This window comes from Longispora sp. NPDC051575 (assembly GCF_040681875.1).
GTDB lineage: Bacteria > Actinomycetota > Actinomycetes > Mycobacteriales > Micromonosporaceae > Longispora.
This window is the reverse complement of the sequence record NZ_JBFAZP010000002.1, coordinates 1-230686: the sequence shown is the minus strand read 5'-3', so window position 1 is coordinate 230686 and position 230686 is coordinate 1. Positions and strand designations below refer to the sequence as shown.

General features: G+C 73.6%; 176 protein-coding genes and 1 pseudogene (1 of these 177 cut by a window edge). 95 read left to right on the top strand and 82 right to left on the bottom strand.

Translation table 11 applies throughout. The annotated features are described in order from the left end of the window. A protein-coding gene (locus AB0M43_RS04860; RefSeq protein WP_363721235.1) for a M28 family peptidase crosses the window boundary here: on the top strand, positions 1–3471 show its 3' portion. Its footprint begins 1452 nt before the window's first position; the window shows 3471 of its 4923 coding nt (coding positions 1453–4923); the start codon falls outside the window, past its left edge; it ends in the stop codon at positions 3469–3471. Between the two features lie 98 nt (positions 3472–3569). Then, the gene (locus tag AB0M43_RS04855) at positions 3570–5711 is read left to right on the top strand and encodes a fibronectin type III domain-containing protein (RefSeq protein WP_363721233.1); all 2142 of its coding nucleotides are present in this window, start codon (positions 3570–3572) and stop codon (positions 5709–5711) included. 54 nt (positions 5712–5765) lie between these two features. Here the strand turns inward: AB0M43_RS04855 and AB0M43_RS04850 are convergent, their stop codons facing one another. Continuing rightward, positions 5766–6674 carry a DUF6024 family protein gene (locus tag AB0M43_RS04850; protein WP_363721231.1) on the bottom strand — a complete coding sequence of 303 codons (909 nt, stop codon included), beginning with the start codon at positions 6672–6674 and terminating at the stop codon, positions 5766–5768. 252 nt (positions 6675–6926) lie between these two features. Here AB0M43_RS04850 and AB0M43_RS04845 point away from each other — a divergent pair, with 252 nt between their 5' ends. After that, entirely contained in the window at positions 6927–8741 is a 1815-nt protein-coding gene (locus tag AB0M43_RS04845) for an RICIN domain-containing protein (protein ID WP_363721230.1), read from the top strand. A gap of 117 nt (positions 8742–8858) precedes the next feature. Here AB0M43_RS04845 and AB0M43_RS04840 read toward each other — a convergent pair whose 3' ends face one another. Both AB0M43_RS04840 and AB0M43_RS04835 read right to left on the bottom strand, forming a co-directional pair. Further along, positions 8859–10118 carry a HAMP domain-containing sensor histidine kinase gene (locus AB0M43_RS04840; RefSeq protein ID WP_363721228.1) on the bottom strand — a complete coding sequence of 420 codons (1260 nt, stop codon included), beginning with the start codon at positions 10116–10118 and terminating at the stop codon, positions 8859–8861. Then, complete coding sequence (locus AB0M43_RS04835) at positions 10115–10780, bottom strand: response regulator transcription factor (RefSeq protein WP_363721226.1); 666 nt, start codon at positions 10778–10780, stop codon at positions 10115–10117. Before AB0M43_RS04835 ends, AB0M43_RS04840 begins: the two co-directional genes overlap by 4 nt. 151 nt (positions 10781–10931) lie before the next feature. Between AB0M43_RS04835 and AB0M43_RS04830 the strand changes: the two genes are divergently transcribed. Further along, the gene (locus AB0M43_RS04830) at positions 10932–11927 is read left to right on the top strand and encodes an endo alpha-1,4 polygalactosaminidase (protein ID WP_363721224.1); all 996 of its coding nucleotides are present in this window, start codon (positions 10932–10934) and stop codon (positions 11925–11927) included. A gap of 99 nt (positions 11928–12026) precedes the next feature. Continuing rightward, positions 12027–12749, top strand: a complete 723-nt coding sequence (locus tag AB0M43_RS04825) for a transporter substrate-binding domain-containing protein (RefSeq protein WP_363721222.1) — start codon at positions 12027–12029, stop codon at positions 12747–12749. 56 nt (positions 12750–12805) lie between these two features. Here AB0M43_RS04825 and AB0M43_RS04820 read toward each other — a convergent pair whose 3' ends face one another. Next, complete coding sequence (locus AB0M43_RS04820; protein ID WP_363721221.1) at positions 12806–13681, bottom strand: hypothetical protein; 876 nt, start codon at positions 13679–13681, stop codon at positions 12806–12808. A 194-nt stretch (positions 13682–13875) separates the two neighbouring features. Between AB0M43_RS04820 and AB0M43_RS04815 the strand changes: the two genes are divergently transcribed. Continuing rightward, positions 13876–15120, top strand: a complete 1245-nt coding sequence (locus AB0M43_RS04815) for a hypothetical protein (protein ID WP_363721219.1) — start codon at positions 13876–13878, stop codon at positions 15118–15120. Positions 15121–15213: 93 nt separating this feature from the next. On the opposite strand, the gene AB0M43_RS04810 is transcribed toward AB0M43_RS04815, so the two are convergent. The 3 genes from AB0M43_RS04810 to AB0M43_RS04800 form a co-directional block, all read right to left on the bottom strand. Continuing rightward, positions 15214–16506, bottom strand: a complete 1293-nt coding sequence (locus tag AB0M43_RS04810) for a hypothetical protein (protein WP_363721218.1) — start codon at positions 16504–16506, stop codon at positions 15214–15216. 75 nt (positions 16507–16581) lie between these two features. After that, positions 16582–17457, bottom strand: coding sequence for an SMP-30/gluconolactonase/LRE family protein (locus AB0M43_RS04805; RefSeq protein ID WP_363721216.1), 876 nt, complete (start codon positions 17455–17457; stop codon positions 16582–16584). Positions 17458–17678: 221 nt separating this feature from the next. After that, complete coding sequence (locus AB0M43_RS04800) at positions 17679–18491, bottom strand: serine protease (RefSeq protein ID WP_363721215.1); 813 nt, start codon at positions 18489–18491, stop codon at positions 17679–17681. 279 nt (positions 18492–18770) lie between these two features. Between AB0M43_RS04800 and AB0M43_RS04795 the strand changes: the two genes are divergently transcribed. Continuing rightward, complete coding sequence (locus AB0M43_RS04795; RefSeq protein WP_363721213.1) at positions 18771–19079, top strand: hypothetical protein; 309 nt, start codon at positions 18771–18773, stop codon at positions 19077–19079. A 59-nt stretch (positions 19080–19138) separates the two neighbouring features. Here AB0M43_RS04795 and AB0M43_RS04790 read toward each other — a convergent pair whose 3' ends face one another. The 3 genes from AB0M43_RS04790 to AB0M43_RS04780 are packed head-to-tail and all read right to left on the bottom strand — an operon-like array spanning position 19139 to position 22511. After that, a complete protein-coding gene (locus AB0M43_RS04790; RefSeq protein ID WP_363721210.1) occupies positions 19139–21574 on the bottom strand; it encodes an FtsX-like permease family protein in 2436 nt (811 codons plus the stop codon). Further along, positions 21571–22269 (bottom strand): ABC transporter ATP-binding protein, encoded by a 699-nt coding sequence (locus AB0M43_RS04785; RefSeq protein ID WP_363721209.1) that lies wholly within the window; start codon positions 22267–22269, stop codon positions 21571–21573. The genes AB0M43_RS04790 and AB0M43_RS04785 overlap by 4 nt, the downstream gene beginning before the upstream one ends. Then, positions 22266–22511, bottom strand: coding sequence for a hypothetical protein (locus tag AB0M43_RS04780; protein ID WP_363721208.1), 246 nt, complete (start codon positions 22509–22511; stop codon positions 22266–22268). The genes AB0M43_RS04785 and AB0M43_RS04780 overlap by 4 nt, the downstream gene beginning before the upstream one ends. A 174-nt stretch (positions 22512–22685) precedes the next feature. On the opposite strand from AB0M43_RS04780, the gene AB0M43_RS04775 reads away from it, so the two are divergent. The 3 genes from AB0M43_RS04775 to AB0M43_RS04765 all read left to right on the top strand — a co-directional run bounded on the left by AB0M43_RS04775 (position 22686) and on the right by AB0M43_RS04765 (position 25589). Then, positions 22686–23933 carry a sensor domain-containing protein gene (locus AB0M43_RS04775; RefSeq protein ID WP_363721207.1) on the top strand — a complete coding sequence of 416 codons (1248 nt, stop codon included), beginning with the start codon at positions 22686–22688 and terminating at the stop codon, positions 23931–23933. Beyond that, complete coding sequence (locus AB0M43_RS04770; protein ID WP_363721206.1) at positions 23921–24574, top strand: response regulator transcription factor; 654 nt, start codon at positions 23921–23923, stop codon at positions 24572–24574. The genes AB0M43_RS04775 and AB0M43_RS04770 overlap by 13 nt, the downstream gene beginning before the upstream one ends. Positions 24575–24677: 103 nt before the next feature. Then, complete coding sequence (locus tag AB0M43_RS04765) at positions 24678–25589, top strand: hypothetical protein (protein WP_363721205.1); 912 nt, start codon at positions 24678–24680, stop codon at positions 25587–25589. 105 nt (positions 25590–25694) lie between these two features. Here the strand turns inward: AB0M43_RS04765 and AB0M43_RS04760 are convergent, their stop codons facing one another. Together AB0M43_RS04760 and AB0M43_RS04755 are read right to left on the bottom strand one after the other, a co-directional pair. Then, positions 25695–28037 carry an immune inhibitor A domain-containing protein gene (locus AB0M43_RS04760; protein ID WP_363721204.1) on the bottom strand — a complete coding sequence of 781 codons (2343 nt, stop codon included), beginning with the start codon at positions 28035–28037 and terminating at the stop codon, positions 25695–25697. Positions 28038–28138: 101 nt separating this feature from the next. Continuing rightward, positions 28139–29002, bottom strand: a complete 864-nt coding sequence (locus tag AB0M43_RS04755; RefSeq protein ID WP_363721203.1) for a hypothetical protein — start codon at positions 29000–29002, stop codon at positions 28139–28141. A 289-nt stretch (positions 29003–29291) separates the two neighbouring features. Here AB0M43_RS04755 and AB0M43_RS04750 point away from each other — a divergent pair, with 289 nt between their 5' ends. Continuing rightward, positions 29292–31430, top strand: a complete 2139-nt coding sequence (locus AB0M43_RS04750; protein WP_363721202.1) for a hypothetical protein — start codon at positions 29292–29294, stop codon at positions 31428–31430. 127 nt (positions 31431–31557) lie between these two features. On the opposite strand, the gene AB0M43_RS04745 is transcribed toward AB0M43_RS04750, so the two are convergent. Together AB0M43_RS04745 and AB0M43_RS04740 are read right to left on the bottom strand one after the other, a co-directional pair. Then, positions 31558–32880 carry a DUF4157 domain-containing protein gene (locus AB0M43_RS04745; RefSeq protein WP_363721201.1) on the bottom strand — a complete coding sequence of 441 codons (1323 nt, stop codon included), beginning with the start codon at positions 32878–32880 and terminating at the stop codon, positions 31558–31560. A gap of 57 nt (positions 32881–32937) precedes the next feature. Next, positions 32938–35646, bottom strand: a complete 2709-nt coding sequence (locus AB0M43_RS04740) for a LuxR family transcriptional regulator (RefSeq protein ID WP_363721200.1) — start codon at positions 35644–35646, stop codon at positions 32938–32940. Positions 35647–35823: 177 nt separating this feature from the next. Between AB0M43_RS04740 and AB0M43_RS04735 the strand changes: the two genes are divergently transcribed. Continuing rightward, the gene (locus AB0M43_RS04735; protein ID WP_363721199.1) at positions 35824–39507 is read left to right on the top strand and encodes a M28 family peptidase; all 3684 of its coding nucleotides are present in this window, start codon (positions 35824–35826) and stop codon (positions 39505–39507) included. A 147-nt stretch (positions 39508–39654) separates the two neighbouring features. Here the strand turns inward: AB0M43_RS04735 and AB0M43_RS04730 are convergent, their stop codons facing one another. The 4 genes from AB0M43_RS04730 to AB0M43_RS04715 form a co-directional block, all read right to left on the bottom strand. Then, positions 39655–39897 (bottom strand): hypothetical protein, encoded by a 243-nt coding sequence (locus AB0M43_RS04730; protein WP_363721198.1) that lies wholly within the window; start codon positions 39895–39897, stop codon positions 39655–39657. 144 nt (positions 39898–40041) lie between these two features. After that, positions 40042–40254: a DUF4287 domain-containing protein gene (locus AB0M43_RS04725; protein WP_363721197.1), complete on the bottom strand. Its 213-nt coding sequence runs from the start codon at positions 40252–40254 to the stop codon at positions 40042–40044. Positions 40255–40283: 29 nt separating this feature from the next. Continuing rightward, a complete protein-coding gene (locus tag AB0M43_RS04720; RefSeq protein ID WP_363721196.1) occupies positions 40284–41462 on the bottom strand; it encodes a M50 family metallopeptidase in 1179 nt (392 codons plus the stop codon). Further along, the gene (locus tag AB0M43_RS04715; RefSeq protein ID WP_363721195.1) at positions 41459–42529 is read right to left on the bottom strand and encodes a ThiF family adenylyltransferase; all 1071 of its coding nucleotides are present in this window, start codon (positions 42527–42529) and stop codon (positions 41459–41461) included. Before AB0M43_RS04715 ends, AB0M43_RS04720 begins: the two co-directional genes overlap by 4 nt. 293 nt (positions 42530–42822) lie before the next feature. On the opposite strand from AB0M43_RS04715, the gene AB0M43_RS04710 reads away from it, so the two are divergent. Beyond that, the gene (locus AB0M43_RS04710) at positions 42823–46683 is read left to right on the top strand and encodes a tetratricopeptide repeat protein (protein ID WP_363721194.1); all 3861 of its coding nucleotides are present in this window, start codon (positions 42823–42825) and stop codon (positions 46681–46683) included. Positions 46684–46940: 257 nt separating this feature from the next. Here AB0M43_RS04710 and AB0M43_RS04705 read toward each other — a convergent pair whose 3' ends face one another. Beyond that, the gene (locus AB0M43_RS04705) at positions 46941–47564 is read right to left on the bottom strand and encodes a hypothetical protein (RefSeq protein WP_363721193.1); all 624 of its coding nucleotides are present in this window, start codon (positions 47562–47564) and stop codon (positions 46941–46943) included. Positions 47565–48088: 524 nt separating this feature from the next. After that, positions 48089–49459, bottom strand: coding sequence for a hydrolase (locus AB0M43_RS04700; protein ID WP_363721192.1), 1371 nt, complete (start codon positions 49457–49459; stop codon positions 48089–48091). 170 nt (positions 49460–49629) lie between these two features. Between AB0M43_RS04700 and AB0M43_RS04695 the strand changes: the two genes are divergently transcribed. The 3 genes from AB0M43_RS04695 (at position 49630) to AB0M43_RS04685 (ending at position 52829) form a co-directional block, all read left to right on the top strand. Then, positions 49630–51129 carry a sensor histidine kinase gene (locus AB0M43_RS04695; RefSeq protein WP_363721191.1) on the top strand — a complete coding sequence of 500 codons (1500 nt, stop codon included), beginning with the start codon at positions 49630–49632 and terminating at the stop codon, positions 51127–51129. Then, complete coding sequence (locus tag AB0M43_RS04690; protein WP_363721189.1) at positions 51126–51869, top strand: response regulator transcription factor; 744 nt, start codon at positions 51126–51128, stop codon at positions 51867–51869. Before AB0M43_RS04695 ends, AB0M43_RS04690 begins: the two co-directional genes overlap by 4 nt. Positions 51870–52388: 519 nt before the next feature. Further along, positions 52389–52829, top strand: coding sequence for a hypothetical protein (locus tag AB0M43_RS04685; protein WP_363721188.1), 441 nt, complete (start codon positions 52389–52391; stop codon positions 52827–52829). A gap of 66 nt (positions 52830–52895) precedes the next feature. On the opposite strand, the gene AB0M43_RS04680 is transcribed toward AB0M43_RS04685, so the two are convergent. The 4 genes and pseudogenes from AB0M43_RS04680 to AB0M43_RS04665 all read right to left on the bottom strand — a co-directional run bounded on the left by AB0M43_RS04680 (position 52896) and on the right by AB0M43_RS04665 (position 58664). Beyond that, complete coding sequence (locus tag AB0M43_RS04680; RefSeq protein WP_363722076.1) at positions 52896–53426, bottom strand: hypothetical protein; 531 nt, start codon at positions 53424–53426, stop codon at positions 52896–52898. A 1296-nt stretch (positions 53427–54722) separates the two neighbouring features. Beyond that, a pseudogene (locus tag AB0M43_RS04675) lies at positions 54723–55397 on the bottom strand (serine/threonine-protein kinase); the annotation flags it as partial. Positions 55398–56634: 1237 nt separating this feature from the next. After that, complete coding sequence (locus AB0M43_RS04670) at positions 56635–57528, bottom strand: hypothetical protein (protein WP_363721186.1); 894 nt, start codon at positions 57526–57528, stop codon at positions 56635–56637. Between the two features lie 461 nt (positions 57529–57989). Next, positions 57990–58664 carry a GPP34 family phosphoprotein gene (locus tag AB0M43_RS04665; protein WP_363721184.1) on the bottom strand — a complete coding sequence of 225 codons (675 nt, stop codon included), beginning with the start codon at positions 58662–58664 and terminating at the stop codon, positions 57990–57992. Between the two features lie 53 nt (positions 58665–58717). Between AB0M43_RS04665 and AB0M43_RS04660 the strand changes: the two genes are divergently transcribed. The 3 genes from AB0M43_RS04660 to AB0M43_RS04650 all read left to right on the top strand — a co-directional run bounded on the left by AB0M43_RS04660 (position 58718) and on the right by AB0M43_RS04650 (position 60337). Further along, positions 58718–59308, top strand: coding sequence for a TetR family transcriptional regulator C-terminal domain-containing protein (locus AB0M43_RS04660; RefSeq protein ID WP_363721183.1), 591 nt, complete (start codon positions 58718–58720; stop codon positions 59306–59308). 85 nt (positions 59309–59393) lie between these two features. Next, positions 59394–60125 (top strand): SDR family NAD(P)-dependent oxidoreductase, encoded by a 732-nt coding sequence (locus tag AB0M43_RS04655; RefSeq protein ID WP_363721181.1) that lies wholly within the window; start codon positions 59394–59396, stop codon positions 60123–60125. Further along, entirely contained in the window at positions 60125–60337 is a 213-nt protein-coding gene (locus tag AB0M43_RS04650) for a 4-oxalocrotonate tautomerase family protein (RefSeq protein WP_363721180.1), read from the top strand. Before AB0M43_RS04655 ends, AB0M43_RS04650 begins: the two co-directional genes overlap by 1 nt. Before the next feature lie 284 nt (positions 60338–60621). Here the strand turns inward: AB0M43_RS04650 and AB0M43_RS04645 are convergent, their stop codons facing one another. The 3 genes from AB0M43_RS04645 to AB0M43_RS04635 are packed head-to-tail and all read right to left on the bottom strand — an operon-like array spanning position 60622 to position 70090. Continuing rightward, positions 60622–61533, bottom strand: a complete 912-nt coding sequence (locus tag AB0M43_RS04645; protein WP_363721179.1) for a TauD/TfdA family dioxygenase — start codon at positions 61531–61533, stop codon at positions 60622–60624. After that, on the bottom strand, positions 61530–66980 hold the full coding sequence (locus AB0M43_RS04640) for an amino acid adenylation domain-containing protein (RefSeq protein ID WP_363721178.1): 5451 nt from the start codon (positions 66978–66980) through the stop codon (positions 61530–61532). The genes AB0M43_RS04645 and AB0M43_RS04640 overlap by 4 nt, the downstream gene beginning before the upstream one ends. Next, positions 66977–70090, bottom strand: a complete 3114-nt coding sequence (locus AB0M43_RS04635) for an amino acid adenylation domain-containing protein (protein ID WP_363721177.1) — start codon at positions 70088–70090, stop codon at positions 66977–66979. Before AB0M43_RS04635 ends, AB0M43_RS04640 begins: the two co-directional genes overlap by 4 nt. Positions 70091–70302: 212 nt before the next feature. Here AB0M43_RS04635 and AB0M43_RS04630 point away from each other — a divergent pair, with 212 nt between their 5' ends. The 7 genes from AB0M43_RS04630 to AB0M43_RS04600 all read left to right on the top strand — a co-directional run bounded on the left by AB0M43_RS04630 (position 70303) and on the right by AB0M43_RS04600 (position 85604). Next, complete coding sequence (locus tag AB0M43_RS04630) at positions 70303–70506, top strand: MbtH family NRPS accessory protein (RefSeq protein ID WP_363721175.1); 204 nt, start codon at positions 70303–70305, stop codon at positions 70504–70506. Further along, complete coding sequence (locus AB0M43_RS04625) at positions 70503–72284, top strand: non-ribosomal peptide synthetase (RefSeq protein ID WP_363721173.1); 1782 nt, start codon at positions 70503–70505, stop codon at positions 72282–72284. The genes AB0M43_RS04630 and AB0M43_RS04625 overlap by 4 nt, the downstream gene beginning before the upstream one ends. After that, positions 72281–73930, top strand: coding sequence for a beta-ketoacyl synthase N-terminal-like domain-containing protein (locus AB0M43_RS04620; protein ID WP_363721171.1), 1650 nt, complete (start codon positions 72281–72283; stop codon positions 73928–73930). Before AB0M43_RS04625 ends, AB0M43_RS04620 begins: the two co-directional genes overlap by 4 nt. Next, positions 73927–76224, top strand: a complete 2298-nt coding sequence (locus tag AB0M43_RS04615; protein ID WP_363721169.1) for a lantibiotic dehydratase — start codon at positions 73927–73929, stop codon at positions 76222–76224. The genes AB0M43_RS04620 and AB0M43_RS04615 overlap by 4 nt, the downstream gene beginning before the upstream one ends. After that, positions 76221–79628 carry an amino acid adenylation domain-containing protein gene (locus AB0M43_RS04610; protein ID WP_363721167.1) on the top strand — a complete coding sequence of 1136 codons (3408 nt, stop codon included), beginning with the start codon at positions 76221–76223 and terminating at the stop codon, positions 79626–79628. Before AB0M43_RS04615 ends, AB0M43_RS04610 begins: the two co-directional genes overlap by 4 nt. 1 nt (position 79629) lies before the next feature. Beyond that, positions 79630–84975, top strand: a complete 5346-nt coding sequence (locus tag AB0M43_RS04605; protein WP_363721165.1) for an SDR family NAD(P)-dependent oxidoreductase — start codon at positions 79630–79632, stop codon at positions 84973–84975. A 236-nt stretch (positions 84976–85211) separates the two neighbouring features. Beyond that, positions 85212–85604: a hypothetical protein gene (locus AB0M43_RS04600; RefSeq protein WP_363721163.1), complete on the top strand. Its 393-nt coding sequence runs from the start codon at positions 85212–85214 to the stop codon at positions 85602–85604. Positions 85605–85719: 115 nt separating this feature from the next. Here AB0M43_RS04600 and AB0M43_RS04595 read toward each other — a convergent pair whose 3' ends face one another. Then, positions 85720–86250: a MepB family protein gene (locus tag AB0M43_RS04595; RefSeq protein ID WP_363721161.1), complete on the bottom strand. Its 531-nt coding sequence runs from the start codon at positions 86248–86250 to the stop codon at positions 85720–85722. 223 nt (positions 86251–86473) lie between these two features. Here AB0M43_RS04595 and AB0M43_RS04590 point away from each other — a divergent pair, with 223 nt between their 5' ends. The 7 genes from AB0M43_RS04590 (at position 86474) to AB0M43_RS04560 (ending at position 98995) form a co-directional block, all read left to right on the top strand. After that, on the top strand, positions 86474–89434 hold the full coding sequence (locus AB0M43_RS04590) for a M4 family metallopeptidase (RefSeq protein ID WP_363721159.1): 2961 nt from the start codon (positions 86474–86476) through the stop codon (positions 89432–89434). Between the two features lie 424 nt (positions 89435–89858). Beyond that, entirely contained in the window at positions 89859–91028 is a 1170-nt protein-coding gene (locus AB0M43_RS04585) for an ROK family protein (protein ID WP_363721157.1), read from the top strand. After that, complete coding sequence (locus tag AB0M43_RS04580; protein ID WP_363721155.1) at positions 91025–92131, top strand: Gfo/Idh/MocA family oxidoreductase; 1107 nt, start codon at positions 91025–91027, stop codon at positions 92129–92131. Before AB0M43_RS04585 ends, AB0M43_RS04580 begins: the two co-directional genes overlap by 4 nt. Before the next feature lie 10 nt (positions 92132–92141). Beyond that, positions 92142–94973 (top strand): PQQ-dependent sugar dehydrogenase, encoded by a 2832-nt coding sequence (locus AB0M43_RS04575; RefSeq protein WP_363721153.1) that lies wholly within the window; start codon positions 92142–92144, stop codon positions 94971–94973. A gap of 156 nt (positions 94974–95129) precedes the next feature. After that, the gene (locus AB0M43_RS04570; RefSeq protein ID WP_363721151.1) at positions 95130–97208 is read left to right on the top strand and encodes a ThuA domain-containing protein; all 2079 of its coding nucleotides are present in this window, start codon (positions 95130–95132) and stop codon (positions 97206–97208) included. Between the two features lie 124 nt (positions 97209–97332). Next, positions 97333–98343 carry a sugar phosphate isomerase/epimerase family protein gene (locus AB0M43_RS04565; RefSeq protein ID WP_363721149.1) on the top strand — a complete coding sequence of 337 codons (1011 nt, stop codon included), beginning with the start codon at positions 97333–97335 and terminating at the stop codon, positions 98341–98343. A 34-nt stretch (positions 98344–98377) separates the two neighbouring features. After that, complete coding sequence (locus AB0M43_RS04560) at positions 98378–98995, top strand: EboA domain-containing protein (RefSeq protein WP_363721148.1); 618 nt, start codon at positions 98378–98380, stop codon at positions 98993–98995. 15 nt (positions 98996–99010) lie between these two features. On the opposite strand, the gene AB0M43_RS04555 is transcribed toward AB0M43_RS04560, so the two are convergent. Next, positions 99011–99538: a hypothetical protein gene (locus tag AB0M43_RS04555; protein ID WP_363721146.1), complete on the bottom strand. Its 528-nt coding sequence runs from the start codon at positions 99536–99538 to the stop codon at positions 99011–99013. Between the two features lie 225 nt (positions 99539–99763). Continuing rightward, entirely contained in the window at positions 99764–100690 is a 927-nt protein-coding gene (locus tag AB0M43_RS04550) for a proline dehydrogenase family protein (RefSeq protein WP_363721145.1), read from the bottom strand. 143 nt (positions 100691–100833) lie between these two features. Here AB0M43_RS04550 and AB0M43_RS04545 point away from each other — a divergent pair, with 143 nt between their 5' ends. From AB0M43_RS04545 to AB0M43_RS04535, 3 genes are all read left to right on the top strand, one after another. Continuing rightward, complete coding sequence (locus tag AB0M43_RS04545; protein ID WP_363721143.1) at positions 100834–102006, top strand: helix-turn-helix domain-containing protein; 1173 nt, start codon at positions 100834–100836, stop codon at positions 102004–102006. A 294-nt stretch (positions 102007–102300) separates the two neighbouring features. Then, a complete protein-coding gene (locus AB0M43_RS04540) occupies positions 102301–102975 on the top strand; it encodes an alpha/beta hydrolase (RefSeq protein ID WP_363721141.1) in 675 nt (224 codons plus the stop codon). Between the two features lie 37 nt (positions 102976–103012). Further along, on the top strand, positions 103013–103579 hold the full coding sequence (locus AB0M43_RS04535) for a phosphohydrolase (protein WP_363721139.1): 567 nt from the start codon (positions 103013–103015) through the stop codon (positions 103577–103579). On the opposite strand, the gene AB0M43_RS04530 is transcribed toward AB0M43_RS04535, so the two are convergent. Continuing rightward, on the bottom strand, positions 103576–104043 hold the full coding sequence (locus AB0M43_RS04530) for an NUDIX domain-containing protein (RefSeq protein ID WP_363721137.1): 468 nt from the start codon (positions 104041–104043) through the stop codon (positions 103576–103578). The two genes, AB0M43_RS04535 and AB0M43_RS04530, sit on opposite strands and share 4 nt — an antisense overlap. An 8-nt stretch (positions 104044–104051) precedes the next feature. After that, positions 104052–104798, bottom strand: coding sequence for a DUF5919 domain-containing protein (locus AB0M43_RS04525; protein WP_363721135.1), 747 nt, complete (start codon positions 104796–104798; stop codon positions 104052–104054). A 250-nt stretch (positions 104799–105048) separates the two neighbouring features. Between AB0M43_RS04525 and AB0M43_RS04520 the strand changes: the two genes are divergently transcribed. The 3 genes from AB0M43_RS04520 (at position 105049) to AB0M43_RS04510 (ending at position 106015) form a co-directional block, all read left to right on the top strand. Next, the gene (locus AB0M43_RS04520) at positions 105049–105252 is read left to right on the top strand and encodes a hypothetical protein (RefSeq protein WP_363721133.1); all 204 of its coding nucleotides are present in this window, start codon (positions 105049–105051) and stop codon (positions 105250–105252) included. Next, complete coding sequence (locus AB0M43_RS04515; protein ID WP_363721132.1) at positions 105245–105622, top strand: hypothetical protein; 378 nt, start codon at positions 105245–105247, stop codon at positions 105620–105622. Before AB0M43_RS04520 ends, AB0M43_RS04515 begins: the two co-directional genes overlap by 8 nt. 93 nt (positions 105623–105715) lie before the next feature. Further along, a complete protein-coding gene (locus tag AB0M43_RS04510; RefSeq protein WP_363721130.1) occupies positions 105716–106015 on the top strand; it encodes a hypothetical protein in 300 nt (99 codons plus the stop codon). A 317-nt stretch (positions 106016–106332) separates the two neighbouring features. On the opposite strand, the gene AB0M43_RS04505 is transcribed toward AB0M43_RS04510, so the two are convergent. Next, the gene (locus tag AB0M43_RS04505) at positions 106333–107754 is read right to left on the bottom strand and encodes a PepSY-associated TM helix domain-containing protein (protein ID WP_363721128.1); all 1422 of its coding nucleotides are present in this window, start codon (positions 107752–107754) and stop codon (positions 106333–106335) included. Positions 107755–107942: 188 nt separating this feature from the next. On the opposite strand from AB0M43_RS04505, the gene AB0M43_RS04500 reads away from it, so the two are divergent. From AB0M43_RS04500 to AB0M43_RS04475, 6 genes are all read left to right on the top strand, one after another. Then, positions 107943–108437 carry a TspO/MBR family protein gene (locus AB0M43_RS04500; protein WP_363721127.1) on the top strand — a complete coding sequence of 165 codons (495 nt, stop codon included), beginning with the start codon at positions 107943–107945 and terminating at the stop codon, positions 108435–108437. 40 nt (positions 108438–108477) lie between these two features. Continuing rightward, complete coding sequence (locus tag AB0M43_RS04495; protein WP_363721125.1) at positions 108478–109251, top strand: DUF1206 domain-containing protein; 774 nt, start codon at positions 108478–108480, stop codon at positions 109249–109251. A 363-nt stretch (positions 109252–109614) separates the two neighbouring features. Further along, positions 109615–111567 carry a S8 family serine peptidase gene (locus AB0M43_RS04490; protein WP_363721123.1) on the top strand — a complete coding sequence of 651 codons (1953 nt, stop codon included), beginning with the start codon at positions 109615–109617 and terminating at the stop codon, positions 111565–111567. Between the two features lie 119 nt (positions 111568–111686). Continuing rightward, positions 111687–112619 (top strand): hypothetical protein, encoded by a 933-nt coding sequence (locus AB0M43_RS04485; RefSeq protein ID WP_363721121.1) that lies wholly within the window; start codon positions 111687–111689, stop codon positions 112617–112619. A gap of 291 nt (positions 112620–112910) precedes the next feature. Continuing rightward, positions 112911–115748 carry a glycoside hydrolase N-terminal domain-containing protein gene (locus AB0M43_RS04480; RefSeq protein WP_363721120.1) on the top strand — a complete coding sequence of 946 codons (2838 nt, stop codon included), beginning with the start codon at positions 112911–112913 and terminating at the stop codon, positions 115746–115748. A gap of 289 nt (positions 115749–116037) precedes the next feature. Then, positions 116038–117624, top strand: a complete 1587-nt coding sequence (locus tag AB0M43_RS04475; protein WP_363721118.1) for a protein kinase — start codon at positions 116038–116040, stop codon at positions 117622–117624. Between the two features lie 47 nt (positions 117625–117671). On the opposite strand, the gene AB0M43_RS04470 is transcribed toward AB0M43_RS04475, so the two are convergent. Then, positions 117672–118379 (bottom strand): hypothetical protein, encoded by a 708-nt coding sequence (locus AB0M43_RS04470; protein WP_363721117.1) that lies wholly within the window; start codon positions 118377–118379, stop codon positions 117672–117674. Positions 118380–118581: 202 nt separating this feature from the next. On the opposite strand from AB0M43_RS04470, the gene AB0M43_RS04465 reads away from it, so the two are divergent. Both AB0M43_RS04465 and AB0M43_RS04460 read left to right on the top strand, forming a co-directional pair. After that, on the top strand, positions 118582–119778 hold the full coding sequence (locus AB0M43_RS04465) for an ROK family protein (RefSeq protein WP_363721115.1): 1197 nt from the start codon (positions 118582–118584) through the stop codon (positions 119776–119778). Positions 119779–119956: 178 nt separating this feature from the next. Then, on the top strand, positions 119957–122281 hold the full coding sequence (locus tag AB0M43_RS04460) for a discoidin domain-containing protein (protein ID WP_363721113.1): 2325 nt from the start codon (positions 119957–119959) through the stop codon (positions 122279–122281). A 73-nt stretch (positions 122282–122354) separates the two neighbouring features. On the opposite strand, the gene AB0M43_RS04455 is transcribed toward AB0M43_RS04460, so the two are convergent. Next, positions 122355–124088 (bottom strand): M28 family peptidase, encoded by a 1734-nt coding sequence (locus AB0M43_RS04455; RefSeq protein WP_363721111.1) that lies wholly within the window; start codon positions 124086–124088, stop codon positions 122355–122357. Between the two features lie 166 nt (positions 124089–124254). On the opposite strand from AB0M43_RS04455, the gene AB0M43_RS04450 reads away from it, so the two are divergent. Then, positions 124255–125490 carry an MFS transporter gene (locus AB0M43_RS04450; RefSeq protein WP_363721110.1) on the top strand — a complete coding sequence of 412 codons (1236 nt, stop codon included), beginning with the start codon at positions 124255–124257 and terminating at the stop codon, positions 125488–125490. Between the two features lie 58 nt (positions 125491–125548). Here AB0M43_RS04450 and AB0M43_RS04445 read toward each other — a convergent pair whose 3' ends face one another. Beyond that, positions 125549–127228 (bottom strand): ATP-binding protein, encoded by a 1680-nt coding sequence (locus AB0M43_RS04445; RefSeq protein WP_363721108.1) that lies wholly within the window; start codon positions 127226–127228, stop codon positions 125549–125551. After that, entirely contained in the window at positions 127221–127898 is a 678-nt protein-coding gene (locus AB0M43_RS04440; protein ID WP_363721106.1) for a response regulator transcription factor, read from the bottom strand. Before AB0M43_RS04440 ends, AB0M43_RS04445 begins: the two co-directional genes overlap by 8 nt. A 93-nt stretch (positions 127899–127991) precedes the next feature. Here AB0M43_RS04440 and AB0M43_RS04435 point away from each other — a divergent pair, with 93 nt between their 5' ends. From AB0M43_RS04435 to AB0M43_RS04420, 4 genes are all read left to right on the top strand, one after another. Next, positions 127992–129365 (top strand): DUF2079 domain-containing protein, encoded by a 1374-nt coding sequence (locus AB0M43_RS04435; protein WP_363721104.1) that lies wholly within the window; start codon positions 127992–127994, stop codon positions 129363–129365. A gap of 52 nt (positions 129366–129417) precedes the next feature. Next, positions 129418–130299: a hypothetical protein gene (locus AB0M43_RS04430; protein WP_363721102.1), complete on the top strand. Its 882-nt coding sequence runs from the start codon at positions 129418–129420 to the stop codon at positions 130297–130299. Then, a complete protein-coding gene (locus AB0M43_RS04425) occupies positions 130278–130556 on the top strand; it encodes a hypothetical protein (RefSeq protein WP_363721100.1) in 279 nt (92 codons plus the stop codon). The genes AB0M43_RS04430 and AB0M43_RS04425 overlap by 22 nt, the downstream gene beginning before the upstream one ends. Positions 130557–130781: 225 nt before the next feature. Next, complete coding sequence (locus tag AB0M43_RS04420) at positions 130782–131978, top strand: metallophosphoesterase (protein WP_363721099.1); 1197 nt, start codon at positions 130782–130784, stop codon at positions 131976–131978. Positions 131979–132023: 45 nt separating this feature from the next. Here AB0M43_RS04420 and AB0M43_RS04415 read toward each other — a convergent pair whose 3' ends face one another. The 3 genes from AB0M43_RS04415 to AB0M43_RS04405 all read right to left on the bottom strand — a co-directional run bounded on the left by AB0M43_RS04415 (position 132024) and on the right by AB0M43_RS04405 (position 134754). Continuing rightward, positions 132024–132770: a TetR family transcriptional regulator gene (locus AB0M43_RS04415; RefSeq protein ID WP_363721097.1), complete on the bottom strand. Its 747-nt coding sequence runs from the start codon at positions 132768–132770 to the stop codon at positions 132024–132026. Positions 132771–132866: 96 nt separating this feature from the next. After that, positions 132867–133631 (bottom strand): hypothetical protein, encoded by a 765-nt coding sequence (locus AB0M43_RS04410; protein WP_363721095.1) that lies wholly within the window; start codon positions 133629–133631, stop codon positions 132867–132869. Positions 133632–133641: 10 nt separating this feature from the next. Further along, positions 133642–134754 (bottom strand): hypothetical protein, encoded by a 1113-nt coding sequence (locus tag AB0M43_RS04405; protein ID WP_363721093.1) that lies wholly within the window; start codon positions 134752–134754, stop codon positions 133642–133644. Between the two features lie 226 nt (positions 134755–134980). Between AB0M43_RS04405 and AB0M43_RS04400 the strand changes: the two genes are divergently transcribed. Next, positions 134981–135970 carry an aminoglycoside phosphotransferase family protein gene (locus AB0M43_RS04400; RefSeq protein WP_363721092.1) on the top strand — a complete coding sequence of 330 codons (990 nt, stop codon included), beginning with the start codon at positions 134981–134983 and terminating at the stop codon, positions 135968–135970. A gap of 58 nt (positions 135971–136028) precedes the next feature. On the opposite strand, the gene AB0M43_RS04395 is transcribed toward AB0M43_RS04400, so the two are convergent. Beyond that, on the bottom strand, positions 136029–138263 hold the full coding sequence (locus tag AB0M43_RS04395; RefSeq protein WP_363721090.1) for a S8 family serine peptidase: 2235 nt from the start codon (positions 138261–138263) through the stop codon (positions 136029–136031). A 151-nt stretch (positions 138264–138414) separates the two neighbouring features. On the opposite strand from AB0M43_RS04395, the gene AB0M43_RS04390 reads away from it, so the two are divergent. The 6 genes from AB0M43_RS04390 to AB0M43_RS04365 all read left to right on the top strand — a co-directional run bounded on the left by AB0M43_RS04390 (position 138415) and on the right by AB0M43_RS04365 (position 149670). Continuing rightward, positions 138415–140211 carry an ABC transporter ATP-binding protein gene (locus AB0M43_RS04390; protein ID WP_363721088.1) on the top strand — a complete coding sequence of 599 codons (1797 nt, stop codon included), beginning with the start codon at positions 138415–138417 and terminating at the stop codon, positions 140209–140211. Positions 140212–140242: 31 nt separating this feature from the next. Further along, positions 140243–142201, top strand: a complete 1959-nt coding sequence (locus AB0M43_RS04385; RefSeq protein ID WP_363722049.1) for an ABC transporter ATP-binding protein — start codon at positions 140243–140245, stop codon at positions 142199–142201. 315 nt (positions 142202–142516) lie between these two features. Beyond that, positions 142517–145087 (top strand): phosphocholine-specific phospholipase C, encoded by a 2571-nt coding sequence (locus AB0M43_RS04380; RefSeq protein WP_363721086.1) that lies wholly within the window; start codon positions 142517–142519, stop codon positions 145085–145087. A 78-nt stretch (positions 145088–145165) separates the two neighbouring features. Then, complete coding sequence (locus AB0M43_RS04375; RefSeq protein WP_363721084.1) at positions 145166–146047, top strand: MurR/RpiR family transcriptional regulator; 882 nt, start codon at positions 145166–145168, stop codon at positions 146045–146047. Between the two features lie 141 nt (positions 146048–146188). Beyond that, positions 146189–147871, top strand: a complete 1683-nt coding sequence (locus AB0M43_RS04370) for a PHP domain-containing protein (protein ID WP_363721082.1) — start codon at positions 146189–146191, stop codon at positions 147869–147871. Continuing rightward, complete coding sequence (locus tag AB0M43_RS04365; protein ID WP_363721081.1) at positions 147868–149670, top strand: LamG-like jellyroll fold domain-containing protein; 1803 nt, start codon at positions 147868–147870, stop codon at positions 149668–149670. Before AB0M43_RS04370 ends, AB0M43_RS04365 begins: the two co-directional genes overlap by 4 nt. 58 nt (positions 149671–149728) lie before the next feature. Here AB0M43_RS04365 and AB0M43_RS04360 read toward each other — a convergent pair whose 3' ends face one another. Then, positions 149729–150451 (bottom strand): NAD(P)H-binding protein, encoded by a 723-nt coding sequence (locus AB0M43_RS04360; protein WP_363721079.1) that lies wholly within the window; start codon positions 150449–150451, stop codon positions 149729–149731. Between the two features lie 80 nt (positions 150452–150531). Here AB0M43_RS04360 and AB0M43_RS04355 point away from each other — a divergent pair, with 80 nt between their 5' ends. The 6 genes from AB0M43_RS04355 (at position 150532) to AB0M43_RS04330 (ending at position 155147) form a co-directional block, all read left to right on the top strand. Then, positions 150532–151200, top strand: a complete 669-nt coding sequence (locus AB0M43_RS04355) for a TetR/AcrR family transcriptional regulator (RefSeq protein ID WP_363721077.1) — start codon at positions 150532–150534, stop codon at positions 151198–151200. Positions 151201–151297: 97 nt separating this feature from the next. After that, a complete protein-coding gene (locus AB0M43_RS04350; RefSeq protein ID WP_363721076.1) occupies positions 151298–151888 on the top strand; it encodes a GNAT family N-acetyltransferase in 591 nt (196 codons plus the stop codon). Next, on the top strand, positions 151885–152490 hold the full coding sequence (locus AB0M43_RS04345) for a DinB family protein (protein WP_363721074.1): 606 nt from the start codon (positions 151885–151887) through the stop codon (positions 152488–152490). The genes AB0M43_RS04350 and AB0M43_RS04345 overlap by 4 nt, the downstream gene beginning before the upstream one ends. A gap of 209 nt (positions 152491–152699) precedes the next feature. Continuing rightward, entirely contained in the window at positions 152700–153638 is a 939-nt protein-coding gene (locus tag AB0M43_RS04340) for an aminoglycoside phosphotransferase family protein (protein ID WP_363721072.1), read from the top strand. A gap of 108 nt (positions 153639–153746) precedes the next feature. Beyond that, entirely contained in the window at positions 153747–154496 is a 750-nt protein-coding gene (locus tag AB0M43_RS04335; protein ID WP_363721070.1) for a Type 1 glutamine amidotransferase-like domain-containing protein, read from the top strand. Positions 154497–154583: 87 nt separating this feature from the next. Then, the gene (locus AB0M43_RS04330; RefSeq protein WP_363721068.1) at positions 154584–155147 is read left to right on the top strand and encodes a dihydrofolate reductase family protein; all 564 of its coding nucleotides are present in this window, start codon (positions 154584–154586) and stop codon (positions 155145–155147) included. 64 nt (positions 155148–155211) lie between these two features. Here the strand turns inward: AB0M43_RS04330 and AB0M43_RS04325 are convergent, their stop codons facing one another. Next, entirely contained in the window at positions 155212–155937 is a 726-nt protein-coding gene (locus tag AB0M43_RS04325; protein WP_363721066.1) for a DUF6426 family protein, read from the bottom strand. A 210-nt stretch (positions 155938–156147) separates the two neighbouring features. On the opposite strand from AB0M43_RS04325, the gene AB0M43_RS04320 reads away from it, so the two are divergent. Beyond that, positions 156148–156639, top strand: coding sequence for a hypothetical protein (locus AB0M43_RS04320; protein WP_363721064.1), 492 nt, complete (start codon positions 156148–156150; stop codon positions 156637–156639). A 225-nt stretch (positions 156640–156864) separates the two neighbouring features. Here AB0M43_RS04320 and AB0M43_RS04315 read toward each other — a convergent pair whose 3' ends face one another. From AB0M43_RS04315 to AB0M43_RS04260, 12 genes are all read right to left on the bottom strand, one after another. Then, positions 156865–158037 carry an esterase-like activity of phytase family protein gene (locus tag AB0M43_RS04315; RefSeq protein WP_363721063.1) on the bottom strand — a complete coding sequence of 391 codons (1173 nt, stop codon included), beginning with the start codon at positions 158035–158037 and terminating at the stop codon, positions 156865–156867. Between the two features lie 187 nt (positions 158038–158224). Continuing rightward, a complete protein-coding gene (locus AB0M43_RS04310) occupies positions 158225–158740 on the bottom strand; it encodes a GNAT family N-acetyltransferase (protein WP_363721061.1) in 516 nt (171 codons plus the stop codon). Next, positions 158737–160449 carry an ATP-binding cassette domain-containing protein gene (locus AB0M43_RS04305; protein ID WP_363721060.1) on the bottom strand — a complete coding sequence of 571 codons (1713 nt, stop codon included), beginning with the start codon at positions 160447–160449 and terminating at the stop codon, positions 158737–158739. The genes AB0M43_RS04310 and AB0M43_RS04305 overlap by 4 nt, the downstream gene beginning before the upstream one ends. Next, positions 160446–161228: an ABC transporter permease subunit gene (locus tag AB0M43_RS04300; protein WP_363721058.1), complete on the bottom strand. Its 783-nt coding sequence runs from the start codon at positions 161226–161228 to the stop codon at positions 160446–160448. Before AB0M43_RS04300 ends, AB0M43_RS04305 begins: the two co-directional genes overlap by 4 nt. 55 nt (positions 161229–161283) lie before the next feature. Further along, complete coding sequence (locus tag AB0M43_RS04295; protein WP_363721056.1) at positions 161284–162222, bottom strand: ABC transporter permease; 939 nt, start codon at positions 162220–162222, stop codon at positions 161284–161286. A 4-nt stretch (positions 162223–162226) separates the two neighbouring features. Continuing rightward, the gene (locus tag AB0M43_RS04290; protein WP_363721055.1) at positions 162227–163774 is read right to left on the bottom strand and encodes an ABC transporter substrate-binding protein; all 1548 of its coding nucleotides are present in this window, start codon (positions 163772–163774) and stop codon (positions 162227–162229) included. Positions 163775–163776: 2 nt separating this feature from the next. Beyond that, positions 163777–164547 carry a class I SAM-dependent methyltransferase gene (locus AB0M43_RS04285; RefSeq protein WP_363721053.1) on the bottom strand — a complete coding sequence of 257 codons (771 nt, stop codon included), beginning with the start codon at positions 164545–164547 and terminating at the stop codon, positions 163777–163779. Further along, a complete protein-coding gene (locus tag AB0M43_RS04280; RefSeq protein ID WP_363721051.1) occupies positions 164544–165725 on the bottom strand; it encodes an MFS transporter in 1182 nt (393 codons plus the stop codon). The genes AB0M43_RS04285 and AB0M43_RS04280 overlap by 4 nt, the downstream gene beginning before the upstream one ends. Continuing rightward, complete coding sequence (locus AB0M43_RS04275; RefSeq protein ID WP_363721049.1) at positions 165722–166747, bottom strand: dipeptide epimerase; 1026 nt, start codon at positions 166745–166747, stop codon at positions 165722–165724. Before AB0M43_RS04275 ends, AB0M43_RS04280 begins: the two co-directional genes overlap by 4 nt. Continuing rightward, the gene (locus AB0M43_RS04270) at positions 166744–167808 is read right to left on the bottom strand and encodes a PLP-dependent cysteine synthase family protein (RefSeq protein WP_363721047.1); all 1065 of its coding nucleotides are present in this window, start codon (positions 167806–167808) and stop codon (positions 166744–166746) included. Before AB0M43_RS04270 ends, AB0M43_RS04275 begins: the two co-directional genes overlap by 4 nt. Continuing rightward, complete coding sequence (locus AB0M43_RS04265) at positions 167805–168620, bottom strand: DUF364 domain-containing protein (RefSeq protein ID WP_363721046.1); 816 nt, start codon at positions 168618–168620, stop codon at positions 167805–167807. Before AB0M43_RS04265 ends, AB0M43_RS04270 begins: the two co-directional genes overlap by 4 nt. Continuing rightward, on the bottom strand, positions 168613–169863 hold the full coding sequence (locus tag AB0M43_RS04260; protein ID WP_363721044.1) for an ATP-grasp domain-containing protein: 1251 nt from the start codon (positions 169861–169863) through the stop codon (positions 168613–168615). The genes AB0M43_RS04265 and AB0M43_RS04260 overlap by 8 nt, the downstream gene beginning before the upstream one ends. 277 nt (positions 169864–170140) lie before the next feature. On the opposite strand from AB0M43_RS04260, the gene mtnA reads away from it, so the two are divergent. The 5 genes from mtnA to AB0M43_RS04235 all read left to right on the top strand — a co-directional run bounded on the left by mtnA (position 170141) and on the right by AB0M43_RS04235 (position 175268). Then, positions 170141–171835: an S-methyl-5-thioribose-1-phosphate isomerase gene (mtnA, locus tag AB0M43_RS04255; RefSeq protein ID WP_363721042.1), complete on the top strand. Its 1695-nt coding sequence runs from the start codon at positions 170141–170143 to the stop codon at positions 171833–171835. Continuing rightward, the gene (locus AB0M43_RS04250; RefSeq protein ID WP_363721040.1) at positions 171832–172560 is read left to right on the top strand and encodes a hypothetical protein; all 729 of its coding nucleotides are present in this window, start codon (positions 171832–171834) and stop codon (positions 172558–172560) included. Before mtnA ends, AB0M43_RS04250 begins: the two co-directional genes overlap by 4 nt. Further along, on the top strand, positions 172557–173237 hold the full coding sequence (gene mtnC / locus AB0M43_RS04245) for an acireductone synthase (protein WP_363721038.1): 681 nt from the start codon (positions 172557–172559) through the stop codon (positions 173235–173237). The genes AB0M43_RS04250 and mtnC overlap by 4 nt, the downstream gene beginning before the upstream one ends. A gap of 168 nt (positions 173238–173405) precedes the next feature. Then, positions 173406–173915: a hypothetical protein gene (locus AB0M43_RS04240; RefSeq protein ID WP_363721036.1), complete on the top strand. Its 510-nt coding sequence runs from the start codon at positions 173406–173408 to the stop codon at positions 173913–173915. 3 nt (positions 173916–173918) lie between these two features. After that, the gene (locus AB0M43_RS04235; protein ID WP_363721034.1) at positions 173919–175268 is read left to right on the top strand and encodes a HAMP domain-containing sensor histidine kinase; all 1350 of its coding nucleotides are present in this window, start codon (positions 173919–173921) and stop codon (positions 175266–175268) included. Between the two features lie 173 nt (positions 175269–175441). Here AB0M43_RS04235 and AB0M43_RS04230 read toward each other — a convergent pair whose 3' ends face one another. The 7 genes from AB0M43_RS04230 to AB0M43_RS04200 all read right to left on the bottom strand — a co-directional run bounded on the left by AB0M43_RS04230 (position 175442) and on the right by AB0M43_RS04200 (position 185306). Then, the gene (locus AB0M43_RS04230; protein WP_363721032.1) at positions 175442–177424 is read right to left on the bottom strand and encodes an Hsp70 family protein; all 1983 of its coding nucleotides are present in this window, start codon (positions 177422–177424) and stop codon (positions 175442–175444) included. Positions 177425–177536: 112 nt separating this feature from the next. Continuing rightward, positions 177537–178211: a response regulator transcription factor gene (locus AB0M43_RS04225; RefSeq protein ID WP_363721031.1), complete on the bottom strand. Its 675-nt coding sequence runs from the start codon at positions 178209–178211 to the stop codon at positions 177537–177539. 87 nt (positions 178212–178298) lie between these two features. Then, positions 178299–180770, bottom strand: coding sequence for a germacradienol/geosmin synthase (locus tag AB0M43_RS04220; RefSeq protein WP_363721029.1), 2472 nt, complete (start codon positions 180768–180770; stop codon positions 178299–178301). 202 nt (positions 180771–180972) lie between these two features. After that, the gene (locus AB0M43_RS04215) at positions 180973–182127 is read right to left on the bottom strand and encodes an epoxide hydrolase family protein (RefSeq protein ID WP_363722047.1); all 1155 of its coding nucleotides are present in this window, start codon (positions 182125–182127) and stop codon (positions 180973–180975) included. A 125-nt stretch (positions 182128–182252) separates the two neighbouring features. Beyond that, positions 182253–183482, bottom strand: coding sequence for an MFS transporter (locus AB0M43_RS04210; protein WP_363721027.1), 1230 nt, complete (start codon positions 183480–183482; stop codon positions 182253–182255). Next, positions 183482–184066, bottom strand: a complete 585-nt coding sequence (locus AB0M43_RS04205; protein ID WP_363721025.1) for a helix-turn-helix domain-containing protein — start codon at positions 184064–184066, stop codon at positions 183482–183484. The genes AB0M43_RS04210 and AB0M43_RS04205 overlap by 1 nt, the downstream gene beginning before the upstream one ends. A gap of 250 nt (positions 184067–184316) precedes the next feature. Next, positions 184317–185306 carry an alpha/beta hydrolase gene (locus AB0M43_RS04200; RefSeq protein WP_363721023.1) on the bottom strand — a complete coding sequence of 330 codons (990 nt, stop codon included), beginning with the start codon at positions 185304–185306 and terminating at the stop codon, positions 184317–184319. A gap of 467 nt (positions 185307–185773) precedes the next feature. Here AB0M43_RS04200 and AB0M43_RS04195 point away from each other — a divergent pair, with 467 nt between their 5' ends. After that, positions 185774–186175, top strand: coding sequence for an MmcQ/YjbR family DNA-binding protein (locus AB0M43_RS04195; protein WP_363721021.1), 402 nt, complete (start codon positions 185774–185776; stop codon positions 186173–186175). A gap of 70 nt (positions 186176–186245) precedes the next feature. Next, positions 186246–186668, top strand: coding sequence for a YjbQ family protein (locus AB0M43_RS04190; protein WP_363721019.1), 423 nt, complete (start codon positions 186246–186248; stop codon positions 186666–186668). Positions 186669–186787: 119 nt separating this feature from the next. Here the strand turns inward: AB0M43_RS04190 and AB0M43_RS04185 are convergent, their stop codons facing one another. The 3 genes from AB0M43_RS04185 to AB0M43_RS04175 all read right to left on the bottom strand — a co-directional run bounded on the left by AB0M43_RS04185 (position 186788) and on the right by AB0M43_RS04175 (position 189588). Continuing rightward, on the bottom strand, positions 186788–187288 hold the full coding sequence (locus AB0M43_RS04185) for a GNAT family N-acetyltransferase (protein WP_363721018.1): 501 nt from the start codon (positions 187286–187288) through the stop codon (positions 186788–186790). Between the two features lie 49 nt (positions 187289–187337). After that, positions 187338–188687, bottom strand: coding sequence for an MFS transporter (locus tag AB0M43_RS04180; protein WP_363721016.1), 1350 nt, complete (start codon positions 188685–188687; stop codon positions 187338–187340). Positions 188688–188958: 271 nt separating this feature from the next. Continuing rightward, positions 188959–189588 carry a histidine phosphatase family protein gene (locus tag AB0M43_RS04175; protein WP_363721014.1) on the bottom strand — a complete coding sequence of 210 codons (630 nt, stop codon included), beginning with the start codon at positions 189586–189588 and terminating at the stop codon, positions 188959–188961. A gap of 147 nt (positions 189589–189735) precedes the next feature. On the opposite strand from AB0M43_RS04175, the gene AB0M43_RS04170 reads away from it, so the two are divergent. Both AB0M43_RS04170 and AB0M43_RS04165 read left to right on the top strand, forming a co-directional pair. Next, complete coding sequence (locus tag AB0M43_RS04170) at positions 189736–192717, top strand: BTAD domain-containing putative transcriptional regulator (protein ID WP_363721013.1); 2982 nt, start codon at positions 189736–189738, stop codon at positions 192715–192717. Positions 192718–192825: 108 nt separating this feature from the next. Next, positions 192826–193161, top strand: coding sequence for an SH3 domain-containing protein (locus tag AB0M43_RS04165; protein WP_363721011.1), 336 nt, complete (start codon positions 192826–192828; stop codon positions 193159–193161). A 54-nt stretch (positions 193162–193215) separates the two neighbouring features. Here AB0M43_RS04165 and AB0M43_RS04160 read toward each other — a convergent pair whose 3' ends face one another. Together AB0M43_RS04160 and AB0M43_RS04155 are read right to left on the bottom strand one after the other, a co-directional pair. Further along, complete coding sequence (locus AB0M43_RS04160; RefSeq protein ID WP_363721009.1) at positions 193216–194625, bottom strand: MFS transporter; 1410 nt, start codon at positions 194623–194625, stop codon at positions 193216–193218. Positions 194626–194687: 62 nt separating this feature from the next. Then, positions 194688–195590 carry a class I SAM-dependent methyltransferase gene (locus AB0M43_RS04155; protein ID WP_363721007.1) on the bottom strand — a complete coding sequence of 301 codons (903 nt, stop codon included), beginning with the start codon at positions 195588–195590 and terminating at the stop codon, positions 194688–194690. Between the two features lie 77 nt (positions 195591–195667). On the opposite strand from AB0M43_RS04155, the gene AB0M43_RS04150 reads away from it, so the two are divergent. Both AB0M43_RS04150 and AB0M43_RS04145 read left to right on the top strand, forming a co-directional pair. Beyond that, on the top strand, positions 195668–196273 hold the full coding sequence (locus AB0M43_RS04150) for an XRE family transcriptional regulator (RefSeq protein WP_363721006.1): 606 nt from the start codon (positions 195668–195670) through the stop codon (positions 196271–196273). A gap of 97 nt (positions 196274–196370) precedes the next feature. Beyond that, positions 196371–196916 carry an EF-hand domain-containing protein gene (locus AB0M43_RS04145; RefSeq protein ID WP_363721005.1) on the top strand — a complete coding sequence of 182 codons (546 nt, stop codon included), beginning with the start codon at positions 196371–196373 and terminating at the stop codon, positions 196914–196916. Positions 196917–197202: 286 nt separating this feature from the next. Here the strand turns inward: AB0M43_RS04145 and AB0M43_RS04140 are convergent, their stop codons facing one another. After that, on the bottom strand, positions 197203–198120 hold the full coding sequence (locus AB0M43_RS04140) for a mycothiol acetyltransferase (RefSeq protein ID WP_363721004.1): 918 nt from the start codon (positions 198118–198120) through the stop codon (positions 197203–197205). Between the two features lie 390 nt (positions 198121–198510). On the opposite strand from AB0M43_RS04140, the gene AB0M43_RS04135 reads away from it, so the two are divergent. After that, positions 198511–199875, top strand: coding sequence for an FAD-dependent oxidoreductase (locus tag AB0M43_RS04135; RefSeq protein WP_363721002.1), 1365 nt, complete (start codon positions 198511–198513; stop codon positions 199873–199875). 41 nt (positions 199876–199916) lie between these two features. On the opposite strand, the gene AB0M43_RS04130 is transcribed toward AB0M43_RS04135, so the two are convergent. Continuing rightward, positions 199917–200270: a metalloregulator ArsR/SmtB family transcription factor gene (locus tag AB0M43_RS04130; RefSeq protein ID WP_363721001.1), complete on the bottom strand. Its 354-nt coding sequence runs from the start codon at positions 200268–200270 to the stop codon at positions 199917–199919. Further along, positions 200267–200713, bottom strand: a complete 447-nt coding sequence (locus AB0M43_RS04125; RefSeq protein WP_363720999.1) for an SRPBCC domain-containing protein — start codon at positions 200711–200713, stop codon at positions 200267–200269. The genes AB0M43_RS04130 and AB0M43_RS04125 overlap by 4 nt, the downstream gene beginning before the upstream one ends. Before the next feature lie 317 nt (positions 200714–201030). Here AB0M43_RS04125 and AB0M43_RS04120 point away from each other — a divergent pair, with 317 nt between their 5' ends. Further along, the gene (locus tag AB0M43_RS04120) at positions 201031–203406 is read left to right on the top strand and encodes a protein kinase (RefSeq protein ID WP_363720997.1); all 2376 of its coding nucleotides are present in this window, start codon (positions 201031–201033) and stop codon (positions 203404–203406) included. Positions 203407–203489: 83 nt separating this feature from the next. On the opposite strand, the gene AB0M43_RS04115 is transcribed toward AB0M43_RS04120, so the two are convergent. Continuing rightward, entirely contained in the window at positions 203490–204017 is a 528-nt protein-coding gene (locus tag AB0M43_RS04115) for a DUF664 domain-containing protein (protein ID WP_363720995.1), read from the bottom strand. A gap of 125 nt (positions 204018–204142) precedes the next feature. Next, complete coding sequence (locus tag AB0M43_RS04110) at positions 204143–204664, bottom strand: hypothetical protein (protein WP_363720994.1); 522 nt, start codon at positions 204662–204664, stop codon at positions 204143–204145. A gap of 228 nt (positions 204665–204892) precedes the next feature. Here AB0M43_RS04110 and AB0M43_RS04105 point away from each other — a divergent pair, with 228 nt between their 5' ends. Together AB0M43_RS04105 and AB0M43_RS04100 are read left to right on the top strand one after the other, a co-directional pair. Continuing rightward, a complete protein-coding gene (locus AB0M43_RS04105; RefSeq protein WP_363720992.1) occupies positions 204893–206119 on the top strand; it encodes an MFS transporter in 1227 nt (408 codons plus the stop codon). A 216-nt stretch (positions 206120–206335) separates the two neighbouring features. Next, positions 206336–208261 (top strand): translation factor GTPase family protein, encoded by a 1926-nt coding sequence (locus tag AB0M43_RS04100; RefSeq protein WP_363720991.1) that lies wholly within the window; start codon positions 206336–206338, stop codon positions 208259–208261. A gap of 214 nt (positions 208262–208475) precedes the next feature. Here AB0M43_RS04100 and AB0M43_RS04095 read toward each other — a convergent pair whose 3' ends face one another. Next, the gene (locus AB0M43_RS04095; RefSeq protein WP_363720990.1) at positions 208476–209129 is read right to left on the bottom strand and encodes a hypothetical protein; all 654 of its coding nucleotides are present in this window, start codon (positions 209127–209129) and stop codon (positions 208476–208478) included. Between the two features lie 90 nt (positions 209130–209219). Continuing rightward, on the bottom strand, positions 209220–210200 hold the full coding sequence (locus tag AB0M43_RS04090; protein WP_363720989.1) for an alpha/beta hydrolase: 981 nt from the start codon (positions 210198–210200) through the stop codon (positions 209220–209222). 62 nt (positions 210201–210262) lie between these two features. Between AB0M43_RS04090 and AB0M43_RS04085 the strand changes: the two genes are divergently transcribed. The 3 genes from AB0M43_RS04085 to AB0M43_RS04075 all read left to right on the top strand — a co-directional run bounded on the left by AB0M43_RS04085 (position 210263) and on the right by AB0M43_RS04075 (position 212563). Next, the gene (locus AB0M43_RS04085) at positions 210263–211210 is read left to right on the top strand and encodes a WYL domain-containing protein (protein WP_363720988.1); all 948 of its coding nucleotides are present in this window, start codon (positions 210263–210265) and stop codon (positions 211208–211210) included. Between the two features lie 83 nt (positions 211211–211293). Further along, positions 211294–211881 (top strand): DinB family protein, encoded by a 588-nt coding sequence (locus AB0M43_RS04080; RefSeq protein WP_363720987.1) that lies wholly within the window; start codon positions 211294–211296, stop codon positions 211879–211881. 67 nt (positions 211882–211948) lie between these two features. After that, a complete protein-coding gene (locus AB0M43_RS04075; protein WP_363720986.1) occupies positions 211949–212563 on the top strand; it encodes an FKBP-type peptidyl-prolyl cis-trans isomerase in 615 nt (204 codons plus the stop codon). Positions 212564–212608: 45 nt separating this feature from the next. Here AB0M43_RS04075 and AB0M43_RS04070 read toward each other — a convergent pair whose 3' ends face one another. Continuing rightward, a complete protein-coding gene (locus tag AB0M43_RS04070) occupies positions 212609–213067 on the bottom strand; it encodes a pyridoxamine 5'-phosphate oxidase family protein (RefSeq protein WP_363720985.1) in 459 nt (152 codons plus the stop codon). Positions 213068–213242: 175 nt separating this feature from the next. Here AB0M43_RS04070 and AB0M43_RS04065 point away from each other — a divergent pair, with 175 nt between their 5' ends. After that, on the top strand, positions 213243–213617 hold the full coding sequence (locus AB0M43_RS04065; protein WP_363720984.1) for a DUF2834 domain-containing protein: 375 nt from the start codon (positions 213243–213245) through the stop codon (positions 213615–213617). A gap of 36 nt (positions 213618–213653) precedes the next feature. On the opposite strand, the gene AB0M43_RS04060 is transcribed toward AB0M43_RS04065, so the two are convergent. Beyond that, positions 213654–214055 carry a tyrosinase family oxidase copper chaperone gene (locus tag AB0M43_RS04060; RefSeq protein ID WP_363720983.1) on the bottom strand — a complete coding sequence of 134 codons (402 nt, stop codon included), beginning with the start codon at positions 214053–214055 and terminating at the stop codon, positions 213654–213656. Positions 214056–214365: 310 nt separating this feature from the next. On the opposite strand from AB0M43_RS04060, the gene AB0M43_RS04055 reads away from it, so the two are divergent. Genes AB0M43_RS04055 through AB0M43_RS04045 form a run of 3 tightly spaced genes read left to right on the top strand, consistent with a single transcriptional unit; the run spans position 214366 to position 216562 of the window. Next, positions 214366–214764, top strand: a complete 399-nt coding sequence (locus AB0M43_RS04055) for a tyrosinase family oxidase copper chaperone (RefSeq protein WP_363720982.1) — start codon at positions 214366–214368, stop codon at positions 214762–214764. Positions 214765–214812: 48 nt separating this feature from the next. Further along, positions 214813–215637, top strand: a complete 825-nt coding sequence (locus AB0M43_RS04050; RefSeq protein WP_363720981.1) for a tyrosinase family protein — start codon at positions 214813–214815, stop codon at positions 215635–215637. A 52-nt stretch (positions 215638–215689) separates the two neighbouring features. Further along, entirely contained in the window at positions 215690–216562 is an 873-nt protein-coding gene (locus tag AB0M43_RS04045) for a helix-turn-helix transcriptional regulator (protein WP_363720980.1), read from the top strand. Positions 216563–216646: 84 nt separating this feature from the next. Here the strand turns inward: AB0M43_RS04045 and AB0M43_RS04040 are convergent, their stop codons facing one another. Further along, on the bottom strand, positions 216647–217606 hold the full coding sequence (locus AB0M43_RS04040) for a helix-turn-helix transcriptional regulator (RefSeq protein ID WP_363720979.1): 960 nt from the start codon (positions 217604–217606) through the stop codon (positions 216647–216649). Positions 217607–217790: 184 nt separating this feature from the next. On the opposite strand from AB0M43_RS04040, the gene AB0M43_RS04035 reads away from it, so the two are divergent. Then, positions 217791–219410: a protein kinase gene (locus AB0M43_RS04035; protein ID WP_363720978.1), complete on the top strand. Its 1620-nt coding sequence runs from the start codon at positions 217791–217793 to the stop codon at positions 219408–219410. 3 nt (positions 219411–219413) lie between these two features. Here AB0M43_RS04035 and AB0M43_RS04030 read toward each other — a convergent pair whose 3' ends face one another. Together AB0M43_RS04030 and AB0M43_RS04025 are read right to left on the bottom strand one after the other, a co-directional pair. Then, entirely contained in the window at positions 219414–220268 is an 855-nt protein-coding gene (locus tag AB0M43_RS04030; RefSeq protein ID WP_363720977.1) for a hypothetical protein, read from the bottom strand. A 181-nt stretch (positions 220269–220449) separates the two neighbouring features. Then, entirely contained in the window at positions 220450–222261 is a 1812-nt protein-coding gene (locus AB0M43_RS04025; protein ID WP_363720976.1) for an ABC transporter ATP-binding protein, read from the bottom strand. Between the two features lie 225 nt (positions 222262–222486). Here AB0M43_RS04025 and AB0M43_RS04020 point away from each other — a divergent pair, with 225 nt between their 5' ends. Continuing rightward, positions 222487–223431 (top strand): class I SAM-dependent methyltransferase, encoded by a 945-nt coding sequence (locus tag AB0M43_RS04020; RefSeq protein ID WP_363720975.1) that lies wholly within the window; start codon positions 222487–222489, stop codon positions 223429–223431. Between the two features lie 16 nt (positions 223432–223447). Here the strand turns inward: AB0M43_RS04020 and AB0M43_RS04015 are convergent, their stop codons facing one another. Then, positions 223448–224734: an MFS transporter gene (locus tag AB0M43_RS04015; protein WP_363720974.1), complete on the bottom strand. Its 1287-nt coding sequence runs from the start codon at positions 224732–224734 to the stop codon at positions 223448–223450. 265 nt (positions 224735–224999) lie between these two features. Here AB0M43_RS04015 and AB0M43_RS04010 point away from each other — a divergent pair, with 265 nt between their 5' ends. Next, positions 225000–226043, top strand: a complete 1044-nt coding sequence (locus AB0M43_RS04010; protein WP_363720973.1) for a sulfite exporter TauE/SafE family protein — start codon at positions 225000–225002, stop codon at positions 226041–226043. Between the two features lie 7 nt (positions 226044–226050). Here the strand turns inward: AB0M43_RS04010 and AB0M43_RS04005 are convergent, their stop codons facing one another. Then, entirely contained in the window at positions 226051–227529 is a 1479-nt protein-coding gene (locus AB0M43_RS04005; protein ID WP_363720972.1) for a multicopper oxidase family protein, read from the bottom strand. Between the two features lie 14 nt (positions 227530–227543). Then, positions 227544–228014, bottom strand: coding sequence for a hypothetical protein (locus AB0M43_RS04000; RefSeq protein WP_363720971.1), 471 nt, complete (start codon positions 228012–228014; stop codon positions 227544–227546). Positions 228015–228244: 230 nt separating this feature from the next. On the opposite strand from AB0M43_RS04000, the gene AB0M43_RS03995 reads away from it, so the two are divergent. The 4 genes from AB0M43_RS03995 (at position 228245) to AB0M43_RS03980 (ending at position 230579) form a co-directional block, all read left to right on the top strand. Beyond that, a complete protein-coding gene (locus AB0M43_RS03995; protein WP_363720970.1) occupies positions 228245–229066 on the top strand; it encodes a hypothetical protein in 822 nt (273 codons plus the stop codon). Between the two features lie 149 nt (positions 229067–229215). Next, complete coding sequence (locus tag AB0M43_RS03990; RefSeq protein WP_363720969.1) at positions 229216–229614, top strand: MerR family transcriptional regulator; 399 nt, start codon at positions 229216–229218, stop codon at positions 229612–229614. Next, the gene (locus AB0M43_RS03985; RefSeq protein ID WP_363720968.1) at positions 229578–229919 is read left to right on the top strand and encodes a thioredoxin domain-containing protein; all 342 of its coding nucleotides are present in this window, start codon (positions 229578–229580) and stop codon (positions 229917–229919) included. Before AB0M43_RS03990 ends, AB0M43_RS03985 begins: the two co-directional genes overlap by 37 nt. 57 nt (positions 229920–229976) lie before the next feature. Beyond that, the gene (locus AB0M43_RS03980; RefSeq protein WP_363720966.1) at positions 229977–230579 is read left to right on the top strand and encodes a hypothetical protein; all 603 of its coding nucleotides are present in this window, start codon (positions 229977–229979) and stop codon (positions 230577–230579) included. The last annotated feature ends 107 nt before the right edge of the window (positions 230580–230686 follow it).

Sequence of the window (230686 nt, the reverse complement as noted above, 5' to 3'; positions counted from 1 at the left end):
CAGAACGCCGGGAAGGTGTTCTACAACGCGATGCTGCTCAAGACGTCGGGGATGACGTACAAGAAGTACCGGATCGCCACGCTGCAGGCGGCCAAGAACCTCGACAGCACCTGTGGTCTGTACAACAAGACCAAGGCCGCCTGGGACGCGGTGACCCTGCCGGCCCAGTCGGGCGAGGCCACCTGCACCGGTACCCCCGGCAACGATTTCTCGATCTCCCTGAACCCGGCCAGCGGCGCCGTCCAGCCGGGCGCGTCGGCGACCACCTCGGTCGGCACGAGCACCACCTCGGGCACCGCGCAGACCGTGAACCTCACGGCCAGCGGCCTGCCGTCGGGGGTCACCGCGTCGTTCAACCCGTCGTCGGTGCAGTCCGGCGCCAGCTCCACGCTGACCCTGTCGGCGGCCTCCTCGGCGGCACCGGGTTCCTACACCGTGACCGTCACCGGCACGGGCGCCGCGACCCACACGGCGACCTACGCGCTGACCGTGGGCGGAACCCCGAACCCGGGCGGCACCGCGCCGGACATCGACGTCGCGAAGGTGCAGGCGCACCTGGCCCAGTTCGGCACGATCGCCTCGCAGAACGGCGGCAACCGGCGGGCGGGCAGCGCGGGCTACACCGCGTCGCTGGCCTACGTGAAGGGCAAGCTCCAGGCGGCCGGTTACACGGTCACCGAGCAGAACTGCTCCTCCTGCACCTACCCGTCGAACAACCTGATCGCGGAGTGGACGGGCGGCGACGCCGGCAACGTGCACATGTTCGGCGCGCACCTCGACAGCGTCTCCGCCGGTCCGGGCGTCAACGACAACGGCTCCGGTTCGGCCGCGCTGCTGGAGACGGCGCTCGCCCTGGCATCGGCGAACCCGACGATGCTGAACAAGGTCCGGTTCGCCTGGTGGACGGACGAGGAGCAGGGCCTCAACGGGTCCCGGTTCTACGTCAACTCCCTGTCGGCGGCCCAGAAGAGCGCCATCAAGGGGTACTACAACTTCGACATGGTGGCCTCCCCCAACGGCGGCTACTTCATCAACAACATCACCTCGGCCACGTCCGCGCCGATGAAGGCCTACTGGGACTCGCTCAACCTGTCCCCGGAGGAGAACGTCGAGGGCCAGGGCCGCTCCGACGACGCGTCGTTCAAGAACGCGGGCATCGCCACGTCCGGGTACGCCACCGGGGCCAACGCGACCAAGACGGCCGCCCAGGTCACCAAGTGGGGCGGCTCCCGGGCCGCGTACGACCCCTGCTACCACCAGTCGTGCGACACCACGAACAACATCAACGCCACCGCGCTGAACCGCAGCGCGGACGGGATCGCGTACACCCTGTGGAAGGTCGCGGTCGGCACCCCGCCGGGGGACACGTCCGCGCCGACCGCCCCGGGCAACGCCCGCTCGACGGGTACGACGTCCACCAGCGTCTCCCTGGCCTGGGACGCCTCCACGGACAACGTCGGCGTCACCGGGTACGACGTCTACAACGGTTCGGCCCTGGCGCTGACGGTGACCGGCACGTCGGCGACGGTGACCGGCCTGAGCCCCGACACCGCGTACACGTTCACGGTGAAGGCGAAGGACGCCGCCGGCAACGTCTCCGGGGCCTCCAACGGGGTGGGCGCCCGCACCCAGACCGGCGGTGGCGGCGGCGCGATCGTCAACGGCGGCTTCGACAACGGGGACCTGACGGGCTGGACCGCGACCGGCACCGCCGGCACCGTGAACTCCGGCGCGCACGGCGGCACCCACGCCGCCCGGCTCGGCAGCACGTCCGCGACGAACGGGGTCTCCTCGGTGTCGCAGACGTTCACCGCGCCGGCCGGCTCCCAGCGCCTGTCGTTCTGGTACAGCCTGACCTGCCCCGACACCGTGTACTACGCCTGGGCCAAGGCCACGCTCACCGACAACACGACGGGCGCGACCAGCACCCCGCTGGCGAAGACGTGCACCAACGGCGAGGGCTACAAGCGGGTCGACGCCACGGTGACCGCCGGGCACAGCTACACGCTGACCCTGGTCAACCGGGACGACAACTACCCGGGCGACCCGGTGTCCACCCTGTTCGACGATGTCGCGTTCGACGTCGACCCGGGTCCGGGGCCGGGCCCCGGTCCGGGCCCCGGGGCGACGCGGATCAGCGCGGACCCGTACACCGAGTCCACCGGGCAGCACGCCACCCAGGTGGAGGTGGACAGCTTCGCCTACGGCACCACCGTCGTGGCCGCGTTCCAGAACGGCCGGATCGAGGGTGGGGCGGCCGTCGGCCTCGGCTGGGCGACCTCCACCGACGGCGGCACGACGTGGCGGACCGGCAAGGTGCCGGGCGCGAAGGTGGACGGCGGGACGTACGACCGGGCGGCGCTGCCCGTCGTCGCGTACAGCGCCAGGCACGGCCGGTGGCTGATCGCGAGCACGCCGTACACCAGCGCCGTGTCGGGCATGGGCCTGGCGATCAACACGTCCAGCGACGGCCTGACCTGGTCGCAGCCGAAGCTGGCGGTGTCCGGCACCGGAAGCGAGAAGTGGGACAAGAACTGGGTGGCCTGCGACAACTGGTCGGCCAGCCCCCGCTACGGCTACTGCTACGCGGCCATCGACAACAACGCCGGCAACAACCAGCTGGTGATGTCCACGTCCACGGACGGCGGGGTGACCTGGGGCGCGTACAAGACGGTGTCCGGGGCGACCGGGGCGCTGCCCACCGGCGTCGCCAGCCAGCCCAACGGGAACGTGGTCGCCGTCTACGACCGGGTGTCCGGCGGCAACAACCAGATGTACACCCAGTCCACCGACGGCGGGACCACCTGGAGCGCGGCGGCCAGCGCCACCGACATCCGGTTCCACCAGCCGGCCGGCGGCCTGCGGGGCAACCCGCTCGCCTCCCTGGACGTGGACGCCAGCGGGAAGTACTACCTGGCCTGGCCGGACAGCCGGAACAACGGTGACGCGTTCAACGACATCCTGCTGGTCACCTCGACGGACGGGCGGACCTGGTCGGCCCCGACGAAGATCCCGACCGGGGCGGGGGAGACGTACTTCCCGACCATCGCGGTGGACCAGACCACCCAGGGTGCCACCGCGAAGCTGGTGCTCCAGTACTACTACTACGACACGGCCGACTGCACCGCCGACACCTGCCAGCTCAAGGTCGGACTCGTCACGTCCACCAACGGCGGCACCGGGTGGAGCGCGGCCCGTTCGGTCGGCGGCCCGATGACCATGGCGCAGCTCGCGAACACCGCCTCGGGCCGGTTCGTCGGCAACTACAGCGGCGGCTCGGTGATCAACGGCAAGGCCCTCGGCGTGTACTCGGCGGGCGCGGCGCCCAGCGGCCAGGCGTACGACCAGGCCGTCTACGCCACCGGCCCGCTGGACATCACCGGCGGCCCGCTGGCGGCCACCCCGGCGGTCCACCGTCCCCGGTCGGCGGCGGTCCGGGGCGACTCCCGGCAGCTCGCGCGACTCGAGTAGCGGCCCGCGTCCGGTCCGGCCGCCTCCCTGCCGGGCCGGACGCGCGGCACCCACATCGATACTTTCCGCACGGTACACATAAGAAAGAGGCTTTTGCGATGCGCATGCGTAGCAAACTCACCGCCGCGCTGGGCGGCGCGGCCCTGGTCGGGGCGACGGTCGTCGCCGTCTGGTCCGGGCCAGCCACCGTGGCCCTCAGCGCGCCACCGGAGATGACCGTGGCCCCCGACGCCGCCGTCGCCGGGATCGCCCGCGACCTGAAGATCAGCCCCGAGGAGGCCCGGCAGCGGCTGTACGCCCAGGACAAGGCGCACCGGGTGGCCGAGAAGCTGCCCCCGGCCCTGCGGGCCGAACTCGCCGGCAAGTGGTTCGACCCGGAGTCCGGCCGGCTCGTGGTGGCCGTGACCACCGAGGGCGCGGCGGCCCGGGCGCGCGCCGCCGGGGCCGAACCGAAGCTCGTCGGCCGGGGACCCGCCGAACTGGACGGACTCGTCGCCCAGATCAGGGCGATCGTCGGCCCGGGCGTCCCCGGCGTGTACAGCTGGGGCGTGGACGTCCAGGCCAACCTCGTGAAGGTCGACGTCAACACCACCGCCCGCACGGCGGCCACCGACGCGGCGGTCGGGCGGTTCCGGGCGCTCGGCGCGGGGGTGCGGGTCGTGGAGACCGACTCCCAGCCGCGCCAACAGGGCGGCGACATTCGCACCGGCAGCCCGTGGTGGCCCGGCACGGAGTCGAACTGCTCCATCGGCTTCCCGGTCACCGACTCCGCCGGAGCCAAGCACTTCCTCACCGCCGGACACTGCACCAACGACGCCAACCAGGCCGCGTACGGCCAGCAGGGCCAGCTCAACAAGATCGGCACGTCCAACGTCGGCGGGACCCGCAGCGTCAACGCCCGCGAGGGCGACATGGGCGTCGTCGCGGTGACCGAGCCGAACTGGAACCTGTCGGCGGCCGTGAACACCTGGGACCAGCCGGCGGTGACCGTCAACGGTTCCGTGGACGCGCTGGTCGGCGACGCGACCTGCCACTCGGGCAACACGTCGAAGTGGAAGTGCGGGGTCGTCAAGTACACCCACAAGTCCGTCACCTACGGCACCCTGGTCATCGACGACCTGACCTGGACCACGGCGTGCTCGCTGGGCGGGGACTCCGGCGGTGGCTGGCTGGTCGGGGACAAGGCCGCCGGCCTGCACGACGGCGGCCCCAGTTCCTGCGTGGCGAACCCGACCAACGACGACGACCTGTCCATCTTCCAGCCCGTCAAGGAGGCCCTGACGAAGTGGAACCTGACCCTGGTCACCGGCAACCCCGGGGACGTCTCCCCGCCGACCGCGCCGGGCAACGCCCGCTCGACCGGTAGCACGCAGAACACGGTGTCCCTGGCCTGGGACGCGTCCACCGACGACAAGGGCGTCACCGGGTACGACGTGTACAACGGCTCGGCGGTGGCCGCCACGGTCACCGGCACCTCGGCGACGGTGGCGGGTCTGAGCCCCGACACGGCGTACACGTTCACGGTCAGGGCGAAGGACGCCGCCGGCAACGTGTCCCCGGCGTCGGCGACCGTGAGCGCCCGCACCCAGCCGGGCGGGGGCGCCGACGACGAGCCGCCGACCACACCCGGCAACCCGCGGTCCACGGCCCAGACCACCACCTCGGTGACCCTGGCCTGGGACGCGTCGGTGGACAACACCGGGGTCAGCGCCTACGACGTGTACAACGGCTCGGCGGTGGCCGCCACGGTCACCGGCACGACGGCGACGGTGACCGGTCTGGCCGCCGACACGGCCTACCCGTTCACGGTCCAGGCCCGGGACGCGGCCGGCAACAGGTCGAAGGCGACCGTGCCGGTGAGCGTGCGCACCAGGCCGACCGGGGGCGGGGACCGCACGTTCGTCAACGACGCCGACTTCCCGATCGCCGACCTCGGCCGGATCCTCAGCCCCGTGACCTCCACGGCCACCGGGCAGGCCGTCGCGACGGTCACCCTCGTCGTGACCGTCCAGCACACCTGCGCCGAGGACCTGGGCATCACGCTGTTCGACCCCAACGGGAAGGCCTACGCCGTCAAGTACAGCGGCACCGGCAACTACCCGTGCACCCCGTGGAACGGGCCGATCACGTTCACCGTCCCGAACGTGGCGAGCCCGGCCGGCGGCACCTGGCAGCTGCGGGTCAGCGACTACGGCCCCGGCGACACCGGCAAGCTCGACAGCTGGTCGATCACCCTCTAGAAGAGCGGGAGACCTCATCGGGTACGGCGCGCCGCCGTACCCGATGAGGCTCTGTCAGGGTGTTCCGGCCTCCCCGAGGGCCGCCGTGAACGCGTCGGTGCGGTCGACCGGCCCGTCGCACAGCAGTCCCGTGGTCTGCACCGCGAACCGCGCGGTGTCCGTGTCCCGGTGGTGCCACCAGCCGGCCAGGTCGATCCGGTCCGCGACCGGCGTGCCATCCACCGTGGACACACACGCGAACGGCACCCCCGAGGGCGACCCGGAGATCGACAGACCGCGACGGGTACCCCAGGCGCGCAGCCGCTCGTCGACCCGGATCTCCGCCCGGTTGACGATGGACCCCCGCGCGGCGGACAGGTTCCGGGCCACCTGCCGCAGCGGCGCGAGCGACTGCGCGTCGGCCTCCGCGCCGGCCAGGACCGCGTGCACCGGGTCCAGCTCCGGGTGCTCCCGCCGGACCAGCACCAGGCCGACCCCCACCGCCAGGCCCAGGTGCAGGTGCAGGGGCGCGAGGAGCACGTCCCCGCCCCGCAGCGCCGCCCCGGTGAGGGTGGTGCCCAGCGACTGCGAGGCGTCCACGATCCGCACCGGCGCGTCCGGCAGCGGATCGGTGTGCCCGGTGAGCGGCGAGACGTGGGTCCGGAACGACCACCCGTGCGCGGGCGCGCTCCAGGGCAGCAGCCGGTGCAGGTCCGGGTGGTGCTGCGCGGCCGGGCCGGGGACGTGCACCTGCCGCCCCGCGCGGGCCGCCGCCCAGAGCACGGCCGTCAGCCCGGCGGTCGCGTTCTGCACGAGATAGGGCACGAACGCGCCCGCGCCGAGGTCGCGGACCAGCAGCCCCGCGATCTCGGCGCGCAACCGGGCGGCCTCGGCGAAATAGTGCCGGTCCATGCCGGTGGGCTGCAGCCACGGGTGCAGCGACGCGGCGTCGAGCGGGCCGGGCCGGTCTCCGAGTGCGCTCATGTCAACGATCCTGCGGGGAACTCCGTGACAATTTCGTGAGACCGGTCGGGGGTGGGGCCGCGCGGCGTCCATCGTGGCCGTTCCGGGGCGGTGGCGGGACCGGGCTTCGGGTCTCGGGTCTCGGGTCTCGGGCTTGGGGCCTCGGGGGTCGGCCGGCGGGCGGCGGGCGTCACGAAAGTGTCATGAACCGGTGGACACACTCGGCTCCGTGTCCGGGGACGCACCCCGGACCGAGAGTAGTGAGGTACCCGTATGCGGTTGTCCGGTCCGTACGCCCGCCGCCTGCTCGGCGTCCTGGCGTGCGCCACCCTCCTGCCCCTCACCGTCGCGACGACCCCGGCCCAGGGCCGGCCGTCGCAACCGACGTCCCGCCTCGAACAGCCGCCGCCCGGCGCCGCCCGGCTGACCGGCCCGCTGCCCGACGCCGTCGCCGCGGCCCAGATCGAGGCCAACCCGCCCCGGTGCGAGGGCGACGGCGTCGCGGGCGCCCGGGTCGAGATCCTCTACGTGTACAACAACGCCAAGCCGTCGCGCCGGGACGCGTACCTGCTGACCCTGCGGGCGATCCTCGCGTCCGTCGACGACGTGTTCAACGACAGCGCGGCCCGGTTCGGGGCGAGCCGGCACGTGCGGTTCGTGACCGAGGCCGCCGGATCGTCGTGTGAGATCGCGGTCCGCGAGGTCGGACTGGCCCCGTCGGTGATCGCCGACCTCGGAGGCAGCCGGAACGCGATCGCCGCGCTGGGCTACGACAAGCCGGGCCGGCAGTACATCATGCTCGGCGACCCCCGGGTCGATCCCTCCGACGCACACCACTGCGGCGCCACCTGGGGTGACAACGACGACCGGCCGGGTGCGGAGAACCGGTTCAACACCGGCCCCTACTACGCCCGGATCGACGTCGACTGCTGGGGCGCCAACGCCGTCGCGCACGAACTGGGCCACCAGCTCGGCGCGGTGCTCGCGTTCGCCCCGCACTTCAGCGGCGGCAACCACTGCTCCGACGAGTGGGACCTGATGTGCTACGGCTCGCCCATGTCCTACGTGTGCCCCGAACTCGACGCCGACCGGCTCCTGGACTGCGGCGGCGACGACTACTTCCACCCGAACCCGGTGCCCGGCTCCGCGCTCGCCACGCACTGGAACATCGCCGACAGCGCGTTCCTCATCAGGAGCGCCACCCCCGACTCCACCGGACTGCGGACCGGCGGCACGTACGCGGTCACCAACGCCGCCACGGGGCACGCCCTCGATATCGTGGACGCCGCAGTCGGCCAGACGGCCAAGCTGACGGCCCGGGCCCGCACCGACCAGCCCAGCCAGCGGTGGACCCTGGACTACGGCACCGGGATCCGGCTGCTGAACGACAACAGCGGCCTGTGCGCCGAGGCCGCCTTCAGCGGGACGGCACCGGGCACCGAGACGTTCCAGTACGGGTGCCACGAGGGCAACGCGTCCCTGTGGACCCCGAAGGCGCTCGACAACGGCCGGTACGCGCTGCTGAACAACCGCAGCGGGCTGGCCCTCACCGCGCCGGCGGCGTACCCGGCGGCGGCGACGTTGCGGCCGTTCACGGACGCGGCCGACCAGCAGTGGACCCTCAACGCGCTGACCGTCCCCGGGCCGCAGGCCGACACGACGTACCAGCTGCGCGCCTACGCCCACCGCGACGGCTCGGTCGACGCCGTCGAGGTCTCGAACGGTTCCACCGCCGACGGTGCCCCGCTGGTCCGCAACCCGTCCGGCACCGGCACCGCCCAGCAGTGGAAGCTGACCACCGCCCAGGGCGGCCACGTGAAGCTGGTCAACGTCCGCAGCGGCCGGTGCGCGCGGCCCCGGAACAGTACGGCGGGCGCGGCCGTCGAGCAGCGCGCGTGCGACGCGGGCACGGCGCAGCAGTGGCGGCCGGTCCGCGCGGAGGACGGCCGCTACATGCTCGTCAACCGGGCGACGGGCTTCGCCCTGCGGGTCGGGGCGGACGCCGGCTCGGGCCTGGTGGCCGGACCCGCCGTCGGGGACGCGAAGGCCGCCCGGGCGATGATCTTCTGGCTGCGCCCGGTGACGTGACGCCGACCGCGCCCGGTGACGGGATCCCGACCGCGGCCGGCGGCGTGCCCCTGGGGTGCCGGGCGCGGAGCGGGTCCCGGCCGGCGGGCACCCGGAAACCCGGCGCCCCCACAACGGCTACCGCTGTCCGCCGCACCGCCCCCCGACGGTCGGCAACGTCAGGGTGAACGTCGCGCCGCCGTCCCGGCCGGTCGCGGTGAGCGTCCCGCCGTGCAGCCCGGCGATCCGTCGGCTGATCGCGAGCCCCCGGCGGGTCGCGGGCCGGGTGAGCACGTCGGACGGCACGCCCGGCCCCCGGTCCGCCACGGACACGGTGCCGCCCTCGACGGTGACCGTGACCTCGGGGCGGGCCCCGGGCGCCCGGCCGTGCCGCAGGGCGTTGTCCACCAGGTTGCCGATCGCGCGGCGCAGCAGGTCCGCGTCGCCCCGGACCACGCTGGGGACGGCGCGGACCGTGACCGTCCCGGCTGCCTCGGGCCGGTGGTCGACCAGGTCCTCGACGAGCTGGTCGAGGCGCAGCGGTTCGAGGTCGACGGCCTGGGTGCCGGCCGACAGCCGGGCCTGGGCGAGCGCCTGGTCCACCGTGGCCTGCAACTGGGTGGACAGGGTGACGACCCGGGGCAGCAGCTCGGCGCGCTGGGTCGGGTCGTGGATGGCGGCCTGGGCGTAGGCGCGCAGGGCGGCGAGCGGGGTCCGCAGGTCGTGCGCGGTGTCGGCGAGGAACGCCTCCTGGTCGTCCAGGGCGCGCTGGGCCGGGCGCAGCGACCGCCCCGCCAGGGTGTAGCCGACGGCGGGCGCCCCGGCCAGTGCCACCAGGCACACCAGGGCCAGGACCAGCACGAACCGCCGGTGCTCGGCCTCGACGGCGGCCAGGTCGGCAACGGCGACGACGGCCCCGCTGACCTCGTCGGGCCGGCCGTCGTCGTAGGTGGCCTCCGCGAGCACGGCCAGCCGGTGACCGTCGGGGCCGGTGACCACGAGCCGGGCGGGTGCCATGGTGGCGACCGCCCGGCGGGCGGCGTCGCGGACCGCCGGTTCGGGGAGCTGGGCGAGGGGATGGCCGGTGCGGTAGGCGACGGTGAACGGGGCCCGGGTGCCGATCAGGAGGATCAGCCCCGGCGGGCCCTGGGTGAGGTCGTCGTCCACGAGCCCGTTCTCGACGACCCGGCCGTCGCGGACGGCGATCTCGCGGACGGCCCCGGAGGTGCGCCGGTGCATCTCGGCGTACATCTCCGCCTCGCCGTGCTGGTGGGTCAGGCGTTCGGTCGCCACCGTCAGGCCGATCGCGAAACCGGCGTTGACCAGCGCGAACACGAAGGTGATCTGCCAGCGCAGCCGGCGGAGCCGGACGCCCGCCGGGGTGGCGGGGCGGCTCACCCGACCGGTTCCAGCCGGAAGCCCTCGCCGCGGACGGTGTGGATCAGCGCGGGGGTGCCGAGTTTGCGGCGGAGCCGGGCGATCAGCGCGTCGACCACGTTGGACTCCGGGTCGGCCATCTCGTCCCAGCACTTCTCGATCAGGCAGCTGCGGCTGGTGACCTGGTCGGGCCGGTGGGCGAGCAGCTCCAGGACCGCGAACTCCTTCGAGGTGAGGGACAGCAGCACCCCGGCCCGGCGGACCTCGCGGCGGGCCCGGTCGATCCGCAGGTCACCCACCATGACCACGGTCGGGCGGGCGCTGCCGGCCCGGCGGGCGAGGCTGCGGACCCGGGCGAGGAGTTCGGAGGCCTCGAAGGGTTTGCCCAGGTAGTCGTCCCCGCCGTGGTCGAACCCGGCCAGCCGGTCGGCGACCGTGTCCCGCGCGGTGAGGAACAGCACAGGGGTCGTCCAGCCGGTGGCGCGCTTCGCCGCGATGTAGCCGAGGGAGTCGTTCGCGCCGAGCATCCGGTCGAAGACCACGCAGTCGTACTCGCTGACTGTGATCGCGAGGTCCGCTTCGACGAGGTCGCCGACCAGGTCCACGGCCAGCCCGTCGGCCCGGAGCACCGCCCCGACGGCCGCCCGGAGATTGTCGTCGTCTTCCACCACGAGTACGCGCATGACAGTGCCGCTACCTCCCCGTTCCCCCCGGAACACCGCTCGGGACCATAACTCAGTTCGCGTTAACTTAGTAGCCAGATATTGGGAAAGATTGTGAACAATCAGGGCGCGTCATCGAATTGTCATGGAGGTCCGTCCAGACTCCGTGACCATGAGAATCAGTGCGCGCACGGTGATGGTCGGCCTGGTGGCCGCGCTCGTCCTCGCCCCGGTGGCTCCGGGGCCGGCGGTCCAGGCCCACGCCCACGTGACCCGGGCCCCGGCGGGCGGCGACGGGATCTGGCACCCCGGCCCGGGCTTGAGGTGGCAGTACCAGCTGACGTCGAACGACCGGTACGCGGCCACCGGCGGGATCAACGTGGAGCTCTGCGTGCCGAACGCCGCCGGTACCCGGGTGTGTCCGGACGTGTTCGACTTCGACCTCTATCTCTCCCCGGACCTCGCGGGCGGCCGGACCGACGTGCCGAACAAGGTGGCCGTCGACGCCGTGCACGCCAAGGGTGCCCGCGCGATCTGCTACATCGACGCCGGGGCGATCGAGAAGGACCGGCCGGACGCGGGCCGGTTCACGGCCTGGGAGAACGACCCGGCGCACCTGGGGCGCAAGGGCAAGCTGGTCGGCGGCCCGGTCGACGGGTACGCCGACGAGCGCTGGCTGAACATCGACAACGAGCTCGGCCAGCGCGACTTCGTGGTGTCGGTGATGGCGGCGCGGATGGACGCGTGCGTGGCGGCCGGCTTCGACGGGATCGAGTTCGACCTGGTGGAGTCCTACGAGCACCCGACCTCCGAGACGACGTTCGTGACCAGCGCGGATGCCCAGTTGGCGTTCAACCGGGCGCTGGCCGCCGCGGCGCGGGACCGGGGCCTGGCGGCGGGGTTGAAGAACGACGTGCAGCAGGCCGGCGAGCTGGTGGACGCGTTCGACTTCGCGGTGAACGAGTCCTGCCTGATCCAGAAGGAGTGCGGGGAACTGGTCGACTCCTTCGGGGCGGTGGGCAAGGCGGTGTTCCACGTCGAGTACGACGAGGAGTGGCGCAAGGGGGCGGGCACGATCTGCGCCAAGTCGGCCGCGCTGCGCTTCGCCACGATCCGGAAGAAGAGCAGCGAGACGCTCAGCGATCTGCCCTACATCCCCTGCGTCTGACGGTCGCTGTGCCACCCCGCCAGTGTCTCACCAGTAAAGCCGATTTGAAAGGTTAGATTTTCGGCGGTGGGACCTGGCGGGCCCGGCTAGGCTCGACCCATGACGATCATGGCTGCCGACATCGCCACGGACCTGGCCCCGACGGGCGTCCTGCGGGCGTCGATCAACCTGGGCAACCCGGTCCTCGCCCAGGGCACCCCGGGGGAGCCGGCCGGGGTCACGGTCGACCTGGCGCGGGAGGTCGGCGCGCGGCTCGGCGTACCCGTCGAACTGCTCTGCTTCGACGCGGCGCGCAAGTCCTACGAGGCGATGGCGGCGGGCCGGGCGGACCTCTGCTTCCTGGCCGTCGAGCCCGCCCGGGAGGCGGAGGTCGCGTTCACCGCGCCGTACGTCGTGATCGAGGGCGTGTTCGCCGTGCCCCGCGACTCCGACCTCACGGGCGTCGCCGACGTCGATAGGCCGGGCGTGCGGATCGGCGTCAAGCGGGGCTCCGCCTACGACCTGTACCTCACCCGCACCCTGCGGCACGCGACCGTCGTGCGCGGCGAGGAGGGCGTCGACGCGTTCCGGACCGGGGACCTGGAGGTGGCGGCGGGCATCCGGCAGCCGGTGACCGCCTACGTCGCCGCGCACCCCGACCTCCGCCTGATCGCGGAGCGGTTCATGGAGATCCGGCAGGCCGTGGGCACGACGACCACCCGGAAGCCGGCGACCGTCGCGTTCCTCCGGGACCTCGTCGAGGAGCTGAAGGCCAGCGGTTTCGTCGCGGAGTCCCTGCTGCGGTCGCACCAGCCCGACGCCACGGTCGCGCCGCCCGCCTGACCGCCCACCCGCCGGTCCTGCCGTGCGACGCCACGCACGGTGACCGCCGGGGTGCCTCATTCCGGCCCGCCGCCCCACTCCCACCGCGCGCCCGCCCGCCCCGCCGGCAGGTCCCGCGCCACCACCTGCACCGTCCGGGTGCCGTCCAGCACGAGCCCGCGGTGCTCCTCCACGCCCGTCCCGTCGTCCGTGAACCGCGTGCAGTAGACCGGCACCGCGCCGGGATCGAAGGCGATCTCCAGGGTGTACTGCCGCACCGGCCGGCCGAACCCGCGCTCCCAGGACGTCGCCACCGGCCCCGGCCCCGGGCGGGTCAGGCTGTAGTCGACGATCGTCGTCTCGCCCCGGGCCAGGGGCCGGTCCAGCAGCAGTTCGATCCCGCGACCGCCCGCCCGGTCGGCGTGCGTCGCGCCCGGCCGGCACCGCCACAGCGACCCCAGCGCGGGCGGCCCGTCCCCGCAGGCGGGCGCCTGGACCACGAACCGGTCCACCCCGTCCTCCTCGGCGCGCAGCAGAAGCCGGGTCTGGACGAGGCGCTCGTGCCGGGTGGCGCTGAGCAGCACCCGGTCGTGGGCGTCGACGAGCGTGAACCGGTCGTTGAGGGCGGGATCCAGGTGTCCTGGGGAGGCCGGAGGGTCAGCGGCCGGCAGTTCGGGGGCGGCGGTGGCCTGCTCCGTCCGGCTCCGGGCCGGGGGCGCGGTCAGCAGGTCGTACAGGGCGCCGGAGGTGAGGCCGAGGATGCTCTCCAGGTGCCGGAGCGCGACCAGGGACGCGCGGCGTTCGGGGCGGCTGCGGCCGTTCTGCCAGTAGCTGAGCGTGGCGACGCTGACCGGGGCGCCGCGCTGGGCGAGGCGGGCCTGGATGCGTTCCAGGCTGATGCCCCGGGAGTCGATGGCGGCGCGCAGCGTACCGGCGAAGGAGTGTTCGTGCACGGTTCACTGTCGCACTCACGCCTTTAAGGCGGGATTAAGCGGATCCTAATCGTCCATAAAGCGGGGGCCGTCCGGAGTGGAGAAGAGGGGATCCGCAAGGGTTTTCCCTCGAAGTCGCCGTTGGCCGGCAAACGGCAGGCAATTCCGGCGATCCCGTATTGACCCCGGCCGCACGTTCATTGAAGGATCGGCACATGTTGAGACCATTGGCGCGCAGCGCCGCGCTCCTCACCCTGCTCGGCGGAATCCTGGTCGCGGCGCACCCCGCCGCGGCGACCCCCTCGTGCCGGGACTCCCAGGTCCCGCTCACCGTCGAGGAACAGCGCCTGACCCGCACCCTGGGTTCCGATCCCGCACCCGTGCCGGCCCGGCTGATCGCCCGGGGCGGCCTCACCGGGCACGTCACCGCCTTCGAGCGCTCGCTCTGCGCGCTGCGGAACGTCGCGGCGGCCGAACGCGCCCTCGACACCCAGGGCCGGGCGCTCTGGGAGACCGCCGTGGCCCGGGGCGGCGACGACCGGCCCCTGTACTGGGCCCGGGTCACCATGACCCGCGCGCTCCGCCAATGGACCCCCGGCTTCACCGTGGACCGCGCGGCGCTCGAACGCCGGCTCGAACGCGCCTCCCGGGGCATCACCAGCACCGACTTCGCCGACGTACCCGGCGTGAAGAAGCTCTTCGTCTCCGGCTTCGACCCGTTCGTCCTCGACGCCGAGATCCGGCGGAGCAACCCGTCCGGGGTCAACGCCCTCGCCCTCGACGGCAAGTGGCTCACCGTCGGCGGCGAACGGGTCCAGATCCAGGCCGCCATGTTCCCGGTCCGGTACGCGGACTTCGACCACGGCATGGTCGAGGAGGCGTTCCGGCCGCACATCTGGATCGCGAACAGCCCGCAGCGCGCCGACCTGGTCGCCACGGTCAGCCAGGGCCGGCCGGGGCAGTTCGACCTGGAGGTGTCCAACGGCCGGCGGCGTTCGGTCACCTCGATCGGCGACAACAACAACATCTGGGGCGGCGGCAGCCTCACCGAGCCGAGGACGTTCCCCGGTGTGATGCGGGGTAACGAGTTCGTGCCCTCGACCCTGCCGGTGGACCAGATGAAGACCGCCGCCGGCCGGTTCCCGGTCCTGGTCAACCGGTCCGTCACCGAGATCCCCGCCGGCCAGACGGCCCCGGTGTTCCGGCCCGACGGCCCGACCCCGGGCTCCATCGCCGTCAACGGCGGCGGGGGCGGCTACCTGTCCAACGAGATCGCGTACCGGGCGACCCTGCTGCGCAGCACCTTCAGCGGCCCGGCCGGCGGCCACGTGCACACCCCGGTGCTCGACTTCGCCGCCGACAACACCACGGAGCTCAGCGATCCGACGTTCGAGCGGAACCGGGCCGACATCATCGCCCAGCTCCGGGCGATCCTGCTGGCGGGCGTGGCGGCCGTCTAGGCGTCCGGTCGCCCTCCCGCCCGGAAGCGGGTGACCGTCGCCGGCCGTGCGTCACCACGGCGCACGGCCGGCGCGGCCGGTCGCAGCAGCCGGTCAGGGCTTCTTCTCGTCCGCCAGGTACGCCCCGCCCGCCAGGCAGTCGCGGTACTCGTGCCGAGGGGTCGCCCCGCCCACCCAGCCCAGGATCCCGGCGGCGGTCCGGTTGGCGAACCGGGACCCGTCGTAGACCACCTTGCCGGCCGTGATCGGGGCGGTGCCGGTGCGTACCTCGTGCCGGCCCAGCAGCGCGCAGTCGACGTAGCGCACCATCGGGCCCCGCGAGCCGCTGGCCGTGAACGCGTAGGAGTGCGAGACCGCGTCCGCCGCGAAGTCCTGGTACGCGTTGGCGGTGTCGTCGCAGGACACGAAGCTGATGTGCCCCTTGTACCAGGACGAGTCGATCACCTTGTGCAGCGCGCACCGCAGCTCGAACCGGATGCCCTGCGCGTACAGCCGGGCCACCGAGTCCGCCCGGCCCGCCGTGCCGTCCAGCTTGAAGAACGTGCCCGGCTTCGACTCGTCGATCAGCACGTACGAGCCGCCGATGAAGTTCATCGAACCGCCCCGGGCGTTGCGCACGAACACCCCGGACTGGAACTCGACCTTGCACTCCCGGAACCAGTAGTTGAGGAACTGGTCCTGCTTGGCGGTCGCGGGGGTCATCCCGATCACCAGGAACGCGTCGGAGTAGGAGCCGCCGATCTGGCAGTGGTCCCAGCCCATCTCGCTGTTGAGGTCCGCGACCGCGCCGGTGGGGCTGTCGAGCCCGATGCCCCGGGTCCAGTCGCCGCGCCACTCGACGTCGGTGTACCAGGTGTCCTGGACGCCGGCCTTGTTGTCGGAGACCGCGTAGTTGAAGCTCGACGTCGGGTTGGTGCTGACGAAGGTCAACCCCGAGATCCGGATGTTCTTGTACCGCCGCCGGTTCGTCCACAGTGTGGTGTCGTCGGCCGTGGGGGAGTAGGTGATCCGGGACAGCCGCTTGCCGTACCCGGTGATGCTGATCCCGTCGACGATGCCCCCGCTGCCGGCCACGCCGCCGTCGACGTTCGGCAGCAGCGAGTCCGGCTGGGTGAGCAGGTAGTTGCCCGGCGGGACGACCAGGACCTTCTTCGGTACCGCGCCGCTGATCGGGGCGCCCTGGAAGCTCGCCAGCACCTCGGCGGCGGCGGCCCGGAACGCGGCGTCGCTCGGCCGGGCGCCGGTCGGGTCGGCCCCGTGGTTCATGACGTCCACGCTGTACGGGTCGTCGCCCCCGCCGGCCGCCGAGGCGGGCACCCCGCCCAGCACGCCGGCCACCGCGCCGACCCCGACCGCCCCGACCAGGAACGCACGCCTGTTGTCCACCACTGCCGCTCCAGACCACGAGGGATAAGTTGATCAATAGTAGATGATCATGCAAATCCGCTCGCGGCACCGGGATCAGGCCGCCGGGCGCAGCTTCCCCGCGTACGGCACGGTCGGCGGCCCCGTGACCCCCGGGTCGCACGCGAACACGGCGCCGGCCAGCGGGTGCGGGGCGTCGGCGCGCGCGGTGGTCACCAACAGCACCCCGTCGGCGAAACAGCAGCTCGTGGGGCGGGCGACGGGGAACTCCACCACGGCCTCGAGCAGACCTTCAGGGGTGTACCGGTGCACGGCCGACCCCTCCCACAGCGCGATCCAGATCCCGCCCTCGTGGTCGACCGCCAGCCCGTCCGGCTCGAACGGAGCGGGGAAGGCGACCAGGGTGCGGCGGTTGGTCGGTACCCCCGAGGCGGGGTCGTAGTCGAGGACGTCGAGGGTGCGGCGGGTGCTGTCGACGTAGTACATCCGGGTGCCGTCGGGGCTCCAGCCGAGGCCGTTGGAGATGCCGATCCCGTCGAGGACCCGGTGCACCGTGCCGTCGAGGTCCGTCCGGTACAGCGAGCCGGTCGGCGCGTCCCAGCCGCCGCTGCTGCCGGCCCAGAACCTGCCGGCCGGGTCGCACTTGCCGTCGTTCATCCGCACGCCCGGGTTGCCCGCCTCGGGCTGCGCGAGCTCGGTGACCGTGCCGTCGGCGGCGAGGTGCAGGAAGCCGGCGCTCGCCGCGGCCAGCCAACCGCCTACGAGGGCGGGCACGACGGAGCCGACGTGGCGTCCGACGGGCACGGTCGCCGCCCGGTCGAGCCGGGCCCGGTCGGCGGAGACGTCGAGGGTGGCCCGGTGCAGGAGGCCGGCGGGGATGTCCACCCAGGCGAACTCGCCGTCGGCGTAGATCGGCCCCTCGGCCAGCGCGCTGTCGGCGTCGGTCACGGGGTACGGGGTCAGGGTGCGCATCGTGGTGGCCAATCGCAGGTGGACTCGTCGGGTCGGGGTGTTCCCCGCACCACCACTCTGCCTGGCGGGGCCGCATCCGCCCCCCGGATTTTTCCGCCCGGCGGGACAACCGGTCGGGACGCGCGGGCCCGCCGGCCCGTGGGACGGGGCGGGCCCGCGCGGGGGAGGGCGCCCGGGACGCCGGGCTGGCGACGGTGCGACCCGCCGCCAGCCCGTACCCGTCAGAGGTTGTTGCTGATCCAGCCCGAGTAGCTGGTCAGGCGGGTGTAGATCCCGGGGACGCCCGGGTCGGCGCACCCGTCGCCCCAGCTCACCACGCCCGCGAGCTTGCCGTTGATCACGAACGGGCCGCCGGAGTCACCCTGGCAGGTGTCCACGCCGCCCTCGGGGTACCCGGCGCAGACCATCTTCGCCTTGAGGTACCGCCGGCCGTACGCGTCGGTGCAGTCCGCGTTGGACGTCACCGGCACGGTCGCCGCGAGCAGGGTCGGCGAGCCGTCGCCCTGGCCGGCGTAGGTGTCGCCCCAGCCCATGATCGCGGCCGTGGTGCCGGCGGCGTACAGGTTGGTGTCGGTCGACGCCACCACGGGCAGGGTGCGCCGGTTGAGCGCCTGCGACAGGGTGAGGACGGCCACGTCGTCGCCCTTCTCCACCGAGCGGTAGCTCGCGTGCACGGCGATCGCGGACACCTGGCGGACGTCGCCGGCCTGGGTGCGCAGGTCGGTCCGCCCCGCGACCACCTGCACGTACTTCGCCTGCAACCCGCTCACGCAGTGCGCGGCGGTGACGATCTTCGTGGGCGTGACGAGGGTGCCGCCGCAGAACTGGTGGCTGACGTTGGCGCGGTTCGGGTAGTACTTCGCGCTGACCAGGGCCACCAGCCACGGGCGGTCGGCGGTGCTGGCCTCCTCGCCGCCGACGATGTTCGCCGGGGGCGCGGCCAACGCCGTCGCGGGGGCGGCCAGCGTCGCGGTGGCCGCCGCGAGCACGAGGAGGGTACGGCGGAGACGGGCCCAGCCGGGGTTCGGGGACATGAGGGGTTCCCTTCGGATTCCGCCCGGAGGCGGAGTGGGCGGACGCGGCCACCGGTTCTCCCGAGCGGCGGCCGCCCGGCGGTACCTGTGTGGAGCGCGTCCGCCGGTCCCCAGAGCATTGTCAGTGTTGCGTTAAGGGCACCGTTGCAAATCCTTAAATTGCCGTCAAGGTTCTCAATGCCTCACCACCACCCCAGAACCATGGAAATGCCGCCCGGAATATCCACCCACCGCGATGCGTTCCAGCACACGTACCACCGGTGTGACAGAGGGGGAGACATGCGCGAGTACGGCGCGTCCGAGCAGATCACGATCCTGATGGGCGGCGAGTCGGGCGCCGACTGGGCGGACATCGCGGCCCGGGTCGGCGGCTCCGTCGCCGACGTCGAGCGCGCGTACGCGGACCTGCGCGCCGACGCGCTGCGGCTCAAGGTCGCACTGCTGCGTCGCCGGGTGGCCGCCGAGGTCGGCGCGGAGAAGTACCGGGCCCCGGACGCGCGCCGGTCCCTGCGGTTCTACGACAAGGACGCCGGCGACCGGTTCATCGACGCGGACCTGGTCGCCGCCGTGCCGGAGGACCCGCGCTAGCCACCGACGCCGCCGGCCGCCCCTCATCTGAGGGGCGGCCGGCGGCGTTTCCGCTGGTGTCAGGCCCGCATCGCCCGCCGTGCCGGCACCATCGTCGCCGCGTACGCGGTCCCCAGCACCATCGCGCCCACCGCCGGCACCAGCCACCACGGCCCGGCCGCGACGGGCGTCCCCAGCAGCCCCACCCCGAGGAACAGCACCGGCAGCGCGGACAGCGCCAGGCCGGCCACGCACGCGCCGACCCCGTACAGCAGGCTCTCGCGGCGCACCATCGCCCGCAGTTGGCGCGGGGTGGCGCCGGCGAACCGCAGCGCGCCGAACTCCTCGCGCCGCCGGGACGTCGCGGCCACCAGGCTGTTGACGACGCCGATCAGCACGTACCCGAGCAGGCCGCCCACCACCACGAAGTTCAGCCACATCGAGGGCGTGACCTCCGGGGCGGCCCCGGGCGGCGCGGCCGAGACCCGCACCCCGGGCACGTCCGCGAGCGCCGCGCCGACGGCCGCCGCGTCCACCCCGCCGACGAGGACGTTCGCGACGAGGTGCCGTGGGCCGTACGCGAGGTCGGGGGAGACGACGAGGTCGCCGTAGCCGAGTTCGCGGGAGTACACGGCCGCCACGGTCGCCGTGGTCCGGGTCCCGTCGGCGAGGACCAGTTCGTGCCGGTCGCCCGGCGCGAGCCCGTTGAACAGCGCGAACGACCTCCCGACGGCGATGCTGTCGCCCTTCAGCGCGCCGAGGCCGCCCGCCGTGATCCCCAGGTCGACCATGCCCTCGGCGTCCGCGCCGACGACGGCGGCCGGGTGGCTCCGGGCCTTGGGCTTGCCGTTCTCCGTGTCCGGCCACACCACGGTCGTGGCGTCCAGGACGGCGGCCCGGGCCCCGGGCAGCGCCCGCAGCCGGTCGAGGGCGTACGCGGGCACGCCGCCGAGGTCCGGTGCGGTCACCGTCACGCCGCCGACCACGCTGTCGGCCCGTTCGAGCGCCGCGCCGTGCTGCGGGGTGGTCTGGGTGAAGGTGTAGGTGATGGCGAACGTCACGGCCATCGCGAGGCTGGTCAGGGCCCCGGCGTTCCGACCCGCGTACGCCCGCATGTTGTGCGCCGCGATCCACCCGGTCACGCTCCGGCCCGTCCCGGTCGAGGCCCTGCGCACGAGCAGCCGCCCGGCCCCCCGGACCAGCTGCGGCCCCGCGAGGGTCAGGCCGATCGCGGCGAGGATGCCCGACGTGCCGGTCCCGGCCACGGCCACCATGCTCCGGGTGAACAGCGGGACCGCCGCCGTGGTCAGCGCGAGCAGGATCAGCCCGTACCCGATCCGGGCCCGCACCACCCCGCTCGGCGGCTCCGTGGCGGTCTGCGCCATGGCCTCGGTCGCCGGCAGCGCCGACACCTTCCGCGCGGCGCCCCGGGCGGCGATCCCGACCACGGCCAGGAACAGCACCGCCGTGATCAGCGCGGGGAACGGGCCGCGGACCAGCGCCAACTCCCCGGGGATGATCCCGAGCCCGACGAACCAGTCCCGGACCCGGTCGGCGAGCAGGTACCCGCCGCCGATCCCCAGCGGCAGCACCACCAGCGCGGCCAGGGTGCCCTGCGCGGCGGCGAGCCGGCGGACCTGGCGCGGGGTGGCCCCGACGGCCCGCATCAGCGCGAGCTCCCGGCGCTGGCCGGCGACGTTCACCGACAGCGCTCCGGCGACCACGAACCCGACCATCATCAGCACCACCCCGGCCAGCGAGGCGGACAGCGCGATCAGGGTGCCCCGGCCGGCCCCGGCGGCCACGTACTCGACGTCGCCCCGGGCGGCGCCGGTGACCACCCGCAGGTCGGTACCCGCGAGCGCGGCCCGCACGTCCTCGGCGGTCCGGCCGCCCGGCGCGGACCACAGCGCGACGAGGTCGACCTTCCCGGGGTGCCCGGACAGCTCGGCGGCCCGCGCGTCGGTGAAGTACAGCCCGGCCGGCGCGCCGTCGAGGACCGCCGAGACCCGGTAGGTGCCCCGGGCGCCACCGGCGACGATGTCCACGCTGGCACCGGGGGCGAGCGCGATCCCGGCGACGGCGACCTCGGCGGGGCCGGCGGGCGCCCGGCCGGTCAGCCGGGGCGCGTCCGGCAGCGCGGCGGAGGACCAGCCGTGCCCGCCGACCGGCACGGCGGCGCCGTCGATCACGGGGGTCGCCGGGAAGCTCAGGTCCCCGACGACGCGCGTCACGCCCGGCAGCGCGCCGAGCCGCCCGACGAGGTCGGCGGGCACTCCCGCGCGGCCGGGCAGGGCGACGTCGATGTCCTCCTTCTGCACGACCTCCTGCGGCGCGGCGACGAGCACCGACGCGCCGCCGAACCGGTCGGTGGGCGCGTGGCCGAGCACGCCGGTCTCGGCGAGCAGCAGGGTGGCGCTGACGGCGACCGTGCCGAGCAGCACGGCCAGCGCCACCGCGACGAGTCCGCTGATCCGCCGCCGGGACATCGGCAGCGCGAGGGTGACGAGGTTCACGCCGCCGCCCCCACCGCGACCGGCCGGCCGACGATCCGGCTGATCCGGCCGCCGGCCATCAGCACCGTGTGCCCGGCCCGGGCGGCGGCACCCGGGTCGTGGGTGACCATGACCACGGTCTGCCCGAGGTCCGTCACGAGCGAGGACAGCAGATCGAGGATCCCCTCGGCGGTACGCGCGTCCAGCGCCCCCGTCGGCTCGTCGGCGAACACGACGGCCGGCCGGGCCACCAGCGCCCGGACCACCGCGACCCGCTGCCGCTGGCCCCCGGACAGCTCGTCGGGGGCGCGCCGCAGCAGCCCGGCCAGGCCGGTGCGCTCGACGAGTTCGGCGATCCACCGCCGGTCGGGGGAGCGGCCGGCGAGCCGGAGCGGCAGGGTGATGTTCTGCTCGACGGTCAGGGACGGCACCAGGTTGTACGACTGGAAGATGAAACCCACCTGCTCCCGGCGGACCTTCGCGCGCCGGGCCTCGCCCATCCGGCCGATCTCCACCCCGCCGATCGCGACCGAGCCCCGGGTCGGCACGTCGAGCCCGGAGGCGACGTGCAGCAGGGTGCTCTTGCCGGAACCGGACTCGCCCATGATCGCCAGGAACGCCCCGCGCGGCACCCGCAGCGACACGTCGTCGAGGCCGGTGACGCCGCCCGGGTAGGCGCGGGTCACGCCGGTCAGGACCACCGCGTCGGCGCTCATCGCCGGCGGCCGAGCACGTAGGAGACGATCAGGCCGACGAGGCAGGCGGTGGCGACGATGCCGGCCGCGAGGCTCCACACGTTCTGCCCGGCGAAGGACTGCACCGCGTTGAACCCGGCCGCCGGGATCATCACGGCCCACAGCACCAGGCGCAGCATCCGGTGGCCGAGGCTGGCGACGGGCCGGGTGGCGGGCCGGTCGGCGGGCGCCTGCTGGTCGGTGAGGCGGTACTGGTCGGTCATGGCTTCCCCTAGCTCACAGTGACGTTCTGTTGTCCCCGTCAACGCTAGGGAAATCGCCCTCCGTGCCCAATGCCGCCAGCTACCGACCCTGGGGTACGGCCAGCTGTACCTTTCGCGGCCGCCCGGACCGGCGTCACGGTCCGTGACGTACGGTGGCGGCGGACGGAGGTGGACATGACCCGCTGGTGGACGTATGTCCGGGACAGGACCCGGGTGCTGGTGACCGCGTGGCTGCGCCTGGTGGCGGGCCTGGTCACGGACGTGCTGGCCCTCGGGGTCGCGGTGCTGTTCCTGTTCGTGGCCGCCGTGTCGGTCATCAGCGTGGGCCTGCCGCTGCTCCCGCTCGCCCTGCGGCTCCTCCGGGCGTTCGCCGACCGGGAACGCCGCCGCCTGTCCCGCGTCGGACCGCCGGTCGCGAGCCCCTACCGGCCGAGCCCGGACGGCTGGTGGCCGGCGCTGTGGAGCACCGTGACCGACCCGGCGACCCGGCGGGACCTGGGCTGGACCCTGTCGAGGGCCGGCATGTTCTTCGTCGGGATCATCGCCGCCGCGCTGCCGGTGTCGGCGGTGCGGGACCTGACGTTCCCGGCGTGGTGGCGGCTGCTGCCCGAGGGCACGGCGACCGGCGGGTTCGGCTTCCCGGTCGACGGCTGGGCCGGGGCGTTCGCGGTGGCCCTGGTCAGCCCGGTGTGGATCGCGCTGAGCGTGCTGGTCATCCCGGGGCTCGTCCGGTTCCGCGAGCACCTCGGCCGCCGGCTGCTGACGGCGACGCCCGGTACGGACCTGTCGCTGCGGATCACGGAGCTGACCGCGACCCGGGCCGCCGCCCTCGACGCGCACACGGCCGAGCTGCGCCGGATCGAACGGTCCCTGCACGACGGCGCGCAGAACCGGCTGGTCGGGGTGGCGATCCTCACCGGTACCGCCCGCCGCGCCCTGGCCCGGGACCCGGCCGCCGCCGACGCGCTCCTCGAACGGGCCCAGCGCAGCGCCGAGGAGGCCCTGGCCGAGCTGCGGTCGGTGATCCGGAGCATCCTGCCGCCGATCCTGGACCAGCGCGGCCTCGACGGCGCGCTCGCGGCGCTGGCCGCCTCCTGCGCGGTGCCGTGCGAGGTGAGCGTCGACGTGCGGGACCGCTGCGCGGCGTCGGTGGAGGCCACCGCGTACTTCGTGGTCGCCGAGGCGCTCACCAACACGTCGAAGCACAGCGGCGCGGCGCACGCGGCCGTCGACGTCCGGCGGGTCGGCGACGTGCTGCGGATCCAGGTCCGCGACGACGGCCGGGGCGGCGCGGACGAGGGGAGCGGGTCGGGACTGTCCGGCCTGCGCGGGCGGGTCTCGGCACACGACGGGACCCTGCGGGTATCGAGCCCGGCCGGTGGGCCGACAATTCTGGACGTGGAGCTGCCATGCGGATCGTGATCGCCGAGGACGACGCCCTGCTGCGCGAGGGGCTGTCGCTGCTGCTCGCGGGGGAGGGCTTCGACGTGGTGGCCGCCGTCGGGGAGCCAGCCGCGTTCCTCGCCGCCGTCCGCGAGCACCACCCCGACATCGCGGTCGTGGACGTGCGGATGCCGCCCACCCACACCGACGAGGGGATCCGCGCCGCCGTGGAGGCCCGCCGGGTCCAGCCGGGCCTGGCGGTGCTGGTCCTGTCCGCCTACGTCGAGCAGAGTTTCGCCACCGACCTGCTCGCCGAGGGCGCCGGCAAGGTCGGCTACCTGCTCAAGGAGCGGGTCGGCCGGGTGGAGACGTTCCTGTCCGCGCTGCGCCGGGTCGCCGACGGCGGCACCGCGATCGACCCGGAGGTGATCGCGCAACTGTTCGCGGCGCGCCGGGCGGGCGACCCGCTGGAGACCCTGTCGGCCCGGGAGCGCGAGGTGCTCGGCGCGATGGCCGAGGGGCTGGGCAACGGGGCGATCGCGGAGCGGCTGTTCGTCACGGACAACGCGGTGCACAAGCACATCCGCAACATCTTCTCGAAGCTGGGCCTGACCCCGGAGGACGGGACGGACCGGCGGGTGGCGGCGGTGCTGCGCTACCTGGACGGCACCCGGCGCTGACACAACCCTTTTCCGGGTACCGGAGACCGGCCGCCGCGTCCTGTACGCCCGTCCGTCGCCGATCTAGACTCGTCGCACGCAGGCGCTGGTCGCTGGGGGTGACATGTCCGACCTGGAGCTCGAGTTGGTGCGCGCGCTGGCGTCCGGCCCGTTCCACCGGGCGTTGTCCCTGGCCGTCCGCCGCCGGGGCCTGACCCTGGACCGGTTGTGCCACCGGCTGGCCGAACGCGACATCCGGCTCAGCACGGCCGCGTTGAGCTACTGGGCGAGCGGCCGGCGGCGTCCCGAGCGCGGGGACTCGCTGAAGGGCGTCGTGGCGTTGGAGGAGGTGCTCGGCCTGCCGCCGGGCGCGCTGACCGCGTTGCTGCCGCCGCCGCGCCCGAGGGGCCGGTACAGCACCGGGCTGGAGCCGTCGTTGCGGCCGTGGCGGGCCGGGGTCCTGGAGCGGATGGCCGAGGACCTGGCGATGCCCGCGCACTCGGGGCTGCGCCGGCTCAGCGTGGACGAGCACGTGACCATCGACGCGGAGCGCTGCGAACGCACCCGGCGGGTCCGCGAGGTGATGCGCGCCGAACGCGATGATCTCTCCCGGTTCTACCTGTTCTGGCAGGTCGACGATCCGACGGCGGGCCGGCCCGGGTTCACCGACCTGTGGGGCTGCCGGCCGGGCCGGCACCGGTGGGACCCGGCGTCGGGGTACCTGATCACGGAGATGCTGCTCGACAGCCGGCTGGACGTGGGGGACACGGCCATCGTGCGGTACACCCTGGACCTGCCGGGGCACACGCCCGTCACCCGGTGCACCCGGACGGTGTCGAGGACCGTGCACGCCTTCGCGCTGGAGGTGACGTTCGCGCCGGGCACGGTGCCGGTCCGGTGCGCCTCGTTCCACCAGGCCGCCGCCGACGAGGCCGACGAGGACCTGCGCGACCTGCGGGTCGACCCGTCCGGCAGCGTGCACCTGGCCCTGATCGAGGCCCGCCCCGGCGTCTACGGCATCCAGCTGTACTGGTGAGGGCGGCCGGGTGACTCCGTTGGCACCCGACCGCCCGGACCGTGCGCCCCGGCCGCACAGCCGACCGGGGCGCTCCCGGCCGCACGGCCGACCGGGGTCGTGCGGCTAGCTGGCCCTACCGATCCGCACGGTCGTCTCCCGACCCTGCGCGTGCTCCTTGACGACCTCGATCCGGGTGTTGGTGTCGGGTACCTTCACGCCCAGGTCCGGGTTCTCGGCGTACCAGTAGGTGCCGGTGCGGTCGTTGAACGCGGCGACCGGGGCCTGCTTGCGGAACGTGGTCGCCACGCCGGCCCGGTGCAGGGTGACCGCGTCGGTGTACTTCAGCCCGAGCGTCGCGTCGAACACCTGCGCGCGCGGGTTGGCGAACGCCCCGTCGGCGTACCGCATCGGGGTGGCCCGCACGTCCACCGGCAGGATCATGCCCGCGCCCGGGTGGTCGCGCGTCGTGTTGTCGCTGTAGTACGGGTCCCACAGCCAGACGAGCACGCCGTCCTGGTACGGGTACCGCTCGACCTGGTCGGCCTTCCCCGCCACCCCGTTCCAGCCGAAGTTGTACGGGCCGGTCTGCAGGAACTGTCCGAACGCGACGTACCGGCGGTTCTCCACGAGGTAGGCGCGCGGGTAGGACTTGACGCCGGCGTCCCCGATCCGGGTGAACCCGCGCGCCGTCCAGCCGTTGTCGCCGCCCTCCACGTCGTCGGTCAGCACGACGCGGTCGCCTGCCTTGACGGTGATGGTGTCGAGGAGGAAGCCGTTTTCGGCGGTGTTGGTGTCGGTGACGTAGCGGACGCGGAAGAGGACCGTGCCGCCGGCGTACCCGTCGAGGTTGTAGTTCAGGTCGACCCAGCCGGCCGAGGAGCCGGTCAGGCCGGGGCGTCCGCCGACGTTGGGGATGGGTGCGCCGTTGACGGTGCCGCCGACGCCCTTCCAGGTGGTGCCGTTGTCGGTGGACACCTCGCCGTAGAGGTAGTCGAAGTCCTCTTCGATCCAGTAGCGGCTCTTGGCGGAGACGCTGGCGGTGGTGGCACCGGTCAGGTCGAGGGACCGGGTCAGGGTCTCGTCGAGGTAGTCGCCGCGCCCGCTCCACCACTGCGCCGCGCCCTGGAACGGCGCCACCAGGGGCGTGTGCACCAGGCGGGGCGGCAGGTTGACGAGGACCGCCTGCTTCTCGGCCGTGTTGTAGGAGGACACCCCGAGCACGTGGGTCGACTCGGTGGCCGCCTGCGCGGTGTCGTAGTTGAGCCAGCCGAGCTGCAGCTTGCTCCACGCGTCCAGGTCGCCCGGGTACTCGCCCGTGGCGCCGTTCTCCCTGCCCAGGTAGGACGCGTCCGACATCAGCGACCAGAAGTCGACGCCGTTGCCGCCGGTGGCCGCGTACAGGTCGGGCAGGCCCAGGAGCAGGTGGCCGTTCTCGTGCGCGACGAGCCCGAGGCCGCTGTTCTCGCCGGCCGTCAGGTAGTCGCCCACCCAGATCCCGGTGTCGGCGACCTGCGTGCCGCCCTGCTTGTTGCCCTCGGGGCCCGCCGTGCCGCGGGTGGGCCAGTACGCGAACCAGCGGTGCGCCCACAGCGCGCCGGCGCCCTGCGCCCCGCCGCCCCACGTCTGGTCCACCCCGGCGTGGATGACCTCGTAGTTGTCGATGTACCCGTCCGGCTCGTTGAAGTTGCCGTCCCGGTCGTGGTCGTACTGGTCGCGCTGGTCGTACTCCGCGAGCTGCGCCTTGATCTGCGCCGGGGTGCGGCCCTTGGCCAGCTCGGCGGCGTGCCAGGCGGCCAGGGAGTCGCGGATCAGGTCCCAGCTGTTCGGACACTGCCGGCCGCCGTCGCACAGGTCGCTGCCGTACCGGGCCTCGTTGTAGGGCAGCTTCACCCAGTCGGAGACGTACCCGGAGATGTCGTAGCGGCCTGAGGACTGGACCTGGAGGTAGTTGCGCAGCGAGTTCGCGCCCTTGGCCCGGCTGAAGTACATGTCCTCGTAGTAGGCGCGGTCGAAGTTGGGCCGCCAGATGGTGTGGTTGTCGCTGGTGCCGGCCGGGTCCGGGATCGCGTTGTGCAGCGGGCCGGGCGCGCCGCCGTACTTGACCTGGCCCCGGTACAGCGTCGTGTTGTCGACCTGGTCGCCGAACTCGGCGAGCACCACGAACACCTTCGCGGTGCCCTGCTGGGCGACCTCGACGTAGTCCTGGCCGACCCGCACGGTGCCGGCCGGGGCGGGCGCGACGGACCGGGCCTGCGGCGTACCCGACGTGACCTGTTCCATGGCCTTGCGGCGCAGCGACTGCTGCTGGGTCTGCAGGGGGCTGACCGGCTCGGGGGCCGACCGGCCCTCGGGGGCGGAGTCGGGGGCGGGGGAGGGTGGCGGTCCCGCTGAGGCCGGGCCGACGAGGGCCATGGCGCCGAGCAGCGTCGCCGTGAGCCCCGCCGCGATCGCGGTGGTTCTGCGCACTGGGATTCCTCTCACCTGGGCGGCCGGGAAGGGGAGAGGCCGGCCACCGGATCGGTGAAAGCTAACAGCCGGTGACGCCCCGGACGGCGCCCTCGACCGCGTTAACTGTTACCGGAATTGGGCCAGCACCACCGGATGCCGTGGAAGCCGGGCGTGACGTCGTGGTCGATCAGGTGCGCGCGGCGGGCGTCGAACAGTCGGAGCCGGGTGAGGTCCTTGTGCGGGGAGCGGGGGTCCAGCCGCCAGATCCGGTACGCGCGCTCGACGCCGGTGTCCGGGCCGAACCGCAGGGTCATGTCGAAGTGCTGGCCGGCCCGCAACCACATCCCGTGGTACGGCTCGGCCACCGCGCCCGACACGTGGTACAGCAGCGCGTACTCCTCGCCCCTGCCCAGCGCGGGGAACACCAGCTCGGTCGCGACGAGCCCGGCCTCCCGGTCGGTGCGCTCCCGGCCGAGGGCGCAGTCCCGGCCCGCCCGGACGGTGGGCACGGAACCCTGGGTGTGGGTGAGGACGACGTGCCGGCGCACGCCCGCCTGCCGGGCCCGGACGGCCACCCGCACCGTGGAGTGCCAGTGCCCCGGGCCGAGCACGGTCACGTCCTCCTGCACGGCGAGCACGTCGAGCCCGGGCTCGGCGGCGGCGTCGAGGGCGGCCCTGAGCCGCTGGGCGACCACCGGGGACGTGCCGGGCACCGCCGCCCGGGTCCGGCCCTGGTGCGCGGGCTCGTCGAGCAGCCGCCCCAGCGACCCGGCCGGCAGCCGCAGCACGGTCTCCAGTTCGGCGAGGACGCGCAGGCTCTCGGCCCGGTCGGGCCGGCTGACGCCGCGCTGCCAGTTGCTCAGGGTGGCCACGCTGACGGACAGCCCCGCGCCGGTCAGCCGGTCGCGGAGCCGGTCGAGGCTCAGGCCCCGGTCGGCGATGGCCCACCGCAGCGCGGTGTGGAACGGGCCGGCCCGGAGCACGTCGTCGAGGTCGTTGATAAGAGTCCCTTAAGTCACGCAAAGTTACTGGCTGGTTCTGAATTTTCAATGGCACCCGACCGCGTCGATCGATGGCACCTCCGTTCCGTCGCAGGTCAGTGCCACTTTCCTCCTCCGGTGCCGGGCCGCGCTCACGGTGAACGGCGTACCCGAAGTATGAGGTGTGATATTGCACGCAGTCGAGAGGAGATCCATGCTGGCCTCTCCCCAACCGGTTCGCCGGTAGCCCGGGCGCCCCTCGCCCGGCCTGGACGGGAAAGGAAACCCCCTCATGACCCCCTTCCGACTGTTGTCCGTGGGCGCGGCGCTCGCCCTGGGAGCCGCCGTCGTCCCGGTCACGATCGCCGCGGCGACCTCGAAGGCCCCCGCCGCGGTGTGCGTGCCCGCCGACTCCGACCACCGGCACGACGAGGCGGCCCCGGACTGCGTCTCCGCGGCCGTCAGCATGGACCGGCTCCCCGCCGTGGGTGAGACGGCCACCGTGAAGATCAGACTCGGTACCCAGGTGCCGGTGGCCTCCGCCCGGCTCGCGGTCCGGCTGCCGGCCACCCTGCGCCTCGACGCCGCCGGCACCGGCCTGTCCGCCCCGCGCGCCGTCGGGCTGGACCAGGTCGCCGAGCAGACGTTCCCGCTGCCGACCGGCGGGCGGACCGTGACCCTGAAGGTCACCGCCCTGGCCGCCGGACCCGCCCAGGTCGAGGCGGACCTGACCGACGCCGGAGCGCCCGACCAGGCCCGCTCCGCGCACGGCACCACGGTGTTCACCGTCGGCGACCTGCCCGGGACCTCCGTGGCCGGCGTCGCGGGCACGGACAGCGCGGCCGTGGACGCCGGGACCGCCCGGCCGGCGACCAACGGGCACTCGGTGCCCCTGGTCGGGACCGCTCCCCGGTCACCGGCCGCCCGGTCGGCCACGGCCGCGCCCGGCCAGATCTGCGCGACCGGCCAGTTCACGGTCGCGGACAAGACCGGCGCGTGGCTGGCCGGGCGCAACATCCCGGTGTCCGTGATCGGGAAGACGACCTCGTCGGCGAGCAGCCAGACCTACGCCACGGGGCTGACGGGCGCCGCCGACGGGAAGTACGCCCTGTGCTTCACGTCCCCTGTGACCACCATGTACTCCGTGCAGGTCAAGTTCACCTCCGACTCCAGCGTGTGGCGGGTGACCAACAACGCCGGGCAGAGCACGTACACGGTCACCACGGCGGCGAAGAGCAACGTGCCGTCGGGTACCGACCAGAACTTCGGCACCACGTCGCCGACCAGCACGTACATGCGCGGCTGGCACGCGTTCGACACGATGAACCTGCTCTGGGCGATCCGCGCCTCGGGCACCAACTGCTGGACGGCGCGCGAGACCGCCACCTGCACGAAGATCACCCTGCACTGGCAGCCGGGCAGCACCGACGGCACGTACTTCGACCCCGACGGCCGGTACGTGGCGTTCGAGGACGCCGATCCCGACTCCGAGCACCTGGTCCTGCACGAGGCCGGGCACCACTTCATGGACCTGCTGTACAACCGCTGGTGGCCGGTCTTCGACTGCCCCGACCCGCACTACCTGACCGAGAAGTCCGGCCCGACCTGCGCCTGGACCGAGGGCTTCGCCAACGCCATCACCGGCTACGCCAAGGGTGACGGCATGTTCTACTGGCCCGACGGCGAGTCCGTGAACCTGATGAGCACCAAGCCGTTCGACCCGTCCAAGCCGGCCAGCCACACCAACATCGAGGACGGCGACCTGGTCGAGTGCCGGGTGGCCGGCTCCCTGATCGACCTGTGGCGCAATGTGGACAACGGGCCCGCCGCGACGTTCGACCTGATGCGCCGGTACACGTCGAGCACGTTCCGCGAGCACTTCAACGACGACCGGCCGCTGACCGGGATGAACACGTCCGCGACGGCCCGCAACCTGGTCTACACCCACACGATCGACTACCGCACGACCACGCCGCCCGGCACCGGGATCGCCAACGGCGGCTTCGAGAGCGGCACCGCGAACTGGACCATCACCGGCGGCGTCGTCGGCAACTGGCCCACCTACCCGGCCCAGCAGGGCTCCTGGTACGCCTGGATGGGCGGCAACGGGGTCGTCAACACCGACACCCTGTCCCAGCAGATCGCCGTCCCGTCCGCCGGCACGACGACCCTCACCTACCACCTGAGGATCGCCACGAAGGAGACCGGCACGACCGCCTACGACACGTTCAAGGTCCAGATCGTGGACGGATCGACGACCACCACGCTGGGTACGTTCTCCAACGCGAACGCCGGCACCGGGTACGTGCTGCGCTCCGCCAGCCTGAACAACTATCGTGGCAGGACCGTGACGCTCAGGTTCGTCAGCGTGGAGGACTCGTCCCTCACGACCGACTTCCTGCTCGACACGATCGCACTGAGCACCACCTGACAGACCTGTGACCGGGCCGGGGGACAGCGGCGCGGTCACTGTCCCGCTCCCGGATCCGCGCACTGACCCGGGAGCGGGAAACCCCTTTTCCGGGGTACGGGAGCCACCCGTACCCCGGAAAAGGGCCCTAGGTGTACGTGTCGGGGACCGTCGGATCGGTGACCTCGCCCCGGTAGTAGGCGCGCTCCTTCGCCGAACCGGACGCCTGGGCCGGGAAGTACTCCGCCGACGTCGGCTCGCCGAACACGGCGCCGAAGTGGCTGCCGCTGAGCGCGATCGTCTTCAGCCCCGACTGCCCCCGCACGGCCGCCCGGTCGCTGGACGTCTCCGTGCGCAGCGGCTCGGAGACCTGGGTGGTGATCAGCAGCGCGGCGGCGGCGGCCTTCTGCCGCTCGGTGTAGTACGGACCGGGGGCGGTGCTGACCGAGTCCAGGTGGGTGTTCATGTCCCCGGCCCGGTCGTCGCGTTCGTCGTCGCTGAGCTCGGTGGCCCAGGACTTGTAGGTGCCGCCGATCTTCTTGCCGCCGTGGCCGTAGTCGCCCGTGCGGTAGGACACCATCGCCTGGGGGGCCTTCGTCGTCTCCAGCGGATCCGTGAACGCCTCGTAGGAGCCCTTCGACACCGTCTTCGTGCCGAACGGGGTGTGCACGCGGAGGGTGCGCGGGGAGTTCTGGAAGGACCGCCGGATCGCCCCGTACACCTCCTTGCGCGGCCGTTTCTCCGTCTTCGCGATGGTGTCCACGGTGAACTCGGTCTCCGTGTCGTCGAGCACGAGCGGCTTGGCGACCGCCGCGGCCACCTCCTTGAGGATGTTCACGTGCCCCTTGACCTTGAACGTCTTCCCGGCGGGCGTCTCGAAGTGGTACCAGCCGCCGCCGGCGACCGTCGTGAGCACGCAGGCCGTCTTGCCGTACCCCTTCACCCTGTACGACTTGCCCACGTCGGAGCCCTTCACCTTGAGGAACTGGCGCACCCGGCCGGGCGCCGCGAGCGCCGGTGCCCGGGGCGCGCCCCGGTCGGCCTCCTCCTCCAGGGCCGCCTCGGTGTCCGGGTCGGGCTCGGCGGGCACCCGGCCCTGCTTCTGCTGCACGACGTGCCACAGTTCGTGGCCGAGCGCGTCCTCCGCGCCGGGGGACAGGTGGATGTCCGTGCCCTCGGTGAAGGCCTTCGCGCCGTGCAGGGCGGGCAGGTCCGAGCCGGCGTGCACCCGGACGTCGTCGAGCGGCAGGCCGCTGCGCGCCTCGACGTCGGCCCGCAGCGCCCCGGGCAGGCCGGTCCGGTCCGGATGGGGGGCGGGCCGCGCGGCCGGCGCCGGGCCGGGTCGCAGCAGCTGGTTGACGGCGGCGTTGCCGGCGAGCCGCTGGAGTGCCAGCAGCGGACGCGGCGCGGCGGACGCGCGCGGGACGGTGGGGCGGGTGGGTTCGGCGCGGGTGCTCTCCAGCTCTCGCATGGCCCGAGAATATCGAGCCAGCTGGATTGACGGCGGGCTGTGGCGGACAGCTGACAGCTAGGGCTCCCCGGCCGACCGGGCCCTCCGCAGCGCGGCCCGGTCCCGGACCCCCAGCCGGCGGTACAGCCGGGTCAGCCCCGCCTCCACCGTCTTCACCGACACCCGCAGCTCCCGGGCGATCTCCTGGTTCGTCGCCCCGGCCTCGATGAACGCGATCAGGCGGCGCTCGGTGTCCGGCGCGGGCAGCCCGGCCGCGTCGAGCCGCCCCACCCGCCCGGCGGCGTACCGGGCCCACGGCCGGCACCCGGCCCGGGTGTACAGCTCCCCGGCCCGGACCAGCGCGCCCCGCGCCGCCCCGACCCGCCGGGCCCGGGCCTCCAGTTCGCCGAGCGTCAGCCAGGCCCGCGCGATCTCCAGCGGATAGGGGTGCCGCGCGGGGATCAGCCCCCGGAGCCGGTCGGCCGCGTCCCGCGCGGACCCGGTGATCCCCTCGACCAGCGCGGCGACCCGGTCGAGCCCCAGCAGCACGACCCGGCGGTGGAACCGGTCCGCGCGGGCGCGGGCGTCGGCGAGCACGGCGGCCGCCCGGTCCGGCGCGCCCGACAGGGCCAGGGCCTCGGCCAGGTCGGCGTCGATCAGCACCAGGGCCGGGTCGTGCGCGCCGGTGCCGCGCAACAGTTCCACCGCCCGGTCGAACCGCCGGGCGGCCGGCGCGGGCTGGTCCAGGAGCAGGTCGGCCCGGCCCCTCGACATCAGGGCCCCGGCGAGCCACTCGGTGTCGCCGACCCGCTCCTCCAGGGCCACGGCCTCGTCGAGCAGTTCCACGGCGCGTTCCACGGTGCCGTCGGCCAACTCGGCGGTACCCCGCTGGTAGAGCGCCCGGCCCGGGGTGGGCTCGATCTCGATCCGCAGCCGGGCGGCGAGCCGGCCGGACTCCGCCGACGCGCCGCACAGCCCCGCCCGGTCCTGGATCCGGGCCACCGCCTGCAACACGTCGCACAGCGCCACGGTGCTCCCGGCCCGTTCGGTGTCGGCCAGCACCCGGGTCACGGCCTCCAGGGCCGCGGTGACCTCCCCGGCGCGGACCAGCCCGAGGGCCGCCGCCCGCCGGATCGACAACGCCGCCCGGGACAGTTCCCGGCCCTCGGCGAGCGCCGCCGCCCGGCGGAGCAGGGCCGAGAAGTCCACCGGGTCGGCGACGTTCTCCAGTTCGTACCGGAAGTCCAGGCACTCCAGCAGCGCCTCGTCGTCGCCGGCCCGCTCCGCGTAGTCCTCGGCCCGGGCCAGCTCGGCGCGCACCAGGTCGGGCCGGGTGCGGCGCAGGGCCAGTTCCGCCCGGACCAGGTGCACCCGGGCCAGCAGCGCCGGGTCGCCGTCCGTGTCGGCCTCCGCGGCGTCCAGGAGGCCCGGGGCGTCGGTGAAGTCCGCGTTCGCGAGTTCGATCAGCAGCAGCCGGGCGTGCACCCGCGACGGCCGGTGGTCCGCGCGCAGCACCGCCGAGCAGGCCTCCCACGCCTGGTCGGTGAGCCCGGCCGCGTGCGCGTACCGGCCCGAGGCCAGCAGCCGGGCCGTGGACACCGCCGGGTCGTGCGCGCCGTGTTCCGCCGCGAGCCGGGCGAGCTGTGCCGCCGCCGCCGGGACGCCGCGCCGCTCGGCCTCCACCGCCGCCCCGAACAGGGTGTCCGCGAGCCACGGGTCGGGGCCGTTCGCGGCGAGCGCCAGGTGCCGGGCCCGCTCCACCGGGTCGGTGCTGCGACCGGCGAGCAGGGCGTGCGCGGCCCGGCGCACCCCGGGGGAGGCGTCGGTGTAGACGAGGTCGCCGAGCAGCGGGTGCCCGAACTGGAGCCGGCCGTCGGCCTGGGCGACCAGCACCCCGGACTCGAGTGCGGGCCGCAGCGCCTCGGTGGCCGGGTCGAGGTCGGGCCGGCTGGACGCGGCGGCCAGGACCAGCGCGGAGCGGGTGGCCGCAGGCAGGGCGCCGAGCCGGTCGGCGAGCACCAGCCGCAGCCGGTCGGGGACGGGCAGCGGCTCCGTGGGCCACGGCAGCGTCGTCCGCCCGCAGAGCAGCCGGCCCAGCTCCAGGGCGAGGAACGGGTTGCCCTCGCTGGCCGCGTACAGCCGGTCGAGCACCGGGGCGGGGAGCGGCAGGTCCAGGCGGTCGCGGACCAGCTCGCCGACGACGTCCGGCGGCAGGGGCAGCAACTCGACCTCCTCGGCGGGGGCGGGCAGCAGACCGCCCAGCTCCGGGACCGCCCCGCCCGGGGCCCTTTCGGCGGCCAGCACCCGCAGTCGGCCGTCCGTACAGCGCCGGGCGACGAAGGTCAGCACCTCCCGGCTGGGCTCATCGAGCCACTGCGCGTCGTCGAGGACGAGGAGCACCCGGCGGTCCTCGGTGAGCCGGCGGACCAGTTCGAGGACGGCGAGGCGCACGGCGAGCGGGTCGACCCGGGTGCCGTCGCGTGGCGGCCGGCGGAGCAGCGCCGTCTCCAGGGCGGCCCGGAGCGGCCCGGACAGCGGGGTGTCCTCGCGGTAGGCGGAACCGAACAGTTCGGACAGCGCCAGGTACGGCAGGGCCGCCTCGGCCGGCCGGGCGGTGCTGCGGGCCACGAACTCGCCGCGCGCGACCGCCTCGGCCGCCAGTACCTCGATGAGGCTGGTCTTGCCCAGGCCGGCGGGTCCGTGCAGCAGCACGCCGCCACCGCCGGCGAGCCGGGCACGGCACCGTGCCAGGACCTCGGCACGGCCGAGCACGCCGGCAGCCTCCACCCGGCCGATTCTGCCCCTCGGGGCCGGCCCGTGGGAAGGGCCGTGTAACGAGATCGTTATCCGGGGCGAGGGTTGCCCAAGGGTGCTCCCCCATGTCGCTGTCCGTCGATCTCCGGTTGGCTCAAGGCAACCGCGCAACCCCTCTGCGCGGTACCCCTCACCTGAAGGAGCTTTTCCATGAGACGTCGACCCGGGTTACCGGTCGCGGCGGCGGGCCTCGCGCTCGCCGTCGTCGCGGGAACGGCGGTGGCACTGTCCGTGTCCGCCACCGCGACCCCGCGAACGCCCGACCCGTCAGCGCGCGCCCTCGCTGCCGCCGACCTGGCGGCGCAGTCGGGCCTGGACGCCCTGGCCCAGGGCCCGGGCGAGAGCCTGCGCCGGGTGCACGCCTTCGCCGGCGAGCGCGGCCTGCACTACGCGGCCTACGAACGCACCTACAAGGGCCTGCCCGTGATCGGCGGCGACGCCGTGGTCACCACGGACGGCGACGGGAAGGTGCGCGGCATCGAGGCCGCGCACACCGCCCGGATCACCGTCGGCCTGGAGCCCACGGTGTCGGCGGCCACGGCGGCGGCCACGGCCCGCGCCCTGCTGCCCACGGTCACCGACGCGAGCGCCCCGACCCTGGCCGTCCTGGCCGGGGACAACCCGAGACTGGTCTGGCAGACCCTGGTCACCGGCCGCACCGCGACCGCGCCCAGCAAGCTGCACGTCTACGTCGACGCCCGCACCGGCGCGGTGGCCGACAAGACCGACGACGTGAAGGCCGACACCGCCACCACGTACTACGTCGGCTCCGTCACCATCGACACCTCCGGCTCGGGCACCACCCGCACGCTGTCCGACCCGGGCCGCCCGGGCCTGCTCTGCGGTCCGAACTCGACCAAGCAGGCGTACACCAACACGTCCACGACCTGGGGCAACGGCTCCGGCACCGACCTGAAGACGGCGTGTACCGACGCCTACTACTCGGTCGAGCAGGAGTGGAACATGCTCCGCGACTGGCTGGGCCGCAACGGGATCAACGGCTCCGGCCGGGCGTTCCCGCTGTACGTGGGCCTGTCCGACGTGAACGCGTACTGGGACGGCAGCGCCGGTACGTTCGGCCATAACCAGGCCAACAACCGGCAGGCGACGAACATCGACGTCGTGGGCCACGAGATGGGCCACGCGATCTTCCAGTACTCCGGCTCGGGCAACCCGACCTCCAACGAGGCCGGCGGCATGAACGAGTCCACCGGTGACATCTTCGGCGCGCTCACCGAGGCGTACGCGAACAACCCGAACGACCCGCCGGACTACGACGTCGGCGAGGAGATCGACCTCGTCGGCCAGGGCCCGATCCGCAAGATGTACAACCCGTCGCTGGTCAACAACGACCCGAACTGCTACCCGCAGCTGAGCGGCAACACCGAGGTGCACGCGGCCGCCGGTCCGCAGAACCACTGGTTCTACCTGCTCGCCGAGGGTTCGGCCCCCGGCGGCGGCAAGCCGGCCAGCCCGATCTGCTCCGGCGGCGCGGCCATGACCGGGATCGGCATCCAGAAGGCCGGCAAGATCTTCCACGCCGGCCTGCAGACGAAGACGAGCAGCTGGAACCACCCGGCCGCGCGCAAGGCCACCCTGCTGGCGGCGAAGAACCTCTACGCGCCGTCCTGTGTGGAGTTCAACGCGACCAAGGCGGCCTGGCTGGGCGCGGGCGTCCCGGCCCAGTCCGGCGAGGCGACCTGCACGGCCACCTCGAACGACTTCTCGATCTCGCTGAGCCCGGCGTCCGGCGGCACCATGCCGGGCAACGCGGTCACCACCACGGTCGGCACGACCACCACGGCCGGCAGCGCGCAGACGGTCAACCTGACCGCCTCGGGCCTGCCGAGCGGGGCGACCGCGAGCTTCAACCCGGCCTCGGTGCAGTCCGGCGCGTCGTCGACCCTGACGATCACGACCTCGACGGGTACGCCGGCCGGCGCCCACACCATCACGGTCACCGGCACCGGAGCCGTGACCCACACGGCCACGTACCAGCTGACCGTCGGCACCACGAACCCGAACCCGACCGCGCCGGACATCGACGTGGCCAAGGTCCAGGCCCACCTGACCCAGCTCAACACGATCGCCTCGCAGAACGGCGGCAACCGGCGGGCCGGCTCGGCGGGCTACACCGGTTCCGTGTCCTACATCAAGGCCAAGCTCCAGGCCGCCGGATACACGGTGTCCGAGCAGAGCTGCACCAGCTGCACCTACGTCTCCAACAACCTGATCGCCGACTGGCCCGGTGGCGACACCAACAACACGGTCATGTTCGGCGCGCACCTCGACAGCGTCTCTGCCGGCCCGGGGATCAACGACAACGGCTCCGGCTCGGCGTCGATCCTGGAGGTGGCGCTCGCCCTGGCCGCCCAGAACCCGACCATGACCAAGCACGTCCGGTTCGGCTGGTGGACCGACGAGGAGCAGGGCCTCAACGGCTCCAAGCACTACGTCAACTCGCTGTCGGCCACCCAGCGCTCCGCCATCAAGGGCTACTACAACTTCGACATGATCGGGTCGAAGAACGGCGGGTACTTCATCAACAACCTGAACTCGGCGACCTCGGTGCCGATGAAGGAGTACTGGACCTCGCTGAACCTGCAGCCCGAGGAGAACGTCGAGGGCCAGGGCCGCTCCGACGACTACTCGTTCCAGCAGGGCGGCATCCCCACCTCCGGCTACGCGGCCGGCGCCAGCGCGGTCAAGACCGCCGCCCAGGTGACCAAGTGGGGCGGCACCCGCGCCGCGTACGACGCCTGCTACCACGCGGCGTGTGACACCACGAGCAACATCAGCGCGACGGTACTGGACCGCAGCGCGGACGGCATCGCGTACACCCTGTGGAAGCTCGCGGTCGGGGCCTCGCAGAGCAACGACTTCTCGATCTCGGTGAGCCCGACCTCGGGCAACACCCAGCCGGGCGGTTCGGTGTCGGCGACGGTCTACACGTCCACGATCTCCGGCAGCGCCCAGACGGTGAACCTGACCGCCTCGGGCCTGCCCAGCGGGGCCACGGCGAGCTTCAACCCCTCGTCGGTGAACTCCGGCGGCTCGTCGAGCCTGACGATCACCACCACGGCGGGTACGCCGTCCGGCAGCTACCCGGTCACCGTCACCGGTACCGGCAGCGTCTCGCACAGCACCAGCTTCACCCTGTCGGTGGGCACCGTCGCCAACGACTTCTCGGTCGCGCTCAGCCCGACCTCCGGCAGCGTGCAGGCCGGCGGTTCGGCGAGCTCGACGGTGTCCACGGCCACCACGTCCGGCAGCGCGCAGACGGTGAACCTGACCGCCTCGGGCCTGCCGAGCGGGGCCACGGCGAGCTTCAACCCCTCGTCGGTGAACTCCGGGGAGTCGTCGAGCCTGACGATCGCCACGTCGGCCAGCACCCCGGCCGGCACCTACACCGTGAACGTCACGGGCACGGGCGGCAGCGCGACCCACTCGGCCGCGTACACCCTGACCGTGACCACCACCAACCCCGGTGGGCGGACCTTCACCAACGGCACCGACTACACGATCGCCGACAACCAGATCTTCAGCGCGGTGTCGTCCAACGCCACCGGGTCGGCGGCCTCGCCGGTAACGGTGTCGATCACGATCAACCACACCTGCGCCGAGGACCTGGGGATCAGCATCCTGGCCCCCAACGGCGTGTACTACCCGGTCAAGTACTCCGGAACCGGCGACTACTCCTGCACCGAGTTCGGCGGGACGCGCACCTACAGCGTGCCGGTCAGCTCGGCGGCGGCGGGCGTCTGGTACCTCCGGGTGACCGACTACGGGCCCGGTGACTACGGGGTGCTCGACACCTGGTCGATCACCGTATAGCTCCTGAGGGGAGAGGCCGTCCCCGGTCCGGTTCGCCGGTCCGGGGGCGGTCCCCGTTGGTGGTGGCCCCGTCTCGTGCCCGTGCGTGCCGTCGTCCCCGTGAGTCCCCGTGCGTGCTGCCGTCCCCGTGCGTGCTTCCGCGCCCGGTCAGGCGGCTTCGGCGACCCGCAGGTGGGCGGTCCAGGCGCACGGTCGCGCCGGGTCGGGTTCCCAGCCGCCCTCGACCATGAGGCCCTCGCAGCACCTCAGGTCCCGGGTGGCCTCCGCGAGTGGCGCGGGATGGTCGAGATCCCAGTGCAGCGGGTACCGGTGGGTCTCCCCGTCGCGCTCGACTGTCAGGGTGACGCCGGCCTCATCAAGGTCGACACGTGCCGTGGTCTGTGCGCTCATGGCGTTTCTCCTCTGCCCCTGATTCGAGGCTAGGCCCCCGGACGGATGGGATCTGTCGACACGCGGACAGGCATGTTGTCGATCCTGCGTCGTTCCGGGGACCGGTTCCGGCGCGCCCGGCAGCGGGTACGCCGGGCGGCGGGGTCAGGCGGCGGGACCCTCGGCCAGGGTGTGCGCGACGAGGGCGTTGGCGTGCCCGTGGCCCAGGCCGTGCTCGGCCTTGAGCCACGCGACCAGCTCCGAGTGCTTCGTCAGCGGCGAGGCCCGGATGAGGTCCTTCCATTCCGCGACCGGTCGGCCGTACTTCTTCTCGATCGACGGGAAATAGCTGGCCGGACCCTTCACTACGTCACTCATGCCCACAAGTATGCCACCGGGGTACGGCGTCACGTGGTCCCGCGACGGCGGCGCACCGCCCCGAGCAGTCGGCGCCCCAGCAGCCAGAGCAGCGTGCCGTGGAACGCCGCCAGCACGGCCAGGCCCACCACCCCGTCGGCCAGGTCCGCCCAGTGCGGCCCCGACACGCCCCGGGCGACGTCGCCGCCCGCCACCACCAGGAGCCTGACCAGCACCGGGACCGAGACCACCACGAACGCGCCGACCGTGAGTACGGCGCCGACGGCCATGAAGGGCGCGTACCCGGAGACGAAGCGGCGCTCCCGGGGCGGCAACCCCGGGCGGGGGTCGGGACCGCGCCGGACCCAGAACCGCAACAGCCGGCCGGCGTCGCCGTACAGGTTCCGGCAGCCGCTCACGTCCTGGACCAGGAAGTACCCGTCGGTCCGCAGGAACAGCGCCCACTGGAGCAGCGCGCCCAGCCCGATGGTCAGCACCACCGCCCGCAGGCACGTCGCGACCGTCCCGTCGGCGGCGAACCCGAGGCTCCCGAACAGGCACCCCGCCGCCACCAGCAGATCCGTCGCCGTCCCCGCCAGGTAGACCAGCACCCGCCGCCGCCGGGGCAACGCCCACGCCCCCGTGACATCGGTCTGCGCGACCAGGACCGTCAGCCGGGTGGACAACGTGACCGTGCCCGGCACCCCGAAGGCGCGGGCCACCGCCAGGTGCCCCAGCTCGTGCAGGGAGATCACCACCGAGGCGACCACGGCGTCGACCAGCAGCACCAGCGCCGCCGAGTCCGCCCACACCAGGTCCGCGAGCCCCGGCCTGCGCTCCGGCGACCGGACCAGCAGCACGACCGCCGCCAGCACCACCGCGCACCAGACCACGGCCGCCGGCCAGCGCACCAGCCAACGCAGATGCCCGGACCGCAGCCAGGGCAGCGAGGGCCGGGGCTGGACCACGGTCGCCCCCGGCCGCCCGTCGATCCGGGCCACGAACCCGATCCGGTCCAGGCTCGCCACGAACGCCGCGACGTCCACCTCCTCGCCGTGCCGGCGGTGCAGCTCGGCGTGCACCTCCGCCGTACTCCGGCCCGCCGACAACAGCTCGATCGTCTCCATCCCCAGATCGGGCAGCGCGACGAACGGACCGGCGGGGGCCCGCCCGACGATCCATCCGTCCGCCTCCCGGTGCGCCGTCAACTCGACGAACGTCACCGTCATCGCGGCCCGCCGCAGTCCGGGCAGTCGGGCCGGTGCGCCACCGGCACCGTGAACGCGTGCCCCAGCCGGACCGTGTTCCAGACCACGGGCTCACCCACGGGCGGCGGGGACACCCCGGTGAGCTGCGCCAACGCGATGTGCGCCGCGAACTGGCCGGTCAGGTTGGCGGTGGCCGCGGTGACCATGTGCATCAGCGGACCCGGCCCGGCGGTGGACTCGCCCTCGTAGTGGCTGCTCAGCCGCAGGCACCGCCAACAGGGGCCCGCGCCCGGCACGTACAGGGTCAGGCACACGTGCGGGCCGTCGTAACCCCCGTTCACCCAGGGGGTACCGGTGGCCAGCGCCGCCCGGTTGCACCAGTTGTCGATCTGGTCCGGGGTGTCCGCCCCGAGCACCACGAGGTCCACCTCGGCGAACAGCGCGCGGACGCCCTCCTCGGAGTCCACGGCCACCTGCCGGGCCTCGATCGGGCAGTCCGGCCGCAGCAGCCCGATCCGCGCGGCGGCGGCGTGCACCTTCGGTTTGCCGATGTCCTCGGGCAGGTACAGCAGTTGGCGGTTCAGGTTCGAGGACTCCACCACGTCGTTGTCGATCAGGGTCAGCCGCCCGATCCCCGACGCCGCCAGGCTGTACGCGCACGCGGCGCCGACCCCGCCGACCCCCAGCACGGCGACGTGCGCGGCACCGATCAGGTCCTGGACGTCCCACGGCGAGGAGCGCGGGGCGCGGTCGATGTAGCTGTAGTAGGCCACCGAGCGCGAGTACCGTTCCCGGCGCTCCGGGTCGACGTCGGCGGCCACCGCGCCGTCCTCGAAGTAGCCCGTGGCCACCAGGCCCCCGATGGCCGCCGTCAGCGCGTCCACGCTGTGCTGCGGAAACTCCCGGTGCACGTGTTCGGCGACCTGCTCGGGCGGTCGTACCCCGTCCATGGCCGTGATCAGTGACCACAGCACCCCGTCGGCGTCGGTGATCTCCGAGGCCACTCCGAAGGCCGCGCCGCCGATCCGGATCGCGCCGGAGGCGGTCCGGAAGGGAGTGTGGACCCGCTTCACCCTGGGCGCCCGCATGGTCGCACCCTTCTGTGTACGGAGGGGAGGTTTTGGGAGGATCCGGATCGGTGTCCGGAAGGAGCGTGTGGGGGCATCCCCGGGGGATGCCCCCAACCCGTCACTACCTCGGCAGCGGCCGCTCGTAGGTCGGGGACGTCGTCTCGAGCTTGTCCAGTTCGCGGATCTCGATGATGATCACGTGTTGTGCACCTCCCCTCCACAATCGTCGGACCAGGTGGGGAAGACGGTGACACTGGACACTGGACGGAACCAGGACGAAACCTGGTCGGCGCCGGACGGCTGGAGATGCGATGGAGTTCCGGATTCTCGGTCCGCTCGAGGTCCACGCGGGGGGTCGGGCGGGTGATTGGCCTGGTGGGGGGTCGGCTGGGCCGGGTGGTGGGTGGACGGTGTCCGGTGGAGGGCCGAGCGAGGTGGGTGGGTCTGGCCCTGGGCCGTTGCCGCTCAGGCAGGGTGGTTCCCAGTCGCTGGGGCCGGGTGGCGGGCCTGGCTTTGGGTCTCTGCCGCTCGGGCCGGGCGGCGGGCCCGGCCCTGGGCCCCTGCCGCTCGGGCCGCCGCGGACCCGCGCGGTGCTCGGCGTCCTGCTGATCCGCCCGGGGGAGATCGTCAGCGTCGGCCAGTTCGTGGACGAGCTGTGGCCCGACCAGCCGCCCGCCGAGGCCCGGTCGCTCGTGCACGGCTACCTGAGCCGCCTGCGCCGGGCCCTGCGCGCGGCCCCGGACGGTGCCGCCCGGCTGGTCACCCGCAAACCCGGCTACCTGCTGCACGTCGGCGACGGAGAACTGGACCTGCACGGATTCGAGGACCTGCTCGGCCGGGCCCGGTCCGCCCGGTCCGCCGGCGCCCTGGACGAGTCCCTGCGGTACTACCGGCGGGCACACGCGCTCTGGCGGGGCACGCCCTTCGCCGACGCGCCGGCCACCCCCGGGATCGACGCGGCGGTCACCCGGCTGGCGGAGCTGCGGCTCGGCAGCGCGGAGGAGGAGTTCGCGGTCCGGCTGGCGGTGGGGGAGGGCGCCGAACTGGTCGCGGCGCTGACCGAACGGGTCGACGCGTACCCGCTGCGGGAACGGCCCGTCGGGCAGTTGATGCTCGCGCTGCACCGGGCCGGGCGGACCGCCGAGGCCCTGGAGGTGTACCGGCGGGCCGTCGCGCGGTTGGCGGGGGAACTGGGGATCGACCCCGGGCCGGAGTTGCGGCAGGTGGAGGTGGCGATCCTGCGGGGCGAGGTGGAGACGCCTGGTCGGGGTGCGGGGGACGGGGGCGCGTTGGGGCGGGGGAGCGGGGAGGCCGTTCTGGGGCGTCCGGGTGGTGGAGGGGCGCCCGGTACCCGTCGTGAAGGGTTGGATGTCGGGTGGTCCGGGGGCGGTCATGACGAGGGGGCGCGGGTCGGGTGGTCCGGGGCCGGGTCTGGGGCCCGGGCTGGGGCCGGGGCCCGGGCCGGGTCTGGGGCTGGGGGCGAGCCCGGGCCTGTGCTTGGGGCCGATTCTGTTTTCGGGTCTGGTTGTGCGGGGTCAGAAGAGGGGACCGTTCGGGACGGGTGGTCCAGGTCTGACTCTGGGTCTGGGTCTGGTCGTGCGGGGCTGGAGGAGGGGGCCGGTCGCGACGGGTGGCTGGACGGGCAGGCTCGTGCCGGGCGGGACGGGTCGCAGGTCGGGACCTCCGCATCCGGTCCTGTGGGGTCGGAGCGGGCCCGGGACGTCCGCGACGGGGCCGCACCGGGCCCGGGATCTGCCCCGACGGAGACCGGATCCGGCCCGGCCGACCGCGCGCCGGGCCCCGGCGGGACCTCGTGGCCGGGCGAGCGGCCGGCGCAGCTGCCCACCGACCTGGCCACGTTCACCGGCCGGTCCGCCGAACTGGCGCACCTGCTCGCCCCGGCGGATCCCGGCGCGGCGGGGGTGACGGTCGTGGCCGTCGACGGGATGGCCGGGGTCGGCAAGACCGCCCTGGCCGTGCGCGCCGCCCACCGGGTCGCCGGCAGGTTCCCGGACGGCCAGCTCTTCCTCGACCTGCACGGCTTCACCGACGGCATCGAGGCCGTCCCGCCCGGCGACGCGCTGGACCGGATGCTGCGGGCCCTGGGCGTACCCGGCGACCGCATCCCACCGGAGACGGAGGACCGGGCCAGCCTGTTCCGCAGCGCGGTCGCCGGTCGGCGGATGCTGCTCCTGCTGGACAACGCGGCGACCGAGGGCCAGGTCCGGCCGTTGCTGCCGGCCACCCCCGGCTGTCTGGTACTCATCACCAGCCGGCACCGGCTGACCGGTCTGGACGCCGCCCTGCCGCTGTCGCTCGACCTGCTGCCGCCGTCCGACGCGTTCGCGTTGTTCGTGCGGATCGCCGGGCCGGCCGCCGCCGCCGACCCGGCCGGCACCGCCGAGATCGTCGAGCTGTGCGGTCGGCTCCCGCTGGCGATCCGGATCGCCGCCGCCCGGCTGCGGTCCCGGTCCGGCTGGCGGCCGGCCCACCTCGCCGACCGGCTGCGCGACCACCAGCACCGGCTGGACCAGCTCGTCGCCGGACACCGCAGCGTCGGTGGCGCGTTCGAGCTGTCCTACCAGCAGCTCGACCCCGACCAGCGCCGGATGTTCCGGCTGCTCGGCCTGCATCCGGGACCCGACACGGACGCCCCGGCCGCCGCCGCGCTCACCGGGCTCGGGGTGCCCCGGGCCGACCGGCTCCTGGAGGACCTGACCGACGCGCACCTGCTCGAACAGCCCGCCAGCGGCCGCTACCGGTTCCACGACCTTCTTCGGGGGTACGCCGCCCGCGCGGTCGCCGACGAGGAACCGCCCGAGGCTCGCCGCGCCGCCCTGATCCGCCTGTTCGACTACTACGTGGACACCGCGGCCGGCGCCGCGACCCTCGTGTACCCGCACGACGGCGACCTGTGCCTGTGCCGGACCACCACCCCGCCCACCCGGCCGCGCGGCGTGAGCACGGCACCCCAGGCGGCGGCGTGGCTGGAGACCGAGCGGCAGAACCTGCTCGCCGTCGCCGCCCAGGCCGCCGGGATCGGTTTGCCGGCCTACCCGAACCGGTTGTCCGACGTCCTCGCCCGCAACCTGCGCAGCCGGGGGACGTTCGCCGACACCCTCAGCCTGCACAACCAGGCTCTGGCGGCGGCCAGCCAGATGGGGGACCAGCGGGGTGAGGGGCACGCCTGGTCCCGCCTCGGCGACCTGTACAAGGAGGTCGACCGGTACGACGACGCCCTCGACGCCTACCGTCGGGCACTCGAACTCTCCGGCGGGGCCCGCGACCGGGGCTGCGAGGGGCACGCCCTGGCCGGACTGGGCATCCTGCACCTGCTCACCGGCCGCTCACAGGAGGCGATCGGCTACTTCGGCCGCTCCCTCGTCATCGCGCGCGAGATCGGCGACCGCAACGGCGAGCGCCGCGGACTCGTCGGCCTCGGCATCCTCGACAAGCTGCTCGGCCGCCCCGAGGCCGCCCTGGAACACCTGGGCACGGCGGTACGGATCGCCGCCGAGATCGGTGACCTCCCCGGCGAGGCCCACGCGTCGGTCTCCCTGGCGGAGCTGCACCGCCAACTCGGCCGCCCCGACCGAGCCGTCGAGTACCTGCACCGGGCGCTCGACCTGGTCAGGGAGTCCGGGGACCGGGCCGGTGAGGCGCACGCGTCGGTCTCCCTGGCCGCCTCGTACCGCCAGCTCGGCCTGCCCGACCAGGCCATCGGCCCCCTGCGCCGGGCGTTGGCCATCGCGGACCAGATCGGCGACCGGCAGGCCGAACAGGGCGCACTGGCGGCCCTCGGCGAGGCCCAGTTGCTGCTCGGCCGGCACGACGAGGCCCTGGACGCCCAGAGCCGGGCGCTGGTCATCGCGCGCGAGATCGGGGACCGCAACGGCGAACTCGCGGCGCTGAACGGACTCGGCCGGACCCGCCGGGCCACCGTCCGCCCCGACCTCGCGGTGCGCGACCACACCGAGGCCCTGGCCCTCGCCCTCGAACTCGGCCAGCCGCACGACCAGGCCGGCGCCCTCGACGGCCGGGCGGCCGCACACCTCGACCTGGGCCGGCCCGACCTGGCCGGGGCGGACTGGCGCCGGGCACTGGAACTGTTCGAAGCGGTGGACGCCCCGGAAGCGGAGCGGATCCGGGAGGCTCTGGCTGCTCTGACGTGAGGCGGGAGTTTGCCGCGTGTGGCGCGGGCTGAGCGGATCCGGGAGCCTCAGGCTGCCTTGACGTGAGGCGGGAGTTTGCCGCGTGTGGAGCCTCTGGCCGCCCCGACCTGAGGCGGGAGTTCTCCGCGATGGGTGTGCCTCGTGCATAGGGCGACGGGTGTGGTTCGTGTCCAGGATGGATGTGAGGTGGAAGACGAAGTCTGTGGTGCCGGGGAGGCCGGAGTCGACCGCGCACAAGCGGTTCGGCCCCTGGGCGGTCAATCGGAGTCGTCGGAGTCCCAGTACCCGCAGCGCCGACAGCGGTTGTTGTAGTCCGTGGACTCCGGGTCGTGCCGCTGGAACGTGGAGATGTCGCAGTTGCCGCAGTCGACGCAGATCTCGACGACGTCACAGGCCTCGACCCTTCTCCATGTCGCGATCCGGCTGCGGTCCTCGCCGTCCAGGTCGACGCCGAGGACCCGTCTGAGACGGTGGTCTGTCGTGCGGCGTTCGTCGCCACAGCGGCGGCAGACAGCGATCCGAACGCACGTCGTGTCTTTCCCGCCGGCTGGGCCGTGGTCATGGATCAACCTGGTGGACGTCAGACGGCTACAGGCCGCGCACCGCCACTCATACCGGCACGGGTCCGTCGCGGACCCGGGGTGGGCGTGCCGTCCCGCAGTCGGGTGCCGGCCTACCCGGCACAGCCACCGCCAGCCACGAGGCCAGGACGTGCGGCCAGCGCGCAGGCGTTCCAGTATCCATTCCACTGTCGTCCCGACGGCCGCCAGGAGGACTAGGCTGAGGAAGATCAGCAGACCCAGGTAGTCGAATACCCACTTCACTTCGTCCATTGTGCCCTCGAAGTCCGCTCCACGGTCGAAACGTCGCTGATCGGTCATCAGGGCTTGAATGGCAGCGCCAGCCCACCGCAGCGAGGACTGACCCCACCTTCAGCCCCTACCCCGCCTACCGCTGCTTCCAAGGTCGCGCGTCTCCGTGCTCTCGAATGGGCGGCGGTTGCGGCAGTGAGCGGCAAGAGACGGGCGACGGGCGGTCAGCGTGAGCAACGGGCAACGGCCGGTGAGCGGTAAGCAGTGAGCGGCGGGCAACGAGCGGTGACCGGTGAGCGGCGCGCAACGAGCGGTAGCCGGTGAGCGGTGAGTGACGCTGGGCGGCGGCTCAGCGCGAGCGGTTGTCAGCTGAGGGCGACGGGCGACGGCCCGGCGCGACCGACGGCGCGGGGCGACCGACGGCGCGGGGCGACCGACGGCGCGGCGGCCAAGCGCAACTGGCGGCTCAGCGCGAGCGGCGGCCCGGCGGCGGCGTCCACGCAGATGCCCGCCACCCGACGTGACCGGTGATCCAGAGCGAGCGGCCTCCAGCGGCGGCCAGCGGGCGATGACGGCCAACGGCGGGCACGTCCTCATGACACGAACGTGACCTCCGGGTACCTCGGTGACGGGCCGTCGAACAGATGCCCGTTCCGTTGGCGCAGGTGCAGGTCGAAGAATGCCCCGACGTAGGCGCGCGCCACGGCCACCGCGCGTCGGCCGTCGATCGGGCCGTACACCTCGGTGACCCGCTCGACCGGCACGTCCGCGAGCCGGGCCAGCGCAGGGCCCAGCAGCACGGTGTCGTGGAAGCTGAGATGCCGAGCCCCGGCCATTCGGATCTCGTGGTGCCAGCCGCGCAGGTTGTCGGCGAACGTCCCCCAGGCCGGGTCGTCCACCCTGGTGTGGTCCTCGGCCGCCACCAGCAGGAACGGCCGGTCGAGCCCCGCCGCCGCGTCCGCCCCGTACGGCGTGCCGTCCAGGTTGATCCCCGCGCTGATCCTCGGATCGTCATGCATCAGTTGGGCGGCGGTCGCCCCGCCGAGGGAATGGCCGAACATGCCGACCCCGGTCAGTCGGAACGCCCCCACCAGGCCACGGGGCAGGCACCTTCCTCCGGCGTCCGGATTGCCGCCCGTGTGGAGCACTGCCAACCGGTCCAGCACGAACCGGGCGTCGGCTGCCCGCACCTCCACCATCCGGCGCGCGAACACGGCCAGCTGCTCCGGATCCTGGATGTCGCGGAGCAGGGGAATGATCGTGTTGGGCTCGATCCGGCCATCGGGGAACTCCACAGCCATGGCGTCATGGGTGTGGTCGATGGCGGCGACCACATACCCCCGGCTGACCAGGTCCTCCACGATCGCGGCACTGGAGTTGCGCTGCGCGCCGAAGCCGGGGGAGAACAGCACCACCGGCCAGCCGCCGCGCCGGATCGCGACCGGGGCCCCCAGCCGGGCATGGGTCCGGACCGCGGCCAGGCCGGGCACCTCCCGGGGTGTGCCGCCCACGGTCTCGATGAGATCGCGCCCGACCGGTCCGGCCTCGGCGGGGGTCAGCCAGGGCGCCAGGAGCCGGTTGTCGGGGTGTTCGGTCGGATACCACAACTGGACCATCAGCTCCCTCCTTGTAGCGGGTGTCACCCACGGATCCGTCCGGTTCGGGTCGATGAGGTGCAGGGCCACGGTGCCGATCGGGTAGTCACCCGTCGTGGCGGGAAGAGCGAACGGTGCCGTGGTTCTGGCCGAGGCGGAGGGCCGGCCTGGGCCGGGGGCCTCCGACGGAGGGGTGGTGGAGGCGCCGGTCGTGGCGGAGGGTCGGGCGGCGGCCGGCGTGCCTGCCAGCAGTGTGAGGCCGGCGGTCGCCGCGACGGAGAGCACGAACCGGCGACGCGGCATCCGGCCGCGATCGCCTCCGCCCACGGGGGCGTGGTCAGTGAGAAGGTCGTCATTGCTTCGGATCATCGGGCGTCCCTCGGGTCGGGCGGATGTCACCCTGGACGCTATGTCCGGGACGGGCGGCCGGTCGTCGTCCTGAGGACCGACTGGACGGGCCCGCGACGCCCGAAGTCCTACCCAAGTAGGACGCCCCACGGAGGACGCGCCGTCGCGTGCCGGCCACTATCGTTGTCCGGGTGTGGCGAAGGTGGCACTACCTGCGGTTTCGGTCCTGGAGCTTCGACGTCGGCGTGGCGACGGGCGTCGCGCTTCTCGCGCTCCTGGAACAGGGGCTGACCTCTCCCGCCGTCGTCGGCGTCGGCCTGCTGATGGCGGTGGCGCTGCTCGGGCGCCGGAGTCAGCCCCTTGTCACGATGGCCGCCGTGTGCGTGCTCGCCCCGGCACACCTGCTCCTGCGGGACTCGGTGCGCTGGTTCGACGTCGCGGTGCTCATCGCCATGTACTCGGTCGTCAAGTACCGCCCGGAGCTGTCCTGGGGCCTGCTGGCCGGGGTGGCGGCAGGGGCGGGTGTCGTGGTGGCGGGGCTGGTCGAGGCGCGGCAGTCCGACAACTTCTGGACCATCGTCTGGGTGGTCGGCGCCACGACCCTCGCCGTCTGGATCACGGCCTACAGCATGCGGACCCGCCGGCTGTACGTGGCGACGCTGGAGGAACGGGCCGCCACCCTGGAGCGCGAGCGTGACCACCTCGCCCGGCTGGCCGCCGCCGACGAACGGGCCGTGATCGCCCGGGAACTGCACGACGTGGTGGCCCACAGCCTCAGCGTCATGATCGTGCAGGCCGACGCCGCCGGCTACCTGGTCGACCGCTCGTCGACCCGGGCACACGACGCGCTGGCGACGATCGCGTCCACCGGCCGTGACGCCCTGTACGACATGCGCCGGGTCGTCGCGGTACTGCGCGGTGCATCGACCGATCCCGACTCGGAAGCGGACGGGAACACGGACGGGGACTTGGGCTCCGAGGCTCGGCGCCAGCTCGGCCTGGCCGAACTCGACGGTCTGGTGGCCCGCACCACCTCGGCCGGTCTGCGGGTGACGAGGGAGACCATCGGTACGCCGGCGGGACTCAGCGCGGCGGAGGAGTTGACGGTGTACAGGATCGTGCAGGAGTCGCTGACGAACGCCTTGCGGCACGCTGGGCAGGATGCGGCGGTGACATTGCGGCTGGAGTACACGTCGGAGAGGTTTTCCATCGAGGTGAGTGACGACGGCGCGGGCCGGCCAGCGACCACCCGATCGGCGTCGGATGGTCGCCAACGGGCGTCTGGCGGTCACGGCCTGGTAGGGATCAGGGAGCGGGTGGCGGTGCACGGCGGTGAGTTGTCCATTGGTCCGGGCCCCGGTGGAGGGTGGCGGGTCGCGGCGACGATCCCCCGGGCCAAGGCAGCTGTCCGCCCAGATGATCAGGCCAGCTCCTCCTCCATCGGCCCCGCCGCCGACTCCGCCTCCAACACGTCCGCCTCCACCATCACCTCCACCGCCTCCACCGCCACCGCCTCCGCCGGCTCCATCTCCTCCACCAGAGCTGCCAGCTCCTCGATGTCCGGCAGCGCCTTGAGTTCCCCCAGTTCCTCCAATTCCGCCAGGTCCAGCAGCTCCCCTGTCGCTCGGCCGGGTGCTCCAGGTGGTCACGCCGCGCCACGAGTTCCCGACACGAACGGTGGCGGCGCGTGATCCGGCTGGTAGTGGTGGACGACCAGGAGCTGGTCCGGGCCGGTTTCCGGGTGATCCTGTCCGCCCAGGACGACATGGAGGTGGTCGGCGAGGCCGGCGACGGGGCCGAGGCGCTGCGGCTGCTGCGGGATGTCGTCGCCGATGTCGTGGTGATGGACATCCGGATGCCGGTCATGGACGGCGTGGCCGCCACCCGGGTGCTCTGTGCCCGACCGGAAGGTCCCCGGGTCCTGGTGCTCACCACCTTCGACACCGACGAGGACGCGTTCGCGGCGCTGCAGGCCGGCGCCAGCGGCTTCCTTCTCAAGAACGTGCCGTCGGCCGAGTTGCTCGCGGCGATCCGGATCGTGGCCAGCGGCGACGCGGTTGTCGCGCCCCGGATCACCCGACGCTTGCTGGAGCGCTTCGCCGGCCAGTTCGTCGCGGCTCCGTCCGACCCTGCGGCCTTCCCACCCGGATCAGGATCGGAAGGGGGGCCGGACGACACGGGCCCGGTGGCCGTGGCGACCATCGGGGCGACGGGAGCCGCGCGGCTGGCCGCGCTGACCGACCGCGAACGGCAGGTGCTCCTACTGGTGGCGGAAGGGATGTCCAACCTCGAAATCGGTGCGCGACTCTACGTGGCGGAGACGACAGTGAAGACGCACGTCGGAAGGATCCTGGCCAAGCTCCAGCTCCGGGACCGGGTCCAGGCGGTGGTGCTGGCCTACGAAACCGGCATGGTCAGACCCGAACCCTGACCGCGACGCTCGACAAACGCCCAGGTGCGCACCATGTTCGGCGCGCCCCCGGGGTCGACCTACGGACGAACAACCCAGCGAAGGCCGCTCAGAGGAGCAGTCCGACGCCGCGAGGGGGTGAGGTGTGGCTTGGCCTGCACGTTTCGCTGGACGGGCACCTGCGGCATCCGGTGCCCCCGAACGGACGACGCCGTCGCGTGTGCGACCTACCGCAGTCCCTGTGACCTGCGGCGCTCGCGGCGACCTACCGCGGTCGCTTTGACGCACCGAGGTCCCCGTGACCTGCGGCGGTCCCGACGTACCAAGGATCCCCATGACCTACTGCGGTCCGGAGGCCCGTAGCGGAACAACCCGGACAAGGCCGCCCTGCCATGCCGCGCCAAGCTGGGTGTGGTGCAGCGGGTACCCAGTTCCGCCGGTCGGACGACGCCACCGTCGAGTGCCATCAGCCGCGGCGGTGCTAGATCACGACGGGGGAGCGGGCCCCCGAAACCAGGCCACCCGCGCTAGGCTGCGCCCATGTTGAACGTGTTCAAAGGTCGGGCGTGGTTCGCCGCCCGCTGGACGCTCGTCGCGGTCCTCCTCGGCGGCTGCAGCCTGGCCTCGTGCTGCTGTTGCGGCTGGGTCGGACCATCCCCGGACGTGGTGGCCGCCGACGTCGTCGGCAACTGGGACGGCCCACACGGCGGCACGCTCACCATCAACGCCAATGGCACGTTCACCAGAACCGACGTCCTCGAGTGCGGCGACAACCGCAGAACCCCGGGATCGACCCGGATCAACGACTCCGGCACGTGGACCCTGGAGGGGCCCGAGAGCTTCGACCCCGAACAGGTCCTCACCCTGGAGACCGGACCGCCGCATCAGAACTTCCAGATCGTCGACGACGAACACCTCTACGCATTCATCGGCGACCCCGACGATTACGACATGTGCACGTACACCAAAGCCAAGAAGTGATCTGGGCCCACCCGATGGGGTGCGCCCGGGTTCGCGGGTCCAGCGCTGGTGGGTGTTGTCCGTGGGCTATGCCATGCGCTGGCTGTCGATGACCCATTGGCCGTTCACCTGCACGAGGCCGTACACGTGCCGCTCCTGGGAGGTCTCGCCGGACGAGGTCGTGTACGTGATCGTCGCCGACACCGCCCTCTCGTCCACAGCGGTCACCTCCGTGGCGGTCACCGACCGGATCTGGCCCCAGAATGCCTGGTAGTCGCCGTACGAGCGCGCGCGGTCCTGCTTGAACCGGTCCGACAGCCGGGCGTAGCCGGCCTGGGTGTCGCCCGGCATCAGCGCGTAGTAGTCCGCGATCGCCCGCGGCGGAGTGGTGGCCGCCCCTTCCGGGGCTCTGCCCGACGGGGAGGCGGACGGGGCGGAGGTGGCGCCGGTGGATGATCCGGGGGACGAGGGGCTGGTGGACCCGGCGAGCGTGGGCTTGCCGGCGGAGCTGAACCAGGTCGGCTGCGGCCCGGTGGCGCCGGGACTATCGCCCTTGTTGACGAGTACGGCCACGAGGCCGGCGGTGGCGAGTACCGCCACGATGGCCGCGACCAGCACATACCTTCGCCGGGAACGGGACGCCGTCTCCGATCCCGACGCCCCGGCCACAGCGGACGGCCGGGTCCGGGCCGAAGCCTGGGCGCCAGCCCTCGCCGCCTCCACCACGGCCGCGACCCGTGCCGCTTTCGCCGCCGCAGTCGTTGTGCCCGAAGCCGAAGCCGAAGCCGAAGCCGAAGCCGAAGCCGAAGCCCGGGTCGGGGCCGGGGTCGAACCCGGTGACGAAGTCGGTATGGACGTTGACTTTCGGATCGGCGCCGGAACGGAATCGACAATCGACTCCTGTTCCGCATGTTCGCTCACGACGGCCACCGAACTCCGTCCTGAAGCAGCATCATCGGCCGACCCGGACGCCGTGTCCTGCGAAGACGCCGCGTCAGACTCCGCATCTAGGTCCAGTGCCGATACCTGTGCCGGTGCCGAGTCTGAGGCAAGGGGCATCGCCGATCCCGTGTCCGAATCCACGTTCGAACCCCGGGACTGCGCCGGATCTGGATCGAGGGCCGAATCCGGGACCAGGGCCGGCCCCGGGGCCAAGGCGGAACCCGGAGTCACACCCTGAGCCAGGCTCGAGTCGGGACCTGCGCCACCGCCCGAGTCCCGACGCGGGTCCAAACGACGACCCGAACCCTGGCCCGAGTCCGTCTCCGAGTCCGTCTCCGGGTTCGTGTCAGAGTTCGAGCCAGAGTCTGAGTTCGAGTCTGAGGCTAGGTTCCCGGCCAACGCAGATTCCGAGCCCGTTACCCGTGCCGAGGTCGAAGCCGGGCTCACACCCGCCGCTGGACCTCGCCCAGGACCCGAACGCCGGTCGCCATCCGCATCGACACCCGATCCCGAAGCAAGGGTAGATGCCACACCTAGCCCGGATGCTGACGCAGAATCCGAGTCCGATTTCGGAACGGACCCAACGTACGAATCCACGTCCGAATCCGACCCCGACGGCACCTTCGCAGACGTGGCGGAACGACCTCCAGACCCAGGACCCGCAGGCGAAACCGACTCAGAAGCAGAAGCAGAAGCAGAACCCGAGCCAGATCCGGACCCAGCCTCCGGAGCCGAGTCCAGGATCGACCGCCCCCCAGGCCCGAGAGCAGAAATCAGCGTAGGCGCCAATCCACCCGGAGCCCCCTCAGCCCCCTCACCTCGCGCCACGCCACCACGAGCAACCCCACCCCGAGCCCCACCCAGCCCAACCCCACTCCCCAACCCCAGCCGACTCCCCCCAGCCAGCCCCCCCAACCTCTCAGCCACCTCCGCCATCCCGGGCCGAACCCCAGGATCCCGGTGCAACATCTCCAACAACACCGGCGTCAACACCCCACCCTGCACCGGCGGCCGCAACACACCCCCGGCCACCCGGTGCAGCAACGCGATCAGATTCGTGTCCGTCCCGAACGGCGGCACCCCCTCGACCGCGCTGTACAGCGTCGCCCCCAGCGAGAACACGTCCGACGGATGGTCGGCGTCCCCGCCGCGCGCGACCTCGGGCGCCAGATACGCGGGTGTCCCGGAGATGATGCTCGCGGCCGTGATGGTCGCGTCCCCGACGGCCCGCGAGATCCCGAAGTCCGTGATCTTCACGGTCCCGTGCGGCGTGACCAGCACGTTTCCCGGCTTGACGTCCCGGTGCACGATCCCGGCGGCGTGCGCGGCGGCGAGCGCGGAGGCCAACTGCCGGCCGATCCCGGCCACTTCGACGGGCGACAGGGGGCCGCGTTCGGCGAGGACCATGGTGAGGTTCTGCGAGGGCAGGTACTCCATGATGAGCCAGGGTTGGTCCGAGTCCTCGACGACGTCGAAGAGGGTGACGGCGTTGGGGTGGTGCAGCCGGGCGGCGATCCGGGCCTCCCGGATGGCGCGGCGCTTGGCCTCGGAGACGGCGATCGGGTCGCCGGCGCCGCGCAGGAGGAGTTCCTTGATCGCGACCACCCGGCCGAGGCGCAGGTCCTGGCCCCGCCAGACGACGCCCATCGCGCCGGCGGCGATGCGTTCGCCCAGGCTGTAGCGTCCGCCGACGATCCGGGTTCCCTCGACCACGCCACGCTCCACAACTCGTCGATTCCTACCCGGCCGGGTGTCGCGGGACACCTGTAGACGCGTCGGGCCGGGCCGCCGCGCGCGGTGCCGAGCCTACCCGGACCCCGCTCGCCGCCCGTTCGCCCAATGACGACAACCCCAAAAGATCAACACCCTTCGACGGGTACGCACAGTGGACGACGCCTCCGCCCACCTTGACCGAGCCCGCGAGCGAAGGCCAACCAGGAGTCCATGCGCGCGAACGCCGCGCACCCCGACAGCCGCGTACGCGCCACAGATCCGAAGCGGCCACCATCGAACCAGCTGCTCAGGCCGGCCACACACGCCCCTACCCCTCCGGAGCGGCCGCGATCGAGTCGCGCGTTCAGCACGACCAGGCACACGCTCCACAGACCCGGGCTGGCTGCCATCGGGCCGCTCGTTCAGCCGGCCGTGCATGCGCCACAGATTCGGGGCGGCTGCGATCGAGTCGCGCGTTCTGGGCGGCTGGGCACACGCGCCACAGATCCGGGGCGGCCGCGATCGCGTCACGCGTTCAGGACGGCCAGGCACACGCGCCACAGACCCGGAGCGGCTGCCATCGGGCCGCGTGTTCAAGGCGGCCGTGCACGTGCCACAGATCCGGGGCAGCCGTGATCGCGTCGCGTCTTCCGGACGGCCGCGCATGCGCTACAGATCCGGAGCGGCTGGCATCGGGCCACGCGTTCAGGCGGCCGCGCATGCGCTGCAGATTCGGGGCGGCTGCGATCGCGTCGCACGTTCAGGGCGGCCGGTCACATGCGCCGCAGGCCCGGGGCGGCTACTGTCGGGCCGCGCGTTCAGGATGGCCGCGCATGCGCCGTGGATCCCGGGGCAGCCGTGATCGTGTCCCACGTTCGGGACGGCCATGCGCGTGCCACGCGCCCAGAACAGCTGCGATCGCGCCGCACATCAGCCCACGTCCCGCCGCCCAGGTCGACGTCGATGACTGCCGGTGTGGTGGTGTCTCGCGATCGGCGGGTGCCGGTATCCGCGGCGAGGTTGGCGCGGCACCGGATCACCGAACGGCCGCGCACCCCGCCGCGCGCGATGCCTCGGCACCAGGGTCGCCGACAAGCCGGCACCGCGATCCGGCACCCCGCAGGCAGAACCCAACTGCATCCGGCCGCACCCGACCGGATCTCCGGCGCAGCTACGCCCGCAGCTCCATGTCCGGCCAGTACGCCCGCACCGAGTGCCCGTCCACCGCCTGTTCCACCTGCTCGACGGTCGGTTCGCCGGCCCCGTCGCGGGTCCACTCGACGTCCCAGATGTCCGTCTCGGCGCGCCAGGTCGCGCGGACCTCGATCCGGTACCAGGCCGCCAGTTCGGCGCAGAAGCCCCGGATCGCGGCGGCGCGCGCGGCGGGCAGTCGGGTCCACTCGGCCAGCGGCGACGGTACCCCGGGGCGGGCGGCCCGGACCTCGGCCCAGTCCACGCCGTACACGTCGAGGAGGGCGTCCACGTCGGCCGTGCGGTACAGCGGCACCGAGACCGTGGCGCCCTTGTTCCGGCCGGCGGCGGCCCGGCGGTGCGCGTGCGGGCTGAGCCAGCCGGCGGCCAGGCAGTAGTCGAGGTCGAGGCGGCGCACCCCGAGGTGCGCGGCGGCCTCGTCGAGGGTCAGCAGCCGGTCGGCGGCCAGTTCGGCGACGAGCGCCGGGTCGGCGGCGAGTTTCTCCAGGTCGGCCACCGCGTACCGGCCGCCCGGGCCCGCCGTGATGCCCCGCTCGGCCGTGAGCCGCTGGAAGTCCTCCTTGTTCCAGCCGAGCAGCTCCAGCGCCCCGCTCGCGGACTTGCTGACGGCCCGCCAGTTCTGCCGGCGTTCGACGATCTCCGCGATCTGGTCCTTGTCGACCCCGTCGAGGTCGTTGAGCCGGAAGATCGGATTCCCCTTGTACTGCCCCACGGGGACGAGCGCGCCGGCCGCGGCGAGGTCGTCGATGTCGCTGGGCTTGACCCGCAGGCCGGTGCGCTCGGAGAGCCGTTCGGCGGAGCGGTGGCTACCGAGCGGGGCGGTCGAGGCGCGGGGAGTTTCCTGTTCGGGCATCACCTACGGTATCCCGGGCCGCACACCGGGCTGCCGGCACCGCCCACCGCCGAGTCGCACGACACCCCCGGCCTGCCCGGCACCGCCCGCCCACCACTGAGCCGCGCGACACCACACCCACCCGGCACCGCCCCACGCACCCGCTAGGCCCTGCCAGCGTCGCCGACCGCCGAACCGGCCCCGCGCCGAAGCCCGCCGCCGGCCCCGGCGCACACCCCGGACGTCAGGACCGCCCGTGGCCGGTCCGGGGCCGACGCCGACGCTCGCACCGAGCACCGAGCACCGAGCACCGAGCACCGAGCACGAGGGCACCGAGCGCCGGGCATCGGGCACGGCACCGAGCACGGGGGCGCCGGGCATCGGGCATTAAGCGCCGAGCACCAGGCGCCGGGCGTCGGGCGCCGGGCATCAAGCACCGGGCACCGGGCGCCGGGCATCGGGCGCCGGAACCCGGACGGACCCTAGCTGGTCGTCGCCGCCGTAGACGCAGTCGTGGACGCGACGATGCCCGCCATGACCGCCGCCTGCACTTCCGCAATGGCCCTCCGAACGGCATCAGCCGCCCAAGCCCCCTCACCGATCTCCTTCATCCGGGCCCGGACCTGCCCACGCGGCAGATCCCCGAACACCTTCCTGTCGAACCCGACCGCGCCGACCAGGGCGCACAGCGCGGCGGTCCGGGCGGGGACCTCACCGGTGCCGGTGACGGCGGCCCGGATCCGCCGGAGCGCGTCGGCCTCGGCGGGGGACGGGGTGCCGTGCGCGTCCGGGTAGCGGGTCCGGGGGAAGACGAGCAGGACCTTGTCGTGGTGGGCGCGGAGGATCCCGGCCCCGACGAGCTGGTCGAGGACCGGCTGCCGGCCGGCCTTCCCGAGCAGGTTCACCCAGGCCTTGGGGGTGCGGGCCCGCTCCGTCGCGATCCGGGCGAGCGCGGCGTCGGTGGGGGAGTCGCCGACGGGGCGGGTGTCGCGGGCGATGACCTTGCGGCCCGAGACCTCGACGCGTTCGGCGAGCGCGAGTTCCAGGAGCAACGCCCCGCCCACGCCCGGGGTGAGGTGCGCGGAACCCAACCGGGAACCGCCCGACGCGTCGCGGGTGAGGAGGACGAGTTCGGCGGCGAGGGAGACAACGGTCATGTCCTCGAGATTACGTGTTGACATTCCAAGACGACCGGTCGTATGTTCTTCTCATGGCGCGACCGAGACTCAGTGACGGCACCCGTACGCGGCTGCTCGAGGCGGGTGCGGCCGCGTTCCTGGAGAACGGCTACCACGGCACCGGTATCAAACAGATCCTCGACGAGGTCCAGGTGCCCAAGGGCTCCTTCTACAACTACTTCGCCAGCAAGGAGGACCTGGGCGTCGCCGTCATCCGCTACTACCGCGACTGCACCGCCCGGAGCATGGCCGAGGCGATGGAGAACGCCCCCGCCCCGCTGGTCGGGCTGCGGACGTTCTTCGAGCGCCAGATGGCCGCGTTCGAGGAGGCGCGGTTCGCGGGGGGTTGCCTGCTGGCGAACCTGGCGGGCGAGCTCGACGGCAGCGACGCCTGTCGGGACGCGCTGGCGGTGGCGTTCCGCGCCTGGCGGGACGACGTGCGCGACGCGCTCGCCGCCGCCCAGCGCGACGGCACGGTCCGGGCGGACATCGACGCGACGGAGCTGGCGGACGTGCTGGTCGAGTCGTGGGAGGGCGCGGTGATCCGGATGAAGATCGACCGTTCGCTCGAACCGCTCGACCGCTGCCTACGGCATCAGCTCGACGGCTACTTCCGGCCGTGACCGGGGGCCGGAGTTCGGCTCTCTTTTTTTGCCCCAATTCCAAGACGACCGGTCGTATATCGATCGGACCAGCACAGGAGAGAACATGTCCAGAACCGTCATCGTCACGGGCTCGTCCAGCGGGATCGGGCTCGACATCGCCCGGGGCTTCCTCGACCAGGGCGCGAACGTCGTCCTCAACGGCCGCGACGCCGACAAGCTCAAGGCCGTCGTCACCGACCTCGGCCAGCCCGACCGGACGGCCGCCGTCGCCGGGGACAACAGCCTCGCGGCCACCCGCGAGGCGCTCGTCCGCACCGCCGTCGAGCGGTTCGGCTCGGTGGACGTGCTGGTCAACAACGCCGGCATCTTCGGGGCCAAGCCGTTCCTCGACGTCACCGAGGACGACCTCGACAGCTACCTGACCGGGAACCTGAAGAGCACCTACTTCACCACCCAGGCCGTGGTCCGGCAGATGGCCCGCCAGGCCACCGGCGGCGCGGTCGTCAACATCGGCACCGTCCTGATCGACCACGCCGTGACCAGCCTGCCCGCCTCCGCGCCCCTGGTGAGCAAGGGCGGCGTGCACGCGCTGACCACCAGCCTGTCCGCCGAACTCGCCCCGCTCGGCATCCGGGTCAACGCGGTCGCCCCCGGCATCATCCGTACCCCGCTGCACGCCGCCGCCAATGTCGACGGGCTCGGCGGCCTGGCCCTGCTCGACCGGATCGGCGAGGTCTCCGAGACCACGGCGGCCGTGTTGTACCTGGCCGACGCCACGTTCACGACCGGGCACATCCTGCGGGTCGACGGCGGCTACGTCACCGGGAGGGCCTGATGCCGTACGTCAACATCAAGATCACCCGCGAGGGGGGTACGACCGGGGAGCAGAAGGCCGCGCTCATCCACGGGGTGACGGAGCTGCTCCGCGAGGTACTGGACAAGAACCCGGCGACGACGTTCGTGGTCATCGACGAGGTCGAGCTGGAGAACTGGGGCGTCGGCGGCCTGCCCGTCGAGGACTACCGGGCGGCCCAGAGAGCACAGTGAGCCGGGCCGGGCGCGCCGCCACCCCGACGGGGGCGCGCCCGGCGGACTCCCCGCCCGGAGCCGGGGCGGCACCGACCGGGCCCCGGGACCAACGGCCGCGCCGAACCGCGCGGACCCGGCCGGCACGCACCCGCAGGCAACGCCGAGAAGCACGCACCGCCGGGAACCCCGAGAAGCACGCACCCGCCGGGATCCCCGAGAAGCACCCACCCGCCGGGTACCCCGAGAAAGCGGCCCCGGTCCCGTGGACGTCCACGGAACCGGGGCCGCCCCCGTTCAACCTGTCAGGGCGCCGCCGTCATCGCGACCAGGATCCGCCGTTCCCCGGTGAACGGCTGCCGCCCGTGCGCGACCAGCATGTTGTTGACCACCATCACGTCCCCGACCCGCCACGGCAGCGCGAGGCTCACCTCGTCGTAGGCCTCCCGGATCGCGTCCAGGTCCGCCGCCGTGATCGGCGAGCCGTCCGCGAGGGTGGCGTGCCGGGGCAGGTCCTCGACGGCGTACAGCTCCTGGAGCATCTCGCTGACCTCGGCGTCCAGGCTGGACACGTGGAACAGGTTGGCCTGGTTGAACCACACGTCCTCGCCGGTGACCGGTTCCTTCTGGGTGGCGGGCCGGTGGTGCCGGGTACGCAGGCCGTAGTCGGTCCACTCGAACTGCTGGCCGTGCCTGCCGCAGTACTCCTCGACGACTGTGCGCTCCTGGGTCTGGAACGCCTCCTGCCAGGACAGTCCCAGGTCCTCCTGGAACGCCCGGGTGTAGACCACCCCGTCGGCGAACCGGTCGCGCACCGCCTGCGGGATGCGGCGCAGCATGGCCCGGCTGTCCGCGATCGGGGTCGCGCCCCCGGTCTCGGCGGCCGTGTGGCAGACGAAGAACAACCGCCCGGGCCAGGTGTCGGAGTAGGAGTTCTCGTTGTGCATCGGAATGGACTGCGCCGCCGGGTACTCCGTGGAGGTGTAGATGTTGCCCTGCACCTCGCTGCGCGGCGTCGACCGCTCCGTGTACTCCAACGGCTCCCCGCCCACGGTCCGCACCACCCGGTCGAACAGGTCCAGGTCCGCCGGCAGCCCGCGCAGCAGCACGGCCCCGACGGTGGCCAGGTCGGCGTGGATCGCGTCGAGCCCGTCCAGGGCCTCTGTCACGGTGTGCACGGCCAGCGACGTGTGGCCGTTGCCGACGAGCTCTCTCATGCGGCGGTCCTCTCTTCCAGGCGGCGCGCGCGTTCCTGGGCGCCGACGAGGTCGTCGGGCAGCGCGTCGGGTACTTCGGTGTCGAACCGGCGCAGGATCCGCATCCGGAACGCGACGACGGTGATCAGGGCCATCACCAGGGCGAACACGACATAGGTGAGGCCGATGCCCCGGCCGGCGCCGGTGCCGAGCACCAGGCCCACGGAGTCGGCGAGCGCGCCGCCGGGGGCCATCGCGGACCCGAACAGCCGCACGGCCAGCGGGGCCAGGATCGCGAACCCGATCGGGAGCGTCGACCAGGCGATGGTCTGGTTGAGCGCGAACACCCGGCCGTGGTACCGCTGCGGCACCTTGACCTGCACGACGGTCACGTAGATGCCCTGCGAGACGGTCATCGCCATGGCCATGGTGAACACGCCGACCGCGACGACGGCCACGGACGGGTGCAGGCCCGTGATGAGGCAGCCGGCGGCGATGCCGAGGTTGCCGATCAGTACGCCGATCATCCGGCGGCTGCGGGGGCCGCCCCACACGGCCATCAGGGTGCCGCCCGCGACCGCGCCCAGCGCCTCGGCGAGGACCGCCTGGGCCACCTGGGCGGGGCCGCCGAACGACAGCACCAGCGGCGGCAGCAGCACCAGGGCGGGGGCGAGGAAGATGTTGGCGATCGCGAAGTACGCGAGCATGGTGCGGAAGCCGCGGTGGTTCCACGAGTACCGCAGGCCGCCCGCGATCGCGGTGAGCAGCCGTTCCTTCGGCCGCCAGCCCATGGTGTCGGGGAACCGCACGAACAGCAGCACCGTGACGGCGAGCGCGTAGCTGGCCACGTCGATCGCGAGGATCCCGACCAGCCCGATCGCGGCGAACAGGCCGGCGGCGATCACCGGCATCAGCAGTACCGCGAAACCGTTGCTGAGCTGGGCCAACCCGGTGGCCTGCCCGAGGTACCGCTTGGGCACCAGCTGCGGGACGGCCGCCTGGAACCCGATCCGCTGGAACGCCCCGGCCGCCGAACCCAACGAGAGCAGCACGTACAGCGGCCACAGCGCGGTCTGCCCGGTCCAGAGCAGCAGCGCCAGGGTCAGCTGGATCGCGCCGGCCGTGCAGCTGGCGGCCATCATGATCTTCCGCCGGTCGGTCCGGTCGATGATCGCGCCGGCCACCGGCAGGGTGAGCACCCCGCAGATCAGCGACGCCGCCCACAGCAGGCCGAGCTGGGCCACGGAACCCGTCTTCGTGTACAGCCAGATCGGCACCGCGAACGCGGTCAGCGCCGAGCCGGTCGAGGAGACCAGCTGCCCGACGGCCACGCTCAGGAACCGGCCCATGCTCGGCGCGACGGTGGCCGGCGGCGGGGTGTCCCCGGGGTGCCGCCAGTCGTGCAGCGCCCAGGCCGCGTCCTCGCCCTTCGTGGCCGCCTCGACCGCCCGCACGTCGCCCGCGCGGACCGCCGGGTGCACCGTGCTGACGATCTCGGCGAGCTCGTCGGCGCGGTGCTTGAGGAAGAAGTGCCCGGCCTGGTCGAGGACGACGAGGGCCACGGTGTCGGTGAGGAACTGCCATTCCGTGTACCGCTCGGCGTGGTAGTCCGTGACCGGGTCCTCCGAGCCGACCACGGAGATGATCGGCGCGCGGAGCTTGTCGACCTTGTGGTTGAACAGCTCCGTGAAGTACGCCTCCGCCGCGACCCCGTCGGCGCGCATGTTCGTGATGATCCGGTCGGCCTGCTCGGGGTCGAGTTCGCTGGTGTCGACGCCCATCGACGCGAGCCAGTTCGTGTAGAACCGGTTGCTGCGGAACTTCTCCAGCCGGGCGCGCAGGTTGCCCCAGGCGCCCTTCAGCCGGGCGAACGGGAAGATCGCCCCGATGTACACGGCCTCCAGTTCGCGGCCGGCGGCCTCCAGGCGGCGGGCCACCCCGACGGTGATGGCGTTGCCGACCCCGCAGTGGCCGTACAGGACCAGCGGGCCCTGGACGCGTTCGAGGATCTCGGCGGTCACCCGTTCGACCAGCTCGTCGAAGGGCAGGCCCTCCTCGGACAGCCCGACGTCGTGGCCGGGGATGGCCACCGACCACAGCGCGTGGCCGGCCGGGAGCGCGTCGGCGAGCGGCTGGTACACGATGGCGCTGCCGCCGCCGTAGGGCAGGCAGACGTACGACAGCGTCCGGGCCCCCGGCTTGGTCAGCTCGTACAGCAGCCGGCGCGGTCCCGCCTCGCCCTCCCCGTCGACGAAGACGCCCAGCTCGGCGATGGTGCGGTGCGCGAACAGGTCCATCACCCCGACCGACCGGCCGCCGTCGAGCACCTTGCGCAGCCGGGCGACCACCTGGGTGGCGAGCAGCGAGTGCCCGCCGAGGTCGAAGAAGTCGTCGTGCACGCCGAACGTCTCGGTGTTGAGCACGTCGGCCCACACCCGCCACACGGCCCGTTCGGTGTCGGTGCCGGGTTCGACCAGGGCGGCGGAGGCGTCGCGCTGGGCCTGCGGCGCGGGCAGCGCGGCCCGGTCGAGCTTGCCGTTCGGGGTGAGCGGCAGGGTGTCCAGGGCGGTCACCGTGCCGGGCACCATGTAGTCGGGCAGGGTGGCCTTCAGCGCGGTGCGCAGCTCGGCCGGCACGGCGTCGCCGACGACGTAGGCGGCGAGCCGCTGGTCGCCGGGGGAGTCCTCCCGGACCAGGGCCACGGCCTCGCGGACCCCCGGCTGGTCGAGCAGCGCCGCCTCGATCTCGCCGAGTTCGATCCGCTGGCCCCGGAGCTTGACCTGGCCGTCGATCCGGCCGAGGAACTCCACGGTCCCGTCGTGCCGCCACCGGGCCAGGTCGCCGGTCCGGTACAGCCGCGACCCCGGGTTGGTGCCGAACGGGTCGGGGACGAACCGGTCGGCGGTCAGCGCGGGCCGGCGGTGGTAGCCGCGCGCCACGCCCACCCCGCCGAGGTGCAGCTCGCCGGGGACGCCGACCGGCGCGGGCCGGCCGTGCGCGTCCAGCACGTACACGGAGAGGTTCTGGATCGGGGCGCCGATCGGCACGCTGGCCAGGTCGGCGAGCGCGTCGGGCCGGCAGTGCCAGCTGGTCACGTCGATCGCGGCCTCGGTGGGCCCGTACAGGTTGTACAGTGCGCACTCCGGCAGCCGGGAGGTCAGCGCCACGGCGGAGGCCACCGGGAGCGCCTCGCCGCTGCACAGCACCCGGCGCAGCGACCGGCAGTCCTCGACGCCGTCCTCGGCGAGGAACACCGCGAGCATCGACGGCACGAAGTGCGCGGTGGTGATCCGCTCGGCGGTGAGGAGTTCGCGCAGGTAGCCGGCGTCCTTGTGCCCGCCGGGCCGGGCCAGCACGAGGCGCGCGCCGGCCAGCAGCGGCCAGAAGAACTCCCAGACCGACACGTCGAAGCTGGCCGGCGTCTTCTGCAGCACGGAGTCGGCGGCGGTCAGCCCGTACTCCCGCTGCATCCAGTCGAGCCGGTTCACGATGCCCCGGTGGGTGTTCGTGACGCCCTTGGGCCGGCCGGTGGAGCCGGAGGTGTAGATGACGTAGGCCGCATTCGTCGGCCCCGCGAGCGGCTCCGGGTTCCCGTCGGGCTGCCCGGACCACTCGGCCGGGTCGTCCAGGTCCAGGACCAGCGCGTCCGTCGCCGGCAGGTCCGCGCGCAACGCCGCCTGGGTCAGCACCACGGGCGCGGCGGCGTCGCCGAGCATGAAAGCCAACCGCTCCTTCGGGTACTCCGGATCCAGCGGCAGGTACGCCGCCCCCGCCTTCAGCACGCCCAACAGGGCCACCGGCAGCTCCACGGACCGCTGCGCGCACACGCCCACCAGCGACTCCGGCCCGACCCCGAGGGCCCGCAGCCGGTGCGCGACCTGGTTGGCCCGCGCGTTGAGCTCCCCGTACGTCAGGCTCGCGCCCTCCACGGTCAGCGCCACCGCGTCGGGTGCGGAGGCCACCGTGGCCTCGATCAGGGAGTGCAGGGTCGCCTGGTCGGGGAAGGCCGCGCCGGTCGCGTTCCAGCCGTCGGTGACCTGGACCCGTTCGTCGGCGCCCAGCAGCTCCAGGGTGGACACCGGCGCGTCCGGCCGGGCCACGACCGAGGCGAGCAGCGCGCGGAGGTGCCCGGCCATCCGGACCACCGTCGCCTCGCCGAACAGCGCCGTGTTGTGCACGAGCCGGCAGCGCAGCCCCGAGGCGATCTCGACGACGTGCAGTTCGAGGTCGAACCGGGTGGCCTTCAGGTCCATCGGGTTCCACTCGAACGACAGGTCCGAGGTGCCGGCCGCGTCGATCCGGCCCATCTCGTAATTCTGGAGCACGAACATGGCCTGGAACACCGGCGACCGGCTCACGCTGCGGGGCACGCCCAGCGCCGTGACCAGCCGTTCGAAGGGCACGTCGGCGTGGTCGAACGCGTCGAGCACCAGGTGCCGGGTCCGGTCGAGCAGCTCCACGAACGTCGGGTCGCCGGCCAGCTGGGCGCGCAACGGCAGCATGTTGACGAACATGCCGACGACGCCCTCCAGCTCCGGCCGGCCCCGGCCCGCCGAGGAGGAGCCGACCGCGAAGTCGTCCTGGTCGGCATACCGGGACAGCAGCACCTGGTACGCGGCGAGCAGCGCCATGAACAGGGTCGACCCGTGCTCGCGGGCGAGGCGGCCCACGTCCTCGGCCAGCTCCGCCGGGATGTGGAACAGGTGCCAGTCCCCGTCGAACGTCTGGGTCGCCGGCCGGGGCCGGTCGGTGGGCAGCTCCAGCGCGGGCACGCCGGTCAGGCGTTCGCTCCAGTGCGCCAGGTTGCGGTCCAGCTCCGTACCGGCCAGGGTGGCGCGCTGCCAGTGCGCGAAGTCCCCGTAGGAGATCGGCAGGTCGGGCAGCCCGGCACCCGTCCCGGCCCGCGCGCCGTGGTAGGACGCGGTGAGGTCGCGGAGCAGGATGTCCACGGACCAGCCGTCGCCGACGATGTGGTGCGAGGACAGCAGCAGGATGTGGTCCTCGGCGGCCAACGACACCAGCGTCGCGTGCAGGAGCGGCCCGGTGACCAGGTCGAACGTCTCGCTCGCCGCCGCCTCGACCACGACGCGCGCCTCGTCCTCGTCGGCCGCCGCCACGATCCGCAGCGGCACGTCCACCGTGTCGGCGACCTCCACGGTGGGCTGGCCGTTCTCGTCGGCCGGGAACCGCATCCGCAGCGCCTCGTGCCGGGCGGGCAGCGCGGCGAGGGCGCCCCGGAGCGCGTCCAGGTCGATCGGCCCGCGCAACCGCAGCGGCACCGGGATGTTGTACGAGGTGGTCCCCGGAGCGAACTGCTCCATGAACCAGACCCGTTCCTGCTGGTACGACAGCGGCGGGGCGGTGCCGGCGGGCCGGGTCGGGATCGGCGCCGGCCCCTCGGCGGTGGCGGCGCGCTGCCGGAGCCGGCGCTCCAGCAGGGCCGCGCGGGCGGACTTCGTGTCGGTCATGCGGGACCTTCCTCGGCGAGCAGTTGCTCGATCTCGGCGTCGCTGAGCTGGTCGAGCTCCTCGGCGAGTGTGCGTTCGATCTCGGCGGCGAGCTGCGCCACCACCGAGTGCGTGAACAGACCCCGGGTCGGGATCGTCACGCCGGTCCTGCTCCGGAGCCGCGCGATGGCCCGGATCGCGAGCAGGGAGTTGCCGCCCAGCTCGAAGAAGTCGTCGTCCGCGCCGATCCGGTCCAGGCCGAGCAGTTCGGCGAACACCTCGGCGACCAGCTCCTCGGCCGCGCCCTCGGGGGCCGCGAACGGCCGGGCGACGGCCGGGCCCGGGGCGGGCAGGGCGCGCCGGTCGAGCTTGCCGTTCGGGGTGAGCGGCAGCGCGTCGAGGACCACGAACGCCGAGGGCACCATGTAGTCGGGCAGCACCGCGCCGAGTGCCGCCGGCAGGGTCGCCGGGTCCGTGTCGCCGACCAGGTAGCCGACCAGACGCGGGTCGCCCGGGGTGTCCTCGCGGGCGACCACCGCCGCCTCGCGCACGCCCGGCCGGTCGCGCAGCACCGCCTCGATCTCGGCCGGCTCGATCCGGTAGCCCCGGAGTTTGAGCTGCTCGTCGGCCCGGCCCAGGTAGTCCACGGTGCCGTCGGACCGCCAGCGGGCCAGGTCGCCCGTCCGGTACATCCGCTGGCCGGGGGGCCCGTAGGGGCAGGGCAGGAACCGGTCGGCGGTCAGCCCGGGCCGGCCCAGGTAGCCCCGGGTGACCGGCACCCCCGCGACGTACAACTCGCCGGGTACGCCGGGCGGCACGAGCCGCAGGTTCCCGTCGAGGATGTGGATCCGGGTGTTCCAGATCGGCCGGCCCACGGACACCGGCCCGGCGGGCAGCGGCTCCCCGGGCGCGATCCGGGCCGCGACGCAGCCGACGGTCGCCTCGGTCGGCCCGTACTCGTTGATCACGGCCGCCCCCGGGTGCCGGGCCCGCCAGGCGTCGACGGCGTCGGCGGACAGCGCCTCCCCGCCCAGCACCAGGTCCCCGGTCGGCGAGGACTCGTCGGGCAGGGTGGCCAGCAGCGCCAGGTGGCTGGGGGTGGCCTTCAGGAACGTCGGCGCCTCGGCCGGCGGCTCGGCCAGGGAGGCGAGTTCCACGGTGCCGCCCGCCGTCAACGGTCCGAACAGGCCGGTGACGGTGAGGTCGAACGCGACGGGGGAGTGCACGAGCGCCCGCCCGGCCAGGCCGGGGTAGGTGTGCCGGGACCAGGCCAGGTAGGCGGTCACCGAGCGGTGTTCGACCATCACGCCCTTGGGCCGGCCGGTCGAGCCGGAGGTGTAGAGCACGTAGGCGAGGTTCCCCGGCCCGGCGACGGAGCCCGCAGTCTCGGGTGCCCCGGCCCATTCGTCCGGATCGTCCAGGCGCAGCTGCGCGACCTCGGAGGCAAGCTTCCCGCAGGTCAATACCACCTTCGCCCCGGTGTCGGCGACCATGTACGCCAACCGGTCGTCCGGCAGGTCCGGATCCAGCGGCACGTACGCGGCGCCCGCCTCCAGGGCGCCGAGCAGGCCCACGACCAGGTCGACCGACGGCTCGGCGTGCACCCCGACCACGCTCTCGGGGCCGACGCCCAGGCCCCGGAGCCGGCGCGCGACCCCGGCGACGCGCCCGGAGAGTTCGGAGTATGTCAGCGTTTCGGAGCCGTGCCGCAGTGCCGTCGCGTCCGGGGTGCGGGCGACCTGCTCGGCGAACAGGTCCGGCAGGGTCCGCTCGGGCACGTCGGCCGCCGTGGCGTTCCAGCCGTGCAGGACCGCCTCGTGCTCCTCGGCGGACAGCAGCGGCAGCTCCGACACGGCCGTGTCCGGGTCGGCGAGCGCGCCGGCGAGCAACCGCAGGTAGCGGGCCACGACGGACTCGGCGGTGGACCGGTCGAACAGGTCCGTGCGGTACAGCAGGCGGCACTCGTCGGCCGTCACGTCGAACGCGAGATCGTCCTTCGTCGTGTTGTACGCCACCGGCTCGATCCCCGTGTGCGGGATGAAGTTGAACCCCAGCTGGTACAGCGGCTGCGTGCTCGGATCCCGCCCCGGCACCAGCGCCTCGACCACGGTCTGGAACGGCAGCGCCCCGTGCTCCATCGCGTCCAGCACGGCCGTGCGGACCCGCCCGACGAGGCCCGCGAACGACGGGTCGGCGGCGGTGTCGACCCGGATCGCGAGCTGGTTGATGAACATGCCGACCAGCGGTTCGAGCTCCGGCAGCTCCCGGCCGGCCGTCGTGACGCCCACGACCAGGTCACCCTGGCCGGACAGCCGCGACAGCGTCGCCGCGTACGCCGCGAGGAACACCATGAACGGGGTCGCCGACAGGGTCCGGCCGATGGCCGTCACGTCGTCCAGCATCCCCGCGGGCAGGTGGAACCGGACCTCGTCGCCGGCATAGCCGAGCTGGGCCGGGCGGGGGCGGTCGGTGGGCACGGTGTGCACGTCGGGGGCGCCGGCGAGCTGGCCCCGCCAGTACCCCAGATGGAGGTCTTTGACCTGGTCCGTGAGCTGTTGACGTTGCCAGACCGCGTAGTCCGGATAGCCGATCGCCAGCTCCGGCAGCCGGGCCGGCCGGCCCTGCGCGGCGGCCGTGGCGAGTTCCTCCAGCTCGGAGGACAGGACCAGATAGGACCCCGCGTCGAACACGATGTGGTGCACCACGAACGTGAGCAGCCACCGGTCGTCGGCGACCCGGGACAGCAGGGCGCGCCACAGGGGGGCGTGGTCGGTCGGGATCGCGGCGCGCGCCATGGCCAGGCCGGCCTCGGCGATCCGGGCCGCCCGGGCCTCGGCGGGCAGGTCGCGGAGATCCTCCACCCGCGCGTCCACCGGCACCTCGGCGTGCACGACCTGGGTCAGCACGCCGTCGTCGAGCCGGAACGCGGTCCGCAGCGGCTCGTGCCGCCGGACGAACTCCGACAGCGCCGCGGTCAGCTGGTCGGCCTCCGCCGACACCGGCAGCACGACCTGGACGGGCAGGTTGAACACGGGCGAGCCGGGGTCGAGCTGGTTCGCCAGCCACACCCGTTCCTGGCCGAAGGAAGCGGGGAACTCCCACGGTCCGACAGTCGGCTCTGACTTCGTCACGGACACTCCAAAGAGGGTGGTACGGGTTCGCAAAGTTTCGGCCATTGTAGTCAGTGATCATGGCGCGGCTAATGCCCACCTTTCGCCTCGAAGAGAGTGCGTTTGCCCCTGACAAAGATGAATTCTCCCTGGTCGTTGGGGGTGGCAAGGGCCGGGTACAAAGGACGGACGGGCGATGTAGGCTGCCCCCTGGTCGATCATGGGAGGGCACGATGACCAAGATCCTTTTTGTCGTACGCAATGACGAAGAGCAGTACTCCATCTGGGCCGCGGACCGCCCGCTCCCCGCCGGCTGGACCGGCACGGGGTTCTCCGGCAGCCGTGAGGACTGCCTGGCGCACATCGACGAGGTGTGGACCGACCTGCGGCCCCGGAGCCTGCGCGAGGCGATGGCGTCCGACCCCGCAGCGGCGTGAGCGTCACCGCGGGGTTCGCGGCGGCCGCGCTCCGGCACCCCGGCTCCGTCGCCGTCGTCGACGACGAGGGAGCCCTCACCTACCGCGCCCTGGCCATGGCGGCCGGCGGGCTCGCCGCCGCGCTCGGCGACGCCGGCCGGTCAGGTCCCCTCGCGGGCCGGACCGGCCTGCTCGTGGGCCACGGCGCGCCGTTCGTCACGGCCATCCTCGGCACGCTCGCCGCCGGCCGGTGCCACGTCCCGCTCGACCCCGGCTACCCGCGCGACCGGCTCGCGCACATGGTCGACCGGGCCGACGTGGACACGATCGTGACCGGCCGCGCCCAGCTCGACCTGGCCCGTGACCTGGTCGGGGGCCGGTCGGTCCGGATCGTCGTCGCCGAGGACGTCCGCCCCGCGCCGCTGGTCGTGCGCGACACCGACCCCGACGCGCCCGCCTACCTCCTGTTCACGTCCGGCTCCACCGGGCGGCCCAAGGCCGTGGCGCAGACCCACCGCAACCTGCTGCACGGCGCCCGCAACCAGGTCGCGAGCCTGGGCATCACGGCGGCAGACCGGGTCAGCCTGCTCGCGTCGTTCAGCTTCGACGCCGCCATCCCCGACCTGTTCCCGGCGCTGCTGGCCGGCGCGACCGTCGTCCCCGTCGACCTCCGCCGGCACGGGCTCGGCCGGCTCGCGCCGCTGCTCGCCGAGCGCGAGGTGACCGTCTACCACTCGACACCCACGGTGTACCGGTTCCTGCTCGACTCCCTCGCCCCCGCCGACCGGCTGCCCCGGATCCGGGCCGTCCTGCTCGGCGGCGAGGAGATGACCAGGTCCGACGTGGAGCGTGGCCGGCCCCGGTTCGGCCCGGGCTGCGTGTTCGTCAACGGCTACGGCGCGACGGAGTTCACGTTCGCCACCCACCACCACGTCACCGGCCCGCTGTCCGACAGCGAGCAGGTCCCGATCGGCCGCCCGCTGCCCGGCTACGACGTGGTGCTCCGCGACGGCGAGATCGTCATCCGCAGCCCGCACCTGGCCCCCGGCTACGTCGGCGACCCCGAACTCACGGCCACCCGGTTCTTCACCGACACCGACGGCACCCCCGCGTACCGGACCGGTGACCTGGGACAACTGCTGCCCGACGGCACCCTGGTGCACCGGGGCCGCGCCGACCGGCAGGTCAAGATCCGCGGCCACCTGGTCGAACTCGGCGAGGTCGAGGCCCACCTGGCCGCGCTGCCCGGCGTCGTCCGCGCGGTCGCCACCACCCGCGTCGACCCGGTCGCCGGCACCGAGATCCTCGCCTACGTGCAGCCCGGCACGCCCGCGCCGACCCCGGCCGCGCTCCGCCGGGAACTCGCGCTGCGCCTGCCCGAGCACCTGCTGCCCCGCGCGGTCGTCCTGCTCGGCGCGCTGCCGCTCACCCAGAGCGGGAAGGTCGACGTCCTGGCCCTGCCCGCCCCCGTGGCCGTCCCGCGCCAGCGCGCCGCCCCCCTGGCCCGGGAGTCCGAACGCACCGTCGCGGAGGTGTGGACCGCCGCCCTCGGCGTGACCGTGCAGTCCCCGGCCGACAACTTCTTCGACCTGGGCGGCAACTCGCTGCTGCTCGCCCGGGTCCAACGCGACCTGGAGGCGCGCGGCATGCGGCTGCCGATGGTGACGCTCCTGGAACACGCCACGGTGTCGGCGCTCGCCGCGCACCTCGACGGCGACGCCGACGGGGTCGAACTGACCGGCGTCACCGACCGGATGGCCCGCCGCCGGGCCGCCCGGCGGGACCGGGCGGCGTCATGAGCGGGGACGACATCGCCGTCGTCGGGCTCGCCGGCCGGTTCCCGGGCGCGGACACCGTCGCCGACCTGTGGCGCAACCTCCTCGACGGGGTGGACGCGATCACCGACCACACCGCCGACGACCTGCGCGCCCTCGGGATCGGCCCGGGGCTGCTGGCCGATCCGGCGCACGTCCGGGCCAGCGGTTTCGTGCCCGGGATCGAGGACTTCGACGCGGAGTTCTTCGGCTTCACCCCCGACGAGGCGGCCCGCACCGACCCGCAGCACCGGCTGTTCCTGGAGACCGCCTGGCAGGCCCTGGAGGACGCCGGCCACGACCCGGCGCGCGGCACGGCCACCGTCGGGGTGTTCACGTCGACGTCGGTGAACAAGTACTTCCTGTACCACCTGTTCGGCAACCCCGCGCTCGGCGAGTTCGACCCCGACGACTGGGACGGACGGCTGCTCGCCCAGCAGAGCGCCGACCACCTGCCCGGTCAGGTCGCCTACCGCCTCGGCCTGACCGGACCGGCCGTGGCCGTGCAGACCGCCTGCTCCAGTTCGCTGGTCGCCGTGTGCCTGGCCGCGCAGAGCCTCGCCGACTACCGGTGCGATCTGGCCCTGGCCGGCGGGGTCAGCGTCACCTGGCCGCGCTACCGGCACCCGGGCGGCGGGATGGTCTCGGCCGACGGGCGCTGCCGGGCCTTCGACGCCGACGCCGCCGGATCAGGATTCGGTACGGGTGCCGGGGTCGTCGCGCTCAAGCGGCTCGAGGACGCCGAAGCCGACGGCGACCACGTGTACGCGCTGCTGCCCGGCTGGGCGGTCAGCAACGACGGCGCGGACCGGGCGGGCTTCGCCGTCCCCGGGCTGGCCGGCCAGATGTCCGCCGTGGCCGAGGCGATGGAGTGCGCGGAGGTGTCCCCGGCCGACATCGGCTACGTGGAGGCGCACGGCAGCGGTACCCCGTTGGGCGACGCGATCGAGGTGGAGGCCCTGACCCGGGCGTACCGGGCCACGGGCGCGACCGCCACCGGCTACTGCGCGCTGGGCGCCGTGAAGACCGCTGTCGGGCACCTCGACGCCGCCGCCGGGGTGACCGGCCTGATCACGGCCGTGCTCGCCGTCGCGCACGGCCGGATCCCGCCGAACCCGCACTTCGTCAAGCCCAATCGTGAGATCGACTTCGACTCCTCGCCGTTCTTCGTGCCCACCGCCGCCGGGGACTGGCCCCTCGACGGGCCGAGGATCGCCGGGGTCAGCGCGTTCGGCCTGGGCGGCACCAACGCGCACGTGATCGTCGCCGAGGCGCCACCGGCACCACCGGCCCCGGCCGGGCCCGGCCCGTGGACCCTGCGGCTGTCCGCGCGCACCCCCGAGGCCCTGCGCGCGGCGGCCGACCGGCTCCGCGCGCACCTGCTCGCGCGGCCCGACCTCGACCTCGCCGACGTCGCGCACACCCTCGACGTGGGCCGCCGCCGGTTCGCCCACCGGGCCGCCGTCACCTGTGCCACCGTCGCCGAGGCGGTCGCCCTGCTGGCCGACCCGCCCGCCGAGCACACCGAACCCGGCCGGCCCGCCGCGCCGGGACAGCGGATCCCGCTGCCCACGTATCCCTTCCAACGCGGCCGGCACTGGATCGACCTTCCCGAACGGAGCACCCCATGACGACGGCGTCCCACCGGTTCCCGCTCGGCGCGGAGGGCTGGTCGGTGTGGCGGGACGGCATCCTGCGCACGGCCGGCTTCCCCGCCTCCGGGCTGACCGCGTTCTCCGCCCCGGAGTGCGCCGCCGCCGCCGACCGCGACGATGACGCCGAGTTCGCCCGGCTGTTCGACGAGGCGATCGGGGCCGGCACGGCGCACCTGGCGGCCGTCGCCGCCGACCCGCTGCTCCGCGAGGCCGTGACCTGGCAGAACCCGGGCATGCTCGGCCTGCTCGACAAGGTCGCGCACCCGACGGGCAACCGCAACGCCGACCGGCGGTACCGGGAGGAGATGCTGCTGCGGTACTGGATGCGGTACTGCGGCAAGAACGAGACCATCGGCTTCTTCGGCCCCGGCTGCTGGGCGCGGATCGACCCGACCGCCCCGGACGCGGTCACCGTGCGGGTCGGGGAGAACCTGACCAAGCTCCGCAAGGTCTCCTTCGAGTACTGGCCGCTGGCCGCCTACGCCGACCTCCTCACCGCGGACCCCGCGATCCGCCGCGACCTGCCCCCGATGCTCCGGCCGCACCTGTGGCTGGTGGGCCGCGACCTGTTCCGCGCCATGCAGCCGCCGGTCCGGCTCTCCGCCGTGGAGGCCGCCGCGCTCGCCGCCAGCGACGGCCGCCGCCCCGCGCGCGAGGTGGCCGCCGGGCTGCTCGCCGACCCGGCGCTGGGCCTGCGGTCCGAAGGGGACTGCTACCTCCTGTTCGAGCGGCTCGTCGAGCGCGAGCTGCTCCGCTGGGACGCCGGCCTGCCCGTCAGCCCCGACGCCGAGCGGATCCTGCTCGACCGGATCGCCGCCGTCTCCGACGACGGGGCGCGGGCCCGCGCGTCCGCCGGCCTGGCCCGGCTGTCCGACGCCCGGGACCGGGTCGCCGCCGCGGCAGGGGACCCCGGGGCCCTGATCGCCGCCCTCGTCGCCCTCGACGAGGAGTTCACCGCCGTCACCGGCCGCACCCCGCGCCGCAACCCCGGCCAGGCCTACGCCGGGCGCACCCTGTGCTACGAGGACACCAGCCGCGACCTGGAGCTGGTGTTCGGCGCCCCGCTGCTGGAGAGCGTCGCCCCGGCGATGGAGATCCTGCTCCAGGCCGCGCGCTGGCTCACGGTGGCGCTCGCCGGGGCGTACCGGTCCGCGCTGGCCGAGCTGTACGCCGAACTCGTCACCCCCGGCACGGACGGCGTCTCCCTCGCCGACCTGTGCTACCTGGCCCCGGGCCTGTTCTGGGGCACGCCCGGCGACCGCCCCGTGGACCGGGTGGGCGCCGAGTTCTCCCGGCGCTGGGCCGGGCTGTTCGACTTCCCCGAGGGCGGCGGCGCGCTCACCTTCGCGGCCGAGGATCTCGCCGGCCGGGTCACCGAGGCGTTCCCGGCCACCGCCCCCGGCTGGTCCGCGGGCCGGGTGCACAGCCCCGACCTGCAGATCTGCGCGACCGACGTCGAGGCGATCAACCGGGGCGACTACATCGTGGTCGTCGGCGAACTGCACGCGGCGATGCCGACCCTGGACTGCCGGGTGTTCGCCTGGTCGCACCCGGACCCGGCCGGCGTCATCACCGACCTGCTCGCCGACTACGGCGGCCCCCGGGTCCGGCCGCTGCTCCCGGCGGACTGGCCCCGCAACTCCGGCCGGCTCCCGCTGTCGGAGTGCGCGCCCGGCGAGTGGCAGCTCGCGATCGTCGACGCGCCCGGAGCGGACCCCGACCACCTGGTGGCGGCCGCCTCGGTCCGGGTCACCGCCGAGGGCGACGACCTCGTGGCCACCGGCCCCGACGGGCAACGCTGGCCGCTGCTGGAGATGTTCTCCAACTGGCTGTCCCTGCACGCGCTCGACGCGTTCAAGCTGACCGCCGCCGCGCCGCGCACCCCCCGGGTCACGATCGACAAGGTCGTGGTCGCGCGCGAGACCTGGCGGACCACGGTCGCCGCCACCGGCCTCGCCGAGATCAAGGACGAGAAGACCCGCTTCCTGGGGGTACGGCGCTGGCGGCGCGAACTGGGCCTGCCCGAGCAGGTGTACGTGAAGGTCGGCACCGAGACCAAGCCGTTCTACACGGACCTGAGCAGCCCGCACTTCACCCGTTCGCTGTGCGCGATGCTCCGGTCCGCCGCCGCCGAAGGGGGCGGGGACGTGTCCGTCACGGTCAGCGAGATGCTGCCCGTCCTGGACCAGGCCTGGGTGCCCGACGCCGCCGGCCGCACCTACTTCAGCGAGCTGCGGCTCCAACTGACCGACCCCGAGGAGGTCAAGTGACCACCGTCGCCCACCGGATCCTCGCCCAGGCGCGCCGTACCCCCGACGCCGTCGCGGTCCGGCAGTGGGACGTCGAGCTGACGTACCGCGAGCTGGTCGCCGGGGCCTTCGCCCTCGCGGGGGAGCTGCGCGCGCACGGCGTCGGCCCGGAGAGCCGGGTCGGGATCTGCGCCCGCCGCCGCCCCGGCATGGTCGTCACCGTCCTGGGTGTCCTCATGTCCGGCGCGGGCTACGTGCCCCTGGACCCCGACAGCCCCCGCCAGCGGCTGCTGGACATCGTCGCCGACGCCGGTACCACGCTCGCGGTGGCCGACGAGGACGGTCGTACCCTCCTCGCGGGGTGCGGGTTGGACCTGGTCGCGGTGCCCGGGGCGCCGGCGCCGGCCGTGGACCTGGACACAGTTGAGCCCGGCCCCGCCGGTCCGGACAACCTCGCGCACCTGATCCACACGTCCGGCTCCACCGGGCGGCCGAAGGGCATCCTGACCACGCACCGCAACGTCCTCGGCTTCGTCGACGGCTGCGTGGCCACCACGGGCGCGGGCCCGGACACCCGCGCGTTCGGGTTCGCGTCCCTGGGCTTCGACGCGGCGACGATCGACCTGTTCGTCACCCTGAGCGTCGGGGGCGCCGTGCAGCTCGTCGGGGACGCCGACCGGCGCGACCCGGCCCGGCTGCACCGGTTCCTCCGCGAGCACCGGGTCACCTGGGGGATGGCCACCCCGACCGTCCTGGCCCTGCTCGACCCGACCGACCTGCCGGACTGGCTGCTGGTCATCTCCGGCGGCGAGGCGCTGCCCGCCGAGCTGATCGAGGCGTGGACCGGCCCGGGCACACCCGCCGGTCGGCGGTTCCTGAACACCTACGGCCCCACCGAGACGACGGTCTACACCGTCACCGGCGACCTCGCCGCCCCGATCTCCGGGGCCGTGCCGCTGGGGGTGCCGATGCCGGCGCACCGGGCCTACGTCGTGGACGCCGACCTGTGCCTCGTCGGCCCCGGCGAGGAGGGCGAACTCCTGATCGGCGGGCCCGGCGTGGCCCGGGGCTACCTCGACCGGCCGGCGCTGACCGCCGCGAGTTTCGTGCCCGACCCGTTCTCCGGCGAACCCGGCGCCCGGCTGTACCGGACCGGTGACGTGGTCAGCTGGCGGCCCGACGGCCGGCTCGCGTTCCTGGGCCGCCGCGACGGTCAGATCAAGCTCCGGGGCCAGCGGATCGAACCGGGCGAGATCGAGGCCGTGCTGCGCGAGCACCCCGGGGTCGACCAGGCCGCCGTCGAGGCGGTCGAGGGCCCGACGGGGCTGGAACTCGTCGCGTTCGTCGCGCCGGCCGACGCCCCGGACCGCGACGCCCTGCGCGCGCACGCCGGCCTGCGGCTGACCGGGCCGATGCTGCCGAACCGGTTCGTGCACCTCGACGCGTTGCCCAGGACCGCGAGCAACAAGGTGGACCGGGTGCTGCTGCGCAGTCTCGCGGCGGAGGCCCCCGAGGCCGGGCCGGCGCCCGTGGACCCGGTCACCACCCACTGGCGGCGGATCCTCGGCACCACCCCGGCGCCCGGCGACGACTTCTTCGCCGCCGGCGGCCACTCCATCGCCGTGATGCGCCTCGTCGCCGCCCTCCGCGCCGACCTGCGCCGCGACCTCACCGCCGAGGACGTCTACGCCGGCCGCACCGTCGCCGGCATCACCGACCGGATCGCCGCGCGCGCCCCGATCGAGGGCCCCGACCTGAGCACGGGCAACCCGCCCACCCTGTCCCCGCCGCAGCGCCGGATGTGGTTCCACGACCAGCTCGCGCTCGACGGGTCCCCGTACAACATCGCGCTCGCCGAGCGGCTGCGCGGACCGCTCGACCCGGCGGCGCTCGGCCGCGCGCTGACGGCCGTCGCGGCCCGGCACGAGGTGCTGCGCTGGCGGATCCCGGCCGAGTCCGGGGTGCCCTACCCGGTCAGCGGGCCCCTGGCGGAGGTGCCGCTGCCCCTGGTGGACCTCACGGACCGGCCCGCCGACCTCGACGGGCTGCTGGAGGCGGGGGCGGGCGTCGTCCTGGACCTGGCCACCGGCCCCCTGTGGCGGGCCACCCTCTACCGGCTGGCCCCGGACGAGCACGTCCTCGCGGTCACCCTGCACCACGTCGTGTTCGACGGCTGGTCCACGGCCCCGTTCTTCGCCGACCTGGCCGCCGCGTACGCCGGGCACGCCCTGCCCGCCCCCGAGGCCGGGTACGCCGACTACGCGGTCTGGCGCGCCGAACGCGAGGCCCGCGACGGCGACGCGGACCTGACCTGGTGGCTCGGCCACCTGCGCGGCGCCCCGACCGTGGTGGCACTGCCGACGGCCCGGACCCGGCCGGCCGTGCAGACCTACCGGGGCGCCCGGCGCACGGTGCCCCTGCCGGCCGAGGTCGACGCCGGGGTGCGCCGGGTGGCCGCCGACCTGGGCGCCACCCCCGCCGCCGTGCTGCTCGCCGCGTTCACGGTCCTGTTGCGCCGCCGCACCGGGGACGCCGAACACGTGCTCGGCGCGGTGCTGGCCGACCGGCGGCTGGCCGCGTTCGACGACCTGGTCGGCTTCTGCGTGGACGTGGTGCCGGCCCGGTTGCGCACCACCGACGAGTCGACCTTCGCCGACCACGTCCGGGCCTGCCGCGACGAGCTGCGCGCCATCGCGGAGCACCCGAGCGCGCCGCTGGAACGCGTGGTGGACGCGCTGCGGCTGGCCCGGGACCCGAGCCGGCCGCCGCTGATGCAGATCCTGTTCAACGTGCTGAACTTCGACCTGCCGGCCCTGGCGCTGCCCGGGCTGCGGGCCGAACCGGTGGGCGTGGACGTGCCCGGCTCCCCGTTCGACCTGACGGTGTACGTGGCCGAACGCGCCGGCCTGCTCGCGTTCGACCTGCTGCACAACCCCGACGTGTACGACGAGGCCCTGATCGGCGCGCTGTTCGCCGACGTGGTCACCGTCCTCACGGAGGCGGTGGCCGGGCCGTCCCTGCGGCTCGCCGACCTCGCGCCCCGGATCCGCACCGAGGCGACCCGCCTGCGGACCGCCCCACCGGCCCCGGTGACCCGGGGTGCCGGCGGGGCCCCCGCCACCGAGACGGAACGGCTCGTCGCCAAGGTCTGGGCCGAGGTCCTGGGCCTGGACACCGAACTCGGCGTCGCCGACAACTTCTTCGACATCGGCGGCACCTCCATGGCCGCCGTCGCGACCCGCGCCCGGCTCACCGAGCTGCTGGGCCGGGAACTGCGGGTCGTGGACCTGTTCCGCTACCCCAACATCCGCGCGCTCGCGTCCTTCCTGGACGGCGCGACCGAGCACCCCGAGCTGGCAAGGGCGGCCCAGCGGGCCGCCATGCGCCGCGGCAGTGCCGCCCGGCGCAGAACCCGAGGAGACTGACATGGACGAGGACTACACCGTCGAGCCGATCGCGATCGTGGGGATGGCGGCCCGGGTGCCGGGCGCCGGGGACACGGCGACGTTCTGGCGGAACCTGGTCGACGGGGTCGAGTCGGTCACCCAGTTCACCGAGGCGGAGCAGCTGGCGCGGGGGGCCGCGCCCGACGAGTTGGCGGACCCCGGCTGGGTGTCGGCCGGCCCGGCCCTGGACGCGGCCGACTGCTTCGACGCGCCCCTGTTCGGCTACACCGCGCAGGAGGCGGCGGTCACCGACCCGCAGCACCGGCTGTTCATGGAGCTGGCGCACACCGCGCTGGAGGACTCCGGGCACGACCCGGCCCAGTTCGACGGCACGATCGGGGTGTACGCGGGCGCGGGCGGCAACGGGTACCAGTGGAAGAACCTGATGCACAACGAGCGGGTCCGCACGGCGCTCGGCGGCAGCCTGACCCTGTCCACCGGCAACTCGCCGAACTACGTGGGCACCCTCGTGTCGTACCGGATGAACCTGCGCGGCCCGAGCATGACCGTGCACACCGCGTGCTCGACGTCCCTGGTGACCCTGCACCTGGCGTGCGAGGCGCTCCGCAACGGCGAGTGCGACATGGCCCTGTCCGGCGGCGTCTCCGTCGAGCACCCGTACGCGATCGGCTATGTCGGCGTCGAGGGCTTCATGTCCCCGGACGCGCGGGTCCGCCCGTTCGACGCGGGGGCCAACGGCACCGTGTGGGGCAGCGGCGGCGGCGTGCTGGTCCTCAAGCGGCTCTCGGAGGCGGTGGCCGACGGCGACACGATCCGCGGGGTGGTGCTCGGCAACGCGGTGAACAACGACGGCTCGGACAAGGTCGGCTTCTCCGCACCCAGCGTGATGGGCCAGGCGGAGGTCATCGCGCAGGCCGTGGCGATGGCGGGCGTGGAGCCGCGCACGATCAGCTACGTCGAGGCGCACGGCACCGGCACCGCGATCGGCGACCCGATCGAGGTCGCGGCCCTGTCCACGGCCTACGGCGCGGGCACCACGGACCGGGGCTGGTGCGGCATCGGCTCGGTGAAGTCCAACATCGGCCACCTCAGCCAGGCGGCCGGCGTGATCAGCGTGATCAAGGCCGTCCTGGCCATGGAGCACGGCCTGATCCCGCCGACGATCAACTACGAGCGGCCGAACCCGGCGATCGACTTCGCCGACAGCCCGTTCTACGTGGCCAGCACCCTGACGAAGTGGGAGACGGACGGCGGTCCGCGCCAGGCCGGGGTCAGTTCCTTCGGCATCGGCGGTACGAACGCGCACGTCATCCTCGCGGAGGCCCCGCGGGTGCCGGCCACCCCGGCCGAGCCCAGGGCCCGGCTGCTGCGGCTGTCGGCGCGGACCCCGGAGGCGCTCGCGGCGGCGGCCGGCCGGCTCGCCGACCACCTGACGGCGTTCCCGGACACCGACCTCGCCGACGTCAGCCACACGCTGCGGGTCGGCCGGACGGCCCGGGCGCACCGGGCGACGCTGGTGGCGACGGACCCGGCCGACGCGGTGCGCGGGCTGCGCGACGCCAAGCGGCTGCGCACCGGCGAGGCCCCGGCGAAGACCCCGCCGGTGGCGTTCCTGTTCACCGGCCAGGGTTCGCAGTACGTGGGGATGGGCGCGGAGCTGTACCGGGCCGAGCCGGTGTTCGCCGCCGCCGTGGACGAGTGCGCGGCGCTGCTGCCGGACCTCGACGTGCGCGCGCTGCTGTTCACCGACGAGCGGCTCGGCGAGACCCGGTTCACCCAGCCGGCCCTGTTCGTCCTGGAGTACGCGCTGACCCGGCTCTGGGCGCACTGGGGTGTCCGGCCGGCCGCGATGATCGGCCACTCGATCGGCGAGTACGTGGCCGCGACCCTCGCCGGGGTCTTCGCGCTGCCCGACGCGCTGCGGCTCGTGGCGACCCGGGGCGCGCTCATGCAGTCGATGCCGGCCGGGGCGATGCTGGCCGTGCAGAAGGACGCCGCCGACCTGGCCGACCTGCTGCCCGCCGATGTCACGATCGCGACGGTCAACGCGCCCGGCAGCTGCGTGGTCGCCGGGACGGTGGAGGCCGTCGAGGCGTTCGCCGCCACCCTGAAGTCGGCGAAGATCGGCTCCAAGGCCCTGCGCACCTCGCACGCGTTCCACTCGGCGATGATGGACCCGATCCTCGACGAGTACGCCGCCGCCGTGGCCGCCGTGCCCCGCACCGCGCCGACCGTGCCGTTCCTGTCCAACGTCACCGGGGACTGGATCACCGACGAGCAGGCCTGCGACCCGGCGTACTGGGCCGCGCAGCTCCGCCAGCCGGTCCGGTTCGCCGACTGCGTCGCGACGCTGCTGGCGCGGGGCGAGTACGCCCTCGTGGAGGTGGGCCCGGGCCGCCAGCTGTCCGGCCTGGTCCGGATGCGGCTGCCCAAGGGCTCGGCCGCCCCGCTGACCAGCCTGCCCGGCCCGGGCGACGCGGCGACCGACTCGACGGTGCTGCTCGGCTCCGCCGGTGCGCTGTGGAGCGCCGGGATCGGGGACGGGCCGGATTCGCAGGGCCGGCGGGTGCCGCTGCCGGCGTACCCGTACGAGCGGAAGAAGCACTGGGTCGATCCCGACCCGGTCGACGCGGCCGCCACCCGCCGGCCGGTGAAGCGGGGCCCGCTGCCGCTGGAGGAGTGGTTCGCGGTCCCGACCTGGAAGCAGCTGCCGGCGGCCCCGGGCACCGCGGCCCTGACCAGCTGCGCGCTGTTCGTGGCCGGCCCGCGCGGCGAGGCGCTGCTGGCGGCGCTGCGCGCGGCGGCCGTGGCCGTCACCGAGGTCCGGCCGGGCGACGCGTTCGCCGCCACCGACACCGGGTTCGTGATCCGGCCGGCGGAACGCGCCGACTACGAGGCGCTGGTCGCCGCGCTGGACACCGACGCGTTCGTGCACGCCTACGCCCTCGACGCCGAGCCGGCGGGCACGGACGTCGCCGCCGCCTGGTCGGCCCAGGAGCGGGGCTTCTTCAGCGTCCTGCACCTGACCCAGGCCCTGGCCGGCGCGCAGCGGACCGAGGGCGTCCGGCTGGACCTGCTGTCGGCCGGCACCGCCGACGTGACCGGCGCGGACCTGACCAGCCCGGAGCACGCGACCCTCGACGGCCTCGCCCGGGTCCTGCCGCTGGAACTGCCGGGCCTGACGGTCCGCCGGATCGACGCCGGCCCCGACACCGGCCCCGCGGCCCTGGTGGCGGAGCTGGCCCGGGTGGCCGACCCGGAGGTGGCGCTGCGGTCCGGCCGCCGGTGGGCGCAGGACTACGCCCAGGTCACCCTGCCGGCGGGCGAGTCGGCGGCCGGCCTGCGCGACGGCGGCACCTACCTGATCACGGGCGGCCTCGGCGGGATCGGCATCACCCTCGCCGAGGAGTTCGCGCACCGGGCCCGCGCCCGGCTCGTGCTGCTGTCCCGGTCGGGGCTGCCGCCGCGCGCCGAGTGGGCCGGGCACGTCGCGACGCACGGCGTGACCGACCGCACCGGCCGGGCCATCGCCGCGATCGAGCGGATGGAGCAGCTCGGTTCCGAGGTGCTGGTCGTCGCCGCCGACGTGACCGACCCGGAGTCCCTGCGCCCGCTGCGGGCCGAGCTCGGCCGGCTCGACGGCATCGTGCACGCCGCCGGTCTGGCCGGTGGCGGCATGGCCGAGATCAAGGACCACGACACCGCCAGGGGGGTACTGGCGCCCAAGCTCGCCGGCACCCTCGCGCTCGCCGCCGCGTTCGGCGACGCGCCGCTGGACTTCGTCGTGCTGTGCTCGTCGGTGACCTCGGTGTCCGGCGGCTTCGGCCAGGTCGACTACTGCGCCGCGAACGCCTTCCTCGACGCGTACGCGCGCAGCGGCCTGGGCTTCGACGCCCGGGTGCTGTCCCAGAACTGGGGCGGTTGGGCCGAGGTCGGGATGGCCGCCGAGACCGCCGCGCCGGCCGGCTTCCGGGCCGGGGTACGCAGCGCCTTCGCCGAGCGGGTCTCCGCCGGTACGCACTGGCTGCTCGACGAGCACCGGATCGGCGGCGTGCCCGTGGTCCCCGGCACCGGGCACCTGGAGTACGCCCGGACCGCCCTGTCCACCGTGGAGCGGCCGGGCCCGGAGCACGTGGTGGAACTGCGCGACGTGGCGTTCCTGGAGCCGATGGGGGTGCCCGACGGCACGGCCTCGGAGTACCGGGTCGAGCTGGACGGGGACGAGTTCCGGGTGGTCGGGCGCCGCGACGGCCGGGACACGGCGCACGTCACCGGTACCGGCGGCTGGGTCCTGGCCCCGGCCGCGCCGCTCGACGTGGCCGGCATCAGGGCCCGTACCCGTCAGGTCCCCACCCCCGAGGGCGACCGGGTCAGCCTGCTCTCCTTCGGCCCGCGCTGGGACAGCCTCCGCGAGGTGTACACCGGCCCGGACGAGGAACTCGCGCTGATCGAGGCCCCGGAGGCGGCCCTGGCCGACCTGGACCGCTGGGTGCTGCACCCGGCGCTGCTCGACGTGGCCACCGCGTTCGGCAGCCGGGGGGAGGGGTCCTACCTGCCCCTCGGCTACGGCACGGTGACGGTGCACGCGCCGCTGCCGGCCCGGTTCCTGAGCCACCTGAAGTACGCCGACCAGGGCGCGGGGGAGATCCTCGCCGCCGACGTGACCCTCGCGGACCTCGACGGCCGGGTCCTGGTGTCCATCACGGACTTCGTGCTGCGCCGGGTCGACGGGGCGGCGGTGACGGGCAACCTCGCGGCCTCCGCCGACGCGCCGGCACCGGGCGCACCGGCGGCCGGCGTGCCGGTGTCGACGGGCGGCCCGGCCGGTGACTCCGGCACGTCGGCGACGGCGACGGGTGCGCGTGCCGCCGGGACGTCGGCGGGCACCTGGGGGATCCGTCCGGTCGACGGCGCGGAGGCGTTCTGCCGCACCCTGGCCACCGACCTCGGCCCGCAGGTCGTGATCCACCAGGCGACGGTGGCCGACCTGATCGCCGGCACCCGCGAGGTCACCACCGACACGGTCGAGGAGGGCGGGGCCGGCGACGCGGGCGGCCGGGCCGTCTCCTCGGAGGGCGGCGCGCCGACCACGGAGCTGGAGGGTCAGGTCGCCCAGGTCTGGCGGGACGTCCTGGGCCTGGAGCACGTCGGGGTCGACGACGACTTCTTCGACCTGGGCGGCAACTCGCTGGTCGCGGTGCAGCTGATCTCGTACCTGCGCAAGGCCGTCAACGTCCGGCTGCCCATGCGGGAGCTGTTCGAGGCGCCCACCGTGGCGGGTTTGTCGGTCGTCATCGAGAGGATCCGCGCGGAGAAGTCCGCGCCCGAGGCGCCGACCACGATTCCCCGGCTCGCCCGGGGCTGACGGGTTCGGCACCGGGGGCCGGGTCGTCCAGCGCGCACTGGACGGCTCGGCCCCCGGCCTGTTTGGGCGGGTAACTTGTGCCACCCAAAGGGGACATGTCAGATGTGTCCCGCGTCACGGCCACAGTACTGGAAAGATTGTTTATCTTTTCCGGACGCTGGGATAGCGTGATCTTGCGCGCGCGTCTCACCACTGTCGACAGTCCACATCGGACCACCACTCTGGGAGCGAACAAGATGAAGGCCATCACCACCGTCCGCCGGATCGCCGCCGCCGTGGGTTCCGCCGCCGTCGTCTCGGCGGCCCTGATCGCGGCCCCCACCGCCGCGCAGGCCACCCCCACCTGCACCGCCACCTACGCGGACATCGACCTGCCCAACCGCGCCGCCTACTGGAGCGTCACCTGCACGACGGCCGCGCGGGTCTACGTGGACGCGCAGCTATGGTACGACAACACGACGCTGGTCAACCTGCCGGACGCCGGGGCCCGACAGCTCGCCGCCAACGAGACCTGGACCGTGTACACCCAGGACGCCACGCACACGGGCGCGGCCTGGCACGGCGTGCTGCACATCGTCCAGGAGTACCCGAGCGGGCCGCCCGCGGTGCTCGCGCACGTCGTCAAGTAGTACCCGCGCCGGGCGGGAGGGGTGCACCCTTCCCGCCCGGTCCCGCCCCGGCGCGAGCGGGGCCGTCCGCCGACCCGGTGCGACCGACCGCCCAGCTCGAAGCAGGGCCGGCCGGTCACGGGCGGTAGAGCCGCCGGGCCAGAGCGAGGTCGACCTCCCCGTCCCCGGGCAACGGCAGGAAGTACCGCAGCTGCCACGCCTGGGTGGCCCCGGCCTGCCGGCTCGTCGTCGCGACCCACGGCGGGTACACCCGGATCGCGCGCTTCCCGCCCACCCCGTCCCGGGACACCACACCCCGGTCGACGAATACCGCGCGGGGAAACACGAACTGCCCGCGCCCGCCGCCGGCGCCCACCACGAACAGGTCCACCGCGTCCCCGGTGTCGAAGGGCCGGATGGGCCCGGCCGCGGACCGCCGCCACAGGGTGACGAACTGGCCGACCTTCGTCGGGGTCGTCCGCGCCACCCGGAACACGACGGTCGACCCGTCGAGCGTGAAGGTGTGTGCCCCGTACTCCGCGCTCTCCGGCTCCGGCGCCGGCCGCGAACAGGGGAAACCGCACGGGTCGTAGACGAGGGCCCGCGCCGCGAGCAGGTCGCTGTGCGTGCCGCCGGGCCACGGGTCGGAATCGGGCTGCGGGTCCACCGTACCTCCGTGATGCGTTCCGGGTGTCGACCGCGATCCTCCACGGTTCCGCAGGTCGGCCGACGGCGCCCCGGGGTCTCCCGCCCGGTCCGCGTCCTGTACGTGGCGCGCCCCGGCCCGGCAAGGGTCTGACAAGGGTGCCGACCACCGAGGCAACTCTTAAGAAACCTTGCTGTTCTGTGCTACAAGAGACTTCGATCTATATCTATAGAGGAGTGTCACGGTGAAACGTTTCCTCGCACTAGCTCTCGCACTGGGGGCGGTCCCGGTCGCGGCCTGGGCCGCGCCCGGTGCGGCGGTCCCGGCCCCGGTGCCCGTCGCCCAACCCAGTTCCCAGGTCCGCGCGGTCCAGGCCGCCGACCGCGCCGTGGCCAGTGGCCTGGACTCCCTGGCCGCGGGGAGCAAGGACCGCTACGAACGCGGGATGATCACCCCCTGGATCAACGACCTGTACTCGGTCGCCTACGAGCGCACCTACCGCGGTCTGCCCGTCGTCGGCGGCGACGCTGTCGTGCTCGCCGACGGCCAGGGCCGGGTCCGGGTGACCAACGCGGCGTCCAAGAGCCCGATCGGCGTGTCCACCGTCCCGACGGTCACGGCCCGCGCGGCCGAGGCGACCTCGCGGACGAAGCTCGCGTCGGTGACCAAGGTCGACTCGCACCGCCTCGTCGTGTACAGCCTCGGCGACGTCACGCCCCGGCTCGCGTGGGAGACCGTCCTCAGTGGGCGAACCGCCACCGCGCCGAGCCGCCTGCACGTGTTCGTCGACGCGGCCAACGGCTCCGTCCTCGGCCAGCAGGACGACGTGCGGGCCGGCACCGCCAACAGCCAGTGGAACGGTCCGAACCTCGCGATCGACACCACCCAGTCCGGCTCGAACTACACGACGGCCGACCCGGTCCGGCCGGGCGTCGTGTGTCAGGACTACGCCACCAAGCAGGTGTTCTCGAAGACCACGGACACCTGGGGCAACGGGCAGGCCACGTCCAAGGAGACCGGCTGCGCCGACGTGCTGTGGTCGACCAAGCAGCAGTGGGACATGCTGAAGAACTGGCTCGGCCGTACGGGCATCAACACCCAGGGCCGGGGCGTGCCGGTGCAGGTGGGCCTGGCCCAGGTCAACGCGTACTGGACCGGCGACCACATCGAGATCGGGCGCAACAACGCCAACCAGTGGATCTCCTCGATGGACGTGGTGGGCCACGAGCACGGCCACGCGCTCGACCAGTACACCCCGGGCGGGGCGGGCCAGGAGGCCGGGCTCGGCGAGGGTACCGGTGACATCTTCGGCGCGCTGACCGAGGCGTACGCCAACGAGTCCGCGCCCTACGACGACCCGGACTACCTGGTCGGCGAGAAGATCAACCTGGTCGGCAACGGGCCGATCCGCAACATGTACAACCCCTCGCTGGTCAGCAACGACCCCAACTGCTACTCGTCGGCCATCCCGAGCACCGAGGTGCACAAGGCCGCCGGTCCGCTGAACCACTGGTTCTACCTGCTCGCCGAGGGCAACGCCCCCGGTGGCGGCAAGCCGAACAGCCCGATCTGCGCCGGCGGACCCGCGTCGGTGACCGGTGCCGGCATCCAGAACGCCGGCAAGGTGTTCTACGGCGCGATGCTGCTGAAGACCTCGGGCATGACGTACAAGAAGTACCGGATCGCGACCCTGCAGTCCGCCAAGACCCTCGACCCGACCTGCGTCCTGTTCAACAAGACCAAGGCCGCGTGGGACGCGATCACGCTGCCGGCCCAGCCGGGTGAGACCACCTGCACGGCCACGCCGGCGAACGACTTCTCCCTGTCGCTCAGCCCGGCCAGCGGCAGCGGGCAGGCCGGCGCGACCCTCACCAGCACGGTGGGCGTCCAGCTGGTCAGCGGCAACAACCACAACGTCAACCTGTCCGTGGCCGGGGCCCCGGCCAACACCACCGTCACCGTCACCCCGACGGTGCCGACCGGCGGCACGGGCACCCTGTCCGTGGTGACGACGGGTGCGACCGCGCCCGGGACGTACCCGCTCACGGTCACCGGCGTCGGCGCCACCACGCACACCGTGGTGTACAACCTGACCGTCACGGCCGCGCCGAACAACGACTTCTCGGTGTCGGTCAGCCCGAACTCGGGCACCACCCAGGCCGGCGGCACGCTCACCACGACGGTGCGCACCGCGACCACCTCCGGCAACCCGCAGACGGTCACCCTGTCCGGCCGGGGTCTGCCGGACGGCGTCTCGGTGACGTTCGACCCGCCGACCGTCACGTCCGGCGGCACCTCGACGGCCACGATCACCACGGCGGCCAACGCGGCGGCCGGGACGAGCACCTTCGCGGTGGCCGGGGTCGCGGACTCCGGCACCCGGACCGACGGCTACACGATCACGGTGACGACCGAACCGACCGGGGACGACTTCCTGGTCTCGGTCAACCCGAACGCCGGCACCACCGAGGCGGGCGGCAAGCTGACCACCACGGTCACCACGACCACCACGGCCGGCAACCCGCAGACGGTGACCCTGTCCGCCCAGGGCCTGCCGCAGGGCGTGGTGGCGGTGTTCGACCCGCCGACCGTCACCTCGGGCGGCACGTCGACGCTGACCCTGATCACGACGACCGACACCCCGCCGGGTTCGGCGACGTTCGCGGTCGTCGGCGTGGCCAACTCGGGCACCCGGACCGACGGGTACACGATCACGGTCACCGGCACGACCCCGGGTGACGACTTCTCGGTGGCCCTGAGCCCGGACAGCGGTTCGGTCCAGGCCGGGCAGTCGACGTCCTCGACGGTCGGCACGGCCACCACGTCCGGCAACCCGCAGCTGCTGACGTTCAGCGTGGCGGGCGCGCCGACCGGCGTCTCGGCGACGGTCTCCCCGTCCTCGGTGACCTCGGGCGCCTCGGCGACGCTGACCCTGGCGACCACGTCCGGCGCGGTGCCGGGCACCTACCCGATCACCGTGACCGCGACCGCGCCGAGCGGTGCGCACTCGGTGACCTACACCCTGACCGTGACCGGTACCAGCGGTTGCGGCGGCGTCGAGGCCTGGAGCTCCGGCCGGTCCTACACCCCGGGTGACCGGGTGTCGCACAACGGGCACCTGTGGAACTCGGTCTGGTGGTCCACCGGCGCCGAGCCCGGCGCGCCGCAGTCCTGGGCCGTCTGGAACGACGGCGGGGCCTGCTGATCCCAGTGGTCCGTCTGCTCCCGTGACGGACCACTGACCACCCGGGTCCGTCCCGGCGGGGCCGTGCGACCGGTGCCCGCCGGGATGGACCCTCCACAGCGCCGCCGCGTCCCCGCCACGGGACGCGGCGGCGCTGCCGTGTGCGCGAACGGCGCCGTCCGAGCACCTCCTGCGCGGAGCGTGCTCTTTCGCTGCGTGTTTTCCGGCGGGCACGGTCCCCTCAGGACCGCCCCGGGACCGCATCGGGGCCTTTGGCGGGACATTCCCGCGAAACCCATTCGAAACAAACCCATCGACGGGTACGCAAGTCGGACAGCTTTCGTCGGACTCGGCAAAACTTCTGCGCGAACGAGCAGATCGATGGACTTCAGTAGCGGAAGCCACTACTGTCCGGTCCTCACAGGACCCGACAGGAAGGGCCGCGATGAGTCCACTGCGATACCGGCTGCTGCGGCGGCTCCGGGACGAGGGGCCGGTGTCCCGCGCGGAGCTCGCCGCCCGGCTGGACGTCCCCCGGTCCCGGCTGGCCGGCGAACTGGAGACCCTGCACGACGACGGGCTGATCCGGGAGGCGGGCCTGGCGGCGTCCCGGGGCGGCCGCCGGTCCCCGCTGATCGAACTCGCCCCGGACCTGCGGCTGGCGGCGGTGGACCTGGGCGCGACCTCCCTCGACGTCGCGATCACCAACGGGATGCTGGAACCGGTGGCCTCCTACAGCGAGGCCGTCGACATCCGCGAGGGCCCGCGCACCCTGCTCCGCCGGGTCAACGAGCTCCTCGCCAAGGCCCGGGCCGACGGCGCGTACGACCGGCTGCTGGCCATCGGGATCGGCATCCCCGGCCCGGTCAGCTACCGCGACGGCGTACCCATCGCGCCCCCGATCATGCCCGGCTGGGACCACTACCCGATCCGCGAACAGCTCGGCCGCGACCACGGCTGCCCGGTGGCCGTCGACAACGACGTGAACATCATGGCCATCGGCGAACGGCACGGCGGGGTGTCCCGCTCGGTCGACACGGTGCTGTTCGTGAAGATCGGCACCGGGATCGGCTGCGGCATCCACATCGACGGCAAGGTGTTCCGGGGCCCGGACGGCTGCGCCGGGGACATCGGCCACATCCAGGTCGACCCCGACGGCCTGCCGTGCTCGTGCGGCAACATCGGCTGCCTGGAGGCGCACTTCGGCGGCTCGGCCCTGACCCGCGACGCCCTGGCCGCCGCCCGCGACGACTCCTCGCCCGCGCTGGCCGCCCGGCTCGCCGAGGCCGGCACGGTCACCCCCCTCGACGTCGCCGAGGGCGCGGCGGCCGGCGACCTGGTCTGCATCGCGCTGGTCCGCGACGGCGGCCACCGGCTCGGCGTCGTCCTCGCCGGGCTGGTCAGCTTCATCAACCCGTCGATGATCGTGATCGGCGGCGGCCTGGCCGGGCTGGGCCACATCCTGCTCGCCGAACTGCGCAGCGTCGTCTACCGCCGCTCCCTGCCGATGGCCACCGGCAACCTGCCCGTCGTGCTGTCGGAGCTGGGCTCCAGCGCCGGGGTGATCGGCGCGGCCGTCCTGGCCAGCGACCTCGCGTACGGACAGCCGTCATGAGGACCGGGGTCCGGCCCGCGCGGGGCCGGCTCCGGGTCGGCATGGTCGGCCACCCGGCGGCGGGCGCGGCGCACGCGCGGGCGTGGCGGGCCGTCAACCGGGACCTCGACCTGCCGCTGCGCGCCGAGCTGACGGCGGTCTGCGGCACCGGCCCGGCCGGGGGAGCCGCCGCGCACCGGCTCGGCGGGGCCGGGCGGTACGCCGACTGGCGGGACCTCGTCGCCCGCGACGACATCGACCTGATCGACATCTGCGCGCCCGGCCGCGACCACGCCGGGATCGCCATCGCGGCCCTCGACGCCGGCAAGCACGTGCTGTGCGGGAAACCGCTGGCCAACACGCTCGCCGAGGCGGAGGCCATGGCCGGGGCGGCCGCCCGCGCCCACCGCCACGGGGTCCGCGCGATGTGCGGGTCCGGCTACCGCCGGGTGCCGGCCGTCGCGCTGCTGCGGGACCTCGTGGCCGCCGGCCGGCTCGGCACCGTCCGCCGGGTGCGGGCCGCGTACCGGACCGACGAGCCCGGGTGGTGGCCGCCGGTGGGTTCCGGGAGCGACCTGGGCGCGCACGTCGTGGACCTCGCCCAGTACGTCACCGGGCGCCGGGTCACCGGGGTGACCGCCGTGACGGGGCCGTCCGCCCCCGGCACCCGGCGCGGCTGGACCACTGTGGACGACGCCGCCCTGGTCGTGGGCCGCCTCGACGGGGGCGGGCTCGCCAGCTTCGAGGCCGGGCCGGCGGCCGGTCGGCGGAACGCGCTGCGGATCGAGGTCGACGGGGACCGCGGCTCCCTCGCGTTCGACCGGGACCGGCCCGACGAGCTGGTTCTCCGCGAGACCCGGGGCCGCACCGTCCTCCGGACCGGACCCCGACGTGCCCCCGACGCCGGGCACACCGTCACCCACCAGCTCCGCGACCTGATCGCCGCGATCGGCGCGGGCACCGACCCCGGGCCCTCGTTCACCGAGGCGCTCGGCGTGCAACTCGTCCTCGACGCGGCCGAACGCAGTGCGGCGAACGGCGCCGGGTGGACCACGGTGCACCACCCGGGCGAGCGCGTCCGACCGCCGGCCGTGGCCGGCCCCGCAGGTACCCCTCGACACTAAGGAACTCGCCATGACCCCCTCCCCTCGGTGGCGTGCGCGGTGGACCGCCGCCGCGCTGCTGGCCCTGCCGCCCCTCGCGGTGACCCTGCCGGCGACCCCCGCCCGGGCCCACGTCGTGATCGACGCCGCCGACTACCAGCAGGTGACCCTCGCCAAGGGTGTCGCCGAGATGGGCGAGCCGATCAGCATGGCCGTGCTGCCCGACCGCTCCGTGCTGCACACCTCCCGCGACGGCACGCTGCGCCTCACCGACGCCGCCGGCGCCACGAAGGTCGCCGGCAAGCTCGCCGTCTACCAGCACGACGAGGAGGGGTTGCAGGGCGTCGGCGTCGACCCCGGCTTCGCGACCAACCGCTTCCTCTACCTGTACTACGCCCCGCCGCTGTCCACCCCCGCCGGCGACGCCCCCGTGACGGGTACCGACTTCTCGGTCTGGAAGGGCGTCAACCGGCTGTCCCGGTTCGTCCTGAAGGCCGACGGCACCCTGGACCCGGCCAGCGAGCGCAAGGTCCTCGACGTCGACGCCGACCGGGGCATGTGCTGCCACGTCGGCGGGGACATCGACTTCGACGCCGCCGGCAACCTGTACCTCAGCACCGGCGACGACACGAACCCGTTCAACTCCAACGGGTACAGCCCGCTGGACGAGCGCACCGACCGCAACCCGGCCATGGACGCCCAACGGACCGCCGCCAACTCCAACGACCTGCGGGGCAAGGTGCTCCGGATCAAGGTCGAGGCCGATGCCACGTACTCCATCCCGACCGGCAACCTGTTCGCCCCCGGTACCGCGAAGACCCGGCCCGAGATCTACGCGATGGGCTTCCGCAACCCGTACCGGATGACCGTCGACAAGCCCACCGGCGCCGTCTACGTGGGCGACTACGGCCCCGACGCCGGGGTCGCCGACCCGAACCGGGGACCGGCCGGCCAGGTCGAGTTCGACCGGATCACCGCGCCCGGCAACTACGGCTGGCCGTACTGCACCGGCACCGCCACGGCCGCCGAGACCTACAACGAGTGGAACTTCGCCACCAACGCGACCGGGCCGAAGTACACCTGCTCGGGCCCGACGAACAACTCGTTCCGCAACACCGGGCTGAGCACCCTGCCCGGCGCGCGGGCCGCGTGGATCCGGTACGGCGGCGACGCGGGCTCCCCGCCCGAGTTCGGCTCCGGCTCCGAGTCCCCGATGGGCGGCGCCGTCTACCACTACGACCCGGCCTCCACCTCCCCGGTGAAGTTCCCCGCCGACCTCGACGGGCACTTCTTCGCCGCAGAGTTCGGCCGGCAGTGGCTCAAGGCGATCGACGTGCAGGCCAACGGGGCGGCCGGGGACATCACGGCGTTCCCCTGGACGGGTACCCAGATCATCGACACCGCGTTCGGCCCCGACGGCGCGCTGTACGTCCTGGACTACGGCACCGGCTACTTCAACGGCGACGCCAACTCCGCCCTGTACCGGATCGACCACATCGGTGGCGCCAACCGGGCCCCCACCGCCGTCGCCTCCGCCGACAGGACCTCCGGCCCCGCGCCGCTGGCGGTCACCTTCTCCTCGGCCGGCAGCTCCGACCCCGAGGGCGGCGCGCTGACCTACGGGTGGGCGTTCGGCGACGGCGGCACGGCCACGACCGCGAACCCGGCGCACACGTACCCGGCCAACGGGCGGTACACGGCCACGCTCACCGTGCGGGACCCGGTCGGCAACACGGCGACCGCCGACGTCATCGTCACCGTGGGCAACACCGCGCCGACGGTGAACCTGTCGCTGCCCGGCAACGGCCAGCTGTACTCCTTCGGGGACACCGTGCCGTTCCAGGTCAGCGTCACCGACCCCGAGGACGGGACGGTCGACTGCTCCAAGGTCACCGTCACCTACCTGCTGGGCCACGACCAGCACGCGCATGCCATCACCTCGGCCACCGGCTGCGCGGGCACCATCACCGTGCCCGTGGACGGCGAGCACGACGCCTCGGCGAACGTGTACGGGGTGTTCGACGCCCAGTACACCGACAACGGAGCCGGCGGGCAGCCCCCGCTGACCACGCACACCCAGAACGTCACCCAGCCCCGGCACCGGCAGGCCGAACACTTCGCCAGCTCCTCCGGGGTGAACACGTTCACCAAGGCCACCGCCGAGGGCGGCCGGACCGTCGGGGACATCCACAACGGCGACTGGGTCGGCTTCACCCCGTACCGGGTCGGCAACGTGGTGTCCTTCGACGCCCGGGTGTCCTCCGGCGGCGTCGGCGGCACGCTGACCCTGCGCGCCGGCTCGCCGACCGGCCAGGTCCTGGGCTCGGCCACCGTGCCCGTGACCGGCGGCTGGGAGACCTTCACGACGGTGACCGGCTCCGTCACGGCACCTCCGACGGGTACCACCGGGCTGTACCTGGTCTTCACCGGCGGCGCGGGCGCGCTGTACGACGTCGACGCGTTCACCCTGGTCACCTCCTCGGCGCGGGTCGGCCCGATCCGGGGAGCGTCCGGCAAGTGCGTGGACGTCGCGGGCGGCGCCACGGCCGACGGCACCAAGATCCAGCTGTACACGTGCAACGGGACCGGTGCGCAGACCTGGACGGTCACCGGGTCCACGCTGCGGGCGGTGGGCAAGTGCCTCGACGTCGCAGGGGGAGCGACGGCCGCCGGCACGAAGGTGCAGCTGTGGACCTGCAACGGCACCGGAGCCCAGAACTGGGCCGCGCAGGCCGACGGCACGTTGCGCAACCCGGTGTCGGGGCGGTGCCTGGACGCGTCGGGCGGCGGCTCGGCGGACGGGACGCAGCTCCTGATCTGGGACTGTCACGGCGGGGCGAACCAGAAGTGGACGCTGCCGTGACCCGTTGACCGCCGGGTGGGCGGCGCCCACCGCCCACCCGGCCCATCCCCGGGGCCCACGGCCTCCCGGCCCATCCCGTCCCCGGCCCCACGGCCTCGAGGCCCACATCGCCCACCCTCGCATTCCGAGCCCCCTGCGCTCCGAGAGGCACCAGCCATGAGAACCCTCCTCACCCGGACCCTGGCGGTGACCGCCCTGGCCCTCGCCACGGTCACCGGCCCCACCACCCCGGCGACCGCCGCGGCCGACGCCCCCTACAAGGTCCTCGTCTTCTCCAAGACCGCCAGCTTCCGGCACGACTCCATCCCCGCCGGCATCCAGGCGTTCCGCGACCTGGGCGCCACCAACAACTTCACGGTCACCGCCACCGAGGACGCCACCACCTTCACCCCGACCAACCTGGCCCAGTACCAGGCCGTCGTGTTCCTCAGCACCACCGGCGACGTCCTCGACGCCACCCAGCAGTCCGCGTTCGAGGGCTACATCCGGGCCGGCGGCGGCTACGTGGGCGTGCACGCGGCGGCCGACACCGAGTACGGCTGGCCGTTCTACGGCGAACTCGTCGGCGCCTACTTCACCTCGCACCCCGCCCAGTCCCAGGCCACCGCCGCCGTCGAGGACCGCGCGCACGCCGCCACCGCGCACCTCGACCCCACCTGGTCCCGGTACGACGAGTGGTACAACTACCGGTTCAACCCGCGCGGCGACGCCCACGTGCTGGCCACCCTCACCGAGTCCAGCTACGCCGGCGGCACGATGGGTACCGACCACCCGCACGTGTGGTGCAAGCGGTACCAGGGCGGCCGGTCCTTCTACACCGGCCAGGGCCACACCACCGCCTCCTACGCCGAACCGGCCTTCCGCGCCGAACTCCTCGGCGGCCTGCGGTACGCCGCCGGCCGGACGAGGGCCGACTGCCGCCCCGAGACCGGCTACACCCCGCTGTACAACGGCTCCACCGCCGGCTGGTCCCAGGCCGGGCCGGGCGGCTTCAGCAACGCCAACGGCACGCTCACCTCGCACGACGGCCTCGGCCTGCTCTGGTACTCCGGGAAGGAGCTGGGCTCCTACTCCCTCAAACTCGACTGGCGGCTGGCCGGCGACGACAACTCCGGGGTCTTCGTCGGCTTCCCGGCCAGCACCGACCCGTGGTCGGCGGTGGACAACGGCTACGAGATCCAGATCGACGCCACCGACACCCCCGACCGGACCACCGGCGCGGTCTACGGCTTCCAGTCCGCCGACCTGGCCGCCCGCGACGGGGCGCTCAACCCGCCGGGGGAGTGGAACACCTACGAGCTGCTGGTCGAGGGCGAACGGCTCCGGGTACTCCTCAACGGGGTGCTGGTCAACGACTTCACCAACACCGACCCGGCCCGTTCGCTGCGACAGGGCCACATCGGCCTGCAGAACCACGGCACGGGCGACGACGCGTCCTTCCGCAACATCCGGCTCCGGGAGACGGGCGGCTACGCCACCCAGGCCGAGTACGCCTCCGCCGCGAACTCCGACGGGCCGAAGCTCTACCCGCACGCGGCACACGGCGGCGCGGTACTCGGCGACGTCGCGCCGGGGGACTGGGCCGCCTACAACGACCTCGACCTCACCGGGGTCACCTCCTTCACCGCGCGGGTCGCGGGCGTCGGCTCCACCGGCGGCATCCAGGTCCGCGCCGACTCCCCGACCGGCCCGCTGCTCGGGACCGTGGCGGTGCCGGTGACCGGCGGCTGGGAGACCTACGCCGACGTCCGTACCCCTCTGACCGGTGTCCCTTCCGGCCGGCACACCGTGTACCTCGCGTTCACGGGCTCGTCCTTCGACGTGGACGACTTCACCCTGTACCGGACGGCACCCGGCGGCGTCGGCCCGATCAGGGGAGCGTCCGGCAGGTGCGTCGACGTCACGGGCGGCGCGACGGCCGACGGCACGAAGCTCCAGCTGTACGGCTGCAACGGCTCCGCCGCCCAGACCTGGACCGTGACCGGCACGACCCTGCGCGCGCTGGGCAAGTGCCTCGACGTCGCCGGCGGCGGGACCGCCAACGGCACCCGGGCGCAACTGTGGACCTGCAACGGGACCGGCGCCCAGAACTGGGCCGCCCAGGCCGACGGCACGCTCCGCAACCCCCGGTCGGGGCGCTGCCTGGACGCGTCGGGCGGCGGCTCGGCGGACGGTACCCCCCTGGTGATCTGGGATTGTCACGCCGGACCGAACCAGAGGTGGACCCTGCCCTGACCGACCCCGGGTGGGCGGCCCCTCCGCCCACCCGGCCCTGCCGCCCGCCCGGCGCCCCGTTCCCGGCCCGGGCGGCCCGTCCGTTCCCGGCCACCCGGCCCGACCACAGATCGTGAGACCCGCCATGACCCGACCGATCACCCTGTTCACCGGCCAGTGGGCCGACCTCCCGTTCGAGGAGGTCTGCCGCCTGGCCGCCTCCTGGGGCTACGACGGCCTGGAGATCGCCTGCTGGGGCGACCACTTCGACGTGCCCCGCGCCCTGTCCGACGACACCTACGTCAAGGACCGGCGCGCCATCCTCGCCCGGCACGGCCTCACCACCCACGCCCTGTCCAACCACCTCGTCGGCCAGGCCGTCTGCGACCACCCGGTCGACGACCGGCACCGCGCGATCCTGCCGGCCGCCGTCTGGGGCGACGGGCACCCCGAGGGCGTCCGCCGCCGCGCCGCCGACCGGATGAAGGACACCGCCCGGGCCGCCGCGCTCCTCGGCGTGGACACCGTCGTCGGCTTCACCGGCTCGTCGATCTGGCACCTGCTCGCGATGTTCCCCCCGGTGCCGGAATCCACCCTCGACGCCGGGTACGCCGACTTCGCCGCCCGCTGGCACCCCATCCTCGACGTGTTCGACGAGGTCGGCGTCCGGTTCGCGCACGAGGTGCACCCGGGCGAGATCGCCTACGACTACTGGACCACCCGCCGCACCCTCGACGCGATCGGCAACCGCCCCGCGTTCGGCCTCAACTGGGACCCGTCGCACATGGTCTGGCAGGACCTCGACCCGGTCGCGTTCATCCTCGACTTCGCCGACCGGATCTACCACGTGGACTGCAAGGACACCCGGATGCGGGCCCGCGACGGCCGCCGGGGCCGGCTGTCCTCGCACCTGGCCTGGGGCGACCCGCGCCGCGGCTGGGACTTCGTGTCCACCGGCCGGGGCGACGTCCCCTGGGAGGACTGCTTCCGAGCCCTCAACCACATCGGGTACGCCGGCCCCGTCTCCATCGAGTGGGAGGACGCCGGCATGGACCGGCTGGCCGGCGCGCCCGAGGCCCTGGCGTTCGTCCGCCGGATGAGCTTCGACCCGCCGACCGGCGCGTTCGACGCCGCATTCAGCGATCAGAGTCGATGATATTGACCCTGGCGACCCGCTGAGGAGGACCCGCATGACCCCGGACCGGCTGCGCGCCGCGCTCGTCGCCGTACCCGACCGCGACTGGCTGGTCGGCGCCCTCATCCGGGTCACCGTCGAACCCGCCACCGTCGTCGGCTACTACTCGGTCGCCCGGCGCCGCTGCGGCCAGGTCGCCCTCCCGGCGGCCCCCGGCTGGACGGCCGACGTGGCGGCCCGGGTCCTGCTGCTGTCCGTCCTGCCGCTGTGCGGCACCCGCCTCACCGAGGTGGTGGCCCAGCTCTACCAGTTCGGCGACCCGACCGAGAAGCTCGCCGTCCTGCGCGCCCTGCCCATGCTGGACCTCGGCCCGTCGGCGGTCCCCGTCCTGCACGACGCCGTCCGCAGCAGCGACCCCCGCCTCCTCGCGGCCGCGATGGGCCCGTACTCCGCGCACCTCGACGACGGGGCCTGGCGGGGGGCGGTGCTGACCTGCGTGCGGACGGGGGTGCCGCTGGCGGTGGTGCACGACCTGGAGCGGCGCGCGGACGCGGGGCTGGCGGAGTTGCTCGCGGACCACGCGACGGAATGCCGGGCCACCGGCCACCAGCTGTCCCCGGACGCGACAGCCCTCCTGCACCGCCTCACCGGCATCCGCGACTCGACCCACTGAGGTCCGGGGGAGTGGTCAGGGCAGCCACTTCCTGGCCTCGATCCATGCCTTGAGGAGCTCCGTGGTCGGCCCGGGCCGCAGGTGGCCGACGAGTCGGTCCAGGTGGGCCGTCAGATTCTTGTGTCGCCGAAGGTCCCTGATCTGCTCGATGGGAAGGCTGCGCCAGTCCGCGGCGATGGCCGTGGCCTGCGCGGGGTCGTGGGTGAGTGCCGCGAGCGTGTCGGCGGCGAGGGCCTCAGGGTCGCTGGCCTGCTCCGGACCGGGCCCGAGATTTTCGATGATCCAGGTGCGGAGCGTGAAGTCTGTGTGCGACACCCTGTACTGCTCCTGCGGGCCGTCCCCTTGACTTCGCCTGTTGGCGTCCAGGGACAGGACGGCCCACCGCAAGCGGACCTCCCGAGGCTCCACGGATTGATAGGCGTGGAACTGTGCGGTGAACCGGACATGTTCCAGTTGGTAGCCCCGGACGTCGGCGGCGTAAGCCTCCAGGCGCTCGATCCGCCACGTACCCATGTCGCTCGGTCTGTCGTGCTCAGCGCTCAACGTGCCTCGTCTCGGACAGCGGGAAGGCCGAAGCCGACGATAGCGCCGTCGCGTGGTGGCGGCCGCCCGGAGCCGGGTCGCCGACGGTCCCGGCCACCGAATGAGGTGAGGTCCGGGTCGGCGGACCCCGTCAGGATCCGCCGCCCCGCTCCCGGCCGGCCCGCCGGGCAGTACAAACCCTGGACCCCGCCCCCGCCCGCCAAGGAGTGGGCGGGGCCCAGGTGGTCAGCGGCTGAACAGCGAGCGCGCGAAGAACGCCAGGTTCGCGGGCCGCTCGGCGAGCCGGCGCATGAAGTAGCCGTACCAGTCCTCGCCGTAGGGCAGGTACACCCGGACGATGTGGCCCCGAGCGGCGAGCGCGCGCTGCTCGGTCGTGCGGATGCCGTAGAGCATCTGGAACTCGTAGCTGCCCGGTTCGCGGCCGAGCTCCTCGCCGAGCCGTTCGGCGATGTCGACCATGCGCAGGTCGTGGGTGGCGATCATCGGGTACGCCTTGGAGTTCATCAGGATCCGCATGCACCGCGCGTACGCGAGGTCCACGTCCCGCTTGGCCGCGTACGCGACGGTGGCGGGCTCGGCGTACGCGCCCTTGACCAGGCGGACCCGCGAACCGGCGGTGGCCAGGTCCGCGCAGTCGGCCTCGGTGCGCCGCAGGCAGGACTGGAGCACGGCCCCCACCCAGGGGAACTCCTCGCGCAGGTCCCGCACCGTGCCGAGGGTGGCGTCGACCGTGGTGTGGTCCTCCATGTCGACGGTGACCGTGGTGCCGGCGCGCTGGGCGGCCTCGCAGATCGCGACGGCGTTCTCCAGGGTGACCTGGGCCGCGTCGCTGGCGAGCTTCTGCCCGAGGGCGGACAGCTTGACGGAGACCTCGACCTGGGCGGGCAGCCCGAGGTCGGTGAGCCGGGCGAGCAGCGCCAGGTAGGCGTCGCGGGTGGCGGCCGCGTCCTTCGCGTCGAGGGTGTCCTCGCCGAGGTGGTCGATGGTGACCGTCAGGCCCCGGTCGACGAGCCCCGTGGTCGCGCCGACGGCCTGGTCGAGGGACTCCCCGGCGACGAAGCGGTCGGCGAGCCGGCGCAGGGCGGGCGTGCCGGTGACCGCCCGGCGCATGCGCGCGCTGCGGGACGCGATCAACAAGGGTTGCGAGAACACGGTCAGACCTCCTGAGGGGGCCGCAATGGGGCGGTGACGCAGAACCTATGCCGCCCACCGGCCGCACTCAACAGACAAACGTCACAAGCTCCGAGCCTTTTTCCGGTACGAATGCTCAGCGGCCCCGTGCGAGAATCGGCGGTATGAGGCCTGACCTGCAGGACATCGTCGACCGGGTGTCCCGGCTGCTGTCCGCGCCCGTGACCCTGGAGGACCGCGACTTCCAGCTGGTGGCGTTCGGCTCCCAGTCCGGCGGCATCGACGCGGTCCGGCAGCGCTCGATCCTCGACCGGCGGTCGGCCCCCGAGGTCCGCGAGTTCTTCGAACGGTTCGGCATCGCCACCAGCGACGTCCCGGTCCGCACCCCGGCCGACCCGGCCCGCGACCTGCTCGCCCGGGTCTGCCTGCCCGCCCGCTGGAACGGCGTCACCTACGGCTACCTGTGGCTGCTGGACGAACGCCACGACCTCGACGACGCCGTCCTCGGCGCGGCCATGCACAGCGCCGCCCGGGCCGGCGCGATCATGGCCCAGCAGGCCCGCGCCAAGGAACGGATGTCCGACCGCCTCCAGGACCTGCTCTCACCCGACCCGGGCACCGCCGAGGCCGCCGCCGAGGAGATCGCCGAACTGGGCGTCGTGGACCGGGACGTACCCGTCGTCGCCGTCGTGCTCCGCACCGTCCCGGAACCGGCGGCCCACGCCGTACCCATCAATCTCTGGCGGTTGCCCCAGTCCGTCCTGGCGGCCACCGACCAGGACCACCTCACTCTGCTGGCGCCCCTGGCCGACGCCGCCGACCCGCGCCCCGCCCACGCCCTGGCCCGCCAGGCCCTCGCCCTCTACGCCGAACAGCTCCCGCCCGACCTCCGCCCGCACGCCGTCGCCGGCCTCGGCGCCCCCCGCCCCGACCTGGTGCACGCCCGCGAGAGCTGGCGCGAGGCCCGCCTGGCGCTCCGGGCCAGCGCCGAGGTCCCCGCGCTCCGACCCGTGGCCAGCTGGCCCGACCTGGGCATCTACCGCCTCCTCGCCTGCGGCCCGCCCCGCGCTCTCCGCCACGCTGTCCTCGACGACGCGGCCCGCCGCCTTCTCGACCACGGCGACCCGGTCCTCCTCGCGACCGCCACCACCTACCTGGACGAGGCCGGCAACGTACAGCGCAGCGCGGCGGCGCTCGGCATCCACCGCCAGACCCTGTACCACCGCCTGGGCCGGATCCAGCAGATCACCGGCACCGACCTGGAACGCGGCCAGGACCGCCTCCGCCTGCACCTGGCCCTGACCCTGTCCCCGCTCCTGCACCCGGGCACCCCCTGAGCCGGGCCCGGCCCGCGCACGGGTGCGCGACCGGTAGCCGGGTCGGCGGGTCGGCGGGGAATCGGGCCTTTGCGCACGGCACGCACGGGAGGACGCGACCGCCCAGGTCCGCGCGGCCCTGATCACCACGCGCCTGACCGTCGGCACCCCTGCCCCCGGTGCCCCTGCCGGATCGGCATCGGGAGCTGTCTCTTTGCGCGGCGGATAGGTCCGGCTTTGCCCTACTGTGATCAAGGACGGCCGCCGGCGGCGCGGCCCGGGTGACGGGGGTACGTGATGGCGCGGTTGCCAGCGGTGGTTCTGGTACACGGGTTCTGGGGCGGGGCCGCCCACTGGGCCAAGGTCATCCCCCGGCTGGCCGCGCAGGGCGTGACCTCGCAGTTCGCGGTGGAGCTCCCGCTCACCTCCCTGGCTGACGACGCGGAACGCACCCGCAAGGTCGTCGCGGGGATCCCGGGGCCGGTCCTGCTGGTCGGCCACTCCTACGGCGGCGCCGTCATCACCACGGCGGGCAACGCCCCGAACGTGGCCGGCCTCGTCTACGTCGCGGCCTTCGCCCCCGACGACGGCGAGAGCCCCGGCAGTATCACGGCGGCCAGGCCCCCGGCCGGGGCCGACGCCCTCGCCCCGGACGCCGACGGCTACCTGTGGATCCGCCAGGACGCCTTCCACCAGAACTTCTGCCCGGACCTCACCGACGAGGAGGGCCTGGTCATGGCGGTCACCCAGAAGGCCCCGCTGGCCTCGACGTTCGGCGACACGATCACCGACCCCGCGTGGAAGCACCGGCCGTCCTGGTACCAGGTGTCCAGCGCGGACCGGATGATCCACCCGGACAACCAGCGCATGATGGCCGACCGGATCAAGCCCCAGCGCACCCTGACCCTGGACGCCTCACACGCCTCCCTGGCGTCCCGGCCGGAGGAGATCGCGAACCTGATCCTGGAGGCGGCCCGGGCGGTCGACTGAGCAATTCGGACGGTGCGGGCGATCTATGCTTGTCGGCGTGACGGATTCGATCGCGTGGGCTGTCGAGGTCGCCCGGAACTGTCTGGAAGCGGAGTTCCCGCGCCGCTGGCGGCACGTTCAGGCCGTGGGGGCCAAGGCGGAGTTGTTGCGCCCGGTGTTCGGGGACCAGGCGGACGCATTGGTCGTCTCCGCCTGGCTGCACGATGTCGGATATTCGTCGGTAGCCAAGGATACGGAGTTCCACCCTCTCGATGGGGCGCGATACCTGCAGAACCTGGGTGTGGGCTTCGATGTGTGCTGCCTCGTTTGTAACCATTCGGCCGCAGCGGAGGAAGCCGGCTTGCGCGGGTTGGCAGACGAGCAGCGGTTCTTCCCCGACGACAGAAGCGCGGTGCGCGACGCTCTCTGGGCGTGCGACATGACCACAAGTCCAATAGGTCTGCCCGTGACATTCGACGAGCGGCTCCGCGAGATCAAGGAACGATATGGCTGCCAGCACACGGTGCCTCGGGCCCTGACTGCCGCCGCAGATGAGATCAGTGCAGCCATCGAGCGGACAGTGGCTAGTGCCAAGGACAAGGGCATCGAATTTCCGGGCGGCTAACGAAGCGCAGCCCGAACCCCGTTGTGAAAATCCGAGATCCGCGTCCGGATCCGCGCATGCATGGGTAGGTTGGGCAACTGTTCGAGTTCCCAGAACGCCACCTCTGAGGATTCCTCGCTCACAAGAAGTTCCCCGCCGACGATGCGTGCCGCGATACAAACGGAGAACTCTTGACGAACCTCACCGTCGTCGTAGGAGAACACATGGAGAGGGTCCGAGTAGATGCCGATAACGTAGTCGCATTCGATATCGAGGCCGGTTTCTTCCCGAACCTCACGTTTCGCGGTCTCTTCGATGGTCTCGCCGATCTCCATCACACCGCCAGGTAGGGCCCAGAGACTGTTGTCCACTCGCCGGTGGAGCAGTATCCGCCCCGTCCCGTCTACAACCACCGCCGACGCAGCCGGCCGCAACGAGTTGGCGGAGGGGGCTGCGGGATCGTCGTAGTAGTCGACTCTGGGCATGGTGGACCTCAGGATCCATCCGGGATGGGGAGCGACTTCTCCCAGATGGCATCGAAGTGTTCTTCGAATCGTGAGTACAGTCCGTCTTCGCCGAGATTCCGCAGGTGAAGCAGTGGTGCCTGCGAGCCTTGCGTGCCATAGAGGTGCGGGGTGACCAACATTTCCCCGTCAAACCGGAAGACGGAGTTGTAGAGCGGCACGTCCTGGAACCTCATCTCAACCTCGGGTTGCCTCCGGAGCGGAGCAAAGAACTTCAGTGTGGTGTGGATTCGCACCGCGATTGTGAGCGCGACATCCTCTTCTGCCTCACGGTCGGCCACGTGGCGTGAGGCAGGATCGGCCATCACGATGCGAATTCTGCAGCCGGCATGAGCTTTGCGTGCCAGCACCTTGACGAACTGTGGGTGCTGCATGGGAAGGAAATAGAGGGTGTATCCGAGAAGGTCTATCCGCTCATCCGCAGACTGGATCAGATCCCACCACCGGTCGGTCGAAAGGTCAGACCTATAGGCGTAGGCGGAGAGGATTTCAGCGCCCACTTTCTTGTTGGCGAAGGTTCGGGACGGGGCATCCGGCCACAGGAAACGCTCGTGCTCATCCAGGCATTCCGCAACGGCGCTCCGGGTGCGCGGATGGGGAACGCGCCCAGCCAGCCAGCGGTCCACAGTTTTGGCGTCGACCCCGACGCTGCGGGCCAGCTTCTCGGAGCTCAGGCCGGCACGCGCGAGGGCAGCTCTAAGTTGATCATTACTCATCGCGGCCCCGGCTTCTGGCGCAGGAATTTCTGGGACGTTTTCACTCTAGGTGAAAACGTCCCAGAAGTCCCCGAGGTGTGGTCGTGGCGCGACGACGCTCCGTGTGGAATCGAGTGCAGGGCGCTCCCCGTTGGTGGTTTCCCCGTCGATCGGATGGTTCGGGCGGTGGTGGTTCCAGCCCACTGGCGGGGAGCCGCCCATTCACACAGGAAAGGGCGGCAGGAGATGGGTACGTGGGACGGAGGTCGGCATGAGTGGTGAGCTGACCACGCAGGTGTCGCCGATCAAGGCGTTGATCCGGCTGCTGGCCGAGTTGGTGCTGGAGGTGCACCGGCCCGCCGAGGGCGTGGACCTGTGCCTCGGGTGTGCGGTGGCCTCGGAGATCGGCCAGTCGTTCCCCTGCTGGCCGGCGGACACGGCACGCGACGCGGTGAGGGTGATGGACTGTGGGTGACTACTACTCCGCCGCCCGGATAGGGGATGCCGCTGCGTCGCACGGGGCGCGCGATGGCGATGCCCCGGAGTTCGTCCCACCGCCGCGCAGGTTCGCGATGCGCCGGTGGGACGATCCGACCGGGGTCAGCGGCGTCGGGATCGTGGCCTACGGCGTCGCGTGGTCCGACGACCGGGTCGTGTTGCGCTGGCTGGGAACGACCACCGGAGTGGCGCAGGTCTGCGTGTTCGACTCCATGGACGACCTGATGCGGGTGCACGGGCACGGCGGCCGGTCCGAGGTCGTCTGGGTGGACCCGCATGTCGCGGACCCGTTCGGGACTTCGATCCGGATCGGCGGGTACGTCGATGGACGTGGCGACGGTTGGTGAAGTCAGGAAAGTGTCAGTAGTGGAGTGGGTGGTGTACCCGGGTATGGAGGGTGTGGGAGCCTTCGGGCAACCCTCTACAGTGGAGCGTGCATCATGCTCAAACGTGTTCTCGCCCTGGCCGCCGTCACCGCCGCCCTGGTGATCCCGGGCGCCACCCCGGCCACGGCCGCACCCGCCCCTGCGGCGCAGTCCGGCCATAGCGCCGCCATCAGCTGGCCCGAGCCGTGGTCGGCGTACAGCTACCACCCGACCGACGGTCACTGCTTCTGGGCGGGGGAGAACTACCGCGCCCAGTCGTGGTCGAACCAGTACTACTGCGCCTACGAGCCGGACCCCTACCGCTACGGCACCGACTGGGTCCTCTACATCAACGACCTGTACACCCAGGGGTAGGCACCGACCACCAGGGACGGAGAGCCACCCGGGACGGAGAGCCACCCGGAACGCAGCGCCACCCGGGACGCAGCGGCGGCCGAGAAGCAGCGCCGCCCAAGACGCGGAAATGCCTGGGACGTCGGGATCGACGGTCGCGCCGATCCCGACGTCCCGGGCACCGATTCCGGATCCGAAACGCACACGTGCGAAGTCGTCGCCGGACCTCCCGGTCCCGGATGCTTCTTGTAGGGCGCTCCCTGTCGGCGGTTCCCACAGCGAACGGATCGTTCGGGCGTGGTGTTCCAGCCCGTGGGCGGGGAGCTGCCCACCCAGGCCTAGAGCGCCCGCGCGGTCCTACGGCGGGCCACGGCGAGCAGCAGGTCCAGGACGACGAAGGCGAGCAAGCTCAGGCCGAGGAGCGGGATCGCCCAGCCGATCGCGACGACCACCAGCGGACCGGGGATCAGCACCCACAGCGGCAACTGCCGCCAGCCGCCCCGGGCCGGCGGGGCGCCCAGCGGGGCGCGGCGGTCCGCGCGGGTCGGGCGGCGGCGCCACCACATCCGGTACCCGAGGACGATCAGGGTCGCGATGCCGACCGCCAGGAGGGCGAGCGCGAGCTGGTTGGCCAGGCCGAACAGGCGGCCCATGTGCGCCTGGATCCCCAGGGTGGACAGCTTCGCGAGGAACGGGCGGTCGGAGAAGTGCGCCTGCGCGGTGACCGTGCCCGTCGCGGGATCGACGGCGGCCTGGTCGCGGCGGACCGGCCAGGTGTTGTCGACCTGGGTGGCGGTCCACGCGGTGCCCGGCTCGGCGGCCACGCCCAGTTCGAGGGGGCCGTCGAGGCCGGCGGACCGGGCGGCGGCGTACACCTTGTCGAACGTGGCGGGGTCCACGGTGGAGGGTGCGCCGGCCGCGCCGTGGCCCTCGTGGCCGCCCGAGGACGAGGCCGTGGGGCCGCCCGGCAGGCCGGTGTCCAGGGGCGTGGCGGTCGCGCGCAGGGTCTCCAGGGCCGCGCCGAAGTTCTCCCCGGCGTACGTGGACCAGGTCAGGCCCGTCGCCGACAGGCCCAGGGCCCCGACCAGGACCCACACCCCGATGCTCGCGTGCCAGGACCGGGTGCCGCGTACCCCGCGAGCGCCCCGCTCCGGCAGGAGGACCGCGCGGGCCCGGCGGCGCGCGGTGCGCTGCCGGGACAGCCACAGCACCAGGCCGCCGAGGGCGATCACCCACAGCCAGCTGGCGGCGAGTTCGGAGTACAGCCGGCCGGGTTCGCCGAGTTGCAGGTGGCGGTGCAGGCCGTCGAGCCAGGTGGTGACCGGGGTGGAGCCGAACCAGGTGGTGAGCTGGCCCTGCACGGCGGCGGTGTGCGGGTTCACGAAGACGGTCTGCCGGTGGTCCTCGTCGAGGCCGGGCAGGGCGAAGACGACCCGGGTGGTGGCGTCGCCCTCGGCGGGCAGTACGCCGGTGACGGTGCCGGCGGGGAGCGCGGCCTGGGCGGCGGCGACCTGGTCGGCGAGGGGGCGGGTGCCGCCCGTGGTGCTGGACGCGGTGAGCACGTCGCCGTAGACGAGGTCGTCGATCTGCGGGGTGAACGCGTACAGCAGGCCGGACAGGGCCGCCACCAGGAGGAACGGGGCGACCAGGACGCCGGCGTAGAAGTGCAGGCGGCGGAGCAGGGGGAGGATCGACCACACCGGTGCCGCCGGCCCGTCGGACTGGTCCGGGGGAGCGGTCGGGGAGAGGGCAGTGGACACGGCGGACTCCAGCGGGGCGAGGGGAACACGGACGCTGCCCCTTCAGTCGGCGCCCGCCCCGGTCCAGTTCCCGGCCGGTGGGTGACGTGGCCCACGGGGTCCGCCGGGAACTTTTCGGCCCCGGCACACGACGCGAAGACCGAGGGAAGAACCGTTTCGGGGGTACGCGGGAAGGGTAGGTGTCCGGGATGAACCATTCTGTGCTCGCCCGGCCCCGCACCGAACTCGCCCGCTGGCTGGGCCTCGCGGCCTTCGGGGTCGTGGTGGCCGCCGCCGCCGCGATCGGCGCGCTGGGCGTGGGCACCGCCGCGGAGGACTACGCCACCCTGGACCGCCCGTCCTGGGCACCCCCGGCCTGGCTGTTCGGACCGGTCTGGACCGTGCTGTACGTGATGATCGCCGTCGCCGGCTGGCTGGTGTGGCGGCGCACCGGGCTCACCGGCCCCGCCATGGCGCTGTTCGCCACCCAGCTCGTGCTGAACGCCCTGTGGACCCCGGTCTTCTTCGGCCTCGGCCGCTACGGTCTGGCGCTGATCGTCATCGTGGCGATGTGGTGCGCGATCGGGGTCACGGTCGTCCTGTTCCGGGCGGTGTCGCGCCCCGCCGCCGCGCTGCTCCTGCCGTACTGGGCGTGGGTCACCTTCGCCACCGCGCTCAACGCCGCGATCTGGTGGGCCAACTGAACCCCGTTTGGCCACGGCCCGGAACGGGCAACCACTCTCCATGTCCCCCCGTAACCCCGCACGCCAGGCCGCCGACAGCGACACCCTCGAATTCTGGGCCCGCGCCGGACTCGTCGGCTGGGGCGTCACCCACCTCCTCGTCGCCTTCCTCGCCGCCCAGATCGCCCTGGGCCGGCCCGACAAGGAGGGTGACCAGTCCGGCGCGTTGGCCACGATCGCGGAGCACCCGTTCGGGGTCGCGGCGCTGGTCGCCGTCGCTCTCGGGTTCCTCGCGCTGGTCGTCTGGCAGGGGCTGGAGGCGGCCGTCGGCGACCACGGGGCGTGGGGCCGGGTCGCCGCCGTCGGCCGGGCCGTCATCTACGGGGCGCTGGCCCTCAGCGCCGGCAAGCTCGTGTTCGGCCAGGGCGGGTCGAAGGCCGACCAGCAGCAGACCCTGACCGCCAAGGTCCTGTCCAACCCGGGCGGGCAGTGGCTGGTGGGCCTGCTGGGGGTCGCGGTGGTGGTCGGCGCGGGCGCCCTCGTCTGGTACGGGCTGAGCGACCGCTACGCCAAGCACCTGTCGCGCACGCCCACCTGGGTGACGTGGTCCGCGCGGGTCGGCTACGCCGCGAAGGGCCTGGCCTACGGCATCGTCGGCGCGCTGGTCGTCGCCGCTGCGGTCACCTTCGACGCGGCGAAGTCCCGGGGCCTCGACGAGGCGCTGCGCACCCTGGCGGCCCAGCGGCACGGCACGCTCCTCCTCGGCCTGGTCGCCGCCGGCCTCGCCGCGTACGGGGTGTTCGGCCTGGCCCAGGCCCGCTACCGCAAGATCTGAGCCACCGGCCCGGGCAACATCGGACCAGCCCCGCCCGGGCAAGATCGGACCAGCCCGCCCGGGCTACGGCACCGCCAGCCCCCATGGGGCCTCAGCGCAGCCCGGCGCGCCCCGCCTTCCACAGCCCCCGGTTCCGGGGCCACACACCGGAACCGCCGGCCCCCGGTACCCGAATAAATGCCCTGCTGGGTCGACATCCGGCGCGAAAGGGTCGAACACACCCCGCGCCCCCTCGAAGATTTCTGTCAAAAAACAGTTTTGGAACAGCAGTTCCGCCGAAGTCCTGTCCGACCTGTCGCGCGCGGACCGCCGGTCCATACCTTGCTTGCCTGGTACGACCCACCCCTCAGAGGAGAACCAGGCATGAGGAACAGAACAGCGGGTGTGCTCGTCGCGGCATCCGTCACGATCGGTTTCGTGGCCGTGGCGGGGCCCGCCGCCCAGGCCGCCGAGGGCGTCATCCGCAACGCGGGCGCGCCGACGGCGGTGTCGGGCAAGTACATCGTCGCGTTGAAGGACGCCCCGGCGGGCGTGGCGGCCGCCGCGGCCGTCCGGTCGCGCGCGGACGGGCTGACCGGCAAGTTCGGCGGCTCCGTCGGGTACGTCTACGACCAGGTGCTCGGCGGCTTCTCGGCGCGGATGACCGAGTCCCAGGCGCGCCGGCTGGCGGCGGACCCCTCGGTCGCCTACGTCGAGCAGGTCCAGACCATGGGGATCGCCGACACCCAGAACAACCCGCCGAACTGGGGCGACGACCGGATCGACCAGCGGGACCTGCCGCTGAGCAAGTCCTACACGTACCCGTCGAACCCGGGCCAGGGCGTCACGGTGTACGTGCTGGACACCGGCCTCAACCCGAACCACTCCGAGTTCACCGGCCGGGTCAAGCAGGGCTACGACTTCATCGACAACGACTCCAACCCGGCGGACTGCCACGGGCACGGCACGCACGTCGCCGGCACCGCCGTGGGCACCACCTACGGGGTCGCCAAGAAGGCCAACATCGTCTCCGTGCGGATCCTGAACTGTCAGGGCAACGGCGAGGACGACCAGATCCTGGCCGGCATGAACTGGATCAAGAACAACGCGGTCAAGCCGGCCGTCGCCAACTACAGCGTCGGCTGCGGCAGCCGGTGCAGCAGCGACTCCCTGGACAACGCCGTGAAGGCGCTGATCGCGTCCGGGGTGCAGTTCGTGCAGGCGGCGGGCAACAACAACGACGACTCGTGCTACTTCAGCCCGCAGAAGGTGCCGGCGGCCATCACGGTCGGCAACAGCACCAGCGCGGACGCGCGGTACACGGGGACCGGGCAGTCCAACTACGGTTCCTGCCTGGACATCTGGGCGCCGGGTACGAACATCATCTCGGCCTCGTACAGCAGCAACACCGGCACCGCGACCATGACGGGTACGTCGATGGCGTCCCCGCACACGGCCGGCGCCGTCGCGCTCTACCTGGGCGCGAACCCGAACGCCACCCCGCAGCAGGTCCGCGACGCGCTCGTCAACAACGGCAGCACGGGCAAGCTCACCGGCATCAACTCCGGCTCGCCGAACGTGCTGCTCTACACCGCCTTCATCGGCGGCGGCACCCCGACCGACCCGTCGGTGACGAACCCGGGCAACCAGTCCACGGCCGTCGGCGGCACCGCGAACCTGCAGCTGCAGGCGTCCGGCGGCACCTCGCCGTACACCTGGAGCGCCTCGGGTCTGCCCGCCGGCCTGTCCATCGGGTCGAGCACCGGCAAGATCACGGGCTCGCCGACCACCCAGGGCTCCAACAACGTGACCGTGACCGTCACCGACTCGGCCAACAAGACCGGGAACGCGTCGTTCACCTGGACCATCGGCGGCTCGGGCGGCTGCACGGCGACCCAGGTCGTCGGCAACACCGGCTTCGAGAGCGGCAGCACCCCGTGGACGGCGAACGCGAACGTGATCGGCAGCTGGTCGCAGCAGGCGGCGCACGGCGGCAGCCGGTACGCGTGGCTCGGCGGCCAGGGCGGCAGTCACACCGACTACGCGTCCCAGTCGGTGACCATCCCCTCGGGCTGCGCGACGGTGACGCTGCGGTTCTGGCTGCACATCGACACGGCCGAGACCGAGAACGTGGCCTACGACAAGCTGACCGTCACGCTGGGTAGCACCACGGTCGCGACCTACTCCAACCTGAACAAGGCGGCCGGGTACGCCGAGAAGGTGTTCGACGTCAAGCAGTTCGCCGGCCAGACCGTGACGCTGAAGTTCAACGGCGTCGAGGACTCCAACCTGCAGACCAGCTTCGTCGTCGACGACGTGACCATCTCCGCCTCCTAGAAAGCCCCCTCCGGGAGGACACGGCCGGCGCGTGGTCAGCGCGCCGGCCGTGCCGCCGGTTCCGCCCACCTACTGGATCAACCCTTAACAATCCGTGACCCGGGGTGGATACTCCTGGAATGCGGGAGCAGATCATCGGCAGGGAACTGGCCCATGTGCTGCGGACCGGGCCGTTCTCCGCCGCGCTGCACCTGGCCATCGAGGCCAGCGGCCTGCGGATGGAGGAGATCCAGACCCGGCTCGCCGACCAGGGGATCATGGTCAGCCAGACCACGCTGGCCTACTGGCGCCGGGGCCGCAGCCGCCCCGAGCGCCCCGCCTCCCTCCGCGCCGTGGGGGCGCTGGAAGGCATCCTGGGCCTGCCGGCGGACGCGCTCACCGCCCAGCTCGGCCCCCGCCGCCCGCGCGGCCGCTGGCTGGACCACCCGCCGGGCACGATGGAGATGGCCGAGGTCTGGTCGGACTCCAAGGGCCTGGCGGAGCTGCTGGCGGCCATCAACACCCCCGTGCACAACATCCTGCACCGGGTGAGCATGCACGACCTGTTCGTGATCGGCCCCGACCGTGGCGCGGTCACCCTCGCCACCCGCGCGGTGGTGCGCGCCACGGCCGACAAGGTGTCCCGCAGCGTGTTCGTCTACCACAACGACGAGGGCGAGGGCGGGCTGCCGACGGTGCACCCGGTCCGCAACTGCCGGATCGGCCGGTCCCGGACCGACCCCGGCGGGGAGTTCCTCGTCGCCGAACTGATCTTCGACCGGGTGCTGGGCACGGGCGACACGGCGGCCATCGAGTACGAGCTGCGGTTCGGTCCCGGCGCCCTCTCCGACCACTACCACCGCGCCTTCCCGGCCGAGGCGGGCGACTACCTGCTCCAGGTGCAGTTCGACCCGGAGGCGTTGCCGGCCCGGTGTTTCCGGTACAGCCGGCGGCGCGAGAACGCGCCCGACCAGGGGGTCCGCGAGGTGTGGGTGGGGGCCGCGCACGGGGCGCACCTGGTGGATCGGGACATCGCGCCGGGGCTGGTGGGGCTGCGCTGGGAGTGGGACTAGAGGCCAGCCCCGTGCGCCGGGGGCGATCCGGCCTCCGCGCGCCGCGTGCGCGAACGCGCACCCACCCTGCGGACTCGCGCACGGCTTGTTCATTCGAGTGCCATATTGTTGAAACCTGTTCGTCACGGGTCGCCGATCGAACGCCGCCTCCCACCAGGGAAAACAAGTCATCGGATGACAGTCGCCATTCCTGGCGATTCATCGACGCGCGATTCGCGTTCCATTGACATTGATCGGATCACTGCCTAGTTTCAGCGGCACTGATCCGGACGTCGACAGGAGCGTGGCGAGATGGCGGACAACGACTACGGGACGGACCGGGGCCCCAGCCGCCGCGCGGTCCTCCGGACGTCCGGCGCGGCGGGCGCGGCCCTCGCCCTGGGCGGGGTGCTGCCGGCCCCGGCGCACGCCGCCCCGACCGGCCCGACCGCGACGACCGCCCCCGCCCCGGCGGCCCTCGTGCCCGAGGCCACCGCCACCGAGCTGTGGTACCCGGCCCCGGCCGCCGAGAGCGCCATCATCTCCGAGGGCCTGCCCGTGGGCAACGGCCGGATCGGCGCCCTGGTCGGCGGTGACCCCGCCCGCGACTTCCTCTACCTGGCCGACGCGACCCTGTGGACGGGCGGCCTGAACGCGACCCTCCAGGGCGACGGCCAGTTCCCGTACGGCGTGAACGACTTCGGGTCCAACACCCTGCTCGCGAAGGTGTACCTGGCCCTGCCGGCCCACCCCATGTCCGCCGTCACCGGTTACCGCCGCCGCCTGGACCTCAGCAACGGCCTGGTGACCACGGCCTACACGTACCAGAACGTCACCTACCGCCGCGAGGTGTACGCGAGCCACCCCGACAACGTGCTCGTCGTCCGGCTCACCCAGAGCGGCGGCGGCTCGCACACCGGCACCCTGACCCTCAACGGCACCCACGGCGAGACCACCACCGCGTCCGCCGGCACCGCCTCGTTCGGGGCGACCCTGGCCAACGGCCTGAGGTACGGTGCCGTGGCCAAGCTGGTCGGCGCCGGCGGCACGGTCACCGTCAGCGGCGCGAACGTCGCGTTCACCGGCTGCACCGAGGTCCTGATCGTCCTGAGTGGCGGCACCAACTACGTGCCCGACCCGGCGAAGGGCTTCAAGGACCCGGCCGTGGACCCGAAGGCGGTCGCGGGCACCCGGGCCACCGCCGCCGCCACGGCCGGGGGCGCGACCCTGCTGGCCCGGCACGTGGCGGACTACCAGGCGCAGTACCAGACGATGGCCGTTGATCTGGGCACTTCCACCGCCGCGCAGCGGGCCAAGGACACCTGGGCGCGGCTGACCGACCGGGCCGTCGCCGGTGCCCCGTCGGACCCGGAGCTGGAGGCGAGCTACCTGCAGTTCGGCCGCTACCTGACGATCACCGGCTCGCGGACCAGCGTCCCGATGAACCTCCAGGGCCTGTGGCTGGACCGCAACAACCCGGACTGGATGGCCGACTACCACACCGACATCAACGTCCAGATGAACTACTGGCTGGCCGACCGGGCCGGCCTCGGCGGCAACTTCGCCGCGTTCGCCGACTACTGCGTCTCCCAGCTGTCCTCGTGGACCACCCAGACCCAGGCCCTGTTCAACGACCCCCGCAACGGCTTCCGCAACTCCACCGGCCGGATCGCCGGCTGGACCACGGCCATCTCCACCAACATCTACGGCGGGATGGGCTGGTGGTGGCACCCGGCCGGCAACGCGTGGCTGTGCAACTCGCTGTGGGAACACTACGAGTACACCCTCGACCAGGCGTACCTGGCGAAGATCTATCCGTTGTTGAAGGGCGCCTGCCAGTTCTGGGAGTCGCGGCTGCTCCTGGTCGACGACCCGGCCGGCGGCACCGGCAAGGTCCTGATCGCCGACAACGACTGGTCCCCGGAACACGGGCCGACGAACGCCAAGGGCATCACCTACGCGCAGGAACTGGTGTGGGCGCTGTTCGCCCAGTACCAGGCGGCGGCCTCGGCCCTCGGGCGCGACGCGGCGTTCGCGCAGACCGTCGCCGGTCTCCAGGCGAAGCTCTACCTGCCCGTCGTCAGCCCCTCCACCGGCTGGCTGGAGGAGTGGATGACCCCGGCCAACCTCGGCGAGACCACCCACCGGCACCTCTCGCCCCTCGTCGGCCTGTTCCCCGGCGACCGGATCACGGTCGACAACAGCCCCACGAACCTGATCACGGGGGTACGCAACCTGCTCACTGCCCGGGGCATGGACTCCTACGGCTGGGCCGTCGCCTGGCGCGCCCTGTGCTGGGCCCGGCTGAAGGACGCGTCCCGCGCGTACCAGCTGATCCTCACCGCCATGCGGCCCTCGGTGAACTTCGGCAACGGCACGGCCCGCAACTTCCTCGACATGTACAGCTTCGGCAACCGGGCCACGTTCCAGATCGACGCGAACCTCGGCACCCCGACCGCCATGCTCGAAACCCTGCTCTACTCCCGCCCCGGCGTGATCGAACTGCTGCCCGCGCTGCCGTCCGGCTGGGCCACGGCCGGCCGGGTCACCGGGATCGGCGCCCGGGGCGGGTTCGTCGTCGACCTGACCTGGGCGGCCGGCCAGGCCACCTCCGCCACCCTCCGCAGCGTCGGCGGCACCTCCACCGTCGTCCGGTACGGCGCCTGGAGCCAGACCGTCACCCTGGCGCCCGGCGGCTCGGTCACGGTGACCCCGCCGCCCCGGCTCTCCGGCGACTTCGTGCTCGTCAACCGGCGCAGCGGCAAGGCGATCGACGTACCCGGGGCCTCGCAGACGGCGGGGACCGCGCTGATCCAGTACGCCCAGCACGGCGCCGTGAACCAGCGGTGGCGGTTCGCGGACGTCGGCGGCGGGGAGTACACGGTGACGAGTGTCAGTTCGGGGCTGCTCGCCGACGTGAACGGCGGGTCCGCCGCCGACGGGGCGACGATCATCCAGTGGACGGCGACCGGCGCCACCAACCAGCGGTGGCGGCTCGCCGACGCCGGGGGCGGGTACGTGAAGGTGGTCAGCGTGAAGAGCGGGAAGGTGGTGGGGGTGGCCGGCTCCTCCACGGCGGACTCGGCGGCGGTCGTGCAGCAGACGGACACGGGGGACAGCAGCCAGCAGTGGCGGATGATCCCGGCCTGACGTCCGGTGGTGGCGGGCCCGGCCGTTGGTGAAGGCCACCGGCCGGGATGCCCGTCGGGCCCGGTGGCGGTACGACCGGCCCGGTCCGGATGTCACCGGTGAGATCGCGATGACCGACGGTGACTTTCGTGCCCGTCGGTTGCGGTGATTCCGGGGGAATTCGCCTTCAGGCGCAGCTCACGGGCCGAGGCCCCGCCCCGGACCAGATAGCGGTACGTAGTCGGGGTCCGGGGAAACCTCCGTACCCCGACGGATGCCGGATCGACCGGCGGCTCTCTAGGCTCTGCCCATGAGTCAGCCGATGTGGACGGTTCCCGGTTACGACGAGGTCCGGGAACTGGGTCGGGGCGGGGCCGGTCGGGTGGTGCTCGCCGAGCACGCCGAAACCGGGACCAAGGTCGCGATCAAGTACCTCGCGGACGAGTTGTGCCGGACGCCGGAGCTGCTCGCCGGGTTCCGGGCCGAGGCGCGGCTCCTCGCCGAGTTGAGCGCGCCGAACATCGTGCGACTGTTCGAGTACGTGGAGACCGACGCCGCCGCCGCGATCGTGATGGAACTCGTCGACGGCGTGCCGCTGCGCGCCCTGCTCCGCGAGCACGGGGCGACCAGCCCCGAGGCGGCGCTGCACGTGCTCAAGGGCTCTCTGCTCGGGCTGGCCGCCGCGCACGTCGCCGGGGTGGTGCACCGCGACTACAAGCCGGAGAACGTGCTGGTCACCACGCGCGGGGAGAGCAAGCTCGCCGACTTCGGGATCTCGGCGCGCACCGGGAGCACCGGGATCCTGGCCGGGACGCCCGCGTACATGGCGCCCGAGCAGTGGCGGGGGGAGCCGGCCAGCCCGCGCACCGACATCTACGCGGCGACCGCCACCTTCTTCGAGTGCGTGACCGGCGGGAAGCCGTATCCGGCGCAGACGCTGGACGGTGCCCGCTACCAGCACGAGAACGCCGACATCCCGGTCGGGGAGCTGCCCGGGCCGGTCCGGGAACTCGTCCGGCGCGGGCTGGCCAAGCGCGCGCAGGACCGGCCGAGCGACGCGGCGGCGTTCGTCGCGGAGCTGGACTGGGCCGCCAGCGCCGGCTACGGGCCCGACTGGGAGTCCCGGGGCCGCCGGCAGCTCGCCGAACGCGTCGCGTTGCTGGCCCTGCTGCTGCCGCTCGGGGTCGGGGCCGTGCAGAGCGGCGCGGCGGCCAAGGGGGTCGTGGCGGCCAAGACGTTCCTCGGGCTCGGCCGGACCGCGAAGCTCGTCACCGCCTCGTCGTTGGCGGTGACCGTGCTGGCGCTCGCCGCGTTCGGGTACGCGATCGCGGGGCCCGGCGGCCCGTCCTCGGCGGACCCGGTCACCGGGGGCAGCACGGTCGTCGAGCCGGGCGCGCTGCCGTCGCCGGGGGTGTCGGGCGCCCTGCCGTCGGCCACGCCCTCGCCCTCGGCCACGCCGTCGGTCTCCCCGTCGCCGGGTGGGCCGACGCCGACGAAGACCCCGCCCCTGACCCCGCCCGCCAGCCCCACCGGGATCGCGCCGCCGACCTCGCCGGTGGCGCTGTTCTACGACGGCGTGATCGACTGGAACTGCGCCGCCCAGCTGCGGATCGGCACGAACATCCACGTGGAGCCGCCGAACCAGAACCCGATCGTCGTGCACGTCCGGTACCGGGGGATGGCCGGGGCGAACGGCCCGTACACCGGGATCGACCGGACGGAGCACCTGACGCTGTCCGGGCAGCTCGACTACAACACGGTGAGCGCCGTGAACGTCACCCAGGCCGAGCACGACGCCAACGGGAACACGTACGTCCGGGTCGAGGTCACCTCGACGCCGCCCGGGCTGAACGGGCCGCTCCTGCTGACCCGGGACCGCCCGAACTGCTACTCCTGAGCCGGATCGGCGGCCGGGCGGTGCCTCCCGGCGTCGGCGGCCAGTCTCTAGTCCGTCGCGGACGGCTCCGGGTCGGCGAAGACGAACGTGTCGAGGGCGGCCACGATCTCCGGCGGGATGTCGTGGCCGCCGTCGAAGGGCCGCCACGTCACGTCGTAGCCGTACCTGTCCAGCAGGTCCCTGGCCTGTTCGCCGCCCGGGAACGGCACCTGCGCGTCGGTCCGGCCGTGCGCGACGAGCACCCGCGGGCGGCGCGGACCGGGGGCGTGCAGCCCGGCGAGGGAGTCGGCGAGCAGCACCCCGGACAGGGCGGCCACCCGGTCGACCCCGGCCTCGGCCCGCAGCGCCACGTCGAGGGCGAGCATCGCGCCCTGGGAGAAGCCGGCGACGACCACGGCTTCGGGCGCGTACCGGGCCCGGACGGTCGCCAGCAGCCCGAGCACGGCCTCCCGCGCGGCCGTGACCAGCGCGTTGGGCACGTGGTCGGCGGGCGGCTGGTCGTCCCAGGCCCAGGCGGGGCGCGTGTCGGGCTCCAGGCGCCACCAGGCCCGGCCGCCGCCGAACTCGGGGAGCGGGCCGGCCGGGGCGAACACCCGGGTCCCGGGCCGGGCGAGCAGTTGGCCGAGGCCGACCATGTCGTCGCCGGGGGCGCCCCAGCCGTGCAGCAGGATCAGCGCCGTGCCGCCGCGTTCGTCCTCGGGCATCGCGGTGAGGACGGCGACGCGCAGGCCGGCGGGTTCGTCGGGGGAGGTCATGGCGGGAGCTTACCCAGCGCGGCGCCCCGCTCTTCGTTCGCATTCCGACGGTAGTGACGCCTGTCGTTTGTCCGCTGTCGTCCGCGCTGGCCGGTCTTGCAAAATCCAGGAAGGCCGGACCTCTTGTGTTGCATCGAATCCCGTCATAGTCTCGGCCCCGAGGCAGTAACAACGGTGAACGAACGAAGTGGGGAGCGCTCCGGTGACGCAGCTGCGGTCGGCCCAGAAGGGGACCAAGCGGTCCCTGCGCGCCCGCAACGACGTGCTCGTGTTGCAGAGCGTCGCCGTCGGTGACGGTCAGGTGGCCCGGACGGACATCGTGCGGGAGACGGGCCTGCCGGCCGCGACGGTGTCCGACATCGTGGCGTCCCTGATCGAGCGCCGCCTCGTCCGCGAGTCCGGACTGGCCGGTTCACGCGGTGGCAAGCCCCGGACGCTGCTGGAACTGGACCGCGACCACCACCGGTTCATCGGGGTGCACGTGGGCCGCCGGCAGATCACCGCCAGCCGGCTGACCCTGACCGGCCGGGCCGAGCAGACCGTGACCATCCCGCACTTCCCCGGCGACGACACGATCGCGGTGGCCGCCTCGGCGGTGCACCGGCTGACCACGGCCGGCGGCACGATCACGGCGATCGGGGTGGCGGTGCCCGGCATCGTCACCGCCGACGGCACGATCCGCGAGGCCGTCAACTACAACTGGCACATGCTGCCCTTCGGCAGGGAGCTGTCCGAACGGTGCGGCAACGCACCCGTGCACGTGGTCAACGACGCCAACGCCGTCGCGCTGTCCGAGGTGGCGCTGTCCACCCAGTGGGGCGTGAGCGTGGTCCTGATCTGGATCGGGACCGGGATCGGCGCGGGCATCGTCCTCGACGGCCGGCTCTACGAGGGCCGCGAGTTCCGCAGCGGCGAGATCGGCCACCTCGACATCGGCACGTCGCTGCGCTGCCGGTGCGGCCTGGTCGGCTGCCTGGAGACGGTGGCCACCCTGCCGACCCTGGTCGGGGACGCGTCCGGGGCGGTCGTGGACCGGTTCCTCGCCGGTGCCGACGACGGCGAGGCCCGGGGCCTGCGGGAACGCATCACCCGGGGCGCCCGGGAACTGGCCCGGCTGCTGTCGATGCTCGCCGCGACCCTGGACGTCACCGACTTCGTGGTCGGCGGCCCGCTGGTCGGCGACCCGGTCGGCCCGGCGCTGCTCCGCGCGACGAACGAGGCCCTGGCCCTGCGGGTGATGCCCGGCTTCGCGCCGGTGACGCTGCGGTTCTCCACCCTCGGGGAGCACAGCGTCGTGATCGGAGCGACGGCGCACGCGATCTGCCAGGAGTTCGGCGTGATGCTCACGATGCCCGGCAGCACCGAGACGGCCGAGACCGTCCCAGGGGTCGCCGTATGACAGCGGCGCACTAGGACACCACCCACACCGCACCACCGACACCCGGCCCGCGCCGGGTGGCGGGAGAACACGTCCTGGTCACCGTCGACCGGGGTTCACGGGGAGCACGACCCAGGAGAACACGGACGTCGGCCGGACACCCTCACCCGACCGACGCCGAGGAGCAAGGAGCCCCCTCATGAGAACGCGCACCTTCGCCCGGGCGGCGGTGGCCGCACTGGCCGTCGTCGGCTCCCTCACGCTCGCCGCGCCACCCGCCATCGCGGCGGACAACCCCGCCCCGGCCGTCGTTCCCGCGTTGCAGGAGTGGACCGCCGGCGCCGGATCGCTCCAGCTCAGTGCGTCGAGCCGCGTCGTGGTACCGGCGGGCGCGTCCCCCCGCCTCACCCAGCTCGCCACCCAGCTGGTCGCGGAGATCACCGAACTGACCCCGCTCCGGCTGACCACCGCCACCGGCAGCCCCGCCCAGGGCGACATCGCCCTGCGGGTCGACCCGAACGCCTCCTACGGCGCGGTCCTGGCCAACCTCAAGCCCGAGGCCTACCGGCTGGCCACCACCGCCGCCAGCGTGACCATCACCGGCGCGTCCGACACCGGCCTGTACTACGGCACCCGCTCCCTGCTCCAGATCCTGGTCAAGGGCAGCACGGTCCCGCTCGGTACCGCCGTGGACTACCCGAACTACGCGGTCCGCGGGTTCATGCTCGACGTCGGCCGCCGGTACTTCACGCCGGAGTTCATCCAGTCGTACATCAAGTGGATGGGGTGGCTGAAGCTCAACACGTTCCAGCTGCACCTCAACGACAACGAGATCCACCCGGCCAACGGGGATTGGTCCAAGGCGTACTCGGCGTTCCGGTTGAAGAGCACCAACCCCGACTTCGCCGGCCTGGCCGCCACGGACGGCTCCTACACCCGGGCGAACTGGGACTCCTTCGAGGCGACCGCCGCCGCGCACGCCATCACCCTGGTGCCCGAGATCGACGCGCCCGGCCACGCCCGCGCGTTCGTCAAGGCGCACCCCGAGCTCGGCCTCAACGGTGGCAACTCCGACAACCTCGACCTGAGCAAGGCCGCGACCACGACGTACATGAAGAGTGTGTACTCCGAGTTCGCCCCGTGGTTCAAGGGTTCCGCGCTGCACATGGGCGCCGACGAGTACCCCGGTGACAAGGCTCTTCTCAAGGTCTACATCAACACGATGGCCGGCCACATCCGCTCCCTCGGCAAGCAGGTCCGGATCTGGGGCGGCTTCAGCGTCTTCCCCGGCGGCGCCACCGGCTACGACCGCGACATGACCGTCAACAGCTGGAACAACGGCTACTACTCCGGCCCGGCGGCCATCGCCGACGGCTACGACGTCATCAACTCCAACGACGGCCAGCTGTACGTCGTGCCCTTCGCCGACTACTACCACGGCAACGGCCTCGACGCGTCCTCGCTGTACAGCTCCTGGGAGCCGCACGTGTTCGGCGACCAGACGGTGCCCGTCCAGCACGCCCGGCTGAAGGGCGCCATGCCGGCGGTGTGGAACGACCTGGTGCACGCCACCTACACCGAACTCGACGTGCACGGCCTGGTGAAGAAGTCCTTCGCGGTCCTGGCCCAGAAGCAGTGGTCGGCGAAGAAGTCCGGCACCGACTACGGGGCGTTCACCTCCCTGGTGGCCGCGGTGGGCATGGGCCCGGGCGTCGCCTACCTCAAGCCCGTGGTCAACCCGAACGACCTGGCGCTGAACCGGCCGACGACCGCGTCCTCGCAGGAGACCGCCGGCCTCGCCCCGGTCTTCGCCACCGACGGGGAACAGGCCACCCGCTGGGCGAGCACCTACAGCGACAACCAGTGGATCCAGGTCGACCTCGGCGCCACGAAGTCGGTCGGCGGCGTCGTTCTGGACTGGGAGGGCGCCTACGGCAAGGACTACGACATCCAGGTCTCCGCCGACGGCACGACCTGGACGACGGTCTCCCAACGCCGGGGCCGCACCACGGCGGGCGTGGACGCCGTCACCCTCACCCCGGTGAACGCCCGGCACGTCCGGATGCAGGGCCTCGCCCGGGGCACGACCTACGGGTACTCGCTGTTCCGGTTCGAGGTGCTCGCGGCGGCGGCCTCGACGGACCTGGCCCGCGGCGGCACCGCCACCGCGTCCTCCACCGAGACGGCGAACTTCACGGCGCCCAGGGCCAACGACGGCGACCCGGCCACCCGCTGGTCCAGCGCCTACACCAACGGCGAGTGGCTCCAGGTCGACCTGGGCTCGGCGAAGACCGTCGGCCGGGCCGTCCTGACCTGGGAGGCCGCCTACGGCAAGGACTACGACCTCCAGGTCTCCGCCAACGGCACCACCTGGACGACCGTGGCGACCCGGCGCGGGGAGAACGGCGGCGTGGACGACGTCACGTTCACCCCGACCTCGGCCCGCTTCGTCCGGATGCAGGGCGTCACCCGGGGCACCACCTACGGGTACTCGCTCTACACGTTCGAACTCCGCAGCTCCTGAACGGCCGGGAGCGGGCCGCCCGGACAGGCGGCCCGCTCCCGGGTCACGGGACCCGGACGAGGTCCCGCGACGCTCAGGACACCGTCAGCGCGGTGTCGTCGACGACGAAGTTGGTCACGAGGCTGGCGTCCTCGGTACCGGTGAACGTGATCGTGACGGTCTGCCCGGCGTAGGACGCCAGGTTGAACGTCTTCTGCGTGTACCCGGTGGCCTTGTTCAGGTTGCTGTACGTGGCCAGGGTGGTGCTGCCGACCTTCACGGTCAGCTTGTCGTACTGCACGGTGGTGGTCGTCTCGGTGCTGTCGATGTGCAGCCAGAACGACAGGGTGTACGTGGAGCAGCCCGCCGGGACGGCCACCGACTGCGACGCCGTCGTGGTGTTGGTGGTGCCCTTGCCGCCCAGCAGCGCGAGCTTGGTGCCGCCGTGCGCCGGCTGCGCGGTGGTGCCGGCCCGGACCACTCCGGTCGACGCGGTCCACGGGGTGGCCGTGGCGTCCTCGAAGCCCGGGTTGCCGAGCTTCTGGCCGGCACCGGTGCAGCCGGGGCCGCCGTTGACCGTGAGGGCGTAGGTCACCGAGTGCGTCGCGCCGGTGCCGGTCCCCGTCACGGTGATCGTGTACGTCCCCGGCGTCGCGGCCGTGGTCGTCGCGATCGTCAGGGTGGAGGAGTTGCCGGAGGTCACCGAAGAGGGGCTCAGGCTCGCGGTCACGCCCGCCGGGGCGCCGCTGGCACCCAGGTTCACGGTCTGCGCGCTACCGGACGTCGTGGACGTGCTGAGCGTCGCGGTGACCGAGGAGCCCGGGTTGACCGAGCCGGAGGTCGGGCTCAGGGACATCGCGAAGTCGCTGGTGGCCGAGCCGACGGTCAGCGCCCACACGGCGTAGGCGATCGAGTCCGCGTACCGGTCCAGGGACGTCGTGTTGACGTTCGAGGGGTACGAGTCGCACGACCGGTGGTAGCAGGGGTCGTACGCCGCGCCGGCCGTGCCGCCCCACTTGGTGACCTGCGCGGCCGTCTTGGTGCGGCCCGCGCCCGTGGACATCAGCGAGGAGGGGATGCCGGCGCCCCGGAAGGAGCCGTCGTCGCTGCAGCACTCGGTCGAGGTCTCGGTGGGCACGTTGATCGAGGTGAAGTACTCGCGCACCTTGACCGCGACAGCGTCGGTGCCGGTGGCGAAGTACCCGGCGTTGGTGGACGCGATCATGTCGAACGTGCCGTACGCCTTGATGGCGGTCTTCTGCGCCGCCGACAACGAGTTGACGTAGTGCTTCGAGCCGACCAGGCCCTGCTCCTCGCCGGTCCACCAGCCGAACCGGAGGTGGTTGGTCATGGTCGGGTTCGCGGCGGCCAGGGCCAGGGCGACCTCCAGCAGGGCGGTGGAGCCCGAGCCGTCGTCGTTGATGCCCGGGCCGGCCGACACCCCGTCGAGGTGCCCGCCGAACATGTAGGTCGAGCTGGTGTTGCCGCCCGGCCAGTCGGCGATCACGTTCTGGGCGGAGCCGCTGCACGAGGTACAGGTCTGCATCGTGACGGTGTACCCGGCGGCCTCCAGCTTCTGCCGCACGTACGCCGCCGACTGGGTGTAGCCGCCGGTGCCGGTCGCCCGGTTCCCGTTGTTGTTGGTGGCGATGGTCTGGAGCTGCTGCAGGTGGGCCTTGACGTTGTTGATGTCGATGTTCGGGGCGGCCAGCGTCGTGCCGGCCGCCGACGCTGCTCCGGGGGCGGCGGTCGACGGCTGGGCTCCCAGCGCCACCGTCCCCGCGACCAGGGCCAGGACGAGCCCGGCCATGCCTGTGACACGTTTCATGAGGGGACTCCTTGTGTCGGTGCCGCTACCACGGCTGGCCGTAGACAAACAGACCCAGATGCCCAACACAAGACATAGGTACCCTTGAATTGTTATGGACATAACAGGGGTCACTCCGGGTCACCTGGGGCGCCGGTCCGGCCGACCGATCGGATAGCCTCGCACGATGCCCTCACCCATGATCACCGTGTTGCGTGCGCTCAACCCGGGTTCGCCGGCCATCATGGCGCTCACCCTGAGTTCGCTCGTCGCGTCCATCGGGCGGGGCACTTTCATCACCATCAGCGTCGTGTTCTTCTCGAAGTCGGTCGGGCTGACCGCCACCCAGGTCGGGGTGGGCATGACGATCGCGGCCGTGATCGGGCTGCTGTCCGGTGTGCCAGCCGGCTACCTCGCCGACCGGATCGGCCCCCGGACCGTGACCGTCGTGCTGGGGTGCGTGCAGGCGACCGTGCTCCTCGGGTACACGATGGCGAAGGGTTTCGTGGGGTTCGTCGTCGTCGCCACCGTGGTGTCCCTCGTGGAGTCGGGGCTCGGGGCGAGCCGGGGCGCGCTGATCGCCGGGGCGGTGCCGCCCGAGGTCCGGGTCCGGACCCGGGCCTACCTGCGGTCCGTGACCAACGTCGGCTGGGTGGTCGGCGCGCTGCCGGCCGGCTGGGCGCTGGCCCACGACACCCGCAACGGCTACCTGGCCGTCATCTGGCTCAACGCGGCCCTGTTCGTCGCCTCCGCCCTGCTGAACCTGCGGGTGCCGGCCGTGCCGCCGCAGCCGAAGGCCGCCTCGGGCCCCCGCCTAGTGGCGCTGCGGGACAAGCCGTTCGTGACCCTCACCCTGCTCAACGCCGTGCTGTGCATCCACTACGGCATGCTCAACATCGCCGTCCCGCTCTGGATCATCGAACGCACCTCCGCGCCCGCCTGGGTCGTCGCGGCGGCCACGGCCCTCAACGCCGTCGTGGTCGTCGTGTTCCAGGTCCGGGCCAGCCGGGGGACCGGCGACGCGGACGGCGGCGCCCGGGCCCAGCGCGCCTCCGGGTTCCTGCTGCTCGCCGCGTGCCTGCTCTACGCGCTCGCCGCCGGCCGGCCCCCGTGGATCGCGGCGGCGGTCCTGATCGCGGGCGCGCTCGTGCACGTCCTCGGCGAGCTGCGCCAGGCGGCCGGCGGGTGGGGCATCTCCTTCTCCCTGGCGCCGGAGCACGCGCAGGGCCAGTACCAGGGGCTGTACAACATGAGCTTCGCCTTCGCGAGCGTCGTGGCGCCGGCGATCCTGACGACCGTCGTGGTCGGGTGGGGGTGGCCGGGGTGGCTGCTGTTCGGGCTGGTGTTCGCCGGGGCGGGCGCGGCGGTGCCGGCGGCGGTGCGGTGGGCCCAGCGGAGCGCGCCGGAGCTGGTCGCGCACTGACCGCGCCGGGCCGCCCCGGGCCGCGGCGAGCCGCACCGCCCCCGCCGCCCGGTGGGTTTCAGGCTTCCGGCAGGTCCAGTTCGAAGCGGGCCCCGCGCGGGCTGTCGACGGCCGTGAGGGTGCCGCCGTGCTGCGCGGCCAGGTCCCGCGCGATGGCCAGCCCCAGCCCGGTGCCGCCGGAGTCGCGGTCCCGGGCGGCGTCGAGGCGGGTGAACCGTTCGAAGATCCGCTCCCGGTCGGCGGGCGCGACCCCCGGGCCGTCGTCGGTGACCACCACGAGCACCCGGCCCCCGGCGGTGCCGACCGCGACCCGCACCTCGGTGGTCGCGTGCCGGGCCGCGTTGTCGAGCAGGTTGCGCAGCAGCCGGCCGAGCTGGGACTCGTCGCCGGTCACCACCGCCGGCCCGTCGGTGTGCGCGGTGAACCGGGGCCCGTCGGGGTGCAGGTAGCCGCGTTCGGCGGTCTGCTCGCGGGCCAGGTCGGCGAGGTCCACGGGCCGGCCGGTGGCGGTGTCGTGCCCGGCGGTCCGGTCGAGCCGGGCGAGGAGCAGCAGGTCGTCGGTGAGGGTGCCCAGCCGGCGCGCGTCGTGCAGGGTGGTGCCGAACACCGCCGGCCAGTCCACGCCCTCGGGGTGCGCGAGGGTGACCTCCAGGCCGGTGCGCAGGCTGGCCAGGGGGCTGCGGAGTTCGTGCGCGGCGTCGGCGACGAACCGGCGCTGCCGGGCCACGGCCTCCTCCAGGCGGTCCAGGGTCGCGTTGGTCGTGACGGCCAGCCGGGTGATCTCGTCCCCGGACGGCGGCACCGGGACCCGGCGGTCGAGTTCCTGGCCGGAGATCTCGGCGAGCCGGGCCCGGATCTCCTCGACCGGTCGCAGCGCCCGGCCGGTGACGAACCAGGCCATCAGGGCCACGAAGAACACCGCGAGGGGTACGACGCCCAGCAGCGCCCGGTCCAGCGCGCGCACGGCGGCCTCGGCCTCGTCGGGGAGTACCACGACGTAGGCCAGCACGTTGGTCTGGTCCAGGTACGGCTCCTGGACGGTGCCGTACTTCTCGGCGAACGCGGTCAACTGCGCGGCGGTGACCTTCCCGCTGGCCGCCACCGCGAACAGCACGTCCTTGCCGTCGAACCGGCTGTACGGCTCGTCGCCCCAGGTCCGGGCGTGCCTGATGACCTCGGAGGACCACCCCTCCTCCACACTGCCGACCTCGAAGCGGGGAAGGTCCATCCTCCCGCCCCACGCGTACATGGTGATCTCGCCGCCGCCGGTCACCATGGTGCCGTCGGTCAGCGTGATGATCCACTCGTTCCGGCCGGCGAGGTCCGGAGGCACCTCGCCGGTGCGGAACGCGGTCGAGACCAGCCTCTGCGCGACCAGGTTCGCCTGCCCCCGTTCGGCGGCCATCCGGGTGTCGTAGATCTCCGAGCGCATCCACAGCGCGCCCAGCCCGAAGACGAGCGCGGCGGCCAGGGCACTGGCGAGGGCGGCGCGCAGCCGGACCGAGGAGATCCGGCGCGGCGCGGCCCGGGCCTGGACGGCGAGCCAGTACCGGCCGGGCGCGCGCTCCCACCCGGCGGGCGACACGACCGGCCAGCCGGCACCCCGGTGCCACCGGCCCCACCGGCCGGCCCGCCACCAGCCGCCGGTGCTCCGCACGGAGCCGTCGGGGCCACGCGCGGCCCGCGACCGGCCGCTGGGGCTCCGGGCGTCCCGCGACCGGCCGTCCCGGCTAGGCACGGGCCGCCACCAGCCGGTAGCCGGCGCCGCGCACCGTCTCGATGCTGCGTACCCCGAACGGGATGTCCATCTTGCGGCGCAGGGCCCGGACGTACACCTCGACGATGTTGACGTCCCCGTCGAACGCCTGGTCCCACACCTCGTCGATGATCTCGGTCTTGGTGACCACCTCGCCGGCCCGGCGGCCCAGGCACGCGAGCACCGCGAACTCCTTCGCCGTCAGGGCCACCTCGGTGCCGCCCCGCTGGCAGCGCCGCTCGGCCGGGTCGATCCGCAGGTCGCCGACGGTGAGCACGGTCGGGCGGGCCGCCCCGCCGCGCCGGATCAGGGCGCGCAGCCGGGCGACGAGCACGACGTAGGAGAACGGCTTGGACAGGTAGTCGTCGGCGCCGGTGTCGAGGGCCTCGGCCTCGTCGTACTCGCCGTCCTTGGCCGTGAGCATCAGCAGCGGGGTGTCCACCCCGTCGGCGCGCAGCGCCGCGCACACCTGGTAGCCGTTGAGCCGGGGGAGCATGATGTCGCAGATCACCGCCCGGTAGCCGTGCAGCCGGGCGAGGGACAGGCCGGTCAGCCCGTCGTGCGCGAGGTCCACGGCGAAACCCTCGGCCATCAGGCCGTGCCGCAGGGACGCCGCCAGGGCCCGCTCGTCCTCGATCACCAGAATGCGCATCGGACCCATCGTCGCACAGCGTGACCGGCCGACCTGAAGATCACTTCAGCTGGCTTCAGGGCGCGTTCAGCCACGCCGGGCGACCGTCGCCGCATGACTCGCCGCTGGGCACCGCACGCGCTCGCCGCGCTCCTGTTCGCCGCGTACGCGGCACTGTCCGTGACCAACCATCTCCGGATGCGCACCACGGGCTACGACCTGGGCATCTTCGAGCAGGCCATCCGGGGGTACGCCGAGGGCCGCGCCCCCGTCTCCGAGCTCAAGGCCCCCGGCTTCCACCTCCTGGGCGACCACTTCCACCCGGTGCTGATGCTGCTGGCCCCCTTCTACAAGCTGTTCCCGTCCCCGCTGACGATCCTCGTCGCCCAGGCGTTCCTGTTCGCGCTGTCCGTGCTGCCGGTGGCCCGGCTGGCGGTCCGCACCCTCGGCCACCGGCGCGGGCTCGCCGTGGGCACCGCCTACGGGCTGTCCTGGGGCGTGCAGCAGGCCGTGGACTTCGACTTCCACGAGATCGCCTTCGCCGTCCCGCTGCTCGCCTTCGCGATGGAGGCCCTCGCGGACGGCCGGTGGCGGCGCGCGGTGCTGTTCGCGGTGCCGCTGCTCCTGGTCAAGGAGGACCTGGGCCTGACCCTGGCGGCGGTCGGCGGGTACCTGATCCTCCGCCGGCAGCGCGCCCTCGGGGCGGTGGCGGTCGCCGTCGGGCTCGCCGGCACCGCCCTGACCGCGCTGGTCGTGATCCCCGCGTTCAACCCGGCCGGCACGTACGCCTACGGCGCGGACGGCGACCACCTGGCCGGCCTGGACGCCAAGGCGTGGATGCTGTTCGCCCTGCTCGCCCCGACGCTGTTCCTCGCCGTGCGCTCCCCGCTGGTCCTGGTCGCCGTACCCACCGTGGCCCTGCGGCTGTGGTCGACCACCCCCAACCACTGGAGCACGCACTTCCACTACGACGCCGTCCTGATGCCGATCCTGTTCGTGGCGCTCGTCGTGGTCCTGGGCCGGATGCGCCCGGCCCGGACCGGCCGGTTGGCGGTGGGAGTTCTCGGACTCGCGCTCGCGATCGCGGCCACCCAACCCCTGGCCGGCCTGCTCACCCCCGCCGCCTGGCGGGTCACCCCCGAGGTGGCGGCCGTCCGGGCGGCCCTGGACCGGATCCCGGACGGGGCCGTGGTGGCCGCCGACAACCGGCTGGTACCGCAACTGACGGCCCGCTGCCAGGTGTTCCGGTACCCGGAGGTGCCCGCCGGGGTCCGTCCGGACTGGATCGTGACCGTCGACGGGCCGATCGGTTCCGGGGCGCCGCCCGCCGGGCCGGACGCGGGCTACGAGGTCGTGGACCGGGCCGGCGGGCTGACCGTGCTGCGACGGACGCCGATCGACGGTCAGCCACACCCCCCGACCGTCCATGATGAACGCTCTGCGACAACAATCACACGGGGGGTGACATTGCGGCCGACGGGCTCGTAGCGTGCCGGGGGTGTGGAACGTACGGAGTGTCCACTTCGCCCTAGGGAGAAACGTGCGGAACAGGTTCTTACGGACGATGATGGCGGCGGTACTCGGCGTCGGGGTGACGGTCGGGCTCGCGGCGACGGGCGGGCTCGGGGTCAGGCCGGCGTCGGCGGCCCCGGCGGCGGTGACCGCCGGGGAGAGCCTCGCCTCCTCGCCCCGCCCCGGCCCGGGCGCGGAGTCCACCGACGCGGTGGCCCCCGAGGCCGCCCCGCTGCCGGCCGGCGTGAAGACCCGGACGTGGACCGTCGCCCGGTACGCCGCCGCCTGGCGCAGGGCCAACGGCCGCGAGATGACCGACCGGGAACGCGACGCCCTCGCCCGGGGCTGCATCGGCGTCACCACGGTGAACATCGAACGCGGCAACATCAACCCGCCGCTGGGCCTGTCGTTCGGCACCTTCGACAAGGCGCGCGCCGTGCAGACGGCGCTCGACGCGGTGCTCGCCGGGGCGACCGGCCGGGCCGACTACGCCGACCGGGTCCGCAGGGATCCGCTGCTGTCGACGCTGGACAACGTGACCGGCGCCCTGCCGGGCGGTGACCCGACACAGTGGACGGCGGTCGTGTTCTCCAAGCGGTTCCACTCCGGCCAGGACTCCGGCTGGACCGCCGAGGAGACGGAGCGCGCCTTCCGCCCCGACGCGCGCGGCCAGGTCGACATGACCGACTACCGGTACCGCGCGAAGCCCGGCTACGTGAACTTCGACTACGGCTGGTACGACCCGGCGACCGGCGACTGGTGGCACGCCAACCACGCCGAGCCCGACATGGAGATCTACCAGAGCACCCTGAGGTACTACTCCCGGCCGCTCCTCGACTTCGACCGGCAGGTGTACTCGGTGACGTTCGCGAAGAAGGCCACGCCGGCATGGTATTCCTCGACGAACTAGTCGGCCTGACCGTGACCCTGCGCGGCACGGCGGCCGACGCCCACCGGGGCGCGGTCGTGCGCGGCGACGCCGACTGGGTGGTCTACGTGGAGGGCCTCGCCGACTGGGGCACCACGGCCGGACGGCCGGTGGAGGTGACCGGCCTGCTCGTCGAGACGCCGCTCGCCCCGGAGCCGGAGGTGCGCGACGGGGCGGTCAGCCACGGGGCGGCGGGGACCCGGCACGTGCTGCGCGGGGCCACCTGGCGCCTGGCGTGAACGGCCCCGGCCGGGTCACGCCGACCCGGCCGGGGCGTCAAGCCTGAGTCGTCGTTTCGGCGTCACCATCGAGCCAGCTCCGCCCGGGTCGACACCGCGACCCGGGCGGAGCTGCCGTCGCGGGCCCGGCCTCGCCGACCGGGGATGGCCCGCCCGGTGTGGCGAACCGGACAATGAACCGCCGGGCTGTTGTTAAGAGACCAACAGTCCGTTATCGTGGTACGCATGTCAGAAGCCCTGTCGTCAGCTCCCCCCGCCGCGCCCGCCCGCGCCCCCGGCCGGTCCGCGCCCCGCTGGCTGTGGCTCGTCCCGGTGTTCGCCGTCCTGTCGCTGCTGTTCGTCCTGCCGTGGTGGACCCTGGTCGTCTCCGGCGCGGACTGGCCGGCCCCCGTGGTCGTCGCCGGCACCGTGGCGTTCGCCGCCGCGCTCGTGGCGCTGCCCGTGACGATGGTGCTCGGCCACGGCCCGCGCCGCGTCGACGCCGCCGCCCGGATCGGCGACACCCTGATCGGCGTCGTCTGGGTGCTGTTCACCTGGTCGATCCTGAGCCTCGCCCTGCGGTTCGGGCTGTTCCTGGCCGGGGTCGACAACCCCGACCGGTCCCGGATCACCGCCGTCGGCACGGCCGCCGTCGTGCTCGTCCTCCTCCTCTGGGGGTACCGGGAGGCGATGCGCGTCCCCCGGATCCGCCGCGTCGACGTCACCCTGCCCAGGCTCGGCCGGGGCCTGGACGGCACGACGGTCGCGGTCCTCGCCGACACCCACTACGGCCCGATCGACCGGGCCCGGTGGTCCGCCGGGGTCACCGAGGCCGTCAACGCGCTCGGCCCCGACATCGTGGTGCACGCCGGGGACATCGCCGACGGCACCGTGGCCCGCCGCCTCGCCCAGGCCGCGCCGCTCGGCGAGATCCGCGCGACCCTGGCCCGGGTGTACGTGACGGGCAACCACGAGTACTCCGACGAGGCCCAGGGCTGGCTCGACCACATGGCGCACCTCGGCTGGGACGCCCTGCACAACCGGCACGTCGTGGTCGAACGCGGCGGCGACCGGCTCGTCCTGGCCGGCGTGGACGACGCGACCGCCCGGTCCTCCGGCCTCGCCGGCCACGGCGCGAACGTGGCCGCCGCCGTCGCCGGGGCCGACCCGGACCTGCCGGTGCTGCTCGTCGCCCACCAGCCCAAGCAGATCCCGGCGGCCGTCGAGGCGGGCGTGGACCTCCAGGTCTCCGGGCACACCCACGGCGGGCAGATCTGGCCGTTCAACCTGCTGGTCCGGCTGGACCAGCCGAGCGTGCGGGGGCTGAGCCGGCACTCGGAGCGCACCCAGCTCTACACCAGCGGGGGAGCCGGCTTCTGGGGTCCGCCGCTGCGGATCTTCGCCCCGAGCGAGATCACCCTGCTGACCCTGCGCGCCGCCTGACCCCCGCCCACCCACGGCCTGATCCATCGACCGCGCCGGCTCCCGTCAGGGGGTCGGCGCGGCGGCCGTGGCCCGGGCCGACAGCCCCACGAGCTGGTTCACCAGGCCCTCGGTGAGCCCGCGCGCGAACAGTTCCCGGGCCGGCGGCAGCCCCAGCTCCGCCATCACGGCCGACACCGCCTCGGTCGGCACCGCGTACGGCCACAGCCCGGCCACCAGCACGAACACCGCTTGCGCGAAGTGCTCGGCCGCCGGTGCGTCCAGGTGCGGCACCCGGGCCCGGACCAGCCCCGCCAACCGGGCGGTGCGCTCGTGGGCCCGCAGCTTGAACGTCCGCGCGACGTCCACCGAGATGTTCTTCTCCAGCACGCCGGCCGTCACGCTGGCCAGTTCGCAGAGCAGCGGCTGCGCGGCGAGTGAGCCGGCGACGACGGTGGCCACCCAGGTCTCCCGCGCGAACGGGCCCCCGGCGGCAGGGCCATGGTCCGGCACCGCGACCCGGGCGCTGGACGGGCCCGGGGGATCCTGCGCGGCGAGGGCGGCCTCGACCTCGTCCAGCCACGCCGTCCAGTTCTCGTCCATCACCTCGAGGAAGATGGCCTCGCGGCTGTCGAAGTACCGCAGGACGTTCGACTTGGCCAGGCCGACGCCGTCGCTGAGTTCCCGCAGGCTGATGTCGGCGACCCGGCGGACCCGCAGCATCGCCCGCGCCGTGTCGAGGATGGCGCACCGGCGCGCCTCGACCTGCTCGGGGCGGCGGGCCCGCTGGAAACCGGGCGGCGGGGAGACCATGCCCGGACAATATCAGACCGCCGGGCTGTTCCGCCGCCCCGCGGACGCTCCGACCGCCCGGAACAGCCGGTCGGAGCGGGGTCGCGCCCGGTGGCGCTACGTCTGGCCGAGTTGACGCTGCGCCTCCTCGAACGCGCCCGGCTCGACGGCCATCCCGTGGCTGAACGGGTACTCGACCTGGTAGAGCACGAAGAGCATCAGGGCGACCATCCCGCCGAGTACCGCCATCATCAGCCCGTTGGGGAAGGTGCGCTCCATGCCGAACATCCAGAGGAAGCCGACCGTGACCAGGCCGCCGAGGATCAGGATCGGCCACAGCGGCTCGGGCATGCCCTCGTCGGCGGCGGCGACCCGGGTCCGGCGGGCGTCGGCGGCGTCGTTGACCCGGCCGAGCAGCTGCTGGAAGTAGGTCTGCTGCCGTTCGCCGACCGGTTCGACCTTCTCGACCCGGACCCGGAGCGCCTCGAACGTCGCGGCCGTCCGAGGGTCGGCGGCCCGCCCGTCGCGCAGGGTGTCCCACTCCCGGTTCACGACCTCGTGGGTGTACCGGGTGATCAGCGCCTGGATGTCGGTGCGGTCGGGATCGGCCAGCTGCCCCGCGGACCGGTACGCCTCCACCATGTCCGCCGCCTCCCGGTCGGTACTCGCGCCGGCGTCGGTGTGCGGCTCCCACACCGCGATGGCGGCGATGGCGATCAGGATCGCGTAGACCATCCCGATGGTGGCGTACAGCGCGCCGGCCCCGTTGGAGTCGGCGACCACCCAGCGGGCGGGCACGTACCTCGACACGAACAGGAAGCCGAGTACCGACAGCACGGCGGAGGCGGCCATGACCCCGGTACCGGTGAGCAGCATGGACATGGACGGTCTCCTACCTGAGACGGACGGCGCCGCGCACGGCGACGATGACGGCGGGCACGAGCATCGCGACGACGACGAACCAGGTCAGCGGCAGCCTGGGCGGGGGCGGCAGCGGCGGCTTGTACCCGCTGGCCACGAACGGGCTCGGCGACGGCTTCGGGGCCGGCGGCGTGGTCGCCGGGGGAGTCGCGGCCGGCGGGACCGTCTCCGTCGGCTCGGGCGTCGGCGGGCTCGTCCGGGGCGCCGGGGGGACGGGCACCGGCGACGGCGGCGGGGTCGGGCTCGGCGGCGGCGTCGGGCTCGGGGTGGGCACCGGGTCCTGGTGCGGACAGCCGGCGGCGTCGGCGTGCTGGGTGCCCGGGCCGTCCCCGGTGGACGTGACCCGGCCGTCGGAGCGGCGGACGTGGTACAGCCGGCCGGTCGTGTTGTTCAGCGCGTGCAGCAGACCGTCGGGGGTGATCACCACGGCCCCGTAGCTGCCGGACCCGGGGAGAGTGGGGGTGGCTGCCAGCCAGGTGACCGCGCCGGTGGCGGGGTTGATCCGGGTCACCCGGCCGGGGCCGTGGTCGGTGTCGACGCCGTACAGGGCGCCGTCGGCCGGGTCCACGTCGAAGTCGCCCAGCTCCACGTCGCGCGACAGATGGACCTTGGACCTCACCTTCAGGTACGTCGGGCTGGCGGGCGCGACGTCCACGGCGTACAGCTCGTCGTCCGAGCGCAGGTACCAGGTCCGGCCGGTGACCGCGCCCGCGAACGCGCCCCGCAGGCCGGCCGGCGCGGGCCCCTTGTCGGTGACCGTCCCGCCCTGGCCGACGGTGACGAGGCGCGAGCCGTGGTGGTAGTCGCCGATCCCGTAGAACAGGCCCTGGGCGGCGGCGTACCCGAGGCCGTTGACCCGGACCGGGAGCTGGGCGACGGTGACCCGCGCGCCGGCGCTCTCGTCGTACCGGAAGAGGGTCGAGCCCTTGACCAGGTAGAAGCCGTTGCGGCACCCGGTCGCCGGGTCCGCCCCGCCCGCCGGGGAGGCGAGCGCCAGGGCGGTGCAGCCGGCCAGGAGCGCGACGGCCACGGCGGCGGACCGGCGGGCGGCGCGGCGTGCCCCGAGGGGCCCGGGTGCGGGCATGGCGGGATCCTCTCGGTGCTGCTGGGTGGATGACCTGCCACAACGTACGTCCGATGCTAAATACACCCAAGATCGACAGGAAGGGTTACGGAGGGGATTACTTCCGACACTTTCTGATGTATTTCGGGGCGCCAAATGGGTACGGGTGCCCGTACCCGGAAAAGGGTTGGGTTTGGGGCCCGCCCTGGCCATGCTGGAGCGTCACACGGCGCACCCGGGGGGAACGATGGAACGCGGATTCGTAGCGAAGGAAGACCTGGCCGGCCTCGTCCGGGCGGCCCTCGGGCCCGACCGGACACTCCGCGCGGTGGACCGGCTCCGGGGCGGCAGCAAGAAGGGCGTGTACCGGCTGACGATGGACGACGGGTCCACGGTGGTGCTCTACGTCTGGGCCCCGGCCGAGAACTACTGGCCGGCCGGCGTCGAGGACCCCACGGACCCGTTCGCCGAGGCCTCCGGCGCGGAACTGTTCGGGGCGGCGCACGCCCGGCTGGCGGCGGTCGGGGTGCGCACCCCCGGGCTGCGCCTCCTCGACCGGAGCCGCGAGCACTACCCGGCCGACGTCGCCCTGGTCGAGGACGTGCGCGGCGAGACCCTGGAGGCGCTCCTGGACCGCGACCCGGACGCCGCCGGGCCCACGATGGCGAAGCTGGCCGCCGCGCTCGACCGGATGCACGGGCAGCGGGAGACCCGGCTCGGCAAGGTCGCGCTGGTCGACGCGGGGACCGCGCCCCAGGACCGCGACTGCGGGCGGGTCGTCCTGGACCGGGCGCTGCGCCACCTCGACGAGGCCGCCGCCCGGGTCGAGGCACTCGCCGCCGTCCGCGACCGGATCGCCGGCGCCCTCCGGGACCGGGCCGCCGCCGTGCGCCCCCGCGCGGCCCACGGGCTCGTGCACGGGGAACTGGGGCCCGACCACATCCTGGTCGCCGCCGACGGCGAGCCGGTGCTGATCGACATCGAGGGCGTGATGTGGTTCGACGTCGAGTGGGAGCACGTCTTCCTCCGGCTCCGGTTCGGCGCGCACCACCACCGGTGGCTGGAGGTGCCCGACCTCGACCGGGACCGGCTCCGGCTCTACGACCTGGCCCTGGAGTTGTCCCTGGTCGCCGGCCCGCTCCGGCTGCTCGACGGCGACTTCCCGGACCGCGAGTTCATGCTGCACATCGCCGGGCACGCGACCCGGCGGGTGCTGGCCGCGGTGGGCGCCGCCTGAGAGCGGCCCGCCGGGGGGTGTCCGCCGTCCCGGCCCGGACGGCGGACACCCCGCCCGGTCACAGGGTGAGCGACCAGCCGTTCAGGTTGCCGAAGTTCCAGGCCTTCGTGTCGGTCACCCGGAGCTTCCACACCCCGCCGGCCACCGAGGACACCCCGGCCACCGTGTACGTGCCGCCGGTGTAGTTCGCGCACGCGCCGGTCGCGGCCTTCACCGGGTACGCCGTGCCGGTCGGCGACACCAGCGCGATCGACAGGTCCGAGCCGCACCAGTGCGAGGCGGTCACCGTGACCCCGATCGTGCTCGCGGCCGAGCCGGTCGCGGTCACCGTGATCGGGCTGTCCACGGTGCCCGGGTCGGGGATGAAGTAGGACTGGGTGCTGGTGAACTTCCGGCCGCCCGGCGGGACGTCCGAGGACACGGTCAGGGTGTAGTCGGCGGTGTGCCGCAGGTCGCCGGCCGTCCCGACCACGGTCACGTTGTAGGTGCCGGGGACCACCGTCGACGCGGCGGTGACCGTGGCGGTGGCCGACGAGCCCGACTGCACGGTCGACGGGCTGAACGCGACGCTGATCCCGTTCGGGGCGAGGGCCCCGTTGCTCGCGGTCAGGGTCACGGCCCGCGCGCCGCCCGAGGTGGTGGCCGTGTTCACGGTCGTGGTCACCGACGCCCCGGCGGCCACGGTGCCGGTCCCCGGGCTCAGGGTCAGCGAGAAGTCGCCGGCCGGGGGAGTGCCGGTCACGGTCAGGGTGTAGGTCGCGGTCCGGGTCGCGGCACCCGTGCCGGTCACGGTGACCGGGTAGCTGCCGGCCGGGGTGGAGGCCGTCGTCGCCAGGGTCAGGGTCGACGCCTGGCCGGACTGCACCGAGCCGGGCGCGAAGGACGCGGTGGTCCCGGCGGGCAGCCCGGACGCCGACAGGGCCACGGTCTGGGCCGCGCCGGACGTGACCGCCGTGTTCACGGTGACCGTGGCGGAGCCGCCCGGGTCGACCTGGCCGGCCGACGGGCTGACCGCGACGGAGAAGTCGTTCTGGACGGGGCCGCCGCCGAAGGAGCTGATGTTGAGGACCTTGCTGGGCGAGCCGGTGCCGGGCACGTTCTTGATGGTCACGTTCGAGGCGGCGCCGACCAGGGCGGCCTCGACCTGGGCGGGGGTGGCCGTCGGGTTGCCCTGCAGGTACAGGGCGGCGGCGCCGGCGCCGTGCGGGCACGCCATCGAGGTACCCGTCTTGGCGGTGCCGCCGGTGTCCCCGGCCGCGTTGGCCGCCGTGATGTTGACGCCCGGCGCGAAGAAGTCCACGCAGGTGCCCCAGTCGGTACCCGAGTTGAAGGTGTCGGTGTTGTCGAACGAACCGACCGCGATCGCCGTCCTCGTGGTGGCCGGCGAGGTCTGGCAGGCGTCCTTGCTGAAGTTGCCGGCCGCGACGACCACCGTCACCCCGGTCTCGACCAGCCGTTTGATCGCCGCGTCCACCGTCGGGTGGGTCAGATCCGGGTCGCCGGTGCTGAAGTTCGCCACCGCGGGCTTCCTCGCGTTCGCCGCCACCCAGTCGGTGGCCTTCACCACGTCGGCGTCGGTGTTGGACGAGTTGCAGCCCTGGAACTGGCGCACCGGCACCAGGATGGCCTTCTTCGCCACCCCGTAGACCGTGCCGCCGGCGGTGCTGGCCACGTGCGTGCCGTGCCCGTTGGACGGGCAGTCCTCGGTGCCGTTGCCGTCGTCGAAGATGGAGTGTCCCTCGCTGACCGCGACCCGGCCGCCGAAGTCGGCGTGCGTGGACCGGATCCCGCCGTCCACGACATAGATCCGCACCCCCGAACCATCGGCGCCATACGTGTACTTCTTGTCCAGCGGCAGGTTCGTCTGGTCGATGCGGTCGAGGCCCCAGTTCGGCGGGTTGTCCTGGGTCACCGGGGCGGCGGACCCCGCGGTCCCCGGCGCGGCCGACTCCGCCATGTGGTTGATCCCGTTGGTCGACACGTAGCTGACCGACGGGTGGCGGCGCACCTTCGCCAGCGCCGCGTCCGTGAGCGAGGCGGAGAAGCCCCGCAGCGCGGTGTTGTAGGTGTACCTGACCCGCGCCTCGCCCGCCGCGAGCCCGAACGCCGGCAGCGGGTCGTCCGCCACCAGGCCCGCGCCGTCCTTGAGGACCACGATGTACTCCCCGGCGACGGACTGGCCGGCGCTCAGGAGGGGGGCCGGCGGGGCGGGTTCGGCGCCGGCCGTGGCCGGGAGGGTGCCGGCCACGGCCAGGGCCAGGATGACGGGGAGTGCCCTGATTGGAGGTCTCATGGCCAGAACGTAGGCGGCCGGGCCCGGGGATCGATACGGGGCAATCCCTTGTCATGGCCCGGCAGGCCGTCCGGCCGGGCCCGCTCGCGGCCGGCCCCGGGCGGGACGGCACCGCCTCCCACTCCCCGGCTTCGTTAGCTAAGCTAACGATGTGCCCCCGACCTACCGCGTCCCCACCGCGGCCATCGACCCCGACGTCACGAAGACGTGGCTCCGGCGCGCCCTGCCCCTGGTCCGCGCCCACCGGACCCTGCTGTTCTCCTCGCTGAGCCTGTCCTTCGTCGGGCTGCTGCTCCAGGTCCAGATCCCCAACGCCCTGCGGATCGGGATCGACCGGGCGGTCACCGCGCGCACCGCGAGCCTGTGGAACTTCGTGTGGTGGATCGCGGCGCTCGCGGTGGCGACCGGGATCGTGAACTACCTGGCCCGGCGGTACCTGCTGCGGACGGCCTACGAGATCGAGTACGACCTGCGCAACATCATCTTCACCCACCTGGCCCGGATGCCGTTCGGCTTCTACGACCGGGTGCAGTCCGGGGAGCTGATGTCGCGGTCGAGCTCCGACATCCGGGCCGTCCAGATGTACCTCGCGTTCGGGCCCTCGATCCTGGTGCAGTGTTCGATCGCGGTGCTCGCGTTCGGGCTGATGCTGTCGATCAACCCGCTGCTGGCCGTGGTCGCGATGGCCACGATGCCGGTGATCGGGTTCCTCGGGGTGTCCATGCGCAAGGCGATCTTCCCGGTGTCCTGGCTGATCCAGTCGCGGCTGGCGGGCGTGGCCACCGTGGTGGACGAGAACATCAACGGGGTCCGGGTCGTCAAGGCGTTCGCCGCCGAGGGCCGCCAGCTGCGCACCCTGGCGGAGGCCGCCGACCGGGTCCGCTGGGCGTACGTGGCCGACGCCCGGATCCGGAGCCGCTGGTCCCCGGTCCTGGAGAACCTGCCCCGGCTCAGCCTCGCCCTGGTGCTGCTGTGCGGCGGCTGGATGGTGATCGACGGGCACGCGACGGTCGGCGAGATCGTGGCCTTCAACTCCTACGTGCTGATGCTCCAGCCGCCGTTCCGGATGCTCGGCATGATGATCATGATGGGGCAGCGGGCCGCCGCGTCCGCCAACCGGATCTACGAGATCCTCGACACCCCCTCCGAGGTGGTGGACCCGCCCGAGCCGCTCGACCCGGTGCTCACCGGCGCGGTGCGGTTCGCCGACGTGGTTTTCCGGTACCCGAACGGCACCCTCGCCCTCGACGGCCTGGACCTGGAGATCAGGCCGGGCGAGACGGTCGCGCTGGTCGGGCGGACCGGCTCCGGCAAGTCCACGGTGGCCCGGCTGCTGGCCCGGTTCTACGACCCGGAGTCCGGCACGGTCCGGGTCGACGGCCACGACGTGCGCGACCTGCGGCTGTCCACCCTGCGCGACCAGGTCGGCATCGTGCCCGACGAGGCGTTCCTGTTCTCCGTCCCGATCCGGGACAACATCGCCTACGGCCGGCCCGACGCGCCGCTGGCGGAGGTGGTCGCGGCGGCGGTCGCGGCCGGGGCCGACGAGTTCGTCGACGACCTTCCCGACGGGTACGACACGGTCGTCGGCGAGCGCGGTTACACCCTGTCCGGGGGCCAGCGGCAGCGGATCGCCATCGCCCGCGCGCTCCTGGTCAACCCGCCCGTCCTGGTGCTCGACGACGCGACCAGCGCCATCGACGTGGTGGTGGAGCAGCGGATCCACGGGGCGCTCCGCGAGCTGATGCGCGGCCGGACCACCCTGATCGTCGCCCACCGGCTGTCGACGATCAGCCTCGCCGAACGGGTGGTGCTGCTCGACGCGGGCCGGGTGGTCGCCGAGGGCACGCACGCGCACCTGCTGGCCACGGAACCCCGGTACGTGGAGGTCCTCGCCGAGGGCCTGCGCGAGGTCCCCGACGACGCACCCGAGGAGGTCCGGACGTGACCCGGATCCGAGGAAAGGCGCACCCGTGAGCATGTTCGGTGGCGGTTTCGGCGGTCCGGGGGCCGGGCCGGGCAGTTCGGCCGGCGGCGGCCTCGGCGGGATCGGGGTCGGCCGGGGCGGCGGCGCGCAGGCGGCCAACCCGGGCGGCGGGCTGCCCTTCGCCGGCATCCCCACCGAGCTGCTCGCCGGGGTGGCCACCCTGGAGGCCGGCGAACCGGAGCACGGCGACCCGGGCGTGACGTTCACCCACCGGCAGCCGGCGACCCGGCGGCTGACCATGGCCTCGGTGGTCGCCGGGCACCGGGGGCTGTTCGTGGCCGCGTGCCTGCTCGTCCTCGTCGAGTCCTTGTTGTTGCAGGCCGGCCCGTTCCTCGTCCAGGTGGGCATCGACCACGGCATCGTCGCGCGCCGGTTGCCCGTGCTCCTCCTCGCGACCGGCGCGTTCGTCGCGGCCGTCGTCGGCACCGGGCTGGCGTCGGCCGCCCGGATGCGGGCCAGCGGCCGGCTCGCCGCGTCCGCGATGCGCGACCTGCGGGTCCGGGTCTTCGGCCACCTGCAACGGCTGTCGCTGGGCTACTACACCGACGAGCGCGGCGGCGTGATCATGACCCGGATGACCTCCGACGTCGAGTCGCTCCAGCAGCTGCTCCAGGAGGGCCTGGCCCAGTTCGTGATCCAGGCGCTGACCATGGTCGTGGTGACGGTCGTGCTGTTCGCGTACAACGTGCCGCTGGCCCTGATCACCCTGCTGCTCGTGGTGCCGACCCTGGGCGCGCTGTCCTGGTGGTTCCGGGGCGCCTCCGACCGGGGGTACCGCCGGCAGCGCGACGCCATCGCGGCCATGTTCACCGACCTGTCCGAGAGCCTGTACGGCGTGCGGGTCGCCACGGCGCACAACCGCCAGGACCGCAACATCGCCCAGCACCGCGAGGTCGTCGGCCGGTACCGCGACGCCAACGACCACACCGGCTTCACCAACGCCGTGTACGGCCCCGGCGCGTCCGCGATCGGCATGCTCGGCCTGGCGGCGCTGCTCCTGATCGGCGGCCGGATGGTGCTGCGCGGCGAGCTGAGCATCGGGGAGCTGACGGCGTTCGTGCTGTACCTGGGCGCGTTCTTCCAGCCCATGCAGCAGCTCGTGCAGTTCTACACGAACTACCAGCAGGGCCGCGCCGCCGTCGCGAAGCTCGCGGATCTGCTGGCCACGCCGCCGACCGTGCACGAGGCGGCCGACGCGGCGGACCTGCCGGCCATCTCGGGGGCGATCACGTTCGAGAACGTCTCCTTCGGGTACGACCCGGCGCGCCCCGTACTCAGAAATGTCGATCTGCGGATCTCGGCCGGGGAGACGATCGCCTGCGTCGGGCCGACCGGGGCCGGCAAGTCCACGCTCGCCAAGCTCGTCACCCGGTTCTACGACCCCGACGCCGGCCGGGTGCTCATCGACGGCCACGACCTGGCCGGGGTCACGATCGGCTCGTTGCGCCGCCAGATCGGGGTCGTCCCGCAGGAGCCGTTCCTGTTCGCCGGCACGATCCGGGACAACGTGGCCTTCGCCCGGCCCGGGGCCACCGACGCCGAGGTGTGGGCCGCGATCGACGCGGTGGGCCTGCGCGACCTGGTCGAACGCACCCCGGCGGGCCTGGACACCGCCCTGCACGAGCGCGGCCAGTCCGTCTCGGCGGGGGAGCGCCAACTGCTCGCCCTGGCCCGGACGTTCCTGGCCCAGCCCCGGGTGGTGGTCCTCGACGAGGCGACCTCCAACCTGGACCTGCACTCGGAGCTGCGGGTCGAGGCGGCGCTCGACGTGCTGCTCGACGGCCGCACGGCCCTGCTGATCGCGCACCGGCTGTCCACGGCGATGCGGGCCGACCGGATCCTGGTGGTCGACGACGGCGGGATCGTGGAGTCGGGTTCGCACGCGGAGCTGCTCGCGGCCGGCGGCCGGTACGCGGCGATGCACGCCACCTGGACCAGCCACGCGGACTGACCCCCCGCCGCCCGTGACCCGTCGCTCATCCCGAGCGGTGGGTCACTCTGCGTGACGGGGACGTTAAGTCCCCTGCGTCACTGTTCGCGCTCCACCTGCGGAAATATCCCGACAGGTGTGACAGCTCGCAACTGTTAACTCAACTCACAGTTGCATTACCCGTGATCAATGCTCCATGATGTTTGTCACACGTCTGTATCGAGCACTAACGCGCACGGGGCCGAACCCTCAGGAGCCTGTCATGCCACAGCGAGCCCGTCTCACCCCGCCCGGCGGCTACTCCGGCCTCCGCCAGCTCGCCCGGGCGCTCTGACGATGGACAGGCGGAACTTCCTCCGCTCGGCGGCCCTCACCGCCGGCGCGGGCACGGCGTTCGCCCTGCTCCCGGAGAGCGTGCGGCGCGCGATGGCCATGGCCGCCCCGACCGGGGGCCTGGAGGTCATCGAGCACGTGGTGATCCTGATGCAGGAGAACCGCTCCTTCGACCACTACTACGGTTCGCTGCGCGGGGTCCGGGGCTTCAACGACCCGACCGCGCTCACCCTGTCCACGGGGAAGTCGGTGTTCCACCAGCCCGACGGCGCGAACCACGTTCTGCCCTACCCGGTGAGCGACCAGTTCATGCAGGGCACCAGCCACGGCTGGTCCGACGGGCACAACGCCTGGAACGGCGGCCGCAACGACCAGTGGATCCCGAACAAGGGCAAGCGCACCATGACCACGCACCTGCGGTCGGCGCTGCCCTTCTACTACGAGCTGGCCGACGCGTTCACGATCTGCGACGCCTACCACTGTTCGGAGAACGGCCCCACCAACCCGAACCGGTACTACCTGTGGTCGGGCAAGCTCGGCTTCGAGCCCGGCAGCACCACCACCCGGGCGACCGACAACCGGGCGTGGCGCAACCCGTCGCACACCGGCTACACCTGGACCACCTACGCCGAGCGGTTGCAGGCGGCGGGCAAGTCCTGGCGGGTGTACCAGGAGTGGGACAACTACGGGGACAACGCGCTCGACTACTTCAAGACGTTCCTCGACGTCGGCCGCAAGGCGTTGCTGAAGACGAAGGACTCGGCCGGCAAGGCGTACACCAAACTGGAGTTCTTCTACGACCAGGGTGTGCTCCCCGCCGCCAAGGCCGGCAACACCGCCGCCGTCAACACCCTCCTGGCGCAGCTGGCCGAGGGGGTGGCCACCCTCACCGCCGCCGAGCGCGGCCTCTACGACCGGGCCCTGCACCGGGTGGCCGCCGACCAGACCGTCGCCGCGTTCGGCGCCGACGTCGCCAACGACCGGCTGCCGGCCGTGTCCTGGATCTGCGCCCCGGAGCGCAAGACCGAGCACCCGGACTGGGGCCCCAACGACGGCGCGGAGTTCACCAAGCAGCTCCTGGACAAGCTGGCCTCGAACCCGTCGGTGTGGAACAAGACCGTCGTGTTCATCACCTACGACGAGAACGACGGCTTCTTCGACCACATCCCGTCGCCGGCCGCGCCGGCCACCGCGAACGAGGGCCTGTCCACGGCCGGCGTCGCCGACGAGATCGTGGGCACCGAGCCGATCGGCCTCGGCACCCGGGTGCCGATGATCGTGGTCTCGCCGTGGACCCGGGGCGGCAACGTGTCCTCCCAGGTCTTCGACCACACCTCCGTGCTCCAGTTCCTGGAGAAGTGGACCGGGGTCGCCGAGACCAACATCTCGCCCTGGCGGCGCGCCGTCTGCGGCGACCTGACCTCGGCGCTGGACCTGAGCACGGCCGTCGTCGGGTACCCGGCGCTGCCGACCCCGGTGCCGACCAGCGGCCCGATGTCCACGAACCCGCAGCCCCCGGCGGTGCAGGCCCTGCCCGCGCAGGAGACCGGGGTGCGCACGGCCCGGCCGCTGCCCTACACCCTGACGGTGTCCGGGAAGGTCGCGGCGGGCGGGTTCACGCTCGACTTCACCAACGCGGGCACGGCCGGGGCGCACTTCTTCGTCTACGCCAACGCGTACCGCACCGACGGGCCGTGGCGGTACACGGTGGAGGCCGGCAAGAGCCTGTCGGACACCTGGGTCGCGGGCACGCCGACCGGCGCGTACGACCTCAGCGTGGTAGGGGCCAACGGGTACGTCCGCCGGTTCGCCGGCAACCGGGTCACGGCCACCACCAGCGGGAACGCCAACCCCGAGGTGACCCTGCGCTACTCCCCGGCCGAGAATGTGGTCTACCTGAAGATGACCAACTCCGGTACCAAGGCGTGCGTGTTCACGGTCCGGGGCAACAACCGCCCGGGCGGACCGTGGACCTACACGGTGGCGGCCGGCGCGTCGACCGAGGACTACTTCAGCACCGGCAACGGCAACAAGGGCTGGTACGACCTCACCGTCACCGCCGACACCACCGACGGGTTCGTCCGCCGGTTCGCCGGGCACATGGAGAACGGCGCGGCGAGCAGCAGCGACCCCGTGATGGGCTCCGGCCGGCTGGCCGGCACGGTGAAGTACTTCGACAGCCAGGAGACCGTGGGGGAGACCGCCCCGGCCACCCGGGCCGTGGACGGCAACCCGGCCACGTTCTGGCACACGAAGTGGTCGGGCGGCAACGCCCCGCTGCCGCACGAGCTCCAGCTCGACCTGGGCTCGGCGCGCACCGTCACCGGGGTGACCTACCTGCCCCGCCAGGACGGCGGCGCCAACGGCCGGATCGGCCAGTACGAGCTCCAGCTCAGCACCGACGGGACCACCTGGAGCACGGCCGTCGCGGGTACCTTCGCCGACGACGCCGCCGCCAAGACGGTCCGGTGCTGGCCGACCAGCGCCCGGTACGTCCGGCTGCGGGCCCTCACCGAGGCCGGCGGGCGCGGCCCGTGGACCTCCGCCGCGGAGATCACCCCCCTCGGCTGGTGAACCACCCGGCAGGGCCGAGCGCGTCACCGGCGACCGCTCGGCCCCGCCGACCACGAACGACGAAAGCAAGGACGTGTGGTGTACGGAACCCCTACCGGTGTCCCCAGTGTGCTGGTCCTCATCGACGCCGAGCTGTCGCGCCTGCCGGACGCGTTGCGCTCGATCGCCAAGACCATCCTGAACGACCCGCACGCCACGGCGACGATGTCCATGAACGCGCTCGCCCTGCGCAGCCACACCACCCCGGAGACCGTCGCCCGGTTCTGCCGGGCCCTCGGACTGGCCGGCTTCCAGGACCTGCGCCTGCGCCTGGCGCGGGAGACCAGCGTCGCCCCCGCGCACGGCTGGCACGCCGACCTCGGTTTCGACATCGGCCCCGACGACAGCCTCGCGCACGCCGCCGCGGTCGTCGCCCGGGCCGACGTGCTGTCGTTGCAGTACACCGCCGACCAGCTCGACCTCACGGCCCTCGACGCCGCCGCCCGGGCCCTGGCCACCGCCGGCCGGATCGACGTGTACGCGCTCGGCGGCAGCGCGTACGCCGCGCACGAGATGGCGGCCCGGATGCACCGGATCGGCCGGCCCATCTGGGCGCGCACCGAGACCCACGACGCCGAGACCAGCGCGGCGCTGCTCGGTACGGGCGACGCGGCCATCGCCCTGTCGCACTCCGGCGGCACGGGGGAGACGATCGCCGCGCTGTGCCTGGCGAGCAGCTCCGGGGCGACCACCGTCGCGGTCACCGACGACCGGCACTCGCCCCTGGCCGGGTACGCCGACCACATCCTCACCACCGCCGTGTACGGCACCACCTACCGGCACGGCGGACCGGCCGCCCGGCACGCCCAGCTCCTGATCCTCGACTGCCTGTACGTCCGGGTGGCCCAGCTGACCCACGAGCGGGCGAGCGCGTGCCTGGAGCGGACCCGGCACATCCCGGAGCACCACCGGGCCACCTGAGGGTCGACCGGCCCCGGGGCGACCCGGGGCCGGGACCCCACGCAATGGGAAACGTTGTCAACTGTTGGCCGGCCGAAGATCACCTCCGCGTCACCTCCCCCTCCTACCGTGCGGTACACCACCCACGACCAGGGGAGACACATGCCAACCCACCGCGAACCGCTGCCCGAGTGGGCGGACCCCGACGTCCCCGAGACGTCCCTCGATGCCCGGGGCCGCTCCCGCCGGGCGCTGATGGTCCGGGCCGGACTGTTCGGTGTCGGTTTCGCCGGGCTGAGCCTGATGGAAGGGGCCCCGGCCGCCGCGTCGTCGGCCACCCCGCCGGGTCCCGACGACGACCCCGACCTCGTCTACCTGGTCGGCGACCACCACGTGCACTCCGTGTTCAGCCACGACGCGAAGTACACGGCGGCGCAGCTCACCCGGCGGGCCGCCCAGTTCGGGCTGGACTGGATGGTGTTCACCGAGCACAGCAACATCGGGCACGCGCACGCGGGCGGCGCGCTCGCCGAGCACGCCGAGATCCTCAAGGCGCGGGCCGAGAACCCCCGGATGCTCGTGTTCCAGGGCCTGGAGTGGTACATCCCGGGGGCCGAGCACGCGACCGTGTTCACCCCGCCCGGCCCGCACGAGGTCGAGATCCTCCGCCAGTTCGAGACCCGGTTCGACGGCAAGCTGCTGGGCCGGACCCAGGGCGCGCCCGGACATCCGGACACCGCCGGCAACGAGGCCCTCGCGGTGGAGGCGATCCGCTGGCTCGGCGAGCGCAAGCGGGCCGGGGACATCCCCGACGCCCTGGTCCTGGCCAACCACCCGTCGCGGCTGGGCATCGACTCCCCGCACGAGCTGCGCGCCTGGCGGGACGCCGACCCCGACATCATGATCGGGATGGAGGGCGCGCCGGGGGCCCAGGGCGCGGCGCTGCCGGCCCGGGGCGCGAAGAGCATCCGGGGCGAGTACGAGAACGCGCCCTCCGCCCAGTCCTGGCCGGGCTTCCCGCCGGAGGCGTACCGGACCTACGGCGGGTTCGACTGGATGACCGCCACCGTCGGTGGGATGTGGGACGCGCTCCTCGCCGAGGGCCGGCTCTACACGATCACGTCCAATTCGGACAACCATCGCACGGTACTGGACACCTGGCGCAACGGCGACTGGGCGCCCGGCGCGAACTTCGACAACGCCGGCCGGCTGCCCGACCCGGTGGACACCGACAGCCCCCAGCCGGGCAGCGACCTGTGGCCGGGCCAGTTCAGCCGCACCCACGTGGGCGTCACGGGCTACGGCTACGCCCAGGTGATGGAGGGCCTGCGCGAGGGCCGGGTCTGGGTCGACCACGGCCAGCTCGTCGACGGCCTGGAGGTCCGGCTCACCGACAAGAACGGCCGGTGCAAGGGCGCCACCCTCGGCGGCAGGGTGCATGTCGCGCGCAATGAGCGCCTGCTGCTGAGCATCACGGTGACCACCGCGTCGCGTCCCAACCTGCACGGCGACGTCCCGAACCTGGCACACCTGGACGTGATCCGGGGCGCGGTGCGCGGCCCGGCCGCCGACCGGGACTCCTGGCGCGCGCCGGACACCCGGGTCGTGCACACCGCCGACGTGGCGGGCCGGACCGGCACGTACACGGTGAAGGTCCCGATCGAGAACGTCCGCGAGTCCTGCTACCTGCGGGTCCGGGGCAGCGACGGCCGGCGCACCGGACCCGGCCTGCTGGGCGCGGCGGTCGACCCGCGCGGCCCGTTGGCGCATCCGCCCGGCGACGGCGACCCGTGGCTGGACACCTGGCTCTACACCAACCCCATCTTCATCGAGGTGCGCAAATGACCATGGAAACCTCCCGCCGGAACCTGCTCCTCGGGGTGGGCGCGCTCGGCGTCGGCGCGGCGACCCTGGCCGTGCCCGGGATCGCCGCGGCCACGACCGGGACCGGGCCGGCCGCGACCCGCGACGCCGACAACCCCCGGTTCACGATCGCGGTCGTCCCCGACACCCAGTACCTCTTCGACGGCGACCGGGGCGACCCGGCCCCGCTCGCGGCGTCGCTGAAGTACATCGTGGACCACAGCGCGGCCGACAACACCGTGTTCGCCGCGCACCTCGGGGACGTCGTGGAGAACGCGGCGGCCGGGGAGCTGGCCGCCGCCGGGGCGGTGTTCCGCGAGTTCGACCGGCGCGGCATGCCGTACAGCGTGCTGGCCGGCAACCACGACATCAACTCCCGCACGGACGACACCCGGGGCCCGAGCCCGTACCTCGACGTGTTCGGCCCGGCCCGGTTCCAGAAGATGGCGACGTTCGGCGGGGCGACGTCGGGCGGCTACAACACGTTCCACACGTTCCGGGCCGCCGGGCGCGAGTGGCTGGTGTTCGCGCTGGACTGGCGGGTGTCCGCCGGTACCGTCGAGTGGTGCAAGGGGGTGTTGGCCGCCCACCCGCGCGCCGCCGCGATCCTCACCACCCACGACCTGGCCTTCGCCGACGACGCGGGCGCGGCGCACCTGTCCGAGCACGGCCAGCGGCTGTGGGACGGGCTGATCCGCGACCACGACCAGATCTTCCTCACCCTCAACGGGCACTACTGGCCGTCCGGCCGCACCGTGCTGGCCAACGCCGCCGGCCACGACGTGCACGTGCACGTCACCAACTACCAGGACCGCTACTACGGCGGCTCGGCGATGATCCGGCTGTACCACTTCGACCTGGCCCGCGACACCATCGACGTCGAGACGTTCTCCCCGTGGCTGCGGGAGCAGAAGACCCGCAACGCGCTGGGCCGGGTCGACGTGGAACTGACCGACCCGGTCAACCGGTTCAACGTGCCGATCGACTTCGGGACCCGGTTCGCCGGCTTCGCCCCCGTGCCCGCGCGCCCGGCCCGCCCGGCGGCGGAGCTCCTCGTGCCCGGCACCGTCGCCTACTGGCGGTTCGACGCCCCCGGCGACCGGGTCGAGGACCGCTCCGGCGCGGGCAACCACCTGACCAGGGTCACCCTCGACGGCAGCGCCCCCGACAGCCTGCGCTTCACCGCCGAGCACCACCCGGACGCCCCGGCCCACGGCAGCGTGTTCCTCGGCGGCGCCAAGCGTCCCGCCCGGGGCAGCTACCTGCGCACCGCCGACAACGCGCCCCTCAACACCCAGACCTTCGCCAAGGGGTACACGGTGGAGGCGTTCGTCAGGCTGCCCGCCGACGCGCGCGACAACCACGCGTGGATGGGTGTCCTCAGCCGCATGGGCGACGGCGGGGACGCGGGCCGCACCGGTGACGACCCGGCCGAGCCCCTGGCCACCCTGAACCTGTCCGACGGGCTCGCGTTGCAGTGGGCGGTGTGGCCGCTCAACCGGCAGGGCATCGCCACGAACTGGGGCCACGAGATGGTCCCGGACCGGTGGTTCCACGTGGCCGTCGTCAACAACGGCCGGACGACCACGATGTACGTGGACGGCGCGAAGCTGCTGCGCAACCCGTCGACCCCTGCGGTCGGCCTGGGCACGGTCGGCAAGCCGTGGCTGGTGGGCGCCACGACCTACGACAACGTGGTGGAGCAGGGGTTCTACGGCTGGATCGGCGACGTGCGGATCGTGGACCGGGCGCTGCCGGTGGACCGGTTCATGACCGCCTGACCGGCGCGGTGCGGCGGCGGCGGGAACGGGGGGCCGCCGCCGCACCGGCCGCGCGTGGCTAGGGCCGCGCGTGGGCGAGGGCCGACGGCGTGCCCCGGCCGACGATCGCCGGCGCCTCGCGGACCAGGGTGTCGTCGTCGACCGCCTCGACCATGAACCGGGCGTAGTCCACCCGCCGGGTCCGGTTGCTCGCCAGCACCGGGTCACCCACGTGCCGGCTCCACACCGGCAGCCCCTCGCTCTCGCCCTCCTCCAGGTCACTGCCCCGCACGACCGTCCACCGGGTGTCGCTGGCGAAGATCCGCCGGCACGCCTCCACCTGGTCGGCCACGTCCACGACCCGGGCCAGCTTCGCCAGCCGCCCGAACACCGCCACCAGCACCCTGAACCTCCGGGTGTAGACGTCGCGCCCGTCGCGGGCCACGTGCCAACCGCAGGAGAACACCAGACGGGTACCGGGGCGGGCGTGGTCGAGCACCGCCTGCGCCGTACCCGACGAGTAGTTCCTCACGCCCCACGGCACGAGCACCGTGAGCACGGCGTCGCATCCGGCCACCGCCCGGGCGATGACCGCGCGGTCGTCGGTCGGGCCGGGGACCACGGTGATGTCGTACCCGTCGAGTTTGTGCACGCTCTTCTCCCGGCACACGCCGACGACCTCGAATCCCCGGTCCAACGCGTGCCGCACCATGTACCGCCCGAGCTTCCCGGACGCGCCGACCACGCACACCCGCCGGCCCGCTCCCGGCTTCCCGCCGCTCTCCGCGCCGATCGCTTCCATCGTCCGCCTCCTCTGGCCTTACGCTGTAAGGCTGGAACCTTACGCTGTAAGGGTGAGCCGTACAACGTAAGGTTGTCAAGATGACCGCCGATCCCGCGCCCCGCCGCGCGCCCCTCACCCGGGAGATCGTGCTCCGCGCGGCCGTCGCCCTGGCCGACGAGAACGGCGCCGGCGCGCCCAGCATGCGCACCCTCGCCGGGCGGCTCGGCGTCGAGGCCACGTCCCTCTACCACCACTTCCGGACCAAGGACCTGATCCTCGACGGCATGGTCGACACGGTCTTCGCCGAGATCGAACTCCCGCCGCCCGCCGCCGACTGGCGCACCGCGATCCGCCGGCGGTCCGCCTCCCTGCGCGCCGCACTGCTCCGGCACCCGTGGGCGATCGGCCTGATGGACTCCCGTACCCACCCCGGCCCCGCGACCCTGCGCCACCACGACGCGGTCATCGGCTGCCTGCGGCGGGGCGGCTTCTCGATCGCCGGCGCGGCCCACGCGTTCTCGGTCCTCGACAGCTACCTGTACGGCTTCACCCTCCAGGAACTCAGCCTGCCGGCCGCGCCGGACGGCGGGATGGACGAGGTGGCGGGCGCGATCCTGGACGGGCTGCCTCTGGGCGAGTTCCCGTACCTCGCCGAGATGATCACCGACCGGGCGTCGCGGCCGGGGTACGCGTACGCCGGGGAGTTCGGCGTCGGGCTCGACCTGATCCTCGACGGGTTGCGGCGGGAGCGCCGGAGCTGGGCGTGACGCCCTGGTGCTCGACGGGTTGCGGCGGCGCCGGAGCTGGGCGTGACGCCCCTTCGCGGGGTCGGCGCCCGTCCCCGCCCTCGGGCATGATGGGCCGGTGCCCCTTCTCGTTCCGCCGGCGCTCCCCGCCGGAAGCCTGGCCGACCACCGGCAACCCCTCCTCCCCGTCGACGGCGGCCTGAGCCTGCGCCCCTGGCGCGACAGCGACGCCGAGGCCGTGCGCACCGCGTTCGACTGCCCGGGCATCCAGCGGTGGCACGTCCGCCGCCTCGACGACCTCGACGAGGCCGGCGCCTGGCTCGCGAACTGGCCCGCGCGCTGGGCCGACGAGACGGCCGTCAGCTGGGCGGTCGTCGACGACCGCGACGCGCCGCTCGGCCAGACCGGGCTGCGCAACATCTCGCTGTTCGAGGCCCACGCGGCCGTCTCCTACTGGATGCTCCCCGCCGCCCGGGGCCGGGGCGTGGCCGTCCGGGCGCTGGGGGCCCTGACCCGGTGGTCGTTCGACACGCTGGGCCTGCACCGGCTCTCGCTCCAGCACTCCACCGGCAACGTCGCGTCGTGCCGGGTCGCGGCGAAGGCCGAGTACGCGCTGGAGGGCACCCAGCGGGGCTCCATGTTGCACGCCGACGGCTGGCACGACGGCCACGTGCACTCGCGGCTGCGCACGGACGGCACCACCCCATGATCGATGAATTCGCGAAGGAGTACCTGCACGGGGATCTGCGCGACGTCCGCGAGGTGCTGCTGTGGAAACTCGACGGCCTCTCCGAGTACGACGTCCGCCGCCCCCTGACCTCGACCGGAACGAACCTCCTCGGCCTGGTCAAGCACCTGACGGTGACCGAGGGCAGGTACTTCGGCCTCGTCTTCGACCGCCCCTTCCCCGAACCCCTGCCCCGGTGGGACGACGCTGAAGCCGGCGACGCGACCATGTGGGCGACAGAGCACGAGACCCGCCAGGACCTCATCGACCGGTACCGCCGCGTGTGGGCGCACTCGGACGCCACGATCACCGCCCTGGCGATCGACGCGCCCGGCCACGTGCCCTGGTGGCCCCGCCCCGACGTGAAACTGTTCAACATCCTGGTCCACGTGCTCACCGAGACCAGCAGGCACGCCGGGCACGCCGACATCCTGCGCGAACAGCTCGACGGCGCGACCGGGTTCAACGCCCGGCACGCGCACGGGCGGCCCGACGAGGCCGTCCGGGAAGCCCGGCGCGCGAAGATCGAACGGGCCGCCAGGGCCGCGCCGTCGGGCGGTGGGGAAGCCCCCGGTCGCACGTAGCCCACGGAGGCGGAGCCGTCACGGCCCGGCCGGCGAAGCCAGTCGTCGGCGGACCTGTTCGGCCAGGGCCGGTGGCCAGCCCTGGACTGTGATCGCTCCTCGCGCGGAGAGGCCGGCGTCCCGGGGGAGTGGCCCACTGCCTGTGGCCGGGGCGTTCGGCCGCGAACGACGGGGCATCGGATCGGGGCGCGGGCGGTGAGAATAGCGGGATGTCGGATGCGGTGATGGGAGAGCGGGCGGTCGACGGGCTGCTCGCCGGGGTCGGCGCCGCCCTGGAGCGGGCGGGACGGACGTTCGAGCCGTCGGAGCTGACGTTTCTGGGGGCCGGGTTCTCGGTCTCGGTGGTGCGGGCCGGGCCGGACCTCGTCGTGCGGGTGCCCGACACCGGGGACGCCGCCGGGCGCGGTCTGCGCATGGTGGAGGTGCTCGGCGCGCTGCCCGAACTGCCGGCCCGGGTACCGGAGGTGGTCGAGGTGCTGCCGGCGCAGGAGTCGTTGGAACACGGCGCGCTGGTGCACAGGTGGCTGCCGGGCGAGCAGGTCTCCGCCGGGCTGGTCCGGTCGCGAGGCCCGGCGCTGGCCGGGGAGACGGCCCGGTTCCTCGCGGCCCTGCACGCGGTGGACTCCCCGGAGCTCGAAGCCGTGCTGCGCCGGGTGCCGGCGGAGGCTGGGCCTGGTGGGCAGGAGACGGAACTCTGGCCGCCGGACCCGGTCGTCGAGCTCGTCGCCGGGCGGCTGGCCGGTCCGGAGGCCGCCGCGTTCCGGCGCTGGCGGGCCGAGTACCGCGACTGGCTCGCCGGGCCCGGAAGGCCGGTCGCGCTGCACGGCGACTTCTGGCACGGCAACCTGGTGGCGCGGGACGGCGGTCTGGCCGCGGTGGTGGACTGGGAGGACGCCCGGCTCGGTGATCCGGCGGCCGACCTGTGTGGCCTGTGGTATCTGGGCGCGGAATTCGGTGCGGCCGTCCTGCGCGGATACGCGGAGCTCACCGGTGTCGACAGCGCGGCGCTGGGGCGGGGCGTGGCGGTGAACCGGGTCCGCCGCGAGGTGCGCGGCGTGGAGTGGTCGGTGCGCCACGACGATGCCGACGAGCTGGAGGAGTCCATCGCGAAGGTCCGGGCGGTGCTGGGCTCACAGGGACCCGTCTGACGGTCCCTCGACGGGTTCGGCGGTCGCCCACCTCGTCCCCTCGCACGTCCCTCGTGCGGGAGGCCCGATCGGGCGGTTCGCGGGTGTCGCGGTCAGTAGGGTGGGGGCATGAGAGCGCTACTCACCTCGTCCGGGATCAGGAACGGCAGCATCCACGCCGCGCTGGTCGAGCTGCTGGGCAAGCCGGTCGCCGAGGCCACCGCCCTCTTCGTCCCCACCGCCCTCTACCCGTTCCCCGGCGGGGCCGGCATGGCCTACCGGGCGATCCGCGGCGAGAGTCCGTCGCCGCTGTGCGAACTCGGTTGGAGATCCATGGGGGTACTGGAGCTGACCGCCCTGCCGAGCATCGACGAGTCCGCCTGGGTGCCGGCGGTCCGCGACGCCGACGCGCTGCTGGTCGGGGGCGGCGACCCGCTGTTCCTCGCCCAGTGGATGCGGCGCTCCGGCCTGGCCGACCTCCTGCCGACGCTGCGCCCCGAGGCGGTCTACGTCGGGGTGAGCGCCGCGAGCATCGCCGCCGCCGCCACCTTCGTCGAGACGTACGTCGACCCGCCCCGGGGGACCGACGGACCGCTGAGGTCGGAGAGCGTCGTGTTCGGCACGCCCGAGGGTGAGGTCGACCGGCTCCTGGTCACCGGCCGGGGCGCGGGACTGGTGGACTTCGCGGTGATCCCGCACCTGGAGCACCCGCACCATCCCGACGCCTCCCTGGCCAACGCGGAGAAGTGGGCGGCCCGGATCCCCGCGCCGACGTACGCGATCGACGACGAGTCCGCCGTCACCGTGGTCGACGGCGTGGCCCGGGTCGTCTCCGAGGGGCAGTGGAAACTGTTCCAGCCCCTGGCGGGACCGGGCTAGGCCGCGCTTGCGGGATCGCCGGGGTGCTCCCGCGCGCCGTGACGTGTCCGGCGCCGACTGTCGAATCTGGTGCCGAGGAGGCCTTTCGTGCGCAGCGTGACGTATTCGATGAGCATGTCCCTGGACGGCTACGTCGTCGGGCCGGACGGCGGCTTCGACTGGGCGGCGCCCGACAGGGACGTCTTCCGGTTCTGGATCGACGAGATCCGCGACGTCGGCGTCCACCTGATGGGCCGGAAGCTGTACGAGACGATGCTGTACTGGGAGAACGCCGACCAGAACCCCTCGCTCGACGCCGCGGAACTCGAGTGGGCCGCGCTCTGGAACCCGCTCCCGAAGGTGGTGTTCTCGACCACGCTGTCCGAGGTGGAGGGTAATGCCCGCCTGGTCTCCGGCGGTCTGGCGGAGGAGATCGGGCGACTACGGGCCGAGCCGGGGGAGGGCGACATCGCGATCGGTGGCGCGACCCTCGCCGCCGGGGCGGCCGCGTCGGACCTGATCGACGAGTACCGGGCCATGGTGTATCCGGTACTCGTCGGCGGGGGTGTTCCGTTCTTTCCCCGGGGTGAGCGCCGGGTGGATCTCGAACTCGTGGAGACCCGCACGTTCGGCTCGGGGGTCGCCTACCTCCGCCACCGCGTGATCCGCTAGACGCGCACCGCCTCCCGCGCCGAGCGGTGGTGCGACGGGCGGACCCGTCGCACCACCGTCGGCGTCAGCAGGTGCGCGCGGTGACGACGCCGGTCGGCTGGTTCACGGTCACGAACTCCCTGTTCACGCCGCCGAACATGCTCGGCGTGAAGACCACGTAGGTGACCGTCTGGTACTCGACGAACAGCCCGTAGCTCTGGCCGGGGCTGAGCGTCACATCGATCCCGGCGGTCCGGGTCACCGCGGTGTTGAGCTGGGCGCCGAGCGTGGCGACGAGAACGTCCTTCGCGCCGGCGGAGATGCCCGCGCTGACCTGGTAGGTGACCTGGTAGGTGAACGTCCGGCTCAGCCTCGTCGGCGAGGGCGTGGAGTTGCGCAGGCAGTCCTCGCGCTTCTCCTCCTTCGGCCCCCGGCCCAGGACCGCGGCGGTGTTGCTGGGGCCGCCGCCACCGCCACCGCCGGTGTAGACGGCGATCCATTCGTTGGACGGGGGCGGGGGTACCGACGGCGCCGGTTCCCTGGTGGCCGTGACCACGATCTCGGGCAGGGACGGCACCGGCGTGACGGCGGCGCCCCAGTCCCCGACGGTCTCGAAGTACTCGCCGCCGCCCGCGCCGTCGGGCACCCAGTTGCCGGGGTCGAGGCTGCCGCCGTAGTCCTCGCATCCACTCTGGCTCTCCGTCTCGGCGCCCCAGCACGCGTACGCGGCACCCGGCAGCACCGCCAGCGGAACGGTGGTCAGGACCGTCGCTCCGAGCGCGATGGCCGCCAACCTCATCCTGACCTTCAAGAGTCCTCCAACATTAGAAAGAATTCGAATCGACGTGTGCACGATACACATCGATGGGCCCGCGAACTAGCTCAGTTGGATGGGTTGGCATCCCACCGTTCACACTGGCCGACGCGAGGACATGGACCGCCCACTGCTGGGAGCATCCCGCCGTGCGCGGGTCGCGCGGAACCGGGAGGTCTGGCCGGCCGTCCGAGTGGTATGAGAACCGTGCGCCCGATCTACGCGGCGGCCGCAGCCTGTGTGGCGCTGTCGGCGGCCCTGTTGACCCTGACCTCCGGACCGGCGGACGCCTCGTGCGTGTCGACTCCGGTCACCTCGCGGCACGCGTTCGCCGGGGTGGTGACGGACACCGAGAACCGGGGGCGGGTCGCCCGGGTCCGTACCGACGACGGGCGCACCGTCACCGTCGTGGGCACCGAGGCGACCGGGCCGGACAGTTTGACCACTGTGGACCGGTCCTACGAGGCGGGCACCCGGTACGAGTTCCATCCCGTGAACGGCTCCAGCCCGTACCGGGACAACATCTGCACCGCCACCCGCGCGCTCGGGTCCGCCCCGGTCCTGGAGGCCGCGGACCGCTCGGTGTGGTGGATCGGGGCGGGCGGCATCGCCGTTCTCGCACTGGCCGTCGGCGGGTTCCTGTTCACCCGGCGAACCCGGCGCGACCCCGGGCCCGACGGGAGCGGCCGGGCATCCTGAGCCGAACAAGTCGGGGCGTCGACAAGCGCAACAATCTCCCCAGGTCGGGGGCGCCGCTCCGGAGTAGCGTCTGCCGCTCCCACGATGCCCGCCGGGTCGGCGCGGCTCGGGGCTATCGCCGTGCCGCCCCGGCCCCGGTTCGGGGTCGGGGCGGCACGGATTGTCACGCCGGGCGGAGCGGCGCCGCCTCGATCGGGTCGCGGAGGTACTGGGCCGCGAGGCTGGTCAGCAGCCCCGGAGGGCGTAGGCGAGGAACTGGGTGACCTCGCGCTGGTCGAAGTTGTCGTCGGAGGCCACGACGAGGGTGCACTCGCCGGTGGCCAGGCGCGGCCCCCAGGACATCGCCTCGAAGTTCTGCTGGGGCTGGCCGAGCGCGCCGAAGTCGTACAGCAGGCGCTTGCTGACCGCGCCGTACGCGGGGCCGGTGGCGACGCTGTCGCGGTGCAGCACGTCGGTCGCGCCGCGCAGGTCGATCTCGTACAGCTTCGAGCGGTAGTTGACGCCCTCGATCCAGGAGCGTTCCAGGGCCACGAACCGGTGGTCGTCGATCGCGAGGAGTTCGGAGACGCCGCTGTCGGCGTGGCCGGTCGGCGGGATCGGGGCGGCCGGCAGGGCGTCGAGCGGGTAGACGTACTGGGCGCGCACCCCGCCGGAGCGGCGATCCCACACCGTGAGGCGCGCGGGAGCCCCGTCGTCGGCGGTCGGCAGCGCGCCGTCCTCGTAGCGGGGGCCCTCCATGGCGGCCACGATCGTGTGCGGGGTGAACGTCAGGCCCTCGATGCCGGTGTTGCGCCGCGCGCCGGAGTCGGTCTCGGTGAGCTCCAGGTTGCGGGGCAGCGGCAGCCCGCCCCGGTCCTCGCCCGCGGGGCTGGTCCACCGGATGGACTGTTGCGCCAGCGGCGGGGCGGACTGGCCCGGCCGGGGGCGGTCGCCCTCCTGGGCCCAGAGCAGCCGGCGGCTCCACGGGTCGAACCGGATCGACTCGGGGTCCACGGAGCCGGGCCTGCCGTACTCCGGGTAGGGGGCGCCGGCGGAGTCCAGGAGCGTGGTGACGCCGGTGAGGCGTACCCCGGTGAAGGTGCCCTTGACGGGGTCGATGTCCAGTCGGCTGGTGTAGAACCGGGCCGGGTTGTAGCGCCACCGGTCGTCGGACAGCAGGTACCACGTGCCGGTGACCGGGTCTCGGTCCATTCCGGAGAACCCGCCGACCGTGGTGCCCTCGAACTGCGCCAGGTGCGGCAGGCGCTGCTCGCCGAGGAACCGGGCGATCCGCAGGGCCCCCCGCTCCTCGGCGGCGGCGGGTGCCGGGCGCGTGCCGGCCTCGGCGGTGCCCAGCGCGGCGACCAGCACCGCGGCGGCGGCGACTCTTCTCCACCAGCAGGTCATCGTTCTCCTCATATTGGACGTATAGGACTCCAAAGGATGGATCAGACAATACATTTTGGGAAAAGTCCAGCACCGCCCCGCGAGCCTCGGGCACACCGTGGACGGTGGCCTTCCCCCGACGGGCGGGCGGCGCCAACCGCTGGGAGAGGCCGGGCGGGCGGCGCCGATCGCCGGGGGAGACGGGCCGGCGCGTCGACCGCTAGGGGAGCTGGATCTCGAAGTGCACCGTGGCGGACGCGTCGAGGTCGGCGTGCACCTCCTTGGCCTGGGACCGCCAGAACGCCTCCGCCCCGGGCACCCGGGTGTCGGTGTGCAGGTAGATCGCCGTGTACCCGCCGGCCCGGGCCACGAAGTCGCACGCCTCCCGGACGAGCCGGCGGGCCAGGCCGTGCCGGCGGTGCCCGGGCCGGACGTACACCCGGAAGAGTTGGGCGGTGGTGCCCGACGGGTACCGGTCGACCAACCATCGCGGGTGCGGCGGGCACTGCGGGCCGTCGGCGCGCACGGCGGTGGTGGCGACCACCTCCCCGTCGAGGACCGCGACGAACAGCGCGTGCCGTTCCGGGACCAGGTACGCGGCGCGCAGGTCCACCACGTCGGCGTGCCAGCGCGGCACGTAGCCGTGGTCGAAGTCGCGGTAGAACGTGTCGAGCATGACCTGCCGGGCGCTGGCGAGGTCGTCCTCGCCCGCTTCCCGGATCTCGTACTCGGTCATGGCACCTCCTGTTCGGCGAGCGCGTCGAGTTGCGCCCGGGTGAGCGGATGTCGCGGGTCGGTCAGCAGGGTCGCGGTGCGGCCGTGCTCGACCAGGTGGCCGTCGGCGAGGACGGCGAGGTGGTCGGCTGCCCCGGCGACCAGGGGCAGGTCGTGGCTGATCAGGATCAGGGTGAGGTCCAGGCCGGTGAGCAGGTCCATCAGGCCCGCCTGGGTGAGCGGGTCCAGGGCCGAGGTGATCTCGTCGCAGACCAGCACGTCGGGTTCGGCGAGCAGGGCGCGGGCGATGGCGGCCCGTTGCAGTTCGCCGCCCGACAGGCCGGCGGGGCGGCGGCCCGTGGTGCCGGGGGCCACGCCGAGCCGGGTGAGCAGCGCGTCCGCCTCCGCCCGGGCGGTGTCCGGGGTCAGGCCACGGAGCAGGACGGCGGTGCGGGCCACCTGCTCCAGGACGGGGCGGCGCGGGTCGAAGGAGGCGTGCGGGTCCTGGAACACGTACTGCACCCGGCGGCGGTGCGGCAGGTCCCGCTGGTCGAGCCGGCCGGGCAGCACCTCGCCGCGCACCCGGACCTCGCCGGTGGTCGGCGCGTGCAGCCCGGCCAGGCACCGGCCGAGGGTGGTCTTGCCGCTGCCGGACGCGCCGACGACACCCAGGCACGAGCCCGCCGGCAGGACCAGGTCCAGCGGGGCGAGCGCGGCGCGGCGGCCGTAGTGGGCCGTCAGACCCGAGACCTCCAGGAGGGGTACGCCGCCGCCCGCTCCCCGGGTGACGCCGGGCTCGCCGTCGACCGACTCCCGCGCGGTGTGGGACCCGGCCTCGCCCACGTTCCGGGGCTCGTCGCCGGGTTCCCGGGTGACCCGGGGCCCGACCTCGACGAGTTCCCGGATGCGTCGGGGCTCGGCCTCGACCAGTTCCCGGGTGTACGGGTGCGTCGGCGCCGCCAGGACGGACGCCGTGCCCTGTTCGACGACCCGGCCCCGGCGCAGGACGAGCACCTGCGAGGCGAGCGCCCGGACGGCGCCCAGGTCGTGGGTGAGCAGCACGAGGGTGAGCCCGGCTGCGGCCAGCGCGGCGAGTTCGTCGAGGACGGCGCGCCGGGTGACGGGGTCAAGCCCCGTGGTGGGCTCGTCGAGCACGACCACCTTGGGGCCGCCGACGAGCGCTCCGGCCAGGGCGAGGCGCTGCTGCTGCCCGCCGGAGAACTGGTGCGGATAGCGGCGCAGGGTCTCCCGGTCGGTGGCCAGCTGAGCGGCGGACAATGCCCGGCCCACCGCCTCCCGCGCCACCGCGCGCCCACCCCGACCCACGGTCCACCCTCCGGGCTGGCGCGCCCCGTCCGCGCCCGCCCGGCGCCTCCCCTCGGCGGCCGACGCGTCCGGCCCGGACCGAGCCCCGCCCACCGCCGCCAGCTCGGCGAGCACCCCGCCGACCCGCCGCGCCGGATTCAGCGCCGCCGCCGGATGCTGCGGCACGTACCCGACGAGCCCCCTGGGCCGGCGCGCCCCGAGCATGTCGTACCCGTCGACCAGGATCCGGCCCGTCAACGCGACCCCGGGCCGGGCCTCGCCGAGCAGGGCGAGCCCGGTGGTGGTCTTTCCGCTGCCGGACTCGCCGACCAGGGCGAGCACGCCGCCGGCCGGCACCTGGAGGGACACGTTCTCCACAATAGACGTGGAACCGACAATTGCGACGAGTTCGTGAAGTTCGATCATCGTCGTCTCCGGGTCAGGTCGTCCGCCAGCAGGTTCATGCCGACGGTCAGGGCCACGATCAGGATCGCGGGCGCGAGGACCGCCCACGGTTGCAGGAGCAGGCCGGCCCGGTTGCGGTCGACGAGCACCGCCCAGTCCGCCGAGCCGGGCGGCAGGCCCACGCCGAGGAAGTTGGCGGCGCCGACGAGGTACACGGCCGTGGTCAGGCGGGTGCCCGCGTCGGCCAGCAGCGGGCGGGCGACCTCGCGGGCGACGAAGACGGCGTACACCCGCCACCGGGGTTCGCCCTGCAACAGCATCGCCTCGGCGGCCGGCCGGCGGACCGCGTCGAGAGTGGCGGCCCGGATCAGCCGCGCGATGGCCGGGGTGTTGACCACGGCCACGACGACCACGACCATGCCGACGCCCCGGTCGGTGAGCGAGGCGACGAGCAGCAGGACGAGCAGCGCCGGCACCGCGAGCAGCACGTCGAGGGGGCGCATCAGCAGTTCGTCCAACCAGCGACGACGGGTACCGGCGGCGGCGAGTCCGACGAGCGCGCCCAGCGCGTAGGCCACCAGGCTGGCCGTCGCGGCCAGGAGCAGCACGGACGCGCCGCCGCGCAGCACCAGGCCGAGGACGTCGCGGCCGAGGGAGTCGGTGCCCAGCGGGTAGCCGGGGCCGGACCAGTAGGCGATGCCGCGCTGGGCGGTGGTGAGCGGGGCCAGCAGGGGGCCGGCGACGGCGACGAGGGTGGGCACGGCGACCAGCGCCCCGGCGACCACGACCCGGCCCCTCACGGGGTCACCCGCCAGGGAGCCGCACCGAACGGTCGGGCCCCGACGACGGCGCGGCTCACCGGGCCACCCCCGCCCGGGGTGTCAGCCGGTGCGCGGCGAGGTCGGCGGCCAGGTTCACGCAGATCACGACCGCCCCGACGAGTACCGTCGCCGCCTGCACCACGGGAATGTCCCGCCCGGACACCGCGTCCACGATCGCGGCGGCCAGCCCCGGCACGGCGAACACGGCCTCCACGACCACGATCCCGCCGAACAGCCAGTCCACGGTCCGGGCGAGCTGCTGCACGGCGGGGACCAGCGCGTTGGGCAGCGCGTGCCGGAGCACGACCCGCCACGGGGCGAGGCCGTGCCGCCGGACGTGCGCGACGTACTCCGAGGCCAGCGCGTCGACCATCCCCGCCCGGACCAGCCGGACGAGCGACGCCGCCGACCGCGCGGCCAGCACGGTCACCGGCAGCACCAGCAGCACCGGGGTCTCCGTCAACGACCCGCCGACCGCCGTGGCGGGCAGCACCCCCAGCCAGAGCGCGAACACGGCCACCAGCAGCACCGCGAGCGCGTACTCGGGCACCGCGTGCAGGGCCACCGTCACCGCGCTGATCGCCCGGTCGAGCCTGCCGCCCTCCTTCAGCGCGGCGAGCACGCCGAGGAGCAGCGACAGCGGCAGCAGCACGGCGAGGGTGACCCCGGCGAGGACGGCCGTGGGCGCGATGGCCTGGCCGAGCACGTCGGCGACCGGCCGGCCGGTGACCAGGGACGTGCCCAGGTCACCGGCCGCGAGGTCGCCCAGCCAGCCGACGTACCGGTCCCACGGCGGCAGGTCCAGCCCGAGGGCGTGCCGGATCGCCGCGATCCGCGCCGGGTCGGGCACGTCCCCGGCGGCGACCACGGCCGCGTCCCCGGGCAGCGCCTCGGTGAGCACGAACACGCCGGTGGCGACGACGAACAGTTGGGCGAGGCCGACGCCGAGCCGGCCGAGGGTGTAGCGCAGCACAGGATCAGGCCAGCCATACCTTGTCGAACCGCGCCCAGTCCAGGGTGTTCGGCGGCGCGTCGGCCACCCCGTTCAGGCGGGCCGAGGTGCCGACGATCCAGTCCGCGAAGCCCCAGATCAGCAGGCCGCACCGTTCGTGCAGCTGGACCTGCATCTCCCGGTACGCGGCGGTGCGCGCGGCCGGGTCCACACTGGACTGCATCTTCCGGTACAGGGCGTCGAACTCGGGGGAGCCCCACCTGGTGACGTTCTGCGGGGACGTGGTGAGCAGCCGGGACGCCAGGTGGGTGTCGATCGGCATCGCCCCGGACCGGTACGAGGAGAACGAACCGCCGCTGAGGGTGTCCTTGAAGAACGTGTCCTTGTTGCCCACGGCCACGTCCACGGTCACCCCGGCCGCCTTGGCCTGCTCGGCGAACAGGGTGGCGGCCTCCACGAGTCCGGCCCCGGCCTGGGCGGTCTGCAACGACACCTTGAGGCCCTCGACGCCGGCACTCTTGAGCAGCGACTTCGCCTTCTCCACGTCGCGGGTGCGCTGCGGCAGGTCCGCGTAGTACTGGTAGCCCTTGCCGAACAGGTCGTTGCCGACCGAGCCCATGCCGCCGAGCACGGTGCGGACCAGCTCCTCCCGGTCCACCAGCAGCCGGAACGCGGCGCGCACCTCCGGCTTGTCGAACGGCGCCCGGTCGAGCTTCATGGCGAGCGCGTGCATGGCCGAGCCGGGCGCCCGGTGCACGGCGACCCGCTTGTCGGCGGCGTAGGTGCGCGCGCTGGCGGCGCTGAGGTCGTGCGCGTACTCGACCTGGTTGCCGACCAGCGCGTTGATCCGGGCGGTCTCCTCGTTGGCGGGCACGAACTCGACGCGGTCGAGGTAGGGCGCCCCGTCCCAGTACCCGTCGAAGCGGTCCACGACCAGCGTGCCGCCCGCCGCGAAGGACACGAACCGGAACGGTCCCGATCCGACGGGTTTCGTGAAGTCCGTCAGGTCCTTCGGCGTGATCCACGCGCCGAACGCGGTGGTGGCCAGCGGGAACTCCGACACCGGCCGCTTGAGCACGAACTCGATCACCTGCGGGCTGACCGCCGTGCTGGCCTTCAGGTCGATCGCGTCGAGCTGCACGGCCGCGCGCCGGGTGGCGGGCGCGGCCAGGATCCGGGCGTAGCTGGCGAGCACGTCCTCGGCGGTCACCGGCCGGCCGTCGTGGAAGCTGGCCTTGCGCAGCGTGACCTTCCACTTCGTCGCGTCGCCGTTGGGTTCGAACTTCTCGGCGAGCCGGGGCACCGGAGCCATGTCCGGCCCCAGCTCGGCCAGCTTGTCGAACAGGGCCTTGCTGCGCGCCCCGTCCACGAACAGGGTCGCCGCGTGCGGGTCGAGGGTCTCCTTGGCCCCGGCGGTCTGGAACGCGGCGCGCACCCGGCCGCCCTTCACCGGCGAGCTCGCGGTCTTCGGGGCGGTGGCGGACGAGGTCGAGCAGCCGCCGAGCAGGACGCCACCGGTCAGGGCGGCGCCGCCGAGCAGCAGTCCCCGGCGGGTGGGGAGGGGTACGGACATGGTCAGGAGGCCTTTCGGTGGGCGCGGGCGACGACGTGCAGCCGGTCGCCGGACAGGGTGGAGTGCAGGGGTGCGCCGTCGGTCCACGGCACGTCGGTGCGCGGGCCGGGTGCGTCGAAGCAGGCGAGTACCTCGAAGCCGGCGACGGTGAGGAAGTAGCGCAGTTCCTGGGGGAACAGCAGCCGCCACGCGGAGTGCTGGACGACGTCGGGTTCGCCCTCGGCCCGCCAGATCCGTTCGCGGCGGAGCAGTTGGGCCCCGTGGTCGATGCTGAGCCGGGTGGTGGCGTGCAGGTCGTTCACGGTGCGTTCCTGCACCCGGTTCAGGGTTTCGTCGTTGCCGAGGAAGAACGCGCCGTTGCGCATCTCGGCGACGAACAGGCCGCCGGGGGACAGGTGCGCGTGGCAGGCGGCGAACGCCCGGGCCAGGTCGTCGTTCGTGTGGCAGTACAGCAGCGAGCTGTCCATGCACGTGATCACGTCGAACGTCGCGCCCAGGTCGAAGGACTCGATCCGCCCGGAGACGAACTCCACGTCCGGGTACGTGGCCCGGGCGTGGTCGAGCATCTGCGGCGAGGTCTCCAGCCCCACGGCCGGGTAGCCGAGGGTGGCCAGGTGCCCGGCGTCGCGCCCGGTGCCGCAGCCCAGGTCCAGCAGCCGGCGGCCGGGGCTGCCGAACCGGCGGACGACGCCGTCGACGAACCGCGCCGCCGTGTGCTCGGGGTCGGGGAACGCGACCTCGTAGAGGGCCGGATTGTCGGTCAACAGGTTCAACGGGTACTCCCAACGACGGATGGAACCAGCGCGCCCCGCAGATCGAGGCGGGCGACGGCGAGTGCGCACCCGAGGCCCAGCGCGGCCAACGGGGGCCACGCCCAGCCGGACTCCCACAGCGCGCCGGCCCCGGCGGAGGCCCCGGCGGCGGTGAGCCCGGAGACGAGGTAGAACACGCCGAAATGGGTACCGGGCAGCTCGCGGTCCCCGAGTCCGGCCACGAGGTCCATGACGAACGGGTTGGCCACGGCGAACCCGAGCGACAGCAGCAGGACGGCCACGACCACCGCCCCGATCCCGACCGGGCCGCGCTGCGCGACCATCGGCGGCAGGAACGCCGCCCCCATCAGCGCCAGCCCCACGGCCACCGCCCGGCCAGGGCTCCACCGGTGCCGGCACCACGCGGTGATCCGGACCTGGCAGCTCAGGCTCAGCACCGTGGCCAGCAGGAACACCCCGCCCACGGCCCGGGGCGTGCCGGTGGCCCGTTCGGCGGCCAGCGGGATCACCAGGTACAGCTGGGTGTACAGCGCGAACACCCCGCTCGCGGCCACCGTGAACAGCAGGAACACCCGGTGCCCGAGCACGGCGCGCCAGTCCCGCCACACCGACTCCGTGCGGCGCGCGACGGGCCGGGCGGGCAGCGCGAACACCTGCGCGATCGTGAGCAGCACGAAGATGCCCGCCGCCCCGCCGGCCACCACCGGGAAGCCGACCCCGATCAGGGCGGCCCCGAGCAGCGGCCCGGCCAGCGCGCCCGCGTTGGCGAACACCGCGAACCGGGCGAAAGCCTCGGCCCGCCGCTCGCCGGCCTCCACCGCCACGTACGCCCGGACGGCCGGGTTGAACAGCGCGCCCGACAGGCCACTGAGGACGGACGCGATCAGCAGGCCGGGCAGGTTGTCCATGACGGCGAACAGGCCGAAGCCCACGGTGCGCAGCCCGCAGCCCAGGATGATGACGGGGCGCGGCCCCCACCGGTCGGCGAGCGTGCCGCCGAGCAGGAACAGGCCCTGCTGGCTCAGGGTGCGCACGCCGAGCACCAGCCCCACGGCGGTGGCCGCCAGGCCGATCCCGTCGAGGTACCCGGCGAGGAACGGCACCAGCAGGTAGAAGCCGACGTTGACCCCGAACTGGTTGACCAGCAGCACCCGCAGCGGCCAGGACAGGGTCCTCATCGGCGCCGCACCCCCAGCCCGGGCCCGGTGGGCTGGACCAGGGTGCCGTCGGCCCCGCCGATCCCGGCCCACGGGTCCTCGGCGAGCAGCAGGTGCCCGTCGAGGTCCAGCCAGCGCGCGAGGGCCGCCAGGTGCACGGCCGGCGCGACGGACAGCGTGCTGGACGCCAGGCAGCCGAGCATCACGTGCGTGCCCTGCGCGCGGGCCGCCCGGGCCATGTCCACGGCCCCGTCGAGCCCGCCGCACTCCACGAGCTTGACGTTCACGCCGTGCGCGACCCCGGCCAGCAGGGGCACGTCGGCGGCGGTGCGGGCGTCCTCGTCGGCGATCACCGGGATCGGTGAGCGGGCCGCGACCCTGGCGAGTTCGGTGAGATTCCCGTGTTTGACGGGCTGTTCGACGGCGTCGACCCCGTGGCCGGCGAGCGCGTCGAGCATCCGCGCGGCGGTGTCGGCGTCCCAGCCGCCGTTGGGATCGGCCAGCAGGACGGCGCCGGGCGCGGCGGCCCGCACGGCGGCGACCACGGCCAGGTCCTGCGGTCCGCCCAGTTTGAGCTTCAGGACCCCGAAACCCCGCCCGACCAGCGCGGTCGCCTGGGCCGCCGCCTCCGAGGGACTGTCGAGCCCGATGGTGTACGCCGTCCGGCCCCCCGCGACCGCCGGCACCCCCAGCACCGCGTGCACGGCGCGCCCGGTGGCCCTGCCGAGCAGGTCGTGCGTCGCGGCGTCCACGGCGGCGACCACCGGCAGCGCGTCGGGGTACGCCGCGCGCAGCTCCGGCAGCAGTGCCCGCAGCTCGGCCTCGGACCGGCACGCGGTGACCGCCGGGGTCAGCCCGTCGAGGACCGTGGCGATCCCGGCCACGTCGAGCCGGTAGTAGTTGCTGGTCACGACCTCGCCGTACCCGGCGATCCCGTCGTGTTCGATCGAGACCTCGACGGCCCCGCGTTCCGTGGTGACGCCCCGGGAGATCCGGAACGGGGTCCGCAGCCGCAGGGTCCGGGTGGTCCACGTGAGCTTCATGCCGACAGTCCGCTCGGCAGGGACAGGGGGTCGCGGACGGCCTGACATCGGGTCCAGCGGTCGATCTCCGTGCCGTCGGAGGCGTCCAGTTCCACGGGGGCGGTGGCCGGTAGGGCGTCGAGGAGGCCGTGCCGGGCGCAGTAGTCGTCGTCGAAGATGGTCTGCCAGTACCGCAGCGGGCCGTCGGGGAACACGGCCACCACCTGCTGCCCGGGACCGGCCGCCGCGACCCAGGCGGCCACCCGGGCCACCGCGCCCGTGCTCCAGCCCCCGGACACGAACGCGTGCCGGGCCAGCCGCCGGCAGGTGTCCACGGCCTCGGCGGGCGCGATCCAGTGCACCTCGTCGAACTCGGCGTAGGCCACGTTGCGCGGGTACACGCTGCTGCCCAGCCCGCGCATCAGCCGGGGCCGGGCCGGCTGCCCGAAGATGGTCGAGCCGATCGTGTCCACCCCGACCAGGCGCAGGCCCGGCCACCGGCGGCGCAGGGCGCGGGCGATCCCGGCACTGTGCCCGCCGGTGCCCACGCTGCACACCAGCACGTCCACGGGCGGCACCTGCGCGGCCAGCTCGTCGGCCAGTGTGGCGTACCCGGCGGGATTGTCGGGGTTGCGGTACTGGTCCGGCCAGAACGCCCCCGGCAGCTCCCGGCACAGCGCGACCAGCCGTTCCCGGCGCGCCTCCTGCCAGCCCCCGGTCGGGTGCGGCTCGGTGACGACCTCCAGCCGGGCCCCGTGCGCGCGGAGCATGGTCCGCATCACGGGTTCGAGTTCGTTGTCCACGACCAGCACCACCGGGTGGCCGAGCGCCGCGCCCGCCAGGGCCAGGCCGACCCCGAGCGTTCCGCTGGTCGACTCCACGACGGGAGCGCCCGGCAGCAGATCCCCGCGCCTGCGCGCCTCGCGGAGCATGCTCAACGCGGGCCGGGCCTTCATGCCCCCCGCCCCGAGGTACTCCAGCTTGGCGAAGAAACCCGGGTGCGGACGGGGCAACGGCGTCGTCACCCGCAGCACGGGGGTGTTGCCGACCAGGTCGGCGAGACAGTCGGCGCGGTGGTTCACGAGCTTCCCTTCGAGGGGTAGTGGTGCAGGGTGGTCGGCCCGCCGTCGAGCCAGAAGAACGGGTACGGCTCGGCGGACAGTGCCGTCACGCCCGAGCCGAGGAACTCGCGCGCGACGGCACTGCCGGTCTGGGCGAACACGACGAGCGGGACGCCGGCGTCCCGCGCGTGGTCGAGCAACCCCTCGAACGTGCCGTTGCCGAGCGTCATCCCGGACACCAGCAACGCCCCGGCCGTGTCCAGCGGGGCGGCGGTGAGCACCGGCTCGTCCCACTCGGTCACGCCGCCCTTGAGGTCGCAGGGCAGATAGGTCAGTCCCCTGTCCCGCAGCGCGTGCAGCAGCGAGTTGACGACGCCGATCACGGCGACCGGCCCGCCGAGGTCCGCCGGCAGCAGGTCCACGACCGCGCGGGCCCGGGCCGTGGACTTGGCCAGCGAGTCCCCGGCGGGCAGCGTGCGGGCCACCGCGTCCGGGTCGGAGCCGAAGGGCCTGCGGTCCATCAGGTACGCGTCGAGGGTGGCGACCCGCACCGCGCGCGACGGGTGTTCCAGCAGCGCGCGGACCGGGCGGCCGAGGGCGGCGAACACCTCCTCCTCACGGAGTTCGCCCGGTTCCACGGAGCACGCGCCGACGGCCGAGCCGACCCGGACGCAGACCACCTCGTTGCGGTAGCCGGTCTGGCGGCCGGGGTGGTGGGCGCCCTGGCGGGTGCTGAAGGCGACGGTGACGGGGGTGTCGAGGCCGTCGCCCTCCGCCCGGTGGTTCCCGTTTCCGGCCAGGACGCTGTGGAGGAGTTCGTCGACGCTACGCATAGTCGATCCCGATACATCCGACCAGCGCGGCGGCCCGGGCGGCGGCGGCCTCCGGGGTGTCGGCGACGGTCATCACCCGCCCGGCGTACCCGTTGTTGTCGTCCGTCGCCACCAGCTCCTGACCGGCGACGACGTCGATCTGCCACTCCACCACGTCGGCGTCGGCGGGCCGGTCCGCGCCGGTCACCGCCCGCACCCGGCCCGTCCGGGACGGCACCAGGAACGCGATCGCGGCCCCGCCCACCCCGGTGTCGCGCACGGTCAGATCAGGATCGAACCCGAGGACCACATCCAGGTACGCGCCCGGCAGGTCGACCCCCGTCACCCGGCGGACCAGTTCGGTGATCGAGTTGCCGGCGGGCCGCAGGTTGACCTCCACCACGTACGGCCCGCGCGCCGTCAGCTTCACCTCGGTGTGCGCCACCGCCCGGTCCACGCCGAGCGCCGCCAACGCGGCCAGCGCCAGATCGACGGCGGCCTCCCGGTCGGCGGCCGGCACCGGGGCGGGGAACGCGTGCCCGGCCTCCACGAACGAGGTCGCCCCGGTGATCGCCTTGTCCGTGACCCCCACGACGGTGGTGGCCCCGTCCACCGTCACGGTCTCCACGCTCACCTCGGGGCCGACCAGGAACTCCTCGACGAGTACGGTGGCGTCGCGCTCCTGGCCCCGCGCGTTGACCGGGAACCCGGCCAGCGCCCCGTACGCGGCCCGCAGGCCGGCCTCGTCGTCGGCCCGGCGCACGTACATGCCCGCGCACAGGTCCACGGGTTTGAGCACCACCGGGTATCCCACCTCTGCCGCCGCCCGGGCGGTGTCCGCCCAGGTCACGGCCGTCGCGTACCCGGGGGTGGGCAGGCCGGCGTCCGCCATCACGCGCCGCGCGACGTGCTTGCGGTGCGCGCGGCGCACGGCGGCCGGGTCGCAACCGGGGAGCCCGAGGTACCGGGCGAGGGTGGCGGCGGTCTCCAGGTAGTAGTCGCAGGAGCTCAGTACCCCGTCGAAGGGGGTGTCGCGGTGTGCCCTTTCGACGGCGGCCCGGACGGCGGCCGGATCGTTGGTCTCGGCCGTGAGCACGGACTTCGCGCCGAGCAGCGGATGCTCGCCGGGACCCCGCCAGGACCGCAGGTAGTGGTCGAGATTCCGGGTCAGGAACGTGAACTCGTGGCCGGCTTCGGCGATCGAGCGGGGCAGGAGCCGGCTCATCGCCCCGACCCAGCTCTCCACGACCAACAGGTGGGCCATCATCGCTCCGTTTCGGCAGGTGGTGCGGGGTTGCCCCAGACACTAGACTGAAATGATAATCATTTGCAACAGGCGCGGACGGCCGACCCCGGGTCGCCGATGATCCATTCAGGAGAGAGGGGTGAGGCGAGGCTAATTGCCACGTGGGACCGAAACAAGGAGTTGTCGCTGTTACAGATTTGTTATTTGCGGACATACGACGGCGGGACGGCGTTCACTCACGTCTGATCTTGGAGTGTCCGCCTATTGTCGACTCATTCTCCGAGGGGACCAATCCGTGGAACAATCGCTCGACTGGGACGCCGGCGGCATCATCGCCGTGGACCAGACCGCCCTTCCCGACGCCCTCCGGATCCTCCGGCTGACGACCGTCGACGCGGTGATCGACGCCATCGGCCGGCTCGCGATCCGGGGCGCCCCCGCGATCGGCCTGGCCGGCGCGCTCGGCGTCGCCCTCGCCGCGCACCGCACCACCGACCTCGCGGCCGTGCGGGCCGACGCCGCCCGGCTGGCCGCCGCCCGGCCCACCGCCCGCAACCTCGCCTGGGGGGTGGAACGTGCCCTGACCAGGCTCGACGACGGCCCCGAGGCCGTGCTCGCCGAGGCGCTGACCATGGTCGACGAGGACGAGGCGACCAACCGGACCGCCGCCGCCCGGGCCGCCGACGTCCTCCGGGCGGTGTGTCCGCGCCGCCCGCTGCGGCTGCTCACGCACTGCAACACCGGCCGGTTCGCCACCGCCGGCTGGGGCACGGCCCTCGGCGCGATCCGCGAACTCGCCGCCGCCGGGGAGGTGGAGTCCGTGCTGGCCACCGAGACCCGGCCCCTGTTGCAGGGCGCGCGACTGACCACCTGGGAACTGCGGGAAGCGAATATTCCTCATTACCTCTGTGTCGATTCCGCGGCGGCCTCCGCGATGGCCCGGGGAATGATCGACGGGGTACTCGTCGGGGCCGACCGGATCGCGCGCAACGGCGACACCGCCAACAAGATAGGCACCTATTCGCTCGCGCTCGCCGCCGCCCGGCACGGCATTCCGTTCATTGTCGTCGCACCCGAGTCGACAGTGGACGAGACCCTCGCCGACGGTTCGGCCATGGTGATCGAGGAGCGGGCCGCCGAGGAGGTCACCCGGCACGCGGGCCGGCGCACGGCCCCCGACGGGACGGCCGTCTACAACCCGGCGTTCGACGTCACGCCGGCGGATCTGATCACCGCCGTGGTCACCGAGAGCCGGCTCGTGATCGGCCCGGACCGGCAGCGGGGTACCCCGGGCGTCGGGGGTGCGCTTTCCGTCCCCCCGGCATCTGTCCCGGCCCGGTTGCTGGCTCCTTTGGGCGGGTCCGACCAGGAGGTGGCCGAGGAACTCGTCCGGCTCGCGTGGGTGCTGCACCGGCGCGGCTGGATGGACGGCACCGCCGGCAACCTGTCCGCCCGCGCCGCCCACCCCGACCACGTCCTGATCACCGCCAGCGGTCGGTCCAAGGACACGCTGACCACCCGCGACCTCGTCACCGTGCACGCCGGCACCGGCCGCCCGACCAGGGAGAACGGTCCCCGGCCCTCGGCGGAGACCGCGATCCACGCCGCCGTGTACCGCACCGTCCCCGGCTGCGGCGCGGTCGTGCACGCGCACCCGCCCCACGCGACGGCGCTCGCCGCCCGGGCCGCCGCCGCCGGGCGCACCGAGCTGTGCTTCGCCGACTTCGAGATCATCAAGGGCCTCGGCGTCCCGGACCCGTCCACCGTCACGATCCCGGTGTTCCCCAACTGGCCGGACGTCTCCCGGATCGGCGCGGACGTCGCCGCCCACCTCGCCGCCGTCGGCCCGGACGCCGCCCCCGTCCTGCTGATCGGCCACCACGGCGCGACCGCCTGGGGCCCCACCCCCGACGCCGCCCGCAACCGCCTCGAATCCCTCGAGGCCCTCTGCCGGCTGACCCTGCTCACCGCACCTGGAGCCCAGACATGACCCTGCTGACCGTCCTCTCCGCCCCCTCCGGCCAGGACCCCGCACCGCCCGGCGGCGTGTCCCGCACCGGGGCGCGGGTCCTGCTCCGGACCGACGACCCGCACCGGATCAGCGCCGAACTCGCCGCCCTCGGCATCGGCTTCGAACGCTGGGCGGCCACCGCCACCCTCGCCCCCGACGCGGGCCAACCCGAGATCCTCGCCGCCTACGCCGCCGACGTCGCCCGCCTCACCGCCGACGGCGGGTACCGCCTCGTCGACGTCGTCCGGATGCGCCCCGACGGGTCCGACCCGACCTGGCCGGAGCGCGCCCGGGAGGCCCGCGAACGGTTCCTCGCCGAGCACACCCACGACGAGGACGAGGTCCGGTTCTTCGTCGAGGGCCAGGGCTGCTTCTACCTGCACGTCGGCGACCGGGTGTACGCCGTGGTCTGCCGCGCCGGCGACCTGCTGTCCGTACCCGCCGGCACGACGCACTGGTTCGACATGGGCGCGCGCCCCGAGTTCTGCGCGATCCGGTTCTTCCAGAAGGAGGACGGCTGGATCGGCCACTTCACCGGGGACCCGATCGCGACCCGGCTGCCGTACCTGGACGGCCTGCTCGGCGAGCCCGGACGGGATCCGGCGACCGGCGCGGCAACGGCGACCGGCCCGGCGGCACCCGCCGGTGCGGCAACGGCGGCGGGTGCGGCGACCTCGGCCGCAACCCGGGGCGGCGCGGCGTGATCACCGCGGTCGTGCTCGACATCGAGGGCACGACGAGTTCGGTACGCCACGTGCACGACCACCTGTTCCCGTACTCCCGCGCCCACCTGCCCGATCTGCTCCGCGAACCGTCGCCGCAGGTCCGGGCGCTGTTCGACGAGGCGCGGGCGCTCGCCGACCGGCCGGGGGCCACCGACGCCGAGGTGCTCGACATCCTCCGGGACTGGATCGACCGCGACGTCAAGGCGCCGCCGCTGAAGGGGCTGCAGGGCATCCTGTGGTCCCACGGGTACGCCGCGGGGGAGCTGACCGGCCACGTCTACCCGGACGTACCCCCCGTATTGCGGTCCTGGGTCGATGCCGGACTCGGGGTGCACATCTACTCCTCGGGCTCCACGCTCGCCCAGGCCGACTGGTTCCGGCACAGCGACCAGGGCGACCTGCTGCCCCTGCTCGGCGCATTGTTCGACACGCGCAACGCGGGGCCGAAGGGCGACGTGGCCTCGTACCGGGCGATCAGCGCCGCGCTCGGTACCGGTCCGGCGGCGTTGCTCTTCGCCTCCGACAGCCGCGCCGAGCTGGACGCGGCGCGGGCCGCCGGCTGGCACACGGTCGGCGTGCACCGGCCGGGCGACCCGGCCCCCGACCCGGGCCCGCACCGCTGGGTCCCCGACTTCACCACCCTCCTGACCCCCTAAACCCCTCATCCGGGTACGACGTTCCGCCAGGTCACAGGCGGATCGGGCACCGCCGCCGCCCGGAGCGTGGACCCGCCCGGCCCGTCGGTCGCGCGGGTGCCGGCCGGCCGCGCCCCGGTACCCGATGATCAGCTTGTGACCTGGGCCCCGATGGGGCACGATCTTGCCGTGCGACGGACTTCCCGGTACGCGTTGGCCTGGCTCGTCACGACAGCCCTAGCTGTCACCCTGTCCTGGATCGGCATCCAGGGCGCGCTGGACCGCACCGTGGGCACCTACGACGCGGCGGACGTCACCCTGCCCGTGGCCACCCAGCAGGTCGTCCGGCTGACCGTGCCGACCCCCACCCTGTCCGCCTCGCCCTCGCCGTCGCGGACCCCGAGCCCGACCCCCCGGAAGACGACCGCCGCGCCGCCCGCGCCGTCGACGCAGCCGGTGCCGCACAAGACCGGCCAGGTGTACAAGATCGACTCCGATGGGGGTTCCGTCCGGATCTCCTACACCTCCGGCGACGTGTGGATGGTCGACGACGAGCCCGGCCGGGGCTACACCACCACGGTCGAACGGCGCAGCGCCGTGTGGGTGATCGTCCGGTTCACGGCCGCGCAGAACCGCTCGACGGTCAGCGCGTACTGGTGGAACGGCCCGTACGCCGAGGTCACCGATGAGCGGCACTAGACCGTGAGACGCAGCTACGTCCTCGTGGCGCTCGCCGTCACCTCCCTGGTCGCCTTGGCCTTCGCGCTCCCGCTGGCGTTCCTGGTCCGGATCGCCGCCCACGACCGCGCCGTGCAGGGCGCCGAACGCCGGGCCGCGTCCATCGCGCCCGTCCTCGCGGTGACCGCCGAGCCGCCGGTCGTCACCTCCGCGCTGCACCGGTCCCGGGTCCGGGGCGTCGCCGTGGTGCTGCCCGACGGGACGGCCATCAACCCGGTGCACGCCCCCGCCGAGGCCGTCGACAGGGCGCGGGAGTCCAAGCGCGGCGCGCAGCTCGACGTGGCCGGCGGCGTGGTCCTGCTCCGCCCGGTCTCGCACCCCGACGGCCGGGTCGCGGTCGTCGAGGCGTACGTCCCCGCCGCCGAACTCGACTCCGGGGTCCGCACCGCCTGGGCCATCCTCGCCGCGATCGCGCTCGCCCTGGTCGGCAGCTCGGTGCTGCTCGCCGACCGGCTGGCCGGGGACGCCGTCCGGGCGACCCGGAACCTGACCGCCGCCGCCCGGCGGATGTCGGACGGGGACCTGACGGCGCGCGCGGACCCGACCGGGCCGGCGGAGATCGGCGCGCTCGCGGGCGCGTTCAACACCCTCGCGGAGGCGTTCGAGGCGCGGCTGGTGGCCGAGCGCGAGTTCGCCGCCGACCTGTCGCACCGGTTGCGTACCCCGCTGACGGCCGTGCGGCTCAACACCGAGACCCTGCCGGCCGGCGAGGACAAGTCCCGGCTGCTGGCGGCCGCCGCCGACCTGGAACGCGAGGTCAGCGCCGTGATCCAGCAGGCCCGGCGGCCGTACCCGACCGCGCACCTGCGCTGCGACCTCGCCGCCGTCCTGACCGCCCGGATCGCCTTCTGGACCCCGCTCGCCGAGGACCAGGGCCGCCCCTGGGACACCGCGCCCGTCGACGGACCGCTGACCGTGGCGATCGGGGCCGACGACCTCGCCGACGCGCTGGACACCGTCATCGGCAACGTCTTCCAGCACACCCCGGAGGGCACGGCCTGCAAGATCTCGGTGGCCTCGGACGGACCCCGGATCCTGGTACTCGTCGCCGACGCCGGCCCCGGCATCCCCGACGCGGCGGCGGCCGTCGAACGCGGCACCAGCGGGGGCTCCTCGACCGGGCTGGGCCTGGACATCGCGCGCCGGGTCGCCCGGTCCACGGGCGGGGAGCTCACGATCGGCACCGGTCCGCTCGGGGGCACGCAGGTGGGGCTGTCGCTCGGCCTGGTGCCGCTGCCGCGCCGGTCCCGGCCGGGGGACATCGGCTACCGCAGCGCCTGGGACCGGCTGCTCCGCCGGGGCCGGCACCGCTAGGTACCGGCCCGCGGACCCGCCGACCGGGCTGCGGCGCGGGTTGGGTGAGCTCCTGACGATGGCCGGGGTGAGCTGCCCCAACCGGGGCCGGGGTGAGCTGCCCCAACCGGGGCCGGGGTGACCTGCCACCACAGTGGGCGCGGGGTCGGCCCTGGCGGCTCTCGAACAGTCTTCTACGTCTTCGGGAGCAGGGTGAGCGCCTGCCGGGCGAGCTGGCTGGCCGGTCCGTCGAACTCGGCGCGCGGCCGCGGTTCGGGCGTACCCGCGTTGGTGAGGCTGATCCGCAGGCACAGGTTCCCGTGCACCGCCGCGAGGGTGTACTGGGAGCTGCGGCCCCGCTCGGGCCGGTACACGTAGGCCGCCTCGACGCCGACGTCCGACACGGGGCCGGAGTCCTCGGCGTCGCCGCCGGACCTGGCGGTCACGTAGGTGCTCCGCGCGCTCTCCTGGTCGCGGAACACAGTCGCGTTGATCTGAACGACCAGGACCGAGGTCGTCCCGGGGACCATCAGGGTGGCCGTGCAGGTGGTCATGGCGGCGGAGCCCATGTCCCTGGGGTCGCTCGGGATCGGCCCGCTGACCATCTGGCTGGCGAGCGCGCGGACCGGGGCGAAGTCCATCCCCGCGCACAGGTCGACCTTGTGGTCGTACGTCGGGCCGGCGGGGGTCGCGCCGACCTTGCCCGACCGGGGACCCCCGGCGGTGGTCGGCCGGATCCCGACCACGGACCGCACCTTGTCGGGGAACGCCCAGTAGACGCCGCCTCCGACGAGCGACAACACGAGGAGGGTACCGGCGACCGCGCGGGCCCTGCCTCGCCTCCTGGGGGCGACCGACGGGCCGCGCGTCTTCACCGGGGCGGAATCCGGGGCCGTCCCCGGGGAGAGGGCCGCCTCCGACACCTCCTGAGCCGTCTTCGAGGGCGCGCGGTCCGACGCGGGCGGCGAGGCCGGGGCCACCACACGCGGAGACCCGGCTCGCGTAGGAACCCCGGGATCCGCGTCGGGGGACCGCACCACCGCGTGGGCCGGCCCGGCGCTCCCGTCCACCTGCGCCCCGTCGCTCCGGACCGGCGACGGCGCCACCTGCTCCTGCCACCCGGCCCCCACCGCGTGCAGCGCCCCCTCGGCCACGACGAGTTCCGGCTGTTCCAGGGCCGTCGGCGCGACCCCGGTCGCCTGGTGCAACATGGTCGCCACGAGCGGAATCCGGGTGGAGCCACCGACCAGGAACAGCCCCGCGAGCCGGTCGCCGCCGCCGTGCCGTCGCACCACCGTCGCGGTCAGTTCCGCCGACCGGCTCAGCACGCCCCGGGCCGCGGCCTCGAACTCCTCCCGCCCGACCTGGAGGTCACGCCCCACGGACGGCAGCAGGACCGACGCGTTGGCCTGCCGCGACAGCGTCTCCTTCGCGGCGCGCGCGTCGTCCCACAACGCCCGGAACGCCCGCCTGTCCGCCATCGTGGCGGGCCGGGTGAGACGCGACCAGGCGGCCGGGTCGACGTGTCCGGCCAGCAGGTCCACCACGACGGCGTCGAGGTCGAGCCCGCCGAAGTCCGGCATGCCCTCCACGGCGGCGACCTCGTACCCGTCCGGGGTGCGGCGGACCGCGCTGACGTCCAGGGTGCCGCCGCCGAGGTCGTACACGACGACGACCTGGCCGGGGCCGACCCGGTGGCCGAGGACGGTCGCGAAGTACGCGGCGGCGGCGACCGGTTCCGGCACGAGCCGGGGGCGCGGCAGGCCGGCCGCCTCCGCCGCTTCGACCAGCACGGTGCGCCGGATCGCCGCCCACTCGGCCGGGTAGGTGAGCACCACGTCGCCGGGGAGTTCGCCGGCCACCCGGGTGGCCTCCCCGGCGACGACGCGCAGGGTCGCCGCGATCAGGTCGGTGACCGGGACGGAACGGTCACCCAGCAGCACCGCGCCGTCGATGACCCGGCGCTTCGGGTTCGGCTCGTACCGGGCCGGGTCGGCGCGGGCCGCGCGCTCCGCGTCGCGCCCGGTGACCAGCCGGCCGTCGGGGGCCGCGAACACCGCCGACAGCAGCAGCGGCGAGGAGTCGAACAGCAGGGTGCGGGTCCGGCCGTCGGGCCAGCGCAGCACCGCGACGGTGTGGGAGGTGCCGTAGTCCACGCTCAGCCGGAATCCGTTCACGCCCGGGAGTGTACTGTCCCGGAAAAGTCACAGACGGTCATGAATGTCCGGGGTGGAGAGGGCCGGGCGGCGCCTCGACGTGTCGGACACGTCCGCGTCCCGGCCGCCGGGCTCAGGGGGCCGCGATCCGGAAGCCGACGCCGCGCACGGTGTGCAGGTACCGGGGCTGCGAGGCCGTCTCGCCCAGCTTGCGGCGCAGCCAGGACACGTGCACGTCCACGGTCTCCCCGCCGCCGGCGAACGGCTGCCGCCACACGTCGTTGAGGAGCTCCTGCCGGCTGATCACCCGCCCCTGCCGCTCGGCCAGGTACGCCAGCAGGTCGAACTCCATCCGGGTCAGCTTCAGCGGTACCCCGTCGAGGGTGGCCTGCCGGGTGGCCCGCGACACCCGCAGCCCGCCGACCACGAGCACGTCCTCGGTGGTGGCCCCGGAGCGGCGGAGCACCGCCTCGATCCGGGCCCCGAGCTGCTCGGCGGAGAAGGGCTTGATCAGGTAGTCGTCGGCCCCGGCGCGCAGCAGGCGGACGACCTCCACGTCGGTGTCGCGGGCAGTGGCGACGACGACCGGCACCCGGGAGACGCCCCGGATCATGCCCAGCACCGCCTCCCCGTCGATGTCGGGCAGGCCCAGGTCGAGGACGACCAGGTCGGCGGGCCACGACACGACCTGGGGCAGCGCCTCGGTCCCGCCGCCGAACGAGCGGACGGTGTGGCCGGCCGCGGTCAGGGCCTTGGCGAGAGCGAGGCGGATCTGGGGCGCGTCCTCGACGATCAACACTCGGGCCATGGCGCGAACATACCGTGCCACGGCCCGAGCGCCATCGGGCCCCGGTACCCCATTAGCAGTGCTTTGCGTGCTCTTAAGGTACGGCCGTCACTGGCGCCGCTCACCGGCCACGGTTTCGGCGACCCGCGCGGCCGAGGTGCCGAGTCCTGCGGGGCCGGGCGGCACGAACACCCCGGGCCCGCCCCTGCCGGTCGGCTCGGCGGCTCCGGAACCGACCGGGACGCCGGGCCTGGTCGGAGCCGGCCCGGCCGGGTGCGCGGGCAGCGAGGCCCGACCCGGCACGGCGGGATCGGCGGGCAGCCCGGGGTGGCCGGGGGCCGCCGGCCTCTCGGGGACACCGGCGGGCGTGACCCTCGGCACCTGCCCCGTCACCGGCGGCTGCCAGCCCCCGGGGACCTCGGGCACGGCACCCCCGTGCTGGCCCGCCAGCCACTCCGGCCGGTACCGGTCCACCGACCGGTGCCATTCCAGGATCCCGGCCATCCAGTCCTTGAGCTCCTCGGCGTAGGTGGTCAGCACCGCGCGCACGTCCCCGGACAGGCCCAGGTCGTCGAACATGGCCGGCAGTTCCACCTCGACGATGTGCTCGAACTGCTGCATCCGCTCGGTCATCAGGTTGTTGACCACGTCGCGGGCGCGTTCCCGGTCGCAGCCGAGGAAGTTCTGCATCACGTAGACGAGGTTGTGCACCTCGCCCTCGTACTGGATCTCCTTCTGGTAGGAGAACACGTCGTTGACGAAGCAGGCGTAGTCCTGCGCGGAGTTGTCGAGCTGGCGCATGACCCGGTTGTCGTAGATCTCGGCGGGTACCAGGTTGCCGTGCGCGATCCGGGCCAGCCCCATGGTCAGGTCGGAGCCGAACGTGGCCCGGCGCATCTCGACGTAGTCGACGGGGTCGGGCACCCGGTTCTGCACCTGGTTGGCGAGCTCCCAGATCCAGGAGGCGGTCATGTCCTCCACGGCGGTGCGGAACTGCCGGCGGGCGGGCATGGCCATCGGGCCGGCGGTGCGCCGCCACAGGTCGGCGAGCCCGCGTTCGACCGGGCTGACCGGTTCGGGGACGGGGCCCAGGTCCAGGGGCATGAACAGGGCGAACCGCGCGTTCTGTGCCTTGGCGCCGACGAGGTTGCGGCTGGCGCCGTACTGGGCGGGGAACAGGTCGTCGCCGTACGTGCCCCAGCTCAGCCAGTCCGTGGACAGGTTCAGCTCGTCGAGGTCGGAGTGGGCGTGGATCATCGCGGCGCAGTACGCCAGGTCGTAGGCGCGGAACCGTTCGGCGTCCCAGACCCGGCCGCCGGGGACGCCGGGCACGGGCTCGTACATGCCCATCTCCTCTGCCCAGGCCGCGCCGTGCCGGCGGGCCTCGGGGAGGTGCGGGCTGACCGGGAAGGCGTAGGGCATGTAGAACTCGGGCAGCGGCAGGTGGCCGGGCTCGCGGAGGGCGGGCACGTCGGTGTGCTGGGCGCGGCGGCGTTCGAGCCCGAGCGTGCCCGGGGTGATCCGCAGCCCGTCGGTGCCGATGCCCTTCGGCCCGCCGAGCACGGGGGCCGCCGAGGTGACGTTCCCGTTCATGTACCGGCTGGACCGGGCGTGCCACTCGTGCCCGCCGGACTGCCAGTCCTGCAGCCCCTTGACGTACAGCCCGACGGCGAGCTGGTCGTCGGGGGTCGTGCCGTTCTCGGCGAACATGATCGGCACCTCGGTGAGCGCCGTGTTCTCGAACTGCTGCAACCGGGAGGTGATCAGGCTGTTGGTCAGGTCGGCGGCCTCCTGGGTGGACACTCCCAGGAACGTCTCCAGCACCAGGACCGCGTTGGAGTTCTCGCCCTCCTCCTGCACCTCGCGCTGGTAGGAGAACAGGTCGTTGCGCAGGTGCACGGCGTCGGAGAACGTGTCGCGCAGCACGCGCAGGGGCCGCAGGCCGGCGAGCCGGTCGGGGATCTCCGCGCCGGCGGCGACCTCCACCAGGTTCGCCGACCACGGGGCGCCGCCCACCCGGCGGCGCATCTCCACGTACTCCATCGGGTTGGCGATCCGGTGCCGGTTGATGTTGTCGAGCTCCCACATCGACTCGACCATCAGGTTGTGGGTGGAGAGGGTGAACCGTTCGCGCCAGTCGTCGGACATCTTCGGCACGGTGCGCGCCCACAGGTCCGCCAGGCCCGCCTCCGCCGGGTTCTCCGGCTCCGGGGGCGTCTGGCCGGGCGCGGTCATGAACAGGTCCAGGCGGTCCAGGTACGCCTGCGCGCCCTTCATGTCCCCGTTGTACTTGAACAGTTCGAGGAAGTGGTCGTCGAAGAAGAACACCCACACGTACCAGTCGGTGATCAGGTCGAGGGTGGCCTCGTCGCAGTCGGGGTGCGTGTAGGCGCACATCAGCGCGTAGTCGTTGGCGCTGAGTTTCGCCTGGTCCCAGACGAGGGTGCCGGTCGGGCCGTGCGCGTCGAGCATGCCCAGCTCCGCGGCCCACGCGTCCGAGTGGCTCCGGGCGTGTTCCTCGTGCGGGTTCCGCCGGGCCGGGTAGGGCATGTAGAAGTCGGGCAGGGCGAACGGCTCCACGGCCGCCTCCGTTCTGGCTCTGCGTCCGGGCCGCCGTGCGGGACGTGTCCACCCACGACTGTGCCCGCGACGACTGCCAGGAACCGGGTACACCTATGGCTTATTTGCCCTGAATCTTCATAGTTCTATCGCGCGCTCCCCGGTTACACAACCCCCACGGAGGTCCGGAGCGACGCCCCAGACCGGTATCCGACACTTCCGACTAGGCGGCCAGTTCCCGGAAGAACGCCCGGATGTCGGTGACCAGCGCCTCCGGCTGCTCCATCGCCGGGAAGTGCCCGCCGCGCTCCTGCGGCGTCCAGCGCACGATGTTGTCCGTCCGGTCGGCGAGGTGCCGCAGCGGGACGAAGTTGTCGCACGGGAAGTCGGCCAGCGCGGTCGGGGTGGTCGAGGGCTCGGGCGGCCGGCCGTGGTAGTCGGCGTGCGCGCGCTCGTAGTAGATCCGGGCGGAGGAGCCGGCGGTGCCGGTCAGCCAGTACAGCATCACGTTGGTGAGCAGGTGGTCGCGGTCGATCACGCTGCGCGGGTCCGTCCACTCCCGGAACTTCTCGGCGATCCAGGCCAGCTGGCCGACCGGGGAGTCCGTCAGCCCGTACGCCAGGGTCTGCGGCCGGGTGGCCTGGATGTCGGCGTACCCCTGCCGGTCGCGCAGCCACGCCCGCATCCGGGCCCAGGACGCCAGGGTGCGGTCGCGCTCGGTGGGACTCAACGCGGCCAGTTCGGCGGCGGTCGGCTCGGCCGTCGCGCCGGCCCCGGGCAGCAGGTTCAGGTGCACCCCGAACACGTTGCCGGGCCGGGTGCGGCCGAGTTCCCGGGAGATGGCCGCGCCCCAGTCGCCGCCCTGGGTGCCGTACCGGTCGTAGCCCAGCCGGGCCATCAGCTCCCCGAACGCGGCGGCCACCCGGCGGAACTCCCAGCCCCGCTCGACGGTCGGCCCCGAGAACCCGAACCCGGGGATGCTCGGCAGCACCAGGTGGAACGCGTCCGCCGGGTCGCCGCCGTGCGCGCGCGGATCGGTCAACGGCCCGGCGACGTGCGCGAACTCGGCGAACGAACCCGGCCAGCCGTGCGTCATGACCAGCGGGGTCGCGTCCGGCTCGGGGGAGCGCAGGTGCGCGAAGTGCACGTTCGCCCCGTCGATCGTGGTGGTGAACTGCGGCCACGCGTTCAGGGCGGCCTCGGCGGCGCGCCAGTCGTAGCCGTGCCGCCAGTGCTGCGCGAGGTCGCGGAGGTGGTCGAGCGGCACGCCGTAGTCCCAGCCGGCCCCGGGCAGCTCGTCCGGCCAGCGGGTCCGGTCGAGCCGGTCGTGCAGGTCGTCGATGTCGGCCTGGGGGATGTCGATCCGGAACGGGCGGATGCTCTCGGGTTGGGTCACCCCGGCATGCTAGGCCAGCTCAGAGCCATGATCAACATGACGCCCGGCGGGCGGGTGGTCGGTTCCGGGCCACCGGCTTCCGCGTGCCCGGCGCACCCGCCGCCCCGTCAGACCAGCGCCTCCTCGGGCACCGGCGCCGTCCCCGGGGTGGTCAGCCCCCGCGCCCGCCACAGGTACACCGCGACCCCCAGCACCACCACCCCCGCGACACCCACGACCAGCCGGTAGTCGACGAACGACGCGAGAATCGACCCCAACCCCAGAGCGAGGATCTGCGGGGTACTGAGCAGCGCGCCCGCCGCCGTGTTCGCCCGCCCCATCAGCTCGCCCGGGGTGCGTTTCTGCAACAGCGTGCTGATCGCCACGAACGCCCACGGCAGCCCGACCCCGGCCACGACCGCCCCGGCCAGCACGATCGGCAGCAGCGCGGCCGGCCCGACCGGGGCCGCGAACGCGCCCAGCGCCACCGCCAGCAGCACCATGCCGAGCCCGATGGTGCCGACCTCCCCGCGCCGGTGGATCACCTTCGCCGCCGTCAGCCCGCCGACCAGCGCGCCCGCGCCCTGCACGGTCACCATGACGCTGATGAACGGCGCGCTCCGGTGCAGCCCGTGGTCGACCAGCGCGAAGATCATGGAGTCCAGCAGCCCGAACGCGAGGGTGGCGCCGCCGACCCCGACCGTCGTCCGGCGCAACGCGGGCTCGCCGAACAGGTGCCGCACCCCGGCGGTGATCTCGCCCCACCAGGCGAGCTGGGCCGGGGCCACCGGCGCCGCCCGCACCTTGAGCAGCGCGATCGCCCCGGCCGCGACCAGGAAGCTGACCGCGTCGATGATCCCGACCAGGGCGCCGCCGGCCGTGGCGTAGATGGCGGCCCCGGCGATCGGCGCGCCCAGCCGCAGGCCCTCCCGGACGGTCTGGAGCGCGCCGTTGGCCTCGGCCAGCAGCTCCTCGGGGAGCATGTCCTTGATCAGGGCGGACAGGGCGCCGCCGAGGAGCACCCCGGAGAGGCCGAAGGCGACCGCGACCGCGTACACGATCCAGGTCTGCCCGGGGCCCCGCACCGCGAGCAGGGGCAGCAGGGCCACCGCCGAGAGGATGTTGCCCCAGATCAGGAACGGCCTGCGGGCGAACCGGTCCACGCCCCAGCCCAGCAGTGGCCCGAACAGTCCGGGCAGGGCCATGCACAGGATCGTCGCGCCGGCCGCCCCGTTGGAACCGGTCAGCTCGCGGACCCAGATCGACAGCACCAGCATCAGGAGCATGTCGCCGACCATGCTGGCGGCCAGTCCGACGAACAGCAGCCGGAAGTCGGCCCGGCGGAGGACGGCGCGCATCACTTCTCCGCCGGGGGTCGGGCGGGGATGCCCCACGACATCAGGCGGATCAGCCGGGCGCCGTCGGGCCGGGCGGCGGGGTCGCGAAACCGGTCGGCGTGCCGCATGACGAGCTCGTTGATCGTCGTGCACACCTCCGTGAGCTCCTCGGTGGTCAGCCACGCCAGGGTCTGGTGCGAGAACGCCGCCTCGCGCCACTCGGCGGCCTCGGCGCGCTGCCGGTCGTACCAGGCTTCGAGTTCCTCCAGCTCACGGCGGTGCAGGAACCGGGACGCCTCGATGCCGGCCATCGCCAGGTCGGGGTCGTCGGCGTCCCCGGAGTTCCAGCTGCGGGACGTGAGGACGACCTGCCAGGGCCGCTGCCGGCCGGTGCCGCCCTCGGCCTCCTCGACGTAGCCGTAGCGGTGCAGCAGGCGCAGGTGCCAGGAGCAGTTGGCGGGGCTCTCGCCGACCCGCTCGGCGAGCTGGGAGGCCGTGGCCGGGCCGTCGGCGAACAGCTCCTCGAGGAGGCGGATCCGCAGCGGGTGCGTGAAGGCTCTCAGTTCGCCGGGGTCGGAGACCTGGCGGTGCGGAAGCTCGGTCATACCCTGAGCCTCGCATGGAAAGACCTCTTTCGAAAGGGTACTTTCGATTGCGGGTCGATCACGGTGCCCGCCGGTCGGAGGGGCGCTGGGTCGGTCGGTGGTGACACGGTCGCCCGGTTGGCACGGCGCGTTGCAGCTCGCCAGACGCGAGGGGCCGGCCGCTCCGGGAAAGGTCACCCCGCTCCCGCCGGGGGTTGGCCGCCCACCAACCAGCCGGTCGCCAGCCAGTCCTTCGGTCAGGTTCCGGTCGTCAGTTGTCCGTGGTCAGGCGTTCGGCGATCAGTGCCGCCGGCCGGTCCGTCATCAGGATCGTGTAGTGGTTGGTGTCGGCGACCAGCTCGGCGCTGAGCGCGGGGGAGCGGGCGACCCAGTGGTCCACCACGGCCTGGGGCAGCAGCCCCGGCTCCTGGCCGAACATGCCGCGCGGGGCGTGCAGCAGCACCGCCGGCACGGACAGCCCGGCCAGGTCCGCCCCGAACGCGTCCCCGCCGACGATCAGGTCCCGCCCGTCGGCGCGCACGGCGTCGGCACTGGTCCGCGACCGGACGGCCCCCGGCGCAGCCCCTGACCCGGCGTCGGCACCGGCCTCGGTCCCAGGCCGTGGTGGCTCGTCGGCGTCGCGGTGCCGGGCAGCCTCCACGCCGACCGCGTGCGCCCCGTGCACCCCGGCGGAGCCTCCCGCCACCTCCACCGCGTCGTAGCGCACGTACGCGTCCATGTCCTCGTTCCAGGACCCGCCCAGCGCCGGGTGCGCGCGGAAGAAGTCCAGATAGGCGTCCACGTCCCGGTACGTCTCCGTCAGGCGCGCGATCGCCGGCCCGACCGTCAGCCGCAGCACCTCGTCGGGATCCGCCCCGGCCGGCACCGGCAACGGCAGCCCGCCGTCGACCAGCACCACCCGGCTGAACAGCTCGGGCCGGAGCGCGGCGGCCCGCAGCGCCGCGTACGCGCCCATCGACTGGCCGGTGAGCACGACCGGCGCGCCCAGGTACTCTGCGGCGGCGGCGAGGTCGGCCGCGTGCGCCGTCATCCCGTACGGCCCCGGGGCCGCCGCGCTGCCGCCCCGTCCGCGCAGGTCGAGCGCCACGAGGCTCCAGTCCGGCGTCAGGTGCCGGGCGACCGACCGGAACGACATGGCCGACGCTGTGATGCCGTGCGCGGCGAGAATGGTGCGCGGCCCGTGGCCGAACCGCAGGGCGTGCAGTGACCCGTCGGCGACGGGAATCTCGACGGACTCCATGAACCACCCTCCCGACCTGGCGCGCGCCGCCCGCGAGGCGTTCCGGGGCGCCGGTGCGTCCCCGCGACGCGCGTTGCCACCCTAGCGCCGGCACCCCGCCACGCCCCGGAACCACCCGGAACGGCGCGCGCCCGACGCAAAGACGCCGCCGTGCCGCCCGGAACCCCTGGCCCACCTCAACCGCCCCGGGCCGACCCGGACCACTTCGGGCCATCTCAAGACCGTCTCGGGTCGTGCCGGGCCACTCCGACCACCTCGGGTGGTGCAGGGTCGCTCCGACCGTCTCGGGCAGTGCCATGACGCCCGTGACCGCCCGGGGCTGTCCCAACGCGGGACGGCCGTGTCAGTCCGGACGTTCGGCGCACACCAACCTGGTGCGGGCCCTACCCACCGGTGAGGCCAGGCGCGTGTGGGACCGACCCGCCGAGAGGGCGGCCGGGGGCCGGGAACGCGGCTAGGGTGGGGGCATGGCCAGTTGGGACGATGTCCGCCACGTCGCCGCCGAGCTCCCCGAGACGGTCGAGCAGTCCTCGTCGGACGGCTCGCTCGCCTGGAAACTCCGGGACAAGCTGCTCGCCTGGGAGCGTCCCCTGCGTCGCGTGGACCGCGAGGCGCTCGGCGACGCCGCCCCCGACGGGCCGATCCTGGCCGCCCGGGTGCCCGACGTCGGGGCCAAGGAGGCGCTGATCGCCGAGAGCCCGGAGATCTACTTCACGACCCCCCACTTCGACGGGTACCCGGCGATCCTGCTCCGCCTCGACCGGATCGAGATCCCCGAGCTGCGCGAACTGTTGACGGAGGCGTGGTTCCTCCGGGCCCCGAAGCGGCTGGCGGCCAAGTTCCGCGCGGACAACCAGCCCCCGGAGTAGCCCCCACAGCCCGGCCCGGACCGCGCGGCGCGTCGTACCCGGAAAAAGGGGTTTCGGGGAGGATGGGGGGATGGCTGACACCTTCCATTCGCGGGTCCTCGACGTCGTCACCGGCGCGGCGGAGACCGTCCTCGACCTCACCGACCGCTGCCACGACTTCCTGACCGAGGTGGCGGGCGGGCGCGACGGGCTGCTCAACGTGTTCGTGCCGCACGCCACCGCCGGGGTCGCGGTGCTGGAGACGGGCGCCGGCAGTGACGAGGACCTCCTGGCGATCCTGCGCGACCTGCTGCCCGCCGACGACCGGTGGCGGCACCGGCACGGCAGCCCGGGCCACGGCCGCGACCACGTGCTGCCCGGCCTCGTCGCGCCGCACGCCACCCTGCCGGTCATCGGGGGACGGCTCGCGCTGGGCGTGTGGCAGTCGGTGGTACTCGTCGACACCAACCGCGACAACCCGCGCCGCACGGTGCGACTGTCCTTCCTGGCCTGACCGCGCGAGGGCCATCTCCTGCTGTCCGCGAGGCGCGCCCGCCGCCATGCCCGCGCGGCGCGCCCGCCGCCATGACGGCCGGCCGCCGGACCGCCCGTGTCACCCGGGGACGTGGCCCCTCACGGGGTGTACAGGTACCGCAGGTACTCGATCCCCTTGGCCGTGTGGCGCACCCCGTCGTGCCGCCAGCCGTGCCGCTCGTAGAACCGGACCGCCCCGGTGTTGGCCTCCGCGACCCAGAGCAGGTGCCGGGCGTACCCGAGCTCGGTGAGCACGGCCTGGCCGGCGACCAGGAGTGCCCGGCCGATGCCGGCGCTCTGGGCGTCGGGGTCGACGAACAGCGAGTACAGGTCGCCGAGGTCGGGGTCCTGGCCCGGCAGGCCCGGCCCGACGTAGGTGAACCCGAGCACCCGCCCGCCGTCCTCGGCGACGAGCAGGTGGTGGCTGTCGGCCTCCCGCGCCCGCCGGTCGGCCCACCCCCGGGCCTGGTTGTCCGGGGTGTAGCCGGCGAGTTCCGCCGCCGGCCACAGGCCCGCGTACGCCCGCTGGCAGGCGCGGCTGTCCACCTCGCCGACGGCGGGCAGGTCCTCGGCGACGGCGGGGCGAATGATCATGGACATGGCGCGATCCTAGCCACGCCGCGTGACCGGGCGGAACCCCGGCCGCGGGCTACCCGGTCGAGGCCCGACGCAGCGGGTGCCACAAGACCGTGGTGATCACGGCCATGACCGCGGCGGCGATCCAGAACGGGGCGGTCACCCCCAGACCGTGCGCGAGGACGCCCCCGAGCAGCGACCCGAGGCAGGCCCCACCCAGGTCCAGCAGCGAGTACACGCTGCCGACCCGGCCCAGGAGGCCGTCGGGGACGACGCGTTGCCGCAGCGTCACCACGATCACCCCCCACACCATGGAGTGCACGCCGAACAGGACGATCACCGTCGCCGCGACCCACGGCGTCCTGGTCACCGCCAGCGTGACGTGGGTGAGCAGCTCCACGACGAGTCCGGCGCGCAGCAGCGCGGTCGCGCCGAACCGGGCCCGCAACCGTCCGGTGAGCACGGTGCCGAGCAGGCCGCCGACCGCGAAGGCCGTCAGCAGCACCCCGAAGCCGACCTCCGACAGGCCGAGGCGGTCGCGGGCGTAGAGCACGAACGTCGCGAACGCCGCGCAGAAGGCGACGTTGGCCAGGCCCATTCCGAGCGCGAGGGCGCGCAGCAGCGGATGGTGCCACAGCCAGCGGACACCCTCGGCGATCTCGGCCCGCAGCCCGGGCACCGGCCCGACCTCCGGGTCCGACCCGCCCCCCAGGTCCGCCCCGACCGGCCGTGGCGGCTCAACGGCCTGTGCCGACCCGACCGCCTGTGCCGGCTCGACCGTCTGCGTCGACCCGACCGGCTGGACCGGTGCCGACCCGACCGGCACCGCCCCGGTGCGCGCCCGTGCCGGCCGGACCGCCGCCATCAGGGCCGCCGCCACCAGGAACGTGACCGCGTCCACCCCGAACGGCAACGCGGCCCCGACCACGAACAGCCACGCCCCCAGCGGCTTGGCGACGAACTGGTTGCCCACCGTGAAGGCGGCCATCAGCCGGGCGTTGGCGGTATCCAGCTTCTCCGCCGGCACGATCGCCGGCAGCAGGGCGCCCGAGGCGGTGTCGGCCAGGGTCTCCCCGACCCCGGCGAGGAAGAACACCGCGTAGACCACCGCGACGCCGACGGTCCCGGTGGCCACGGCGGCGGCCAGCCCGCCCAGTGCCAGGGCCCGCAGGAGGTTGACGGACACGATGAGCCGCCGGCGGTCGAGCCGGTCGACGTACGCGCCGCTGATCAGGGAGAACAGCAGCCAGGGGAGTTGTTGGACGAAGGCCGCGCCGGCCACCAGGGCCGGGTCGTCGGTGAGGGAGGCGACCAGCAGGGGGCCGGCCACCATGGTGACGCCGTCACCGAGGTTGGAGACCGCCGAGGCGGTCCAGAGTCGGGTGAAGTCCGCGCCGAGACGCGCGGAGGTACGGGTACGCAAGAGAACTCCTCGAAGCAGGGAAAGGTCGCCGAGAACTGCGACCGCTTCGAGGCGGGGAGCACCCCACCGGTGCCCGTCGGAGCGGGATGGTGGTCCGCGTCAGTGCGCGCGGTGTCCCCGCGTCGAAGCGGCGACCGTGACCATGTCGAGGCGCATGCGGGGCTCCCATCGGGCGAACGGACAACGGCCGGACCCTAACAGAACCCAGGGCCGGACCCACCCCATTTTTCGGGTACCGGCCCGGTGGGCGGCGGCCGCACCCCAGGCTCGGCTACGAGGCGTCGTTGAAGCGCACGAGTGTCCAGCGTGCCGGTGGGAACCGCGCCGGATCGTCCGCGGTGACCCACTCGGTGACTGCGGCGTTGCGCACGTTCGCCAGCTCGAAGGGGTAGTAGTGGCCGAGCAGTCCGAGTCCGCCGAAGGAAGCCGCGACCGTCTCGGCGTGCCCGACCACGACGACTGTTCCGCCCCGGTGACGTGCGGCGATGTCGACGAGCGCCCGGGACACCCGGGTGACCAGTTCCGCCCACGTCTCGTTGCCGCGCTCGAACGGGCGGAACACTCCGCCACCTTCCAGACCGTGGTCGCGGTGGAGTTCGACGACCGGCATCCCGTCGGCGTACGCGGGCGTGTGCCACGTACACAATCCGCAATCGGCGACGGCGGCCACGCCCAGCCGGCCGGCGACCGGTGCGGCGGTCTCCCGCGCGCGCCGCAGCGTGGAGGAGTACACCGCGACCGGGCCCCAGCCGGCGGCCTGTGCTTCGACGCGCGACGCGAGTTGCGCGGCCTGCGCATGGCCGAGGGGCGTCAGGCCGCCACATGCTCGCGGACCGCCGATCACCCGCTGTGCCTTGTGGACCGAGTCGCCATGCCTGACCAACACCATCCGGGTACGCATAGCCGCTGACGATACGAAACCGTCCGAGTCCCGCCCGCTCCGCAGCCGACCGGCGATCCGAGTGGGGCGTTGGAGGGCCAGGGGTGGGCCGGGGCGCCTACCCGACAGGGCGCCCCCGGAACGTTCGGGCCCGGTTAGGGTCGGGCGATGGACTACTGGGCGTTGGGGCCGCTGCTGGTCACCCGGGACGGCGTGCCCGTGCCGGTTCGGGCGAACAAGCTCCGGGTACTGTTGGCCGCGTTCCTGCTGCGCGCCAACCAGCCGCTGACCGTCACGGAGCTGGCCGACCGGCTGTGGGGCCCGCGCCCGCCGGCCAACGCCCGCCGCGCGGTGCAGGTGTACGTCACCCGGTTGCGGCAGGGGCTCGGCGACGACGGTTCGCTGATCGACACCCTGCCCGACGGGTACGTGATGCGGCTCGACGCGCCGGCCCTGGACCTGCTCCGGTTCGAGGAGCTGACCGCCGGGGCGCGGGCGGCCGGGTCGGAGGCGGCGGAGCTGGAACTCCTCCGGCGGGCCCTCGGGCTGTGGCGCGGGCCGGCGTGCGCGGATGTCCGCTCCGACGCGCTGCACCGGCACGACGGGGACCCGCTGACCGAGCGCCGGCTGCTGGCCGAGGAGCGCCGGATCGACCTGGAGCTGCGGCTGGGCTCGCCGGAGGAGCTGCTGCCGGGTCTGCGGCGGCTCACGGACCAGTACCCGTTGCGGGAGGGGTTCTGGGCGCAGCGGATCACGGCGCTGTACCACACGGGCCGCCAGTCGGAGGCCATCGACGCCTACTGGGAGATCCGCCGGCTGCTGGCCGACGAGCTCGGCGTGGACCCGGGCCCCCGGCTGGCGGCGCTGTACCGGGCGATGCTCAGCGCCGAGCCGGTCCTGGAGCCGGCCGCGCCCCGGGCCGCCCCGGGGCCGGGCTGGGTCGTCGCCCGGCACCTGCCGTCGGCGGTACCGGACTTCGCGGGCCGGGTGGTCCCGCGCCGGGACCTGGCGGAGTACCTGTGCGGACCCGGGGTGCCGATCGCCGTGCTCACCGGCCCGCCGGGGGTGGGCAAGACGGCGCTCGCCACGATCATGGCCCACCAGCTGCGGTCCCGGTTCCCCGACGGTCAGTGGTACGCCCGGCTGGCCGGCGACTCCCCGCCGGCCAGGGACCCGTTCGACGTGCTCGGCGACCTGCTCGTCGCCAGCGGGATGACGGCCGCCGCCCTGCCGCCGGGCCTGGACCAGCGGTCCGCCGCGCTGCGGTCCCGGCTCGCGGACCGGCGGGTGCTGCTCCTGCTCGACGGCGCGGCCGACGTCGCCCAGGTGGCCCCGCTGCTGCCCGGCGTCGAGGGCAGCGCGGTCCTCGTCACCAGCCGCACCGAGCTGGCCGGCCTCGGGGTGCGGTTCGCGGCGCGCGGATTCCGGGTCGACCCGCTCGACCGCGCGGAGGCGGTGCGGATCCTCGCCGGCGTGCTCGGCGACGACGCGGTGCGGGCCGAACCCGGGGCGGCGGAGGAGCTGGCCGCCCTGTGCGCGTACCTGCCGTTGGCGCTGCGGATCGCCGCAACCAACGCCGCCCACCGCCCGGGCCTGGACCTCGCCGGCCACGTGGCCGGGTTCCGGGCCGCCAACCGCCTCGACGCGCTGGGGGTGCCCGGCGACCCCGCCATCGCCGTCCGGGCCGCCTTCGACGTGTCCTACGCGGCCCTCGGACCGGACGCGCGGCGAGCGTTCCGCCTGCTCGGACTGGTGCCGGGCGCCGACGTCACCGCCGACGCCGCCGCCGCGCTGCTCGACCGGGACCGGGCCGACGTCGACCGGGTGCTGACGGTGCTGTGCGCCGCCAGCCTCGTGCAGCGCGCGGCGGACAGGTTCAGCCTGCACGACCTGCTCCGCGAGTACGCGGCGGAGCACGCGGCCGCCGACGGCGAACGGGGCGACGCGTGGCGCCGGCTGTGCGGCTGGTACCTGCGCACCGCCGACCACGCGACCCGGTGGGAGTACCCGACCGTCGTCCGGCTGTCCCCGGCGGCCACGGGACCGTCGCCGTTCGTCGCGGCGGACGCGGCCCAGGCCTGGCTGGACGCCGAGCGGGCGAACCTGGTGGCCGTCGTGGTGCGCGCGGGGGAGCGGGGCCCGTTCGACGCCGCCTGGCAGTTGGAGGAGGTGCTGCGCAAGTACCTGTCGTCGGAGTCGCACCTGTCGGACTGGCAGACCACCGCGCTCGCGGCCCGGGAGGCGGCGCACCGCGCGGGCGACAAGCCGGTGGCCGGCGGCGCGCTGTTCAGCCTCGCCGGGGTCCTGCAGACCTGGGGCCGGTCGGCCGAGGCGATCGAACACAGCGAGGCCGCGCTGGACCACCTGCGCGACGGCGGCCACCCGCTCGCGGAGGCGTCGGTGCTCGGCAACCTCGGGCTCACCTACGCCGACCTCGGCGACGCGCGCCGGGCGGCGGAGATGCTCACCCGGTGCGTCGCGGTGTTCCGCACGGTGGACATGCCGTGGCACGTGGCCAACGGGCTGCTCAACCTGAGCCGGATCGACGAGGGCCGGGGCCGGTACGCCGACGCCGAGCGGCGCGCCACCGAGTGCCTGGAGCTGATCGGACACAGCCCCGGCGACATCCTCTACGCCGCCGCGCACATCAACAGGGCCTCGGCCCGCCTGGCGTCGGGCCGGGTGGACGAGGCCCTCGCCGACGCGGAGGAGGCGCTGCGCACCACCCGGGACCGGCACCTGTCGGCCGCGCGGCAGTGCCTCGCCGTCGTCCACGCCACCCGGGGCGACTACGCCGAAGCCCTGCGCCTGGCCTCCGAGGCGCTGCGCACCAGCCGGGCGGACGGCCGGCCGCGGGTGGAGGCCGAGGCCCTCAACGCCCTCGCGACCGTGTACCGGCTGGCCGGGCACCCGTCCCGGGCGATCGAGCGGTACACGGACGCCGCGCGGCTCTCGGAGACGGCGGGGTTCCGCGCCCAGCACGCCGACGCCCTGATCGGCAGGGCGCTGGCCGGCGCCGCCACGGGGGACACCGCGACCGCGATCGAGGACGGCCGGCGCGCGTACACCCTGGCCACGGAGCTGGACCGGGCGCCCGTCGCGGCGGCGGCGCGCGCCCTCCTCGCGGAACTGACCGGGTCGGTCCCGTAGCCGGCGCCCACCGCGGAAACGGTGAAGCCGTTCTGAAGGCGAGCCCTCCTACGGTGGGTCCCGTCGGGCCGTCGGGCCCGACGGATCGGTACTCCACAAGGGGGACACGTGAAGCGCACCATCATGACAGTGGCCGTTCTGGGCGCCCTGCTGCTCGGCACGGTCGGCGCGGCCTCGCCCGCCTCCGCCGCCCCGGCGGCCCCGGCGGGCGGCGCCGCCAGCCTCCAGGTCACCTGCATCTACGAGTCGACCGGGGACGGCGTCCGGCTGCGCACCGGCCCCGACTCCAACGCCACCGTGCTGGGCCTGCTCTACCGGGGGGACCGGTTCAGCGGCGACCGGGCCGCTGTCCAGAACGGCTTCCGTTACGGGTACAGCGCCAAGCACGGCAAGTACGGCTGGGTGTCGACGGGCTTCCTGCGCCAGGTCGGCTGCCCGGTGTAGAGGCCGGTGATGGGTGCGGGGCCCGTGGACGGCACGCGGGCCCCGCACCCGCGGCTACGGGTTCCCGGCGCGCGCCCGGCCCCGGACCGCCAGGGCGAGCGCGCCGGCGATCAGCGCCGCCGCCACCGCGAACGTGACCCGCATCCCGGTGCCGACCGCCCCCGGGCCCGCCGTGGCGACATCGTCGGTCGACGAGGCCAGCGCGAACACGGCCCCCATCACGGACGCGCCGGTGACGAGGCCGAGATTGCGGGACAGGTTCAGCATCCCGGAGACGACGCCCCGCTGGTCCGGGCGCACGTCGGCCATGACGGCGGTGTTGTTGGCCGTCTGGAACACCGCGTAGCCGACGGTGACCACCGCGATGGGCCCGACGTACCCGGCGACGCCCAGGGTGCCCGGCAGGACGGCCAGCAGGACGCAGCCGGCCGCGATCCCGACCAGCCCGGCGACGGTCATCCGGGCCGCGCCGAACCGGTCCGCGATCCGGCCGGCCGGCACCCCGGTCAGCGCGGCGACGAGCGGGCCGACCGACAGCACCAGCCCGACGAGGGCCTCGCGGAGTCCGAGCGCGCGGGACAGGTAGAACGGGCCGACCACGAGCGTCGCCATCAGGACGGTCGAGACGAGCGCGCTGGTGGCCAGGCCGGCGCCCAGTACCGGATCGCGGAACATCGCCAGCCGGATCAGCGGGGACGCCGCCCGCGCCTCGGTGCGCAGGAACAGGCCGGCCCCGAGGAGCGCGGCGGCCAGGAGCGCCGCGTTGAGCGGGCCGAACCCGCCCCGGCCCAGGGTCACGGCGAGCGCGTAGGCGGCGAGGGTGAGCGCGAGCAGAACCGTACCCCGATGGTCGAATGTCGCTCGGCTCTTGGGCCCCGGGCGGTCGACCGGCAGGTGGCGGTGCGCGAGCAGGAGGGTCGCGACGCCCAGCGGCACGGTGACCAGGAAGAGGGCCCGCCAGCCGAACCCGGCGATCAGGACACCGCCCAGCGACGGGCCCAGCGCCGTGCCGACCGCCGACATCGTGCCGAGCAGCCCCATGGCGCTGCCGGTCCGGGCCCTCGGCACGGTCTCGCCGACGAACGCCATGGTCAGCGCCATCATGACGGCCGCCCCGAGGCCCTGCGCGGCCCGCGCGGCGATCAGCAGCCCCAGGCTGGGCGCCAGGCCGCACAGCACCGAGGCCACCGTGAACAGCGAGATCCCCGCCAGCAGCAGCCGTCGGCGGCCGGTGAGGTCACCGAGCCGCCCGACGCTGACGATCACGGTGGTCACCGCGAGGAGGTAGGCGAGGACCACCCACTGGACCTGCTGGAAGGACGCGGAGAACGCCTCCGCCAGGGTGGGCAGGCCGACGTTGGCGATGCTGGTGCCGAGCGAGGACAACAACATGGACAGCGACAGGCTGGCGAGTACCCACCGGACGGACGGCCCGGCCGGTGCCGCGACGCTGGCTGACGTCATCTCGGTCCTTCCTTTCTGGAGGGTGTGGGCCCGGCCGGCACGGCCGGGCGCGGATCCGGTGGTCAGTCGCCCGCCCGCACACCCGTGAACACCGTGCTGGCGGTGAGCAGGAAGGCGTCGGGCCGGTGCAGGATGCCCTCCGGCGCGTCCGGGTCGACCAGCACGTCGAGGGTCCGCAGGTCCTCGGCGTCGAGGTCCTCGGCCATCGACTCCCGCAGCCGGACCAGGTGCGCGTGCAGGTACGCGCGCCCCGTCCCGCCCAGCGGTGCCGGCAGGTCGAGCAGCGTCGTGAAGCTCCCGACGGCGGTGAGCCCGGCGCGGCGGAACAGCTCCGGCCAGTCCTCCAGCACGGAGACGCTGTCGGGCAGCTCCGCCCGCATCACCTCGAACCACTTCTCCTGGACCGCGTCCAGCCGGGCCTGCAGGCCGGGCGTGCCGAGGCCGAGGTCGCGGGGCAGGAACCGCATCGGCAGTCCGCCCTCGGCCACCGCGAGCAGGCCGCCGGGGCGCAGGATCCCGGCCAGGCCGTCCAGGGCCGCCTGCTGGTCGCCGAGGTGGTGCACCGCGCGGCTGCTCCAGATCAGGTCCGCCGTGCCGAGCCGGGCCAGGTCGCCGGGCAGTTCGGCGTGCAGGGCGGCCACCCTGTCCCCGAGGCCGGTCCGCCCGGCCCGGGCCACGGCGCGGTCGAGCAGGCCGGGCGCGCCGTCCACCGCGACGGCCGTCGCGTCGGGGAAGGCCTCGGCGAGGACGCAGGTCATCACGCCCGGCCCGCTGCCGATGTCGAGGACCCGCCCGACCTCGTGGTCCGGGGCGAACAGGCCGCCGAGCCGGTCCGCGGTCTGGCGGAGGGCGGGGAGCTGCAGTTCGCCGTTCTGTTCCAGGTGGGTGGCCATCACCTCCCAGTCGATGTCGGTGCGGTGGTGTCCGTGCTGGTGTCCGTGTCCGGATCCGGTGTGCTGGCTCATGTCGACGAGCCTGCACCCGCCCCGGGAACCTGGCAACTTCTGTTGCCGATTCCGGGACGGCGTGTTGGAATGCGGAGATGGACAAGCCCGCGCCGTACCAAGCGGTCCTCGACGACGTCGCCCCCCGGCTCCGCGCCCTGCGCACCAAGCGTGGTCTCACCCTGGCGGCGCTGTCCGAGACGACCGGCATCTCCAAGAGCACCCTGTCCCGGCTGGAGTCCGGCCAGCGTCGCCCCAGCCTGGAACTGCTGCTGCCGCTCGCCGGCGCGTACAACGTGCCGCTGGACGACCTGGTCGGCGCGCCCGAGGTGGGCGACCCCCGGGTCCGGCTCAAGGCCCGCGCCATGCCCAACGGCGGCATGTTCCTGCCCCTGAGCCGCAGCCCCGGCCCGCTGCAGGCCTACAAAATGATCATCAATGACCGGGGTACGGAGCCGGAGCCACGCACCCACGAGGGCTACGAGTGGATGTACGTGCTGGACGGCCGGCTGCGGCTCGTCCTCGGGGAGCACGACCTGGTCCTCGGCCCCGGGGAGGTCGCCGAGTTCGACACCCGGGTGCCGCACTGGTTCAGCAGCGCGGACGGCCGGCCCGTGGAGATCCTCAGCCTGTTCGGGCGGCAGGGGGAGCGGATGCACGTCCGGGCGAAACCCCGGGAGCGGTCGGCCGGTGAGGGGGCCTGATGAGGGCGGTTGTCCGGCCTATTCCGAAAGTGAGTTTTCGCCGATAGAATCACTTTCTGGCCGTCCCGTCGGCGGGCAGGAGTCCCCGGGAGGCACCGTGGAAGACGTTCTGCGCCGCAAGCTCCACCGCGGCTTCGGCTACTTCGACGTCGACGGCAACGGCCGCCTGACGGAGTCCGACTTCGCCGCCGTCACCGGCCGCCTCGAAGGGGCCTTCCCGGACACCCACCCGCCGACCCTGGCCAGCCTGCACGCGACGTTCATGGTGCTGTGGAAGCGGTACTTCCGCCCGTTCGGCCGCGCGGACGGCTCCCTCGGCCCGGAGGAGTTCGCGGCGGCGGTCACCGGGGCCCTGGAGTCCGACCGCGACACGTTCCTCCGCGACTTCGGCGACGCCGCGTCCTACTGGATGCTGACCGCGGACACCGACGGCGACGGGGTGGTGAGCCGGGCGGAGTTCGAGCACATGTACGCGCGCACCTTCGGCCTGCCGCCCGACCGGACGGCGGCGGGCTTCGCGGCGCTCGACCGGGACGGCGACGGGGTCCTCGACACCGCCGAACTCCTCCGGGCGGCCGGCGAGTTCTGGACCAGCGCTGACCCGGACGCGCCCGGCAACCTGATGTACGGCCCCCTGGACTGACCGGCAGGCCCGGGTCCGGCGACCACCGCGATGCGGCGCCCAACGGCTCGGGCGACTGGTCCACCCGGGCGCCGGCCCGGTCCGCCAGGTCCGTCCGGGCCTCGCCCCCGGCCGCCATCACGGTCCACCGGGTCCACCTTGTCGTCGCCCCGTGGCCCGTTAGCGTGCGCCGGCCCGGTGCCCGGCGGGGCGCGGCCGGGCACCGTTCTCGCGGTGAGCAAGTCCGGCACCGCCCCGATCCGCCCGGCGGCACCCGGGGTCACCCGGGACCGCCGGGCGGCACCCGCTAGAGCTTCCGGGCGAACATCTTCCGGTCGGCGAAGTGCACGAACCCGGCCTTCACGAACGACCGGAACATCCCCAGATTCGCCGCGTCGCAGTCCCCCCGCACCTCGGTCTCGCCGGCCGCCGCGAGCACGTGCAGCCCCCGGACCACCACATCGGTGCTGAACCCCCGGCCCCGGTGCGTGGGCGCGACGCCGACGAGGCCGATCACGGCGAAGCTCGGGTTGCGCGCCGGCAGGCTGAGGGCGGCGGGCAGGCCGTCGGCGTCGTAGCCGATCTCGTACCAGTCGGGCTGGTGTTCCATGTCGAGCATGTCGCGGATGTTGAGGTCGGCGGCGCCCCGCAGCCCGTGTTCGGCGATCTCGGCGAGGAAGATCGCGTCCTTCGTGTCGATGAGGACCGCCTCGAGGAGGTCGACGAAGGGGGTCTCGCCGAGCTCGGCGAGGGAACGCCAGGTGAGCCGGGGGTCCAGCGCGGGCAGGCCGGACTCGGCCCGCCACTGGAACCGGCGGCCGTCCCGTTCGAGGAGCAGGCCCGCGTCGGCGAGCAGGGTCTCGCGCAGCTCCGGGTCGCGCTGGAACTGCGGGGTCTGGGCGGGGGAGTCGAGCACGTGGCCCTGCCCGGTGGCGCCGAGTTCGCGGGCCAGGGTCGCGGCGGCGTCGAGCAGCGCGGGCCCGGCGGTGCCGGGTTCGAAGAGCACGAAGTCGACGGGTACGGGGCGCCCGGGCGGGCTCCACAGCACGATGTTGCCGACGAGCGCGCCGTCGTCCTCGGCGACCAGGCACCACTCGGGCCGGGTGCAGGCCCGGTCGAGCAGGGTCGCCAGGTAGTCGGCGGTGGCGGCGTCGCGCTCGGCGTCGTCGAGGGTGGTCAGGGCGGGCAGCTCGTCGGGGCGGGCCGCACGGATCACGACAGTCACAGGTGTTCCTTCTTCGGGTGGAGTGTGGCCGGATCGCGTGGCCCCGGCGGCACGCGTCCGCGCCCCGGGCTCCACCAGTGTTGTTGATCATCCTAGTCGGCCGGGGCCAGCGAATTCCGCGCGCCCGGAGCCGCCGGCCCACCGCGGGTCGCCCCGGCCCACCGGCCCACCGCATCCCCGCGTTGTCTCCGGACCGGCCGCCCACCGCCGCCCAGGGCTGCCCCGACACGTTGTGATCGTCCTCACGAGCGCCCTCTCGCCCCTGCCCGGAAGCCATAGGCCCTGCCTATGATCTTGTCGGAGTACGGCACCTACCGCGCGACCCGCCGCCCGGGTTTACTCCGAACATCGGCCCAACCGCCCCTTCCTGTCTGCGAGGAACGCCCCGCCATGACCCGTCCGATCCGGATCGCGATCGTCGGAGCCGGTCCCGCCGGTGTCTACGCCGCGGACGCCCTGCTGAAGTCCGACGCCGCCCGCGAACCCGGGGTCTCGATCGACCTGTTCGAGCGGATGCCGGCCCCGTTCGGGCTGATCCGCTACGGCGTGGCCCCCGACCACCCGCGGATCAAGGGCATCATCACCGCCCTCCAACGGGTACTGGACAAGCCGCAGATCCGGCTGTTCGGCAACGTGGACTACCCGGGCGACCTGGCCCTCGACGACCTGCACCGGTTCTACGACGCCGTCGTGTTCTCCACCGGCGCGATGGCCGACCGGGCCCTGGACATGCCCGGCATCGGCCTGGAGGGCTCCTACGGCGCCGCCGACTTCGTCTCCTGGTACGACGGGCACCCCGACGTCCCGCGCACCTGGCCCCTGGAGGCGACCCGGGTCGCGGTGCTCGGCGTGGGCAACGTGGCCCTGGACGTCGCCCGGATCCTGGCCAAGACCGCCGCCGAGCTGCTGCCGACCGAGATCCCGCCGAACGTGCACGCCGGCCTGGCGGGGAACAAGGCCGTGGAGGTGCACGTCTTCGGCCGCCGCGGACCGGCGCAGGCCAAGTTCAGCCCGATGGAGCTGCGCGAACTCGACCACTCGCCGACCATCGAGGTGATCGTCGACCCGGAGGACATCGAGTACGACGAGGGCTCCGCCGCCGAACGTCGCGGCAACAAGCAGGTCGACATGGTCGCCAACACCCTCGAAGGCTGGGCGATCCGCGACGTCGGCGACCGCCCGCACCGGGTCTACCTGCACTTCTTCGAGTCCCCGGTCGAGGTGCTCGGCGCCGACGGCCGGGTGGTGGGCCTGCGGACCGAGCGCACCGAGCTCGACGGCACGGGCAACGTCCGGGGGACCGGGAAGGTCACCGACTGGGACGTGCAGGCCGTGTACCGGGCGGTCGGCTACTACTCCGACGAGCTGCCCAAACTCGCGTTCGACCCGGTGTCGGGCACCGTCCCGAACCAGGCCGGCCGGGTCCTGGCCGCCGACGGCTCCCACCAGACGGCCACCTACGTCACGGGCTGGATCAAGCGCGGCCCCGTCGGCCTGATCGGACACACCAAGGGCGACGCGAACGAGACCGTCGCCTGCCTGCTCGACGACCACGCGGCGGGCGCCCTGCCCGGCGCCGTCGAGCCCGACCCGGAGGCGGTGGTCGCCCACCTGCGCGACCAGGGCGTCCGCTTCACCACCTGGGCGGGCTGGCACCTGCTCGACGCCCACGAGCGCGCCCTGGGTGCCGCCGAGGGCCGCGAACGCGTCAAGGTCGTCGAACGCGGGGACATGCTCCACCACAGCGGCGCCTGACCCGCGAACCCCGCCGCCCGGACCGGGCGGCGGGCCGCGCGCTAGCGCGCCTCCCGCTCCGCCGCCTCCGCCAGCCGCTTGACGACCGACAACCGCCGGTCCCAGTCGGACGCCAACGCGGCCATCCACCGCGCCGTCGAGTCCAGCGCCGCCGACCGCACCGCGTACCGCACCTCGCGGCCGACCCGCCTGTTCGTGACGAGGCCGGCCGCGTCGAGGATGGTGAGGTGTTTGAGGACGGCCTGCCGGGAGACGGGGAAGCTCTCGGCGAGCGTCGTCGCCGTGGCCTCCCCCCGGGCGGCCAGGAGGTCGAGCAACTGGCGTCGGGTCGGATCGGCCAGCGCGGCCAGGACGCTGTCGACGTGCTCGCGGGGCCCGCGACGTGCCTCGGTCATACGGGTGGCTGTTCGGCGCGCTTGCCGAACGCGTCGAGCACCTCGGGCCAGCCGCCGGCGTTGTTGCGGTATGCCTGCTCGCGCAGTTCCTCGGAGCCGGTCAGGGTGGCGAACCCGCTCTCGACGACCCGGAGCCGGGTGGCGGTGCCCTCCGGGATCAGGGTGAACTCGACGAGGGTGCTGTTGCCCGGGCGCAGTTCCTCGCCGGGGTAGGCGCTGGCCCACCGGTACGCCAGGTAGGTCGGGGGTTCGACCTTCTCCACCCGCACCGGGAAGTCCCCGTAATGGGCGTTGTGTGCCACCATCGACTCGCCCTCCCGGGCCACGGTGCCGGGCAGGCTCGCCAGGTCGGCCACCCAGAACCCGGGCTGGGCCACCAGGGTCCAGACCCGCTCCACGGACGCCTGGATCAGGGTTTCGCGTTCGATCCGGTCCTCGCTCATGAGGAACTCCTTCACCCGCCGCTGAAATGATGCATCTCAAGAGTTGCACACGTCCGGGGCGAACCCGAGCCGGACCATGACAGAGAGTAGCGCCACGTCGCCCGCGCGGCCACCGCGAGGGCGACACACCAGACGGGTACCAAAAATGGGAAGTGCGGTCTTTGTCTTTGATGTGGGTGTGACCACGACAGCGGGCTGAATGCGCACAGTGGACGCCCGACGGCACCCGGAGGGCCAAATCCGCCCTGTTGTCCCCCGACGTTAGGATGCGGCGAGCTCGATCGGAACGGGGTCGGGGCCGAGGGCGGGGGCACCGGATGACCGAGCACGCACACGAACCGGCTCCGACGCTGCCCGAACTGGGCATCGACCTGGTTCCACTGGAGACCGCCGACCCGGCGATGGCCGGGGACATCCAGCTGTGGGGCCGGATCGGCGAGGGCGGCATGGGCCGGGTGTACCTCGGTCTGACCCCCGCCGGGCGCCCCGTCGCGGTCAAGATGGTCAAGGACCCCTTCGCCGGCGATCCCGCGTTCCGGGCCCGGTTCGCCCGGGAGGCCACCCTCGCGGCCCGGGTGAACGGCCTCTACACGGCCCCCGTGCTCCGGTACGAGGCGGACGCCGACCGCCCCTGGCTCGCCACGGCCTTCGTACCAGGGCCGACGCTCGCCGTCGCCGTCACCCGGCACGGCACCCTGCCCGTCCAGGGCGTCTGGAAGCTGGCCGCCGGCATCGCGGAGGCACTCAAGGCCATCCACGCCGCCGGCATCACCCACCGTGACCTCAAACCGGGCAATGTCCTCCTCGCCACCGACGGCCCCCGCGTGATCGACTTCGGGATCGCCCGCGCGGACGGCGTCCAGGACGGCCTGACCCAGACCGGTGTCCGGATGGGCACCCCCGCCTACATGGCACCCGAACAGCTGCGCGGCGACGCCCCCGGCCCCGGGACCGACGTGTTCGCCCTCGGCTCGGTGATCGCCTACGCGGCCGGCGGCACCGCCCCGTTCCGGGGCCGGAGCGAGGCCGAGCTGATCTACCGGATCACCCAGGGGGAGCCGGACCTGGGCGCGGTGCCCGACGAGGGGCTCCGGCGACTGGTCGCCGCCTGCCTGGCCAAGGATCCGGCGGACCGGCCGACGCCGGACGCGGTGATCGAGGCGTACGGGAGGGCGCGGCGCGGTCCGGCGCCGGTCGGGGGCAGCTGGCTGCCGGCCGGGTTGGCGGACACGCTCGCCGCAGCGGGGGCGGCGGCGGTGGCCACACTGGTGGACGGGTCGACCGCGTCACCGCGACCCGAGGGGCTCGCCGCGACGGTCGACGCGGCGGCGGTGACCACGGCCCGGCCGGCCGCCGGCGCCGGGACCGCGCCGATGGACGACGTGCCTCCTGCGACCTTGCCGGGCGGCACCGCCGAGGCCTCGACGTTGGCTGAGGCCGGGGCGGCTCCGACGGACGGCGTGCCTCCTGCGACCTTGCCGGGCGGCACCGCCGAGGCCTCGACGTTGGCTGAGGCCGGGGCGGCTCCGACGGACGGCGCGCCTCCTGCGACCGCGCCGGGCCGCACCGCCGAGCCCTCGAAGCTGGCGGACGCAGGGGCGGCTCCGACAGCTTCCGCCACGGTGCCGGAGATCTCCGCACCGACCGTCGCTACGCCGGACCTTGCCGAGCAGACCCCGACCTCCGCGTTGCCGGCTGCCCCGCCCGCTCCCGACGTGCCCGCTGACACGTTGATCGACAAGGCGGTGGACGTAGGTCCGGCCGGCCCGACGGTCGCCGGGGCCGCGACGGCACCGACCGTGAGCGCCGTGCGGGAGGCGGTGACGGTGCAGTCGTCGGCTCCGTCAGGCGCGGACGTCGAGGCACCCCAGATCGACCGTCCAGCCGCCACTCCGCCCCCACCAGCGGCAACACTCCCCGTCCCGGCCCTGCCCCCTCCGCCGCCCCGGCGAACCCGGCGAACCCTGCTCGTCCTCGCCGCCGTGACGGCCGCCGTGGTCCTCCTGTTCGCGGGCTACCTGGCCAGCGGACTCGCCGGCCCACGGGGCACCCCCGGCGCCTCCGCCACCCCCGGACCCGGCGGAGCGGTCGGCGGCACCCCGTCGGCGACGCGGGTCGCGGAACCCGGCGGCAACCAGATCGGCACCAGCCAGACCCCCGGGACGGGTCCCGGCGCGACTCCCGTGCCGGGCGGTCAGGTCCCGGGTGCCACCACGGGCCCGGGCGGCAATCCGAGTCAGCGTCCGCCGGAGTCCAAGCCGGTACCCGGATCAGGTCTGCCCAACGGCCCCTTCAACCCGGCGGACGCCGTGATCGTCAGCGCCCAGGACGGCGCGGTGCTCAGCGCGACCGGCACCGGCAGCGGCGCGGCCGTCGCCACCCGGGCGTGGCGGAACCAGCCCGGCCAGCGCTGGACCTTCGCCCAGGGCAGGGACGCGAACGGCCGCCGGGACTACGTGGTCGTGCCGAGGAACGCCACCGCCATGCAGCTGAGCCGCAACTTCGACAACAACGTGCAGTTGGGTACGTGGGAGCAGGACTGGCAGCGCTCCTACTGGAACTACGACCCGCAGACCCGCCGCATCGAGAACGCCGCCACCAACATCTGCCTGGTCGGCAACGGCCCCGACCAGCAGGTCAGCAGCGACTTCTGCTCGGGCGCCGCCAACCAGCAGTGGCGCCTGGTCTCCTGAGCCCCCGCGTCCCCGCCTACCGGGGCAGCCGCGCATGGAAACGCCCCCGGACGGATCCCGTCCAGGGGCCTCGACAGTGCGGGTCAGGCTCCCGTGCCGCCGTCCACCCGTTCCCGGATCAGGTCGGCGTGCCCGGTGTGCTGCGCGTACTCCTCCAGGAGGTGGATGTAGACCCACCGGAGGCTGACCTTGCCGGTCGGCGCGCCCGGGTCGTCGGACAGCTCGTCGAGGTCGATGCCCGCCACCGCCGCGTCGCAGGCGGCCGTCTCCGCGAGGAACGTGGCGTAGTCCGCCTCGGCGTCGGCGTCGGCCACCAGGTCGAAGTCGCCGTCCTCGTGCTCGTCGGTGACGTACAGCGCGGGCAACTCCTCGTGCAGGAACTTCTCCCGGAACCAGAAGCGCTCGACCTCCGCGAGGTGTCGCAGGAGGCCGAGCAGCGTCAGTCGGGACGGTTCCACGGAGGCGGTCTTCAGTTGTCCGGCGGTCAGTCCGGCGCACTTGCGGAGCAGGAACACCCGCCGGAGCCGCAACCAGTTGTCGAGCATCTCGCGTTCGCCGCAGGCCATGTCCGTCCGGGTTCCCCGCGCTACGTCGGGTGCTGTCCACGTCATGGGGCCATCATGACAACCCCCGCAACCCCTTTGGCGGGTACGCACACATGTGCCCCGCCGTCCGTTTTCCGGGGATCCTGGCAGGAATCCGCGCGACCCTCCGGTGCCGGGGTCGCCTGCGGTGTTCAGAACCAGGAACGAAAGAGGCTGACGCCGAGCTGCCGGAGCAGGCTCCAGGGCCGCAGGGAGCCCCGGCCGTCCCCGTCGCGGCACTGGGTCCCCGCGAGCCCTGACGTCGCCCCGTCGCCGTGCGGGGCCGCCGTGATGTCCGACATCGACCGGTCGCCGTGCGGGGGCGCCGTGGTCCCCGACGTCGATCCGTCTCCGTGCGGTGCCGCCCCGGGTTCCGGCGCCGACCCGGCGTCCCCGGTGACGTCGGCCGCGTCGGGCCCCTGCCGTCCGGTCGGGGAGTCGGCGACCGCGCAGTTCCGGGTCCGGCCGTCGACATCCCGGGCAGCGGTGTTCGGGTCCTCGCGCACCAGAAGCTCCAGCCCCTGCCGCACGGAGTCCCCGGGGCCGCCGGCCAGCGTCGTGGTCGAGGGCAGCGTGCCCCCGAACACCAGCGCGGCGGCGATCATGGCCACCAACGCGACCGCCCGCCGGGGCCCTGTCGCCCTGCGGACGCGGTGGGACTGGTCGGAACGCATGGGGAGTCCTCCTCGTGCGACCCGTTCGGCCGCTCGGAAACCGGTCCCGTTCAGCCTGCCCGCCCGGGATCGCCCCATCAATACAGCCAGTGACCATCACGAGGTAGTGCTGGCGACCCGTCCCCGGGTATGGCCAGCCCTCCTGTCGCGGGTGGGTACCCCTCCGGCCGGCCGCGGCCCCGGTAATCGGCTGGCGCCGGGCCGCTCCGGGGTGTGTGATGTCAGATCATGGTGCTCCGGCGGAACCGACCGTTCATGATCTTCTGGCTCAGCCAGACCCTGTCGGTCGCCGGCAGCTCCATCACCACCATCGCGGTGCCGCTCCTCGTGCTCCAGGCCACCGGCTCCGTCGTCCAGATGGGCCTGCTCACCGGCCTGGTCACGGTCGGCAGCGTCCTGACCGGACTGTTCGCCGGCTCCGTCGTCGACCGGTTCGACCGTCGCACGCTCATGATCGGCGCGGACGTGGCCCGCGCGGTGCTCTACGGCGCCGTACCCGTCGTGTGGGCCTTCGGTCCCCGGCCCTGGTTGTTGTTCGTGCTCATGCCGGTGGCGGCCGTGTTCGACATGCTGTTCCAGGTCAGCTACGTCACCGCAGTCCCGAACCTCGTCGACCGCGACCAGGTCACCGAGGCCAACGGCCGGCTGCACACCACGTTCGCGGTGTTCGCCGTGCTCGGTCCGGCCGCCGCCGCGGGGCTGGCGGCCTGGGTCGGCCCGGCCAACGCGCTCGGCGTGGACGCGGTGAGCTTCCTGGCCTCGGCGCTGTGCCTGACGGCGATCCGGTTCCGGGCCGTCGCCCGCGCCCCCGAGGACGGCGGTCCGGTCCGGCGGGTGTTCGCCGGCGCCCGGTTCCTGTGGGCCCAGCCCGTCCTGCGCAGCCTCACCATCGTGCTGACCGGGGTCCTGTTCGTCACCCTGGGCGCCGTGGACCTGCTCATCTTCCGGCTCAAGGGCGAACTCGGCCAGCCCGACGTGGTCGTCGGCTCCGTGCTGTCCGGCGCGGGGGCCGGCGGCATCCTCGGCGCGACGCTGGTCGGGGTGCTGCGCCGCCGGCTCGGGTTCGGCCCGTGCTGGATCGGGGGCACCGGGGTGGCCGCGCTCGCCGTCGTGTCCTACGGCCTGGTCAGCGACGTGTACGCGCTGGGCGCCGCCGCCGCGGTGTACTCCTTCGGCCTCACGATCGCCGGCACCGTGTCCATGTCGCTGCGCCAGCAGATCACCCCCGACCACCTCCTCGGCCGGGTCACGTCCGCGTTCTGGACCCTGCACTACGCGCTCGGCCCGATCGGCGCGGTCGTCCTGACGGCGGTGGCGGCGGGGCACGGGGTGCGGGTCGCGGCCGTGGTGGGCGGCGGGCTCGTGCTGCTGTTCGCGTTGTCGGCGCTGTTCACGCCGGTCCGCCTGCGGCACCCGGAACGGGAGTACGCCCCCGAACGCGCCTCCGTGCCGTAGGTACCCGTCCCGGGGTGTCGCGCGTTTCCGCGCCGGGCCCATGCCGGCCGGCCACGACAGGGCCGACCGGAAATTGCCGCGCGCCCCGCCCCTCACCCGTCTACACTCGCCGCACCACTGGTCAGCCACCACCGAGTCAGGGAGACGACATGCGGCGACAGATCGACGTCACCTACGGAAAGGGCCGATCGATCGCACCAGTGGAGACCAGTTTCTATGAAGACGTTGAACATCGGAATTCTCGCCCATGTCGACGCGGGTAAGACCAGCCTGACCGAGCGGCTGCTGTTCGAGACCGGGGTCATCCACCGGATCGGCAGTGTCGACGCCGGCAGCACCACGACCGACTCGCTCGACCTGGAGCGCCGCCGGGGCATCACCATCCAGTCCGCCGTCGTGTCCTTCACGGTCGACGACCTGCGGGTCAACCTGATCGACACCCCCGGGCACCCGGACTTCATCGCCGAGGTGGAGCGGGCGCTGCGGGTCCTCGACGGGGTCGTGCTCGTCGTGTCCGCCGTGGAGGGGGTGCAGCCCCAGACCCGGGTGCTGATGCGGACCCTGACCCGCCTCGGCCTGCCCGTGCTGATCTTCGCGAACAAGATCGACCGGACGGGCGCGACCGAGGGGGAGCTGCTCGACAGCATCCGGGAACGGCTCACCGCCCGGATCCTGCCGCTGAGCACGGTCACCGACATCGGCTCGCCGCGCGCCCGCACGGCCCCGGTCCCGCCGGACGCGGAGGTCCTCGCCGACCACAGCGACCGGCTGCTGGCCGCGTTCCTCGACGGACCGGTGCCGCCCGCCCTGGCCCGCGCCGAGCTGGTCCGCCAGACGGGCGGGGCGCTGGTGTACCCGGTGTTCTTCGGCTCGGCCATCACCGGCGAGGGCGTGCCCGCCCTGCTGGCCGGTGTGCGCGAACTCCTGCCGTCGGCCGCCCCGGCCGGCCTGGACCTGCGCGCCACCGTGTTCAAGATCGAGCGCGGCCGGGCGGGGGAGAAGGTCGCCTACGTCCGGGTGTTCGCCGGCACGCTCCAGGCCCGCCAGCACGTCGCGTACCACCGGCGGGACAGCGCCGGCGGGCTGGTCGAGCGGGAGGGCAAGGTCACCGCCGTCCGGGTCTTCACCGACGGGGCGGCCACGGCGGACACGACCGCGCACCCGGGCACCATCGCCCGGATCACGGGCCTCAAGGACATCCAGATCGGCGACCAGCTGGGTACGGGCGACCCGGCGGACACCGCGTTCTTCGCCCCGCCGACCCTGGAGACCGTGATCCGCTCGGACCGGCCCACCGAACTGTTCGCCGCCCTGAGCCGCCTCGCCGAACAGGACCCGCTGATCGACATCCGCAAGGAGGACGGCGCGGAGCTGTCGATCCGGCTGTACGGCGAGGTCCAGAAGGAGGTCGTCGCGGCCACCCTCGCCGAGACGTACGGGCTGGCGGTCGAGTTCGCCGAGACCCGGCCGATCTGCGTGGAACGGCCGGTCGGCACCGGCGCGTCCGTCGAGATGATCAGCGCGCGGGCCGACGGGTTCCTCGCGACGGTCGGGCTGCGGGTCGAGCCGGGGCCGCCCGGTTCGGGGATCACGTACGGGCTGGAGGTGGAGCCGGGTTCGCTGCTGCCGCCGTACCGGCACGCGCTGGAGGAGGGGCTGCGGTCCGCGCTCCGCCAGGGCCTGCGCGGCTGGCAGGTGGTCGACTGCGCGGTGACCCTGACCCACAGCGGCTACTGGGCGCCGATCAGCAACGCGGCCGACTTCCGCAACTGCGCGCCGCTGGTGGTGATGGCCGCGCTCCGGGAGGCCGGCACCGAGGTGCTGGAGCCGGTGCACCGGTTCGAGCTGGAGGTGCCGGCCGACCGGATCGGCGCGGTGCTGTCCCGGCTCGTCGACGCGCAGGGCGCCCTGGCCGGGTCGACGGTGCGGGGCGGCACCGGCCGGCTGGTCGGCACGATCCCCGCCGGCCGGGTGCACGGTTTCGAGAAGCACCTGCCGGGGCTGGCGCACGGCGACTACGTGTTCCTGACCGAGTTCGACGGGTACCGGCCGGTGCACGGCGAACCGCCCTCGCGACCGCGCACCGACCGCAACCCGCTCAGCCGCCAGGAGTACTTCTCGCACCTGGCCAACCGGCACTAGGGGGCGAGGGGTCGGAGGGTGCCACGTGCGGCCTCCGACCCGTTCGCCGTGGCGGCGACGAGTGCCGCCGAGCCCACGCGGCGCCGCTGTTCCGCAGTTCCGCAGAGCCGCGGCGCCGCCCAGGCTTCAGCGCCCGGACCTGGCCCTGAGGCGCTCCGCCGGAATGTCGACCGGGTCGCGGGCGGCGGCGTAGAGCCACGGACGTGCCCGGCCGTCATGTCCTTGTGGGCGGATCGGCCGGGCGCTCCGACGGGTCCAGGGTCCAGTCCGCGTTCACACCCAGGATCTCGCCCAGCTGCTGGGCCCGGGCGAACGTGACCGCGTCGGACGAATCGGCGGGGGACGTCGGCTGGTCTTTCCAGGTGGCCGTCAGCGCCAGGACCCTGGCCAGTTTGTCATCCATCTCCTGTTTCCGCGCGAGTGCGTCGGCAGCGGACAGCCGGGGACGCAGGCGCAGGTACAGGAACAGTCCGGCCACGCTGAGGAACAGGATCGCCCCTGTGACCGAGATCAGCCAGTGGTAGCTCCCGGGCGGACCGACGGTGTCGGTCGAGCGTTCCAGGACGACTCCGGGCACCGGGCCCTTGGGCCGCTCGGAGTACTTCGCCCTGCTCGTCACGCCGCCGACAGGTGCGGAGCCGTCGTCGGGGACGAACCGCCCGTGGCAGTGCCAGCTGTCCCACTTTCCGACCCAGTCGCAGTTCTCGGCATGGAAGGTGCCGAGCGCCCCGCTGTTCGCCGCGCGGTGTTGGTCGACGCCGAGGAACAGGAAGTACATCCCGGCGCCTCCAAAGAAGCTGACCGCCAGCACGGTCACGACGGTTCTCTTGACGCCGTCGCGCAGGTGCCGTTTCCCCCCGTTGGCCATCCGCCCAGCCTACCGGGGCACCCGGGAGCGGGAACGCTTCCTTTGTGGAGGACGCCGGGATTCATCCATGGTGCTCGGCCACCGCGGCCGCTAGGCGGTGTCCCGCCGTTCCAGCCACTCGAGGATCACCCGGTTCGTCTCCTCCGGCTTCTCCTGCTGGATCCAGTGCCCGCAGTCCAGGCTGACCACCTCCACCTGGGGTACGAACTCCGCCAGGTTCTCCGACCGCGCCACCACGTCCCGGTCGCCGTAGACCATGAGCGTGGGCTGTCGGATGACCGGGTCCACGTCCGCCAGCAGGTGCCAGTTGCGGTCGAGGTTCCGGTACCAGTTGATGCCGCCCGTGAAGCCCGAGGTCTCGAAGGCGGAGACGAGGACGGCCAGTTCGCCGTCGCTCAGCACGGGCTCGCCGAGCGGCGTCTCCGCCCTGGCCAGGTTGATCAGTGCCATACCCGGCTCCGGCTCCCTGGGCGGCTCGTTCTTCCGGTACAGGTTGCGGAGGAACCGGGAGGTGTTCTCCTCGAACACGGCGTCCGCGACGCCCGGCCGCCGGTTGAAGTGCACGAAGTAGAAGTCGCCGCCCAGCACGGCCTCCATGACCTCGATCCAGGGTCGTTCGCCGCGTTCGAGGTAGGGCAGGCTCAGGTTGACGACCTTGTCGACCCGGTGCGGGTGCAGCAGGGTCAGCCCCCACACGACGGCCGCGCCCCAGTCGTGGCCGACGAAGGTGGCGTCCTCGTATCCGTAGTGGTCGAGGAGCGCGACGAGGTCGCCCGACAGGTGCTCGATGTCGTAGGCGGTGACGTCCGCCGGGCGGGACGAGTTTCCGTACCCCCGCTGGTTCGGGACGATGACGTGGTAGCCCGCCGCGGCGAGGGCGGGCAGCTGGTGGCGCCAGGAGTAGGCGTGCTCCGGCCAGCCATGGCACAGGACGATGGGCTTTCCCGCGTTGTGCCGGCCCGCTTCGAAGACTTCGAGTTCCACGCCGTTGACCGCGATCAGGGTGGGCTCGGGACAGTCGGTCGGTGTCGGCGCGTGGTCGGGGCTGGTCGTACTCGTCGGTGTGGTCATGGCACCATCCTGCGGACCGAAACCGGTCACCTCATGACCGGTTTCCCTGACAGAGTTCCCGTATGCGAACCGACCGGCTGGTGGCCGTCCTCCTCCTGCTGCAACGGCGCGAGCTTGTGACGGCGGCGGAGGTCGCCCGGGAGCTGGAGATCTCCGAGCGCACCGCCCGCCGCGACCTCGACGCCCTGGCCATGGCCGGGGTGCCCGTGTACCCCCTGCGGGGTCGCGGCGGCGGCTGGCGCCTCGTGGGCGGCGCCCGCACCGACCTGTCCGGTCTGACCGCGGGTGAGGCCCGCGCCCTGTTCCTGGTCGCCGGCCCGGCCTCGGCCGCGACGCCGGCCGTGCGGGCGGCGCTGCGCAAGCTCGTCCAGGCCCTGCCGGAACCCTTCCGGGTGCAGGCCGAGGCGGCGGCGTCGTCCCTGGTGACGGACCCGCGCCCCTGGGGTGCGAGCCGGGTCGAGCCCCGACGGCCGCGCTTCCTCGACGACCTCCAGGACGCGGTGATCCGTGGCGTCCAGGTGCGGCTCGGCTACCGCGACCGCGACGGCGCCGGGACCGAGCGGACCGTGCACCCGCTGGGCATCGTCGCCAAGGGCCCCTCGTGGTACCTGGTCGCCCACACCGGGGCGGGCACGCGGACCTTCCGGATCGACCGGGTGTCGTCCGCCGACCCGACCGGCGATCCCGTGCGGCGACCCGCGGACTTCGACCTCGCCGAGAGCTGGCGCGGGATCGCCGACGGGGTCGAACGCCGGCGGACGCCCCTGGAGGCCAGGGCGGTGTGCGTGCCGCACGGGGTCGGCGTGCTCCGGATCGGGTTCGGCGACCGGCTCGACGTGGGCGGTGCCACGACCGACGGCCGGATCGAGGTCGTGATCCGGGGCAGTGACGAGTACGTGCTCGCCGGCGAGCTCGCCGGGCTGGTCGCGTGGGTCGAGGTGACCGGCCCGCCGGGGGTGCGGGACCACCTGGCGGCGATCGGCGCCGCGCTCGTCGGACGGTACGGCTGAGACTGGCGCGGGCGCCCACCGACGGGACGCCCGCTCGGGCGTTCGCCGGATTCCTGTCGGGGGTCGGTGGGACGATGTCCGGCATGACTGGACCGGACCTCAAAGCTGACCTCCACCGGTATCTGCGCGCCGGCCGCGAGGCCCTGCTCTGGAAACTCGACGGCCTCTCCGAGTACGACGCGCGCCGGCCGCTCACCCCCACCGGTACCAATCTGCTGGGGTTGGTCAAGCACGTGGCCGGGTGCGAGCTCGGGTATTTCGGGGACACCTTCGGCCGGCCGTCCGGGGAGGTGCTGCCCTGGATGGCGGTGGGCGCCGAGCCGAACGCGGACATGTGGGCCACCGCCGAGGAGTCCCGCGCGGACATCACCGGGCTCTACCGCAGGGCGTGGGCGCACTCCGACGCCACGATCGACGCGCTCCCCGTCGACGCGCCCGGCCGGGTCCCGTGGTGGGGCGCGGGCGGCGCGGTGACGCTGCACCGGGTCCTGGTGCACATGATCGCCGAGACGCACCGGCACGCCGGGCAGGCCGACATCGTCCGGGAGCACATCGACGGGGCCGCCGGGCACAGCGAACACGACGACAACATGGCCCCCGGCGACCGGGAGTACTGGCGGAAACACCGCGAACACCTGGAGGGCGTGGCCCGGGAGGCCGGATCCCGCTAGGGTCCGGCGGGGTAGGCGGCGGAGTGCGCCGACCCGTAGCATCCGAGCACGACCTGAGGAGGAGCACGTGGGCAACCCGGTAACGAACCCGTCGGAGAAGAGTCCGGCGAACCCCCGACGCGTGGCGAAGCGCGAGGCCGCGGCCAGGGCCGTCGCCGCACGCGAGGCGGCCGAGCGCAAGCGCAGGGTGTGGATCGCCGGGCTGAGCGTGCTGGCGGTCCTCGTCGTGGTCGGCGGCGTCCTGCTGCTGGTCAAGGGCGGTTCGGACACCAAGCCCAACGCGAACCCGTCGGCCTCCGCCGTCGCCCTGGACCCGGCCCTGAAGACCAAACCGGTCGTCACGGCGGGTACGGGGACGATCACCGAACTCAAGGTCACCCCGCTGGTCACCGGCACGGGCCCGGAGACCAAGGCCGGCCAGACGATCAGCGTGAACTACGTCGGCGTGCAGTTCGCCAACGGCACGGAGTTCGACGCCTCCTGGAAGCGCGGCCAGCCGTACAGCTTCCAGCTGGGCGCCGGCGGGGTCATCAAGGGCTGGGACCAGGGCCTGGTCGGGGTCAAGGTCGGCAGCCGGGTGCAGCTCGACATCCCGTCCAGCCTGGCGTACGGGGACGACCCGAGCAGCGGCCGGCCGACCGGGACGCTGCGGTTCGTGGTGGACGTCCTCGACGCGAAGTAGTCCGGTGGCGGCGGACGCGACCCGTCCGCCGCCGACCGGGGATGGCTACCCGACGGTCCACTCCCCGTCGCGCATGAGGTCGCGGCCCTGGAGTTCGTTCACCTCGCGCCAGGCCTGGAGCCGCTCCGGCGTGACGTGGAAGTAGTGGTACGGGCTCCGGAGCGCGCGCGGGTCGAACCCGGTCTTCACCGCGAAGGCGTCGCCGACCTCCGCGCCGATCTCGGCGGCGGGCACCGCTCGGGCGGTCCCGTCGATGAGGACGACGTCGCGGGTCAGGCCGAGCCCGAGCCGGACCCGGCCGGTGGCGAGCAGGGCGCGCGCGGTCGGGCTGGCCGAGGCGGTGGAGAACAGCAGCGTGCGGCCGTCCCACAGGAACGACAGCGGTACCAGATAGGGGGCTCCGGTCTCCGGGTCCGCGGTCGCCATCCAGGCGTCGACGTCGTTCTCCAACCGGTGCAGGACGTCCTGCCGGCGTTGCTCGGGGGTGCGGGCGGGCGGATTCATGCGGGGTGACCTCCGGGATGATCTTTGTGGCCGACGTCAGAAGATAGTCCACCGGTCACCAGCGCGGCGCGCTGAACCACCCCACGATCGCCCGGGTGTACTCCGGACCCGGGTCGTCCCGGGTGCGGCGCCGCTTCGGCGCGGTGCTGCGTATCCTGTCCGGCGGGAGGCACTCATGGGACGGACGGACCGGACGCGGCTCCTCGAAGTCGGCTACGCGGTCGCCCTCGTCGCCGGCATCGCGCTGCCCTACGCCCAGGCGGTCCCGTGGCTCCTGGACCACGGCCCGGACCTGCCGAGGCTGTTCGACGAGGTGTTCGGCGACCGGATCAGCGCCTTCTTCGGCTGGGACGTCGTCGTCTCCGTCCTGGCGTTGGCCGTGGCCACGGCCGTCGACGGGAGTCTGCGCCGGGGCCAGAAGGCGCTGATCCTCGCGGGCAGCCTGCTCGGCGCCTCGGTGGGCCTGCCGCTGTACCTGCTCCTGCGCCAGCGCAACCGAAGCCGGCCTACCGCGAACCGGTACCGGCCGGACGACGCACCGGGCCGGTGACCGCTCGGAGCTGGTCCGGCGGCCGTCGTCGGCCGGCTAGTACTCGGTGGGGTTGCCGTCCGGCCCGAGCGTGTCCACGGCGGCCCGCGCGGTGGCCAGCAGGGTCGGGAACGACTCGTACGCGTTGACCGGGCTGTAGTAGGTGCCGTCGTCGGCGCGGTACACCGTCAGCGGGTACTGGTCGATGAAGACGGCGCGGCGCAGCACCGGCTCCGTGCCGCACCGGTCGACGATGAGGATCCGCCGGCCCTGGTAGAACTCGAAGTGCGCCGACACCTTGCAGCCCTTCGCCGCCGCCCCGCGCTCGGCGGGCGACCCGAGCGACCCAGGCGACCCGAGGGACCCGGGCGTCCCGGCGGCCGACGCCAGCGCGGGGCCGGCCGCGAGCCCACCGGCCATCGCGGACAGGACCGCGACAATAGCCAACCTCTTGCGCATAGCCATGCTCCCCATCAGTTGTCGGACACGTCACGATGCGGTTTCACGATACCGGCGGCCCGCGCCAGCGCAAGAGAGTGACGCGATTCGATCGTTGTTCACTGTTAACTCGCGGGTGCGGAACCGTTTCCGTTAACCATTAACTGTGCGCTTTTCGTGCGACAGTTCACAGCGCCACAGTGGACATTGCCGGTTAGGCTCGACACGGGCTTTACGAAACCCAATTCTTCTCGCATTCCCACTCCGGACCGGATCGCGCTGCCCCGTGTCCGTGGTGCGAGAGGGCGACTGTATCGGGGAGGAACAATTCATGAACGATTCGCCGAATACGAAACCCGTCAGTAGGCGCAGGGCTCTGGGGATCGCCGTCGCGAGTGCCGGGGTGCTCGGGGTCTCCGCGTTCGTCGGCGTCCAGGGCGCGAACCCCGGGGTGGCCCTGGCCGGCGCCCCCGAGGGCACGGAGTTCGACGAGACCTACCAGGGGCGCAGGATCACGGCCAGCGCCGTGGCCGGTCCCGAGGGCGAGGGGCACCACCACGGCACCGTCGACGTGCGGATCGACGGCCAGCCGCTGCACGTCATGCACAACTCCGACGACACCTACACGTCGTCGGTGAACCACTACGAGTCCCACCGCACGGTGCGCGAGGCGGCCTACCGGGCGGTCGACACCCTGGGCGACGGCTCGCCGGTCGGCAACTACCAGTAATCCGCAGCCGCGGTCGCGACGTCTTCTTTAGTACGAGGGGAATGAACCGTGGGGGTTCGAAAGAATCAGCGTGACCTGACGGCGACGGAGCGGACGAACTTCGTCAACGCCGTCCTCCAACTCAAGAGCAACGGGGGGTACGACACCTTCGTGCGCCAACATATCGACCGGGCGTCCACCGACGGCCAGTCCGGGGCGCAACGCGTCGGCCACGACACGCCGTCGTTCCTGCCCTGGCACCGCAAATACCTGGTCGAGTTCGAGAACGCGTTGAAGGCCATCGACCCCTCGGTGAACCTGCCGTACTGGGACTGGACCACCGACGGCACCGGCTCCACCCTGTGGTCGAACGACTTCCTCGGCCCCAGCGGCGTGGCGGCGCAGAACTACCGGGTCGCGTCGGGCCCGTTCGCCCAGGGTTCGGGCAACTGGACGCTGAACGTGCGCAGCGACAGCTTCACCTTCCTGCGCCGGCGGTTCGCCAACGGGGTCACCCTGCCGACGGCGGCCAACATCACCACGGTGCTCGCCATCGGCACGTACGACACCTCCCCGTGGAACCGCAACGCGACGGGGAGCTTCCGCAACGCCCTGGAGGGTTTCCAGGGGCCGAACCTGCACAACCGGGTGCACAACTGGGTCGGCGGGACCATGGCCGGCTTCGGTTCGCCGAACGACCCGGTGTTCTGGCTGCACCACTGCAACGTCGACCGGCTCTGGGCCCAGTGGCAGGCGCGGTTCCCCGCCCAGTCGTACCTGCCCGGGACCCCGACGAACACCGTGGTGTCGATCGACGGCGGGATGGCCCCGTGGGCGTCCACGGTCACGCCCCGCAGTCAGCTGGACCACACCCAGTGGTACACCTATCAGTAGTCGGCACGGAGGGGGCGGTTCCGGCCGCCTCCTCCTCCGCCCGGGGGACGCGGTGAGCTTCGAGGAGACGCTCCGGGCGGCCATCGCGGCCAGCGGGCTGACCCTGCGCGACCTGCGCGACCAGCTCCGCCGGGACGGCCTGGCGGTGAGCCCGGCGACGCTGAGCCACTGGCAGTCCGGGCGCAGCCGACCGGAGCGGGCCCGGTCCCTGCTGGTGCTGCACCGGCTGGAGGGCATCCTCGGCTTCGCGGACGGCGGGCTGTCCTCGCTGCTGGGTTCGGTCCGGTCCCGGGGCCGGATCCCGGACCGCCCCGGCGGGCTGACCCCGGCGCAACTGTGGCCGAACGGCGCGGACGTGGCCGCGCTGACCGGGCGCCTCGCCCCGACCGGGCTGAGTCCGCTCAGCCACCACGACCGCCTGGCGATCGGCCCGGACCGGCGCGCGCGTTCACTGCGGACCTGGCAGGTGCTGCGGGCCGACGAGGACGGCGCGGACCGCACGACCGTGGTCGCGCACGTGGCCGACCCCGGCGCGCGACCTCCGGCCGTCCGGGCGCTGAACCGGTGCCGGACCGGCCGGTCGGCGCGCGACACCGGTGCGGGGCTGCTCGCGGTGGAGCTGGTCCTGGAGCGCCCGCTCGCGCGCGGCGAGACGGTCGCCATCGAGTACGAGGTCCGCTACCGGCCGCCGTACCCGCTGGACAGCCACTACGAGCGCAAGCTGCCGTGGCCCGTGCGGCACCACGTCGTCGAGGTGGACTTCCCGGCGACCCTGCCGCCGCCCCGGTGCGAGTACTACACCGCGCCCCATGTGGACGTCCGGCCCCGGGTGCACCGCGAGCTACTGCCCGACGGGGAGCACCGGGTGCACGCGGTGGCCGTGGACGTGGCGCCGGGCGTGTCTGGGATCCGCTGGACCTGGTGAGCCCCGGCCTCCGAGCCCCGGCCTCCGGTGCCCCGGACCTCCTAGCCCCGGCCCCCTGTGCCCCGGGCCTGCGGATCCCGGGCCTCAGGCCTCCCACGCCCACTGGATGCCGAACACCCCGGGCCGCACGTCCAACGCGACGGCGTGCACGCTGTGCGAGGCGTCGATCCGCAGGCCGCGCACCCGGTGCGGACTGCCCGTGGCGGAGTCGCTGACCTGCTGGTAGCAGTGCGCCGGCAGCGCGTCGGGGTGGAAGCGCACCTCCTGTACGTACTCGCGCACGGGCAGCCGGAACTTGCGCTCGAAGTACGTCGCCGGCGGGAACGGCGGGTGGAAATCCATCCGGTGCTCGGTGATGACCGACTCGCCCCGGCGCAACGGCCGTTCGAAGAGCAGCTCCGCGACGGTGTGCCCGGTGCCGGGGTCGTTCACCACCCGGCCGGGCCGGCAGCCCCGGACCGCGCTGACCGTGGGCGGCGGGGTCCCCGGGGTCTCCGCCTGGTGGATCAGCAGCAGCCGGGTGGCCCGGTCGCCGCCCGCGCGGAGCACCTGCCGGCTCCACAACGCGCGTTCCCGGCCGTCCGGGCCGACGGTCATCCGGTCGTGCTGGCGGAGCTGGGTCAGCACGGGGTCGGTGGTCCCGCCGAGCCGGGCGATCAGCGCCGACACCACGTCGGGCCGCTGCCACAGCAGCTCATGCGGGACCCGGGCGTCCGACGGCGGCCCCGGCGGGAGCAGGTCGCCGCCGAGCACCTCCGCGAGGTGCCGGAGCAGTTCCCGGGACCGGGCCCGGGTCGGGCGGCTGCGACCGCTCTGCCAGTAGCTCAGGGTGGCCGCGCTGACGTCGACGCCGCGCAGCCGCAGCCGTTGCCGGATCCGGGACAGGCTCAGCCCGCTGGCGCTGATCGCGGCCCGCAGCGCCCGCGCGAACCCGTCCGGTCCGGGGCGGTCGCCGTCCGGGTCACCAACCGGTTCAAATCCCGTGATATCGGCGGTTTCCCGGCGTATTCCCAGGTCCGTGGGCCGTGGCGTGTCCAGCGTCATCCCCGTGCTCCCCCCGCGGCAGTCACACAGGACGGTACCCCCCAAATCCGCCCTCTCCCAACGGTGATCCGGAGCCGTGCCGCGGAGCCGGAACACAGGATCCTCCGACGGGTACGCCGGACCCGCGCCCCGAGCCGTCGCGTACCGTTCGCCGTGGACGACAGTCGGGAGGATCGGGGTGGCTGTGCCATCGAACAGGGTGCTGGGCGGCCGCTACGAGGTGGGCGCGGTCATCGGCCAGGGCGGGATGGCCACGGTCAACGTGGGCCGCGACCTGCTGCTGCACCGCACGGTCGCCATCAAGACGATGCGCCCGGACCTCGCCGGGGACCCCGGGTTCCGCGCCCGGTTCCTGCGGGAGGCGCGCGCCGTCGCGGCCCTCAACCACCCGGGCATCGTCGCGCTGCACGACGCGGGCGACACCGGGCCCGACGGCCCGTACCTGGTGATGGAGTACATCGACGGGACCACCCTGGCGGGCTATCTCGCCGGGCACCGCCCGACGGTGCCGGAGGTCGTCTCGGTCGTCGCCGACGTGCTCGCCGCCCTGGAGCACAGCCACGAGCAGGGCATCGTGCACCGCGACATCAAACCGGGCAACGTGATGCTGACCCGGTCCGGCGGGGTCAAGGTGACCGACTTCGGGATCGCGCGCCCGCTGGCCGGTCCGGACGGGCTGACGGCCGCCTCGGTGGTGGTCGGCACGGCGGCGTACCTGTCGCCGGAGCAGGTCACGGGCGGCCCCGTCGACGGCCGCACCGACGTGTACGCCACGGGCTGCCTCCTCTACGTGCTGCTCACCGGGGCGACCCCGTTCGCGGACGGCTCCGAGCTGACCGTCGCCTACCGGCATGTGCACGAGCGGCCGGTGCCGCCGTCCGGGCACCGGGCCGACGTACCCGTCGAGGTGGACCGGGTCGTGTTGCGGGCGCTGGCGAAGGACCCGGCGGAGCGGTACCCGACGGCGGGGGCGATGCGGGCGGCGTTGCTGGCGGCCGGGGCGGCGGCGGGGCCGGCTCCCGCCACCGGGCCGCCCTCCGCCGCCGTGGCGGCACAACCGGCCCCGGCGACTGCTCCGGCCGGGCGGCCCCGGCACGCCCACGGCGACGACGCGGTCCGGTCCGACGGCTCCGACGACCGACCGGCTCTCCGTCCGACCGCCGTCTTCACCCATCCGACGACCGCCCCGGCCCACCGGACGGCCGTGTTCCACGCGGACAGCGGCGGCGCCGGCACCGGTGGCCGCGTCGGCGGCGCGGACGTCCCCGGCACCCCGGCCCCGGTTCCCCGCCGCCGCCCCGGGCGGAAGGTCCTGGTCGGCGCGCTCTGCCTGCTGCTCGTCGCCGCCGGCCTGGGCGCCTGGGCGTGGTGGCCGGCCTCCAGCGTCGCCGTGCCGAACGTGATCGGCGCCGACGCGTCCAACGCCGCCGACCAGTTGCGCCGGGCGGGACTGCGGGTCGGCACCGTCCACTACGGACCGTCGGCGGACGTGGAGAAGGGGGAGGTCTACGCGACCGACCCGCAACCCGGCTGGCTCCAGGACCCCGGTTCGACCGTGGACCTCTACATCTCCGACGGCCCCCCGCCGGAGCCGAGAGTCCCGGCCGGTCTGGGCGGTGGCACCCGGGAGCAGGCCGTCGCGGCCCTGGCCCCGCTGAACGTCAAGGTCACCGTCGAGTACGAGCCGTCCGTCCTGGACCGCGACGTGGTCATCACGACCCGTCCGGGCGCCGGTGTCCGGGTCGAGCCCGGCGACGAGGTGACCCTGGTCCTGTCCTGCGGCGACCCCGACGAGTGCGACTGACGGTCAGTCCCGCGACCACCGCACCCCGTGGAACCCGGGGTGCATGTCGAACAGCGCCAGGTGGGCCAGCGTGCCGCCGATCAGCCGCAGCTCGGCGAGATCCTTGTGCGGGGAGCGCCCGTCCAGCCGCCAGATCCGGTACGCCCGGGCGACGGCCGCCTCCGGGCCGCGCCGCAGGGTCAGCTCGTAGGACGGGCCGCCGGACGGGAACCACCGGCCGTAGTAGTGCTCGGACAGGCTGCCCGTGAGGTGGTACTCGAACGCGTAGGTCTCGCCCTTGCCCAGCGGCTCGAACACCAGCTCGACCGCCGCCAGCCCCTCCGCCGGGTCGGTGCGGGCCAGCCCGACGGCGCAGTCCCGGACGGCCCGGATCGTCGGCAGCGCCCTGCTCTGGGTGTGGTGCAGGACGATGTACCGGTGCACCCCCGTGTGCCGGGCCCGCACGACGACCCGCGCGGTGGCCGCGTACCGGTCGCCGCCGAGCAGCGTCACGTCGTCGTGCGCGGCGAGGACGTCGAGGTCCGGCTCGGTGGGAGCCCCCACGGCGGCCCGCAGCCGGTGCGCCGGCAACCGGGGCGTGCCCGGGACCGGGGCCTGTCGGCCGCCCGCCGCCGCCCCCGGTTCGCCGAGGAGCCGGCGCAGGGAGTCGGGCGGGACCTGGAGGATCTCCTCCAGCACGGCCACGGCGCGCAGGGCGTCGGCGTTACGGGGCCGGCTGGAGCCGCGCTGCCAGTTGCTGAGGGTCGACACGCTGACGGCGGCCCCGCGTTCGGCGAGCCGGTCGTGCAGCCGGTCGAGGCTGAGGCCCCGGGCCGTGATGGCCCACCGCAGCGCGGTGTGGAAGGGGCCGTCGTTCACAGGTGGACCGTACCAGCGTCCACCGGGCCGTTCGGGGCGATCCGGCCACTCTCCGCCGACCGGCCTGGACCCGTCCACCACACCCGAGGCACCGGCCCGGACAAGGCCACGACGCCCGGGGCACCGGCCCGGACAAGGCCACGACGCCGGGGCGGTCCTCGCGGGCCGCCCCGGTTCCGCGCTACCCGCCGAGGAAACCGTCCGACTGCCGGGCCCACAGCGCGGCATAGAGCCCACCCCGGTCCAACAGCTCCTGATGGGTACCCTCCTCGGCGACCCGGCCCGCGTCGAGCACCACGATCCGGTCCATCCGCGCGATCGTGGACAGCCGGTGCGCGATCGCGATCACGGTACGGCCCGCCATCACCTCGTCGAGGGTGTCGTGGATGGCCGCCTCGACCTCCGAGTCCAGCGCCGAGGTCGCCTCGTCGAGGATCAGGATCGGCGCCTCCTTGTGGATGGCGCGGGCGAGCGCCACCCGCTGCCGCTGCCCGCCGGACAGGGTCACCCCGCGCTCGCCGACGTGCGCGTCGTACCCGGTGCGACCGTCCTGGTCGGACAGCCGCAGCACGAACTCGTGCGCGGCGGCCTTCCGCGCCGCCGCCACGATGGCGGCGTCGTCACCGGACGCGGGCCCGATGTTGTCCCGGACGGATCGGTGCAGCAGCGCCGCGTCCTGGGTCACCATCGCGATCTGCCGGCGCAGGCTCCGCTGGGTGACCGCCGCGATGTCCTGGCCGTCGACCTCGACCCGCCCGGACTCCGGGTCGAAGAACCGGAGCACCAGGTTGACCAGGGTCGACTTGCCCGCCCCGGACCGCCCGACCAGGCCGACCCGTTCCCCGGCCGCGATGTCGAGGCTGAGCCGGTCGAGGCCGCCGCCGTCCTTGCCGTAGTGGTGGCTGACGTCCACGAGCCGGATCGCGCCGCCGCGCACGACGAGGGTGCCCGCGTCGGGCCGGTCCGGGACGGCGGGCGGTTGCGCGACGGTCCGCAGGGCGCGCCGCAGCGTGCCGAGCGAGCCGAACAGCGCGGAGACGCCGTCCAGCAGCCACTCGGCCATCGAGGTGATCCGGAACGTCAGGGCCAGCGCGGCCGCGATCAGGCCGATCGGCGCGGCCCCGACCTGCCACAGCGTGATGCCGTAGCCGATCAGTCCGACCATCAGCAGGCCGCTGAGCACGCTCATCCCGACGTTCATGGTCACCTCCAGCCGCTCGACCCGGAGCCGGGCCAGGCGGGCGGCGGCGAACACCGGGCGGTCCGCGTCCGCCGGGGTGTCCAGCAGCGCGAGGGTGTCGATGTTCGCGTAGGAGTCGACCAGCAGGCCGGTGAGCGCGGAGTCGGCGTCCTGCTGGAGTGCCGAGGCGCGGCGGTAGCGGGGCACGACGTGGCCCATCAGGCCCGCGTACAGCAGGATCCACAGGCCCAGCGGCAGCATCAGGCGCGGGTCGACGGAGCCCATCAGCCACACCGAACCCACGATGTACGTGCCCACGTAGGCCAGCGTGTGCACCACGACGTACGTCGTGGTCATCGCGGCGGACGCGCCCTCCCGGACCCAGGTGGCGATCCGGCCCGCGAGGTCGGTGCGGAACCAGCCGACCGACTGCCGGGACACGTGCCGGTGGGTCCGCCACAGCACCATGGTCAGCGCGTTGGGCCGGAACGCGACGTCGTCGAGGCACTCGTTGACGAAGTGCACCAGGGGCCGCAGGACCAGGACCAGGGCCGCGACGGCGAGCAGCTCGACCCCGTGGTCGTGCCACACCCGCGCGGGGTCGGTCGCGGTGAGGGTGTCGACCAGGCGGCCGGCGTAGCCGATCAGCCACACCTCGACGCAGGCGCCGAGGACGGTGAACAACAGGCTCAGCGCCAGAATCCCGCGCAGCGGCCGGAACTGGGCGACCAGGAACGGCAGCACCCGGCCCGGCGGGGTGCTCAGGTCATCGTGGCGGAAGGGGTCTACGGCATTCTCGAACAGACGAAACACGGACAGGCTCCAGGCAGGTGTGGGAACGGAGGCTTGCACTCGGGTACCTGCCGATGGCGGACATGGCTCGCTCCTGCCGTGAGATGCCGACGGTCTCGTCGAACGAGCTGGAGCCTAGCGGGCACGCGGTTGGACCGCACCACCATTTGGGCCTGCCGGGGTCGCGCCAACGACCCCGGCCGGAATTCGGTCGACGCCCGACCGGCGGTCCCGCACGATCGTCCCGTGACCGAACCCGGAGCGATCTACCAGCACCCGTTGGCGTACCTGTTGGGCCTGCACGGCAGCGCCCTGTTCCGGGCGTTCGCCGGCGAGTACGACCGCGAGTTCACCCTGGCGCGGCTCGCCGAGGTCCGCGCCCTGCTCGACGCCGCCGACGAACTGGGACCCGGCGGGTACGCGACCCCGGTCAGCGCCGCCGACGGCTACCGGATCTGGGCCCCGCACTACGACGGCCCCGGCAACGCGATGGTCGACCGCGAGGGCCCCCGGATCCGGGCGCTCCTCGACGGTATCCTCGGCGACGGCGGGCCCCGCGACGTCCTGGACGCGGCCTGCGGCACCGGCCGGCACGCGGCCCACCTCGTGGCCGGCGGGCACCGGGTGACCGGGGTGGACAGCACCGACGCCATGCTGGACGTGGCCCGCGCGAAGCTGCCCGGGGCCGAGTTCCTCCTCGGGGACCTGCACGCGCTGCCGCTGCCCGACGACCACGTGGACCTGGTCGTCTGCGGCTTGGCGCTGGCCCACGTACCCGACCTGGCGCCCGTGTTCGCCGAGTTCGTCCGGGTCCTGCGGCCGGGCGGGCACCTGGTCCTGTCCGACGCGCGCGGCTACGTGCCCGGCGGCCGGCACTACCCGGTCGTGTTCGAGCGGCCCGACGGCGAACCCGGCTACATCCCGTCCTGGATCCACCCGACCAGCCGGTACCTGGAGGTCGCCCTGGCCCTGGGCCTGCGGGTCCGGCACTGCGAGGAGCCCCTCGGGCCGCACCCCCGGGTCGACGCGACCGGCACCCCGCCCGGCGACACCGAGCCGATCGCCCGGCACGTCGCCGCCGACGGGGTGCCCGACATCTGGAGCCTGCACCCGTGGGCCCCCGACGCGACCAACGCGGCGTTCCGCGACAAGCCGCACTTCATCGTCTGGCACTTCGAACTCGACGCCTAGAACGTGGCCGGGGGCGCTACCCGGCCGCCACGGCCGCCGCCCGGCGCGCGTCGTACCGGGCGAACGTCGGCTGGAGCGCCCCCAGCGCCAGCACCACCAGGACGCAGGCCAGCCCGCCCCCGATGGCCGCCGCGGGCTCGCCGCCCCAGGTCGCCACCGCGCCCAGCAGCAGCCCACCCAGCTGCGGTCCGCCGGCCACCACGACGAGGAACACCCCCTGGAGCCGGCCGCGCAGGGCGTCGGGCGTCGCCACCTGGAGGATGGTGGTGCGGAAGACCGCGCTGACCGCGTCCGCCGCCCCGGCGAGCGCGAGGAACCCGGCCGCCGACCACAGCGCCCAGGTCGCCCGGCCGCCCGGCCCCGGCCCGGGGGACAGGGCCAGCACCAGCCCGAAGCCGACCACGGCCAGCCCCCAGCCGACGACCGACACCAGGTCCGCCAGCCCCTGCCGGCGGACCCGGTGCAGCGGCCCCGACAGCACCCCGGCCGCGATCGAGCCGGCGGCGATCGCGGCGGCCAGGACGCCCACGGTCGCGGCGCCGCCCCCGATCAGGGTCGCGCCCACCGCCGGGAACAGCACCTTCGGCATCGCCAGCACCATGGCCGCCAGGTCCACCTGGAAGGTCATCCGCACGTCCGGCTGGGTGCGCAGGAACCGCAGGCCCTCCAGTACGGACCGCAGCCCGGCGCGGGGCGCCCGGCCCAGCGGCGGCAGCGGGGGCAGGGAGAGCACCGCCGCGAACGCGACCAGCAGCAGCGCGGCCTCGACGGTGTACGCGCCGCCGTAGCCCCACGCGCCGACCAGCAGGCCGGCGAGCACCGGGCCGACGGTCAGGCTCACGTTCCACGCCAGGCTGTTGAGCGCGTTGGCGGCGGGCAGCAGGTCGAGGGGGAGCAGTCGGGGCAGGATCGAGCTGCGGGCGGGCGAGTTGACGGCGAAGAGGCCGTTCTGCACCGCGACCAGCGCGTACATCAGCCAGACATTGCCGACCTCCAGCCACGCCTGGGTCGCGAAGGCGCACGCGACCAGGAACAGTCCGCTGGAGGTGGTCATCAGCACCCGGCGCCGGTCGTGGGCGTCGACGAGCGAGCCGCCGTACAGCCCGAGGGCGATCAGCGGGACCAGGGCGAACAGCCCGACCAGGCCGACGCTGAACGTCGAACCGGTCAGGTCGTAGACCTGGAGGCCGACCGCGACCGTGGTCAGCGTCGTGCCCACGCCGGAGAACGCCGAGCCGAGCCACATCCGGCGGTACGGCGCGCTGACACGTAACGGGGTGAGGTCCGCGAACATCCTGCGCATCCGCCCCATACTGCCGCACCGGCCGGGGCGCGGGGCCCCTCACCAGCGGTGTCGGGGGTCACGTGGCCGGGTCGCGCCGGCTCCGGGCCGACCCGGTCGGGCGCGGTCGGGCGCGGGCGCGGGCCACGGCCGCGCGGGTGGTGCCCGCCGCGAGAGTGCGCAGTCCAGCGGGCGACCCGCGACTGGTCGGTGCCGGAGACTGGGAGGACCGGGGCCGGTGGGCCGGGTCCGGTCACCGCCGCCGCGCGACGTTCGGGAGGGCGCAGTGCCACACCTGCTGCCGGTACTGCTGACCGGGCTGTTCGTCGGGGGAGTGTCGTGCACGGCCGGGCAGGGCGGCCTGTTGGCGGGCCTGGTCCTGCGCCAACGCCAGGCGGCCGCCCCGCTCCCCGCGGGCCGTCCCTTCCGGACCCGGCTGGGTGACGACCTGGTGCCGGTCGGCGGATTCCTGCTCGGGAAACTGGCCTCGCACACCGTGCTCGGCGCGCTGCTCGGGGCGCTCGGCGGGGCCGTGCAACTGTCGGTGGGCACCCGGGCCGGTACCCAGCTCCTCGCCGGGCTCCTGATCGTGCTCTTCGGGCTCGCCCAGCTCGGGGTGCCCGGCTTCCGGCGGATCCGGGTCGAGCCGCCGGCCGCCTGGTCGCGGCTCGCACGCGGTCGGGCCCGGTCCACCACCGTGTTCGCGCCGGGGCTGCTCGGGGTGGCCAGCGTCCTGATCCCGTGCGGGGTGACCCTGTCGGTGGAGGCCCTGGCCCTGGCGTCGGGCACCTGGTGGGCGGGGGCCGCGACGATGGCGGTGTTCGTGGCCGGCACCGGCCCGCTGTTCGCGGTCCTCGGCTACGCCGCGCGCCGGGCCGCGACGGCCTGGCGGGGTCGGTTCGCGCTCGCGACCGGGGTGCTCGTCGTCGCGGTCGGGGCGGTCACGTTCAACGGCGGCCTGGAACTGGCCGGCTCGCCGGTCGCCGCGAGCGCGCTGGCCCGGGGCGCGGGGCTGTCGGACGGGTCGGCCAGCGCCGCGACCGTGACCACGGACGCGGCCGGCGCCCAGGAGGCGGTGCTGACGGTGCTGACCGGCGGGTACTCCCCGGCCGACCTCGCCGTGCGGCCCGGCGTGCCCACCACGCTGGTCGTCCGCGCGGTGCGCGCGACCGGGTGCGTGCGGGCGTTCGTCCTGGGCGACCGGGAGTACGCGCTCCCGGAGAACGGCGACACCCGGATCCGCCTCGGTGTCCTGCGGCCCGGCACGGTCCGGTTCCGGTGCGGGATGGGCATGTACACCGGGCGGCTCACCGTCGGGGAGCCGCCGTGACCACGGATCACTCGGGCCGGTTCGCCGTCCCGCCGCCGCCGATCCGGTACGGGGTGCTCACCCCGTCGTAGAGCAGGTGGCCGACGAGCCCCTGGGTCGCGTGCGGCAGGTTGTGGCAGTGGTCGGCCCAGACGCCGGGGTTGTCGGCCAGGAACACGATGTCGTAGCTCTCGCCGTCGGCCACGTTGAGCGAGTCGATCCACCAGGGGCTGCCCGTGGCCGGGTCCCCGTCCCGGCTCACCACCAGGGCGTGGTGCCCGTGCAGGTGCATCGGGTGCACCTCGCCGCTGTGGTTGGAGATCCGGAACCGGACCACGTCGCCCTCGGTCACGTGGAACATCGGCATGTCCGGGAACATCCGGCCGTTGATCGTCCACCACAGTCCCGGCCGGCCGTCGAGGAAGCCGGGCCGGCGGCCGATGTCGTAGGCGAACTCCCGGGTGACGCGGGCCGGGTCCAGGCCGGTCGGCGCCGGGGTGCCGTAGGACAGCAGGTCCAGCAGCCGGCGCGGCGCGGCCGTACCCGCCGGAGCGGTGCCGCCCGGCGGGGTGAGCAGCAGGGCCGTGTCCCCGCCGAGTTCGACCCGCGCCCCGCCGGCCGGCACGACGAGTTCGAGGTCCACCCGGCCGCCGGCCGTCACCAGCACGGCCTCGCCGGTGACCGGGGACGGTTCGTGCACCTCGGTGCCGTCCACGGCGACGACCCGGTACGGGCCGCCCACCGTCCACACGTTCATCGGACCGTTGTCCGTGTTGACCACCCGGACCCGGACGGTGCCGCCCGGGTCGGCGGGGACGGGCACGTCGCCGGAGCGGCCGTCGACGGTGCGGACGCCGTCGTAGCGGTGCACGAGCGCGAGGTGGTCGGCGGCGGCCGGTCCGGGGTCCGGGGCGGTGACCGGCCCGGCCGGGGCCCGGGGCGCGATCACCACCGCCCCGAACAGCCCGCGCCGCACCTGCTCGTGGGAGAACTGGTGCGCGTGGTACCAGTAGGTCCCGGCCCGGTCGGCGAAGAACCGGTACGTGTGGGACCGGCCGGGGGCCACCGCGTCCTGGGTGACCCCGGCGACCCCGTCGGCGGCGTTGGGCACGTCCACCCCGTGCCAGTGCAGGGTGGTGCCCTCCTCGACCGACTCGTTGACGAGCGCGACCTCGACGAGCTGGCCCTGGGTCGCGCGGATCACCGGCCCCGGCGAGGTGCCGTTGAGCGTGTACCCCCGCACCCACCGCCCCGAGGCCAGCGCGAACCGCTCCGCGCGCGCGGTCAGCGTGACCCGCACGTCGGCGGCCAGCCCCGGGTCGACGGTCAGGGTGTCCACGGACCGGGTCCCGTGGTGGTGGCCGCCGGTCCGGTCGGCGTGCCCCATGTCCATGACCGAGTAGCTGTCCGGCACCAGGCTGGCGTACCAGAACCAGGCCAGGGGGGCCAGCACGATCACGGTGGCGAGGCAGGCGAACAGCGGCCGGGCCCGGGGGCGGGGTGCCATGCGGTGGCCGCCGGTCAGCGTCCAGGGTCCGTGGCCACGGCGGCCGGTTCGCCCGTCGAGGTGTGGTGTCCGCCGACCCGGCGGGCCGCGAAGACCGCCGCCGAGAAGATGAGCAGCGCGTTCGCGCCGTGCAGGAGGCCCAGGAACGGCGCGCCGTGCCCGAACATGCCCAGCAGCACCTGCGCGGCGATCAGGAGCACGATCGTCGCCGCCCACCGGACGCCGCCCGGGATCCGGGCGAAGAAGGAGACCACCAGCAGCACGATCGCCACCAGCGGGATCACCATCTGGCCGTTGATGCCGTGCACGATGAACCCGGCGACCTCGGGGAACGGCGTGTCGTCGGACTCCATCGCCGCCTTGTCGAGCACCCCGCCGTCCTCGACCCACCTGCCGAGGCCGAAGACGCCGAACGCGATGGCCGCTGCCTGCACGAAGACCAGGGCCGCGATGGCGTACGCGGCGCCGCGATAGAAGGACCTCATGGCTTCTCCCTCGAGCGAGCCTGCCCCCGAACCCCGCGCCCGGAGTACTTTTCCAGATTATCGGAATTGACCGAAATATTGTCCGGATTACTGCTAGTTTGCTCGACGCGTACATCGGAAATTGGGTCTGATTCCGGGTGTTTTCTTCCCTGTGGCGCGCGGCAGCGGACCGCTGGGATGTGGCCCTCCACAGGGGACTGTCGGTAGGCTGGCCGCGGGAGGTCGCCACGATGAACCTGGTCCTCGTCCTCAGCTCCTCGGCCCTGGTGTCCGCCCTGGTCAGCGCGGCCGCCACCTTCTTCACCCAGGACCGGCTCGCCCGACGCAAGGCGCGGATCGACTACGAGAACCACGCCCACCTCCGGCTGTACGAGGCGATCGGCCCGCTCCGGTTCCAACTCCTGCTCGCCGCCCGCGACGCCGCCAGCCGGATCGCCGACCACCCCGGGCACGACTGGGAGATGGACCCGGCCGCGTACTACGGGCACAGCTTCCTCTACCGCCTGCTGCGACCCCTGACGATCACGCACCTGATCGAACGCCAGCTGGGCGTCGCCGACTTCTCCGTCGACCGGGCGGCGATCGACCTGATCCGGTTCGGCATCGAGCTGCCCCGCGCCCTGTCCGGCGGGGCGATCACCCTGGGCCACCCGGACGTGGACTGGTCCACCCAGCGCCTGCACCTGTTCCGGGGCACGATCGACGCCGCCGCCGACCGGCTGATCGTCGAGGAGGCCGGCGCGCGGGCCCGGCCGATGACGTACCCCGAGTTCACGGCGGCGGTCGGCGACCCCGGCGCGGACCCGGCGCTTCAGCCGATCGCGGCCCTGTTCTCCGGCTGCCGGCTGAGCCTGACCGAGAGTCCCCTGTGGTGGCTGCGCGTGGTGGCCTTCGGGTACGCCTGCCACGTCTTCGTCACGCGGCACGGGCCGGCGCTCGGCGTGCAGCCCCGGGAGTTCCCGGTCCGCCGGCTGCTGGAGGCGGCGCCGGACCCGGTGATCCAGGAACGGATCAACCGTTACCTGGAGGTTCTGCGCGAACGGTTCGGCTGAGGCGGGCCACCTCGGGCTGTGACCAGCCCCGCCGGTCGTTCAGCGGACCGTCCGCGCCCGACGCCCCCGGTGACCCGCGCCGCGACCCTTGCCTTGACGCCGGTGGCAGGGTCTAGCGTTGCGGTCACGGACGGGCGAGGGAGGCCACGATGCTGATCGGGGAACTGGCGGAGCACGCCGGGACCAGCGCGAGGACGCTGCGCTACTACGAGTCCCGGGGGCTCCTGCGCGCCGATCGCTCGTCCAACGGCTACCGCACGTACGACGCGGCCGAGGTCCGGGTGGTGCGCGAGATCCGGGCACTGCTCGCCGTCGGGTTCGCCCTCGACGACATCCGGCCGTTCGTCGCCTGCCTGCGGGCCGGCAACGCCTCCGGGGACGTCTGCCCGGACTCGGTCGCCGTGCTCCGCCGCAAACTCGCCGAGGTCGACGCCGCCGTGGCCCGGCTCGGCGAGGTGCGCGAGCAGTTGCGGACCCAGCTCACCCACGCGATCACCCACCGGGAGGAAACATGCACACCACAGCGACCGAGCTGCTGGTCACAGTGACCGACGAGACGTTCGCGGCCAGCGTGCTGGCCAGCGACCTGCCGGTGGTGGTGGACTTCTGGGCCGAGTGGTGCCCGCCCTGCCGGAAGATCTCGCACACCCTGGCCGAACTGGCCGTCGAGTTCGAGGGCCGGATGGTGTTCGCGGCGCTGAACTCCGACGAGAATCCGCGCACCACCCGCGACCACCGGGTCATGTCGCTGCCGACCCTGCTGGTCTTCCGGGGCGGCGTGGTCGTCGGGTCCATTGTGGGGGCCCGGCCGAAGGGGTACCTCCGCGACGCGCTCGGCGCCCACGCGGCCTGACCCGCCGCCACCCGGTCCGACCGGTGCCGGGTGGCGGCGGGTTGGCATGCTGTCGCGATGGTGATGAAGGTGCTGCCGGTGGACTCCGGCTGGGTGCGGGCCGTGCTGGCCCTGACGACGGAGCCCTGGGGGCGCGGTCCGGTCGGCGCGGCGTTCCGCGCGCACGGCTGGGCCCCGGCGGACACGGACCTGGACTGGGAGGGCGGTAGCGGCGCGCCGCACTTCTTCACGCCGGGCTCCGACGGGCCGCACCCCGACGACGACGAGGGGACCGGTTGGCGGTTCGAACTCTCCGCCGACGGGGACCGGCCCGTGGTCCGGCTGCCGTGCGCGCTGTTCTGGCCCGCGTTCGGCGACGAGCCCGACCCCGACGACGAGGACGACCTCGACGAGGAGTACTCCGCCGTGTGGGCGCGCCGCCCCCGGGCGACCCCGGCGGACTTCCGGGCCGAGTACGACCGGCTCGCCGCGCTGGTCGGCACCGAGCTCGGCGCCCCGGACGCGACGGCCACGGACGACATGGGCGGCAGGCGGGCGGTGTGGGCGCGCGGCCCGCTGGCCGTGGTCCTGGAACTGACCGACGACATCAACTCCTACTCGCACTACGACGTCGTGGCGGTGACCGTGGGGCCGGCGGAGCTGCTGGTCCCCGGGGCCTGACGGTGGCGGGGGGGGGGGGCCCGCCGCCCGGCCCGCCCCCCCCCCCGCGGCCCCCCGGCCCCCCCCGACCCACAAAAAGAACCCCCCCCCCGCCCCGCCCGCCCCCC

Coding starts and splice junctions, on each gene's coding strand:
- AB0M43_RS04405 (WP_363721093.1), bottom strand. CDS start 134,754: ATGCCCGCACCCGGGCCCCTCGGGGCACGCCGCGCCGCCCGCCGGTCC.
- AB0M43_RS04645 (WP_363721179.1), bottom strand. CDS start 61,533: ATGAGAGAGCTCGTCGGCAACGGCCACACGTCGCTGGCCGTGCACACC.
- AB0M43_RS04620 (WP_363721171.1), top strand. CDS start 72,281: ATGAGCGGGGACGACATCGCCGTCGTCGGGCTCGCCGGCCGGTTCCCG.
- AB0M43_RS04825 (WP_363721222.1), top strand. CDS start 12,027: ATGACGATCATGGCTGCCGACATCGCCACGGACCTGGCCCCGACGGGC.
- AB0M43_RS04525 (WP_363721135.1), bottom strand. CDS start 104,798: ATGAGTAATGATCAACTTAGAGCTGCCCTCGCGCGTGCCGGCCTGAGC.
- AB0M43_RS03985 (WP_363720968.1), top strand. CDS start 229,578: ATGCACACCACAGCGACCGAGCTGCTGGTCACAGTGACCGACGAGACG.
- AB0M43_RS04250 (WP_363721040.1), top strand. CDS start 171,832: ATGACCCTGCTGACCGTCCTCTCCGCCCCCTCCGGCCAGGACCCCGCA.
- AB0M43_RS04210 (WP_363721027.1), bottom strand. CDS start 183,482: ATGCGCGCCGTCCTCCGCCGGGCCGACTTCCGGCTGCTGTTCGTCGGA.
- AB0M43_RS04580 (WP_363721155.1), top strand. CDS start 91,025: ATGAGGACCGGGGTCCGGCCCGCGCGGGGCCGGCTCCGGGTCGGCATG.
- AB0M43_RS04260 (WP_363721044.1), bottom strand. CDS start 169,863: ATGGCCCACCTGTTGGTCGTGGAGAGCTGGGTCGGGGCGATGAGCCGG.
- AB0M43_RS04225 (WP_363721031.1), bottom strand. CDS start 178,211: ATGGCCCGAGTGTTGATCGTCGAGGACGCGCCCCAGATCCGCCTCGCT.
- AB0M43_RS04065 (WP_363720984.1), top strand. CDS start 213,243: ATGGGACGGACGGACCGGACGCGGCTCCTCGAAGTCGGCTACGCGGTC.
- AB0M43_RS04315 (WP_363721063.1), bottom strand. CDS start 158,037: ATGAGGAGAACGATGACCTGCTGGTGGAGAAGAGTCGCCGCCGCCGCG.
- AB0M43_RS04600 (WP_363721163.1), top strand. CDS start 85,212: ATGAAGGCCATCACCACCGTCCGCCGGATCGCCGCCGCCGTGGGTTCC.
- AB0M43_RS03990 (WP_363720969.1), top strand. CDS start 229,216: ATGCTGATCGGGGAACTGGCGGAGCACGCCGGGACCAGCGCGAGGACG.
- AB0M43_RS04170 (WP_363721013.1), top strand. CDS start 189,736: ATGGACTACTGGGCGTTGGGGCCGCTGCTGGTCACCCGGGACGGCGTG.
- AB0M43_RS04305 (WP_363721060.1), bottom strand. CDS start 160,449: ATGATCGAACTTCACGAACTCGTCGCAATTGTCGGTTCCACGTCTATT.
- AB0M43_RS04345 (WP_363721074.1), top strand. CDS start 151,885: ATGATCGATGAATTCGCGAAGGAGTACCTGCACGGGGATCTGCGCGAC.
- AB0M43_RS04815 (WP_363721219.1), top strand. CDS start 13,876: ATGTTGAGACCATTGGCGCGCAGCGCCGCGCTCCTCACCCTGCTCGGC.
- AB0M43_RS04085 (WP_363720988.1), top strand. CDS start 210,263: ATGCGAACCGACCGGCTGGTGGCCGTCCTCCTCCTGCTGCAACGGCGC.
- AB0M43_RS04730 (WP_363721198.1), bottom strand. CDS start 39,897: ATGAGCGCACAGACCACGGCACGTGTCGACCTTGATGAGGCCGGCGTC.
- AB0M43_RS04015 (WP_363720974.1), bottom strand. CDS start 224,734: ATGCGCAGGATGTTCGCGGACCTCACCCCGTTACGTGTCAGCGCGCCG.
- AB0M43_RS04095 (WP_363720990.1), bottom strand. CDS start 209,129: ATGGCCAACGGGGGGAAACGGCACCTGCGCGACGGCGTCAAGAGAACC.
- AB0M43_RS04130 (WP_363721001.1), bottom strand. CDS start 200,270: ATGACCGAGGCACGTCGCGGGCCCCGCGAGCACGTCGACAGCGTCCTG.
- AB0M43_RS04485 (WP_363721121.1), top strand. CDS start 111,687: ATGCGGGAGCAGATCATCGGCAGGGAACTGGCCCATGTGCTGCGGACC.
- AB0M43_RS04450 (WP_363721110.1), top strand. CDS start 124,255: ATGCCCTCACCCATGATCACCGTGTTGCGTGCGCTCAACCCGGGTTCG.
- AB0M43_RS04420 (WP_363721099.1), top strand. CDS start 130,782: ATGTCAGAAGCCCTGTCGTCAGCTCCCCCCGCCGCGCCCGCCCGCGCC.
- AB0M43_RS04475 (WP_363721118.1), top strand. CDS start 116,038: ATGAGTCAGCCGATGTGGACGGTTCCCGGTTACGACGAGGTCCGGGAA.
- AB0M43_RS03995 (WP_363720970.1), top strand. CDS start 228,245: ATGAACCTGGTCCTCGTCCTCAGCTCCTCGGCCCTGGTGTCCGCCCTG.
- AB0M43_RS04720 (WP_363721196.1), bottom strand. CDS start 41,462: ATGACGGTGACGTTCGTCGAGTTGACGGCGCACCGGGAGGCGGACGGA.
- AB0M43_RS04275 (WP_363721049.1), bottom strand. CDS start 166,747: ATGAAGCTCACGTGGACCACCCGGACCCTGCGGCTGCGGACCCCGTTC.
- AB0M43_RS03980 (WP_363720966.1), top strand. CDS start 229,977: ATGGTGATGAAGGTGCTGCCGGTGGACTCCGGCTGGGTGCGGGCCGTG.
- AB0M43_RS04630 (WP_363721175.1), top strand. CDS start 70,303: ATGACCAAGATCCTTTTTGTCGTACGCAATGACGAAGAGCAGTACTCC.
- AB0M43_RS04685 (WP_363721188.1), top strand. CDS start 52,389: ATGTTGAACGTGTTCAAAGGTCGGGCGTGGTTCGCCGCCCGCTGGACG.
- AB0M43_RS04795 (WP_363721213.1), top strand. CDS start 18,771: ATGCGCGAGTACGGCGCGTCCGAGCAGATCACGATCCTGATGGGCGGC.
- AB0M43_RS04455 (WP_363721111.1), bottom strand. CDS start 124,088: ATGAAACGTGTCACAGGCATGGCCGGGCTCGTCCTGGCCCTGGTCGCG.
- AB0M43_RS04155 (WP_363721007.1), bottom strand. CDS start 195,590: ATGAGCCAGCACACCGGATCCGGACACGGACACCAGCACGGACACCAC.
- AB0M43_RS04500 (WP_363721127.1), top strand. CDS start 107,943: ATGAACCATTCTGTGCTCGCCCGGCCCCGCACCGAACTCGCCCGCTGG.
- AB0M43_RS04110 (WP_363720994.1), bottom strand. CDS start 204,664: ATGCGTTCCGACCAGTCCCACCGCGTCCGCAGGGCGACAGGGCCCCGG.
- AB0M43_RS04415 (WP_363721097.1), bottom strand. CDS start 132,770: ATGGTCTCCCCGCCGCCCGGTTTCCAGCGGGCCCGCCGCCCCGAGCAG.
- AB0M43_RS04135 (WP_363721002.1), top strand. CDS start 198,511: ATGACCCGTCCGATCCGGATCGCGATCGTCGGAGCCGGTCCCGCCGGT.
- AB0M43_RS04780 (WP_363721208.1), bottom strand. CDS start 22,511: ATGACCGACCAGTACCGCCTCACCGACCAGCAGGCGCCCGCCGACCGG.
- AB0M43_RS04835 (WP_363721226.1), bottom strand. CDS start 10,780: ATGCGCGTACTCGTGGTGGAAGACGACGACAATCTCCGGGCGGCCGTC.
- AB0M43_RS04310 (WP_363721061.1), bottom strand. CDS start 158,740: ATGACCGAGTACGAGATCCGGGAAGCGGGCGAGGACGACCTCGCCAGC.
- AB0M43_RS04205 (WP_363721025.1), bottom strand. CDS start 184,066: ATGACCGAGCTTCCGCACCGCCAGGTCTCCGACCCCGGCGAACTGAGA.
- AB0M43_RS04800 (WP_363721215.1), bottom strand. CDS start 18,491: ATGTCCCCGAACCCCGGCTGGGCCCGTCTCCGCCGTACCCTCCTCGTG.
- AB0M43_RS04120 (WP_363720997.1), top strand. CDS start 201,031: ATGACCGAGCACGCACACGAACCGGCTCCGACGCTGCCCGAACTGGGC.
- AB0M43_RS04190 (WP_363721019.1), top strand. CDS start 186,246: ATGGCTGACACCTTCCATTCGCGGGTCCTCGACGTCGTCACCGGCGCG.
- AB0M43_RS04000 (WP_363720971.1), bottom strand. CDS start 228,014: ATGAGGTCCTTCTATCGCGGCGCCGCGTACGCCATCGCGGCCCTGGTC.
- AB0M43_RS04185 (WP_363721018.1), bottom strand. CDS start 187,288: ATGTCCATGATCATTCGCCCCGCCGTCGCCGAGGACCTGCCCGCCGTC.
- AB0M43_RS04385 (WP_363722049.1), top strand. CDS start 140,243: ATGTTCGGTGGCGGTTTCGGCGGTCCGGGGGCCGGGCCGGGCAGTTCG.
- AB0M43_RS04850 (WP_363721231.1), bottom strand. CDS start 6,674: ATGAGCGCACTCGGAGACCGGCCCGGCCCGCTCGACGCCGCGTCGCTG.
- AB0M43_RS04160 (WP_363721009.1), bottom strand. CDS start 194,625: ATGACGTCAGCCAGCGTCGCGGCACCGGCCGGGCCGTCCGTCCGGTGG.
- AB0M43_RS04585 (WP_363721157.1), top strand. CDS start 89,859: ATGAGTCCACTGCGATACCGGCTGCTGCGGCGGCTCCGGGACGAGGGG.
- AB0M43_RS04280 (WP_363721051.1), bottom strand. CDS start 165,725: ATGAGGACCCTGTCCTGGCCGCTGCGGGTGCTGCTGGTCAACCAGTTC.
- AB0M43_RS04055 (WP_363720982.1), top strand. CDS start 214,366: ATGAACGATTCGCCGAATACGAAACCCGTCAGTAGGCGCAGGGCTCTG.
- AB0M43_RS04100 (WP_363720991.1), top strand. CDS start 206,336: ATGAAGACGTTGAACATCGGAATTCTCGCCCATGTCGACGCGGGTAAG.
- AB0M43_RS04715 (WP_363721195.1), bottom strand. CDS start 42,529: ATGCGGGCGCCCAGGGTGAAGCGGGTCCACACTCCCTTCCGGACCGCC.
- AB0M43_RS04360 (WP_363721079.1), bottom strand. CDS start 150,451: ATGGAAGCGATCGGCGCGGAGAGCGGCGGGAAGCCGGGAGCGGGCCGG.
- AB0M43_RS04395 (WP_363721090.1), bottom strand. CDS start 138,263: ATGAGACCTCCAATCAGGGCACTCCCCGTCATCCTGGCCCTGGCCGTG.
- AB0M43_RS04700 (WP_363721192.1), bottom strand. CDS start 49,459: ATGATCCGAAGCAATGACGACCTTCTCACTGACCACGCCCCCGTGGGC.
- AB0M43_RS04380 (WP_363721086.1), top strand. CDS start 142,517: ATGGACAGGCGGAACTTCCTCCGCTCGGCGGCCCTCACCGCCGGCGCG.
- AB0M43_RS04290 (WP_363721055.1), bottom strand. CDS start 163,774: ATGTCCGTACCCCTCCCCACCCGCCGGGGACTGCTGCTCGGCGGCGCC.
- AB0M43_RS04655 (WP_363721181.1), top strand. CDS start 59,394: ATGTCCAGAACCGTCATCGTCACGGGCTCGTCCAGCGGGATCGGGCTC.
- AB0M43_RS04660 (WP_363721183.1), top strand. CDS start 58,718: ATGGCGCGACCGAGACTCAGTGACGGCACCCGTACGCGGCTGCTCGAG.
- AB0M43_RS04425 (WP_363721100.1), top strand. CDS start 130,278: ATGGTATTCCTCGACGAACTAGTCGGCCTGACCGTGACCCTGCGCGGC.
- AB0M43_RS04370 (WP_363721082.1), top strand. CDS start 146,189: ATGCCAACCCACCGCGAACCGCTGCCCGAGTGGGCGGACCCCGACGTC.
- AB0M43_RS04670 (WP_363721186.1), bottom strand. CDS start 57,528: ATGCCCGAACAGGAAACTCCCCGCGCCTCGACCGCCCCGCTCGGTAGC.
- AB0M43_RS04510 (WP_363721130.1), top strand. CDS start 105,716: ATGCTCAAACGTGTTCTCGCCCTGGCCGCCGTCACCGCCGCCCTGGTG.
- AB0M43_RS04060 (WP_363720983.1), bottom strand. CDS start 214,055: ATGCGCAAGAGGTTGGCTATTGTCGCGGTCCTGTCCGCGATGGCCGGT.
- AB0M43_RS04175 (WP_363721014.1), bottom strand. CDS start 189,588: ATGCGTACCCGGATGGTGTTGGTCAGGCATGGCGACTCGGTCCACAAG.
- AB0M43_RS04785 (WP_363721209.1), bottom strand. CDS start 22,269: ATGAGCGCCGACGCGGTGGTCCTGACCGGCGTGACCCGCGCCTACCCG.
- AB0M43_RS04615 (WP_363721169.1), top strand. CDS start 73,927: ATGACGACGGCGTCCCACCGGTTCCCGCTCGGCGCGGAGGGCTGGTCG.
- AB0M43_RS04080 (WP_363720987.1), top strand. CDS start 211,294: ATGACTGGACCGGACCTCAAAGCTGACCTCCACCGGTATCTGCGCGCC.
- AB0M43_RS04650 (WP_363721180.1), top strand. CDS start 60,125: ATGCCGTACGTCAACATCAAGATCACCCGCGAGGGGGGTACGACCGGG.
- AB0M43_RS04495 (WP_363721125.1), top strand. CDS start 108,478: ATGTCCCCCCGTAACCCCGCACGCCAGGCCGCCGACAGCGACACCCTC.
- AB0M43_RS04435 (WP_363721104.1), top strand. CDS start 127,992: ATGACTCGCCGCTGGGCACCGCACGCGCTCGCCGCGCTCCTGTTCGCC.
- AB0M43_RS04410 (WP_363721095.1), bottom strand. CDS start 133,631: ATGTCCATGCTGCTCACCGGTACCGGGGTCATGGCCGCCTCCGCCGTG.
- AB0M43_RS04570 (WP_363721151.1), top strand. CDS start 95,130: ATGAGAACCCTCCTCACCCGGACCCTGGCGGTGACCGCCCTGGCCCTC.
- AB0M43_RS04355 (WP_363721077.1), top strand. CDS start 150,532: ATGACCGCCGATCCCGCGCCCCGCCGCGCGCCCCTCACCCGGGAGATC.
- AB0M43_RS04830 (WP_363721224.1), top strand. CDS start 10,932: ATGAGAATCAGTGCGCGCACGGTGATGGTCGGCCTGGTGGCCGCGCTC.
- AB0M43_RS04710 (WP_363721194.1), top strand. CDS start 42,823: ATGGAGTTCCGGATTCTCGGTCCGCTCGAGGTCCACGCGGGGGGTCGG.
- AB0M43_RS04460 (WP_363721113.1), top strand. CDS start 119,957: ATGAGAACGCGCACCTTCGCCCGGGCGGCGGTGGCCGCACTGGCCGTC.
- AB0M43_RS04005 (WP_363720972.1), bottom strand. CDS start 227,529: ATGGCACCCCGCCCCCGGGCCCGGCCGCTGTTCGCCTGCCTCGCCACC.
- AB0M43_RS04115 (WP_363720995.1), bottom strand. CDS start 204,017: ATGACGTGGACAGCACCCGACGTAGCGCGGGGAACCCGGACGGACATG.
- AB0M43_RS04805 (WP_363721216.1), bottom strand. CDS start 17,457: ATGCGCACCCTGACCCCGTACCCCGTGACCGACGCCGACAGCGCGCTG.
- AB0M43_RS04400 (WP_363721092.1), top strand. CDS start 134,981: ATGGAACGCGGATTCGTAGCGAAGGAAGACCTGGCCGGCCTCGTCCGG.
- AB0M43_RS04560 (WP_363721148.1), top strand. CDS start 98,378: ATGACCCCGGACCGGCTGCGCGCCGCGCTCGTCGCCGTACCCGACCGC.
- AB0M43_RS04665 (WP_363721184.1), bottom strand. CDS start 58,664: ATGACCGTTGTCTCCCTCGCCGCCGAACTCGTCCTCCTCACCCGCGAC.
- AB0M43_RS04125 (WP_363720999.1), bottom strand. CDS start 200,713: ATGAGCGAGGACCGGATCGAACGCGAAACCCTGATCCAGGCGTCCGTG.
- AB0M43_RS04775 (WP_363721207.1), top strand. CDS start 22,686: ATGACCCGCTGGTGGACGTATGTCCGGGACAGGACCCGGGTGCTGGTG.
- AB0M43_RS04440 (WP_363721106.1), bottom strand. CDS start 127,898: ATGCGCATTCTGGTGATCGAGGACGAGCGGGCCCTGGCGGCGTCCCTG.
- AB0M43_RS04520 (WP_363721133.1), top strand. CDS start 105,049: ATGAGTGGTGAGCTGACCACGCAGGTGTCGCCGATCAAGGCGTTGATC.
- AB0M43_RS04705 (WP_363721193.1), bottom strand. CDS start 47,564: ATGACCGATCAGCGACGTTTCGACCGTGGAGCGGACTTCGAGGGCACA.
- AB0M43_RS04040 (WP_363720979.1), bottom strand. CDS start 217,606: ATGACGCTGGACACGCCACGGCCCACGGACCTGGGAATACGCCGGGAA.
- AB0M43_RS04480 (WP_363721120.1), top strand. CDS start 112,911: ATGGCGGACAACGACTACGGGACGGACCGGGGCCCCAGCCGCCGCGCG.
- AB0M43_RS04265 (WP_363721046.1), bottom strand. CDS start 168,620: ATGCGTAGCGTCGACGAACTCCTCCACAGCGTCCTGGCCGGAAACGGG.
- AB0M43_RS04545 (WP_363721143.1), top strand. CDS start 100,834: ATGAGGCCTGACCTGCAGGACATCGTCGACCGGGTGTCCCGGCTGCTG.
- AB0M43_RS04200 (WP_363721023.1), bottom strand. CDS start 185,306: ATGGAGTCCGTCGAGATTCCCGTCGCCGACGGGTCACTGCACGCCCTG.
- AB0M43_RS04765 (WP_363721205.1), top strand. CDS start 24,678: ATGTCCGACCTGGAGCTCGAGTTGGTGCGCGCGCTGGCGTCCGGCCCG.
- AB0M43_RS04365 (WP_363721081.1), top strand. CDS start 147,868: ATGACCATGGAAACCTCCCGCCGGAACCTGCTCCTCGGGGTGGGCGCG.
- AB0M43_RS04725 (WP_363721197.1), bottom strand. CDS start 40,254: ATGAGTGACGTAGTGAAGGGTCCGGCCAGCTATTTCCCGTCGATCGAG.
- AB0M43_RS04845 (WP_363721230.1), top strand. CDS start 6,927: ATGCGGTTGTCCGGTCCGTACGCCCGCCGCCTGCTCGGCGTCCTGGCG.
- AB0M43_RS04855 (WP_363721233.1), top strand. CDS start 3,570: ATGCGCATGCGTAGCAAACTCACCGCCGCGCTGGGCGGCGCGGCCCTG.
- AB0M43_RS04575 (WP_363721153.1), top strand. CDS start 92,142: ATGACCCCCTCCCCTCGGTGGCGTGCGCGGTGGACCGCCGCCGCGCTG.
- AB0M43_RS04490 (WP_363721123.1), top strand. CDS start 109,615: ATGAGGAACAGAACAGCGGGTGTGCTCGTCGCGGCATCCGTCACGATC.
- AB0M43_RS04340 (WP_363721072.1), top strand. CDS start 152,700: ATGTCGGATGCGGTGATGGGAGAGCGGGCGGTCGACGGGCTGCTCGCC.
- AB0M43_RS04105 (WP_363720992.1), top strand. CDS start 204,893: ATGGTGCTCCGGCGGAACCGACCGTTCATGATCTTCTGGCTCAGCCAG.
- AB0M43_RS04150 (WP_363721006.1), top strand. CDS start 195,668: ATGGACAAGCCCGCGCCGTACCAAGCGGTCCTCGACGACGTCGCCCCC.
- AB0M43_RS04745 (WP_363721201.1), bottom strand. CDS start 32,880: ATGCGAGAGCTGGAGAGCACCCGCGCCGAACCCACCCGCCCCACCGTC.
- AB0M43_RS04530 (WP_363721137.1), bottom strand. CDS start 104,043: ATGCCCAGAGTCGACTACTACGACGATCCCGCAGCCCCCTCCGCCAAC.
- AB0M43_RS04335 (WP_363721070.1), top strand. CDS start 153,747: ATGAGAGCGCTACTCACCTCGTCCGGGATCAGGAACGGCAGCATCCAC.
- AB0M43_RS04735 (WP_363721199.1), top strand. CDS start 35,824: ATGAGACGTCGACCCGGGTTACCGGTCGCGGCGGCGGGCCTCGCGCTC.
- AB0M43_RS04605 (WP_363721165.1), top strand. CDS start 79,630: ATGGACGAGGACTACACCGTCGAGCCGATCGCGATCGTGGGGATGGCG.
- AB0M43_RS04090 (WP_363720989.1), bottom strand. CDS start 210,200: ATGACCACACCGACGAGTACGACCAGCCCCGACCACGCGCCGACACCG.
- AB0M43_RS04195 (WP_363721021.1), top strand. CDS start 185,774: ATGGCCAGTTGGGACGATGTCCGCCACGTCGCCGCCGAGCTCCCCGAG.
- AB0M43_RS04470 (WP_363721117.1), bottom strand. CDS start 118,379: ATGACCTCCCCCGACGAACCCGCCGGCCTGCGCGTCGCCGTCCTCACC.
- AB0M43_RS04070 (WP_363720985.1), bottom strand. CDS start 213,067: ATGAATCCGCCCGCCCGCACCCCCGAGCAACGCCGGCAGGACGTCCTG.
- AB0M43_RS04565 (WP_363721149.1), top strand. CDS start 97,333: ATGACCCGACCGATCACCCTGTTCACCGGCCAGTGGGCCGACCTCCCG.
- AB0M43_RS04640 (WP_363721178.1), bottom strand. CDS start 66,980: ATGACCGACACGAAGTCCGCCCGCGCGGCCCTGCTGGAGCGCCGGCTC.
- AB0M43_RS04770 (WP_363721206.1), top strand. CDS start 23,921: ATGCGGATCGTGATCGCCGAGGACGACGCCCTGCTGCGCGAGGGGCTG.
- AB0M43_RS04750 (WP_363721202.1), top strand. CDS start 29,292: ATGACCCCCTTCCGACTGTTGTCCGTGGGCGCGGCGCTCGCCCTGGGA.